Below are 199,981 nucleotides of genomic sequence, written 5' to 3'. Positions count from 1 at the left end.
CGGCCCCCCCCCCCCCCCCCCCCCCCCCCCCGCCCCCCCCGCCCCGCCCCCCCGCCCCCCCCCCCCCGGGGGGGGCCCCGGCCCCCCGGGGGGGGGGGGGGCCCCGCCCCACTCCGGGGTGCTTCGTGCGCCGGGCGTTCCCTGGCAGGGTGCGTCACGCCTCCTCGGGCGTCCGTAGGGTCGGGCCATGACCACACTCGCCATCATCGGCGCCGGCCAGGGCCTCGGCCTGGCCGTCGCCCGCCGCTTCGCCCGCGAGGGCCTCAGCATCGCGCTGATCGCCCGCGACCAGGCCAGGGTCGACGAGCTCGCCGCGACCCTCGTCGCCGAGGGGCACACGGCCGCCGGCTTCGTCGCCGACGTGCGCGACCGCCCCTCGCTCGTCTCCGCGCTCGAGCAGGCCGCCTCCCGCCTCGGGCCGATCGAGGTGCTGCAGTACAGCCCCCTCCCCGCCAAGGAGTTCATGCGCCCCGTCCTCGAGACCGTCGCCGACGACCTCGTCGGCCCGGTCGAGTTCTCGATCTACGGCCCGGCGACGGCGGCGCACCAGGTGATCCCGGGGATGCGCAGCATCGGCGGCGGCACGCTCCTCTTCGTCAACGGCGCCAGCGCGGTGCGACCGCGCGACGGCGTCACGGGCACGGCCGTCGCGTTCGCGGGCGAGAGCGCGTACGCGGAGCTGCTGCACGGCGCGCTGGCGCCCGAGGGCATCCACGTCGGACAGCTGATCATCCCGCTCGGCATCGGCGGCGGCGACCCTGCCCACGAGCCGGAGGTGCTCGCCGACACCCTGTGGACGATGCACGCCGAGAAGGGCGACTTCCGCGTCTACGCGGCGCCGCTGCCCGACTGACGCTGGCCCCCGGCCCTGGGACGAAGGAGGCGCGGTGCCCGTCGGGCGCCGCGCCTCCTTCCGTCCTGCCAGCCATCGGCGTGACCCCTCCCCGGCACCGGGCGTCGGCCCCGGCTCCACAGGGGCACCAGCAGGGCACCCCGGGCGGCGGGACGCCGTCGTAGCGTCGAGGTGCGCCTCGCGGTCAGCCCCGCGGCGGTGCGAGCGGCCGCCGCCCGGCCGGCCGCTCCCCCACGACCGAGGAGCACCCGTGCAGATCGTCCCGAAGACGCCCACCGTCAAGAACCCGCCCGAGCAGTTCACCGGCGACGTCTGGCTCGACGCGATCGCGTCGCCGCAGCAGGACGGCGACCGGATGACGGTGGTGAAGGTGCGGTTCCTGCCCGGCGCCCGCACCGCCTGGCACTCGCACGCGAGGGGGCAGACCCTGCACGTCACCGAGGGCGTCGCCCTGCTCGGCTCGCGGGACGGCACCGTGGTCGAGGCGCTGCCCGGCCAGACGATCTACACGCCTCCCGGCGAGCAGCACTGGCACGGCGCCACGCCGGACGACTACATGGAGCACCTGGCGATGATCGAGTCGGCCGACGACCCGTCGACCACCACGACGTGGCTCGAGCACGTGTCGGACGACGACTACCGGCGCCCGTAGCCCGAGGTGGCGTCAGTCCGCGTCGACCGTCTCGTCGAGCGCCTCGCCGGTCGGGTCGTTCGGGGCGGCGACGCCGACGGGCGCACCCTGCCAGCTCACGACCGTCCAGCCGGCCTCGGGCGAACCGGTGACCTCGATGACGCCCGTGTTCTCCATCTCGGTGCTGGTCGTGAACTCGGGGTCGACGTTGAGCGCGCGGCCGCCGAGCCAGACGCGGGTGGCGGCGCCGTGGCCGACGACCACCACGGTCGCGTGGTCGTCGTCGCGGTGCAGCGCGACGATGTCCGCGATCGCGGCGTCGAACCGCTCGAAGAACGCGTGGCCGTCCGGGGCGCCCGGGGCCGAGGCCGTGAGGTCTCCCCCTGCCCAGGCGATCAGCGGCAGGACGTAGCCCCGGAGCGCCTCCTCGTCGGTGCGGTCCTCGAGGTCGCCGGCCTCGATCTCGTGCAGTCCGTCACGGACGACGACGTCGAGCCCGAGGCGGGCGGCGAGGGGGGAGGCGGTCTGCTGGGCCCTGACCAGCGTCGACGCGTAGACGGCGTCGATCCGGTCGTCGCCCAGCGTCCCGGCGAGGGCCTCGGCCTGTTCGCGACCGAGGTCGGTGAGGTCGGGGCCGGGGGCCGCGCTGGAGACGGCACCTGCGGCGTTGGCGGTGCTCTGGCCGTGTCGGACGAGGAGGATGCGCACGTCGTCGAGTCTTCCACGGCTCGGATGTGACGGAAGTCCCAGGGCACCGGCACGCGGTGGTCACCCGTTCGTCACCGGTGGTCCACCTCGCCCGTCGGCCCGCCACCTCCCGGTCCGCCACGATGGACTCCGTGGACAGGACGGACCGGACGGGCGACGCCCCCCAGGGGGCGGCACCGCGCCCCGGCACGCCGTCCGAGGTGCTGCGCGCCTTCGCCGTGCTCGGCGTCACGTCGTTCGGCGGCCCGGTCGCGCACCTCGGCTTCTTCCGGGCCGAGCTCGTCGAGCGGAGGCGCTGGCTCGGCGACGCCGACTACGGCGACCTCGTCGTGCTGGGCCAGTTCCTCCCCGGTCCGGCCTCGAGCCAGGTCGGCTTCGGCCTCGGCCTGCTGCGCGCCGGCCCGGTCGGCGCCCTCGCCGCGTTCGCAGCCTTCACCCTCCCGTCGGCCCTCCTCATGCTCGCGGTCGCCTCGGGCGTCGGGTTCCTCGAGGGTCCGGTGGGTGCCGCGCTCGTGTCGGGCCTCACGATCGGCGCGGTGGCGATCGTCGCGCACGCCGTCGCGGGGATGGCCCGCTCGCTGGCTGCCGACCGGACCCGCGCCTCCGTCGCCGTGGTCGCCGCCGTGCTCGCGCTCGCGCTGCCGGGCTCGGCGGGGCAGCTCTCCGCGATCGCCGTCGGGGTGCTGGCGGGGCTGTGGCTGCTCCGCGGCGCGAGCGACCCGGCCGGCGGCACGGACGCCGCCCCGCCGGAGGCACCCGCGGCGTGGGCGGCCGCCGTTCCTCGGAGGGCCGCCGTCACGTGCCTCGCGGTCTTCGGCGCGCTGCTCGGCGGCCTGCCGCTGCTCGCCCACGCGACCGGCTCGGAGGCGGTCGCCCTCGTCGACGTCTTCTACCGGTCGGGAGCCCTGGTGTTCGGGGGCGGCCACGTGGTGCTGCCGCTGCTGCAGGCGGGCCTCGTCGACCCGGGCTGGGTGACCGAGGAGGCGTTCCTCACGGGGTACGCGGCGGCCCAGGCCGTGCCCGGCCCGCTCTTCACCCTCGCCACCTACCTCGGCGCCGTGACGACGCTCGGCCCGGGAGGTGCCGTCGGCGCCCTGCTCGCGACGCTGGCGGTCTTCGCGCCGGGCCTGCTCCTCCTCGTCGGGGTGCTGCCGTTCTGGGCGGCGCTGCGGGACCGCGCCTGGCTGCGCGGCGTCATGCGGGGCGCGGGGGCCGCGGTCGTCGGGCTGCTCGCGGCCGCGCTCTGGGACCCGGTGGTGACGACGGCGATCACGTCGACCGGGGCGTTCTGCCTCGCGCTCGTGTGCTTCGTGCTGCTGACGGCATGGCGGACCCCGCCGTGGGCCGTCGTGCTCGTCGCCGCGGCCGGCGGCCTCGTGCTCGCGGCTGCGGGCACGTGAGGCGTCGCCCGCGACACGGGCGGCCCGACGTCGGACAGGCCCGACGCCGAACGACACGACGCCGAACGACCTGACGACGAACGACCCGGCGCCGTTCCGGGCACCGGGTCGTTCGTCTGGGGCGTCGGCTCAGTGGCCGACCTTGCCGTCGGCGGCGTCGCCGGCCTTGTCGATCTTGTCGTCGTACTTTCCGCCGGTCTTCTGCGAGGCGGCCTGCTCGGCCTTGTCGATCCCCGCGTCGGTGGCCTTCTCGCCCTTGTCGCTGCTGAGCGCGTCCTTCGCGCTGTCCATGAGACCCATGTCGTCGTCCTCTCGTCGTCGGCCCGTCCAGCACGGACCCCCACCAGGAGACTCCGCGACGCTCGTCGCCGTCCGGACGCGCAGGCAGGTCACAGGCCGGGGACGACGGCGCGGGCTCACGACTGCAGGGCCTCCGTCGGCGGGGTCCGCGCGGCGCGGACCGCAGGCCAGAGCCCGGCGATCGCGCCGATCAGCAGGGTCGCTCCGAGGCCGGCGCCGAGCACGGCCGGCGGCACGGCGAGCGGCCACCCTCGCGAGGCCGCGAACACCGCGGTGACCGCCAGGCCGAGCACGATCCCCCCGACCCCGCCCAGCAGCGACAGCAGCAGCGCCTCGGCGAGGAACTGGTCGCGCACGTGGGCCTTCGTGGCCCCGAGCGCGCGACGGAGCCCGATCTCGCGGCGCCGCTCGAGCACCGAGATCACCATCGTGTTCGCGACGCCGATCCCGCCGACGAGCAGGGCCACCGACCCCAGGCCCACGAGCAGCCCGGTGAACGCCTGGTCGGCCGCCTGCCTGGCGGCGAGGGCGTCGGAGGGGCGTGCCACGCTGACCTCGGAGGGCGCGTCGGGGCGGATGGTCGGCGCGATCAGCTCGCGCACCTCGTCGACCCTCTCGTCGTCGACCCTCAGGTACACCGCCGAGGGCGGCACGGCGGCGCCGGTGAGCACCTCGGCGTCCCGCTCGCCGATCAGCGCGGAGCGGTCGACATCCGACGCGAGCGGAGAGGGCTCGAGCACCCCGATGACGAGGTGCTCGGTCTTCCCGACGAGCACGTGCTGGCCGGGCCTGCTGACGCCGAGGGCCTCGGCAGCGGCCGATCCGAGCACCACGGTGGGATGGGACGCGGTGCCGTCCGTGAACCAGGTGCCGGCCGCGAGGTCCGTGCCGAGCACGTCGAGCAGCCCCGAGGAGGCGGTCCGCACCGCGATCCCGCCGGTCTCGCCCTCGGGAACGGCGGCGCTGCGGTAGACGCCGGTGTCGGCGACGAGCCCCGTCGACGCGACCGACTCGACACCGTCGACCCGTGCTGCCGACCCCAGCGTGGTCAGGGGCAACGGCGTCTTCTCCCCGAAGAGGTCCTGCCCCTGGCTGGCCTCGAGCAGGTTGGTCCCGAGCGTGTCGAGCTGCGCTGCGAGCCGAGCCTGGCTCGAGGTGGAGATGCCGACGACGGCGATCATCGCGGCGATGCCGATCGCGATCCCGAGGGCGGAGAGCAGGGCCCTGGTGGGGCGGGTGAGGAGTCCGGACGCTCCCAGGCGGAGGACGTCCGCCGGGAGCAGCCGTGATGCGGTCGGGTCGGTCATGAGAGGGCTCCTCTGCTCGGGGCGAGCGTGGGCAGGCCGCCCGGACCCGGCGTCGGCCGGACCGCCGACGAGCTGTCGTCCACCACATGGCCGTCCCGGATGGTCACGCGTCGGGGAAGACGGGCTGCGAGGTCGACGTCGTGGGTGATGACGATGATCGACGTCCCCTCCCGGTGCAGCTCGTGCAGCAGCTCGACGATGCCGGCGCCGGCGCGGCTGTCGAGGTTGCCGGTGGGCTCGTCGGCCAGCAGCAGCGGCGGCCGGTGCACCACGGCCCGGGCGATCGCGACGCGTTGGCGTTCCCCGCCCGACAGCTGGTTCGGCTCGTGGTCGAGCCGGTGCCCGAGTCCGACCCGCTCGAGGGCCGCCACCGCCCGCTGGCGTCGCGACCGCTGTGGCACGCCCGAGTAGAGGAGCCCCGCGGCGACGTTGTCGACCGCCGAGACGCCCTCGCTGAGGTGGAACTGCTGGAACACGAAGCCGATGCGGTGGGCCCGCAGCCCCGAGAGGGCGCGGTCGCTCTGGGCCGCGACGTCGACACCGTCGATCAGGACGGTCCCCGTCGTCGGCCGGTCGAGGGTGCCGAGCACGTTGAGCAGGGTCGACTTGCCCGACCCGGACGGGCCGACGACCGCGAGCAGCTCGCCGCGCTGCACGGTCAGGGAGACGTCGGCGAGCGCGACGGTCGGCGGCCGGCCGTAGGTGCGTCCGACGTCGCGGAGCTCGACGACCGGGTCGGGCGCGCCCGCTGGCGACGTCGGGGCCACTGCCGATGTGCTCATGCGGGCACCACGACCTCGTCGCCCTCGGAGACGTCGCCCGAGATCTCGACCCGGTCTCCCGCGAACAGGCCGACCTCGACGGGCACCAGGCGTGAGCCCGAGGCCCCGCCGACGACCTCGACGACGAACCCGCCGCCGCTGGCGGCGCCGAGCGCCGTGACCGGCACGGACAGGACTCCCTCGCGGACCTCCGACCGGAAGCCGACCTGGACGGCGGCAGCCGTCAGGTCCCCGGCCGCGGCCGGGTCGTCGAACGACACCGAGACGGCGACGACGGTCTTGCCGTCGGCGTCACGAGGCGCTCCGACTCCGGTGACTCTTCCGGCGGCGGACCCTCCGGTCGGCAGGTCGATCGTCACCACCCCGTCGAGGCGGGCGAGGGGGGAGCCGACGGGCAGGTCGACGGTGACGACGCGGTCCCTACGGGAGGTCGGGTAGAGCGGGGCCCCCGCGCCGACCTCGTCGCCGACGGCGACCCCGGCCTCGCCCGCGGTGAAGGTGCCCGTGACGAACTGGATGCGCCCCTTCTCGAGCGCGCCGGTGCGGGGCAGCCCGAGCTCTTTCTGCCACGCCTTCACGGCCGCCTCGGTCCGCGCGTCGAAGTGGTCGTTCGCCGTGCCCTTGAGGAAGCCCCACGCGACGAGGCTGCGCTCGAGCTGCCCGACGTCGGGCCCGTCGGTCATCCCGGACTCGATGCTGCGCCACTGGGGCAGCGACCCCTCGACGGCGAGCACGGGCGTGTCGTCCACCCGGTACAGCACCGAGCGGGACGTGAGCTCCGTCCCGGGGGCAGGCAGCTCCGTGACGGTGCCGCCGAGTCCGGCGACGACCGCCGGGCCGCCGAGGAGGCTGAGCTTGCCGGCCTTCTGCGTGACGCCGGTGAGGTCGCCCCGGGTCACCTCCGCCGTGACCGTCGGGGCGGCCGCACCCGCGCCGGACTCGCCGTCGGCGTCGGCGGCGGCCCCGCCCGGCGGGCCGACGAGCACGACTCCCGTGACGACCACGGCCGCGGTCGCGACGGCGGCGACGGACAGCCACACCCAGCGGCGTCGGCGCCCGCGACCCGGAGAGGTGCCGGCGTCGTTCTCGACCGAGGTCACTTCTGCACCGTCACGGAGCCGTTGCCCGCCGCCCCGCCGCAGGCCTCGAGGACGTCGTCGGGGACGTCCTCCGCGCCGTTGCCGAGGCCCGAGCCGCCCTCGCTCGGGTCGGCGACGTCGTAGCCCTTCTCGCGGAGGCACTTCGCGGACTCACGTGCCTGCTCCTCGAACTCCTTCTGGAGCTTCTTCTCCTGGGCCGTCACGGGCCTCGGGCCGAGCTCGTCCGTGACCTTCTTCTCGCACTTGTCGATGGACGCGGTCATGGCGTCCATGTCGCCGGTCATGGGGATGCCCTGCTTCATGCCGTCGGCGGAGGGGTCCGGCATGTCGATGCCCTCGCTGCGCAGGCACGACGCGTTCGCGACGTCCCACTTCTGCGCGTCGGAGGAGACCTGCGAGTCGCTCTTCACGTCCGGCGTCGCGTCGCCGTCGCCCGAGGTGCAGGCGGCGAGGGCGACGACGAGGAGGGGCACGGCGGCCAGGGCGAACAGCGCACGGGAGGTGCGGGAGGTGGTGGTCATGGTCTGTTCCTTCGCTGGAGGAGGTGCGGGGCGACCACGCGGCCGCTCCCGGTCCGCTCGGAGAGGGACGACGACGATCCCACCGTCCAGCGCGTTGCGAGGTCGTAAACAGCCCGCTTTATGCTGACGTGACAGGTCACATGTGACACTTCCTCCGGAAGCGCATCCGCTCCCGTCGCCCGATCGAGAGGAACTCCGTGCGCGTACTGGTCGTCGAGGACGAGCCCTGGCTGGCCGAGGCCGTGCAGACCACGCTCGAGCGCGCGTCGATGTCGGTCGACGTCGCGCCCGACGGCGAGGCCGCCCTCGAGCGCCTGGCCGTGGTGGACTACGACGCCGTCGTGCTCGACCGCGACCTCCCGGGCGTCCACGGCGACGACGTCTGCGCCGCGATCGCCGCGACGCCCGACGGGCCCGCCGTGCTGATGCTGACCGCCGCCGGCGCCCTGCGCGACCGCGTCGGCGGTCTCGAGCTCGGGGCGGACGACTACCTCACGAAGCCGGTGGAGTTCCCCGAGCTGGTCGCCCGCCTGCGGTCGCTGGCGCGCCGCCCTCGCCGGGCGGCGCCTCCGGTGCTCCGCTGCGGGTCGCTGCGCTGGGACCCGTTCCGGCACGAGGTCGAGCGCTCCGGACGCCACGTGCGGCTGACCCGCAAGGAGTTCGCGGTGCTCGGCGTGCTGCTGGCAGCCGAGGGCGGGGTCGTCAGCGCCGAGCACCTGCTCGAGAAGGCCTGGGACGAGAACGCCGACCCGTTCACGAACTCGGTCCGCGTCACCATCTCGAACCTCCGCCAGCGGCTGGGCGAGCCGTGGATGATCCACACCGTGCCCGGCGTCGGCTACCGGCTGCTGCCCGACACGGACACGGACACGCACGCGGGCACGGGCACGGGCACGGGCACCGACGCGGCCGCCCGCACTCGTGGGGACGCCTCGGACGTCGGCCGCACGGGACTCTCCCGGTGAGGCGCCCCGGCACCGGCACCTACTGGCAGCGACGCCGACTGAGCGCGCGGGCGAGGCTGACCCTGACCTTCACGGGGCTGCTCTTCGTGGTCGGCGCCGCGATCGTGACGAGCGTCGTCGTGGTCATGCGGTACCTCCCCCGCTACGCCATCACCGCCGTCGTCGGCCCCGCGGTCGACATGCGCCCCAGCGAGGTCACGGCCCCGACGCCGGCCCCGACCTCCGAGCGCGTCCCCGTCGCCCCCGACGCGACCGGCCTGACCGACACGCTGATCTCCGACTCGCTGACCATCAACGGCGAGGGCGACCTGCTCCGCGTGTTGCTCACGACCTGCCTCGTGGTCTTCGTCGTCGCGCTCGCGCTGGGCGCCTGGCTGAGCTGGGTGCTCGCCGGGCGCCTCCTGCGGCCCCTCGACCACCTCGCCGACGCGGCACGCGAGGCCGAGCTCGGCCAGACGAGCAGGCGCCCGACGCTCGACCACGACCGCCTCGCGCTGGCCGGTCCCCACGACGAGTTCCACCGCCTCGCGAACGCGTTCGACGACATGCTCGAGCGCCTCGACGGCTCGTACCGGGCGCAGCAGCGCTTCGCCGCGAACGCCTCCCACGAGCTCCGGACCCCGCTGGCGACGACCCAGGCGATGCTCGACGTCGCCCTCGCCGAGCCGCAGAGCGTCGACCTCGAACGTCTCGGCACGCGGCTGCGCGAGACCAACACCCGCAGCCTGAGGACGGTGGAGGCGCTGCTCACCCTGGCGGACGCGACCGCCGGCCAGGGCGACGACCGCCCCGTCGACCTGCGCGAGCTCGTCGTCGACGCGCTCACCCGGGCCGAGCCGACGGCCGCCGCGGCCGGCACGACGCTGGTCGACGACCTCGAGCCGGCCGTCGTCGAGGGAGACCCCGCCCTGCTCGCCGCCCTCGTGACGAACCTCGTCGACAACGCGCTGCGGCACGGGCGCCCCGGCGGCCGGGTCGAGGTCGTGCTCCGGGGCCGCCTCCTGAGCGTCGCCAACGACGGTGACGTCCTCGAGCCCGACGAGGTCGCCCGCCTGACCGAGGCGTTCCACCGAGGCGCCCGCCGCGTGCACGGCGCCGGGGGGCACGGGCTCGGCCTGGCGATCGTGCAGGCCGTCGCCGACCGGCACGGGGCCCGACTCGAGCTCGTGCCGAGGCGCGCGGGTGGACTGCGCGTGGACGTCGAGTTCTGAGCGTCAGTCGCCGCTCGTCTCGGCCCGCCTCACACCAGCTGGTCGCTGAGGACGACGGCAGCGATCGAGAAGTAGATCGTCACCCCGACGAGGTCCATGATCGACGTGATCAAGGGCGCCGAGAGCGTCGCCGGGTCGATCCGCAGGGCGCGTGCCGCGAAGGGCAGCACGGCGCCGAGGAGCCCGCCGACCACGGTCACGATCAGCATGGTGGCCCCGACGATGACCATGATGTCGAGGCTGACGCTCTTGACGAAGTACGCGAGGACCACCTCGAGGACGGCGACCGTGGCGCCGAGGCAGGCGGCGACGAGCAGCTCGCGGCGGACGATGGCCCAGACGTCGCGCCACGTCGCCCTGACGGTGTCGACGGCCATGGACCGGATCACGAGCGTGGCGGCCTGACTGCCCGTGTTGCCGCCCATGTCGATGATCGGTGCGAGGAACGCGGCGAGGACGAGGGCGGACGTCAGGATCTCCTCCTGGGCGGCGACGAGCGTGCTCGTCACGATCCCGAAGAGGGTGAGCAGGACGAGCCACAGGGCCCTGTTGAGGAACAACGAGCGCAGCGGGGACAGCTTCGCGTCGAGGTCGCGACGGACCGTGCCGGGGGTCGAGAGGGTCGCGGCGACAGTGGCCGAGGAGGCGCAGCGGGCGCAGGCGGGAGCGGTGGGGACGGACATGGTGGTGCCTTTCGGTCGTGCGGGACGGGGGCGCCGGAGGCGCGCCGCGCCGCCGGGCGACCGTGCCCGGCCGACTGCGTGTGCAGCTGACCGTCAGGCGCGCCCGGGGCGGGCAGGAGGAACGCGCTATGACCACTGCCCATGCAGCATCACCTCCACCTGTCCGGGCCCCGACGGGCCGACCGTGGCGCATGACGACGACGCGCGTCAGCGCACCGGAACGAGCCGGCCGGCAGCCCCATGTGAGAGCTTCAGCACTACACGACGTGATCCCGACGACCGACGGTCGACGGGAAGCCACTTCGGATCACCCCTTGAGCCGGAGAGATCTGTCCTGACCCTGGGCGTCTCTCGACGTCGTCGGATCAGTGGCCTGTGTTCGCGCAGACGCCTCGCCTAACGAGATGCCGCACGCCGACGATACTGACGTATCACACGGCAGTCAAGAGCTGTCGGCGACGAAGGCGCGTGCGAGCTGCACCCGGACGACGAGACCGCCGCCGGGCCGGGGCGCGAGGTCGAGCCGTCCGCCGTGCGCCCGCACGACCGCGTCCACGATCGCGAGGCCGAGGCCCGTGCCGCCGTCCCCGTCGTGCAGGCGGGCGGCCCCGCGCTGGAACGGCCGCGTGAGCGTCGGCACGAGGTCGCGGGGCACCTCCTCGCCGGTGTTGTCCACGACGAGCTCGACGTGGTCGCCGTCGACCCGGGTCCGCACGTGCACCACGGCCGGCTCGCCCGTGCGGCCCTCGCCGAGCCGGGTGCGGTCGCCGGAGCCGTCGACGTTGTGGACGATCCCGTTGTGCACGAGGTTCGTCACCACCTGCAGCAGCAGCGCCGGCGAGCCCGAGGTCGACGCGGCCTCGCCCGAGGCGTCGAGGGCGACCCCCCTCGGCTCGGCCAGCGGCAGCAGCGTCTCGACCGCCTCCTCGGCCAGCAGGGAGAGGTCGACGACCTCGCGCACGGCGGGGAGCTGGTCGGCCCGGCTCAGCAGCAGCAGGGCCTCGGTCAGGTCGACGGCCCGCGTGTTGACCGCGCTGAGGCGCTCGACGAGCAGGGCGGCATCACGGGACGGGTCCTCCCGCGCGACGTCGAGCAGCGCCCGGGTCACGGCGAGCGGCGTCCTCAGCTCGTGGGAGGCGTTGGCCGCGAACCGCTGCTGGGTCTCGACCTGCGCCTCCACCGTCTCGAGCATCGCGTCGAAGGCGTCGGCCAGGTCGCGGAACTCGTCGGAGCGACCGGGGAGGTCGACGCGGTGCGAGAGGGACCCGGCCTCGACACGGCGGGCGGCCTCGGCCAGCCGCTCGAGCGGGGCCAGTACCTGACCCGCGAGCAGCCAGCCGCCGACCAGGCCGAGCACGAGGAGGACCGCGAGGGCGAGGCCGGCGCGGGGCAGGAACGCGTCGACGAGGTCGCCGCGCCCGGGCACGAAACTGCCCGTGGAGTCGACTCGCCGGGGCACGTAGCGCAGCAGGAACAGCCAGACGACCGCGAGCAGGAGCAGGCCCGTGACGACCACGACGCCCGCGTAGCTGAGCGCGAGGCGCACGCGGACGCTGACGCCGCGGGGCCTCGGCGCCACGGGGGGCCTAGGCACGGTCGGGGGCCTCCGCACGGTCACCGGCCGGAGCGGACCCGGTGTCGATCCGGTACCCGACGCCCGGCACCGTCGCGATCACCCACGGCTCGCCCAGGCGCTTGCGCAGGGCCGACATCGTGATCCGGACGGCGTTCGTGAAGGGGTCCGCGTTCTCGTCCCAGGCCCGCTCGAGCAGCTGCTCGGCGCTGACCACCCCGCCGCCCGCCCCGACGAGCACCTCGAGCACGGCGAACTGCTTGCGGGTGAGGGCGACGTGTCGCCCGTCGCGGTGCACCTCGCGACGGAACGGGTCGATCCGCAGCCCGGCGAGCTCGGTGACCGGCGGGCGGTGGTGGGTGCGCCTCCGGTCGAGCGCCCTCAGCCGGAGCACGAGCTCGCGCAGGTCGAACGGCTTCGTGAGGTAGTCGTCGGCGCCGGCCTCGAAGCCGGCCGACTTGTCGTCGAGGCGGTCCGCCGCCGTGAGCATGAGCACGCGGACGCCGCTGCCCGAGGCGACGATGCGCTCCGCGACCTCGTCGCCCGAGGGGCCGGGCACGTCGCGGTCGAGCACGGCGACGTCGTAGCTGTTGAGGTCGAGCAGCTCGAGTGCCGTGTCGCCGTCGCCGGCCACGTCGGAGGCGATCGCCTCCAGCCGCAGGCCGTCGTGGATCGCCTGGGCCATCAGGGGCTCGTCCTCGAGGATCAACACGCGCATGCGCTCGATGGTACGAGCCGGGAGGTATCCGCCGCGTATCAGAAATGCTCAACGTCACGGCAACGGCCCCTGCCGTGCACTGGGACCATGTCCGACACCGCCCCGCTCCCGATCCCGGCGCCCCGTGCGCCCCTCGCGGCTCCCGCCGAGGCACCTGCTCCCGCCGACGCATCCGCTCCCGGCCGTCGGCGGCTCGGCGCCCGCGACCTCACGCTGATGGTGGCCGCTGCCGTGCTCCTCGTGGCCGCGCTCGTGGCCGCCGCCTGGGCGGGCGTCGCGTTCTCCGGTGGCACCCCGGTCGGCGGCGGCAGCATCGGCGGCCGTGCGGGCGACAGCGGCGCCGCCGGGCCGGTCGACGGCGCGGTCCTCGCCGGCGACGGCGATCCGTCCCGCGACCAGGACGCGACCGGGGTGGCGGGCGGGGTCGTCCCCGACGGCACCTCGGCCTTCGACGTCGACGTGCCGGGGCTCGCGGGGCTCGACCCGCGCCTCCTCGACGCCCTGCAGCGCGCCGCGACCGACGCCTCCTCCGACGGCGTGGACGTCGTCGTCAACAGCGGCTGGCGCTCCGCGGCCCACCAGGAACAGCTGCTGCGGGACGCGGTCGCGCAGTACGGGTCGGCCCGGGAGGCGGCGCGCTGGGTGGCCACGCCGGCCACCTCCGCGCACGTGAGCGGCGACGCCGTCGACATCGGCTCGTGGGACGCGACCGACTGGTTCTCCCGGAACGGCGCCTCCTACGACCTCTGCCAGGTCTACGAGAACGAGACTTGGCACTACGAGCTGCGGGACGGCGCCTCGCGGAACGGCTGCCCGCCGATGTACCGCGACCCGACCGAGGACCCGAGGATGCGCGCGTGAGCGCGGCGTCCGCCCTGCGCGTGCCCTCCTCCCTGCGCGTGCACGACGACGCCGTCCGGGCCAACACGGCGCACTTCGCCGCGCTGACCGGCGGCCGGCTGATGGCCGTGCTCAAGGCCGACGGCTTCGGCCACGGCTCGGTGGCGGCGTCGGTGGTCGAGAGCGGCGCGCGGTCCGTCGGCGTGACGTCGGTCGAGGAGGCGCTGGCCCTGCGCGCCGAGGGCGTGCGCGTGCCCGTCCTCAGCTGGCTCAATCCGCCGGACGCCGACTTCGAGGCCGCGATCCGCGCCGACGTCGACCTGGCCGTCCCCGGGCCCGAGCTGCTGCACACGGTCGCCCGCGCGGCCCGCTCCGCCGGGCGGCCGGCCCGCCTGCACCTGCACGTCGACGTCGGCATGGCGCGGGACGGCTGCCCCCCGACAGCGTGGCGCGCCCTGTGCGACCTCGCCCGGGAGCTGCGCGCGACCGGCCAGGTGCGCGTCGTCGGGGTGATGGGGCACATGTCGTGCGCCGACCGCCCGGGCGACGAGCAGAACGAGCGGGAGCGCTTCGTCTTCGATGCGGCTCTGCGGACGGCGAGGAGGCGCGGGCTGGCCCCCGCGGTCGCCCACCTCGCGGCGACGGCGGCCACCGTGACGGGTGCGGGAGCCGGCTTCGACCTGCACCGGATCGGGGCGGGGCTCTTCGGGATCGACCCGTCGGGCACCTCCTCGGCCCTACGTCCGGCCCTGACGCTCACGTCGCACGTGGTGTCGTCCCGCGAGGCCGAGGCGGGGACCGGCGTCGGGTACGGCCTGGCGCACGTGCTGCCGCGACGCACGAACCTCGCCCTGCTCCCGATCGGCTACGGCGACGGCCTGCCCCGGGCGGCCTCGCACCGCGCCGAGGTCCTGGTCCACGGCCGCCGACGACGCGTGGTCGGCCTCTTCTCGATGGACATGGTCGTCGTCGACACGGGGGACGACCTCGTTCGGCCGGGCGAGTCCGCCGTCCTGTTCGGCCCGGGAGAGGACGGCGAGCCCACGGTGGCCGACTGGGCCCGCTGGGCCGACACCGTGCCGCACGAGATCGTCACGCGGATCGGCAGCCGTGTCGCGCGGGTGCACCGCACGACCGCTGCCTCCGCGCCCGGCGCCTCCTCCGCGCCCCGCCCTTCCTCCGCGCCCCGCGCCTCCTCGATCCCCCTCCCCTCCGACGAAGCAGGAACCCTCGCATGACAGGACAGAACGCCGTGACGACCGACCGGGAGAGCCGGCGCGTGGCCGTGATCGGAGGCGGGGCGAACGGCGAGCACGAGGTGTCGCTCGCCTCGGCGGCGGCGGTCACGCGGGCGGTGCGCGAGCTCGGCGCCGATGCCGTCGCGCTCACCGTCGACCGCGAGGGCGGCTGGCACCTCGAGGGCGAGGGCGCCCTCACGCCCGCGCAGGCCGTGGCCGTGCTGACGGACTGCGCCGTCGCCTTCCCGGTGCTGCACGGCGTCGACGGCGAGGACGGCGCCGTGGCGGGGCTGCTCGTGATGACCGGGGTGCCCTTCGTCGGCTCGCCGGTGCGGGCAGGCGCCCTCGCCGCCGACAAGTGGGCCACGAAGCTCGTCGCCGAGGCGGTCGGCGTGGCCACCGCACCGGGCGTGCTCGTGCGGGCCGGCGACGGCGTCTGCCGCGGCGGCGGCCACGGGCCGCACGGCATCACGCTCGCGCCGCCCCTCGTGGTCAAGCCGACGTCAGCCGGGTCGAGCGACGGGGTGTCGGTCGTCGCCGACCTCGCCGAGCTGCCCGCTGCGGTGGCCCACGCCCGGACCGCCGGCGAGCTGGTGCTCGTCGAGTCGTTCGTCGAGGGCAGCGAGGTCGACATCGCCCTGTTCCGCGACGCGGGAGGCGTGCTGCGCGCTGGGTCGACCCTCGAGATCGGCGTCGACCCGCGCGGGGTCTTCGACCGCGACAGCAAGTACGACGGGAGCGCGGAGTTCACGCTGCCGGCCCGCCTCACGCTCTCCGAGCACACCGCGGTCGAGCGGGCGGCCCGCCTGCTCTACGACGCGCTCGGCTGCGACGGCGTCGCCCGCTTCGACTTCTTCGTCACGGACGCCGGCGTCGTGCTCAACGAGGTGAACACGTCGCCGGGGTTCACGGAGCGGTCGCAGGTCCCCCGGATGTTCGAGGCCGTCGGCCTCGGCTACGTCGAGCTCGTCGGGGCGCTCGTCGACGCCGCGCTGGCCGGCGGTCGCGCGTGAGCGTCGCGGCCGCGAGCGCCCCGGCGTCGGCCTCGTCGCCCGCGTCGCGCGAGGGCTGGGCCGACGCGCTCAAGGGGCTGCTCATCGTGTTGGTGGTGCTCTGGCACGTCGTCCTGAAGAGCACGTTGCAGGTCGACTGGCAGCTCGGCCTGCCGGTGCCCGGCGCCTGGGGCCTCGCCGTCGACGCCGTCTGGCCGTTCCTCATGCCGGCGTTCGTGCTGGTCTCGGGCGTCTTCGCCGCGGGTGCGCTGGCCCGGCCGTGGTCGGCGGTCCTCCGGCCGCGGGTGATGCGCTTCGCCTGGCTGTACCTGCTGTGGTCGCTGATCCACACGGCCGCCCTCTGGGCGTTCCCCGAGTTCCCGACCTTCGTGCCCCGCAGCGTGGCCGAGTTCGTCGAGGCCGTCACGATCAGCCCGATGAGCACCTGGTACCTCCACGCCCTCGTGCTCTACTTCGTCGTGGCGAAGGCGCTGCGCCGGGTTCCGCCGGTCGTCGTCGTCGCGGCCGCCGCCGCGCTGTCCGTCGTCGTCTCGTCCGGGCTCGTCGAGGTGGTGTCGAACCGGGGGCAGCTGCTCGGCGACCTCGTCTTCTTCGTGCTCGGCGCCTCCCTCGCGCCGTGGCTCCGCCGGGTCGTGCCCGGCGCGCGCCTCCGGGTCGTCCTCGGGCTGGTGGCCGTGTACGCCGCGGCGTTCGCGGCCGTGCGCGTCACCGGCTCCGCGACGGTGCCGGGTGCCTGGCTGGCCCTGTCGCTGCTGGGGTCGAGCGCGGTCCTCGCGGCGTCGCCGTGGCTGGCGCGGCTCCGGGGCGTCGGCCCCGTGCTGGTGCGGCTCGGACGGCGGAGCCTGCCGATCTACCTGCTGCACATGCCCCTCCTCGCCCTCGCCGACCACCTGCTCGCCGAGCCGCTCTCGGGGGCGCGGGTGGGCGCGAAGCTGGTCGCCGCCACCGCGCTGCCCGTGGCGCTGACGGCGGCGCTCGTCGGGATCTGCCTCGTGATCGGCCGGCTCGCGGCCCGCGACGGTCTGGGCTGGCTCTGGGACCTGCCGGGGCGGCGCACGTCCCGGGCGGTCGAGGTCGACCGGCCGCACCCGCCAGCGGGTCGCTCGGATCGGACGCCGCGACGGTCGGGCCGGGCGCCCTGGCGCGCCGGCGCGGCCGTGCTGCTGCTCGTGCTCGGCGGTGTCGCCGGCATCCGTGCCCAGCAGCTCGCCGGCTGCACGGTCGACCTGCCCGCGCGGCCGGCCGCCGTCGACGGGCAGGTCAGCATCGGTGTCGTCGGCGACGTCCTGATGCACGACGTCGGGCACCGCGTGCCGGCCGACGGAGGCGCGAGCCATTTCGACGAGGTGCGCCCCTGGTTCACCGAGGACCTCGTCACGGGCAACCTCGAGCAGGTCGTCGCCGACGACACCGGGTTCGACAAGTGCGCCGCCGGCAGCGACTGCCTGGCGTTCCGCAGCGACCCGGGGACGGCGGCGCACCTCGCCGGCTTCGACCTGATGAACATGGCGAACAACCACACCGGCGACTTCGGCCCGGTCGGGTACCGCGAGACGAGGGAGGCCCTGGCCGGCCAGGGCATCGCCGCCGTCGGCGAGCGCGACGAGATCGTCTGCACCCGGATCGGCAGCACGGTCGTCGCCGTCGTCGGCTTCGCCCCCTACGCGGGCACGAACCGGGTCACCGACCTCAGGCACGTGCGGAAGCTCGTGTCCGCGGCGCAGAGGGCCGCCGACGTCGTGGTGGTCCACGCCCACATGGGCGCCGAGGGGCCGGACGCGAACGTCGTCCGTCCCGGCCCCGAGCAGATGTTCGGCGAGGACCGCGGCGACCCCGTGGCCTTCGCGCACGCCGCCGTCGACGCCGGCGCGGACCTCGTGGTCGGGCACGGGCCGCACTCGCTGCGGGGGGCCGAGTTCCGCGACGGGAAGCTCATCGCCTACAGCCTCGGGAACTTCGGCGGCGGGGGCGTCTTCGGGGCAGAGGAGGCGACGCGGCACGGCGTGTACCTGGACGTCGTGCTCGACGCGGACGGGTCGTTCGTGCGGGGGCAGCTGAGGTCGGCACGGTTCGACTTCGCGGACGGCCGGCCCGTGCCCGACCCCGCGGGGAAGGCAGCCGCCCTCGTGCGCGAGTTCGGCGAGCGCGACCTGCCGACGACGGCGCCGCTGATCGGGCCCGACGGCGAGCTCTCGCCGCGCGGGTGAGGCGGCGGCGGCGCGCCCGCGCCGCGGAGGGCGAGCATCCGAGGGCCGAGCGGGCCGGGGCACGACGGGCGCGATCGGTAGGCTCCGAGCGTGGCCAGCTCCCTGTACGACCAGATCGCCGACGACCTGCGTCGCCGCATCCTCAGCGGCGACCTCGCGGTCGGCGACGACGTGCCCAGCGAGGGCGAGCTCGCGGAGCAGTGGCGCACCTCCCGCGGTCCCATCCGCAACGCCCTCGCGGCACTGCGCAGCGAGGGCCTCGTCGAGACCCGGCGCGGCCGGCCCGCCCGCGTCGTCGCCCGCAAGGCGCACCACCCCGTCGACGTGTCGATCCCGTTCACGAAGTGGGTGCGCGACGTGGGCGGCGAGCCGGGCGCCCGCACCCAGGAGGTGTCGCTGCGGCGAGCGGACGACGAGAAGGCGAGGGCGCTGGGCATCGAGCCCGGAGACCTCGTCGTCGACGTCGTGCGCCTGCGGTTCGTCGACGGGCGCCCCACCATGCTCGAGCGCCTCACCTTCATCGAGGAGGTCGGCCGGGTGCTCTTCGACGTCGACCTCGACACGGTCTCGATCACCGAGTACCTCGACTCGCGGGGGTTCGGCTACGACGACATCGACCACGAGATCGACGCGGTGGCGGCCGACGAGCTCGACGCCGAGCTGCTGGGCGTCGACCTCGGGACGCCGATCCTGCGGCTGCACCGCGTGACCCGAGGCCGCGACGGCCGCACCTTCGAGGCCTCCGACGACCGCTACCGCAGCGACATCGTCCGCTTCACGGTCGCGGCGTCGGGCCGGGCCCGCGAGGGCGGCCACTTCATCCGCGCGATCGGCGCCTGAGCACCTGCTCGACCGGCGCGTGACCCGAGGAGGCGTGCGCCGCCTCCTCTAGGCTGCGCACCTGCCGAGGGCGGGTCTTCTGGCTCGAGGGCGGGTCGCTGCGGACCCGCCCTCGGCCCGGAAGACCCGCCCTCGATGAACACGAGGAGGCGGCGGCGCGACCGCGCGGGAGAGCCCGGTCAGGCCGGGCGAACGCCCACCCGCACCGAGCCGCCCGCCGCGGCAGCCGTGATGCCGGCGTCGAGGTCGGCCAGCGCCACGGTCTCGCCCACGAGCTCGGCGAGCGGCCAGGCCGCGTGCCGCTCCTCGACGAAGCGGGCCGCCGCGACCAAGTGCCGCGGCGCGTAGTTGTGCACGCCCCGGATCGTCACGAGCCGCCGCACCACGCTCTCGGCGTCGAGCGGCACGGCCGGCGCGGGGAACACGCTGCCGACGAGCACGGCGACCCCTCCTGTCCCGAGCAGGGCGAGCGCGGAAGCGACGGCGTGCGGCGATCCGGACGCCTCCACGGCCACGAGGGGGGCGCCTCCTGCGGTGCGGAGCGCGTGCTCGACGCTGTCGTCCGATCCGGGCGCGACGGTGGGCGACGCCGTGGCGACGGCCCCGAAGCGGACGGCGAGCGCACGACGAGACGCATCGGGGTCGACGACGACGACGCGTGCCCCGGCGTCCGTCGCCATCGCGGCGGCCGTGAGCCCGATGAGCCCCGCTCCGAGCACGAGCACGACGGCCCCGGCGAGGTCGACGACCTGCGCCGCCGAGTCGAGGGCGGCCCGCGCGGTCGCCGTGCCGCACGAGACGGGGGCGAGCAGCGCGGCGTCGAGGTCGTCGGCGACGGGGACGACTGCGGTGCCGGCGCGGACGTGGACGTGCGTGGCGAAGCCGCCGCTGAGCTCCCAGCCCGTGATGAGCCGTTCGTGCCCGTACTTGAGCACCGACTCGCACTTCTGGGGCAGGCCCCGCCCGCAGGTCGAGCAGCGCCCGCAGCTGACGGTGAGCGACCAGACGACCCGCTGCCCGGGCACGAGGGGCGTCCCGTCGACGGCCACCGCCCCCGCGCCGACCGCGACGACCCGGCCGACCTGCTCGTGGCCGAGCACGAGCGGCGCCGGGGCCCCGCGGTCGCCGCGGGTCGTGTGCACGTCGGAGCCGCAGATCGTGGCCAGCTCCACCTCGACGAGCAGGTCCCCCGGGGCCAGGTGCACGCTCGGCACCGCGACCGCGTCGTGCGGGCGACCGGGCTGCGTCCAGACCATCGCCGTGGGCGCCGGGTCGAGACGCAGGTCGACGCGTCCGGACGGCGCTCCCGTCGACGCGGCCCGCGCCTCCTCGCCGGCCAGGGCCACCGAGCGCGGCGGGCGCGTCGTGCGTGCCGAGCGCGAGGAGGCGGTCGTCACGAGACCAGGACCGGGCTCGCGGTCGCCGTCGCCGTCGCGGTCGTGAGCAGGCCCGCGAGCTGCGGCAGCCCCGCCAGCTCGCGCACGCTGTCGAGCACGACGTCGGCGCCCGCCACGAGCAGCTGCTCGCGCGTGTGCGCACCCGTCGTGACGCCGACGACGAGGCCGGCGCCCGCGGCACGACCCGAGAGCACATCGCTCGCCGTGTCGCCGACGACGACGACCGAGGCGACCGACGACGCGCGCGTGCGGAGCAGCGCCGTGAGCACGAGGTCGGGCGCGGGGCGCCCACGACCCGCGTCGACGGGCGACAGCGCCGCGTCGACCTGCCAGCCGAGGGCGTCGAGCAGGCGGTCGCGCGTGGCGGGGGCGAAGCCGGTCGTGAGGACGACGGCGACACCGCAGGCACGCAGCGCGTCGATCAGGTCGCCCGCCCCCTCGATCGGGTCGACGCCGAGCTCGTCGACGAGCTCTCCGTAGGCGACCTCGAACTGCTCGGCGGCGCGCTGCGCGACCTGCTCGTCGCCGCCGGCCAGGTGCCGGAACACGTCGATCTTCGACTGCCCCATCGTGTCGCGGACGTGCTTCAGCGCCTCCTCGCGGGTCAGCGACGGGCCGAGGTCGACCCGGTCGGCGGTGCGGACGAAGGCCTGCTCGACGATGCCGTCGTCGACGACGGTCGTGCCGGCCATGTCGAGCACGACGAGCTCGACGAGCTCGACGGCGGGCGCAGCGGGACGAGAGGAGGTGGTGGTCGTGCTCATGAGCGGCTTCCTGTCAGGACGGAGGGGAGAGGTGCGGAGTCGCCGGAGGACGAAGCGGCGGACGGGAGGGCGGACGAGGCGGCAGGCGAGGCGATGGGCGAGAGCGCCGCGTCGCGCCCGCCGTCGAGGTGGTTGCCGACGATGTGCTCGGCGAGCCCGAGGCCGGTGGTCATGCCGATCCCCGTGGCGACGACGGTCACGAGCACGCCCGGCTCGACCTCGTCGACGACGAACTCGTCGCGGCCCGAGGCGTAGACGCCCTGCCAGCGCTCGGTGACGACGGGCTCGGCGCCGAACAGCGCCCGGAACTCGTCGAGGAACGCCACGGAGGCGCGCTCGTCCTGGAACGGCGAGATCGCCGCGCCCTTCTGGTGGCTGTCGCCGACGACGACCGAGCCGTCGGGCAGCTGCGTGTACATCTGGTTGAGGTCGAGCGCGGCGAGGTCGGGCCGGTCGGCGTGCAGCCTCGCCCGCACCTGGTCGGCCGCGGCCGTGCCGGCGAACGCGCTGTAGCGGATCAGCGACCACCCGGTCAGCAGCGGCGCGACGAGCGGCCGCGCGAGGTCGGCCCGCACGCGGAGCATGTCGAGTCCGCAGCGCTGCAGCTCGGCGCGCTCGGCGAGGTCGGGCAGCAGCTGGTCGAGGTCGTGGTTCGTCGCGACGACCACGGTGCCGGCGTCGATGGGTCCGCGGCTCGTCTCGACGCGCCCGCTGCGGACCGACCCGACGGAGGTGCGGGTCAGGAAGCGCACCCCTCGCGACTCGAGGTGCCTGCGGATCGCGTCCGCCGCCTCCCTCGGATCGACCTGCAGGTCGTACGGCAGCAGCGCGCCGCCGAGCGTGACGCCCGGCGAGACGGGCGCGAGCGCCCGGAGCTCGCGCTCGTCGAGCGGCTCGATCTCGGGCCGGTCGCCGAGCACGCGCTCGGTGCGCGCGGCGGCGAGCTCGTCGAGCAGCGCGAGCTCGTCGGCGTGCCGGGCGGCGACGAGCGTGCCGCGCTCGGAGGCCCAGAACCCGGCGTCGCGGGCGAGCCGCAGCCACAGCCCGCGGGCCGTGAGCGCGTGCCGGCGGGCCTCGCCGCTCTGCGGGGTCAGGCAGAGGTGGCCGAAGTTGCGGATCGTCGAGCCGCCGATCACGACCGAGCGGTCGACCACCAGCACCGACAGGCCGCGGTCGACGGCGGCGAGCGCCGCCCCCAGGCCGACGATGCCCGAGCCGACGACGACGACGTCGTGGGCAGGCGCCGCGTGCGCGGCGGGTACCCCAGGCGCGGCGTGCAGGTCGTGCCGGGCGCTCATCGCAGCACCTTCCGCATCCACATCGCGAGCCCCTCGACGGCGAGCACGGTGACGAGGATCATCAGCACGATCGCGGTCACGGCGCCGTAGTTCGACCCCTGGCTGGCGTTGAGCAGGTAGTAGCCGACTCCCCCGGCCCCGACGATGCCGAGCAGCGTCGCCGCACGGATGTTCGTGTCGAGCATGTAGAAGGTGTGGCCCACGAGCGCACGGGTGCCCTGCGGCAGGGTCGCGCCGGCGTAGACCTGCAGGCGGGTGGCGCCGGTGGCGGCGAGCGCGCGCTCGGGGCCGGCCGACACCTCCTCGAACGAGTCCGCGATCAGCTTGCCGAGCAGGCCGACGCCGCCGAGCGCGAGGGCGAGGGTGCCCGCCTGCGTGCCGAGGCCGGTGACGACGATCAGCACGATGGCGAGGATCACCTCGGGGACGCCTCGGATCCCGACGAGCAGCAGGCGCATGCCGCTGCGCATCCCCCGGCTCGGCGCGACGTTGCGGGCGGCGAGCGAACCGATCACGACGGAGGCGACCAGGGTGAGCAGCGTCGCGGCGAGCGCGATGGCGATCGTCTCGCCCATCGCGGCGACCATGGTCGACGTCTCGTAGCTGCCGAAGGAGGGCGGCCAGAACTGGACGGCGACGGCGGGCACGCCGCCCCACACGGTGACGAGGTCGGACCAGGCGACGTCGCAGACGAGCACGCTCGCGACGACGACCGCCACCGCGATCGCGCCCCACGACGTGTTCCGGACGCGGGTGCGGTCCCAGGGGCGGCGCAGCATGCTGTCGACCGAGACCGGCGCAGCGGCGTCGGGGACGACCGCGGCGGACGCCCCGGGCGTGCGCCTCCTCGTGGCGCGTCGCACGACGCGGTCCCCGAGGCCGCGACCGGTGGGCGCGACGCCGAGCATGGCGGCGCGCACCGAGCTGGAGACGATCTCCATGACGACGCAGAGCACGAAGATGACGAGCGCGTAGCCGAGCCCCAGTCCGTAGTCGAGCGACTTGAAGGCGAACGACATCTCCATGCCGAGGCCGACCACGCCGACGTAGCCGAGGATCACGCTGCCGCGCAGGTTGATGTCGTTGCGGTGCAGCACGGTCGCCACCCACGAGGGCAGCACCTGGGGCAGCACCCCCGCGGTGAACTGCTGCAGGCGGGTGCCGCCGGCGGCGCGGACGGCGGTGCGCGGCCCCTCGTCGATCTGCTCGATCGCGTCGGCGAAGAGCTTCGAGATCATGCCGACCGAGTGCAGGCCGATCGCCAGGATGCCCGGCAGCGTGCCGAGCGAGAAGAGCAGCACGAACACCATCGCGAGCACGACGTCGGGCACGGCGCGGGCGAGCACCGTCACGAAGCGGGCGGCGGCACGCCAGACGGGCCCGGGCGTGGTGTTCGAGGCGGCGAGCACCGCGACCGGGACAGACAGCACGGCGGCGAGCAGCGTGCCGCAGATCACGAGGCCGAGCGTCAGCGCCGTGAGCTGCAGCAGCTCGCCGAGCGGCGGGAACTCGATCGCCCCGACCCTGCCGAAGAAGCGCTCCGCGTTCGACCAGCTCTGCAGCATGCGGGCCGGGTCGATCTCGACGCTGCGGAGCGCCACGACGCTCAGCCCCAGCAGGGCGACGATCGTGAGGCCGGCGGCGACCCGCTCGGGCGAGACCCGACGACGAGGAGGCGCGGCGACGGGCGCGAGGACCGAGTCGGTCGTGCGCGGGCGCTCGGTCACGGCGGTCATCGGACGGCGTCCCCGGAGGCGGCGGCGCCTGCGGCGCTGCCGGTGCCTGCAGCGCTGCCAGCCCCGGCCAGCTCCAGCTCGATGGCCTCGAGCTCGCCGGTGCTGGTCGCGACGCGACCGTAGATCTCCATGACCTGGGCCTTCGACAGCCCCTCGGTCTCGGTGTCGAGCACGACCGCGCCGTGCCGGAGCCCGACGATGCGGTCGGCCCACGAGAGCGCCAGGTCGACCTGGTGCAGGCTGCAGATCACGGTCAGGCCCTCGTCGACGGCGATCTCGCGGATGAGCGCCATCACCTGGTCGCTCGACTCCGGGTCGAGGGAGGCGACGGGCTCGTCGGCGAGCAGCACCTGGGGCCGCTGCATCAGCGCCCGGGCGATGGCCACGCGCTGCTGCTGGCCGCCCGAGAGGGTGTCGGCACGCTGGTAGGCGCGCTCGAGCAGGCCGACGCGCTCGAGCCGGGCGAGCGCCTCGGCCCGGGCCGGGCGTCCGTACGACCAGAGGCCGAGACGCGGGCCCCGCACGGCGGCGAGCGAGCCGGTGAGCACGTTCTCGAGCACCGTGAGCGAGGGCACGAGCTCGAACTGCTGGAAGATGAAGCCGACCTCGCTGCGCAGCTCGCGGAGGGCGCGGCCCGAGAGCGCGGTGACCTCGCGTCCGAGCACGTGCACGGTGCCCGACGTCGGCCGCTCGAGGCCGTCGACGTGCCGCAGCAGCGTCGACTTGCCCGAGCCGGAGAGGCCGAGCAGCACCACGACCTCGCCGCGCCGGACGTCGAGCGACGCGCTGTCCAGGGCCGTCGTCGTGCCGAAGCGCTTGGTGATGCCCTCGAGCGAGACGACGATCTCGGCGGGGGCGGCGGCTGAGCCGGGAGCGGAGGGAGCGGCCGGGGCGGCGGGGTCGGCGTGCGGGGTCATGACGTCTCCAGGGGGCTGGGCGGTGCGGGCGGCGCGGCATGCGAGGTGCGCGGTGCGGTGCGGGAAGTGCGGATCGCGGGAGGCGCGGCGACGGTCGGGACCGTCACCGCGCCTCCTTCAGGCAGAGGCCGTCAGGCCTGGCACTGCGTGGCGTTCGTCGCCTCGCAGATGTCGCGGATCTGGTCGTAGTACGCGTCGTCGACCGGCGTGGTCTGGAAGAACACGGCACGGAAGCCCTCGCTGTCGGCGCTCTCGATGCCCGCGGCGACCATGTCGTCGGCGGTGACGTCCGAGAGGATGTCCTTCAGCTGCTGCTTGACGTCGTCGGGCAGGGTGTCCGACTCGACGATCGGGGCGCCGGGCACCATCTGCTCGTCGATGACCTCGACGGCGTCGCTCTTCTCGACCTCGCTGTCCTCCGCGAAGCCGGCGTCGCACTCGGTGCCCTCGCCGACCTTCTGCACGCTGACGTCGTGCTTGCCCGCGAAGACGGGGGTGATGTCCTTCTCCGGGTCGATGCCCGCCTCGAGCAGCGCGTAGCTCGGGAACAGGTAGCCCGAGGTCGACGACGGGTCGACGAAGCAGATCTTCTTGCCTGCCATGTCGTCGATCGACGTGATGTCGCTGCCCTTCGGCACGATGGCCTGCGAGTAGTAGCCGGGCTCCTGGCCCTCGGCCGTGGTGATCGACGAGATCGGGGTCAGCTCGGCGCCGTTGTTCGTGGCGGTCACGTAGGTGAAGCCCGAGAACGACGCGACGTCGATCTGGCCGGCGATGCTCGCCTCGATCAGCGCAGCGTAGTCGGTCGACTCGTGGTACTCGACGGTCTTGCCGGTCTCCTGCGCGATGTAGTCCATCAGCGGCTGGTAGTTGGTCTCGGTGTCGACCGAGTCGGGAACGACGCCGAAGACGAGGGTGCTCGAGTCGACCGCGTAGCCGGCGGCGTCGTCGGGCGACCCGGTGCCCTCCGCGGAGGAGGCGGCGGTCGAGCAGCCGGCGAGGGCGGTGGCGAGCAGCGCGGTGCCGGCGAGGGCGATCGCGGCGCGGGAGCGGCGGAGGGTCATGACGGCCTTTCGGAGGGGAGCTGGACGTCACGATGCTGACACGCGGTCGGCCGACATAGGAACCTATCTCGGGGCTAGTTCAGGCAGAGTTCACCTCTTGTATGCCGAACCTGGCGCGCAGGTGCCCGCTGCGCGCGGACGGATCGTCGAGATGACGCTCCGGAGGCGTCGGGCGGGGCACGATGCCCCCGACGCGTCACCTGGATCGCCGCGATGCGATGCGGCGCCGCTCAGAGGGCGAGCAGCGCGATGCCGCCCAGCACGACGACCGACGCCGTGAGCCGCTTCGCCACGGACCCCTCGCGCAGCACCAGGGCCCCGAACACCGCGACCATCACGACGCTCGTCTCGCGGGCGGGGGCGACGAGCGCGACCGGCGTCGTCTGGATCGCGACGAGCACGAGGATGTACGACATCGGCGACAGCACCCCGAAGGCGAGCACGCGCGGCCAGTGCGCCCTGACGACGTCGAGCAGCTCGCGGCGTCGACGGCCGAGCGTCGCCGTGTAGAACAGGACCTCGACGGCCGTCACCCCGACCATGAACGACACCGGCGAGAGCTCCCAGGTGCGCAGGGCGTGGGCGTCCCAGATCGTGTAGGAGGCGATGGCCAGGCCGGTCAGGAGGCCCCAGGCGATGCCGGGGTCGAGCCACCGCCTCCTGCGGGGTGCCGCGTCCGCGCTCGGCGCGGGTGCCTCGGCGGACCCGCCGATCGACGCTGCAAGGGCGGTGTCGTCAGCGATCGCGGCAGCACCGTCGACCGGCGCGGGTGCCTGCCGGGGGCGACGGTCGACCAGGCCCGTCGCGACGACGCCGGCGACGACGACCGCGATGCCGATCGCGGCGAGCGCCGACAGCCGCTCGCCGAGCAGGAGGACGGCGAGCACGGCGCTGACGGCCGGGCCGGTACCGCGGGCGGTCGCGTAGACCGTGGAGAGCGACCCGGCGGCGTAGCCGCGCTGCAGCACGACCATGTAGACGACGTGCAGCACCGCCGAGACTCCCGCGCCGAGGGCGAGGCCCCCGACGCTGCCCCCGAGCCCGCCCGTGAACGGGACGACGGGCAGCCAGAGCACGGCGCTGGCGACGGCGCCCCACCAGAGGAACGGCGTGCCGATGCGGCTGACCCCGTGGGCGACGACGTTCCACGAGGCGTGGCAGACGGCCGCGGCGAGCACGAGGAGGAGAGCTGTGCCGGACATAGGATCGGACCCTTCGACCCGACGCAGGGCGCGTCGGCAGGATCCTCCAGGCTTTTGTCCGTTCAGATGACGGCGGGGCGGTGGCGCCCGGCCGTGGCGCCGCTCGGACCAGTCGGATCGCGAGATCCCGGAACCCTAGGCGCTGTCGGTCGGGACCCTAGCAGGCGCGCCTGACGCGTCGGTTATTCGGATCCACCTGTGCTGCCGAGGGCGGGTCTTCCCGCTCGAGGGCGGGTCGCCGCGGACCCGCCCTCGGCGTACGAGGCCCGCCCTCGGCGTACGAGACCCGCCGTCGACGGCTGTTCACGTCGGCTCGCTAGCCTCCGGCCATGAGCGGACTCGTGCCTGACCTCGTCGCCGTCGTCGCGCTGCTCACGAACGGTCTCGTGGCGGGCCTCTTCTTCGCCTTCGTGGTCGCGGTGTCGCCGGGGCTGCGCCGGGTCGACGACGTCGCCTTCACCGGGGCGTTCCGCGCGATCAACGCGGCGATCCTGCGCCCGGCGTTCCTCGTCGTGTTCGTCGCGGCACCCGCCACCGCGGTGCTGCTCGCGGTGCTGCACGTCGTGGACGGCAGCTCGGCGAGCGCGTGGGCCGTCGGGGCGGCGGCCGCCTCGGTCGCCACCTTCGTCGTCACGGTCGCGCGCAACGTGCCGCTGAACGAGGCGCTCGCTCGGGCTGACGTGTCCGGACCGACCTCGGCGAGCGCCGCGCGCCGTGCGTTCGAGCCGCCGTGGACCCGCTGGAACAGCGTCCGCACGCTGACGGGCGTCTGCGCCGTCCTCGGCCTCGCGGCCACCGCGGTCGCGGCCGCCTGACGCGTCTCGGCGACAGGCAACGGCCGGCTCGGGCTAGGCCCCCGCCGAGCCGAGCGCGATCGCCTCGCGCAGGTCGGCGGCGAACTGCTCCGGCCGCTCCCACGCGGCGAAGTGCCCGCCCGCCGAGTGCTCGTGGAACGCGCGCACGTCGAAGAGCCGCTCGGCGAACGACCGCGGGGCGTTCGCCAGGTCGCCGGGGAAGATCGACAGCACGGCCGGCACCGGCGCCTCGACCCGCTCGTTGGTGGAGGGCTCGCGCAGCGCGTAGGCGCCGAACGACGTGCCGATCGTGCCCGTGAACCAGTAGGCAGAGACCCACGTGAGCACGTCGTCGTCGCTGAAGACCGCCTCCATGCCGCCCTCGACCGAGCGGTCGCTCCACGACCAGAGCTTCTCGCCGATCCACGCGAGCAACCCCGCCGGGGAGTCTCCGAGAGCGACGGCGAGCGTGCCCGGCTTGGTCGCGTGCTCGTGGGCGTAGCCGCCCTCGGTCGCCTGCCACTGCTCGCGGCGGTCGGCGTAGGCGCGCTCCTCGTCGGTGAGGTCGTCGGGCAGCTCGGCGGCGAGGTGCCCCTGCGGCACGTCGGTCAGGTGCACGGCCGAGACCGCGTAGCCGTGCCGGCGCAGCAGCGCCTCGGCGACGCCGGCCCCGATGTCGCCGCCGCTGACCACGTACCGGTCGTGCCCCAGCTGCTGCATCGCGGCCGCGACCACGTCGGCCATGTCGACGCCCGACATGCCCCCGGCAGCCGAGGAGGCGCTGAACGGGTACCCGGGCAGGGCCGGCACCACGACCGTCGCGTCGCCGAGCAGCGGCAGGACCTTCTCGAAGCGCAGCACCGAGTCGGGCCAGCCGTGCAGCAGCACGACCACCGGGGCGTCGGGCGCACCGCGGCGGTGCACGACGCGGAGCGGCGTCGGGCCGTCGACCACCTCCCACGGCAGGTCGAGGACCCGCTGCTCGTGCACCCGCCAGTCGTATCCGTCGGCCCAGCGCGCGAGCAGCCGCTCGAGCCACGCGGCGTCCACGCCGTGCCGCGGCTCGAGCCCCGCGGGCAGATCGACGCGTCGTCGGCGGGCGAGGCGTTCCCGGAGGTCGGCCACCGCCTCCTCGGGGACGCGTTCCGGGGCTGCGCTCTGCGCGTTCGTCTGCACGGCCGCACCCTACGACCACGGGCCGACACCGCGCTCCGCGCCACCAGAACGGGGTCTGGCCGCGGACGCCACCACCTGGTGAGGTGGATCAGTGACCGACGTGCCCTCGCTCCCCCGCCCTGCCTCCCCCCTCGACGAGGACACCGAGCTGCGGGTCCGCGTCGTCGAGGCGGTGATCGTCGCGTTCCGCAGCCGGGCGTTCCACGAGACCGACGTCGACGTGGTCTCCGAGCTGGCCGACGTGCCCGTCGAGACGGTGCGCGGGCTCTTCCCGAGCTGGAACGGCCTCGTCATGGCCGCCGTCGACCGGTGGAACGCCGAGCGCATGCGGCCGGTCATCCCCCTCATGCACGCGCACGGCACCGTGCGGTTCCTCCGCGGGATCGTGGAGCGCAACGTCCACGACCCGTCGCTGATGCGCCTCCTCACCTCGCTCCTGAACGTCGCCGCGACGCCGGGGCACCCCATGGCGCCGACCCTGCAGCACGAGTGGCGCAAGTTCCACGCCCTGATCCTCGGCGGCCTCACCGTCGACGTCGAGGTCGGGCGCGAGCCGGAGACGATGGACCCGGTCCGCGGGGCCGAGCAGCTCATCGCCCTCTACGAGGGGCTCCAGATGCAGTCGATGGTGCGGCCCGAGATGGACCTGCCGGCCTCGTACGACCGGGCCGTGACGCGCCTCCGCGCCGGCTGGTCGCAGGACTACGTCGAGCAGATCTGGGACCTCGACAGCTGATCGTCGGCGGCTGTCTACCGACAGCTCCCGTCCGGTCGCGGAGGAGTACACCTCGATGAGGCAGGGCGCCACGACGCGCGCCCCCTCGAGAGACAGGAACCCCATGACCACCTTCAGCCACGTCACCGTCGTCGGCGCCGGCGTCCTCGGCGCCCAGATCGCCTTCCAGATCGCGAGCCACGGCGTCGCGGTCCGCGCCTGGGACGTCGACGACGACGCCGTCACGGCCGCCCAGGCGCGTCTCCGGTCGATCGTCGAGCAGTACGTCGGCGACCTCGGCGACGAGCACCGGCAGGCAGCCGAGGAGGCGGTGGCCGGGATCGCCTTCACCACCGACCTCGCCGAGGCGGTCGCCGACGCCGACCTCGTGGTCGAGGCCGTGCCGGAGGCGCTCGAGCTCAAGCAGGGCGTCTACGCGCGGCTCGCCGCCGCGGCGCCCGAGCGCACGATCTTCGCGACGAACTCGTCGACCCTGCTGCCGAGCCAGCTGGCCGACGCGACGGGCCGCCCCGAGAAGTTCCTCGCGTTGCACTTCGCCAACCACATCTGGCGGCAGAACACGGCCGAGATCATGGGCAGCCCGCGGACCGACCCTGCCGTCTTCGACCAGGTCGTGGCCTTCGCGGGCGAGATCGGGATGGTGCCGATCCCCCTCCACAAGGAGCAGCCCGGCTACGTGCTCAACTCGCTGCTCGTGCCGTTCCTCGGCGCCGCGTCCGAGCTCGTCCTGCGCGGCGTCGCGGACCCGGAGACGATCGACGCCACCTGGCGCATCGGCACGGGTGCCCCGATGGGGCCGTTCCAGATCTTCGACGTCGTCGGCCTGCGGACCGCCTACGCGATCTCGGCGGCCAGCGACGAGGAGGGGGCCCAGCTCTGGGCGGACCACCTCAAGACCAACTACCTCGACCAGGGCAAGCTCGGGGTCGAGTCGGGCGAGGGCTTCTACTCGTACCGGTGAGCGGTGCGGGCCGGTGAGGGTGCGGGGCCGTGCCGGGCGTCGCCGAGGGCCCGGCCGCTCGGCGGGGCGGCGGGCGCCGGGGCGCCGACTCGGCACAGTGGCGTTGGATGGACGGGTGATCTGGACAGCTCCCCTCTCGTCCCCTCTGTGCAGTCGGACGCGCCTGGCGGCTCCTGTCCGGAGGAGGGACCGGTGACGGTGGAGGCGACAGCGGCCGCGGTGGGCGCCGTCCTCTTCATGGTGGTGGGACTCGGCCTCGTGCTGTTCCGTCACCCGGTGGCGCGGCAGATGCAGCGTGAACGCAAGCGGCTCGGCCTCCACCTCGGCTCGGAGAGCCAGCCGGGCATGCTGCTCGTGGTCGGCCTCTTCTTCGTCGCTGGGTCGGTCGTCGTCCTGCTTGCGACCTTCACCGACCTGTTCACTGGCTCGGCGTAGCTTCCCCGTCTGATCCCGGGAAGAACGTCGAGGAGCAGACTGCGTCCATGACCGACACCACCACGAACCGTCCCGCCACCGCCTCCGGCACCTTCAGCATCGGTGGGGACCTGCCCACCACCCGCCTCGGCTACGGCACCATGCAGCTCACCGGCCCCGGGGTCTGGGGCGAGCCGAGCGACCGCGACGAAGCCGTCCGCGTCATCCGCCGCGCCGTCGAGCTCGGCGTGACGTTCTTCGACAGCGCCGACGCCTACGGTCCTGCCGTCACCGACGGCCTCCTCCGCGAGGCCCTCCACCCCTACGCCGACGACATCGTCATCGCCACCAAGGTCGGCAACACCCGCCAGGGCCCCGACCAGTGGACTCCCCTCGGCGTCCCGGCCTACCTCCGTCAGCAGGTCGAGATGAACCTCCGCCACCTCCACGTGGAGCGCATCGACCTCCTCCAGCTGCACCGCATCGACCCGAACGTCCCCCTCGAGGACCAGATCGGCGAGCTGGGCGCACTGCGCGACGAGGGCAAGATCCGCCACATCGGCCTCAGCGAGGTCAGCATCGACGAGGTGAAGGCGGCACAGGCGGTCGCCCCGATCGTCTCCGTGCAGAACCTCTTCAACCTGACCGACCGCTCCGCCGAGCCGCTGCTCGACTGGGCGACCGAGAACGGCCTGGCCTTCATCCCCTGGTTCCCGCTCGCCACCGGCGGCCTCACCGGTTCGGACAGCCCGCTCACGAAGCTCGCCGAGCAGCACGAGGCCACCCCGGCGCAGCTGGCCCTCGCCTGGCTCCTCAAGCGCTCGCCCGCGATGCTGCCGATCCCCGGCACGTCGAGCATCGCCCACCTCGAGGACAACCTCGCCGGCGCGACCATCGAGCTCACCGACGCCGAGTTCGACGCGCTGACGGACGCGGTGAGCTGACCCGAGACTGCGTCTCGGATCCCTCCGGAGCACGCGAGACGAGAAAAGCCCCGGAACCCAGTGAGGCTGGGTTCGCGGGGCTTTCTCGTGGCGGGTTGTTTGCACAACCTCGCGATCCCTCTGAACTCGGGCTTGCTCGCGAAGCGGCAGGCTGAGTTTCCCCCGAGCACCTCGCCATTTTCCCCCGGCCAGGTACTGCGTCGCTCTGAGGCCTGCTGAACGCGTCGCCCGCGGGCGACCGTGTTGGCGTCGAGTTCGGGCCTGCCCGCGCTGAAGGTCCCGTCGTGTGTCAACGCAACTCCCGCCTCGTGCTTGCTCCTGTTCATGGCCATGCCATGCGCGGCTCGACTGCGGAGACCTGCGTGAACTCGTGGCACACCTTGACTGAGACGCCGACACGAGGGACGTCCGCCACGCAAGTGACAACCCTTCAAGTAAAATCGATCTGCTTGGAGCTGCCCCGGGGGTTGGTTCTACGACCGACCGGGGAGATCGATGCCGCACTCATTCACGCCTAGGACAGCGCCGGCGACACCGCGCAAGAAGGCGCTCGCGTTCGTCGACGAGACAGGTGACCGTGGCACCGGACCGAACGCATCACGGTTCTTCAGCATGGCCGGCGTGGTCGTAGCCGAGGAGGACTACGCAGCCCTGTCAGCGGCCATCATCGGGATCAAAGCCCGCTTCGGGGTCGAGAAGGCCAAGCCCCTCCACTGGAAAGATCACGTCAAGACCTTCGATCGCCGCCAGTTCGTCACGCGTGAGCTGAGCAGCATCCCAGGGCTCATCGTCAACTACGTCATCTTCGAGAAGGCCGCCATCCCCCACACGGCCGGCATGCGCTCGGATCAGTCGACGTTCTACAACTACACGGCAGGGCTGATGATGGAGCGACTGCTGCTCACTGGCCAGTATTGGCCCGGCCAGACTCGGGATGTTCGCGTCTCGTTCGGTCACGTCCGAGGTTTCGATCACGACAAGACACTCGACTACTTCCGCATCAAGAAGGAGCAAGGCCAGGGCCCGGCCCGGTGGTCGCTCCTGGAGGGGACTCCGAGGTTCCTCGCGATGTCGACGAACTCCGGGATGCAAGCGGCCGACCAGTACGCCGGCATGCTCAGTGCCGCCATGAACGTGGACCGATTCGGCGGCTACGAGGCGCAGCACTTGCTGTCCATCAGACCGCAGATCCGACGATCCTCGTCGGGCTCGAGCGCGGGCTACGGCTTCAAGACCATGACACAGCAGGTGACCCTGCAGAGCTACCCCTGGTGGCCCGCTGGAGGTCTGTAAGACGACGAACGGCCAAGGAGCCCGGGGCACCTCAACTGGATGTCCAGAAGGGTTTGACAGCAAACCTGGCGTTGTCCCCGTGGCCTCTTGACCGTTCGTGTGATCTAACTTATCACGCAGCCTGAAAATTCCTCGGATGCCGACAGCTGGACCAGAGCAACTCCTAGCAAGTGAGGGGCTCCGAGGCGATTCGAGCATCCACGGCCCCTCGGAGCGGACGGACCGCATCAGTCGTCCAGGCCCTCAAAGCTGTCGCTGACCCGGCGCCGCTCAGACTGCTCTCGATGGTGGCATCTCAACCCGGCGCGGAGGCGTGCGTGTGCGACTTGATGGATCCACTCGGACCTTCCCAACCCACCGTCTCGCACCATCTCAAGGTTTTTGTCGATGCGGGCACGCTCCACCGTGAGAAGCGTGGCACACGGGCATATTTCTCTTTGAATCCTGGCGCGCTCGATTCCCTTGCAGGCCTCCTAAGCTCCACCTCCTCTCGCGATTGACAGCTGCCAGTCACTGACCGGCCGTCGCCGCGTTCGCCTGGGACTACACGCGACTGCGTGAGTCCCCGATCACCTCATACCGCGGAGAACGCACTCAGTTGAGCAACGCGCCTCCCGGTCGGGACACTCGGCCAGGTCGTGCTCGGCACGAGCAAGGCGCGACCGGAGCCGGTCGAGCCGGGCCTGCTTCTCCTCGATCTGACGCACCTGCTCAGCCAGAAGTGGGCGCAGCGCTTCTCGGACGTCGGTGCAGGACGTCGATTCCATGGTGTTGAGGTGCGCGCCGATCTGGTCGAGGGGCAGGCCGAGTTCTTTGCTGGCTTCGATCAGGTCGAGCCGACTGAGAACGTCCGGGCTGTAGTCGCGGTACCCGTTGTGGGCCCTGGCAGGGGTCAAAAGCCCGATGGACTCGTAGTAGCGGAGCGCCGTGGCGGGGACGCCGCTGCGCTTGCTGACCTCGGAGATTCGCACACCGCGACCCTAGAGCTGCTGGCGCCGCTTGGCCTTCGAGCGGCTCGAACCTCTACGGTCACTGACGTGCCTTCCTCCTCCACACCAGTCCAGCTGTGAACGCCATCGTCTCCTGGCTCGAACACCGGCAGATCGGCCTCTACCTGGTGGCGATCCTGGCTGCCGGCGTCGTCGGCCTCACCGTGCCGGGAGCACACCACCTAGAAGGAGCGATCGAGCCCGTGCTCGCGCTGCTGCTGTTCGCGACGTTCCTCGGGGTCCCGTTCGCCGCGATCGGGAAGTCCCTCCGCGACGGACGGTTCCTCGCCGCGGTAGGGGTGCTGAACTTCGTCGTCGTCCCCCTCGTCGCGTACGGGCTGTCCCGGTTCGTCGCGCACGAGCCGGCACTGCTGTTCGGGGTGCTGCTGGTGCTGCTGACCCCATGCATCGATTACGTGATCGTGTTCGCCGGCCTTGCCGGCGGCGCGTCAGAACGACTCCTCGCCGCTGCACCGCTGCTGATGCTGGCGCAGATCCTGCTCCTGCCGTTGTACCTGCTGTTGTTCATCGGCCCCCAGGGCGTCGCCGCGGTCGAGATCGGCCCCTTCGCCCGCGCGTTCCTCCTCTTGATCGTCGTCCCGCTCACCGCGGCCGCACTCGTGCAGGCACTCGCCCGGCGACACCGATCCGGGGTCGTCATCGAGCGGACGATGCTGGGCCTGATGGTGCCGCTGATGATGGCGACCCTGTTCACCGTCGTGGCCTCGCAAGCCGGAGCTGTCGGAGACTCCCTGGGGCAGCTGCTCGTGCTGGTGCCGATCTACGCCGGGTTCCTCGTCGTCATGGCAGGCCTCGGCATCGGCGCCGGCCGCATCTTCCGACTCGACGTGCCAGCCACCCGAGCCCTCGTGTTCAGCGGTGCGACCAGGAACTCGCTCGTGGTCTTGCCGCTCGCACTGGCCCTGCCGGCGTCACTATCGCTTGCTCCGGTGGTTGTCGTGACGCAGACACTCGTCGAACTCATCGGCATGGTGATCTTCGTCCGACTCATCCCTCGCCTCGTGCCAAGCCGACGTCATCCACCCCCGCAGGAACGAGCACGTCGGTGACATAGGTCCCGGATATTCGATCTGCGTTTATCGTCTAGGAATGCAGATCACCTTGCAGTTTTTCGATGGGTGCCCGAACTGGGAAACCACAGCCGAACGGCTCGCCGCCATCGAGTCCGAACGGGAGGACTTGACCGTGATCCGGCAGGTCATCGAGACACAGGCGGACGCAGAAGCGTCAGACTTCCGCGGATCACCGACAGTACTCATCGACGGCACGCCACTTTTCCCTGTCCCGGATGCCCCACCCGGCTTAGCGTGCCGGGTCTACCTCACGCCCGACGGGCTTGCTGGTTCTCCCTCTTCTGATCAGCTTCGCGCTGCCATCTCTTCATTCGCGCGCACGGCTGGTAGTTAGCGCACCGAGACCCACTGCCTGGCAAACGATGAGTGGCCAAACCATCGCGTCAGCAGTGACTGTATAGTCAGTGCATGCTGACTCTTTCTTCGCGTGTCGACGTCATGAACCGCCTCGGGCGGGCCATGGCCGATCCGACGCGATCGCGCATCCTGCTGCACCTCCTTAACCAGCCCGGCTACCCCGGCGCTCTGGCAGAGCAGCTCGATCTCACACGGTCCAACGTGTCGAACCACCTGTCGTGCCTCCGCGGTTGCGGCATCGTCGTTGCCGTCCCCGAGGGCCGGTCGACCCGCTACGAGATCGCTGACGCTCACCTCACCAAAGCACTCACCGCGCTCGTAGACGTTGTGCTCGCTGTCGACGACGGAGAGCCCTGCACCGACGACAGCTGCGACGTCCCCCTCTGCTGCGGAACCGGCGCATGACCACGGCCGCGCTTCCTGCCCTGCTCGCCCCGGCCCGCCGGCTCCTACTGCAGCGCCGCATTCGGATCATCGTCGCCATCACGATCACGTACAACGTGATCGAGGCGATCGTCGCGATCGCCGCCGGCACCGTCGCCTCCTCGACGGCCCTGATCGGGTTCGGCCTCGACTCGATCGTGGAGGTGCTCTCGGCCGCCGCGATCGCGTGGCAATTCACCGCCCCCGACCCGGAGAAGCGGGAACGGGTCGCGCTGCGCGTCATCGCCGTGTCGTTCTTCGGCCTCGCCGCGTACGTGTCCGTCGACGCGGTGCTGGCCCTCACCGGCATCCGCGAGCCCGACCACTCCCCCGTCGGCATCGTGCTCGCCGCGGTCAGTCTCGCGATCATGCCGTTCCTCAGCCTGGTCGAGCGCCGCACCGGCACTGAGCTTGGCTCGGCGTCCGCCGTGGCCGACTCGAAGCAGACCCTGATCTGCTCGTACCTGTCGGCGGCGGTCCTCGTCGGCCTCGTGCTCAACCTCGCGTTCGGCTGGACCTGGGCTGATCCAGTGGCGGGACTCGTCATCGTCGTGTTCGCCGTCCGGGAGGGCCTCGAGGCTTGGCGCGGTGACGCGTGCAAGACACCCGTGTCGGCCCTGACGGGCGAGCGCCAGGTCGAGGCCTGCGATTGCTGCTGACCCTGGGGAAGCTCAGACGTGGGTGTGGTGCTCGTGCTGAGCGTGCTGGGCGGGCTCGATCTGGAAGGTCGAGTGCTCGACCTTGATCGAGAAGTGTTCAGCGACGCACTTCTGGAGGTCGTCGAGGATCTGAGGTGCGTGCCCGTCTTGGAAGCAGGAATCCTCGACGGTGACGTGCGCACTCAGGATCGGCAGCCCCGTTGCCACGAGCGAAGCGTGCAGGTCGTGGACCTCGGTGACGTGTGGCAGCTCGAGCATGTGAGCCCGAACGTCGTCGAGGTCAAGGCCGATGGGGGTCGATTCCATCAGCACCCCCGTTGTCTCGCGGAGCAGCTTGATGGTGCGGGGAATGATGAGCACGGCGATGAGCATTCCGGCGAGTGCGTCGGCTTGGCCCCATCCGGTGGTCATGATGATCAGGGCGCTGGCGATAACGGCCACTGAGCCGAGGGCGTCGTTGACGACCTCGAGGAACGCTGCCCGCATGTTCATGTTGGCCGAGCGGCCGGCAGTGAGAACAGTGATGGACACGATGTTCCCCACAAGTCCGATGATGCCGAAGATCAGCAGCTCAGAAGAGGGCACAGCAGGAGGCTCGAACAGGCGCCGGACGCCTTCAACGAGAGCGAAGAGGCCGACTGCAAGGAGCACCGTGGCTTGGGCCGTAGCGGCGAGGACTTCCGCTCGCTGAAAGCCCCATGTTCTTTTGGACGTTGCGGCTCGCTTCATGAGGGTGGCTGCGAGAAGCGCCATGAAGAGGCCGCCGGCATCGGTGAGCATGTGGGCTGCGTCGACCAGGAGCGACAGGCTTCCCGTGATGATCGAGCCGATGACTTCGACGATCAGGATCGAGGTGGTGATCCCGAAAGCGATGGCGAGGCGGCGGCGGTGGTCGGTGCCGCCGGGTGCCGCGTGATCGTGGCCTGCGCCCATGTCAGTGTCCTTCGTGGTGGTGACGGTAAGCGGCGCCGACGGAGTGCTCGGCTTGGAAGATGGCGTCTTGCACGAGCTTGCTGGCGTGATCGTTGACGAGCCTGTAGAAGACACGGTTGCCGGCCTGACGCGTCGAGACCATCCGGGCCATCCGGAGCTTGGCGAGGTGCTGAGATACAGCCGTCGGCGACTTGTCGACGATGTCGGCCAAGTGGTTCACCGATAGCTCTTCGTCGCGGAGAGCAAGGATCATCCGGACACGGGTTGCGTCGGCAAGCATGGAGAACACTTCGACGGCGAGTTCCACGAACGCGTCATCCGGGTGAAGCTCCTCTTGATGCGTATCTTCGTGCATGCGAAGATGGTCACACGACGTTGCCTCGATGTCTAGAGTCTTGGGGCAGTTCTGCAGCGACGTACCCCTGTTGTTGATTAGCCTTTGATCAGACCTAGCCCTGGAAGGAGGCGTGATGTTCAGAACTACGTCCGGCGCCTCCCGTTCACGGTGGTCCGTCGGGGTCTGGGCACTGTTGCTGTCCATCACAGCCGCGACCCTCGCAGCAGTTCTGGGCATCCACACCCTCGGCGACAACGCCTTCTCCGGCGGGGTGCAAGCCGCGTCGAGCGTGACGCAGGCCGTGTCGGTCGACGACCCGGCCCCTCGAGACTCTTCCCTCCCTCCACTGTCAGTCGGCGACGAGGCCATGACCGGGCTCACTGACAGCGGTGGAGTTCTGGCCTGTACCCTCCTGGCCCTCCTCTGCGTGGTGACTCTCGCTGTTGCCCTGGTGCGGATGCGGGGCGCAGCCGCCCGAACGCTCGATCCACTCGCCGGCCCCGACTCAACAGTGCCCTCCGTCCCGGATGCGCGACGCCCGGCGATCGTGAGCCTTACCGTGCTGGGCATCTCCCGAATCTAGACACTCCCCGATCGCGACCTGCGCGTCGGCGGACGATGACGATCAGTCATCAGGCGTTCGGCGTGCTCCTTCGAGACCGAGGACACCCCTTACATGCTTCGCATCGTCAGGGTGACTGCGCCGGCCCTTGTAGCCGTTCTCGCCGCCACCTTTCTTACCGCCACCCCTTCTCGCGCTGCGGCCTATCCAACCTGGGATGACGTCATCGCCGCCCGCTCAAACGAGGCGGCGACCGCCGACAAGATCACCGAATTGACCGGCCTACTGGATGGCCTCCGGCAACAAGCCGAGACGCTGACCACTGCAGCCGATCAGCGTGGCCTTGAGCTTCAAGAGGCTCAGGATGCCGCTGACGCTGCAACGGAAGCCCTTCGTTCCCTTTCTGACGACGTTGCCCGCGCCGAGCAGGACGCCGACAATGCAGAACGGCAGATCAGCCAGTGGGCTGCGTCGCTGAGCCGTGCCGGCGGGACCGATGTGTCGATGAACATCGCCGTCGCCGGCGGCGACGCCGATGACCTGCTTTCCCGGCTCGGAACGGCCTCGCAGCTGACGAAAACCTCGAACCGGATGCTAGAAAACGCGACCGCGAAAGCGAACACCGTCAGCAGCCTTCGCGATCAAGCTCAAGTCGCAACGACCGAACGGGACCGACTCCAGGGTCTCGCGCAGACAGCCCGCGACGACGCGCTTGCCGCGGCGACCACCGCGCAAGCCGCCGTCGCGGAACAAGAGACACGGAGCATCGAGCTCGAGGCTCAGTTGGCCGTGTTGAAGCAAGAGACTGCCACCGCCGAACAAGGGTACGCAGCGGCCGAAGCCGCGCGAGCCAAGGCGGCCGCCGAGGCGGCAGCTCGCGTCGCCGCCGCCCGCGCAGCATCAGCGGCGACACCTGCGCCTGCAGCCCCCACATCCTCTGCCGTGTCGCCTTCGGGATGGACGATGCCGATCACGGCGTACTCGAGCTATCAGGCCTACGGCATGCGCATCCACCCGGTCCTGGGCTACCCGAAACTGCACGCTGGGGCTGACTTCGGGGCCTCCTGCGGAAACGCGATCTACGCCGCCACCTCGGGCACCGTCACCTATGCCGGCGCCTACGGCGGATTCGGGAACCTCATCACCGTCACATCTGCCGGCGGGGTGTCGACCAACTACGGCCACATGTATTCCTCTGGCGTTCAAGTCCGTGTCGGCCAGCAGGTCACCGTCGGTCAGCAGATCGCCCAGGTCGGCAATGCCGGCCTGTCGACGGGTTGCCACCTCCACTTCGAGCTCCGCCAGAGCGGAGCCGCCACCGACCCCATCGCCTACCTCAGAACCAAGGGAGTCTGACCATGGTCAAAAACCAGTTCATCGTCGCCGTCATCGCGCTCATCGTCACAGCCGCTGTCGTTGTCACGGTCATCATCTTTAACAGCACCCGCACCGACACCGCGCAACCCCTCGCGGCCGACCCCACGATCGCACCGGCCAATGCGGAGGTCGTTCGTGATGACACCCGCTACCTCGACCAGGTGGAGGGTGATGCCGTCACCGTCGTGGAGTTCCTGGACTTCGAGTGCGAGTCGTGCGCGGCCATGTACCCGTACGTGGAGCAGGTCCGGGAGAAGTACGCCGGGCAGATCAACGTCGCGGTCCGCTACTTCCCGATCCCGTCGCACCGGAACTCTGAGAACGCGGCCGTTGCCGTCGAGGCCGCTGCCGAGCAGGGCCAGCTCGAGGCGATGTACGGCCGCATGTACGAGACCCAGGCCGAATGGGGCGAGAAGCAGGAATCAGAAGCAGCCCTGTTCCGTACGTTCGCTGAGGACCTTGGGCTCGACATGGCGGCGTTCGACGAGGCGGTGGCCGACCCGGCGACCCTGGAGCGTGTGGTCGCCGACCGGGCGGAGGGCACCGCGCTCGGAGTCACCGGCACCCCGACGTTCTTTGTCGACGGTCAGATGATCGAACTCACCGCCGTCGACGACCTCGACAAGGCAGTGGAAAGCGCAGTCGCCGGTGGCTAGGAACCGCGGGCGCGCCCGGAAAGCGCAACCCGTCGCTGCTCCCCCGCCGAACCTCCGCACGCTGGCCGTCCTCGGGCTGCTGCTGGCCTGCATCGCAGGCCCGGTCGGTTTCGTCGTCAGCCTTGTCGCGTTCATCCGCTCGCGTCGAGCAGGTGAAAAGAACACGGTCGCTTTGGTCGGGATGATCGTTGGCCTGGCCACGACTGCGGCGTTCGTCGCTGGGGTCATCTACTTCCAAGCCGTCTTTGCCGGCCAGACCGGTGTCTGCGCCGAGCTCGGCCCCGGCGACCACGACGGCGCCTTCGGCACCTTCACCTGCCCCGAGAACTGAGAAAGCCCATGACCTTCCCCCCTCTTCGAAACCTCGTGACGGCACTGTTCGTCATGCTCGCCCTCGCTGCTGGCCTCGCTGCTGGCCTCGCCGTCCTGGACGCTCGGCCCGCTGCCGCCCATGACGCACTCGCCCAAGCAGTTCCCGCGGCTGATGAGACCGTGACGACCGAACTGTCCTCGGTGACCCTGACATTCTCGGAAACACCGTTGGCTGAGTTCGCGAACGCCATCGCGTTGAACGTCACCGACCCCGCCGGGACTTCCATCACCACAGGCGCCCCCGTGGCGGAAGGAACAACCCTCTCTGTTCCCGTCGAGGTCACCGAGGCAGGTCTCCACACCGTGACGTGGCAGAGCGTGTCGAGTGACGGACACACCATCTCCGGCACCTACACCTTTACCTACGCCGGCCCCGTCGCCGCAGCTGCCCCTACGACACCGGCCCCCGCCGCGAGCACACCCGCCGCTTCGCCCTCCGCCACGGCAGAACCGACGGCACCAGATCCGACTCAGACGGCCGCTGGGCCCGCCTCGACCAACAGCATTCCACTCATCATTGGGGTGACGACATTCGCTGCGTTGATGTTGATTCCCTTGATCGTGGTCCGCCTCCTTCGAGCCCGCCGCCGGAAGAAGGCCGAGATAGCGGCCCCGGAGACAGCTGGCACTGAGGAGTGAGCACGCCACTTCATGCTCGCCGCATCACGAGCAATCCCCGACCAGGAATCACCCTGGTTGTGGCCGCGATTGCGGCCCTGGCGACCGTCGCGGTTTTGCTGGTGGCGGTGAAATCAAGCGAAATCGTGCTGATCGTGGACCCAGGAGAAATCGTCAGGTCTGGGTATGCGGTCAGCAAGACCATCAGCAACAGTGCGGCCGCGATCGCGTTGGGTACTGCGTTCCTCCTGGCCGCCGCCGTCCCCGTTCACGAGCCCTCACGGCGAAGCCTGTTCCGCCTGCTGCGCAGCTCAGCTGCTGTCTGGGCCATCGCGGGCTTCGTTGCCAGCGTGTTCACGTTCGCCAACATCAGCGGCGTTCCCCTTAACGAAGCAGGAACTGCCGCTTTCTGGTCGCAATTCTCCTTCTACAGCACCGGCATCGAGCTCGGCCAGGCGTGGACGACCACCATTGCCGCAGCAGTCCTCGTCACCGTGTGGGCGTCACTCACCCAATCCCCCGGACACGCAGCAGCCCTCGCGGGGGTGAGCGCCTTGGCCCTGATACCTCTGGCCCAGCAAGGGCATGCAGCGGGTTCGGCGTCCCACAACCTCGCGGTTGTGTCGATCCTGATGCACGTCCTATTCGCATCCACCTGGGTCGGCGGCCTCGTCGCCCTCGTCTGGCTCAGACGAACCCTCCCCGGCCACCTGTTCCCCGTCGTCCTCCGCCGCTACTCGGCAATCGCGTTCGCGGCCTTCGTCGCCGTGGCACTCTCGGGCCTCGTCAGTGCCACCATCCGCATCACCGACCCCGCAACGCTCACCACCACCTCCTACGGCCTCATCGTCCTCGGCAAGGTCGTTGTATTGGTCCTCGCCGGCATCCTCGCTGCCCTCTTCCGCACGTGGCTGCTGCCGCACATCCACACCGGCCGAACGCGTCTCTTCTGGGCTCTAGCTGCCGTGGAGGTCACGTTCATGGGTGTCGCGTCCGGTCTTGCCGGCGTCCTCGCCCGCACCGCGCCTCCTGGCGCTGAGCAAGAGATCTACGAGACGGGTCCAGTGACCGCGGCTGAATCCCTCACCGGGTCGGTCTTCCCTGCACCGCCGAGCTGGGTCACCGTGTTCCAAGGTCAACCAGATCCCTTCTGGCTCCTCCTCATCATCTTCTCCGCAGCGACCTACCTCCTCGCCACCCGTGCGCAACGCCGGGCCGGGACGCCCTGGCCGTGGCATCGCAGTGCGCCCTTCCTAGCGGGCCTGCTCGTCGTCCTGTGGGTGACGTGTGGTCCGCTGTCGATCTACGCCACGTACCTCCTCAGCTCCTACGTACTGACGATCGTGGCGCTTCTGCTCGCGGGGGCCTGCATCGCTCAGGGACGCCCGGGGCATCTTGCTCTAGCGACCCTCAGACTCAGAGAAGACGGGACGAGAGGCCCCCGAGAGTGGGCCACGTTCCTCCTTCGCCGGCCCCTGGGCCTGTTCGACGACAGCCCGCTCGGGGTCGGCCTGGTCGTGCTGGTGACCGTGGTGCTGGCCATGATCCCGGCGGGCATGCGCTGGGCGGTGACCGAGCCCCTCGGACGTGTCGTCGTCCTGACGGCTGTCGTTGTCGCTGGCGCCGTGCTGGGGTCCGCTCTCCGACGGGCACTGACCGGCCGCAGAGCTGGCGACATCGCCCTGATCGGCGGCCTCGCCGCGGGTGCTCTTGCGGGTACCGCGGTGACTCTTTTGGGGTCGACCGTGATGCTCGACTGGTTTAAGACGATGAACCCCGGCGGACACCCCGCCGCCGACGCCGATCAGCGCCTCGGGAGCGTCATCCTCCTCATCAGCGCCGCCACCACAGCTCTCACCGCGGCAGTCCTGGCCCTCCGTGCTCTCACCGGGCCCCGCGCCGCCACCCCGTCCCTTACTTCGGAGGACTCACATTCATGACACATCACACCATCCGAACCTTTGTCGCCGCCGCGCTGGTCGCCACGGTGGCCATCGTCACGTCGGGTTGCGGCTCGAGCGATTCTGTCGCGGAACAGTACGCGGACGGGTCCGCGAAGAACTACATCGGCGGCGACGGCACCGTGGTGGAGATCCCTCCGGCCAACAGGGGTGAACCGATCTCCTTCACCAGCACCACGGACCTCGGCGAACCGCTGGACTCAGCCGACTACGACGGCGACGTGATGGTGGTCAATTTCTGGTACGCCGCTTGTCCCCCGTGCCGAGCCGAAGCACCCGATCTTGAAGCGTTGCACCAGCAGTACCAGGACCAAGACGTCTCCTTCATCGGAGTGAACATCCGCGATCAAGCGGACACCGCGGTTGCTTTTGCCAAGCGGTTCGACATCACCTACCCGTCCGTTATCGACGCGAACGACGGCGCCGTGCAGCTGGCCTTCGCCGGCCAGGTGTCCCCGAACGCCGTTCCCACCACGATCGTCGTCGACCGAGAGGGCCGGGCAGCCGCCCGGATTACCGGCCGAGCCGAGAAATCCATCCTCAACTCCCTCATCACCACCGTCCTCGACGAGACCCCGTGAACCTCGCCGACACCGTCTTCGACGGCCAGCTCCTCCTTGCCGTCCCGATCGCCCTCCTGGCCGGGCTGGTCTCTTTCGTGAGCCCCTGCGTTCTGCCCCTGGTCCCTGGCTACCTCGGCTACGTCGGGGGGCTCGCCGACCCCACCGCGAAGACAGGTAAAAGACGGCTCCTGATCGGAGTGGGCCTGTTTGTGGCGGGGTTCGCTGCAGTGTTCATCGCCTACGGGGCCCTGTTTGGGGCGCTGAGTGTGTGGCTGATCCAGTGGCAGGGCCTCGTCACCCGCATCCTCGGAATCGTCGTGATCCTGATGGGGCTGGTGTTCATCGGACAGGTCAGCTTCCTGCAACGCTCCTTGACTCCGCGGTGGCGGCCAGTAACCGGCCTTGCCGGCGCACCGCTTCTCGGAGTCGTCTTCGGCTTGGGATGGACCCCGTGTTTCGGGCCGACCCTTGCCGCGATCTCGGCTCTCAGCCTCAGCAGTGGCTCCGCAGGACGCGGGGCCCTCCTCGGGTTGGCGTACTGCTTAGGTCTCGGGTTGCCCTTCGTGCTGGTCGCCCTGGGCCTGTCCTGGGTGACCGGATCTGTGGCGTTCGTCAAACGCCACATCCGGACCATCAACCTCGCCGGCGGCGCCGTCCTCATCGCCGTCGGCATCGCCATGGCCACCGGCATCTGGACCGCCCTGGTCTACCAGCTCCAAGGCCTCATCAACGGCTTCGTCCTGCCCCTCTGACCGACCAGGAACCCATGACTTCCCTTCCTCTGCACCGCGAACGACTCACCCCCTCGCCGGCGTTTTACCTCGCGATCGTGCTGGTGATCCCCGCCACCTTCTTGGTATTCCTCCCCATCAACATCACCGCCGGAATCATCGTCGCGGCCGTCCTCTACCTCGGCTCTGTCGCCGCCTTCATCGGCACCTCGCCCGTCGTCCAGGTCACCCCAGATGGGTTCTTCGCCGGCGCCGCCCGCCTCACACCCGACGAGATCGGGACAGTCACCACCTACACCGGCGGAGACGCCACACAACAACGCGGGCCCCGCTTGGACGCCCGGGCGTGGACGCTATTCCGGGGATGGGTGCATCCGGTGGTGAAGATCGAGCTTCTCGACGAGACAGACCCGGCACCGTACTGGCTCGTATCCACCCGGCACCCCGACGAACTCGCAGCAGCCCTGGCCACGGTGACCCGCTCGAACGAGGGCGCCTGAGATGCCGGCACTTGACCTCGCCGTTCTGCTGGGCTGGGCCCAGGGACCAGTGTCCCCCGTCGCGATCGGCGCCACCCTGTTGGCAGCCGGCTACGTGCTCCTGTTTCGCCGGGCGCGACGCCGAGACCGGGCCCTTGCTCCTGGCCGGCGTGGCCCTGGTGTCGGACAGGCAGCGGTGTTCGTTCTGGGTTGCGTACTCATCGTCCTGGTCACCGCAACGGGGGTGCAGACCTACAGCCTGGAACTGTTCTCGGCGTTCATGTTCCAGCAGCTGACGCTGCTGATGATCGTGCCGCCGCTGCTCATCCTCGGACGACCAGGAACGGTGCTCCTGCGCGGCCTGCCCCGGCACGGCGTAGGACTTGTCGCACTTCGGGCAGCTGTCGGGTCGCTCAGATCGAGCTTCGCCCGTGCAGTCGTGAACCCGATCGCCGTGTTCCCTCTGCTGCTGGTTCCGCTGTTCGGGCTCTACCTGACCGGCGCCATCGACGCGCTCCTCGCCACGGAAGTGGGACGAGCGGCCCTGCAAATCGGCTTCGTCGCTGTGGGCGTGGTGATCATGGTTCCCCTGGTGTCCACAGACCCGCTGCCTCGACAGACGTCCTACGTCATTCGGGTCTTCGACGCGTTCCTCGAGATGCAGATCCACGCCGCCTTCGGCCTCACCCTCATCTTCAGCAGCAGCCCCCTCGTTGCAGCGTTCAGCTCCCCTTCCCCCAGCCTTGGCATTGATGCCCTCCGCGATCAGCAGCTCGCCGGTGCCCTGGTGTGGACGTACGGGGAACTCCCCGTCGTGGCGATCCTTCTCGTCAGCCTTGCCCGCTGGCAGCGCCAGGACACCCGAAAAGCCGCACGAGCGGCGAGACGGGCCGACGTCGAGGGCGACACCGAGCTCGACGACTACAACGCCTACCTCAGGACTATCAACCGTGGTGGCCGAGATGACTAGAACGCTTCCGCCACCGGCAAGGGCCCTGTGCCTCCCTCATCCAACCGTCACAACGAAGGACGCCACTCATGCCTGAATCGTTCTGGGGCTCAGCTATCTTCTCCGTCGTCCCGAGCCTGGTGGTGGGGCTCATCTTCTGGTTCGTTGTCCGGGCACTCGTGCGCGCCGACCGCAACGAACGGCAGGCCTACGCAGCGATCGACAAAGAAGAACGCGAGCGGGCCGCGCAGCGACGTGGCGACGCGCCAGAAAACCCCGACGGCACATGAGGCCGCCAGTCGAGGTATCGACGGCTCCCGCGGTCATGCCGTTGCCTGCTGCTTTCGCGGCCGCGGCGGCAGGTGGAGCCGTTCTTGATGGCGCCTTTCCCGACAAGAACTGGTGGCCTCTAGCCTTCCTGGGGATCGGGTTGATCCTGGCGGCCCTACCCGGACGACGCGCAGGGGCAGCGTTCTCTGTCGGGCTTGTCGCAGGCGTTTCGTTCTACGGCTTCCACATTCAGTGGGTAGCGCTCTTCCTCGGGCCCGTCCCGATCACCGCGCTAGTTCTCTTGCAGGCATTGCTGTTCGCTGCGGGATGCACGGCAATCACCCTGGCGTATCGATGGCTCCCCCAACTGTGGCCAGGCCCGTGGGGAGCCTGCCTCGGAGTCCCTGCCGTGGTGGCGGCGGTGTGGTGTGCCCGTGAGGAGGTATCGAGCACCTGGCCGTACGGCGGGTTCTCCTGGGGTCGGGCCGCGATGTCACAATCCACCAGCCCTCTCCGAGAGTCCTTCGCGTGGCTAGGGATATCTGGTGTCGGGTTCGTCATGGTCCTCGTTGTCGCGATGATTCTGCAGATCGTCAGCACCAGAACGCTGCGACACCCCGGCCAATGGATCGCACCGGTGGCCGCGGCCGCCATGCTCGTGGGTCTGCCGGCGTGGCCCCTCGCGCAGACAGGGACAATGCGGGTGGGCGCTGTACAAGGGAATGGCCCAGCGGGCTACTTCGACGACAGCAACCCCGGGGACCTCACCCAGGCCCAAGTAGACGCCACCACGCCCCTTCTCGATGAACGTCTCGATGCTGTTCTCTGGCCCGAAGGCGCCACGGACCGAAGCCCCCTCGATGACAACGACACGGCTGCAACATTCGATGCGATCGCCCAGGCAACCGCTGCGCCCCTGATCGGATGGGCCATCACGGAACGTGACGGAAAGACCTACAACACGGAGATCCAATGGGAGCCAGGCGCCGGCCCTGTCGACTTCTACGACAAGAAGCACCCCGTCCCGTTCGGGGAGTATGTCCCCGACCGGGCGTTCTGGCGATCCCTGGCACCTGACCTGGTCGACATGGTCGCTCGCGACTACACCCCAGGGACAACCGACCCCATCTTCGACATCTCTGGAGTTCCCGTAGGCATAAGCATCTGCTTCGACATCGTCGACGACGACGTACTCCGCCAGTCCGTCACCGAAGGGGCCCAGGTGCTGTTCTCGTCGTCCAACAACGCCGACTTCGGACGCTCCGACCAAAGCGCCCAGCAACTCGCTATCGCCCAGATCCGTGCCATCGAACTGGGGCGAAGCGTCGTCAACATCTCCACCGTGGGGCGCAGCGCGGTGATCGCTCCCGACGGGTCAATCTCGAAGGAGTTGCCGTGGCACGCTCCTGGCGCCCTCATCGCTGATGTGCCGCTTGCAAACTCGGTAACACCCGCCGCACGCTGGGGTGGAGAAATCGAAACGGCTCTTGCCGTTCTGGGCTTTGGGTCACTTATCGGCGCGTTTCTCGTGCTCCATAGACCGCGCTTAACCTCGCGGAGCTGCCACAGAAAGGTGCCCTAAACACACCAAGGTGTCTATCCGTGAGCAACGGTTGCGTTTCCTGTGACAGCTCCTGGTGGGGCGTCAGTTCCGTCCCAGAGTTATGAGGTGGCTGCCGCCCGTCGACGGAGGAGCGCTTTGACCATTGGGTAGGCGGTGACAAGTCCGAGGATCAAACCGACCTGCATGAGGAAAAAGAACCGGACGTCGGTCGGAGAAGGCATGAAGTTTCCGAAGTGCATGAAAAGCATCCATCCCCCCATTCCGATGTCGAATGCCAAAACGGTGAGGGTGGCGGTGATGACCATGACGCCGATGTTTCTCTTCCCGGCTCCTCCGGAAGCACTGGAGCTAACGGCGTATTCGAAAACGAAGAGGAGGCCGATCGCTAGGGCGGCGATGACGATGATGAGCACCCAGAGGTTGGAGCCGGCAATGGTGAGGCCGCTAGCGACCACAAGTGGCACGCCAATGAAGTGACCGACAGTTGCTGCTGCTCCCCCAGGTGCGCTACCTGCAATCGTCTGTGCGGCCTCTTGGTCATCGCTCGGCCCTGAGTTCGGCCGCGCAGGGTTGGTCGTACCCCATCGGTTATAGGCCCAGATTGCAACTGGGCCCAAGAACAGAGCAGCTACCGGCCAGACGACGTTCATGGCTAGGTCTTGCTTTCGCTGGTGGCGCCCTCGGGTGATGATCTGCAGCAGCACAACGGCTGCGCTGATCACCCCGAGGCCAACGAAGAACCAGGAAACGGGTGTCACCCAGGCGGGGAAAAGGGGATCCATAGAGGACATGTCACCATTCATGACTAAAGGTCTTTCTGTAAAGGGGTGAGAATTAGGGGTGCCTCAAAGATCACGCGCCAAGGCACGGCCAAATGAGGGCTTCGTCAAACCGGAACAAGGTCAACGAACCGCTTCTCGGAGGCTCGTAAGCCACCTATGCGGTCGCAATGTGAGTCGCCTAGTGCGCCGTTTTTTGCCGGCTTTAACGAGAGCTGAGGAGGGCATCCATCTGATCGATCTGTGCCGTCTGGGTCTCGACGATGTTCTTCGCCATCTCGACTGCGTCCGGGTTCTCCCCGCCGTCGACTTCCTGCTGCGCCATGTCCACGGCGCCCTTGTGGTGCTCGGTCATCTGCTCCAGGAACAGCCGTGACGCCTCAGCACCCTCGGCGTCGTCCAGAGCCGTCATGTCGGATTCGCTCATCATGCCGTCCATGGAGTGATCCATCGACGCGGACGTGTCCTGACCCCAGTCATCCAGCCACGTGGTGAGCTGGTCGATCTCGGGGCCTTGCTCGTCCTTGATCGTTTCCGCCAAAGCGAGAACGTCGGAGTCGACGCTGTCGCCCTTGGCGATGAACATGTCGCTCATCTCCACGGCCTGCTCGTGGTGCGGGAGCATCATCTGGGCGAACATGACGTCCTGGTCGTTGAAGACAGCTGACTCCGACGACGAAGAGCTATCGGAGGAAGTGTTGCCGGCAGTGTCGGCGCAACCAGCCAGAGTGAGGGTGGCGACGATGGCCGTGGCGCTGATGAGCAGAGTTTTGGTGCGGTTCATAGTTGTCCCTTGGGGTGAGAAAAGTGACGACGCGGTGACGCGATCGCGGGTCTCATGCGGGGAGCGATCCCCAAGGGTCGTTTAGATGCGGAGAATGTTCAGCTGTGTCAAGTCTGGTGTCAGACGTGGAAGCGTGAAGGACGGGGCAATCGGGCGTGTGTTGAGGGTCTTGGAGAGGGTGAACAACGCACGTGTCTGACGTCGCCAGGTTGCTGACCAAGCGAACAGGACGAGGACCACGAGGCAGGCCATGCCCATGATTGCGCAGAGCATCGCGCAGTCGTCCTGCATCGCAGAGGAAGCGACGGGGGCAGCTTCTGCATAGGCAGTATGCGCGCTCTCGGTCTCGGTGTGATGGCTGGCCATGGAAGGAGGGCACCCCTCGGCAGGGCCCGCGAGCGTATGCATCAGTAATGCGCTACCGATAAGCACAAGAATCAAGAGGACAGCCATGCCCAAACGCCCAAGGCCCAGCGGGGATCGGGCGTGGACGGCGGGCATGCGATCTCCTGAGGTTAGTTCGTTCGGGAGTTTACAAGTCGTGTGCTTCCTGCTTCGGGAAACCTGGAAGCGTTGAAACTCTTGGTGGCAGTCTCCGAGGTTCGCCCTGGCCCTGGCAGCATTTGGCACCTGGCACAAGGGGAGGTACCTGATCGGTACAGCGACGCCTGGATGCCAAGGCTGACGCATAGGTGCGACCACACCTCGCCTGGCGACTCGTGCTGCTCTTCGCGCATTGCACATGGTCGGCGTGTGCTCGCCTGCCTCTTAGACCGTCGGAGGTGTGCCAGACGCTCGATGAGAGGTGGGCTTTGAACCGGACGCCACGGATACAACCGCGAAGCTGATGAGACCGACTGTGGTGAAGATGTCGGCGACATTGAAGATGGCAAACCAGTCGATCGCGATGAAGTCGACGACCTCACCAGACAAGGGGCCTTTGTCCGCTCGCGAGATGCGGTCCCAAACGTTGCCCATGGCTCCGCCGAGAACGACCGCGAGAAGGAACGTCGCAAACGTCCCACTTTCCTTCAGCGCCCGAACAAGGACCCAGGCGGCGAGGGCCGCAACGATCACGATGATGCCAACGGTCAGGGCTGGGCCGAACTCGCCCCCGAGACCAAACGCGACACCGGGGTTGAACACGAGTCGGAGACTTGCGCCGAGTCCTAAATGGATTTGACGCTCTGCGCCGAGATACGACAGCGCCCACGCCTTCGACACCTGATCAAGAACGAACGCAGCCGCACTGATCACGACTGCACCAATGACCCGCCCTCCGGCCGTCACGACAGGGCCTCGACGAGCCGGATGAGCACGCCGGACTCGATCAGGATGTAGAGCCCGAGGCCAATGAACACTGCGGGCACGAGCCAGTGCTCGACTCTTTCGAGCAGCTCACTGACGGTTTTGCTCGTTCCGATGAAGCGAGCGATGAGGCACCACACCGCCACCAGGACAAGGAACACGATGATTGTGACGACGGTGTCCTGCACGGGGTTTGTCCGGAACACGGGCGTGTAGAGCGAGATGTTGTCGGCACCGTTGGCGATTGTGATGCCGGCAACTCCGAGGAGACCAACTGCGGAAATCGCGTCGTCATCGTCGTCGTCGTCATCGCCTCGGCGCCGAAGGGTGCGAACGAGACCGTAGATGCCGATGGCGAGTGGAATGAGGCCTAGGAAGCCGACCCATTTATCCGGCACGATGGTGAGCCCGGCCGCGGCCACCACGCTGATGGCGACGAGGGTCACGAACCCGGCGTATTGGCCGGCAACGACCTTCCACCCGGGCAGAGCGCCTCGTGCCGAGGCAACGAAGAGAACGGTCAGGACGACGAGGTCGTCGATGTTGGTGGCCGCGAAGAGACCGACCGCGGCGACGATGGTGCCGATCATCGGGTCTGACTTCCGTAAGTCGTGCACAAGTCGACCTTGTGCCCGGTAGAGGCAAGGAGCTGCTCGGCGGATTCGAGGACGTCGAGGACTTCCGGTGTGGCCACTGAGTAGAAGTTCTGCCGCCCCTCGGCGCGAGCGGTGACAAGGCCACAGTCTCGAAGGCAGGCAACATGCTCAGAAACAGTGGACTGGGCTAAACCGAGTTCGTCAGTGAGATCCCGGACACGCGCTTCGCTCTGGCTGAGTCGGCGCAGGATGAGCAGACGGCTCGGGTCTGCCAGCGAATGGAACAGCGAGACCGCTGCAGCTAGTTCTTCTATGATCGGCACAAGCCGATGATATCCCTTGCCGTCGATGTGCTTTTACTGTCTCGATAGACGACCGTCTAATGGAATAGCTGTCCGGACCCCTTAGCCCATTCGGGGACTCGTGTTTGGTTCAGGAGAAGCGCCGGAGGCGGAGGCTGTTGGTCACGACGAAGACGGAGGAGAGAGCCATCGCAGCGCCTGCAAGTACTGGGTTCAGAAGCCCGAACATTGCGACAGGGAGCGCAGCCACGTTGTAGGCGAAGGCCCAGAACAGATTGCCCTTGATCGTGCGGAGCGTCGCCCGCGACAGACGGACCGCGTCAACGACGACCATGAGGTTGCCGCTGACGATGGTGAGGTCGCTGGCGGCGATTGCCGCATCGGTTCCGGCGCCCATGGCGATGCCAAGATCGGCCGCAGCGAGGGCTGCTGAGTCGTTGATGCCGTCGCCGACCATGGCTACTGTGCGGCCATCAGCTTGCAGGTCGCGGATCGTCTCGAGCTTCCCCTGAGGAGTCACTCCGGAGAAAACGAGGTCGATACCCAGCTGAGAGGCGACGTGGCGTGCGGCGCCGTTGTTATCACCGGTAAGGAGGACCGGCGTCATGCCCTGGGCGCGAAAGCTCTTCAGTGCTTCTGGGGCCTCTGCCTTGATGGTGTCGCCAACTGTGATGACTCCGCGGGCAAGACCGTCCCAGGCGACAGTGATGGCTGTATTGCCAACCGACTCAGCGCTGCGGGTCGCTTCGATGAGATCTTGGGGAATGGCGATGGACCAGGTGGAGGTCAACCACGAGGACTTGCCGACGAGCACCCGTGTGCCGTCGATTGTCGCTTGGACGCCGGCGCCGGCATAGGAAGTGAAGTCCTCCGTCACCCCAACCCCATGGGCGGGCGTTGCCGCAGAGGCGATCGCACGGGCCACTGGGTGCTCTGATCCTGCTTCTGCGGCCGCGGCGAATCTGAGCAAGTCGTCGGCGTCCGCGCCAGGGGTCGGGATGACATCACGAATGGCCATATTTCCCGTGGTGAGGGTGCCGGTTTTGTCGAGCACGATGGTGTCCACGGTGCGGGTTCGTTCGAGAACTTGCGGACCCTTGATGAGGATGCCGAGTTGGGAGCCGCGCCCGGTGCCCACGAGTAGTGCCGTGGGCGTGGCCAGCCCAAGAGCGCAGGGACAGGCGATGATCAGTGTCGCCACCGCCGCGGTAAAGGCAACTTCGACGGAACTGTTAAAGACCAGCCAAGCCAGGAATGTGGCGATTGCCAGCACAATCACGACCGGTACGAAAACGCCTGAGACCCGGTCAGCAAGGCGCTGCACCTGGGCTTTGCCGGTTTGGGCTTCTTCCACCATTTTTGCCAGGCGGGCAAGCTCGGTGTCCGCGCCCACTCTGGTGATCTCGACGACGAGCCGGCCAGTGACATTGAGCGTCGCACCAGCCACGCGGTCCCCAACTCCGATCTCTAGTGGGACGGATTCTCCGGTGAGCATGCTCAGGTCTAGGGCTGAGGCGCCCTCTCGGACCAGCCCGTCACTGGCGATCTTTTCTCCGGGACGAACGACGATTAGATCGCCCGGCACGAGGGATGCGGCAGGTACTCGCAGTTCGCTGCCCCCACGGAGCAGGGATGCGTCTTTGGCGCCAAGTTCAAGTAGAGCGCGAAGCGCTGCCCCCGATTGTCGCTTGGCGCGAGCCTCCATGTAGCGGCCCGCGAGGAGAAACACGGTGACCGCAACAGCAACCTCGAGGTAGAGGTCGGTGGCCCCGGGTTGTGTCGCGAGGAGCGTGAAGGACATGTGCATGCCCGGTTTGCCGGCGTCGCCGATGAAGAGAGCGTAGAGGGACCAGGTGAACGCTGCGAGCACTCCAATGCTGATCAGGGTGTCCATTGTGGCGGCCCCGTGTCGCGCATTGATCGCTGCGGCGCGGTGGAACGGCCACGCCCCCCAAACAGCGACCGGTGCGGCCAACGTCAGGGCTAGCCACTGCCAGTTTGTGAACTGGGCAGCGGGGATCATCGACAGCGCCACCACCGGCAGCGCCAGAACGGTCGAGATCATCAGACGGTGACGCAGGCCGTCGTCACTGCGGGTGGATGTGTTCTCGTTGGTCGTGCCCGATTCTTCGGGGGGAGCCGGGATGACAGCTCCGTATCCGGCCGCGTTCACGGTGGCGATCAGGGCGCTGCTGTCGACGTCGTCCTCGACCTGCACCTGTGCTTTCTCGGTGGCGTAGTTCACGGTCGCGCTCACGCCCGGCATCTTGTTGAGCTTGCGTTCGATCCGGTTGGCGCATGACGCACACGTCATACCGGTGATGTCGAGCTCGATGGCAGCCGGGGTGCTCATCGGGACACAACCTCGTATCCGGCTTCCTCGATGGCTGACTGAAGGGCAGCGTCAGAAACGTGCCCTTGAGTGCTGACTGACACCTTCGACGCTCCTCCCGCCACAAGCTCTACCGAGACCTTTGTGACCCCTGCAACGTCTTGGACCTCCTCAGTCACGCTGGAGACACAGTGTCCGCACGTCATGCCGCCAACAAGGATGACTCGTGACGCATCACTGTCAGCGGGCTTGGCAGCGACTTCACTGTCGCTCGTGGGGAGTGAACAGCACGAGCAGGAGCCGGCTGAGGTGAGGGGCAGCTCGGGGCGGTCAGTCGTCATGGTGTGTCGCTTTCTGATGAGGGGTCAAGAACGAACGAGCCGGGCAATGGCGTCGCTGGCTTCACGAATTTTTGCTGCCGCGACGTCTCCGCCCTCCGCCGCCGCTTGGGCGACGCAGTGCGCGAGGTGATCCTCAAGGAGGGTCAGGGCGACGCGCTCAAGGGCTTTGGTAGCTGCCGACACCTGAGTGAGGACGTCAATGCAGTACGTGTCCTCCTCGACCATGCGAGCGATCCCGCGCACCTGCCCCTCGGCCCGTCGAAGCCTCTTGACGAGGTCCGCTTTGTCATCGATGTAGCCGACATGGGTTGTCATGGAATCCCTCCGAAAACGTCTGCTGCCCAAAGCATACCCCCAGGGGGTATCTTGCTTGCTTCTGAGAATGCAGGCAGTGAAATGGGAATATACCCCAGGGGGGTATAGCGTTAGGCCTGGTAGCCGCCACGCGACTTCGCTTGGCGGCAGACAACGAGTGCTCAACTGTGAGCATCTAGGAGGCACGCTCATGGCGCAGTCCGGACACCAGCACGATCACGGCACTCTCGAGGCTGACGCCGCAGCCTCTGAGGAATCGGGGCACACCTCCAGTCATGACCACGGCTCAGGTCACGGTGGGCACGGCGACCATGTGGCGCAGTTCCGCCGACTGTTCTGGATCATGCTCGTCATCGCAGTCCCAGTCGTGGGGTTCTCGAGCATGTTCTCGATGCTCTTGGGCTATGGCCTCCCCGACGCAGGTTGGGTTCCCTGGGTCTCGCCGCTCCTGGGAGCCGTGATGTACGTGTGGGGCGGGAAGCCGTTCCTCGTCGGGGCAGTGTCGGAGCTGCGGGCACGGAAACCGGGGATGATGCTCCTCATCGGGTTGGCGATCACGGTGGCGTTCATCGCATCCCTTGGGGCAAGCCTGTCGCTTCTGGATGCGGCGCTCGATTTCTGGTGGGAGCTGGCGCTCCTGATCGTGATCATGCTCCTGGGTCACTGGGTCGAGATGCGCTCCCTTGCCCAGACCACGTCAGCCCTTGACTCTCTCGCCGCCCTCCTCCCCGACGAAGCCGAACGTGTCACTGGGGACACCACCGAAACCGTGCCGCCGGAATCTCTTGTCGTAGGGGATGTGATCGTCGTCCGTCCTGGGGGCCGAGTGCCCGCTGACGGGGTCATCACGGACGGATCGGCGAGCATGGATGAGTCGATGATCACCGGGGAATCTCGCCCCGTTCGCCGGGCGGCTGGCGACCAGGTCATCGCGGGAACCGTGGCCACCGATTCCGGTATCCGAGTCACCGTCGCCGCAGTCGGGCACGACACCGCCCTGGCCGGCATTCAACGCCTCGTCACAGACGCACAGAACTCTTCCTCCCGCGCGCAGAGGATCGCCGACACCGCGGCGGGCTGGTTGTTCTGGTTCGCCCTGGGTGCGGGAATCATCACCGCGATCGTGTGGAGCTTGGTGGGACAACCCGACGAGGCCGTCATTCGGACGATCACCGTGCTGGTGATCGCGTGCCCTCACGCGTTGGGATTGGCGATTCCCCTGGTCGTGTCGATCGCGACCGAGCGCGCCGCCCGGGGCGGGGTACTCGTCAAGGACCGCCTGGCGTTGGAGAGCATGCGGACCGTCAGCGTTGTCCTGTTCGACAAGACCGGCACCCTGACCCGAGGCACCCCGGCCGTGACCGCCATCGAACCTGTTGGCACGATGTCCGCGGACGAACTCCTCGCCCTCGCGGCGTCCGCGGAGAACGATTCCGAGCATCCCCTCGCGAAAGCGATCGTGACTGCCGCCCGCGAACGACACCTGGCCCTGGCGCCGGCAACTGACTTCACCTCATCCCCCGCGGTCGGTGTCAGCGCCACGGTGACCGGCCGGCACGTGCAGGTGGGTGGCCCTGCCCTGCTGACCCAGGAACACGGGACCGAACTTGAGATCGCGAACACGTGGCGGGAGGACGGTTCGATCATTCTGCACATCGTGATCGACGGGCATGTGGCGGGCGCGCTTGCGCTGGCTGATGAGGTGCGCCCGGAGTCCCGCGACGCGATCGACGCGCTAAAAGCGCTCGGTGTGGAGCCGGTGATGATCACCGGCGACGCCGACGCTGTCGCCTCGACCGTTGCCCGGGAGCTGGGCATCAGCCGGTACTTCGCCGGCGTCCGCCCCGAGGACAAATCCTCCAAGGTCAAACAGCTCCAGACGGAGGGTCACAAAGTGGCGATGGTGGGTGACGGGGTGAACGATGCCCCGGCCCTCGCGCAGGCCGACGTCGGGATTGCGATCGGTGCGGGAACAGACGTCGCCATTGCCTCCGCAGGGGTGATCCTGGCCTCGGATGACCCACGGTCGGTGCTGTCCGTCATCGAACTGTCCCGCAGCAGCTATCGGAAGATGACCCAGAACCTCTGGTGGGCTGCTGGCTACAACTTGCTCTCCGTGCCTCTCGCTGCCGGGGTGCTCGCCCCTGTCGGGTTCATCCTCCCCATGTCGATCGGCGCGCTCCTGATGTCGGTGTCCACGATCGTTGTCGCCCTCAATGCTCAACTGCTTCGACGCTTGGATCTCAGCCCCAAAGCGAGCGTCGAGACGGTCCTGCACCGCCACCGCTGACCGGCGTCTCACCTCAGCTCGCAACGCCCGGAACCCACTGGGTGCACTCGTCTTCGACTTGTACACTCTGACCGACTACACCAAAGGAGAGTCATGACCGGCCACCCGACGCGCATCCCTACGGGGTTGGGGCGTCTGGCGACTGCGGTGGTGCTGATTCTCCTTCTGGTCGGTAGTGCCCTGTTGATGCACACGCTCGCCGGTCACACCGGAACCCACACGGCCACCACAACCGCCAGTCACGAACACGACGCCGCAACAGCCCACGACACCACCGCGACCACCACGGCGTTCTCGGCTGCGCCTGCGGGCACAGGCGACGTCACCGTGGCGGGCGCTGATGATTGCGGCGGGCTCTGCGCGATGCTCTGCGCGATCATGGGCATGGCCTGCCTGATGGTGTTGATCGTGTCCACTTGGGCGCTCCTGCGACGCCGGGGAGCCCGCGCCTTGTTCATCCTGTCTAAGACCCTGGGCGAGATGCCGGCACTGCCGACAATCACCGTCCTGCGCCCTGCTCCGAATCTGGCGCAGCTCAGCATTCTCCGCGTCTAAACCTGCCCCTTGGGGACCAGCTCCCCGATACGAGACCCGCGGCCGTTCAGCGTGCCGCACACTTTCTCACCCCAAGGGACACACACCATGAACCGCACCAAAACTTTCTTCGTTGGCGCCACCGCCGTCATCGCCGCGCTGGCCCTCGCTGGCTGCGCCGACACTTCCACCTCCGACACGTCCTCGGGATCGTCCGCTGCCTCTGAGGCGGCGGTGTTCAACGACCAGGACGTCATGTTCGCCCAGATGATGCTGCCCCACCACGAGCAGGCCGTCGAGATGAGCGACACCCTCATCAGCAAGGGCGACACCGTCGACTCCGACGTCCTCGCGCTGGCAGAAACCATCAAGGACGAGCAGGGGCCTGAGATCGATCAGCTCACCACGTGGCTGGGTGACTGGGGTCAGGACACGTCTGCGTCGATGGATCACTCCATGGACGGCATGATGAGCGAATCCGACATGACCTCCCTCGAGGATGCCTCGGGCACGGAGGCGTCACGCCTGTTCTTGGAGCAGATGACCGAGCACCACAAGGGCGCCGTGGACATGGCGCAGCAGGAAGTCGACGGCGGGGAAAACCCCGACGCAGTCGAGATGGCGAAGAACATCGTCGAATCTCAGACGGCACAGATCGACCAGATGGACAGCCTTCTCAGCTCCCTCTGACCCTTCCACGGGGCGAGGCACCCAGCCGGTGCCTTGCCCCTGGGCGGTGCCCTGTGCCCGCGCACCCGTCGTACTTCTCACACCATCGAAAGCTTCCTGGTGCCCCAAAATCTTTCTGCCCCCGTGCCTCCTGCCGCCCTCACTCGCCGGGAAGCGCTCGCCCGCGAACGCACCGCCGGCCCCTCCTCCTCACCGTCGGCCCCCCGCCGACGCACCTACCAAGCAGCAGAACCGCTCCCATCCACCGCCCGAACCAAGCTTCGAGCAACACTTCCCGGAGCAGCACCTCGAGCCCGGCCGTGGGCTGTGGAGCAGCTCCCCGAGAGCGCCTGGTCGGTACCGGCTCGTCCCCGCAAGCTCCGCACCCTGGGTCCTGTTATCGGGGCGCTGGCGGTGGCGATGTTCTTCACCGCGAACACGACCCCGGCTACTGCCTCTGATCTGGCGGGCGGGGCCACCCCGACGAGTGTTGTTGCCCCGATCAGTGGACAATCCCTTGCCGCCTCCGTGGTGGCATTGTCCGTTGACGGTCGAGACGGCTACGCCGTGACCGAGCAAGCACTCGCCACCACACAAAGTGCTACCTCGGGAGGTGCCGGAGCAGCAGCCCAGGTCAATACCGGGACCGGGGACATTCGGTGGCCCTTCCCTGGGGTAACCCCCCTCAGCTCGGACTTCGGGCCCCGGGCGCGGCCGTGCGGTGCGTGTTCGGCCATGCACGAGGGAATCGACATGGTCCCGGGCAAGAACACCCCCATCGGGGCGATCGCTGCCGGCACCGTTCGTGTGTCGGGGATGGGCGGGGCGTACGGGCAGTACGCCATCATCGACCACCAGATCGATGGCCAGACCGTCAGCAGCCTCTACGCCCACATGGTCCTCGGTTCCAGCCCCCTGCGGGTCGGAGACCGTGTCAATGTCGGGGACCTGGTGGGCCGGGTAGGCAACAGCGGGGTCAGCACCGGTGCGCACCTGCACCTGAGCATCTTGCTTGGCGGCACACTTCAGATCGACCCGCAGCTGTGGCTCGAAACCAACGCCGGCCGGGTGCTCTGACATGACGCCCGCACAACAGCCACCCGGTCGTGGCCACATCATCCGTCCCTTCCGGGTGAGGCTCGTTCTGGGGAGCATCACGGTGGTGGCGATGGTTGTTGCCGTCCTCACCCCGGTGGGGCAGGCGTCCGCAGTTGAGTACCCGACGTGGGCCGAGGTCGAAGCAGCTCGTGCCTCCGAAACGGAAGGCCAGGCCCTCGTGGCGCAGATCACGACGCAGATCGCAGAACTCGACTCCGCGGCCACTGCCAGCGCTGAGCTCGCTCTGACCCGTGGCGCCGAGTACGAGGAAGCAGACGCTCAGTTCCTCGACGCGGCGTACCAAGCAGACACACTCCAGGAGCAGGCCCGCACAGCCGAGGCCACCGCCACCCAGTCTCGAGACCGGGCAGCTCAGATCATCGCGTCGCAAGCACGCAGCGGCGGCCAGGACTTGACCAGCACCCTGCTCACCGGCGCCCAGGACCCGGACGATTTTCTCTCTCAGCTGGGGTTTGCCGACAAGCTCGCTGAAACAAGCCAAGGCATCTACGTCGACGCAAGCCAGGATCAGAACATCGCTCAGGGCCTCGGTGATCAGGCGGCCCTCGCCCGGGACGCCCGCGACGCTCTCCGCCAGGAAGCCGATGACGCCCGCCGGGACGCCGAGGCTGCCTCCGCGGCAGCCGATGAGGCACTGGCAGTGCAAGTCGACAAGCAAGCTGAGCTGCAAGCGCAGCTTGCCGTGCTCACGGATCAGCGTGCCGCGACCGAGCAGGACTTCGCCGCCGGCGAAGCTGCCCGCGCCGCAGAACGGGCACGCATCCAGGCGGAAGCAGCCGCCCGGGCTGCCGCTGCGGCCGCGGCTGCAACGTCTGCCGGTCAAGTAGCCGGGAGCGGATGGGCCAACCCCACCACCGGTCGAATGGTCAGCGCCTACGGGTACCGAATTCACCCCATTCAACGGGTCTGGAAGTTGCACTCCGGGATCGACATCGCTGGGGGATGCGGGGTACCGATCTACGCCGCTTCGGCCGGCACCGTGGCCTACTCAGGGGTCTACGGCAGCTACGGCAACTGGATCCTCCTCGAACACGCTAACGGCATTCAGACCGGCTACGCCCACATCGAAAACGGTGGGCTGCTCGTCAGCCGCGGCCAGCGGGTCGAAGCCGGGCAACTGATCGCTCGTGCCGGTTCGACAGGCGGGTCCACCGGCTGCCATCTGCACTACGAAGTGCGACCAGGAGGTACCTCCACGGACCCCGCGCCCTTCATGTCCGCCCGCGGCATTCGACTCGGCTGACCGCCCGCCCGACAGGAAACCACCATCACCACGTCACACATGCGCCCCACGAAAGCCCTCGCCGGACTCGCCGCTACGACTGCAGTGATCCTCGGCATGGCCGCGTGCACGAACGCCACCACCGCCCCTCCGACGGCTGACGCATCCCTGGAACACGTCCACGCGTTTGCTCACGTGGACAACTCCCCCGTTGTCCTCGTGGGCACACACACCGGCCTGTGGAAGTTCGCCCTGACCGCGGTCGACCCTGATCGCCCCCGAGAGGCACCGTTGATCCCGGTCGGTGACGACCGGTTCGACGTCATGGGGCTCACGACCACGCCGCAAGACGTACTCATCGCCTCAGGCCACCCCGCAGTCACCGCTCCGACGACAGCGCCGTCCAACCGGGGGCTGCTTCGCAGTGAGGACTCGGGGACAACGTGGCAGACCATCAGCCTGGAGGGCAAAGCCGACTTTCACGACCTGACGACGGCCGCCGATAGCGTCCTTGGGCTGAACTCGACCACCCAGGCCATCCTTCGGAGCGACGATGACGGTGCGACCTGGACAACGGAAGCAACAACAACGGCCCTGTCACTGGCCGTCGACTCGGCCAACCCCGAGATCCTTTGGGCCGCAGGTCCCGATGGTCTGGAACGCAGCACCGACCGCGGCGCCACCCTGACCCCTAGCCCCGAGGCGCCGCCACTTGTGCACGTCGCCTCATCTGCATATTCGATCGCTGGCGCAACCATTGACGGCACCGTATGGTCTCTCGATCCAGGGAGCGCAACCTGGTCACAGGTCGGACAGCTCGAAGGCCAACCGCAAGCCTTCGACATCATCGACATAGGCGACAAGACCGTTCAATTCGCCGTCGATGATCGAGCCATTGTCGTCAGTCACGACAACGGCCGCACCTGGACCCCCGTGCCTTTGACGCTCAAGCAGAACGAGTAGAGAAGCGGCTTAGCGATCGTCCACCGGACGATCGCCAACCTCGACCATTTCCTCAGAGCTGCACTGATCCGACTGTCGCAGATAGGTGGTCCGAAACAGATTCCGGTGACGGGCCCCTATGTGACACTGCCGAAATGACCTCGTCGCCCCTCCTCGAATGCGCCTGTTCGCCGATCGTCGCTCCCTACCTCACAGCCCCGCATGACGCCCAGGCAGGTCTTGGAGGGTCGGCCCAGCCGATGCAGAAAAGCGAGGGCGGGCCAGGAAGAAACCTGGCCACCCGGTCGGCTCCTGGGCACCTATCGCCAGTCAAGCCGTTGACGGTCACCCCGTTAGCATCGGTGCCCGCCTCCCTCGGAGCTGATGCATGATCGAGCGCCCCTCTCCCGAACACCGTGCCCGAGTACGCGCCACCAGCCTCGATCGAGAGCACCTGGTCGCGATGGGCGAGGTCGCGTACTGGTCTGCTCGATTGGAGCGCACGCTGGCGTTCACAGTCATGCCCCTCGTCAGCGACGATGACCGCGAGACAAACGAAATAGGAATTGTGGTGACTCGGGGAGCCTCCTTCAGCGGCCTGCTCGAGTTGGGCGCAAAGCTCGTGAAGCTGCACCGCTTCGAGGGGCAGGTCCGCGACATGTTCACGCGATTGTCCGCCGACTCGAGGGTTGCGATGGAGAGCCGGAACCACCTGCTGCACGGGGCGTGGACCACACCGGGTAAAGGACCAGCTTCGGCGAGCCGGGTCAGGGCCAAAGGGACGGTGGACCGCACATTGACCGTGGCACAGGTGGAAGACGTCGCCTATGACCTGGCAGTGCTCGCAGAACAGCTATTCATGCTGTTTCTCGTCATCGAAGGCGCAGTCGACTACGAGGAGTGATCACCTTGGGCCGATGCTCTGCGAAGGGTTCTGGGCTCACCGCGCCACCCCCCGAGTGGCAATCAATCGGGATGCCTCGGACCGATCGGCACGAGGTTCGAAGCGGCCCTCAGTGAGCCTTCTGCGACAGTTCCAGCGACGATTGCAAGCCCGATCTGCGCGTACGCGGCCATCAGCGTGCCGACACGGTGCCGAGCATCTCGCTCGAGGCGCTCACCCTCCGCCGCAAAGCTCCGATCCGTGACGAAGCACTGCAACTGGTCGTACACGTGGTCCCACCGGACAGCGACCCGAGCGCGGCGCGATCCGTCAACCGCCTCGAAGTGGAGAGACCCGAAGGGCCTCCCGTCCCTCATTCCCAGATCGACTCCAACAAGTCGCCAGCCTGGAGCCTCGCGCGAGACATCCGCCCCCCACACGACCACGCGCGGCGGGCTCGCGCCTAATCCGACAATCGCGTGTTGCCCTCCAGCCTGCTCGCCCTCGGCCACCCCGCCACCTTCTAACTTTTCGTGATCCTGGACCCTTCGCATGGATGGTGGTAATAGTAATGACCATGAATGCAAGCAAACAAGCGAAGCCGACCTCGGGGCAGCGCAAGGCCTTCGGCATCATCACCATTCAAGGGCTAGTCCTGGACCTGAGCGACTCGCTCCTAGCCCGGCCAAGCAGCAGCGTCACATGGAGAGCTCATCCTGCCGGCCCACTCTCGGGCCTCACAGCAGCCACAGATGAGCACGAGGCGTCGATCAGCTGGGCACCGACGTCGGACGTGCTCCGCGAGACGAGTACCGAAGATGCCCCCGACGAGCTCTTGGCCCATGTGCGACAGACCTATCTGACCTATCTCGAGCTGTGCCTCAGGCTCGGCGAGTTCCAACTCGAGGCAACTCCGGTCACTGACGCCGCAGAGAACATCACCGGAACGTCACTTCGAGCCCGGCTGGTAGAGCGAGGAGCAGTCTGGCTCGACGAACTTCCCACTGCCGACCAGCAACGGTTCGCACCAATCCCCAGGGCCGACGAGGTGACCATGGTGGACGTTCCCGACAGAGCCTCGCCGCAGACAGCCCCCGGGGGCGGGCAAAGGCCTGATGAATCGACATGACCGAGACCGCCACGTTGGAACGATCAGCTGTGGCGCGGCCAGAGGGATACGCCGAGCCCCCGCTCGAGCTTCGCGATCGTTTCGAGGTCCGGCCACACCTGGCCCGCAAGGACGCTCAGCAGGGTCGTATGGGTGACACCTGAAGCTTCGGCTACCGACCGGATGCTGCGACTGCCGACGGCCTGACGAAGGTTCTGCGCGAATCTGCGAGCCACTTCCCCGATCGGGTCGTTCGAGCGAACGTCTGGCCACGGGGACGGGGCCAACGCGGCTGGTTTCGCGCGCGCAGTTCTACCCATGCCGCAAGGCTAGGCGCGCCAGCTCGCACGCACGGCCGCCCCGTCGAACGTATCACAAATTGGTCATTGTAATGACCACCTTCGAGCTTGGAGATGAGCGCTGGTGAGCGATGAAGCTGACGAACGCCGCGAACGGCAGCTCGACGCGGTGAGGCGCATGGCCGAGAGGGAGCCTGAGGTGCCGGCTGCGGCTCATTACCAGTACACGCCGAAGATGCCTGCTGATCAGTGGGCCGCCATCCGCCCCTACGTGCAGCGCGTCGTCCGAGACACAGCCCACAGAACGCCGTACTCCGAGAAGGAGCTCTACCCGGCCGTTTCCCGTCTCGCTTTATTCGCCTGGGCGACAGCGAGCGTTCCCCTCGAAGATGACAACGTCTTCGACCCGCGGTTCATCAACCGCTTCGTGCAACATCACCTCGGGCAGTACAGCAGGGCCGGCAAGAACACCCTGCGCGCTCGGTTGAGACGCACGTCGGAGGCGCTCCTGGGCGACGAAGCTGCGGGTACATTCCGGGCCCTGGGCAAGGCTGAGGCGTCACGTCCGTACACCCCGAGCGAGGTGGCTTCGTTGTTGTCGTGGGCCGGTAGCCAGCACGACGAGGAACGGACGACCAGCGCCGGCGCACTCCTCGCGCTCGGACTCGGGGCAGGACTGACGGGGCGGGAGATCATCGATCTAGAACTCGTGGACATCACCTCAGATAGTCGGGGCGTCATGGTGCGCGTGTCGGGTGACGATGCGAGAGACGTCCCGGTTCTTGCCCAGTGGGCCCCCCTCCTGCAGTGCCGAACGGCGTCCAAGGCAGCCTCCCGGTGGGCATTCCGGAGCGGTCAGCGAGGCGGGAACATCAATCTCGTCACTGACTTCGTCAGTCGGAATCCGCGCCCCACGGTCGAGCTGCAGTCCCGACGCATGCGAGCGACCTGGATCGTGGAACACCTCCGGCGGGGGACGCCCCTCGACCTATTGCTGGAGGTCGCCGGCTTGCAGTCAGCCGAAGCGCTCGACCGGCTCTTGCCCTACGTCGCCAGAGCGGACGACGACCCCCGGCGGGACTCACTTCGGTGATAGCTACCACCCCGGCGCGAGCCGAGGCTGCGGCCATGACGTCCGTATAGGGACAGGACGATCACTTCCCGCGTCGGCCAGGTTCCCTCAGACGCCCAAATGGCGACGGGCATTTGCCACGTCTTCCAGACGCATCACGACCTCACCCCTGAGCAGACGCCCCAGCCGCTCAGGACTCTGCCCAGAGGCAGCCGCGTACGTCCCGACCGAGCGGAACCGTCTCGCTATCTCGACTCGGATGCTGCACGCCAGCCGATGCTGAATGCGTGCAGCACCCCACTGGTCGAGCTGGCCTGACGAGAACGACACCGCCGAGACCCACTGAGCTTCGGGGTCGCGACCGAAGCGGCCTGGCTCACGTAGGTAGGAGCGCGGCTCGAAACGTGGATCAGGCACCTCCGCAGTCTAGATGTGCGCTGAAAGCGCACCAGACCGCGTGATGGCCTTGTCTTGTCGCATGTCCATCTCTCGTGACCACCCCTGACGAGACACAACCTCCGACCTCCCCCTCTTCCCAACTCGAGCGTGCCGTAGCACACTTTGGTCAATCTAATGACCACGCCACGCTGGAGCTTCAGGAGGCGATCTTGCGCTACCACCCGCGCCGTATCGCCCCGACCAAGTGGTTGCCTGTGCGGGACTTCACGCTCGCGTGCATCCTCGACGCCAAACCCCACGACATGCTCTACACGAGGATCCTCCTGACCTTCGCGAGTCGGTACGTCGTGTGGGCGTTCCACGACGCCGGTGCGGAGCTGCGCCGCGATGACCTCTTCTACCCGTCCATGATCTACCGCTTCGCCCGCACCTACCCCAGTGCCAAGACGCAGCAGCTTGCCGAGACCAGACTCCTGAACCTCGCTGAAGCGCTCGGTTACGAACCGTCTCCTCACCGCCTCAACAAGCAGAGCCGGGAGATACGACCCTTCTCGCACGCCGAGCTTCCCGCTTTCGAGAGCTGGGCCGCGTCGAGGTCCACCGACCGAGCCCGCCGGGATTCTTACGGGCTTCTCGCGCTTGCCGGTGGTGCAGGCCTCGGCGCAACCGAGATCGCCGCGGTCCGTGGCCGCGACTTGACGCGCACTCCGGCTGGCTGGGTCGTCCGTGTGACCGGAAAGGCGCCGCGAAGCATCCCCATCCGTGTCGGGTGGGATTCGTACGCAGACATCGCCTTCGAGGGACTCGGCGACGATGACTACGCGGTCATCCCCCACCGCAAGGAGTCCTCCCGGGAGATCGCGCTCATGCACTACGGCGCCCGATACGACGGTCCTGCTATTCGCCGCCTCCGCATCACCTGGATCGTGGACCAGATCAACGTTTTGCCCCTGGCGAGCATCGTCTACGCGGCTGGCTTCAAGAACGTCTCGTCCCTCCTTCGCTACGCGCCCTTGGCCAAGGTCATGCCCGAGGTTGAGCTTCACGCGCTTCTCCGCTCAACGGGAGCGACTCAGTGACCGGCAAGCCCTCGTTCCACGACGAGGAGTTCTTCAACGGCATCTACACAGCCGACCGGATCGTCAGCGGGTCGACCAAGACCACCAGGTTCCGCGGCGCCGACGCCCGTGAGTGGATGACCTTCCTCCGTTCATCGGGCGTCATCGAGCTCCTCGCGACCTGGCGCGCGGAGGACCGCGAGAAGAAAGCCCCGGGCGGTGTCAAACCGAAGATCGACGACCTGGCCATCCTGACCGTGGTGATGATGCTCCTATCGGAGCAGTCCATGATCTTCGTGCGCGAGATGGGCCGCGTCTTCGAACACCGTCTCGACGATGAAGCCCGTCGCGAGCTCGGCATCGCTCACCTGTACGACAACGACAAGCCCAACGACTGGTACTTCCTGGCATGGCGGGCGATGCACCGCATCATCGACCTCTGGGATGCCTGGCCGGCGCCCCGCCGCCTGCTCACCCGCGACGAGCGGAGCAGCCTTGACGCGCTCCGGGACAAGAACATCGAACGCCGGGCACACGAGCGCAGCATGACCTTCACGAACACGCTGCTGGAAGCCACGGCCCAGAACCTGCCTCGAGCCGTGCGACGTCAGCGTCTCGCGCTCTCCGTCGACCAGACAGTGCTGCGTGCACCGAGCCAGAAGAACCGTTGGCCGCGGGAGAACGGCGTCGAGCAGCCCATGTTCATCGCGGGCACGGACAAGGAACAGCCGAAGTACGCGATGGAACTCGAAGCTGACCTCTACCCGATCGACAAGGGAGAGAAGGAACGCGTCTTCAGCAAGCACACCAAGGAGAACGGCAAGGCGAGCGTCAAGCAGGCACGGAGCCGGTGGCTGCTCGCCTACACGGCTAACCTCATCATCGACGTCAACGAGGACCCGACAGGTGACCCCACCGAAGCACCGCAGCTGATCCGCGGGGCGAGCCTGACGACGCCCAACAAGGGCATCGGCTTCCACACCGTCGAGCTCGTGAAGAACATCCAGGAACGCGGCTACGACATCGCGCGCCTGTCGTCCGACCTTGGGTACTCCGCGGGTCTCACGATGGAGGACTTCCACCGTCCGATGAGAGAGCTCGGCGTCGGCCTCGTCTTCGACTACAACCGCGCGAACCAGACCGGTGTGCGGGGCCAGGTCGGCGGAGCCAAGCTCGTCGAAGGCGGTCAGTTCTGCCCCGGTACACCGAAGCGGCTCCTCGATGCAACGGTGCGGCGCAACAACAAGGAGATCGACAACGTCGAGTGGTCCCAGCAGATCGACGAGCGTGACGCATACCGACTTCACAAGAAGGAGGGTCCCGACGCCAACGGCAACGTGAAGATGCGCTGCCCAGCCCTCGGCCCGAGTGCGACGGTCGAGTGCCCGCTCCGCAAGCTCGACAAGCGTGCATCGCCTGACAAGGAACGCCGGCAGGTGCTGCGCGCCAACGTCCCCAAGCAGACAGACAAGGTCTGCTGCCAGACCTCGATCACGGTGCGCCCGGAGGACGGCGAGAAGATGAACCAGATGCTGCCTTATGGCAGCAAGGAGTGGTCCAAGACCTACCGCCGCGACCGCAACAGCATCGAGAGCTTCAACGCCTTCATCAAGACCGGTCCCGAGCGCATCGCCGACTCCAGCGCACGGCGCCTGCGCGGTCTCGCCGCTCAGCAGTTCCTTCTCGCCATGCTCACGACGGCCGCGAACATCCGCAAGATCGTCACCTTCCTCGCCGCCAAGCACCGAGCGCCGAAGGACCGCGACCGCCGCGTCGCGAAGGGCCTGACGCCGGTGCCTGCACAGCGCACCCGCCGTCGTGATGCCGAAGGCATGAGCAACTACCGCGCCGACTACGTTCGGCCCGAACTGTCCCCGTTCCCGACGAGTGGACCCGCTGTCGATCCGCCTCCGCGAACGTAGGCCCACGCCCGTTCCAAGACACGACACGCGAGCTTCCTGCTCTCCCCCAACGCTCACGAGTCAATTCGGCGCGCCCAGACGGGCGGGCCGCTTCGTCGTTTAAGCCGACTGTGCAGCCGGTGGCCCCGAAGGAGCTGCCAAGAGATCCCGAACCCCTCGCCGGGAAGCGATTCTCGGCCCTCAAACGGAAGAAAGCCCCCGAACTACTCGGGGGCTTTCTTCTTGGGCTGCGTTCCGCAAACGGATTCCGATTGATGCGCAAACAACCCCGTGGCGGTACCGGTGGGATTTGAACCCACGGTGGAGTCAACCCCCACACATGTTTTCGAGACATGATCCTTCGGCCGCTCGGACACGGTACCGGGAGAGAGCTTAGTACATCCGCGCCCCCGTGTCGAAACCCGCCTTCGACCACCGTGAACCGGCACAGGGTGCTGCCCCGAGGCCAGCAGAGAGCGCTACGTGACGGTTCGCCGCGCCTCCTCGAGAGGCCGCAGATCGACCGCCGCGAGCCGCGCCAGGTCGATCTCGGGACTCTCGCGGCTCCGACCTGACCGCCGGGCGTACGCTCCCCGCATGCCCACCCGTCACCCCCTCGCCTTCTTCTCCGGAGTCGGCGTCACCCTCGCCGCGGGCGGGGCCCTCTTCGCCGTCTGGCGTCGCGCCCTCCGCAGCCAGCGCTCCGCCGCCGCGACCCTGAACGACCTGCTGCCGGTGCACTCCGCCTGGTGGCGCGACCGCTTCGACCGCAAGGGCAAGCTGCTCTACGTCGCACTCGGCGACTCGACCGCGCAGGGCATCGGGGCGTCGAGCCCGGCACGCAGCTACGTGGGCAGGCTGTCGGTGCGGGTCCGGCACGCGACCCGCACCTCCGTCCGGGTCGTCAACCTCAGCGTCAGCGGGGCCACCACGTGGCTCTGCCGCAAGGACCAGCTGCCGAAGCTCGAGAAGTACCAGCCCGACATCGTCACGGTCGCCATCGGGGCGAACGACATCATCGACTTCGACGCCGAGACGTTCGAGCGCAACCTGCGGCACATCTACGAGGCGCTGCCGAGCCATGCGATCGTCGCCGACCTGCCGACGATGTGGATCCCCGAGCGCGAGCACCGCATCGCGGAGGCGAACGCGATCGTGCGACGCCTCGCCGACGAGCTCGGCTTGACCGTCGCACCCCTCTACGACACGACTCGCAAGCAAGGGCTCGTGCGGACGTTCCGCAACTCGGCGGGCGACCTGTTCCACCCGAACGACCGCGGGTACCGCGTCTGGGCCAGCGCTTTCGAGCCGGCCATCGCCGCCCGCGTCGCGCGGATCGCCGCCGACCACGCCGTCACGGACGCCGACGCCAGCGTGCACGACGCCGCGACCGCGGGCTCGACGGCCCGCACCGCCGAGCGTGCGGCCGCCCGCGCCTCGGCCCGCGGCACGGAGACGCTGCCCCGCCGCTGACCCGGATCGCGACGACCCCCGCGCCCCGAGGCGACGGGACCGGACCCGCCGTCAGGCCGTGCCCGGTCCCGGCAGCCGAGGAGGCGCCTCCTACCGGACCGTCAGCGTCGCGGCCTTCGAGGTGCTCCCGCCGACGTTCGGGGTGCCCGAGTACACGACGACGATCGGGTAGCTCCCCGGCTTTCGGAACGCCGGCACCGAGAGGGTGACCTTGCCCGCGGAGGCCGCGGTCAGCGTCGCCGTGCCGATCGTGGTCGAGCCCGACTTGAGGGCGACCGTGCCCGTCGGGGCGGCCACCCCCGGCACCGTGACCGTGACGGTCGCCCGAGACGTCAGCACCTTCGAGACGGGGGCCGTCGGCAGCGAGACGGCGGCCGCGGAGGGGGCCTTCGTCACCGAGAACGACTGCGTGGCGCTCGTGGACGGCAGGGCCGCCGCGGCCGACGGCGTGAAGTCGGCGACGAGGCGGTGCGAGCCGGCCGCCGTCTTCGCCGGGGCGACCCACGACGCCGATCCTCGGGTCAGGGCCACCTCGGCTGCGGCGACGCCGTCGAGGCGGAACACGACCGTGCCCGTCGCGGGGCTGCCGGCGATCGGGTCGACGGAGGCGGTGGCCGTCACCCGGCCGGACGAGGCGTGCACCTGGGTGGCCGAGTCGAGGCGGAGCGTCGTGCTGGTGGAGGCCTTGTCGACCGTGACGACGACGGTCGACGAGGTCGAGGCTGCCTGGTCGGCCCCGGCCGGCGTGAACGTGGCCCGGAGCGAGTGGGCGCCCGGCTCCAGCGAGGCAGGGAGGCGGAAGGCCGCCGTGCCGTCCTGGGCGACCGGCACCGTGGCGAGCGTCGTCGTCCCGTCGAGCACCGCCACCGAACCGGACGGCTTCGCTCCTCCTGCGACCGCGACGGTCGCGGTGAGGGTCGCCGTCGTCGACGACGCCCAGGTCTGGCGCGCACGGTCGGTGCGGAGGGTCGTCGTCGTCGCGGCCGTCTCCTGCTTCGGCGCGGGTCGGCCCGCGGTGTCGCCCACGGGCGCGGTCCCCGTCGGCCTGCCGCCGGCGAGGCTCACGTCGATGACGGCCCCGCCCGACGGAGAGGTCGAGCGGACCGCCACGGTGAAGCCCCCGCCGGTGCTGGTGAAGTTCTCGCCGGCGTCGAGGTGCGTGTCGCGGCGCGTCAGGTCGCCCGCCTTGACGGGGCCGGCGGCCACGACGGCCGTCGAGACCGACGAGCCGAACAGCGGCATCGCGCGCAGCACGCGCACCTCGCCGACGGCACGGTCGCCGTTGAGTGCGCAGCGCACCAGCGTCGTGTCGAGGGAGGAGCACCGCGGCGACGCACCCCGGAACTCGGCGCTCGTCGCGTCACGGCCGCTCGCGGTGCGGTACTCGACCCAGTAGGTGTCCCCGCTCAGCGGGTCGACGACCTGCACGGCCCGGCCACCGGCCGTGGTCGCCGCGCCGTCGAGCGCGCCGACCGTCACCTGCTGCCGGGTGCCCGGCTCGCGGAGCGTCGTGGCGTCGACCTGGAAGCCGGCGCGGAGGCGCTGCGGCGTCGAGAGGTGCGGTCGCGCACCCGAGACGGAGTAGCCCATGATGTCGAGGAAGTCCGCGTACTCCTCGACCGGGCACGCCACCGAGGTGTCGGTGTCCGCCGCGTGCGCGAAGTCCGAGAGGGGCGCGTCGACCGTGGTGGAGCTGCGGCACATCCCGGCGCCGGCGTGGCCGAAGCCGAGGTTGTGGCCGAACTCGTGCATCAGCACGGGGACGCCGAGCGCGGTGTCGGTGCCGACCGAGCTGAAGATCTCGCCGCCGCCGCCGCCGACGGTGCCGAACGCGGCCGAGCCGCAGGTCTCGCGGGTCAGGACGAGGAGGTGGTTGTCCGTACCGGCCCAGCGGTACGAGGCGAAGGCGCCGCCGAACGCGGTCGTGTGCACCGAGTCGAGCACGGCCGACGGGTCGCACGTGCTCCTCGACAGCGACGTGCGCTCGATCCCGCCGAGACGCACGTCGACGGTGCCGCCCGACTCCTCCCACCAGAAGTCGTGCAGCTGCTGGATCGCGGTCGTGACGGACGCGTCGTCGGGCGGGGTCGCGGCGTCGTCGGCGGTGGTCGTCGTGACGGTCGCGATGCTCACCGAGACACGGTGGACGACGGCGACGGGAGCGGCCTGGGCCGACTGCGTCGGCTGCTGCGCGCCGCCTCCCTCGACCGCCGTCTGCTCCGCGACCTCGGCCTCGCGCGCCTCGACCTCCGCCGCCTCGGCGTGCAGGTGCGGCGCCGTGACGGGGGTGGAGGGGACGGCGATCATGTCCTCGGTGAGGTCGGGCGCGGCGGGGGTGCCGCCGCCGGCGGCCGGCGCACCGGACTCGTCGGGGACCGCGGGCACGTCCGGGACCGCTGCCGCCGACGTCGCCACCGGCGCGTCGGACGCGGTCGGCGCGGACGTCGCCGTGGGGGCGGCGGTCGGCGCAGGCGTCTCCGTGGGGACGGCGGTCGGCGCGGACGTCGCCGTGGGGGCGCCGGTCGGGTCGACGGCCGCGTACACCGACTGCCCGTCGACGAGGCCGCCGGTGACGATGACGGCCGCGACGAGCACGGCGGACGCACGGATGAAACGAGGGGTGGGCACAGCGGACTCCAGTCGTGCGGGGAGCTGCGCGGTCGTCGGGACCGCACGCTCGTGAGCGCGGGGTCGTCGGGACCGCGCGCTCGTCGACGCGGGGTCGTCGGGACCCCGCGCACGTCGCGCGGTCGTCGGGACCGCGCGCACGTCGCACGGTCGTCGGGACCGTGCGTTCACCGCGACTTCGATGCAAACACAGGGACTTCACCCCCCGAGCCCCCCACAACGGGTCCAGTTCGCTCTCCGGACACGGTGCGCGCCCCCACAACGGGGCCGAGGAGGCGCCCCCGCTGTCGGACGTCCCACCTAGGCTCGCAACATGCCTCGCCCCACCACCCCGCCCTTCCGCTGCACCGAGTGCGGCTGGACCAGCCTCAAGTGGGCCGGCCGCTGCGGCGAGTGCCAGCGCTGGGGCACCGTGGTCGACGTCACGTCGGCGCTCGTGAGCACCCGGGGCACCGCCCCCGTGTCGGTCGGCGGCGACCGGGTGGCCCGGCCCATCACGCAGGTCGAGGCCGGGGCCGTCGCCTCGTGGCCGAGCGGCATCGCCGAGTTCGACCGCGTCCTCGGCGGCGGCATCGTGCCGGGCGCGGCCATCCTGCTCAGCGGCGAGCCCGGGGTCGGCAAGTCGACGCTGCTGCTCGAGGTCGCCTCGCGTGCCGCCGCGACCGGCGCCCGCGTGCTCTACGTGACCGCAGAGGAGAGCGCGCAGCAGGTGCGGATGCGGGCACAGCGCACCGGGGCGATGCACGACGACTTGTTCCTCGCCGCAGAAGTCGACCTCGCCGTGATCCTCGGGCAGATCGAGCAGGTCGACCCGCAGCTCGTCATCGTCGACTCGGTGCAGACGGTCTCGTCGTCGTCGATCGACGGCATCGCCGGCGGCACGTCACAGGTCCGCGAGGTCGCGTCGACGCTCATCCGCGTCAGCAAAGACCGGAACCTGCCGGTGCTGCTGGTGGGGCACGTCACGAAGGACGGCACGATCGCCGGCCCGCGCCTCCTCGAGCACCTGGTCGACGTCGTGTGCCAGTTCGAGGGCGACCGGCAGACCTCGCTCCGGTTCATCCGGGCGCACAAGAACCGCTTCGGGCCCACCGACGAGGTCGGCTGCTTCGAGATGACGGGCGACGGCATCGCCGAGGTCGCCGACCCCAGCGGGCTCTTCATGTCGCGCAGCGGCGCCCCGGTCAGCGGCACCTGCATCACGATCGCGATGGAGGGGCGGCGTGCGCTGCCCGTCGAGGTCCAGGCGCTGATCGTCGCCAGCAGCACTCCGCAGCCCCGACGGGTCGTCAACGGCGTCGACTCCTCGCGAGTGGCGATGTTGCTCGCCGTGCTCGAACGGCGGGCGGGCATCCGCCTCGGCGACGCCGACGTCTACGTGTCGACCGTCGGTGGCATCAAGATCACCGAGCCGGGGGCCGACCTGGCGATCGCGCTGGCCCTCGCGAGCGCCAGCCGCGACGTCAGCTACCCGCACACGATGGCGGCGGTCGGCGAGATCAGCCTCGCGGGCGAGATCCGGCCCGTGTCGTCGCCGAGGCAACGAGCCAGCGAGGCAGGCCGGCTGGGCTTCAGCCAGCTCGTCGACGCCGAGTCGGGCAACCTGCGCGAGGCGCTGCGCCGCGCCTTCAGCGCGGCCAGCACGCCTCGCGAGCGCGAGCTCGACGGCGCCTTCTAGGCGCCCGCCAGGTCGATCACGGGCTCCCGCTACTTCAGGGCCTTGAGCAGGTCCTCGGGGGCGGCGGCCATGGTGTGCGGCCCGGCGATGTCGAAGAAGACCTGCTCGAGCACGTCGAGGTGCACCTCCATGAACGCCCGCAGCGCGTCGGAGTCGTAGAGCATCACCTCGAGGTCGGGGTCGTCCGGGACCATCGCGGCGTACGCCTCTGCCGAGGAGAAGAGCAGCAGGATGCGCTTGTCGGTGTTCTCGCGGCCGAAGACGCGCACCTGCTCGGCGGCGACGGAGACGGGCTCGGCCGAGTCCGCGTCCGCTGCGGAGTCGGCCTCGTCAGCACCGTCGGCCTCGGCGTCAGCAGGGGGAACCACGAGCTTCGGCACGACGACCACGTCGTGCCGCAGGGCGAACGCGACGGCGGCGACGTCCTGGCTGGCCAGGGCCAGCTCGAGCGCCTCGGAACGGGGGGAAGCAGCTTCGGTCATCGCTCAGTTCAGGATCATGGGGGCGGTGTCGGCCGACGTGATGTCGCCGACGCTGACGGTCAGGCGGTACGTCGCGCCTCCTGCGGGCACGGCCTGCCGGGAGTCCGCGTCGCAGGTGTCGGTCGTCGACCGTGTCCTGTCCCAGGCGATGGCCGGGGTCGAGAGGGTCTGACCGGCGGTGAGGGTCACGTCCTGGTCGGTGGGGTCGACCTGGCAGTCGGCGGACGACCACCACTGCTCCTCGCCGCTGGTCACGACGAGCTTCTGCTGGCCCGAGCCGAGGTTGATCACGCAGTCCGACGAGCCGGTGTTGGTCACCGACATCGAGATCTGCGGCAGCTCGGTGGGGGCGAACACCTGCTTGTCGACGACGGGGACGAGCTCGATGGCGGTCGCGGCGCAGCGGGCCCCGTCCTCGGCCGTGGCCTCCGTCGACGACGGATCGGGGGTCGCGTCGGCGGCAGGGGCGGTCGCGCCCGTGCTCGCGGCAGGCGCCGGGTCGGCGGCGGGGGTGCTGGTGGCGGCGGCACCGGGCTCGTCGCCCGAGGCGCCGGGCCGCACGACGATCAGCACGACGACGACGATCGCGACGACCAGGCCGAGCAGGACGAGGGCTCGGCGACGCCAGTACACCGAGGGCGGCTGCGGGCCGGTCGGATTCGTGAACGTCGACATGCGCACAGGTTAAGTGCTGGCCACCGCCCTGCGGCGGACGCTGGCGGCGTGTGGGCCTGGGAACTTCCGTGGAGCGCTCTGGCCGGCCCGCGCCTCCTGCGGGTCAGGCGCCTCCTGCCCGTTCACCCCTCGAGGCGCGGCAGGGCCTTCAGCATGCGCGAGTTGCCGAGCGTGTTCGGCTTGACCCGTGCCAGGTCGAGGAACTCGGCGACGCCCTCGTCCGTCGAGCGCACCAGCTCGGCGTAGGCCTCGGGCGGCACCAGGCCCTCGTCGCCCACCTCGAGGTAGTCGTGCTTCTCGAAGAAGTCGACCTCGAAGGTGAGGCAGAAGAGCCGTCCGATCTCGAGGCGCCGGGCGGCGCCCTCCAGCGAGTCGAGGAGGCGGTGGCCGACTCCCCGGCGGATCCAGGCCGGGTCGAGGGCGAGCGTCCGGATCTCGGCGAGGTCGTCCCACATGACGTGCAGCGCCCCGCAGCCGACCGGCACCCCGTCGGGACCGACGGCGATCTGGAACTCCTGCACGTCGCCGTAGAGGGTGACGAGGTCCTTGCCGAGCAGGATCCGCTTCTGCACGAAGGGCTCGCAGAGGCGCTGGATGTGCGGCACGTCGCTGACGACGGCGTCGCGGACGGTGATGCCGTGCTGGTCCGCGGAGGTCATCCCCCGAGCCTACCCACGCTGCACGTCATGTCGGCGGGTCGCCGTCGCCGTCGGGGGGTCCGCGCCCGCCCGCCGTGGACGACGACGACCCGCCGCGAGCCACCACGACCCGCCAGCATCGCGTACAGGCACGTCGCCCGGCGCACGCGAGAGGGCGGCCCGGCCGGAGCCGGACCGCCCTCTCGGCGGATCACGGGGAGCAGATGCTCCCGACGAGCCGACTCGCGCCTAGCTCTCGATCTCGGGCACGTCGCCCACGAGCACCTCGTCGCGGCCCGGCTGGCGGGTCGTCGTGAAGACGAACTCCCCGTCGACCCAGTCGACCAGCACGTGGTCGCCGGCCGTCAGGTCGCCCGTGAGGATGCGCTCGGACAGGCGGTCCTCCACCTCGTGCTGGATCGCACGACGCAGCGGACGAGCACCCAGGGCCGGGTCGAACCCGATCTTGATGAGCTGCTCCTTGGCGGGCACCGTCAGCATGGCCGTCATGTCGCGGTCCATCAGACGGTCGCTCAGGCGCTTGATGAACAGGTCGACGATCTGCAGCAGCTCGGGGTTCGACAGCTGCGGGAACACGATGGTGTCGTCCACGCGGTTGAGGAACTCGGGCTTGAAGTGCTTCTTCAGCTCTTCGTTGACCTTGGCGCGCATGCGGTCGTAGCCGGTCGCGGTGTCGCCCTCGATCTGGAAGCCGACAGGACCGCCGGCGATGCCCTTCGAGCCCAGGTTGGTCGTCATGATGATGACCGTGTTCTTGAAGTCGACCACGCGGCCCTGGCCGTCGGTGAGACGACCCTCTTCGAGCACCTGCAGCAGCGAGTTGAAGATGTCCGGGTGGGCCTTCTCGATCTCGTCGAAGAGGACCACGGAGAACGGCTTGCGACGCACCTTCTCGGTGAGCTGGCCGCCCTCCTCGAAGCCGACGAACCCGGGAGGGGCACCGAAGAGCCGCGAGACGGTGTGCTTCTCGCCGAACTCCGACATGTCGAGGCTGATCAGCGCGCCCTCGTCGTCGAAGAGGAACTCGGCGAGCGCCTTGGCCAGCTCGGTCTTGCCGACGCCCGTGGGGCCGGCGAAGATGAACGACCCGGAGGGGCGGTTCGGGTCCTTGAGGCCGGCACGCGTGCGGCGGATGGTCTTGGACAGGGCCGCGATGGCCTCCTCCTGGCCGATGACGCGCTGGTGCAGGGCCTGCTCCATGAAGACGAGACGCGAGGTCTCCTCCTCGGTGAGCTTGAAGACGGGGATGCCCGTCGCCTGGGCCAGCACCTCGGCGATGATGCCCTCGTCGACGGTGCCGCCGGCTCCGGCCTCGCCCGAGCGCCACTGCTTCTCGAGACGCAGGCGCTCACCGAGCAGCTTCTTCTCCTCGTCGCGCAGCGAGGCGGCCTTCTCGAAGTCCTGGTCCTCGATCGCGCCCTCCTTCTGGGCGCGGACGCCGGCGATGCGCTCGTCGAACTCGCGCAGCTCGGGCGGTGCGGACAGGATCGAGAGGCGCAGGCGGGCGCCGGCCTCGTCGATCAGGTCGATCGCCTTGTCGGGCAGGAACCGGTCGCTGACGTAGCGGTCGGCCAGGTTCGCCGCCGACACGATGGCGCCGTCGGTGATCGAGACCTTGTGGAACGCCTCGTACTTGTCGCGGAGGCCCTTGAGGATGTTGATGGTGTGGGGCAGCGACGGCTCGTTGACCTGCACCGACTGGAAGCGTCGCTCGAGGGCGGCGTCCTTCTCGAAGTGCTTGCGGTACTCGTCGAGCGTCGTGGCGCCGATCGTCTGCAGCTCGCCTCGGGCCAGCAGGGGCTTGAGGATCGACGCGGCGTCGATGGCGCCCTCGGCGGCGCCCGCACCCACGAGGGTGTGGATCTCGTCGATGAAGACGATGATGTCGCCGCGGGTGCGGATCTCCTTGGTGACCTTCTTCAGGCGCTCCTCGAAGTCACCGCGGTAGCGGCTGCCGGCGATGAGCGAGCCGAGGTCGAGCGAGTAGAGCTGCTTGTCCTTCAGGGTCTCGGGCACCTCGCCCTTGACGATCGCCTGCGCGAGGCCCTCGACGACGGCGGTCTTGCCGACGCCGGGCTCGCCGATCAGCACGGGGTTGTTCTTCGAGCGGCGGGAGAGGATCTGCATGACCCGCTCCATCTCCTTCTCGCGGCCGATCACCGGGTCGAGCTTGTTGTCGCGCGCGGCCTGCGTCAGGTTGCGGCCGAACTGGTCGAGGACCTGGCTGCCGCCCTGCGCGCTCTGTTGCTGCTCGCCTCCGACGGCCACCGCCTCCTTGCCCTGGTAACCCGAGAGGAGCTGGATGACCTGCTGGCGGACGCGGTTGAGGTCGGCGCCGAGCTTCACGAGGACCTGGGCGGCGACGCCCTCGCCCTCGCGGATCAGGCCGAGCAGGATGTGCTCGGTGCCGATGTAGTTGTGGCCGAGCTGCAGCGCCTCGCGGAGGCTCAGCTCGAGGACCTTCTTCGCACGGGGCGTGAAGGGGATGTGGCCCGTGGGCTGCTGCTGGCCCTGGCCGATGATGTCCTGGACCTGCTCGCGCACGGCGTCGAGCGAGATGCCCAGGGACTCGAGGGCCTTGGCGGCGACGCCCTCGCCCTCGTGGATCAGCCCGAGCAGGATGTGCTCGGTGCCGATGTAGTTGTGGTTCAGCATCTTCGCCTCTTCTTGGGCGAGGACGACGACGCGACGGGCACGGTCGGTGAATCTCTCGAACATCTCTTGACTCCCTCGGTGGCGGGGTGGTCGTCGCCACCAGTACGCGGTCGACACCTGCATTCGGTGCCGGTCTACGGAGAGCGTAACCAGCGCCTCCCCCGCAGGTCATCCCTGTTCGCTGGGGGCGTGACACCCTGTGGACCAGGGGGACAGCCGAGGAGGCGCGGGCCGGGTCGACGGGCTCGGGCGCGGGAGGCGCGGGCCGGGTCGACGGCGTCAGCCGGGCGACAGGGGCGCGGTCTAGCCTCGCCTCATGGGCAACCTCGTCGTCGGCCTCGTGCCGCACCCCACCAAGTCGGTCCGCGACTCCGTCGACATCCTCTGCGGGTGGAAGCAGCGCGGCGAGCTCGCCGGCGGCCACGTCCGCCTCGTCGCGCAGGCCGCCGACGAGTCGCGCATGCAGGGCGGCGTCGAGCTGATCGACGAGCAGGAGTTCCGCGACACGGTCGACGTCGTCGTGGCCCTCGGCGGCGACGGCACGATGCTCGGCGCCATGCGGCTGGTCGCCGACCGGCCCGTGCCCGTGCTCGGCGTGAACTACGGCAACGTGGGGTTCCTCGTCGAGGTCGAGCCGCACGAGCTGCCCGCCGCCCTCGAGCGGCTCGCCGCCGAGGACTTCTCGCTCGAGCCGCACCACGCCGTCGAGGTCGTGCACACCGCGTCGGGCACCGAGAACCGGTTCCTCGCGTTCAACGACGTGTCGATGGCCCGTCGCCCCGGCGAGGGCGTGGTCACGGCCGACCTCGTGCTCGACGGCACCCCCTACGGCTACTACAAGGCGGACGCCGTCGTCGTCGCGACGAGTGCCGGCTCGACCGCCTACAACTACGCCGCGGGCGGGCCGATCCTGTCGCCCGCCGTCGCGGCGACGCTGATCACGCCCGTCGCGCCGATGTCGGGCATCGACCGCTCGGTGGTGCTCGGCCCGCTCGAGCAGCTGCGGTTCCGGATCGGCAGCGGCACGCACTCGGCTGCCCTCGAGGTCGACGGCCGCGTCGTCGCCGACGTGAGCGACGGCTGCGTCGTGTCGATGTCGCTGCGGCCCGAGGCCGGACAGGTGATCCGCCTCGATGCCGGGCGGCACGCCACCAAGGGGCGCCTCAAGCTCAGCCTGCTCGACCTGCCCCTGCGCGAGGACCAGCTGCTCGAGCTCGTGCCCAGCGACGTCCGCGCCAAGTTCAAGGCGCGCACGGCGCACCGCCGGGGCGCCGCAGGGGCCGAGGCGACCGAGGTCCTGTCGCCGACCCCGTCCAGCTGACCCGCGCCTCCTGCCGGCTCGACCCGCGCCTCCTCCGGTTCCCGTCCCGGTTCCGGTGAACCGTCACGAAGTGTCGTCTGGCGGGTCTGCGGCAGCACTTCTCGACGGTTCACGGCGGCGGCGGCGGCCGCCGCCTAGCCGAAGACCTCCCCCAGCGCCTCGGCGAAGAGGTGGTCGTGCGAGCGCGCGAAGCCGCGACGGGCGAATTACTCACAGACGTTGCGGCAGTCGCGCTCGAGCAGCTCGGCGCCCTGCGGATTGCTCGCGACGTCGACGAGCTGCGGCACGTCGATGACGACGACGCGCCCCTCGTGCACCAACAGGTTGTAGGCGCTGAGGTCGCCGTGGGCGAAGCCGGCACGGGCCAGCTCCAGGACGATCTCGGCGACCTGCTCGAACAACGGCCACAGGTCGGCGCCGTCGGCCCGCGTCTGCGCCAGGCGGGGCGCGGCGGCCGTGACGTCGCCGACGAACTCCATCAGCACCTCCGTGCCGGAGATCTGCACCGGGTACGGCACCGGCAGGCCGAGGGCGTGCATCCGTCCGAGTGCGTCGAACTCCGCGGCGGCCCAGAGGCCCGCCTGCACCCGGCGACCGTGGGAGGAGCCGCGCGCCATGGCGCGACCGTCGCGCGTGTTGCGGGTGCGACGGCCTTCCCGGTACTGGGAGGAGCGGTGGAAGTCGCTCTGCTCCGGGCCGCGGTAGCGCTTGGCAGCGAGCAGCACGCTGCGGCTGCCGTCGAGGGGGCCGAGCTCGACGTCGTCGGGCACGGTGCGGTCGATCAGGAACAGGTCCGCCTCCTTGCCCGACTTGACGACGCCGAGCTCGGTGTCGACGGCGGCGGCGGAGGTGACGAGCCAGTCCGGCCACGGACGCGGGCCGCGCTCGGTCGGCGTGGCCGCCGGCCAGGTCGACCAGCGCTGGCCGTCGCCGGGCTCAGCGGTGCTGAAGGCGGGGACGACGAAGTCGTCGGGGAACGGGGACAGGTGGTGGGTCGGGTGCGGGATCTGTGACGGCGGCGTGGACCGTAGCGTCAGCGCGGACGGTGGCAGCGGCGCGGACCGGGGCGTCAGCGCGGTCGGGGACGGTGTGACGACGGAGTCGTCGGGGTGAGAGGACAAGCGGTTCTCCTGAGGAGGGGGCCGCTCATCGGCGCGCGCGAGGCGCAGCGTCTAGACGGCGACCCGGGTGTGAGGGGGGTTCGCGTGCGCGATGACGTCGGCCATGCTCATCACCCCTCCCGTGCAGCTCCTGCGGCGTGCGCTGGTGTGCGCCTGCTCGTCCGCGCCCACGGTACCGCCGCCGCGCCTCCCCCACCACCCCCCTCCTCGCCTCAGGCCGAGTGGTCGTGAACGGTCCTTCCCGCGGCGGCGAAGGAGAGAACGAGACCACTCGACCGGTCGTCAGCCAGAGAGGGAACGCCGGACACGGCTGACGAGCTCGCGCGCAGGCGCCCCCCGCAGATCGGCGGCCGTGACCCGGATCGTCCGCCAGCCCGCGTCGGCGAAGCGCTCCCGTCGGCGGATGTCGCGGCGCCATCGTCCCGGGTCACGTCGGTGCTCGTCGCCCTCGTACTCGATCAAGACCTGCTCGTCCGGGTACCGGAGATCGGGCTTGCCGAGGTAGCGACCGGCCCCGTCGTAGGTCTTGGTGTTGATCTCGGGTTCGGGGAGTCCTCCTCGGACGAGGAGGAGGCGCAGCTCCGTCTCCTTCGGGGACTCGACGCCGACGCGCACGTGCGTGAGCGCTCGTCGAGCCGACCCGACTCCACGTGCCCGACCCGAGGCGGCGAGGTGCTCCTCGATGTCGGTCGGTGCTCGCTCCCGCGCCTCCGGCCACGGCGACCACGAGCCGCAGAGGGCGTCGCCGACCGCCACGAGAGCGTCCAGAGGCAACTGCGGAGCTGCCTGCACGAATGCCGTCAACGGATCGACGACGGGAAGGCCACCCAGGGTCCGAGCGGTGTCGACGCCGAGTCCACGATGTCCGACGATGCCTTCTCTCCGAGGACCGCGCCCTGCCGAGACGGAGACGTGCAACGGGGGCGGTCCAGACGCGGGGCCGAGGACTGGGAACGAAGGGAGCGGCAGGCCCCAGATGGCGAGTGCCGTGACGTGGGAGAAGCACCATCCTGGTCGCATCGCAGGAAGGAAGAGCCGAGCCACGTCCTGGACGTGATCCGCCGAAACCGCTCGAAGGGGCGCCCGGACTCCGTGATGTGGGCGGAACAGGTCCCGGCCCCGGAGTCGCTCTCGACCTAGCCCCGCGTCGAGCGCTTCCGCCACGGAGAAGGGCCGGGCGGACAGGGGCGGAGGCAGATCGGTGCGGGGCATGCGACGAGCATCGGGGCGATGCGGGGCGGGTGGCGCGGGAACGTAGACGTCCTGTGGGGACGACGCGCGCCTCCTCGGGTGTGGAGGGTTCTCGGCCTGTTGTCGAGAGGTCCGTTCTCGTGCTTGTTGCGGCCGAGAGGCCCCAATTGGGACCACTCGAGAGGAGACGCTAGGCGAGCCGACATGCCGGCAAGCCTTGGGGTCAGTTCTCGGTGTTCACGAGGAGTCGAGGGCCGAATTGGGACCATTCGGGTGGGGACGACCGAGGGCCGCCTCCCCGGGTGGACGGGGAGGCGGCCCTCAGGCACTGCAGGTCGGACCGGCCTACTGCAGGTAGAGCTGCAGGTCCTGACTCACGGCCTTCGCGAACATGCGGAGGCGGGCTCGGCTCTCGACACGCGAGACGGCCTGGCGCGAGCTGTGCACGCGCTTCGAGATCTCGTCGAGGGTCATCGGCTGGTCGTCGTCCAGGCCGAAGCGCATGCGGATCACGCGGGCCTCGTCCTCGGGGAGCGTCGCCACGAGAGCGTGCATGTCGCGGTTCAGCAGCGAGTTCTCGGTCGCAGCCGTGGGCGAGGGGGTCTCCTCGTCCTCGATGAAGTCGCCGAGCTCGCTGTCCTCGGCGTCGCCGACGACGGTGTGGATCGAGACGGGCTCGTGCGAGCGCGACTTGAGCTCGACCAGGTCGGCGACCTCCATGGCGACCTCCTCGGCCACCTCCTCGACGGTGGGCGCACGGCCCAGGTCGACGGTGAGGTCGCGCTCGGCGCGCGAGATGCGGTTGATGCGCTCGACCGTGTGCACGGGGATGCGGATGGCGCGCGCCTTGTCGGCGAGGCCGCGGGCGATCGCCTGGCGGATCCACCAGGTGGCGTAGGTCGAGAACTTGTAGCCCTGCGTGTAGTCGAACTTCTCGACCGCGCGGACGAGGCCGAGGTTGCCCTCCTGGATGACGTCCATGAAGGGGAGGCCGCGCTGCGTGTAGCGCTTCGCGATGCTGACGACCAGGCGGAGGTTCGCCGTGATCATGCGGTCCTTGGCACGCTCGCCGTCGTGCTTCAGCCAGCGGAGGTCGCGCATCGTCTCGGCGTGCGCCTTGGTGCGGTTCTTCTTGACGGCGTCGGCGGCCTGGAGCTCCTTGAGCTTCTCGCCGGCGAACAGGCCGACCTCGATGCGACGCGCGATCTCGGTCTCTTCTGCGGCGTCCAGCAGCGGCATGCGGCCGATGTGGCGGAGGTAGTCGCCGACCTGGTCGGTGGAGGCACCGCGGACCTGGGACAGGACCTCGACCTCGGGCTCGTCAGTGGTGTCTGTGGTGGTGTTGCGCGTGGTGACGGATGTGATCGTCATCGTTCTCTCCCTGCTCGAGGTCTGACTCGTGTCATGTCGAATAGTTCGTGAAGCTCTTCGGCGTTGATAGAAGTCTGGCGCGGAGCAGGGTCCCGGGAGAAGTCGCTGAGGCCCTTCGCAAGGCAGTTCTGTGCGCGCGTACAGGGTTTCGAGCGATTCGGGGGACGGGAGAGACCAGGCTTTGACGTGCGGGGCCCCCGGGTGTAATACGCGAATCGGCACCGCGGGGTACAGTGCGCGACGTTCACCTGAGCCGGGGGCACCAGACGGGGTACAGGGACGCCTCCGACGCTCTGGGAGTGAGTGCGACCGGGGTACGACGAACGCCCGCCGACAGTGTCGACGGGCGTGCAGGTGAGCCGCAGCCGGACGCCCGGGGCGAGACCGGGGAGGCTCAGGAGGCGCGGGTCGCGCCGGCCTCGCCGCGCTCGAGGGCCTCGGCCCGCTCGCGCTCCTCCGCCTCGATCTTCGCGTAGGCGGACCGCTCGGTCCTGTCGGCCCGCAGCAGCGAGCGCACCACGAACCAGAAGATCAGGCCCACGACGATCGTCGGCGTCACGGCGAAGATCGCGGCTCCCAAGAAGGTCTCTGGCATGCGTCGAGGATAAGCCAGACCCGCGGCCCGCGCCTGAGGATGCATCGAGGCCGAACCACCTGAGGCTCCAGGCGCACCGAGGAGGCGCCCCGCGCCTGCTGCGGGACCGCCCGCCCCTCAGGCCGACGCGTCGAACGCGGCGTCGACGAGCCCGCGCGCCGTCGCCGCGTCCACCCCGAGGCGGCGGAGCCGACCGACGAAGTCGGCCGCCGCGGACCGCGCCTCGGCCTCGGCCCCGCCCGCGGTCACGAACGTGCCGTGCCGACCGCGGGTCTCGAGCACGTCCGCCTGCTCCAGCTCGCGGTACGTGCGGGCGACGGTGCCGGGCGCGATGCCGAGGTCCTCTGCGAACCGCCGCACGGTCGGCAACCGGGCTCCGGCCGCCACCTCGCCCGAGCCGATCGCGGCGAGCAGCTGCTGCCGGAGCTGCTCGAAGGGAGGCACCGACGAGCGCTGGTCGATGACGATCACAGCCGGTTCCCCGCATTGCCGGCAGGGGCGGCGACGGAGGGGCGGCGCGGCTCCCACAGGCGCCGCCACCAGTGGAGGTGCGGCTTCGTCGCCAGGGCCCAGATCACGACGCCGAGCGCGAGCGCCAGCAGAGCGGCGACGCCGAGCCCGAGGACCCCCACGACGAGGTTGCCGACCGACCCGGGGCCCCCGCCCGCGGCCGCGTCGCCGAGGACGGTCAGGGTGCCGGTGAGCCCGACGAAGCCGAGGACGACGGGAGCCGTCACGAGGTCGCGCAGCGCCATCGACCGGAGCGCGTCGTCCCAGGCGAGGTCCAGCTCGGACACGGCCGGCTGCCCGCGGTCGACGAGGCGCCTCATGACCACCTCGGTCGCGACGAGCCCGACGACCGCGACGACGGCGGTCACCCCCGGGACGCCCGTGACCCACTCGGCGAGAGCGGTCGGAGGGAGCGCGCCGCCGAGGCCGGAGACGGCGGCCACGCCGCCGACGACGAAGGCCACGAGCGCCAGGCCCACGACGAGGCGCGCGCCGACGAGCTCGGGCGGGCCGACGTAGTCCGCCACACGAGGAGGCGCCGTCCGGGCGACGCGGACCGCATCGGCGGCCGGACGGGGCACCGAGCCGACGGCGGCCACGGCCGCGCCGACGCCCGTGCCCGCGAAGCCCGCGACGAGCACGGTCGCCGCGGCGAGGGGCGACTGCCGCAGCTCGGGCAGCAGCAGCCCGACGGTGAGCGCCGCCGCGACCACCACGCCGCCGCCGAGCCCGACTCCCCAGGCACGTCGGCGGAGGCGGGCACGGACGAGCGGCTCGACCTCAGGGGTCACCGGCAGGTTCATGCGGGCGGCCAGCTTCGCGAGCTGTGCCCCGTGCCGACGGGGAGACGCCGTGTCGACGGCGATGACGACCAGCGACGCGACGAGCAGCAGATAGATCCAGAACATGGGCCCTCCCGGGTTTCTGTATCAGGTTCGTACCAATGTACTGACACAGACTCGGGTGGTCAAGGGGCGCCGCGTCGCGCCCTGCCGCTACTTGACGAGCGGGAAGAGGATCGTCTCGCGGATGCCGAGCCCGGTGATCGCCATGAGGAGGCGGTCGATGCCCATGCCCATGCCGCCGCTCGGCGGCATGCCGTGCTCGAGGGCGCGGAGGAAGTCCTCGTCGAGGCGCATGGCCTCGGCGTCGCCGCGGGCCGAGAGCGCGGCCTGCTCGACGAAGCGCTCGCGCTGCACGACCGGGTCGACGAGCTCGGAGTACGCCGTGGCGAGCTCGAAGCCGCGCACGTAGAGGTCCCACTTCTCGACGACGCCGGGCTTCGAGCGGTGCTGGCGGACGAGGGGGCTCGTGTCGACCGGGAAGTCGACGACGAAGGTGGGACGGTCGAGCGAGGGCTTGACGAAGTGCTCCCACAGTTCCTCGACGAGCTTGCCGTGCGTCTCGTGCGGCACGACCAGGTCGACGGTCGCGGCGAGGCGCTGCAGCTCGGACACGGTCGTCAGCGGCGTGACCTCGACTCCGGCCGCCTCGCTGAGCGACTCGTACATGGGCACGCGGGCCCACTCGCCGCCGAGGTCGTACTCGGTGCCGTCGGCGAGCGTGACGAGGTGGGTCCCCGCGACCGCGAGCGCCGCCTCCTGCACGAGCTGCTGCGTGAGCCGGGCCATCTGCTCGTAGTCGCCGTAGGCCTGGTACGCCTCGACCATCGCGAACTCGGGCGAGTGCGTCGAGTCGGCGCCCTCGTTGCGGAAGTTGCGGTTGATCTCGAAGACGCGGTCGATGCCGCCGACGACGGCGCGCTTGAGGAACAGCTCGGGCGCGATGCGGAGGAACAGCTCGGTGTCGAACGCGTTGCTGTGCGTCTGGAACGGACGCGCCGCCGCGCCGCCGTGCATGGTCTGGAGCATCGGGGTCTCGACCTCGAGGTACTCGTGCTGGTCGAAGGTGCGGCGCAGCGACGAGACCGCGGCGGCGCGGGCGCGCACCGTGGCGCGGGCCTGGTCGCGGACGATCAGGTCGAGGTAGCGCTGACGCACCCGCGTCTCTTCGCTGAGCTCGCCGTGCAGGTTCGGCAGGGGCAGGATCGCCTTCGAGGCGATCGCCCACTCGCTCACCATGATCGACAGCTCGCCGCGGCGCGACGAGATGACCTGCCCCTTGACGAAGACGTGGTCGCCGAGGTCGACGAGGTCCTTCCACTCGGCGAGCGACTCGTCGCCCACCTCGGCGAGCGACACCATCGCCTGGATGCGCGAGCCGTCGCCGGCCTGCAGCGCCGCGAAGCAGAGCTTGCCGGTGTTGCGCGCGTGCACGACGCGTCCGGCCAGGCCGACCACCTCGCCGGTCTCGGCACCCGCCTCGAGCTCGGCGTGACGCGCCCGCACGGCGGGGATCGTGTCGGTCAGCGGGACGCCGACCGGGTACGCGTCGCGCCCGGTCTCGAGCAGCCGGGCACGCTTCTCGAGCCGCACCTGCTTCTGCTCGGAGGCCTCGCGAGCCGCCTCGGCCGCGGCGGCGGCCACGGCGGCCGCGTCGTCGGAGGGGGTGGTGGTCTCGGGGGCGTCGGTCATGTGCGGGGGCTCCAGCGGGGTGGTGGGGGACGGAGAGAACGGGCAGTCGAGGAGGCGCGGCGTGGGCTGCGACGGCGACGAGCGGACGAGGAGGCGCGCAGCCGTCAGGCGCCGGGGCCCCCGCCGAACGGGGACGGCGGGTCGTCGAACGCCGCCATGTCGATGGTACCGGGGCCGCTCGAGCCGCCGGCGACGCCCAGGGCGCGGTCCATGGCGGAGCGGACCAGGGGCGCGATGAGCCGACCGGGCTCGGGGACGCCGAGCTCGGCGAGCATCGAGACCGACTGCGTGACGATCGCGGCGGAGAACTCGGTGGCGGTCGCCACGGCCTCGGCGTAGCGCGGCCGGTCGGCCTCGCTGACGAGCAAGGGCTCGGCGCCCATCTCGACGACGAGCGCCTGCCCGATCGGCTGGACCGGCCCGGGCGCCGTCACGGCGCACCACGCCTCGCGGAGCCGGACGAGGTCGATCGTGGTCCCCGTGAACGTGAGCGCGGGGTGGATCGCCAGCGGGATCGCCCCCGCCGCGAGAGCCGGCCGCAGCACCTCGAGGCCGTGCGCCGCCGACGTGTGGACGACGAGCTGACCCGGCTGCCAGACCCCGGTCGCGGCGAGGCCCTGCACGAGGTCGGCGAGCTGGTCGTCCGGCACCGCGATGAGCACGAGCTCGCTGCGCTCGACGATCTCGGGGACCGTCAGGACGGGGACGCCCGGCAGGATCGCCTCCGCCCGGTCGAGGCTGCGATCGGACACGGCCGAGATGCCGACGATCGCGTGGCCCGCGGCGGCCAGGGCGGCGCCGAGCACCGGCCCCACGTGGCCGGCGCCGATCACGCCGACGCCGAGGCGGCCGCTCTGCTGCGGGCTCACGGGCGCGGCTCCTCTGGGGCGACGGGAGCCGAGGAGGCGCCCCAGCGGTGGGTGCGGTCGGCCCGGGCCGAGGTCACCGCGTCGCGCGCGGCACCCTCGAAGAAGGCCATCGCGTCGTCCTGGTCGAGCGCGCCGATCGTCGCGATGATCGGCCCCTGGACGGTGTGCAGGTGCACGGCGGCGAGCCGGAGGCGCCGCAGCAGCGGGCCCTGCGACAGGCCGACGCTCTGCATCCGGGGCAGCGGCACGACGACGAGCTCGCGCCAGATCGCTCCCTTGCGCAGCAGCAGGGCGCCCGGAGCCGTCCGGAACCCGTTGCGGCGCCACGAGAACCAGCGCAGCACGGCAGCACGACGGGGCGACGTGGTGAAGCCGCCCTCGCTGCCGCGCGAGGTCAGGCCGTCCTCGACGAGCGAGAGGGTGTGCGAGGCGCGCTCGTGCACGACGGCACGCTCGGGCTCTTCGAGCGCGGGCTCGGGTTCGGTGCGCCCAGGGCCGGCGCCCGGGATCTCGGCGTGCGTGGGCTCCGCGAGCGCGGGCTCGGCGCCCGCCGTCCCGGTGCCGGCGGCGGTCTCGGCCGACAGGGCCGACGCCTCCTCGGCCCGCTCCTCCGCCTGCACCTCGGCGGCGGGCACGCCGACGAGCTCGGGCAGCACGAGCTCGAGCACCCGCCGCACGTCCGTCTCGTCGCCGACCGGCAGGAGCGTCGAGTTGCCCTGGTGCCCCGAGCCGTCGGTGGACGAGCGCGAGGCCCGGTTGATGCTGATCTGCCACCAGCCGAACGGCCGCCACAGCAGGGGCTGGCTCACCCTCACCGAGTGGATGCGCCCGGGCGGGAGCGTCTCGTTCGTCGTCGAGAACAGCCCGTAGCCGATGCGGATGCCGTCGCGGGACGACGAGATGCTGTAGCGCAGCGACTTGGTGACCCGGTTGACGTAGTACCCGCTCGAGCCGAGCACGGCGGGCAGCAGGGCGAAGAGCAGGAAGAACTCGCCCGTCAGCCGCACGCTGACGACCACGGCGATCGCCGCCGCGACGAGGAACAGCGTGTACCCGCTCAGCAGGACGGAGCCGACCAGGCGGCCGACGTCCACCTTGACGACCGACTCGGGGGGCGCCTCCTGCGGGTCGAGGCCGTCGGAGAGGAAGTCCTGGGCGCGCTGCTCGACGAGCCCGACGAAGCGCTGACGGGTGTCGGCAGGCGCGGCGTGGCCGGGCATCGCGTCGCCGGGCATCGCCTGGCCGGGCGCAGGCTGGGCGGACGCAGGCTGGGCGGACGCGGCCGCACGGGCAGGAGGCGCGGCCTGCACGCCGTCGACGGCCGACCGCTGCACGCCCGAGGCACGCCGCAGGATCTCGCGCCGCAGGTCGTCCGCCGCCGCCGAGCGGAGGTACGCGAGCGAGACGTTCGCGTCGTCGCCCGCCTGGCTCACCTCGAGCTTGGCGGCGCCGAAGACGCGCGCCAGCACCGGTCGCTGGATGTTGATCCCCTGGACCCGGTCGAGCCGCGCCCGCCGGTTCGTGCGGAAGACGACGCCGCTGCGGACCTCGACGATCTCCTCCGTGACGCGGAACGTGTTCATCCGCCACGACAGCCAGAAGACGAGCACGAGCACGGCGGCCACGACGAGCACCCCGAGCAGCACGAACCCGAGGTACCCGTGCTCGACGACGTAGCCGAACGGGTCGCCCTCACCGTCGCCGTCCGGGCGCCGCCCGCCCGGCACGAAGAAGCCGACGACCCACTCGCGGGCGTTGTTGACGATGATGCCCAGCACGACGATCAGGGCGATGCCACCCTTGAGCAGCGGCGTCGCGGGGTGCAGGCGGTGCCACTCGCCGTCGGTGAGCTCGGCCACCGCAGCGGGCGCGGCGGACGCGGCAGGCGTCGCGGGCGTCGCAGGCGAGTCAGGCGCGGCGGGCCCGTCCGCAGGAGGCGGTGCCCCCTCCCCCGGCAGCGGCCCGCTCACAGCCCCGCCCGGCGGGACTCGGCGAGCTCGACGAGGCGGTCGCGCAGCGAGTCGGCCTCCGCCTCCGGGAGCCCCGGGATCGTCACGCCCGACGACGCCGCCGCCGTGACGAACTTCAGGTCGCTGAGGCCGAGGGCCCGCACGACGGGGCCGCGGTTGATGTCGATGAGCTGCATCCGGCCGTAGGGCACGGCGACGAAGCGCAGGTACAGGATGCCGCGGCGGACGAGCAGGTCGTCCTCCCGCAGCTGGTACCGGATCGAGCGCACGCGTCGGGGCACGAACGCCATGACGACGACCATCACGACCACGACGGCGGCGGTGATCGCGTAGCACCACCAGGCGCCGATGAACCAGAGCGGCGTCGTGGCCGCGGCGGCGATCAGCCCGGTGACCAGCCAGCCCACGAGCTCGGGCCAGACGTACTTGGGCGAGATGCCGGTCCAGGCGGGCTCTGCCACGTCGAGTCGGTCCATGGCGCGTACCTCCGGGTCGGCTGCGGGTCGCCCTGCAGCAGTGCTGTCGGCGGGGCTGCCGGCCTGCGGTCAGGCCGCCTGGGCTCCTGGTCCGCCCTCGTCGTCCCCGGGCGGCACCGTGCACATGTGCTCGGCGACGATCCCGGCCGCGAGGAGGCCGAGGCCCCCCACGACGGCGACGATCGTGGGCACCACGGAGCCTATCGCCACGTCCACGCCGCGCGTCGTCATGAAGGCGAGCACCCCTCCGCTCGCTCCCGCGAAGAGCGCGCCGGCCAGGCTGCTGGCCTTCGCGAGCAGCAGCACGCGGGTCGCGTAGTAGGGGTCGATCCGCTCCTTCTGGGTGCCCTTCGCGACTCGGCGCACGGGCAGGGCCATCGTCACGACGATCCCGCCGATCACGAGCAGCACGAGGCCGAGCACGATCGACGGCACGATCGAGGGCTGGCCGGACGACACGAGCGCAGCGTCGACGACGAAGCCGCCGACGAGGGCCACGAGGGCGAGGCCGACGAGCGTCGCCGGGCGGGTGTGCCTCACGAGGCACCTCGCGCCGAGTCGGGGGCGCGGGTGGGGACGTCGTCCGGGCCGGACGCGTCGTCGGAGGCCTCGTCGGCCCCAGGGGCCGGGGCCGAGGAGGCGCGCGCCGGCACGAGCAGGCCGGTCGCCCCGGGCACGGGCCGGGTGCGGTCGGGCAGCGCGGCGAGCAGGTCGGCGACGCGTCCCCGGGTGCCGAGCCGCGCCTCCTCGTCGACCTGGAGCCACGGCTCGAGCACGAACGCGCGCTCGGCCGCACGGGGGTGCGGCAGCGTGAGCCTCTCGGTCTCGAGCTCGAGGTCGCCGAGCAGGACGACGTCGAGGTCGAGGGTCCGGTCGCCCCAGCGCTCGTCGCGTACCCTGCCGTGGTCGTGCTCGATCGCCTGCAGCGCGTCGAGCAGCGCCAGGGGCTCGAGCGTCGTCTCGACGAGCGCGACGGCGTTGAGGTACGTCGGCTTGCTCTCGTCCGGACCGTCCAGCGTCACGGCGACCGACGACACCGGCGAGGAGGCGGCGGTCACGGTCACGCCCGGGGTCGCCGCCAGCGCGGCGACGGCGTCGCGCAGCAGCTCGTCGCGGTCGCCCAGGTTCGAGCCCAGCGCGACCACGCCGCGGCGCGCGACGGACGCGGCACCGGCGACGCCGCTCGATCCGCTCGCGCCGCTCGCGCCGCTCACGCGCGCTCCCGCACGACGGTGATCGACACGTCGCCGAAGGGCACGGTGATCGGGGCGCTCGGCTTGTGCACGGTCAGCTCGACCCGCGCGGCGGCGGGGTGGCTCAGCACGAGGGCGGCGAGGCGCTCGGCCAGGGTCTCGATCAGGTCGACGGGATCGCGCTCGACCGCGGCGACCAGCTGCTCGGCGAGGACGCCGTAGTGCACCGTCTGCGCGAGGTCGTCATCGTCGGCGGCCGGGGTCGTGTCGAGGTGCACGACGGCGTCGATCACGAACTCCTGCCCGTCGCGGCGCTCGTGGTCGAAGACACCGTGGTGGCCCGTGGCGCGGACGCCGAGCAGCCGCAGCACGTCGAGCCCGACGGGTGCCGTGCGGACCGAGGCCGCCTCGTCGGGCCCGCGCCCGTCGCCCGCCGCGGTCACGCGTGCCTCGCCGAGCGGGCCGGGCCCGACCCGCGCTGCCACGCCTGCCAGACGTCGAGGGCCGCGCGCGTCGACGCGGCGTCGTGCACCCGCACCGCCCAGACGCCTGCCTGTGCGGCGAGCACGCTGATGACCGCCGTGGCCGCGTCGCGGTCACGGGGCTCGGCGCCGTCCGGCAGGAGGTCGCCGAGGAAGCGCTTGCGCGACGCACCGACCACCATCGGGTGGCCGAGCCGGCCGAGCTCGTGGAGGCTGGCGAGCACCTCCCAGTTCTGGTCGGCGTCCTTCGAGAAGCCGAGGCCGGGGTCGAGCACGATCTGGTCGCGCTCGACGCCGGCGTCGACGAGGTCGTCGACGCGGCGCCGCAGCTCGTCGCGCACCTGGCCGGCCACGTCGTCGCCCCGCATGCCCGCGGTCGCGTCGGCGAGGTGTCCTCGCCAGTGCATCGCGACGAACGGCCGGCCGGTGTCGGCGGCGACCTGCGCCATGTAGCGGTCCGCGAGGCCGCCGGAGACGTCGTTGATGACGTCGGCGCCCGCGTCGACGGCGGCGAACGCGGTGGCCGCGTTCATGGTGTCGATGCTCAGCCGGACGCCCTCGGAGGCGAGCTCCCGGATGACCGGCAGCACCCGACGCTGCTCCTCGACCGGGTCGACGCGGCGGGCGCCCGGCCGGGTGGACTCGCCCCCGACGTCGACGATGTCGGCCCCGGCGGAGACGAGCTCGCGAGCGTGGCGCAGGGCGTCGTCGAGGCCGACGTAGCGCCCGCCGTCGCTGAACGAGTCGGGCGTGACGTTGAGGATCCCCATCACGAGCGTCCGCGAGACCGTCACGGAGCCGTGGTCGTCCCGCGTCGCACCGGTCGGGCGCACGGAGGCGGCGGGCCGCTGGACCGGGATCGCCCGCGTCGCGACGTCGCGCGGGTCGACCTCGTCGGCGCGGCCGCGTGCCCGGCGGCGTGCCCGGGGGCCGGAGGCGGCAGGAGCCGGCCCCGAGTGCGCACCGGCGTCGGCCGCGCGGGCGGAGTCGGCGGCAGCCGCGGCGGCCACGTCGTCGGCCTCGAGCCGGAGCAGCTCGGCCCGGTCCTCAGGAGGCGCGGCGTGCGAGGCGACGCGGGTGCGCTCGCGAGGTGGGCGGCCGGGCTCGTCGAGCTCACGGGCAGGCGCGTCGACGAGGCCGGGCGCCGCGTGCGACCCGGACCGCGTGCGCGTCGCGTCGCCGCCGGGGAGCGGGCCGTCGTAGCGACCTCCGACCACGAGGCGTCGCCCGGCGACGTGGCCGGCGGCGGCCGTCGGGGCAGGTGCTCCGGACCCGGCGGGAGCAGTGGAGGCCCGCGGCGCGACGGCCGGCGGCACGCCCGGACGGGCACCCGCGGGCGGGGTCGGCACGGGCGGGTGCTGCCGGGCGGGCGCCTGCGCAGCCGCCTGCGCAGCCGACGACTGCGTCGCCGGGGTGTGCGTCACGGGCGGCAGCTGGGCGGGCGGCCGGACGGCGGCGCGCTCGTCCAGCGACAGGGCGAGACGACGCTCGGCACCGGCGGCCGGGGCGCTGGCCGGCGGAGGCGCGTCGACGACGACCGGGTCCGGGTACCGCTCGCGACCACGCGGCCGCTTCCAGGCACGCGGCTCGGACGCTTCGGACGACGAGCGGTGGTCACCGTCGGACGGCGAGTCGGTCACGGGGAGGTTCCTCCGATCAGGGCCACGGGTCGAGAGGCAAGGCTACCGACCCGGGCGGACGCGGTGCGCCGCCCGGATCGGCCTGCGCGCCTAGGCCGTGGCGATGCCGGGGGTGGTGCGCGGCGGGCGCTTCCGCGAGGGCGCCTCCTCGGGCTCGGAGCCCACTCCGCCGTCGACGGCCTCGGCGTCGACCGGTGCCTTGGTCGGCATCGGGATCGCGGGGCGGTCCGACACGGGACGCTTGTCGCTCGAGAGCCACTGCGGGCGCTCGGGCAGCTTCTTGACGTCCTTGAAGATCACCGCGAGCTCGTCGTGGTCGAGCGTCTCCTTCTCGAGGAGCTCGGCCGCGAGGTGGTCGAGGATGTCGCGGTTGTCGTTGATGACCGCCCAGGCCTCGTCGTGCGCCTGCTCGAGCAGCACGCGCACCTCGGCGTCGACCGTCTCGGCGATGGTCTCGGAGTAGTCGCGCTGACCCATGTCACGGCCCATGAACTGCTCGCCGGACCCCTGGCCCAGCTTGACCGACCCGACCTTGTTGCTCATGCCGAACTCGGTCACCATCTTGCGGGCGGTGCCGGTGGCCTTCTCGATGTCGTTCGAGGCGCCGGTGGTGGGGTCGTGGAACACGAGCTCCTCCGCGACGCGGCCGCCCATGGCGTAGGCCAGCTGGTCGAGCAGCTCGTTGCGGGTGACGGAGTACTTGTCCTCGAGGGGCAGCACCATCGTGTAGCCGAGGGCCCGGCCACGCGGCAGGATCGTGATCTTGGTCACCGGGTCGGTGTGCCGCATCGCCGCCGCCGCGAGCGCGTGGCCGCCCTCGTGGTACGCCGTGATGAGCTTCTCGTGGTCGTTCATGATGCGGCTGCGGCGCTGGGGGCCGGCCATGACGCGGTCGACCGCCTCGTCGAGGGCGCGGTTGTCGATCAGCTGCGCGTTCGAGCGGGCCGTCAGCAGGGCCGCCTCGTTGAGCACGTTGGCGAGGTCGGCGCCGGTGAAGCCCGGCGTCTTGCGCGCCAGCACCTCGAGGTTGACGGAGGCGGCGAGGGGCTTGCCCTTGCCGTGCACCTCGAGGATCTGGCGGCGACCGTCGAGGCCGGGGGCGTCGACACCGATCTGGCGGTCGAAACGGCCCGGACGGAGCAGAGCGGGGTCGAGCACGTCGGGGCGGTTGGTCGCGGCGATCAGGATGACGTTGGTCTTGACGTCGAAGCCGTCCATCTCGACGAGCAGCTGGTTGAGGGTCTGCTCGCGCTCGTCGTTGCCGCCGCCGACGCCGGCGCCGCGGTGGCGGCCGACGGCGTCGATCTCGTCGACGAAGATGATGGCCGGCGAGTTCTGCTTGGCCTGCTCGAAGAGGTCACGCACGCGGCTGGCGCCGACGCCGACGAACATCTCGACGAAGTCGGATCCCGAGATGGAGAAGAAGGGCACGCCTGCCTCGCCGGCGACGGCGCGGGCGAGCAGGGTCTTGCCGGTGCCGGGAGGGCCGTAGAGCAGCACGCCCTTGGGGATGCGGGCGCCCACGGCCTGGAACTTCGCGGGCTCCTTCAGGAACTCCTTGATCTCCTCGAGCTCCTCGATGGCCTCGTCCGCGCCGGCGACGTCGGTGAACATCACCTGCGGCGTCTCCTTCGACGCGAGCTTCGCCTTGGACTTGCCGAACTGCATGACCTTGCTGCCGCCTCCCTGCATGGACGACAGGAGGAACCAGAAGATGACGCCGATGATGAGGAAGGGCAGGAGGACGCTGAGCAGCGACACGAACCAGCTGGTCTGCGTGACGGTGTCGTCGAAGTCCTTCAGGCTCGCGTCGTTGATCGCGGTGACGACCTCGTCGCCGCGGGGCGTCGAGTAGTAGAACTGCTGCTGCGCGTCGCCGTCCTTGAGGACGAGGTCGACCCGCTGCTCGTTGCTGAAGATCGTGGCCGACGAGACCTTGTCGTCGTTCAGGGCCTTGAGCCCCTCCTGCGTCGACACCTGGGTCGTGCCGGAGGCGCTGATGACGCTCCAGCCGATGCCGATGCCGATCACCGCGATCACGATGTAGATGATCGGTCCGCGGAACAGTTTCTTGAAGTCCATGTCAGTACGGGCGACGCCCGACACCTTTCTGCAGGAAGAACGTGAGCGAAAGGCTACAACGGGCCGCCTAGGGGCCTGATGGGTGTTCGCTCATAGCGGGCTGCCCGCTCCCGTACTGGGGTGGTGGACGGGCCTCAGCTGTAGACGTGGGGAGCCAACACCCCGACCCCGCGCAGGTTGCGGTACTTCTCGGCGAAGTCGAGGCCGTAGCCGACGACGAACTCGTTGGGGATCTCGAAGCCGACGTACTTGACGTCGACGTGCACCTTGGCGGCCTCGGGCTTGCGCAGCAGCGCGAAGATCTCGACGGAGGCGGCACCGCGGCTCTTGAGGTTCTCGAGCAGCCACGAGAGCGTGAGGCCCGAGTCGATGATGTCCTCGACGATGATCACGTCGCGGCCGTGCAGGTCGGTGTCGAGGTCCTTGAGGATGCGGACGACGCCCGACGACTTGGTGCCGGAGCCGTACGACGAGACGGCCATCCAGTCCATCTGCGCGTTCAGCTTGAGCTCGCGCGCGAAGTCGGCCATGACCATGACGGCGCCCTTGAGCACGCCCACCAGCAGCGGCTCGCGCCCGGCGTAGTCGACCTCGACCGCACGGGCGACCTCGGCGATCGCCGCGTGGATCTGCTCCTCGGTGTACAGGACGCTGGTCAGGTCGCTCTCGATGTCGCTGAGTTCCATGGTCGGGCGTTCTCCAGTCGTGAGGGGGAGGGAGGGGCGGGGCCTCAGGAGGCGGCGGTCGCGGCGAAGTGCAGCGCGCCTCCGGTGCGGACAACTGTAACGCCCGGCAGGGACACCGCTCCCTGGCCGTGCCAGTCGGTCACGAGCCGGGCGACCTCGAGGGTCTGCGCGCGGCTCAGCGTCAGCGCGAACTCGCTCTCGACGGCCAGGCGGATCAGCCGCTGCCGCAGCGCCGCGGGGTTCGCGGCCAGCGACCGGACGTCGAGCGAGATGCCGGCCTCGGCGTGGTCGGCCACCTCCTCCGCCTGCTCCTCGGCGAAGTGGTCGAGCGCCTCCGAGTCCTCGCGCAGCTGCGCCGCGGTGCGGACGAGCGCCTCGGCGACGCCGGGCCCCAGCTCGCGCTCGAGCACGGGCAGCACGGTCGTGCGGACGCGCACCCGGGCGTACCCGGGGTCGTCGTTGTGCGGGTCGTCCCACGGCTCGAGGCCGAGATCGGCGCAGGAGGCGCGGGTCGCCTCGCGCCGGACCGCCAGCAGCGGCCGTCGCCACCGCCCCGACACGGCGCCCATGCCCTGCAGGCTCGTCGGGCCGCTGCCGCGGGCGAGACCGAGCAGCACCGTCTCGGCCTGGTCGTCGAGGGTGTGCCCGAGCAGCACGGCCACGGCGCCCGTCTCGTCGGCCACGGCCGTGAGCGCGGCGTAGCGGGCCTCGCGGGCGGCGGCCTCGGGGCCGCCCTCGGCGCCGACGTCGACCCGACGGACGACCACGGGCGCGAGCCCCAGGGCCGAGGCCCGGGCAGCCGCCGCCTCGGCCACCTCGGCCGAGCCCGGCTGCAGGCCGTGGTCGACGACGACCGCACCGGCCGTGAGCCCGGCACGAGGGGCCTCGAAGGCGGTCGCCGCGGCGAGGGCGAGCGAGTCGGCGCCGCCGCTCAGCGCCACCAGCACCAGGTCGCCGGTCGCGAGGCCCGCGAAGGAGGCGCGGACAGCACGTCGGACGTCGGCGACGGCAGGGGTCAGGCGCGGTCTCTCGGGCATCTTGTAACGTTACCGGCAGCCGCCGACCGGCCTGGTCGGCGTGCCCCCGAGACTGAACCAGGAGCACCCATGGCCGCGTACGACGCCGTGATCGAGATCCCCAAGGGAAGCCGCAACAAGTACGAGGTCGACCACGAGACGGGTCGCGTGTACCTCGACCGCGTGCTCTTCACCGGCTTCGTCTACCCGACCGACTACGGGTTCTTCGAGAACACACTCGGGCTCGACGGCGACCCCGTCGACGTGCTCGTGCTGCTCGACTACCCGCTGTTCCCGGGGGTGGGCGTCAAGGTCCGTCCCGTCGGCGTCTTCAACATGACCGACGACGGCGGCAGCGACGCCAAGGTCATCGCGGTCCCCGCGAAGGACCCGCGTTGGGAGCACATCCAGGACGTCGCCGACGTGCCCGACCACCTCCGCAAGGAGATCGAGCACTTCTTCGAGCACTACAAGGACCTCGAGCCCGGCAAGTGGGTCAAGACCGAGGGCTGGGGCGACGCCGCCGAGGCCGAGGCCATCGTCGAGGCCGGCATCGTGAAGCTGGCGGCCGAGGGCCACTGACCCGCGCCTCCCGCACACGACGAAGGGCCCGACGCACGCGCGTCGGGCCCTTCGTCGTCGCTCGTCGGGCTAGAGGCGGATGCCCCGCGCCGACATGAACGGGACCGGGTCGGCCGCGACGCCGCCCTGCCGCGTCTCGAAGTGCAGGTGGCAGCCGGTCGAGTTGCCGGTCGAGCCGACGGTGCCGATCCGCTGGCCGACCTCGACGCGCTGGCCGACGGACACCATGATCCCGCCGTTGACCTGGTGGCCGTAGCCGGTGCTGACGCCGCCGCCGTGGTCGACCTGGACGAAGTTGCCGTAGCCGCCCATCCAGCCCGCGTAGCTGACCGTGCCCGCGGTGGCGGCGAAGATCGGCGTGCCGCAGGCGGCGGCCAGGTCGGTGCCGGCGTGCAGCACGTACGCGTGGGTGACCGGGTTGACGCGCATGCCGAAGCCGCTGACGACGTTGCCGCCGGAGGGGCGGGTCCAGCCCGCGCTCGAGATGACGCCGGCCGGGGTGCCGTTGGTCGGGCTGCCGTACTTGGCCGCCTCGGCTGCCGCAGCGGCCTCGGCCGCCTTGCGCGCCTCCTCGCCGGCCTGGAACTCGGCCTCGGTGGTCTGCAGGTCCTGCTGCAGGATCGCGAGCTGCGCCTCCAGCCGGGCCTTGTTGTCCTCCTGCTCGGCGAGCGCGTCGGCGGCGGCCTGTGCCGCCTCGTTCGCGGCAGCCAGGGCGACCCGGGCCTCGTCGGCGAGCTCCTCGAGGGCGGCGGCCGCGACGGCCGCCTGGTCGCTGAGCGACTGCGCGGTGTTCCTGTCCTGCGTGGCCTGCGAGTAGATGCCGTCGGCCTGCTCGGTGAGCTTGCTCATCGCGCCGAGCTTGTAGAGCAGCTGGCCCGCGTCGCCCGGGTCGGCGATGAGGCTGCTGCTGATGCCGTCGTTGCCGCCGGACCGTCCGAGCTGGGCGGCGAGCTGGCCGGCCCGCTCCTCGCTGGCGGCGGCGACCTCCGCGGCGTCGTCGGCCTGGGCCTGCAGCTGGGCGGTGCGGAACTGCGCGTCGTCGTAGGCGGTCTGCGCCGCCTGGAGCGCGTCGCCCTTCTGCCGGGCGTCCTCGTTCTTCGCGTCGAGATCGGCGTCGAGCTGGGTCAGCAGGCCCTGGAGCGTGTCGATCTCCCCCTGCTTCGCGGCCGTGTCGCCGCGGGCGGCCTGTACGTCGGCCCAGGACGGGTAGTCCGCCGCGTGGGCGGCCTGCGGCGACGCGACGCCCGCGCCGACCAGCAGGGCGACGGCCGCGAGGGCGGCGGCGATGCGCGCGCCGTGCGGGCCGCGGTGGACGGCGAGGGCCGAGGAGGCGCGGCGGCGGAGGGTGCGGCTGGAGGTCATCGAGGTTCCGATTTCGTCGTGCACGAGGTCGAGCTCGCCCGGGAGGCCCGAGCCGTCCGATCGTCCGCCGATCTCGCGACCGACGAACTGTGGAGTACAGGTCGAAGGTAGACGGCCCCGTGCCGACCCGCCAGCAGGTCGCGCCCGGCGGCGAGTCGTGGCGAGGTGCGGCCGCCACGGGGCCCGTCGAGACCGTTTTGCGCGGAGGGTCTCCGATCTGTATGCTTGCTCCTCGGTTGCCTGTGGTTCCTCGTGGACCACTCGGCCCCATCGTTTAGTGGCCTAGGACACCGCCCTTTCACGGCGGCAGCACGGGTTCGAATCCCGTTGGGGTCACGGTCCGACCGAGAAGCTCCGGTTTCTCCTTCTGACCAGGTCCAGGTAGTATCTCTCGAGGCAGCGTCTCTGACACGACGTATCATCAGCACGACGCACCACCAGAAGCAACATCAGCAGCACCAGTTTGGCCCTGTAGCGCAGTTGGTTAGCGCGCCGCCCTGTCACGGCGGAGGTCGCCGGTTCAAGTCCGGTCAGGGTCGCCAAGGCGAGTCACTCGTCTGGAGGGCACGTCCCTCCGAGAGACCAGCTCACGAGCTGGACCCCACGGCTGGGTAGCTCAGTTGGTAGAGCGTTCGACTGAAAATCGAAAGGTCCGCGGATCGACGCCGCGTCCAGCCACATCACGAAGCCCCCGGTGAAGCCGGGGGCTTCTTGCGTCGCTCTCCGGTCGTGGACGCCGTCGTGGCCAGGCGTCCTGGACGCCAGGACGATACGCTCGGGACAGATGCTCGACAGCACGCACTCCTCCACCGCACCGACTGACGATCGAGAGGTCCACGGATCGATGCCGTGCCCCGCCACGCAGGCCTCCGCGACAGAGGGCCGCGCACAGGCAGGACCCGTGTCGCCTGACGGCCCGGCTTCGTCGACCGGCCCGGCGTCGTCGACCGGCTCAGCGTCGGCAGGAGCCGCGTGAGCATCGGCCACGACCCGGCCGTCGTCCACTCGCGCAGCCGCTGGCTCGACCCGCTGCTGGCCGGCGTCGCGGCGCTGGTCGTCGGGTTCGCCGCCGCCTGGGTCCCCTCCTACTGGAGCGACGAGGCCACCACCCTCCAGGCCGCGCGCCTCCCCCTGCCTGCCCTGCTCGCGTTCCTCGACCAGCGCGACCTCGTGCACGGCGCCTACTACGTCTTCATGCACTTCTGGACGGGCCTGCTCGGCGAGAGCACGCTCGTCACCCGGCTGCCGAGCGCGGTCGCGGTCGGCGTCGTCGCGGCCGGCGTGCTCGTGCTCACGCGCATGCTCACCGACCGCCGCACGGCCCTGCTCGCCGCCGGCATCTCGGCGGTGCTGCCCCGCCTCACGCTCGAGGCGACCGAGGCACGCCCGTACGCGCTCACCGCGGCCGTGGCCGTCTGGCTCACCGTGCTGGTGCTCGTCGCCTCCCGCCGGCACCAGAGGAGGTGGTGGATCGGCTACGGGGCCGCCCTCGCCGGCGCGATCGTCACCTTCGTCCCGCTCGGGCTGATCGTCGTCGTGCACGGGGTGTTCCTCGTCCTCGCACCGGCCCAGCGCCGTCGTCGGGGAGCCCGCCACCGCCTCCTCGGCTGGTCCATCTCGACTGGCTCGGCCCTGCTCGCCTCGGCGCCGGTGATCGGCACCGTTCTCTCCGAGCGCACCAGGCTGCTGACGGCCGACGATCCGTCGACGGGCTCCGACATCACCTGGTACAGCGTGCTCGTCGAGCCGTGGTTCGCGACGTCCGTGACGTGGGCGGCCATCGCCGTCGTGCTGCTGATCCTGCTCGGCACCCGCCTGCGGGACAGGTCGCGCACCCCCGGCAGCGTCGTGCTGCTCGGGGCGCTCTGGGCCGCGATCCCTGCGGGCCTCATGCTCGTCCTCGGCGTCGTGCTCTCGCCCGTGTACCAGGCGCGGATCGTGACGTGGTCGTCACCCGGCATGGCCCTGCTGCTCGCCGTCGCGATCACCGGGTTCCGGCGTCGACGGATCAGCATCGCCCTCATCGCGCTGCTCGTCGTGGCCTCCGCTCCGACCTGGGTCGCTCAGCGGCTGCCGGCGGCGAAGGGCGGCGGCGCGGACCTCGCGCAGCTCTCGACGTACATCGAGAGCCAGGCCCGACCGGGCGACGCGTTCCTGCTCGACGCCACCGGGACGGTCTCGACGAGACCACGCCAGGCCCTCTACGCGTACCCCGACCGGTTCGACGAGCTCGACGACCTGGCCTTCGTCCGCAGCGGCATCCCCGAGGGGCGCTTCACCGACGTCACGCTCGACCTGGAGGACGCCGACGACGCCGTCGTGCTCCGCGAGCGCCTCGACGGCGTCGACCGCCTCTGGATCGCCCGGCTGCAGACCGACGCGCTCGACGACGCCGACCGCCGCACCCTCGGGGGGCTCGGCTTCACGAACGCGCAGGAGCACCGCACGGCCCGCAGCGTCGTCTATCTCTTCGTCACGCCGACCGGCCGCGGCTGAGGCGCCCGCGCGGGCTCAAGCGCGGGCTCGGGCTCGGGCTCCGGATGTCGGCGGGTTCCTGTCGCCCGCGGCAGGTTCCCGTGCCCCGCGGCGGGCGGGCGCTGACCCGCCGCCGACTACGGCGACCCGCCGACATCCGCGAGGGGCACGGCGACAGCGATCGCGCTCAGCCTCGGGGCAGGTCGCGCAGCACCGAGCCGAGGGTCGACACGAGCTCGTCGACCTCCTCCTCGGTGATCACGATGGGCGGCGCGAGGCGGATGGTCGAGCCGTGCGTGTCCTTGGCGAGCACCCCGCGGCGCATCAGCTCCTCGCAGACCTCGCGGCCGGTGCCGACGGCCGGGTCGATGTCGATCCCCATCCACAGGCCGGCTCCGCGCACGGTGACGACGCCCGAGCCGACGAGGGCCTCGAGGCCGTCGCGGAGGCGGGTGCCGAGTCGCGTCGCGCGCTCCTGCCACTCGCCGGTCGCGAGCATCCGCACCACGGCGAGGCCCACCGCTGCGGCGAGCGGGTTGCCGCCGAAGGTCGAGCCGTGCTCGCCGGGCCGCAGCACCCCGAGGACGTCACGGTCGCCGACCACGGCGCTGACGGGGACGATGCCGCCGCCGAGTGCCTTGCCCAGCAGGTACAGGTCGGGCACGACGTCGACGAGGTCACAGCTGACCGTCGCGCCGGTGCGCCCGAGGCCCGACTGGATCTCGTCGGCGATGAACAGCACGTTCCGCTCGCGGGTGATCCGACGCACCTCGGGCAGGTACGACGCGGGCGGCACGACGACGCCGGCCTCGCCCTGGATCGGCTCGATCAGCACGGCGACGGTGTCGTCGTCGATCGCGGCCTCGAGCGCGGCGGAGTCGCCGTACGGCACGGTCACGAAGCCGGGGGTGTACGGACCGAAGTCGGCCCGCGCCTCCTCGTCGTCGGAGAAGCTGATGATGGTCGTCGTGCGCCCGTGGAAGTTGCCCGCCGCCACGACGATCTTCGCGGCCCCGGGCCGGACGCCCTTGACCCGGTAGCCCCAGGCACGGGCGACCTTGATGCCCGACTCGACGGCCTCGGCGCCCGTGTTCATCGGGAGCACCATCTGCTTGCCGAGCAGGGCGGCGAGCTCGGCGGCGAAGGGGCCGAGCTGGTCGTTGTGGAACGCCCGGCTCGTCAGGGTGACGCGGTCGAGCTGCGCCCGCGCCGCAGCGACGAGCGTCGGGTGGCCGTGGCCGAAGTTGACGGCGGAGTACGCCGCCAGGCAGTCGAGGTACCGGCGCCCCTCGACGTCGGTCACCCAGGCGCCCTCGGCCGTCGACACGACGACGGGCAGCGGGTGGTAGTTGTGCGCCAGCGACGCGTCCTCGACGGCGATCGCCGCGGCGGTGGACGAGGAGGTGCGGGTCGTGTCGGTCGTGTCGGTCGTCATCGTCGCAGCTCCAGGGTGCAGCACTTCACGCCGCCCCCGCCGAGCAGCAGCTCGGACAGGTCGACGCCGATCGGGTTGTAGCCGCGCTCGCGCAGCTGGCGCTCGAAGCCGGTGGCGGCCGCGGCGATCACGACGTTGTAGCCGTCGCTGTACGAGTTGAGCCCGAGGATCGCGGCGTCCTCCTGGCTCACGAGCACGGCGTCCGGGAACAGCTCGCGCAGCACCGCGAGCGACGGCTCGTCGAAGGCGCTCTCGAGGTAGGCGATGTTGTGGACGCCGTCGACGGGCTCGGGGTCGAGCACGGCGATCGCCGTGTCGAGGTGGTAAAAGCTCGGGTCGACCAGGGTGAGGCCGACGACCTCACGGCCGAAGACCCGGGCGACCTCGGCGTGCGAGTCGGACGCGCTGCGGAACCCGGTGCCCGCGAGGACGACGTCGCCGACGAGGAGGAAGTCGCCCTCGCCCTCGTTGACCTCCTCGGGCACGACCACCTCGAAGCCGGCGGCGGCGAACCACTCCATGTAGGCCGGCCCCTCGGGCTGGCGCTCGGGGTAGGTGAAGCTCGCCCCGTAGGCCTTGCCGTCGAGCACGAAGCCGCCGTTGGCCGAGTAGACCATGTCGGGCAGGCCGGGCAGCGGGTCGATCAGCTGCACGTCGAAGCCGAGCCCGAGGTAGGTCTCGTAGAGTGTCTGCCACTGCTCGACGGCGCGCGAGGTGTCGGTCGGCACCTGCGGGTCCATCCACGGGTTGATCCGGTAGCTGACGGTGAAGTGCTCGGGCCGGCACATCAGCACGCTGCGGTGCGACGCGCGTCTGGTCGGCGGCTGCGGGGCCTCGGGAGAGGGCTGGACGGTCTCGGCGGCGATGCTCACGGAGTTCAGTGTCACACCGACAACGCGCACGTTGGCTGCTCTCCACGCAACGATCTTGCGCCTACATTACCTCCTGCGCAACAAAATGGCGTACAGTGCCCGATGTGGACAATCTCGACTACGGCATCATCGACCTGCTGAGGCAGAACGCCCGTGCGGGCTACGGCGACATCGGGTCGTCGGTGGGCCTCAGCGCCTCGGCCGTCAAGCGCCGCGTCGACCGCCTGGTGGCGGACGGCGTCATCAAGGGGTTCACAGTCCAGGTCGACCCGGCCGTCGAGGGCCTCGGCACCGAGGCGTTCGTCGAGCTGTTCTGCCGGGGCACGGTCTCGCCCGCCGAGCTGCAGCGCATCCTCAGCACGGTGCCCGAGGTCGTCGACGCCGGCACCGTCACGGGCAGCGCCGACGCGATCGTGCACATGCGCAGCCGCGACATCCCCTCCCTCGAGGAGGCGCTCGAGCGCGTGCGAAACGCCCCGAACGTCGACCACACCCGCAGCGCCATCGTGCTGTCGAAGCTGATCAGCCGCCGCACCGCCTGAGGCCGCGCCGCGCCGCGCCCGCCTCCTCCGCTTCCGCCTCCGCAAATGCCGACCTCGCCGCCCCCAATAGTGTGAATTCCAGGTATCCGAGCCGCTGAGAGGGCTCATCGGTCGGCATTTGCTGAGGGGGCGGGGGCGAGGGCGAGGGGCAAAGCGAGAGAGATCAGTGGCCGCGAGGCCGATCTGCGGGGCAGATCGCGCTCAGCGGGGCGGATCACTCTCAAATTACGGGGGGGTGGAGGACAGAGGGTGCGGCGGCGCAGCGGGTGCGCTCAGATCTTGAGGTCGCGCAGGTCGGGGTCGACGAGCCCCGAGCGGTGAGCCGTGACCGTCACGCTCTGCGCGCGCACGAACGTCAGCAGCTCGACCCGGCCCTCGTCGGTGACGTCGCCGCCGTGCACCACGACGTCGACGCTGCCGCCGACCGCACGGGCCAGGGCCCGGGGGTCGCCCCCGATGAGCCGCACGTGCAGGTCGCGGTACGCCGCGACCGCGGCGTCGTCGGGCGGGGGGACGTCGCCGTCGCCGTCGCCCTCGACCTCGGCGGCCGGGTCGCGCGACCCGGTCGCACGGGCGAGCAGGCTGAGGTCGTCCAGCTCGTGCGTCGCCTCCCGCGCCTGGAGCAGACCGGCGGAGGCGCGAGCCAGGAAGGCCCGGTCGCTCTCGACCACGACGGCGCCGACCCGCATCGGCGACGCCGGCGAGTGCAGCAGCTGGACCAGCGACGCCGGCACGGGCACGGCCGAGCTGACCGTCACGGGCGCGCGTACCCGGGCCGCCGCGACGAGGAGGCGCACGAGGTCGGACAGGTCGGCGTCGGACGACAGGCGCAGGAGCACGGGCCGCGGCCGGTAGCGCGTCACGTTGCGCTCGACCCGCAGGTCGGAGTCGTCGTGCGCCACGCCGACGTGCGCCTGCCAGGCGCGCTCGTCGCTGACCGCACCCGACCGGACGCGGTCGAACTGCTCGAAGGAGAGGGACGACCGGGCCGCCTCGATCACGGGCACGACCACGTCGGGGACCCCGGTGAGGCGCAGCGACGGGTGGGGCTCGCGAGACAGCCGCCACCACGAGCCCTGCACGAGCAGGCCGTCGGGACCGCCCGGCGCGACCGCGGGGCCCACGACGGAGCGCCCCCACGAGGCGGCGGGCCGACGACGCACGACCATCGGCGACGTGGGTCGTCCGACCACGAGCGTGCCCGCCCGGACGCGTCGCAGCCACGTGTCGACCTCGTCGACGTCGAGGCTGTGCAGGGCGGCCGAGCCACCGGCGCTCAGGCTCTGCTGCAGCTCGATCGCGGCGTCGAGGTCGTCCACCTCGACCAGGCAGAGCACGGGCGCGGCGGCGGCAGCGGTGCGGGCCGCCCCCTCGGGCGTCACGCCGACCTTGACGCCGGGCGACCACAGGCCGCCGTCGTCGTCGAGCTGCCGGGGCTCGACGAGCCAGCTCTCGCCGGGCGCCAGGACCGTGAGCGCCTCGAGCACGGCGCCCTCGGCCGGGTCGATCAGGGGGCCGACCTGCGTCGTCGCGTCGTCGGGCCAGCCGGTCCGCAGGCTCGCGGCCGCGTCGACGAGCTGGCGGCGGAACCGCTCGGCGTGGGCGGCCGAGCCGACGAGCAGGGCGGTGCGTGAGGCCGACGGGGCCTGGCCGGCGAAGCGGAAGGCGCCGGCCACGAGGTCCGCCGCCGCGAGGTCGGCGTCCGCGCTCGGGGTCACGACCGCGACGGCGGCCACGGCCACCTCGGCGACCAGGTCGAGGTCCGGTCGCCACGACCGCAGCTGCCGCGCCTGGTCGAGCGAGCCCGTCAGCCGCACCCGGTCGACGGCAGGGTGGCCCACGAGCCGGCGGCCGGCCTCGGAGTCGAGCTCGAGGTCGACGAGGACGAGCAGCGAGCGCGGCACCCCCGCGCCCCAGAGCACCTCGGCCAGGACGGCCGCGGTGCGGCGCGACTCCCGCACCGGGCAGAGCACGACCGCGCTGCCCGCGGCGAGCGCGGCGAGGACGGGCTCCGCCGCGGAGACGAGGGGCGCACGCCACGAGGGGACGACGACCGTGAGGCGGGGAGGCGCGTGCCGGGCGCCGAGGAGGCCCGCCTCGCCGCGGGCGAGGCCGGCGTGGTGCCGCGCCGAGTCGACCGCGGCGCTGACCTCGGGGTCGGCGCCGTCGAGCACGGAGCCGGTCTCGCTGACGAGCACCTCGAGCAGGGCGGCACGCTGACGTGCGACGCCGTCGGCCGCGAGCTCGAGCAGCTCGGCGCGCGTCGCCGGGTCTTCCCGGCCCCAGGCCGCACCGGCCTGGGCGGCGTCGGTCACGAGCTCGTCGACGAGGGCCGCGCCGTCGTCGCCGTCGACCTGAGCGGCCTCGATCGCGTCGAGACCGGCGTCCGACCGCCGGGAGGCGGCGAGCACGCGCCGTGCCCACGCGCGGTTGCCCTCGAGCCCGGGATCGGTGTCGGGCTCGTTGCGGAACGAGGACGAGCCGTCGAGGTCGAGGTCGGCCCCCGCGAGGTGGGGGCGAGAGCGGTCCTGACGACGGGCGGGCAGCGGCACGTCGCCGTCGACCGCGGCCTCCGCCGCCGCGACGGCGTCGCGGTAGCGGACGGCCTCACGGTCGAAGACCGTCCCCTCGGGGGCGAGGTCGGCCGTCGCGGCGAGGGGCGAGCCCGGCGCGGCGACCTCGGCGAGGCGGCGCACGACGTGGTCGGCCGCGACCTCGAGGTCGCCGTGCTGCACGATCGGGGCCCGCACGACCAGGTCGCCGACCTCGGCCCGCACCGCCCGGAGGAGCCCCCGCGACGTGCCGAGGGGCATCTCGATCGTGAGGTGCTGCGTCACCTCGCGCCGCTTCGCCAGGGTCCAGGCGTGGGCCACGACGAACGGGTCGTCGGTGACGAGCCCCAGGTGGGCGAACTCGGCCGACACCGGACGGAGGGCGTGGTCGAGCACCCGGAGGAGCGCGGCGTCGGCCTCGGCCCTCGACGTGTGGGTCGCGACCGGCCAGTCGTGCAGCGCGGCGTCGACGGCCTCGAGCGCGACGCCGCCGACGGTCAGCCGGACGCGGATCGGCGCCCCGCCGCGGGCCACGCGCCCGCGGGCCCAGTCGGTCAGCAGCTGCAGGGACGCCAGGGCGTCGGGCACGTCGGCCTGGATCTCGATGCCGGCCTCGAGGTCGGCCAGCTGCGGCTGGTCGAGGAGCCGGGTGAAGACGTCGATGGCGAGGTCGAGGTGCCGGTGCTCGCCGACCTCGAGGTCGATCGTCCTCGGCGGGTCGGACGCGAGCGCCAGCTCGTAGAGCGGGGTGAGCGCCTCGACCGCGGCGGAGGCCCGCTCGTCGGCGCCCCAGGCCGCGCCCGTCCCGACCACGGAGGCGACGGGCACGGAGACGTGGCTCACGTCGTCCCGCTCGAGCAGCGCACGGGTCGCCTCGACCCTGCGGCGGGCCGCAGCCTCGCCGAGCACGGGCTCGCCGAGCAGGGCGAGGTCGAGGCGGGCGCCGTCGGCCGCGGCCGCGAGGGCCGGGCCGAGCTTGTCGGGGGCCGCCTCGACGACGAGGTGCTGCACGAGGCGTCGCAGGGCCTTCCGCGCGACGGGCACGACGGTGCGCGGCGCCAGCGGGCCGAACCCGCCGCCCGCGGCGACGGCGGCCTTGAGCTGCCACGGCAGCGAGGCGGGCATGTCCCGGCTGAGGCGGTCGAGCTGCCGTGCGGCCACCGCAGGGTCCTCAGGACGCACCACGCGGTCCGCGAAGGCCACGGCGAAGGCGAGCCCGTCGGGGTCGCGGAGCAGCGCCGCGAAGCGCTCGGCCGCGGCGTCGCCCGGGACCGAGGACGCGACGACCAGCCACCGTCGCACCGTGTCGACGACCTGGGAGGTGAGATCGGCGGCGCGCACATCGGACATGGGTCGAGGATAGGCCGGACCCCCGTCCCTACACTGGGCGAATGGCCGAGCGACTCTCCGACGACGAGTGGGCCGTCTGGGACGCCTTCTACTCGATGCGTCGGCGTCTCGACCGTGCCCTCGAGCTGAGGCTCCACGACGACTCCGGCGTCTCGGCACCCGAGTACGAGATCCTCGTGGGCCTCGGCCGCAGCGACGACCGGCGGCTGCGCGTGCGCGACATCGCCGAGCAGATCGGCTGGGAGAAGAGCAGGGTCAGCCACCAGGTCACGCGCATGGAGAAGCGCGGCCTCGTGCGCCGCACCGACTGCGCGTCCGACGCCCGGGGCACCTGGGTCGAGCTGACCGCCGACGGCCGGCGGGCGATGCTCGCGGCGACCCGGGGGCACACCGCCGCGATCCGGCGCTACTTCGTCGGGGCGCTGGACGACGACGCCGCGACCCTCGAGTCGTTCTCGCGGCGCGTGCTCGAGGCCATCGGCGACGACGCGTCGCCCGACCACGCGACGTCGCCCGACCACGCCGCCTCGCCCGACCACGACACGTCGGGGGGCGACCCCGGCGTCGTGGCCCGCGCCTCCTAGTCCGCACCCGGGCTCACTCTCGCCCGCCGGGCGGCTCAGTGCCGGCGGTGGTCCTGGATGGTCATGCGGGGCCCGAACCTCGGCTTCGCGAAGCCGCTGGCCCCGATGAGCCGCACGACCCGCTCGCGGTGCCCGCGCCACGGCTCGAGCAGCTCGAGCATGCCGTCGTCGTCGACGGGCCGGCCGATCAGCGCCCACCCCACGAGGGCAGGGAGGTGGTAGTCGCCGACGCTCGGCGAGTCGGCGTCGCCCAGCGCCCGCTGCGTCGTCTCGGCCGACGTCCACACGCCCACGCCCGGCACCGAGCGCAGGCGGGCCTCGGCCTCGGGCCCACCTCGGCCCAGGTCGACCACCCGCTCGAGCGAGGAGGCGACGGCACAGACCCGCATGACGGTCGCGGACCGCTGCGGCCCCACCCCCGCCCGGTGCCACTCCCAGCTCGGCACACGGCGCCACGTCTCGGCTGAGGGCGGCACGACCATCCCCTCGGGAGCCGGCCCCGGGGCAGGGTCGCCGTGCGCCCGGACGAGCTGGCGCCAGGCGCGCCACGCCTCGGTGCTCGTCACCTTCTGCTCGAGGACGGCCGGCACGAGCACCTGCACCACCTGCCGGCCACGGGTGAGCCGGAGCCCGGGCGACCGCCGGCGGGCCTCACGGAGGAAGGCGTTGCCGGAGACGTCGAGGCCGCCCCAGTCGTCGCCGTGGCCGAGCAGCTCGGGAACGCCCTCGATCAGCCACTCGGCACCCGGGCCCCACGCCGTCGCGCGCACCTCGGACCGTCCGCCCGCGAGGCACAGCGTGCCGGGACCGGAGGGCGTGCGGACGGCACGCCACACGCGCTCGCCCTCGACGCGCCAGGCAGGGTCGCCCGCTCCCCTCGCCAGCGTCCGCAGGGTCGCCCGGACGTCGACGGGGTCGGCCGGCCGGTAGACCGTCTCGACCGGTCGGAGGGGGGCGGCGCCGACGGACGCCTCGGGGACCAGGACCACCCGGCGATGGTAACCCGCTCCTCCGTCAGCCCTGGTGGTCTCGTACCTACGTGTGATATTTTGCGTACTCCACATTGGAGGAACATGCCTGTGCCGGCCTACGCCACCCGCCATCCTCGACGTCTGCTCCGCGACCTCACGTTCGAGACGATCCGCGACGCCATCGTCGACGGCACCCTGACCCCGGGCGAGCGGCTCTTCGAGGACGACCTCGCCGCGTGGCTCGGCGTCTCCAAGACGCCCGTGAAGGAGGCCCTGGCCCGGCTGTCCGCACAGGACCTCGTCCAGATCGAGGCCAACCGCTTCACCCGCGTCGCCACCGCGGACGACCTCGACCTGCTCGACACGCTCGAGCTGATCGGCGTCCTGCACGGCGAGGCCGTCCGGTCGTTGCCGCGCACCGCCTCCGAGGGCGCCGCCCAGCGCGCCGACCGGGCGCTGGCCGTCCTCGACGCGGGCCCGACCTGCCTCGGCCTCGTCGAGGCCAGCGGGGCGTTCCTCGAGCTGGCCCGGAACCCCCTCGTGAGGCGGGCGGCCGAGCCCCTCGACATCCGGGCCGCGTTCCTGTGCCGCCACCTCGCCGTCGACTGGTCGCGCGCCTCCGTCGCAGGCCACCTCGGCGACCTGGGCAGGTCGTTCCGCACCCGCGACTGGCCGAGCGCCGCCGAGGCGCTCCACCGCGTCTTCCGCCGGTCGTCGCTGCACGACGCGATCATGCCCCGCCCGTCCGCGACGCTGTCCGTCAGCGGCCACTCGCCCGGCGCGGCCCCGGCCCCCGTCGCCCCGACCGGCACCTCCCCGTCGATCACCGACCAGACCGACGTCGACCCGACCGACACCCTGCCTCGCATCCCGGCGGTGCGCCGGTGACCGCCACCCTGTCCACGACGCGCCGGGGGACGACGAGCGACGCCACGGGAGACGGCCACCTCGCGCGGTCGTCGACGTCTCGACGGCACACCGGCGACGCCCACCCCCCACGACCGATCGAGGCCCCGGCCCGCCGGGGCGCGGCCCGGTGCGGCAAGCGCGTCGTCGACGCGGTCGCGGCCCTCGTCGGCCTCGCGCTCCTCCTCCCCCTGCTCCTCGTCGTCGGCCTCGCGGTCCGCCTCGACAGCGGCGGCCCCGCGCTCTTCCGTCAGCAGCGCGCGGGTCTGCACGGGCGCGAGTTCTCGATGCTGAAGTTCCGCTCGATGCGCGCCGAGCAGTGCGCACCACCTGAGGGGCGGCACGACGGGGCCGGCCCGCTGTTCAAGCTCCACGCCGACCCCCGGGTCACCAGGGTCGGCCGGGTCATCCGCCGGTACTCGATCGACGAGCTGCCCCAGCTGGTGAACGTCCTGCGGGGCGAGATGAGCCTCGTCGGCCCGCGTCCCGCGCTGCCGTGCGAGGTCGCCCTCTACGACGACCGGGCACGCCAGCGGCTCCTCGTGCTGCCCGGCCTCACGGGCCCCTGGCAGGTCGGCGGTCGCTCCGACCTCGACTGGGACGCGAGCCTCGCCCTCGACCTCGGCTACGTGCACCACTGGACGGCCGCGACCGACCCCGTGCTGCTGCTCCGCACGGTCGGCGCGGTGCTGCGACCGGTCGGCGCCTACTGACGCGGGGCCCGCGCCGGCACGGCGCCCTCAGGCCGTCGCCACCACCCGGCGGGTCAACTGCGACACGGCGTCGCCCCAGGCGTCGGCGTCCCGCGCCGCCAGGGCCGCGACCGACGACGCAGCGAAGTCGTCCCAGACGCCCGGCTCGACGACGCAGCGACGTGACAGCAGGCCGTGCGCGAGCCGCAGCTCGGCCACGTCGAGGGCGGACGCCACGACCTCGCTCGGCGACCTCGCGGCGAGCCCGCCGACAGCCAGGCCGAGGCAGCACAGCAGCGCCCCGGTGACGGGACGGCCGGAGGCACGTCGCACCAGGGGCCGGACCGCCGCCACGCTCGAGACGACGTCGTCGAGGGAGCGCCGGTCGAGCCGCGGCAGCACCCCCACGGCGGCGGCTCGGTGCAGGGCGGCGACGGCCGACGCGCTGTCCCGGAGCCACGCGCCGTCGGGGTCTCGCACCCTCGTGTAGCGGTTCGCCGACAGCTCGACGAGACCGACGCCGCGCAACCGGTCGAGGGCGCTGCGGATCGGCGTGCGGGAGACCCCGAGCCAGGCCACGAGCTCGTCGTCGTGGAGGTGCTCGCCGGGCTCGAGGGTGCCGTCGACCACGGCGTCGCGGAGCACGCGGAACGCGTCCTCGCTGAGCAGCCGTCGGTCGTCGACTCCGGGGGCGAGGTCCACGCCGCTCACCGTCGCCACCAGGACGACCGCGGGGCCTCGAGGGCGAGTCGTGACGCGGCCGTCCGCCGTGCGAGACCGTCCAACGCCGACCGCAGGAGGCGGGGGTCGCCCGCCCGCACCGCCGCGTCGACCTCGTCGAGGCACGCCGCCAGCGGGCCGACGTCGAGGCCCCGCCCGAGCGCGGCGGCCTGGTGCCGCAGCCGGGCGCCGAGGTCACGGAGGAGCTGCTCCGTCACCTCGGGCAGCCCGTCGCCCTCCAGGTGCGCCACGCAGGCGAACGCGGCGTCGACGACAGCCCGCGACTCGACGACTCCCGGGCTCGGCGACTCGCGGAACGCCGCGAGGGCGTCGGCGCAGCGCGCGAGCGACCGGCGGGCGTCGCGCGACCGTGCCGGGGAGAGGAGCCCGCGCCCGGCGCGCGGCAGGTCACGCCAGAGCGAACAGAGCGCCACCACGAGATCGGGGACGACGGCGGGACGGAGCCGCGCCACCCGCGTCCAGCGCTGCGGGGCCGCCTCCACGAGGCCGATCCGCTCGAGCCGGACGAGCGCGGTCCGGATGGGAGTGCGCGACACCCCCGACCAGGCCTCGAGGTCGGCGTCGCGCAGTCGCGAGCCCGCCGGCAGGTCTCCCGAGACGATCGCGGCCAGCAGCCTGTCGTGGACCTCGTCCTTGTGCAGACGCCGGGCGATGACCCGACGACGTTCGAGCGGAACGGGCACGGCGCCTCCTCGTGTGTGGTACATGGTGTGTACAACACTAGGGCACAGATGCCCTGTCACCGGGCCCGTCGACTACGATCCAGCGGTGTCCGTCTCGAAGATCGTCCTGTTCTACGTGTTCGTGCCTCTGGCCGACCCCGACGCCGTGCGGCTCTGGCAGCGCGACCTGGCCGAGTCACTCGGCCTCCGGGGCCGAGTGCTGCTCTCGCCGGACGGCGTGAACGGCACCCTCGGCGGCGAGATGTCCGACGTGAAGCGCTGGCTCCGCAAGACCCGGGAGTACGCCCCCTTCCGTGACCTCGACGTCAAGTGGAGCGACGGCGGCGCCGACGACTTCCCGCGGCTCTCGGTGAAGGTCCGCGACGAGGTCGTGACGTTCGGCGCACCCGACGAGCTGGTCGTCGACGGGTCGGGCGTCGTGGGCGGCGGCACGCGCCTCACGCCCGAGGAGCTGCACGAGCTCGTCGCGCGCGAGGACGTCGTCTTCCTCGACGGCCGCAACGAGTTCGAGTCGCGGATCGGCCGGTTCCGCGACGCCGTCGTGCCGGACGTCGCGACGACCCGCGAGTTCGTGGCCGAGCTCGACAGCGGCCGGTGGGACCACCTCAAGGACGAGACCGTCGTGACGTACTGCACGGGCGGCGTGCGCTGCGAGGTGCTCAGCTCGCTGATGGTCTCGCGGGGGTTCGGCCGGGTGTACCAGCTCGACGGCGGCGTGGCGCGCTACGGCGAGCGCTACGGCGACGACGGCCTGTGGGAGGGGTCGCTCTACGTCTTCGACCGGCGCGGGTCCGTCGAGTTCAGCGACCACGCCGCGGTCGTCGGCCGCTGCTCCGTCTGCGGGGAGGCGACCAGCCGGATGCAGAACTGCTCCGACCTGCAGTGCCGCGAGCAGCTGGTCGTGTGCGAGCCGTGCGCGGGACGCGACGTCGTCCTCTGCGACCCGCACCGCGCCTCCGGCGACCGGACCCTTCCCCGAGCCCCCGGCGTAGCGTCTCCTGCATGACTGAGACCAACGACATCTCCCTCGTCGCCGAGGTGCTCGACGCCGGGCGCATCGGCATCCTGACGACCCGCAGCGGCCACGGCCGCCTCGTGAGCCGGCCGCTCGCGATCGTCGACCGCGACTTCGACGGCAAGGTGTACTTCTTCACCCGCGACCCCTCCCCCAAGGTCGACGACATCAAGGCCCACCCGCAGGTCAACGTCGCCGTCGAGACCGGCAAGGGCTGGCTCTCGCTCGCCGGCGAGGCGTCGGTGACGAGGGACTCCGCGCTGGTCGACGAGTTCTGGACGGCCGGCGCCGAGGCGTGGTTCGACGAAGGGCGCGACGACCCCACCGTCGCCCTGATCGAGGTCGACGTCGACACGGCCGAGTACTGGGTCAGCAACGAGCCGAAGGCCGTGACCCTGCTGAAGTACGCCAAGGCGGCGCTGACCGGGGGGCACCCGCACAACGTGGCGGACACGGGCACCGTCCAGCTCTAGCCAGGGCGCCGCGCGGCGCCCTGCTCATCCCGACGGGCGCAGGGTCAGCCGCAGGTGACCGTACGCCCGTCCGCGTCGACGTAGTCGCCCGGGCCGAGCTGCGCACAGGTCGACGAGAGCCGCGTCACGTAGTCGAGGGCGGAGATGCCCCACACGAGGGTCGCGACGATCACGACGCCCGAGAGGACCATGCCCACCAGCGCCAGGGTCGGGACGTGGCCCGCCTGTCGCGACCTGCGCGCCGAGACCAGCCCGAACACGAGGCCGAGGGGCGCGGCGAAGACGCCGAAGACGACCGAGGCGATCGCGAGGCCGCGTCCCGGGTCCTCGCTGCGGGGAGGCCGGCTGTCCCAGGAGTCGTCGTCGTCGAACGACGTGAAGTACGAGCCCGGGCCGCCTGTGGCGTGGGGCGAGGACGAGGAGGCGCCGGCCGACGAGCTCGTCGGCTGCGGTGCCCAGAGGCTCGCCTCGTCCGACGGGGCCGGGGCCGGGGCCGGGGCCGGGGGCCAGGCCACCTCGGGGACGGCGGCGGCCTCGTGGCGGCCCCGCGCCTCCTGGTGCAGGGTCGGAGGCGGGCCCACGACGGACTGCCCGCGCTGCTCGCCCGGCACTGGCCGTGCGAACCTCGCCCACGGCGACGGAGGCCGCGGCGGGGGATGGTCGGTCATGCACCGAGGGTAGTACGGCGACTCGTGCTGCCGACCGTACGGGCGCGGGCGTGCAGGGACCCGCGCACGCAGCCCCGTGCGCCATGATGGGACGCACCTCGGCCCGACCCCGGGCCCGACATGCGACGGAGCGACACGATGCGGATAGGGATCCTCACCAGCGGCGGCGACTGCCCCGGACTCAACGCGGTCATCCGAGGGGCGGTGCTGAAGGGGACGCAGATCCACGGCCAGGAGTTCGTCGGGTTCCGCGACGGCTGGCGCGGGGTCGTCGACGGCGACGTCATGCCCCTCACCCGCAAGGAGATCCAGGGCATCGCGAAGCAGGGCGGCACGATCCTCGGTACGAGCCGCACCAACCCCTTCGAGGGCGCGGGCGGGGTCGAGCGCATCACCGAGAACCTCGAGCGCTTCGGCATCGACGCCATCATGGCCATCGGCGGCGAGGGCACGCTCGCCGCCGCGAAGCGCCTGACCGACGCCGGCCTGAAGATCGTCGGCGTCCCCAAGACCGTCGACAACGACCTCGGCGCCACCGACTACACCTTCGGCTTCGACACCGCGGTCCAGATCGCGACCGACGCCATGGACCGCCTGCGCACCACGGGCGACTCGCACAGCCGCTGCATGGTGGCCGAGGTGATGGGCCGGCACGTCGGGTGGATCGCCCTGCACTCGGGCATGGCCGCCGGCGCGCACGCCATCCTCATCCCCGAGCAGGCCACGAGCATGGACCAGATCGTGGCGTGGGTGCAGTCGGCCTACGACCGCGGCCGCGCGCCGCTGGTCGTGGTCGCGGAGGGCTTCGTGCCCGACCACGAGAGCGACGCGCACTCCGAGCGCGGCCTCGACGCGTTCGGCCGCCCGCGCCTCGGCGGCATCGGGGAGGCGCTGGCCCCGATCATCGAGGAGCGCACGGGCATCGAGACGCGCGCGACCACCCTCGGCCACATCCAGCGCGGCGGCACCCCCACCTCCTACGACCGCGTGCTCGCGACCCGCCTCGGCATGGCGGCCAGCGACTCCGTCGTCGAGGGCCGCTGGGGGCGCATGGTCGCCCTGCGCGGCACGGACATCGTGCACGTGTCGTTCGAGGAGGCGCTCGACAGCCTGAAGACGGTGCCGCAGCACCGCTACGACGAGGCCGCGATCCTCTTCGGCTAGGGCGCGGGTCGCTCCTCCCCCGGGGCCGCGAGGCGTCCGTCCGTCCGGGCTCCGCCGCGCAGGCGATGCGCGGCGCCTCCGGACCTGTCAGTCTCGACGCATGATCACGTTCATCGTCGTGGGGGCGGTCGGGCTCGTCGTCCTCCTCGCCAGCATCGTCGTCGGCGACCTGCTCGACCTGTTCGACGTCGGCGACGGCCTCGTCTCGGGCGTCGCGCTCGGCGCGGCCCTGTCGATCTTCGGCCTGGCCGGGCTCGTGACCACCCAGGCCGGTCTCGACACGGTCTGGACCTACGTGGTCGCCGTGCTCGTCGCGGCGGCCGTGCTCGTGCTCGTGCAGCTCTTCGTCCGCCGGGTCACCCGGCGCGAGAGCGGCGGCCACTGGTCGCCCGTCGGCTTCACCGGCACCACGACCGAGGCGACCACGCCGAGCGGCGGCGAGGTCCGCCTCGACGACGTCCGCGAGCTCGAGCGGCGCCTCGCCTACAGCGACGCCCCGATCGCCCGGGGGGTCCGCGTCCGGGTCGTGGCCGAGACCGGGCCCCGCGTGCAGGTCGAGCCCGTCGACGCGGCGGGCCCCGTCGCCCCGTAGGCCCGTCGTCCCGTAGCCCTCGCCGCGCCGCAGCCGCCGGCCCACCTCGCCGCACCGGCGCACCCCGACCAGCACCGTTCCCGCCCAGCACCGCTCCAGCCCTGCACCACCCCGCCCCTTGGAAGGAAGCCCTGTGGACTTCATCACCGGAAACACCAGCGTCGTCGCGGTCGTCGTCGCCGTCGTCATCGTGCTCGCCCTGCTGTCGTTCGTCGCCAGCCGCGTGCGCCGCGTCCCGCCGAACGAGGCGCTGATCGTCGTCGGACGCGGGGCCGAGCGCTCCGAGGGCGGCGGCATCTCGAGCCCGCAGAAGGTGATCATCGGCGGGCGCACGTTCGTCTGGCCGATCTTCCAGGAGGGCTTCACGCTCTCGCTCGAGCAGTACCAGACCCCGGTCGAGGTGCAGGCGATCGACGCCAACTACATCCGCACCGCAGTCAAGGCCACCGTCAACTTCAAGGTGACCGGCACCGAGGACGGCGTCCGCCGGGCGGCCCAGCGCTACCTGCTGCAGCAGCAGCAGCTGCCCGTGATCGTCCAGCAGTCGCTCGAGGGCTCGATCCGCGGGCTGATCGGCGGCCAGCCGGTCGACGACCTCGTCAAGAACTTCTCGCGCCTCGCCGCGGACGCCGTGAACGAGACGAAGGGCGAGCTCGCCGAGCTCGGCCTGCAGATCGAGACGATGAACATCCGCGAGATCGAGACGCCCGGCAGCACGTACCTCGCCGACCGCGGGCGCGCGGAGGCGGCGGTCGCCAAGCAGAACGCCGACGTGGCCGAGGCGGAGGCGGAGCGCATCGCGGCCCTGGCCCGCATCGGCAACACCCAGCAGACGGCCGAGCGCCAGCTGCAGCTCGACGTGCGCCAAGCGCAGATCAAGGCCGAGACCGACCGCGCCAACGCCGAGGCATCGGCCGCGGGCGAGCTGGCACGCGCCACGCAGGACAAGCTCGTCGCCGAGCAGGAGAGCATCGCCGTCGCCGAGCAGGCGAAGGTCAACCAGGAGCGCCTCAACATCGACGTGCGCCAGCCGGCCGAGGCCGCCGCCTACGCCTCGGTGCAGAACGCCGAGGCCGAGCGCGACGCGGCCAACGCCGCCGTCGAGGCCGAGGCGTTCCGCCGCACCCAGCTGGCCGACGCCGCCCGTGCGGCCGCCGAGAACGAGGCCGCCGCCGTCGAGGCCGCCGGTCGCGCCGAGGCTGCCGCGATCAGGGCGAAGGGCCTCGCCGAGGCCGAGGCCGTCGACGCGCTGGCCGAGGCCCAGGGCAAGTTCGGCCAGGCGGCGCTCGCGTCGCAGGTCATCTCGCGCCTGCCCGAGATCGCCCGCGAGATGGCCGCGCCGATGGGCAACATCGATGCCCTCACGGTGGTCTCGACCGACGGTGCGAACCAGCTCACGAAGTCGGTCGCGAACAACATGACCCAGCTGCAGGACGTCGTCAAGGCGACCACCGGGCTCGACCTCGTCGGCGCCCTGGGCGGGTTCCTGGGCGCCCAGTCCGGCGCGTCCGCCGCGGCGTCCCCGCGCACGACGACGCCGCCGGTCGACCAGCCGTAGGGCGCCGAGGCCGCGTAGCGTGACGGCATGCGTGCCGTCGTCGTCGAGAAGGGTCGGCCTGCTGCCCTGCAGCAGGTCGACCGGGCCTTCCTCGGGCAGGGAGACGTCGTCGTCGACGTCGCCTGGTCGAGCCTGAACTACAAGGACGGCATGGCCCTCTCGGGCGATCCCGGCATCGTGCGGACGAGTCCGCTCGTGCCCGGCATCGACCTCGTGGGCACCGTCGCCGAGTCGTCCTCCCCCGACTGGTCGCCGGGCGACCAGGTGCTGCTCAACGGCGCCGGCATCGGCGAGGGCCGGCACGGCGGCTACGCCGAGCAGGCCGTCGTCGACGGAGCGTCGCTCATCGCCGTGCCGGAGGGGATCTCGCCCCGGCAGGCCGCCGCCGTCGGCACGGCCGGGTTCACCGCGATGCTCAGCGTCCTGCGCCTCGAGCGCGACGTGCGCCCGGGCGACGGCGACGTCGTCGTGACCGGCGCCGCCGGTGGCGTCGGATCGGTGGCGATCGCGTTGCTGAGCGGTCTCGGGTACTCGGTCACCGCCTCCTCGGGGCGGGCCGACGAGCAGCGCGACTACCTGACGCGCCTCGGCGCCTCGAACGTGATCGACCGCGGCGAGCTCGACCAGCCCGGCCGCCCGGTGCAGTCGGCCCGCTGGGCCGGCGGGGTCGACTCCGTCGGCAGCCACACCCTCGCGACCGTGCTCGCGCAGACGGCCTGGGGCGGAACGGTCACCGCCTGCGGGCTCGCCCAGGGCAGCGACCTGCCCACGACGGTGCTGCCGTTCATCCTGCGCGCGGTCTCGCTGGTGGGCGTCAACTCGGTCGAGGCCCCCGTCGAGCTCCGCCACGAGGCCTGGCGGCGCCTCGCCGCCGACCTCGACCTGGGGTTGCTCGACGAGCTCACGACCGAGATCGCGCTGGCCGACGTGGTCGACCACGGTCCGCAGATCGTCGCGGGGTCCGTGCGCGGCAGGATCGTCGTCGACGTCCGCCGCTGACCTGCCGGAGGCCGCGTCGCTGAGGTGCCCGTCCAGGCGCCGCCGCTAGGCTCGCATGCTGTATCGGAATGTCCGATGCGTCCCCGCAGCACCCCGCAGCACCCCGTCCACCACGGCGGCACAGCGCCAGGCACAGGGAGCCCCGCCGTCCGCCCCTTCTCTCGACATGGAGCAACCCGGATGCCGATCCCGAAGACGACCGACCAGCCGCAAGCACCCCGCCGCCTCCTGCGCGACGTCGTCTACGACAAGATGTTCGCGGCGATCATCGACGGCACCCTCGAGTTCGGGGAGCGCCTCAACGACGACCAGCTCGTCGCCTGGCTCGGCGTCTCCCGCACCCCCGTCCGTGAGGCGATCGCGAAGCTGGCCGAGCAGGCCCTCGTCGACATCGAGGCGAACCGGTACACCCGCATCGTCGACCCCACCTTCGACGAGTTCGTCGACACGATGGACGTCGGCTACGCCGTCTGGTCGCTGCTCCTCGAACGTGCGGTGCCCAAGCTCACCAGCGCCCAGCGCGACGAGATCGTCCGCCTCCTCGACGCCCGTGCCGACGCGTTCGCCGCCGAGCAGGACGAAGACGTCGCGGGCATCGTCAGGATGAACGCGATCCTCCTCGAGGCGGCGGCGAGCCCGTCGCTCGTCCGCCTCTGGGCCAGCGGCGGGCCCCGCCTCCTGCTGCTCTCGCGCCGCCCGGTCGCGAACGCGGTCTTCGACCACGCGCAGGCACGTGCCTTCACGGTCGAGCTGCGCGACGCGGTGCGCGACGGCGACGCCGACGCGGCGGCCGCGGCCGTCCGCCTCCAGCCGTCCCGCCTGCAGGGCTGGTTCGACGCCGTCCGCGAGGCGGGCGTCTACCGGGCATGACGTCGAGCGCGCCGAGCGCGCCGAGCGCGTCGAGCTCCGTGCTCGACGCGCGCCCCGTGCTCGACGTGCGTTCCGTGCGGGTCGTGCGTCAGGGACGCGACCTGCTCCACGACGTCTCGCTCCGGGTGCGCGCCGGCGAGCACTGGGCCCTCCTCGGTCCGAACGGCGCCGGCAAGACGACCCTGCTGGCGCTCTGCGGCGCGCAGGGGCATCCGACCGCCGGCACCGTCGACGTGCTCGGCCGGCGCCTCGGCCGGGTCGACCTCCGCGAGCTGCGGCAGCACGTCGGCCACGTCGACCCCCGTCACCGGATGCTCGGGGACAACACGGTCCGCGAGGTCGTCCTCACCGGCGCGACGGGCAGCAGCGACCCCGCGATGCGGTGGTCGCCGACCGCAGTCCAGGAGGCGCGTGCCGACCTGCTGACCGCCTCCGTCGGCCTGGGGGCGCGCCGCGACAGCCGCTGGAGCGTCCTCTCCCAGGGCGAGCGAGGCCGGGCGCTCATCGCCCGGGCGCTGCTGGTCGAGCCGGCGCTGCTGCTCCTGGACGAGCCGGCGACCGGACTGGACGTCGCCGCCCGAGAGCACCTGCTGGACACCGTCGACGCCCTCCGCCGAGAGCGCCCCGAGACCGCGTCGGTCACGGTCACGCACCACCTGGAGGACCTGCCGGCGAGCACCACCCACGCGCTCCTCCTGCGCGACGGGCGCGTCACAGCGTCGGGCACGGCCGAGTCGGTGCTCACGTCGGAGCTCGTCTCGGCGGCCTTCGGCCACCCGCTGACGATCGACCGCGTCGACGGGCGCTGGCTGGCTCGGGCGCGCCGCCGCTGACGGCTCGCGGCCCGCGCAGCCCGGCCCGCGCCGCTGCTACGCGCCGGGGGCCGTGGCCGCCGCGGCCGCCCGCGCCGCAGCTGGCACGGCGTCGAGGATCCGCGACACCGTCGCGTCGTCGTGCGCGGCGGTGACGAACCACGCCTCGTACACCGACGGGGGCAGGGCCACCCCCGAGTCGAGCATCGAGTGGAAGAACGCCGGGTACCGCCAGGTCTGCTGCGCCCGCACGTCGTCGTAGTTCCGCGGCGGGGCCGTCGTGAAGGCGAACGAGAACAGCGAGCCCGCGTGCTGCACGCTGTGCTCGACTCCCTCGGCCGACAGGGCCGCGGAGACCTCGCGCGACAGCGTGTCGGCGACGGCGTCGAGCCGGGCGTAGATCTCGGGGGTCGCCAGGCGCAGGGTCGCGATGCCCGCCGCGACGGCGACGGGGTTCCCGCTGAGCGTGCCGGCCTGGTACACCGGGCCGGTCGGGGCGAGGTAGTCCATCACCTCGGCGCGGCCGCCGAGCGCGGCGAGGGGCATGCCGCCGCCGATCACCTTGCCGAAGGTGACGAGGTCGGGCTGCCAGCCGGCGCCGTCGGGCACGACCTTCGACGCCTCGAGGCCCCACCAGCCGGCCGGGCCGACGCGGAAGCCCGTGAGCACCTCGTCGACGATCAGCAGCGCGCCGTGGCGGCTCGTGATCTCGGACAGGCTGCGGTTGAAGCCGCGGTCGGGCGCGACCACTCCCATGTTGGCGGCCGCCGCCTCCACGATGACCGCCGCGATGCGCGGGCCGTGCTCGTCGAACACGGCGCGGACGGCGTCGAGGTCGTTGTAGGGCAGCACCAGCGTCTGGGCCGCCGTCTCGGCGGTGATGCCGGCCGAGCCGGGCATCGAGAGCGTGGCGACGCCCGAGCCTGCCTCGGCCAGGAGCGAGTCGGAGTGGCCGTGGTAGTGGCCGGCGAACTTCACGAGCAGGTCGCGACCGGTGTAGCCGCGGGCCAGGCGGATCGCCGTCATCGTGGCCTCGGTGCCGGTCGACACCATGCGGATCTTGCCGATCGGGCGGGCGTCGCCGACGGCCACGCGCTCGCGCACCAGCTCGGCGAGCTCGGTCTCGGCGGGCGTCGACGCGCCGAACGACAGGCCGCGGGCCGCCGCCTCCTGCACCGCGCGCACCACCTCGGGGTGCGCGTGCCCCAGGATCGCGGGGCCCCACGAGGCCACCAGGTCGACGTACTCGCGCCCCTCGGCGTCGGTCACGTGCGGACCCTTCGCCCCCACGAGGAACCGGGGCGTGCCCCCGACGCTGCCGTAGGCGCGCACCGGGGAGTTCACCCCGCCCGGGATCGACTGCTTGGCGCGGGTGAAGAAGTGCTCGTTGGCGTGGTCGCCCATCAGATGTCTCCCTTGCGCAGGCGGGTGGCCAGCTCGGTGGCCCAGTAGGTGAGGATCGCGTCGGCACCGGCGCGCTTGATCGACAGCACGCTCTCGTACGACGCGGCGTCGAGGTCGATCCAGCCGTTCGCGGCGGCGGCGTGCATCATCGAGTACTCGCCGCTGATCTGGTACGCCCAGACGGGCACCGGGCTCATCGCCGCGGTCTCGGCCAGCACGTCGAGGTAGCTCATCGCCGGCTTCACCATGACGATGTCGGCGCCCTCGGCGATGTCGAGCTCGACCTCGCGGATGCCCTCGCGACCGTTGGCCGCGTCCTGCTGGTAGGTGCGCCGGTCGCCGACGAGCGTCGACTGCACGGCCTCGCGGAAGGGCCCGTAGAAGGCCGAGGCGTACTTCGCGGCGTAGGCCAGCAGCGCGGTGCCGCCGAAGCCGGCGTCGTCGAGGGCCTCGCGGGCCGAGCCGATCTGGCCGTCCATCATGCCGCTCATGCCGATCAGCTGCGAGCCGGCCTCGGCCTGCACGACGGCCATCTCGTCGTAGCGGACGAGGGTCGCGTCGTTGTCGACCGAGCCGTCGGCGGCGAGCACGCCGCAGTGGCCGTGGTCGGTGAACTCGTCGAGGCAGAGATCGGTCTGCACGACGAGGGCACCCTGCGCCGCGTCGACCGCCACGCGCGTGCCGACGTTGAGGATCCCCTCGGGGTCCGTGGCGCCCGACCCGACCGCGTCCTTCTCGAGCGGCACGCCGAACAGCATGACGCCTCCCACCCCGGCCGCGGCCGCCTCCTCGACCGCACGCGGCAGGCTCGAGAGGCTGTGGTGCACGACGCCCGGCATCGAGCTGATGGCGACGGGCTCGTCGATGCCCTCGCGCACGAACATCGGCAGCACGAGGTCGGCCGGGTGCAGGCGCGTCTCGGCGGTCAGGCGGCGGAGGGCAGGGGTGGCGCGCAGCCGGCGGGGCCGCACGCGGGGGAACTGGGACATGGTCCTTCTCGGGTCGTCGATGGTCGTCGATGTCGGGGCCCCGGCACGGTCGAGCCGAGGAGGCGCGGTGCGGGCACCGCGGGAGGGTCGCGTCAGCGACCCCCTCCGTGCGCGTCGTCGAGGTCGGCCGCGCCGCCCGCGACGGCGTTCTCGACCACCGCTTCCACCAGGGCCGCGGCGGAGCGCGTCTCGGCGATGAGGTGGACGGGCAGTCCGGCCGCGCGGGCGTCGAACGCGGTGCGCGGGCCGATGCAGGCGACGACCGTGCTCTCGGGCAGGGGCGCCAGCTGCGCGGCGATCTGGCGTGCGACGCTGCCCGAGGTGACGAGGAGCACGCTGATGTCGCCGGAGGCGACGTCGCGCACCACGTCGTCGGTGACGGGCACCCCCACGGTGCGGTAGGCCGAGACGAACTCGGCGTCGAAGCCCCGGGCGGACAGGCCAGCGACCAGGGTCGGCTCGGCGATGTCGGACTGGGGCACGAGCACGCGCCCGGCGACGAGCTCCGACGGCCACTCCTTGACGAGGCCGCGGGCGGAGTTGTCGCCCTCGGGGACGAAGTCGACGTGGTAGCCGGCGAGCGTCAGGGCCGCGGCGGTCGTCTCGCCGACCGCCGCGATGCGCGTCGCGGGGATGGGCCGGATGCCGTTGCCGACGAGCACGTCGACGGTGGTGGCGCTCGTCACGACGAGCCACTCGTAGACGCCCGCCTGCAGTCGCGCCAACGCGGCCGCGAGCAGCTCGGGGGTCTCGGCGGGCGCGAAGTTGATGAGCGGCGCGATGACGGGCGCCGCGCCGTACGAGCGGAGGGACGCCGAGACGCCGTCGCCCCACTTGCCGCCGCGCGGCACGAGGACGCGCACGCCCTTGAGCGGCTTGGCGGCGGTCACGACGCGCTCCCCAGGGGGTCTCCGCCCGAGGGGCCCCCGCCGATCGGCGCGAGCTCGGCCGCGCCGAGCTCGAGCAGCTCGTCGACGACGCGGCCGGCCACCTCGTGGACGTCGGCGAGCTGGGCCGTGACGGGCCCCTCCTCGAGCGACACCGCGTGCGACGAGCTGATGCGGCGCGAGCCGTCGGGGCTGTAGACCGTGGCGCTGAGCAGCAGCAGGCCGGCGTCGACGACGGCGGTCGCGCCGACGGGCGCCGAGCAGCCGGCCTCGAGCCCGGCGAGCACCTCGCGCTCGGCGGTGACGACGAGACGGGTCTCGACGTGCTCGATCGCTCGCAGCCCACGGGCCAGCTCGTCGCTGGGGTCGCCCTCGCGCACCTCGACCGCGAGCGCACCCTGGCCGGGGGCGCTGGGCCACGGACCGAGGCCGAGCAGGTCGGTCACCGAGGCCGAGCGGCCGAGACGGCCGAGGCCGGCGGCGGCGAGCACGACGGCGTCCAGGTCGTCCTCGAGGCGACGGAGGCGGGTGTCGACGTTGCCGCGGATCGGCACGACCTCGAGGTCGGGACGCCGGGCGAGCAGCTGGGCCACGCGACGCGGCGAGCCGGTACCGACCTTCGCGCCCTGCGGCAGCGTCTCGAGGGTGAGGCCGTCACGGGCGCAGAGCGCGTCGCGGGCGTCGGCCCGGCTCGGGACCGCCCCGATGAGCAGACCCGGGTGGGAGGCGGTCGGCAGGTCCTTGAGGGAGTGCACCAGCACGTCGCACTCGTCGGCGAGCAGCGCCTCGCGCAGCGCGCTCGCGAACACTCCCGTGCCGCCGAGCGAGAGCGACTCGCCCGTCGCCTGGGTGCGGTCGCCCTCGGTGTGCACGCGGACGAGCTCGACGTCGTGGCCGGTCGCGGCCGCGAGGCGCTCGGCGACCGTGGTGGACTGCGCGACGGCCAGCGCGCTGGCCCGGGTGCCTACTCGGAGTGTCGCCACGCTCCTACGGCACCAATCCCGAGACGGCGGGCTTGAACCCGAGGCGCACGTTCTCGCAGCAGCCCGGACGGCACACGTCGTACCAGGGCCCGATGTCGGTGAGGTGCGGACGGTCGTCGACGGGGGTGCCCTCCACGCGCTCGAGGACGAGGTCGACGAGGCCGGTCACGTAGTTCGGGTCGATGCCGGGGGTGGGGGTGCGCGTGGCCCAGAAGCCGTTCTTCTCGCTGGTCTCGAGCGCCTCCTCGTCGAGGTCCCACATGACCTCCATGTGGTCGCTCACGAAGCCCAGCGGCACGATGACGACGGCGCGCGTCGGGCCGCCGGCGAGGTCGTCGATGGCGTCGTTGATGTCGGGCTCGAGCCACGGCATCGAGGGCGGGCCGCTGCGCGACTGGTAGACGAGCTGCCACGGAACGGTGGTGCCGCCGCCGGCGGGCAGGTCGAGCCCGAGACCGGCCTCGGCCGCGGCCATGACGACCTCGGCGACGGCCTTGTGCTGGGCCGCGTACGCGCCCTCGTCGTCGAAGCCGCGCGCCTCGGGACCGCTGCGGGCGGCGTCGGTCGACGGGATCGAGTGCGTCGCGAAGAGCACCTGCACCTCGGTCGCGAGGTCGAGGTCGGCGTTCTCGGCCCGGGCCTTCTCGAGGCCCTCGCGGACGCCGTCGATGAACGGCTGCACGAAGCCGGGGTGGTCGAAGAACTGACGCACCTTGTCGATCATGACCTTGCCCTCGAGCCCGGTGGCCTCGAGCGCCATCGCGAAGTCCTCGCGGTACTGGCGGCACGAGCTGTAGGACGAGTAGGCGCTGGTCGCGACCGCGATGAGCTTGGTGAACCCGCGCTCGTCGGCCTCGCGCACGGCGTCGGCCATGTACGGGTCCCAGTTGCGGTTGCCCCAGATCACGGGCAGGTCGATGCCGCGCCGCGACAGCTCGCCCTCGAGGGCGGCCTTGAGCTCGCGGTTGTGCTCGTTGATGGGGCTGACGCCGCCGAAGTGGCGGTAGTGCGTCGCCACCTCCTCCAGGCGCTCCTCGGGGATGCCGCGGCCGCGCGTGACGTTGCGGAGGAAGGGGATGACGTCGTCCTGGCCCTCGGGCCCGCCGAAGCCGGCGAGGAGGATCGCGTCGTAGTCGGTGGGCACGCTGACGTGCTCGGGCCCCTGCGCGGCGGCGGGGGTGGCGGCCCGGACGAGCTGGCCGTTGGTGATGCCGGTGGTGTCGGTCACGACAGGACCTCGATGATCTCGGTGGTGGTGATGCGACGGCCCGTGTAGAACGGCACCTCTTCGCGGACGTGTCGGCGGGCCTCGGTGTAGCGGAGGTCGCGCATGAGGTCGACGAGCTGCACGAGCTCGGGAGCCTCGAGGGCCAGGATCCACTCGTAGTCGCCGAGGGAGAAGCTGGCCACCGTGTTGGTGAGCACGGCGCGGTGCTCGGAGCCCTGCTTGCCGTGGTCGGCGAGCATCTGACGACGCTCGGCCTCGGGCAGCAGGTACCACTCGTAGCTGCGGACGAAGGGGTAGACCGTGAGCCACGCCTCAGGCTCTTTGCCGCGCATGAACGCGGGGCTGTGGTTGCGCGAGAACTCGGCGTCGCGGTGCATGCCCATCGCGTTCCAGGTCGGCAGCAGGCCGCCGAGGACGTCGGTGCGCAGGAGGCGGCGGTACGCCGACTGGATCGCCTCGGGGACCTCGCCGTGCAGCCAGATCATCACGTCGGCGTCGGCCCGGAGGGCGCTGACGTCGTAGAAGCCGCGGACGACCACGCCCTCGGAGGCGAGGGAGTCGACGAGCTCGTCGAGCTGCGCGACGTCCTCGTGCTCGGGGGCGTACGGGTTCTGGGGGTCGCGTCGGAGGACTGCCCAGAGGGTGTACCCGAGGCGCTCGGCGCCGGGGCTCTCGGCAGGAGGGGAATCGGACGTCGGCAGCTCGGGGACTGGCGAGTCGGCGCTGTGACTCATGGAGCCATTCTCCACCTGTGCGGGCTGGGAGCCCAACCAGGTTGCGACGTCGTCGAGCGATCTCCGGCCGGTCGCCCGGGGGCCGTCCGGCGGGGGCCGTCGGACGGGCTCGCGCTCAGCGCGACCGGACGGCCGCGACGACGACGCCCGCGAGCGCCAGCGCGGCGACGCCGGCACCCGCGACCCAGGGCAGCGGGTCGCGCGAGAACGACGACTTCGCGCGGTGGCCCGCGATGCCGAGCTGCTTCGGGACGTTGATCTTGTCCTCGAGCTCGTTGAGCGTCGCGGCCAGCTCCGCACGGGTGCGGTCGATGTGGGCCTGGATGTCGCTGCCGTCGGCCTTGTCGGCCTTGTCGCTGCTGTCGTTCTTGGCGGTGCTGTCGCTCACGGGGTCTCCGATCGGTGCGGGCGGGGAGGAGGGGTCGAGCGGGGCTCGCAGGGAGTCGCGGAGGCGGCGGCTCAGAACTCGGTGACGTCGTGCCCCGGGATGGTCCCGACGCCCTTGACGGCCTTGAGGTCGCGCTTGAGGCTCGCGATCGTCTTCTCCGGCACGGCCGGGAGGCCCTTCTTGATGCTCCGGTAGCCGAGGAACGCCAGCAGGGCGGCGACGAGGAGGAGCACGAAGGCGACGATCAGCGCCGACAGCCAACCGGGCAGCCAGATCGCGATCAGCAGGACGATGCCCGTGAGCAGCACCCCGAGCATGGCGAAGACGAAGACGAGTGCGCCGACGAGGAACCCCGCGCCGATGCCGAACGCCTTGAGCGTGCCGATGATCTCGTACTTGAGCAGGGCGAGCTCGCCCTTGACGAGGTCGGTGACCAGGCTCGGGACGTCCTGGACCAGGGCGAAGAACGAGCGCGACCCCGAGCCGCGTCGCCGGCGCACTTTGTCGCTCCGGGTGGAGTCGGTCACTTCTTCTTCTTCCCGCCTCCGACGGCCTTGACGGCCACCGTCTTTACGCCGTTGACGACCGCGTCGACGGCGTCGGCGGCCTTGGCGCCCGCGAAGTCCTCTGCCTTGACGACCTGCCGCTGCACGGCGCGGCTGTTCCACAGCTTCGACGAGTTCGCGGCGATCTGCTCGTAGCGCTCGTGGCCGGCGCGAGCGCCCAGCACGAATCCGACGGCTGCTCCGGCGACGAAGATCAGTTTGCCTCGCATGTCGCTCCATTCATGTGTGGGGGCGCACGGACCGGTGCCCGACGCGCTGTCCCAATGTAGCCCGGTGCCGCCCGCCGCCGCCCGGACGCGCCCGTGCTCGGCCGCCGCGCCGCTCGCGGTCAGCGGGCGACGAGGTCGGCGGCGACGCGACGTGCGTGGGCGATCACGGCGGCGAGCCCCCGGCCGGCCACGGCGCCGCCGACGCGGACGACGCCGTCGGGCAGGGACGAGGAGGCGCCCACCGCCTCCTGCGGGAGGGGCGCGGACCACTCGACGCGCGCCGCGTCCTCGACCGTGGCGGGGTCGAGCGACAGCCCGAGCAGCACCGATGCGTCGGCGAGCGCCGTGGAGCGCAGCTCGTCGTCGCTCGTGGCCGCCGTGACGACCGGGGAGTCGTAGCTGAGCCGGAGGACGTGCCGACCGTCGGCCCGCTCCGCGAGCCACGGCCACTTCGCCGTCGCGTGGGTGAGCGCCTTGGCGCGCACGCCGTCGGCACCGGGCGCTACGAGCACCCCGGTGCCGCGGGGCGCCGCGTCGAGGCGGTCGTCGCGCAGCACGAGCGTGGCCAACGTGATGAGTCCCGCGGCGTGGGCCGGACGGCCGCCGAGGACACGCCCCGCGCCGTCGCCGACGGCGAGCACGACGACGTCGGCCTCGAGGCGCTCGGGTGTCGCCCCGTGCTCGTCGTGTGCGACGTCGTCGCTGCCGGTCAGCGTCACCGAGCGGGCGTCGAGCACGGCGACGTGGGCGCCGAGCCGCACCTCGACGCCGAGGCGGTCGAGCTCGGCGACCAGCGCCTCCGCCAGGCTCGCCATGCCGCCGCGCAGCCCGGCGACCGCGGAGCCCGCCGGCGCGAGCGCCCGCACGCTGAGGACGGCCGCGGCCAGCGAGCCCTCCCGCCGCAGCGCCGCCCGGAGGCCGGGGGCGACCCGGTCGACGGAGAGCAGGTCGGGGTGCACGGAGTGGACCCCGCCGATGATCGGGGTGACGAGCCGGTCGAGCACGGCGTCGCCCATCCGCACGCGGACGAGGCCGCCGACCGAGGTCTCGTCGGCGCCGACGTCCCCCGCCGCCGCGTCGAGCCGCGACGCCTCGGCCGTGCCCGCCGCGCCGACGACCGCGACGACGTCGTCGGCCGTCAGGTCGCCGGGGATGCCGAGCAGGCCCGTGCGGGGCAGGGGGAAGGCCTGTCCGGCGCCGTGCTGCACCCAGGCCCCGCGCGGGTCGGGCAGCACGACGTCGCCGCCGAGCCCGAGCTCGTCGAGGTACGCCTGCACCGTGCCGCCGCGCGTCGCGAAGCTCTCGGCGCCGGCGTCGAGGGGCAGGCCGCCGACGACGTGGCGGCCGACCTCCCCGCCGAGCCGGTCCGAGGCCTCGACGAGCGTGACCGCGACGCCGGCGGCCGCGAGGTCGCGCGCGACCACCAGGCCGGCGACGCCGCCGCCCACCACGAGGGCGCGATGCGCGGCCGCCCCGGAGGAGCGGGTCGCCTCGGTCACGGTCGCGCGCCTCCTACAGGGTGTGGGCCAGGGCGACGATGCGGGTCAGCACGTCGGGGTCGGTGTCGGGCCCGACGCCGTGGCCGAGGTTGAGGACGTGCGCGGGTGCGGCACGGCCCCGGCGGACGACCTCTCGGACGTGCGCCTCGAGCACCGGCCAGGGCGCCTGCAGCATCGCCGGGTCGATGTTGCCCTGGACGGGCACGCCGCCGCCGAGTCGCCGCGAGGCCTCGTCGAGCGGGATGCGCCAGTCGACCCCGACGGCGTCGACCCCGACGCCGTGCATGGCGCTCAGCACCTCGCCGCTGCCGACGCCGAAGTGGATGGTCGGGACGTCGAGGTCGGCGACGTGCGACAGCGCGCGGGCCGAGAACGGCGCGACGTGCTGCTCGTAGTCGGACAGCGACAGGCTGCCGACCCACGAGTCGAAGAGCTGGGCGGCGCTGGCCCCGGCGAGCACCTGGGCGCGGAGGAACGCCCCGGTCACATCGGCGGCCCAGCCGAGCAGGGCCTGCCACGTCTCGGGGTCGCTGTGCATGAGGGCGCGGGCGCGGATGTGGTCCTTCGACGGGCCGCCCTCGACGAGGTAGGCGGCCAGCGTGAAGGGGGCGCCGGCGAAACCGATCAGGGGGGTGTCGCCCAGCTCGGCCACGGTGCGGGCGACGCCCTCGGCGATCGGGGCGAGCGCCTCCTGCTCGAGGGGACGCAGCGCGGCGACGTCGTCGGGCGTGCGGATCGGCTGGTCCAGCACGGGACCGCGCCCGGCGACGATGTCCACGCCGACCCCCGCGAGCTTGATCGGCACGACGATGTCGCTGAAGAAGATGCCGGCGTCGACGCCGTGGCGACGGACGGGCTGCAGGGTGATCTCGCTCGAGAGCGCCGGGTCGAGGCAGGCGTCGAGCATCGCCGTGCCGACGCGCAGCGCGCGGTACTCGGGCAGCGAGCGGCCGGCCTGGCGCATGAACCAGACGGGCAGCACCTCGGGCCGGTCGCCGCGCAGGGCACGGACGAGGGACGAGGAGGCGGTGCGGCCGGAGAGGAGCGGGTGCGTGTCGGGCAGGGTCACGTGCCCCATTGTCCCACCCGCCCGCTGGGCAGCGCCGGGATCGAGGTGACGCGGCCGAGGGGTGCGCGTCGGACGCACTCCCCCGGAGCGTCACTCGATGTCCGCTCGAGGTCAGACCGAGGTCAGACCGCGACGACCATCTTGCCGACGTTCTCGCCGCGCATCAGGCCGGTGAACGCGTCGAACGCCGAGTGGATGCCCTCGACGACGGTCTCGTCGTGCACGACCTCGCCGGCCGCGAGCCACGGGCCCATCTCGGCCTGGAACGCCGGAGCGACGTGGCGGTAGTTCCCGAGCGTGAAGCCCTTGAGCATCAGGCCGCGGGTCACGATGTTCGTGGTGCCGGTGATCCCGACGGGCGCGCCGGTCGCGTTGTAGCCGGCGATCGAGCCGCAGAGCGCTGCCCGGCCGCCGTCCTTGAAGCTGGCCAGCGCGGCCGACAGGTGGTCGCCTCCGACGTTGTCGAAGTAGAGGTCGATGCCGTCGGGCGCGGCCTCGGCCAGCAGCTCGGCGACGTCGCCGTCCTTGTAGTTGAACGCGGCGTCGAAGCCGTACTTCGAGGTGAGCAGCTCGACCTTCTCCGCGCTGCCGGCGCTGCCGATCACGCGGGAGGCGCCCTTCAGACGGGCGATCTGGCCGACCATCGTGCCGACCGCACCTGCGGCGCCCGAGACGAAGACGACGTCGCCCTCGCGGATGCCCGCGATCTCGGTGAGCCCGACGTAGGCGGTCAGGCCGGTCAGGCCGAGCACGCCGAGGTAGGCCGAGAGCTCGACGCCGGGCGTTGGCTCGACGGCCCGGAACGACGAGGAGGCGCCCTGCGCGACGTCGCGCCAGCCCAGGTCGTGCTGCACCACCGTGCCGACGGGCAGGTCGTCGGAGGCGGACGCGACGACCCGGCCGATCGCGCCGCCGGTCATCGTCTCGCCGAGGGCGAAGGGCGGCACGTACGACTTCACGTCGTTCATCCGGCCGCGCATGTACGGGTCGACCGAGAGGAACTCGTTGGCCACGCGCACCTCGCCCGCCGGGACCGCGGGCAGCTCGACCTCGACCTCGCGGATGTCGTCGGTGGTCGGCTCGCCGTGCGGGCGGGCGACGAGCTGCCACTGGGTGCTCGTGGCGGTGCTGCCGGCGTCGGTGGTGCGGGTGGTGCCTTCGGTCATGGTGGTGCTCCTCTGGTCGTGCGGGGCCCCGGTGATGCGAGGCCGTCTGCCAGGCTGACAGGCACCTCCTGAACGCGCGCTGCGGAATGTGCAGCCTGTGCACGGATCACCTGCGCACAGCCTCGACATCGAGGCAACCCCCGGGTTCGACCGGCGCATGAGAGTTATCATCGACGGGTGCTCATCTGCCTCACGGCGTCCCACCGGAACGCCAGCTTCGACCTCCTCGAGAAGTTGAGCATCGGCGCACCCTCCGCGGCGAGCACCCTGGTCGACGCGAACGACTTCGTGGGCGGGGCCGTCGTGCTCGCCACCTGCAACCGGTTCGAGGCCTACGTCGACGTGGAGGAGCCCCTCACGGCCGCCGCCTCCGTCGCGGTCGAGGCCACCATCAGCACCATGAGCGAGGCCAGCGGCATCGAGGCCGACGAGATGCGCGACAACGTCCGCGTCATCACCGGCGACGAGGTCGTCGAGCACTTGTTCGCCGTGAGCTCGGGCCTCGAGTCGGTCGTCATCGGCGAGGACGAGATCTCGGGCCAGGTCCGCCGGGCCCTCGAGGCCGCACGGACGCGCGGCACGACGTCGCGTGACCTCGAGCGGCTGTTCCAGAAGGCGTCCCAGACCTCGCGTGGGGTCAAGAACCGCACCAACGTCGGCGGAGCCGGGCGCTCGCTCGTCCGCCTCGCCCTCGAGCTCGCCTCGTCGCGGGTGACCGACTGGTCGCAGGCGCGCGTGCTCATCGTCGGCACCGGCCAGTACGCCGCCACCACCGTGGCCGCGCTGCGCGACCGGGGCGCGGGCGACCTGGCCGTGTTCTCGGCGTCGGGCCGCGCCTCCTGGTTCGGGCTCAAGCACGACCTGCGTCCCTTCGACGACCTGGCCGAGGCCATCGCGTGGAGCGACGTGCTCATCACCTGCACCTCGACCACCGAGCCCGTCGTCGTGCCCGAGGTCGTCGACGCGTCGCGCCGCCTCGTCATCGACCTCGGCCTGCCCCGCAACGTCGACCCCCTCGTCGCCCGCGTGCCCGGGGTCGAGCTGCTCGACCTCGAGACGATCAGCCTGCACGCCCCGATGGCCGAGCTGACCGCCGCCGACGACGCCCGCGCACTCGTCTCGAGCGCTGCCGCCGAGTTCCACGCCGTCGCGGCCGAGCAGTCGCTCACCCCGGCCGTCGTCGCGCTGCGTCGCCACGTCTTCGACCTGCTCGACGCCGAGATCGAGCGCGCCCGGTCCCGCGGCGACTCGTCCGAGCGCACGGAGTCGGCGCTGCGCCACCTGGCCGGCGTGCTGCTGCACACCCCGTCGGTCCGGGCTCGCGAGCTCGCCCGCCAGGGGCGCGGCGAGGAGTTCCGCGACGGCCTCGAGTCGCTGTTCGGCCTCACCGACACCCGGGCGGCCGCCGTCGAGCCCGCCGTGCTGCGCCCTGCCGACGACGAGCGGCTCCGCCACCGCGACGTCGGCTGACGCGCCCCCGCACCTCCGCACCTCCGCTCTGCTCTGCTCTTCCTCCCCGGAATGTTCGCGTGATCCGGTGGTGAGGGCCTCGAGACAGCAGCGTGGCGGGGTGCGCCAGCGCAGATCACTCGCGTCTCGAGGGTCGTATCGCGAGCGCCGCTCCGTGGTGCCCGAGGATGGGGGGATGGACCCGATCGTCGTCAGTGCGCTCGTACTGGTGCGCGACCGCCGCCTCCTCATGGTCACGGCTCGCGGACGCGACGTGCTCTACCTCCCCGGCGGCAAGCAGGAGGCAGGCGAGACCGGCGAGGACGCCCTCGTCCGCGAGACCCGCGAGGAGGTCGGTCTCGAGCTCGACCGCTCGTCGCTCCGCGAGCTCGGCGCCGTCCGGACCCAGGCCCACGGCGAGCCCGAGGGGCGCGAGGTGCACATGCGCCTCTGGTCGGCGAGGCCGACGGACGACGGAGCCGAGCCGTCGCCCTCGGGCGAGATCGGCGCACTGCACTGGGTCACGTCGGCGGACGTGGACCGGTGCCCTCCCGCCGGCGTCGAGACCCTGCGCGTCGCGGTCGAGCTCGACCTGATCGACTGAGCCGCGCCCGCCCCCGCCCCTGGGCCCGGCCCGCCCTGCTGTTGCCGCTGCCGCTGCCGCTGCTGCTGCTGCTGTTGCAGAACCCGACCTCGAGTGCTGCAGCGACGGGATCTCCCCCTGTTGCAGAGCCTTCGAGGGCCGAACGGTCGGCATTTGATGGTCGGCATTTGCTGGGCGGGATGTGCCGGGTGGCACCTGCGAGACGGGAGTGAATGGGGCGGGCAGGCCGACCGCGCGCTAGCGGACGCGTGCGAGCAGGTCGACGCCGACCGCTCGGGCCGCGGCGAGCACCCGGAGGCGGCGCTCGAGCGTGAGGTCGTCGAACGTCATCGTCACGGCGTAGGCCACGCCGCCCCGCGGCCCGCGCAGCACCCCGAGCTCTGAGCGGACACCGCGGTCGCTGCCCACCGCGTTGACGAACTGCAGGTCGTGGTCGGTCCGGCGGTGCGAGACGGGGTCGAGGCCGAGGGGCGCCGCGACGAACGACAGGTCGACCCCGAGCGACAGCCAGCCGAGCACCCGGCTGCTGACCGCGGACCCGACCACCTGCCCCTGCGCGAGCAGGGCCGTCAGCTGGGCGAGTTCCCGGGTCGAGCCGACGGAGGGGGCAGGCGCGTCGTCGGGACCGCGCTCGGACCGGATCTCGTCGAGCAGTGCGGTGTCGCGCACGCCCAGGTCGTCGGCCCTGGCCCTGACCGCCTCGAGCCCGACCCTGGCGAGCAGCGCGTTGACGGCGGCGGGGTCGCGCACGGCCCCGACGAGGGCGGCCGCGTCGGTGACGGCCAGCCGACGTCGCTGCAGGTACGACCAGATGCCACCGCCGCCGAGGGCAGCCCGGCTGCCCGGACCGGCGATGCGCTCGAGCTCGTCGAGGGCGCCGAGCTGACCTGCCTCGATCTGCGCGCTGACCTCGATCAGCAGCAGCACGGCCCCGAGCTGTCCGACGGGCAGCACGACGCGGTCGTCGACGGCGAGCAGCTCGGTACCGTCGTCGAGGTCCCAGACCGACGCGGAGACCGTCACGCCCTCGGCCGCGAGGTCGCCCAGGGCCGTCAGCGCTCCCCCGAGACCCGCCGGCGGCGAGGGCGGCGCGTGCCGCCCTGCCTCGACCGCCTCGTCCGCCCGACTGCTGTGCCGGCCGGGCCGGCCGGGCCGACGCGGGACTCCCTGACCGGACAGCCCCTCGTGGTCAGGCTGCCCCTCGTGGTCGGGCTGCCCCTCTCGACCGGGCAGATCCTCCCGGCCGATCGGGCCCTCCGCGGGCGGCACGGCTACCAGATCGTGACGCGCTGCTCGGCGGGGAGCCAGAGCGCGTCGGACTCCGTCAGCTCGAACGCGTCGTAGAAGTCGTCGATGTTGCGCACGATCTGGTTGCAGCGGAACTCGTTGGGCGAGTGCGGGTCGATCGACAGCAGCCGGATCGCCTCCTCGTCGCGGAGCTTGATCTGCCACGCCTGCGCCCAGCTGAGGAAGAAGCGCTGAGCCCCCGTCATCCCGTCGATCACGGGCGCCTCGGCACCGTCGAGCGAGATCAGGTACGCGTCGTAGGCGATGGACAGCCCGCCGAGGTCGCCGATGTTCTCGCCGATCGTGAGCGCGCCGTTGACGTGGTGCTCGGGCACCTGTGCCGGGGCGAGGGCGTCGTACTGCGAGATGAGCGAGGTCGTGAGGCGCTCGAAGGCCTCGCGGTCGGCCGGCGTCCACCAGTCGGTCAGCTTGCCGTCGCCGTCGTACTTCGAGCCCTGGTCGTCGAAGCCGTGGCCGATCTCGTGGCCGATCACGGCGCCGATCGCACCGTAGTTGGCCGCGGCGTCGCGGCTCGCGTCGAAGAAGGGGAACTGGAGGATGGCCGCCGGGAACACGATCTCGTTGAAGCCGGGGTTGTAGTACGCGTTGATGGTCTGCGGCGTCATGAACCACTCGTCGCGGTCGATCGGCTGGCCGATCTTGCCCAGCTCGCGGTCGAAGCCGACGACGGCCGAGGCCCGGACGTTGCCGACGAGGTCGCCGGGGTCGACCTCGAGGGCCGAGTAGTCGCGCCACTTCACGGGGAAGCCGATCTTGGGCGTGAACTTCTCGAGCTTGTCGAGGGCGCGCGCCCGCGTCTCGTCCGTCATCCACGACAGGTCGGCGATGCTGCGACGGTAGGCCTCGACGAGGTTCTCGACCAGCACGTCCATCGCCTCCTTCGCCTCGGGCGCGAAGTGGCGCTCGACGTAGATGCGGCCGACGGCCTCGCCCATGGCGCCCTCGACGAACGAGACGCCGCGCTTCCAGCGGGCCCGCTGCACGGGGGTGCCCGTCAGGGTGCGCCCGTAGAAGTCGAAGTTCGCTTCGACGAAGGCCGACGACAGGTACGCGGCGAACGAGCGGACGACCTGCCAGCGCAGCCAGTCCTGCCAGGCCGGGAGCTGCTCGTCGGTCATCAGCCCGGACAGGCCCGTCACGAACGAGGGCTCGCGCACGACCACCTCGTCGAAGACGCCGGCGGGCGCGCCCACCGCGTCGCGCCACACGTCGAGGTCGACGCCCTCGGCGAGCGCGGCGGCCTCGGACCACGGCAGCAGGTTGTAGGTCGCGTCGCTGTCGCGGGTGGCCACGTTGTCCCAGTGGTGCGAGGCGATGGCCGTCTCGAGCTGCATCACGCGCGAGGCCCGCTCGTCGGCGTCGTCGAGGCCCGCGAGCCCCAGCATGCGCGAGACGAAGGCAACGTAGGAGGTGCGGATCGCCTCGCTCTTCTCCTCGCGGTAGTAGGACTCGTCGGGCAGCCCCAGGCCGCCCTGCTCGACCTGCACGACGTACCGCGTGGGGTCACCCGGGTCGTTGTCGACGAAGAGCTGGACGAAGCTCGCGACGCCCTGCTTCTCGAAGGCGCCGACGAGGCGGAGCAGCCCGGGCACGTCGTCGACGGACGCGACCGTCTCGAGGAGCGGGCGCAGCGGCTCGGCGCCGAGCGCCTCCACCCGGGCCTCGTCGGTGAAGCTGGTGAACAGGTCGCCGACCTTGCGTGCCTCGGTGCCCGGCTCGGCCGACTGCGACTCGTGCACGATGTCGCGGACCGCCGCCTCCGCCTCTTCTGCGAGGAGGTAGAAGGAGCCGAAGCGCGCCTTGTCGTCGGGGATCTCGGTCCGCTCGATCCACCGCCCGTTGACGTGGCGGAACAGGTCGTCCTGAGGGCGCACGCCCGGGTCGAGCTCGTCGGTGGTGATGCCGGAGGACAGCGCGTCGGTCGTCATGTCCGCCAGCCTAGGCGGGGCCGGCGACGCCGCGCCCGACGCGGCAGGGCCTGTGCAGAGCGCCCTGCCCCTCCACAGGCGCGGTGCAGGAAACGAGCAGGAAACAGCGCGCCGCTACAGTTCTGCCCATGGCACTCCCCTGGGCACTGCACGGCGACGGCAAGACGGTCGACTCCACCGAGATCGTCGCCCCGGAGGAGCGGCTCACCTGGCCGCGCACCATCGGCCTGGGCGGTCAGCACGTCGTCGCCATGTTCGGCGCGACGTTCCTCGTGCCGATCATCACGGGCTTCCCGCCGAGCACGACCCTGCTCTTCTCGGGCATCGGCACGCTGTTGTTCCTGATCATCACGAAGAACAAGCTGCCGAGCTACCTCGGGTCGTCGTTCGCGTTCCTCGCCCCGATCGGAGCGGCGACCGACATCGGGGGCATCCCGCTCGCGCTCAGCGGCATCATCGTCGTCGGCGCCCTGCTGGCGATCGTCGGCGTCGTCGTGCACCTCGCCGGCACGCGCTGGATCAACGCGCTGCTGCCCCCGGTCGTCAGCGGCGCCATCGTCGCCCTGATCGGCTTCAACCTGGCGCCCGCGGCGCGCGACAACTTCGCGCAGGCCCCGCTCACCGCCGTCATCACGCTCGCCGCCGTGGTGCTGAGCGCCGTGCTCTTCACGGGCCTCCTCGGCCGCCTGTCGATCTTCGTCGGCGTCGTCGTCGGCTACGTCGCCGCCGTGCTGCTCGGCGAGGTCGACTTCAGCGCCGTCGGCGACGCCGCCTGGATCGGGCTGCCGACCTTCACGGCGCCCGCGTTCGACCTGGCCCAGCTGCCGATCTACCTCGGGTTCCTGCCCGTCGTGCTCGCCCTCATCGCCGAGAACGTCGGCCACGTGAAGGGCGTCGGGCAGCTCACGAAGCGCGACCTCGACCCGCTGACCGGTCGCGCCCTCTTCGCCGACGGCCTGAGCACCGTGCTCGCCGGTCTCGGCGGCGGCTCGGCGACCACCACCTACGGCGAGAACATCGGCGTGATGAGCGCCACGCGCGTGTTCTCGACCGCCGCGTACTGGGTCGCGGGCCTCGTCGCGATCCTCCTCGGCCTCTCGCCCAAGATCGGCGCCGTCATCTTCACCATCCCGCCAGGGGTCCTCGGCGGCGTCACGACGGCGCTCTACGGCCTGATCGGCGTCATCGGCATCCGCATCTGGGTCGAGAACGAGGTCGACTTCAGCCGCCCGAAGAACCAGCTGACGGCCGGCGTCGCCCTGATCATGGGCATCGCCGACTTCACCTTCGCGCTCGGCGGCGCGAGCTTCGGCGGCATCATCCTCGGCACCGTCGCCGCCATCGTCGTCTACCACCTGATGACCGTGGTCGGCCGCCTCCGCGGCACCGACTAGACGTGCGCCTCCGGTCGCCGCTCGACCGCGAGATCCTCCGCCTGGCCCTGCCCGCGCTGGGTGCGCTCGTGGCCGAGCCGCTGTTCCTCCTCACCGACACGGCCCTCGTCGGGCACCTCGGCTCCGTCCCGCTCGCGGGCCTGGGCGTCGCGAGCGTGATCCTGCAGACGGCGCTCGGCCTGCTGATCTTCCTCGCCTACGCGACGACCCCGACCGTCGCTCGGCGCCTGGGCGCGGGCGACCGTCGCGGGGCGATCCGCGCCGGCGTCGACGGCCTCTGGTTCGCCCTGTTCGTCGGCGTCGCGATCGCCGTCGCCGGCGCGTTCGTCGCCGAGCCGCTCGTCGGCCTCTTCGGGGTCGACGCCGACGTGGCCCGCGCCGCTACGACGTACCTCTCCGTCTCGCTGATCGGCCTGCCGGGCATGCTGGTCGTCATCGCGGCGACGGGTCTGCTCCGCGGCCTGCAGGACACCCGCACGCCCCTCGTCGTCGCCGGCGTCGGGTTCGCGGCCAACGCCGCCCTCAACGCGCTGTTCCTCTACGGCTTCGGCTGGGGCATCGCCGGCTCCGCGGCGGGCACCGTCGTCGCGCAGTGGGGCATGGCCGCCGTCTACGTCGTCATCGCCGTCCGGGCGGCACGCGACGTCGGCGCCGACCTCCGTCCCGGCCTCGCCGGGGTGGGCCGGACCGCCCGCTCGGGCGCGTGGCTGCTGGTGCGGAACGCGGGCCTGCGGGCCGCGCTCGTCGCGACCGTCGCGGCCGCCGCCTCCTCGGGGGTCGCCGGGCTCGCCGTGATCCAGATCGCGCTGACGCTGTTCAGCACGCTCGCGTTCGCCCTCGACGCCCTCGCGATCGCGGGGCAGGCCATGGTCGGGCACGCGCTCGGCCAGGGCGACCGCGCGCGCGTGCGGGCGATCACTCGGCGGCTGATGCTGTTCGGCGTCGGCGGCGGCGTGCTGCTCGGCGCCCTGCTCGCCGTGCTCGCCCCGGTGCTCGCGCCCGTCTTCAGCAGCGACGAGGGGGTGCGCGCACTGCTGCCCTCGGTGGTGGTCGCGATGGCCGTCGGGATCCCGCTGGCGGGCTTCGTCTTCGTGCTCGACGGGGTGCTGCTCGGCGCCGGCGACGCCCGGTACCTCGCCGTCGCCAGCGTCGTCAGCGTGCTGGTCTACCTCGCGCTGCTGCTCCCGGTGGAGGCGCGGGTCGGCCCCGGCACGGCCGGTGCGGTCGCGCTGTGGCTCACGTTCGGCCTCGGCTACATCGGCGCCCGCGCGGTCACGCTCGGCCTGCGCGCCCGCACCGACCGGTGGATGGTGGTCGGCGCACGCTGACCGGCGACCGAGCGTCAGGCGCGCGGCGGAGCCGTCGTCGAGCCCGGGCGGAACACGCTCGTGAAGATCGTGCCCGTGGCGGCCTCGCCCGCGAGCAGCGCGAGCACGGCTCGACCGGCCGCGCGGCCCTTCTCGACCGCGGGCTGCACCACGGTGGTCAGGTCGGCGGCCCGGGGGTCGTCGAGCCGAACCCCGTCGTAGCCGACGACGCTGAGGTCGCCGGGCACCGAGAGGCCGAGGTCCGCCGCCGCAGCGATGACGCCCGAGGCCAGCAGGTCGCTCTGGGCGATGATCGCCGTCGGGCGCTCGGACGCGGGCACGTCGAGCAGCTGCGTGCCGGCGCGGTGCCCCTCGGACGTCCAGCTGCCGCGCGTGACGAGCCCGCCGGCGTCGGGGTAGACCAGGCGCGTGCCGCGCAGCCGCTCGAGTGCAGGCCAGGTCGTGCCCGCCGCGACCCGTGCGTCGGTGATGTCCCCGGTCTCGCGACCCGGGCCCAGCTCGAGCGCGACGACGGCGACGCGGCGGTGGCCGAGGTCGTGGAGGTGCTGCGCCAGCAGCCGGGACGCGCCCACGTTGTCCTCGCCGATGTCGAGGACGCCCTCCATCGGCGGCGCCTCGATCGACACCAGCGGGATCCCTCGACGTCGCACCGTCGACACGGAGGCATCGAGGCGCGTGCTGCAGCCGAACAGCACGAGCGCGTCGACCGGGGCGTCGAGCAGGCGGGTGTGCTCGCCCTCGGTCTCGGTGAGCAGCAGCAGGCTGTTGTCGGCCGGGCCCGTGACGTCGGCGATGCCGTCGAGCATCGCCACGTTGATCGGGTCGCGGAAGGCGTTGCTCAGGGTGTCCTCGAGGACGGCGCCGACGATGCCCGAGCGGCCGCGGCGCAGCGACCGGGCGCGGGGGTCGGGCCCGCCGTAGCCGAGGTCGGCGGCGACGGCCAAGACGCGGCTGCGCGTCTCGTCCGAGACGGGGCCGGCACCGCTGAAGGCCAAGGAGGCGGTGCTCGCGCTGACCCCGGCCGCCCGCGCGACCGCGGCGAGGGTCGGCCTCGCGGCGACCTCGCCCTCTGCCCGGCTCATGGGCCGCAGCCTAGCCGACGGAGCCGGGCCCACGGCCGTCGGCCGCCGCGCCCGCGACCGGGCCCGCCGGGCCCCTGGCGGTCGCCGCCCCGACGCCCTACGCTGGCGATCGAATCGATTCGAACACCGACGTCCGAGGTGACACAGCCATGACCGCCGCCCCCGCCGACCAGCGCACCTACGACGGCGGGCTCACCCGTCGGCAGGTGGTCGCCTGGCGGAACGCCCTCTTCGTCGTCTTCGGCCTGTCCGGCCTGGGCATCGCGACCTGGCTCGGCCGCGTGCCCGCCGTCCGCGACGCGCTCGACGCCAGCACGCTCGAGATGGGGCTGCTCGTCACCGGGCTCAGCGTCGGGTCGATCGTGGGCATCACGCTCTCGAGCCACGTCATCGCGGCCGTCGGTGCCCGGCGTGCCGTGCTCGGCTCGCTCGTCACGGCGGCCGCGGGCCTCGTCGCCGCAGGCCTCAGCGTCGACCTCGGCGCGGGGTTCCTCGGCATCGTGGTCGGCCTCGCGGTCTTCGGCCTCGGCAACGGGCTGTGCGACGTCGCGATGAACGTCTCGGGCGCCGCCGCCGAGCGGGTGCTCGGCCGCACGGTCATGCCGCTGTTCCACGCCGCCTTCAGCCTCGGCACGATGGTCGGCGCGCTCCTCAGCGCGGCGGCGGAGGCCGCCGGCGTCCCCGTCGCCGTGCACGTGTCGCTCCTCGCCGTCGTGCTCGCCGGCGTCGCCGTCGTGGTGACCCGGCAGATGCAGTCGGAGGACCTAGGGCACGCGACCTCGGACGACGAGCCAGCAGGCGCCTCCTCGGGGTGGCGTTCGCGCCTGGCGGTCTGGACGACGCCGGGCACCGTGCTGATCGGCCTGATCGTGCTCGGGATGGCGACGGCCGAGGGGTCGGCGAACGACTGGCTCGCCCTCGCGATGGTCGACGGCCACGGCCTCAGCAACTCGGGCGGGGCCGTCGTGTTCTTCGTCTTCGTCACGGCGATGACCGTCGCCCGCGTGGCGGGGTCTCCGCTGCTCGACCGCTTCGGACGCGTGGTGATGCTGCGGCTGTCGGCCGTGGCCGCCGTCCTCGGGCTCACCCTCGTCATCGTCGCCCCTGCGCCGTGGCTCGCCGTCGTCGGCGTCGTCGCGTGGGGGCTCGGCTCGGCGCTCGGGTTCCCCGTCGGGCTGTCCGCAGCGGCTGACGACCCGCGCGTCGCCGCCGCACGCGTGAGCGCCGTCGCCACGATCGGCTACGTCGCGTTCCTGGCGATGCCGCCCCTGATCGGCTTCCTCGGCGAGCGCCTCGGTCTGCTGAACGGCCTCTGGGTCGTGCTCGCCCTGATCGCCGTCGCGGGCGTCGCCTCGGGCGCTGCTCGCGAGCCCGCCCGCCGCTGACGCGGGCCCGCCCGGCCGGACCGTAGGATCGTCGGGTGCGTCTCGTCATTGCCCGCTGCTCGGTCGACTACGCCGGCCGGCTCAGCGCCCACCTCCCCCTCGCCACCCGCCTGCTCATGGTCAAGAGCGACGGCAGCCTGCTGGTCCACTCCGACGGCGGCAGCTACAAGCCGCTCAACTGGATGAGCCCGCCGTGCACGCTGACCGTGCTCGAGCCCGACGCCGACCAGCAGGAGGCGGGGGTCGTCGAGCTCTGGAAGGTCACGCAGGCGAAGACCGCCGACATCCTCGTCGTGTCGATCCACGAGGTGCTGCACGACTCGTCCCACGAGATGGGCGTCGACCCCGGGCTCACGAAGGACGGCGTCGAGGCCGACCTGCAGAAGCTGCTCGCCGAGCAGATCGACCTGCTGGGCGAGGGGCACGTGCTCGTCCGCCGCGAGTACATGACCGCGATCGGGCCGGTCGACATCCTCGCCCGGGACGCCTCGGGCGCCGCCGTTGCCGTCGAGCTCAAGCGCCGCGGCGACATCGACGGGGTCGAGCAGCTGACGCGCTACCTCGAGCTGATGAACCGCGACCCGCACCTGGCACCCGTCACCGGCGTCTTCGCGGCGCAGGAGATCAAGCCGCAGGCCCGCACCCTCGCGCACGACCGCGGCATCCGCACCCTGCTGCTCGACTACGACGCGATGCGAGGGCTCGACGACTCGCACTCGCGTCTGTTCTAGCGGCTCCGGCCGCGGTCGGAGCTCCGCGGCGCTCCTAAGCTGGAGGGGATGACTCCCTCCTACACCGCCGTCCTGTTCGACCTCGACGGCACCATCGCCGACTCGGCGCCGGCGATCACGGCCAGCCTCGCGCACACCATCGCCTCGCTCGGCCTGCCCGTGCCCGAGCAGTCCGAGCTGATGGCGTGGGTCGGCCCGCCCCTGCCGCAGAGCTTCGAGGTGCGCCTCGGCCTGACCGGCGACCGACTGGCGGAGGCGATGCGCACCTACCGCGCGCACTACCTCGCGAACGGTGCGCTCGAAGGCGAGATCTTCCCCGGGGTCCGCGACCTGCTCGCCAGCGTGCACGCCGCGGGGCTGCCCACCTCGACCGCCACCTCGAAGCCCGAGACGCCGGCCACCAAGATCCTCGAGGCGCACGACCTCGTGCAGTACCTCGACCTGATCACCGGGGCGTCCGACGACGAGGTCCGCAACACGAAGGCCGACGTCGTCGCCGAGGCCCTCCGCCGCCTGCGCGAGCGCGGCGCCGACGTCTCGCGTCCGGTGCTGATCGGCGACCGCCACCACGACGTCGAGGGCGCGGCCGAGCACGACGTGCCGACCATCCTCGTGACCTGGGGCTACGGCGAGCCCGCCGAGCACGTCGGTGCCGTCGCCGTCGCCTCCGACGTGCGCGAGGTGGCCGATCTGCTCGGCGTCGAGCTCGTCACGGCACCCGTGCGCGGCGCGGCGTGAGGCAGGCCGGCTCGGCCGCGGTCCGCTCGCCCGCCGCCTGGCTGCTCACCCTCGCGATCGTCCTCATCGCGCTCAACCTGCGCGGCCCCATCGTCGCCACGGCGCCCGTGCTCGGCCAGATGAGCGCCGACCTCGGCCTCACCGCCGTCGTCGCCGGGCTGCTGACCAGCATCCCCGTGCTCTGCTTCGCCCTCGCGAGCCCGCTCGCCTCGAGCCTGATCGTCAAGGTCGGCGCCGAGCGCGCCGTCAGCATCGGCCTCGCCGGGGTCCTGCTGGGCACCGTGCTGCGCGCCCTCGGCACCTCGTCCTGGCTCTACGTCGGCACGATCGTCATCGGCATCGCGATCACCGTGGGCAACGTCGTGCTCCCGGTCATCATCCGGCGCGACTACACGCCCGAGCGAGCGGGCTTCGTCACGGGCATCTACACGTCGGCGCTCAACGTCGGGTCGATGATCACGTCGCTGGCGACCGCGCCGATCGCCTCGGTCGTCGGCTGGCCGGCCGCGCTGGTCGGCTGGGGGCTGCTCGCCGTCCTGGCGGTGGCCGTGTGGGCCGTCGCGGTCGGTCCGCGGGTCGCGCTCGGCGTGGGGGCACGTGACGTGGGCGGGGCGGTCGACGCAGGAGGCGCCTCCTCGGCCGACGTCATGACCGGCGGCATCGACGTGGTCGAGACCGCGGCCCACGAGGCCGACGCGGAGGCGCGGCGACGGCCGCTGCTGCGCCGCTGGACCACCTGGGGCCTCACGCTCGCCTTCGCCGGCCAGGCCTTCGCCTACTACGGGCTCACCGCGTGGATGCCCACGCTGCTCGGCGACGAGATCGGCCTGACCCGCGAGGCCGCCGGCGCGAGCTCGTCGGTGTTCCAGATCATGGCGGTCGTCGGGGCGCTCGGCGTCCCGCTGCTCGCCCTGCGCTGGCGCCCGTCCGCGGTCATCGCGCTGATCGGCGTGCTCTGGACGGCCATGCCGCTCGGCCTCTTCTTCGCGCCCGAGCACTGGCTGATCTGGTCGATCTTCGGCGGCGCGGCCCAGGGCGGCGGCATCACGATCATCTTCATCGTGATCGTGCGGATGGCCACGACCGGCGACGACGCCCGCCGCCTCTCGGCCCTCGTGCAGGGCGGCGGCTACGCCATCGCCTCGCTCGGGCCGCTGGCGATCGGCGGCCTGCACGACGCCTCCGGCGGGTGGGAACTGCCGATGGTCGGGATCTTCGTGTCGGTGCTCGTGCTCGGGATCAGCGGCGTGCTGTCGGCGCGACGCGTCCGCTGAGCCGGCGGGTCCCCGTCGCCCGCGGCGGCTCAGGCGCCGCGCAGCCCGAAGAGGGTCTCGATCGTGAGCGGGTCGTGGCCGGTGAGGTCGCGCACGGCGGTCGTGACGCGGGACACCTCGCCCGACGCGAGCGACGTGTACGTGCTGACCCACGCGTCCGCCTGCCACGGCTCGGGCTGCCAGCGCTCGCGTGAGGCGTACGCCTCGTCGAGCGTCTCGTCGACGAAGGAGAACGGCCGACCGAGCACGACGGACAGCCGGGCCGCCGCCTCCGCGAGCGTGACGGCCTCGGAGCCGGTCAGCTCGTAGATCGCACCGACGTGCGCCGAGGGCTGCTGCAGCACGGCCGCGACCACGTCCGCGACGTCCGCCCGCGCGACCGCGGCGACGCGCCCCGACCCGGCGGGCCCGCGGAGCACGCCCTGCTCGTCCGCGAACTCGGGCAGCACGTCGAGGTAGAAGGAGTCGCGCAGCAGGGTGACCTGCATGCCCGACGCGCGGAGCGCCTCCTCGGTGGCCCAGTGGTCGCGCGCGAGGGTGAAGACGGCGTCGGGGGCCGCCCCCTGGAACGACGTGTAGACGACGTGGCCCACGCCGGCCTCGGCGGCCGCCGCGACGAAGTCGAGGTGCTGGGCCCGCCGGTCGGGCGCCTCGGCCGCCGACACCATGAAGAGGACGTCGACGCCGCGCAGCGCCGCGACGGAGGCCTCGTGGTCGCCGTAGGTCGCCTCCGCCACCTCGGCGCCCTCCAGCCGCGGCGCCCTCGAGGCGTCGCGGACGACCAGGCGCTGCCGGACGCCGGCCTCGGCGAGCGCGGCCGCCACCCGGCCGCCCACGGCACCGGTCGAGCCGGTCACGCCGACGAGCGGGCCCGACGAGGAGGGACGGGGGACGGAGGAGGCGCCGGTGTCGGTCATGACGCTGCCAACGACCGAGACGGCCGCTCTGTTCCCCCTCCCGGGCCGCCGGTGCACAGTCGGGAACGATCCTCGTCATCGACTGGCCCGCACACCTGTCGAGCGTCGGTCGCCGCCGGTAGGGTCGACGACGGCCAGCACCCGGCGGGCCGACCGGGTGACGTGAGGAGCGACGCATGGGCCACGACCACGCGCACGGCCACATGGCCGCCGACGGCCGTCGCCTGCGCCTCGCGATCGGCGTCGTCGCCCTGGGCCTCGTCGCCCAGCTCGTCGGTGCGGCCCTCTCCGGCTCGCTCGCGCTGCTCGCCGACTCCGGGCACATGGCCTCCGACCTCGCCGGCCTCGTGATCGCCCTGCTGGCGACGATCGTCGCCGCCCGCCCCGCGAGCGGCCGTCAGACCTACGGCTACCGACGCGCCGAGGTCTTCGCGGCGTTGATCAACGGCCTCGTGCTCGTCGCCGTCTCGCTCTCGGTGGCCGTCGCCGCCGTGTCGCGGCTCCTCGACCCGAGCCACCTCGAGGTGCTGGGCCTGCCGATGCTCGTCGTCGGCCTCGTGGGCGGGGCGACCAACGTCGTGGCGCTCCTCGTGCTGCGCGGCGGTGCCTCCCACTCGATCAACATGCGCGGCGCCTACCTCGAGGTGCTCGGCGACCTGCTCGGGTCGGCGGCGGTCGTCGTCGCCTCGGTCGTCGTGCTGACGACGGGCTTCGCCCAGGCCGACTCGGTGGGCTCGCTGATCATCGCGGCCATGATCGTGCCGCGGGCGTGGTCGCTGCTGCGCGAGGCCGTGCGCGTGCTCTTCGGCTCGGCGCCGGGCGACATCGACCTCGCGGCCGTGCGCGCGCACATCACCGACACGCCCGGGGTGGTCTCCGCCCACGACGTGCACGCCTGGCAGATCACCAGCGGCGCGACCGTCTTCTCGGCGCACGTCGTCGTCGAGCGCGACGTGTTCTGCGACATGCGCGTCGACGAGACCCTCGACGCCCTCGACAGGTGCCTCGCGTCGCACTTCGAGGTCGAGCACGCGACGTTCCAGCTCGAGCCGGCCGACCACGCCGAGCACGAGCGCACCACGCACGCCTGACCGTCCGGCAACGGGGCAGCGAGCCGAGGAGGCGCCGCTACAGCTCGTCCTCCCACGGCAGCGCCTGGGCGCGCGACACGGGCGCGAGCGGCACGACGACCACGGGTCGCGTCTGCCGGTGGCTGAGGTGCAGCGCCACGGAGCCGGCGAAGAACTCGCGCAGGCTCCCCCGGAGCCCTGCCTCCCGGCTGCCCACCACGATCATCGGCGCGTCGACCGTGCCCGCGAACGACGCGAGGCCCGTCGCGGGGTCGCCGGTCAGGGCGACGAACGCCACCGGTCCGGCGTGGTCGACCAGCACCGTGAGCAGGCGCTCGCGCAGCTCCGGCTCGAACGTGATCTCGTCGGCCCAGTCCTCCGGCGCGATCGGGTACGAGAGCACGGTCCCGTCGATGCTCTCCGCGAAGGCCATCCGGTCGGGCTCGACAGCCACGCAGGCGAGCCCGGTGCCGAACCGGCGGGCGAACTCCGCGGCCCGGGCGACGACGGCCTCGGCGGTGGCGGGGACGACGCCCACGACCACCCAGCCGTGCAGCTCCTCCGCCGCGTCGGCGACCTCTCCTGAGCGAGCCACGGCGACCACCTCTCCTGTTCCCGAGCGGCGGCGCCGCCGCGCGTGGCCACAGTGAACCACGCGGGATGCCCCGAGGGGAACCGTCGGACGCCCCGGTGCACGAGCCCTTCCGCCCGCGCCGCGACGAGAGCAGACTGGCGCCATGTGCGGCCGCTACGTCATCGCGAAGGCCACGTCGGACCTGATGCCCGACCTGCTCGCCGGTCTCGGGACCCTGCCGGACGACTTCAACGTCGCCCCGACCACGACGGTGCCCGTCGTGCGCACGCGACACGGCGAGCGCGAGCTCGCCCAGGCACGCTGGGGACTGACGCCGCCGTGGTACCCGGACCTGAAGAAGCGGCCCCAGCCGATCAACGCCCGCGTCGAGACGGTAGCGACGAGCGGGATGTTCCGACGGCCGTTCGCGCAGGCACGCTGCATCGTGCCGGCCCTCGGCTACTACGAGTGGGTCGTCACCGAGACGGGCAAGCAGCCGCACTTCGTGCACCAGCCGGACGCCGGCCTCGCCATGGCCGGGGTGATGAGCGCCTGGCCCGACCCCGCCGCGGACGAGGACGACCCGACGCGGTGGGTGCTCTCGATGTCGATCATCACCCGCGACGCCCACGTCGCGCCCGGCGAGGTCCACGACCGGATGCCGTCCTGCCTCACGCCCGACGCCTACGACGACTGGCTGGGCGACCACCTCGACACGGGCGAGCTGCTCGCGCTGCTCGACCGCGCCTCCTTCGAGGTGGCCCACGACCTCGTGCACCACGAGGTCACGCGCGACGTCGGCTCGGTGCGCAACACCGGCCCCCGCCTGATCGCCCCGCTGCGCTGAGCCGTCCTGCGCCGACCCGCGGCACCGACCGGTCAGGCCGCGTCCGGAGCTGGAGTTAGAAGAGCGTCGGCGTCGTCACCGGCAGCACGCTTTCCTCGTCCCGCGCGAGCAAGCGAAGGAAGCGGCCGTTGACGAAGAGACGCTCTCGTCCGACCTTGACGTCGGACAGGACGCCCGCCGCCGTAATTAGTCGACGTGTAAAGAAAATCGGCATTTCTTTACACGTCAGGGCGATGTGGAAACTTCCTTGCAAGGTCCAGAACCCGGGCGGGCAGATCCGTCGGCATGACCGTCGAGTGGGATCTCGCATCGTCGCGCCGCAGGGGCGGCGGCGCGATAGAAGGCACCACGAACGAGAAAGGCCCTCCAGAGGAGGGCCTTTTCGTTCGCGTGCGCGAGGGGGGACTTGAACCCCCACGCCCTTTCGAGCACTGGCACCTGAAGCCAGCGCGTCTGCCAATTCCGCCACTCGCGCGAACTCGAGAACATTATCATGTCCGAGCGCCCCGTCAGAGCACCTGCGGGGGCCGTCCACGCCGTCCGGCTAAGATCGGGCGACCAGCGACCCCCGAACCTGGAGACCCATGGGACTGCTCGACAACTTCGAACGCGGGCTGGAGCGCGCCGTGAACGGCGCCTTCGCCAAGACGTTCCGTTCGAGCGTGCAGCCCCTCGAGATCACGAGCGCGCTGCGGCGCGAGCTCGACACGAAGGCGGCCGTGGTCTCCCGTGACCGCATCCTCGTGCCGAACGAGCTCCTGGTCCGGCTCTCCCCGGCCGACCACGAGGCGATGGCCTCCGTGGGTCCCGCCCTGATCGACGAGCTCACGCAGCTCACGCAGCGTCACGCGACGGCGCAGGGCTACCAGTTCGCCGGTCCGCTCCGGGTCCAGCTCCGGGAGGACGCGGCGCTGAGCGTCGGCATCCTCGCCGTCGACTCGCGCAACGTCCAGGGCGACGTGACGTGGCGCCCGTTCGTCGACGTCGACGGCACGCGCCACGCCATCACCGGCCAGCGCACCGTCATCGGCCGCGGCAGCGACGCGGACATCACCGTGCAGGACACGGGCACGAGCCGCAAGCACGTCGAGATCCTCTGGGACGGCCAGCGCGCGCAGGCCCGCGACCTGGGCTCCACGAACGGCTCGAAGCTCAACGGCGCACCGCTCTCCAAGGCCGCCCTGCAGCCCGACTCGGTCATCGAGATCGGTCGTACGCGTATCGTGTTCCGGGTGCTCCCCCAGTCATCGACGCCCGACCCCTTCGACGGGCCCGACGTCCGAGGGGGATCCTGGTGACCAGTGAGCTGACCCTCTTCGCCCTGCGCTTCGCCTTCCTGGCCGTGCTGTGGCTCTTCGTCTTCGCCGTCGTCTTCGCCCTGCGGTCCGACCTCTTCGGGCAGCGGGCGCGCAAGATGCCGACCGACCAGCAGCCGGGACGAGCCTCGTCGGCCGCCGCCGCGCCTCCTGCGCCCCGGCCCGTGTCCACGCCGGCGCCCGCGCAGCAGCGCGCGCCCGTCGCCCCGTCGTCCGACGGCGCCGCGACGCGCCTCGTCATCACGAAGGGCGCCAAGGCGGGACTCGAGATGCCGCTCGGCGACGGACCCCTCACGATCGGTCGGTCGCAGGAGAGCAACCTGGTGATCCGCGACGACTACACCTCGACGCACCACGCCCGGCTGATGCTCTGGAACGGACGTTGGGTCGTGCAGGACCTGGACAGCACGAACGGGACGTTCCTCGCGGACGAGCGCGTCACCGTCCCCACTCCGGTGCCGACGGGCGCCACGGTGACGATCGGGCAGACGAGCTTCGAGCTGCGACGGTAGCCGCCCGATGACGACGCCCAAGAGTGCCGCCCTGTCCAACGTGGGCAAGATCCGGTCCAACAACCAGGACAGCGGCTACGCCGGTCAGCAGCTGTTCGTGGTCGCGGACGGCATGGGCGGCCACGCCGGCGGCGACGTCGCCTCGGCCATCGCCATCCGCCGCATCCGCGAGACCGACAAGCAGTACACGTCTCCGGGCGACGCGGAGTTCGCGCTGCAGTCGTCCCTGATCGCCGCCAACCAGCTGCTCGCCGAGACGGTCTTCGAGCACCAGGAGCTCACCGGCATGGGCACGACCGTGAGCGCGCTGCTCCGCGTCGGCGACAGCATGACGATCGCCCACATCGGCGACTCCCGCATCTACCTGTGGCGCGACGGCGAGCTGAGCCAGATCACCGCCGACCACACCTTCGTCCAGCGGCTCGTCGACAGCGGCCGGATCACGGCCGAGGAGGCGGCGGTCCACCCCCGCAGGAGCGTCCTGATGCGCGTCCTCGGCGACGTCGACGCGGCCCCCGAGATCGACACGGCCATCATCGGCACCCAGCCGGGCGACCGCTGGCTGATCTGCTCCGACGGACTGAGCAGCTACCTCGCCGAGGACCGCATCAAGAAGGCCCTCGCCGCCGGCCTCGACGCCGACCAGACCACGCGCCGCCTCGTCAAGGAGACCCTCGACCACGGCGCCCCCGACAACGTGACGGTCGTGGTCGTCGACGTCGACGACACCGGCGACTCGTCCGTCGAGCCCCCGGTCACGGTCGGCTCGGCCTCGGCTCCGCTGACGTTCGAGGGCGAGGCCGGTCGAAAGTCGCTGCGCCTGCCGACGATCCTGCTGCACCCCCTCAAGGTCGCCTCGACCCCGGAGGACAGCCACTTCGAGCCCGAGTCCGACGAGTACCTCGCCGAGCTCATCGCAGAAGACAGACGTCGGCGTCGCCGTCGCCGCGTCACCTGGCTGGTGGCGCTGGTCGTCGCCGTCGGCGCCCTCGTCGCCGGCCTGTTCCTCGCCTACCAGTGGACGCAGGACCACTACTACGTCGGCGAGCGGAACGGCACGGTCGTGATCTACAAGGGCGTCCAGCAGACGCTCGGGCCGATCACGCTGAGCGAGGTGCACGAGGTCACCGACGTCCGGGTGGACGACCTGCCGAACTACACGCAGCAGACCGTCGAGGACACGATCAACGCGGACTCGCTGGGCGACGCCCGCGCCATCGTCGAGAGGCTGGCCGATGCCGTCGCTCGATGACCAGCGGTCCGACGAGGCCTCCACCGAGCTGATCGGCCGTCCCGCAGGAGGCGCGGGGGCGTCCCGTGGACCCGCCCGCTCCTCCGGCGCCTCGCCTCGTGACCCCGGGCAGGCCCAGAACCTGACGCAGGCGATCACGCTGCGGCTGCGCCAGCCCGCGAAGCTGCGGAACCTCGAGCTGCTGCTGCTGATCGTCGCGGCCGGCATCTGCGCCGGGGCCATCGTCCTCGTTCAGCTCGGCGCGACCGGGGCGATCGACGCCTCCGTGCTGGTGGCCGGCTCCGCCGTGCTCGGCCTCGGGCTGATCTTCCACCTCGTGCTCCGGGTCGTCGCCCGCGAGGCCGACCCGTTCCTCCTGCCGATCGCGCTGACGCTCAACGGCATCGGCATCTCGATGATCTACCGCATCGACCTCGCCTACGGGCGCGAGGGCTGGGCCGCCTTCGGCATCAAGCAGATCGCGTGGACGGTCATGGCGATGACGATCGCGCTCGTCGCGCTGATCGTGGTGCGCAACTACCGGGTGCTCTCGCGGTACCGCTACATCGCGATGGCCGTGTCCATCGCGCTGCTCCTGCTGCCCCTGGTCCCCGGCCTCGGCCGTGAGGGGCTGAACGCGCGCGTCTGGATCGACATCGGCCCGTTCTCGTTCCAGCCGGGCGAGATCGCGAAGATCACGCTCGCGATCTTCTTCGCGGGGTACCTGGTGACCGCCCGCGACAACCTCTCGCTGATGGGGCCCAAGATCCTCGGCATGCGGTTCCCGCGTGCCCGCGACCTCGGGCCGATCCTCATCGTCTGGGTCGTCGCCATGGGCGTGCTGATCTTCCAGCGTGACCTCGGCACCTCGCTGCTGTACTTCGGCCTGTTCCTGGTCATGATCTACATCGGCACGGGCCGCGGCAGCTGGATCGTGCTGGGCCTCACGATGTTCCTCGGGGGCGCCATCGTCGCCAGCACGTTCCTCGGGTACGTCCAGGGGCGCTTCCGGGCCTGGCTCAACCCGTTCGACCCTGCCGAGTACACGGCCGACGGCGGCTCGTTCCAGCTCGTGACGGGCCTGTTCGGCTTCGCGAACGGCGGCCTCGTCGGCACCGGGCTCGGCCAGGGCCGTCCGCAGACGACGCCCCTCGCCGAGAGCGACTACATCTTCGCCTCGCTCGGCGAGGAACTCGGCCTGGCCGGGATCTTCGCGATCCTGGCGCTCTACCTGCTGCTCGTCTCCCGTGGCTTCCGCATCGGCTTCGTCGGCCAGGACGACTTCGGGCGGATGCTCGGCGTCGGCATCGCCTTCGTCATCGCCCTGCAGGTGTTCGTCGTCATGGGCGGCGTCACCCGGGTGATCCCCCTGACCGGGCTGACGGCCCCCTTCATGGCCGCGGGCGGCTCCTCCCTCGTGGCGAACTGGATCATCGTGGCGCTCCTGCTGCGGCTGTCCGACTCCGTCCGCGACCAACCGAGGCTGGTGATCGGCTGATGAACAAAGAACTCAAGCGCGTGAGCTTCGTGGTGCTCGCCATGTTCGTGGCGCTCTTCATCTCGAGCTCGTACATCACGACGATCCAGGCCGACACGCTGCGCGCCGACGGGCGCAACTACCGGTCCCTGCTCGCGAGCTACTCGGCCCAGCGCGGCCCGATCCTCGTGGGCGGCCAGCCCGTGGCGCAGTCGGTGCCCGTCGACGACGTCTACGAGTTCCAGCGGACCTACCCGCAGCCCGAGCTCTACGCCCCCGTGACGGGCTACTACACGCTCGGCCAGGGCTCGCGCGGCGTCGAGGACGCCATGAACCAGCAGCTGACGGGCAACGCCAACTCGCAGTTCTTCGACCAGATCAACTCCCTGCTCACCGGCCAGGACCCGGAGGGCGCCACGGTGAACCTCACGCTCGACCCCGCGGTGCAGCAGGCGGCGTACGACGCCCTCGGCGACAACTCGGGCTCGGTCGTCGCGATGGACCCGGCGACGGGCAAGATCCTCGCCATGGTGTCGAAGCAGAGCTACGACCCGAACCCGTTGGCGTCGCACGACCCCGCCGCGGTCAAGAGCTCGTACGACGCCCTCGTCGCCGACCCGTCCGACCCGCTGCAGAACAGGGCGATCCAGGGCGACCTCTACGCCCCGGGCTCCACGTTCAAGCTGATCACGGTCGCCGCGGCCCTCGAGAGCGGCAACTACACCCCCGACAGCGAGTTCCCGAACCCGGCGACCCTGCAGCTGCCCGGCTCCACCTTCAGCATCAACAACGCCGAGGGCGGCAGCTGCGGAGGCGGCGAGACGGCCACCATCGCCACCGCCCTCCGCCTGTCGTGCAACATCCCCATGGCCCAGCTCGGGCAGGCGCTCGGCGCCGACGCCATGGCCGACCAGGCCGCGGCGTTCGGCTTCGGCGACGACTCGATCGACATCCCCCAGGCCGTCACGCCGAGCCGCTTCCCGATCGAGCGCGACGGAGAGCCGATCGACGACGCCACCCTCATGCTGCAGTCGTTCGGCCAGGGCTCGGACCGGGTCACCCCCCTTCAGATGGCCATGGTCTCGTCGGCGATCGCCAACGGCGGCACGCTCATGGACCCGACGCTGATCGAGAGCGTCCTGAACCCGGACCTCAGCCCTGTGGAGGACTTCTCGCCCAGCGAGTACGGGAAGCCGGTCAGCACGGCGACGGCTCAGACGATGACCGACATGATGGTGCAGGACGTCGCGGACGGCGCCGCCAGCGGTGCGAGAATCGCTGGTGTCGACGTCGCGGGCAAGACGGGAACGGCCGAGAACGGCCCGGGCGACCCCTACACGTTGTGGTTCACCGGCTTCGCGCCGGCGGCGGACCCAGAAGTGGCCATCTCGGTTGTCGTCGAGAACGGCGGCGGACTCGGACAGTCCGCGTTCGGGAACAGTGTCGCGTCACCAATCGCGAAGAAAGTACTAGAGGCGGTGCTGAACAAATGAGACCTTCCGGCGGAATCACCTTCGGTGGGCGATACCAGTTGTCGACCCGCGTCGCCATCGGCGGCATGGGCGAGGTCTGGGAAGCCACGGACCTGGTCATCGGCCGCACGGTCGCGATCAAGATCCTCAAGGACGAGTACCTCGGCGACCCCGGGTTCCTCGAGCGCTTCCGCGCCGAGGCGCGGCACGCCGCCCTCGTCAACCACGAGGGCATCGCGAACGTCTTCGACTACGGCGAGGAGGAGGGCAGCGCCTACCTCGTGATGGAGCTCGTCCCCGGCGAGGCCATGTCGACCGTGCTCGAGCGCGACCGGGTGCTGCCCACCGACAAGGTGCTCGACATCGTCGCGCAGACCGCCTCCGCCCTGCAGGCGGCCCACGCCGCGGGCCTCGTGCACCGCGACATCAAGCCGGGCAACCTGCTCGTGACGCCCGACGGCCGCGTCAAGATCACCGACTTCGGCATCGCCCGCATCGCCGACCAGGTGCCGCTCACCGCCACCGGCCAGGTCATGGGCACGGTGCAGTACCTGTCGCCCGAGCAGGCGAGCGGGCACCCCGCGTCGCCGAGCACCGACATCTACTCGCTCGGCATCGTGGCGTACGAGGCGCTGGCCGGCCGGCGTCCGTTCACGGGCGAGTCGCAGGTCGCCATCGCGATGGCGCAGATCAACGAGCAGCCGCCGGACCTGCCCTCGACGGTGTCCGAGCCCGTGCGTCGCCTGGTGCTCTCCTGCATCGCCAAGAAGCCGGCCGACCGCCCCGCCAGCGCCTCGGCGCTCGCCCAGGCTGCCCGGGCCCTGCGTCGAGGCGACGTGGCCGCCGCCACCGTGGCGGTCCCGATGATCGGCATGGCCGCCGCCGGGGCGGGCGACGCCGCGACCCAGGCCTTCAGCGCCCAGGACGCCACCACCCAGCTCTACGACCCCACCGGCAGCACGCGCCAGCAGCCGGGCGCCGCCGCCTGGACGCCCGGCTCCGCCGACCCCGAGGCCCAGCGCGGCGAGGGCGACGAGCTGGACGACGAGAAGAAGCCGCGCAGCCCGTGGTTCTGGCCCCTCATCGTGCTGGGCGTCATCGTCCTGGTCGGTGTCGCTGCCCTCGTCGCGTTCGCGGTGAACTCGGACGACCCGGCGCCGGCCCCGACCACCCCGTCGTCTTCGGCCCCCGCGCCGTCCCCGTCGACCACGACGCCGGAGCCGGAGCCGAGCCCGACGACGGTCGCCGTCGACGAGAGCGCCTACGTCGGCCTCGCCGAGGACGACGCCCGCAGCCGACTCGCCGACCTGGGCCTCGACGTCCTCTCGGTCGACGCGACCACGCAGGCGCCCGACGAGGCCGCGGTCGGCACCGTCGCGGGCCTCGACCGCAGCGGCAACGTGCCCATCGGCGCCTCGGTGACGATGTACATCTACCGTGCCGCGCCGACGCCCCCGCAGCCCACGGCGCCGACCGCCTCCGCGCCCCAGGTCAGCGGCGACGGCCAGGAGCAGGTCACCATCTCGTGGCAGGCGTACGGCAACTGCCCCGTGGGCTACACGCTGACCGGGTACACGTACTCGGTCACGGGCGGCACGGACACCGCCGGTCAGACCAGCGGACAGCTCGGCACGAACGTCACGAGCGTGTCCGTGAAGTCGGCGACGCCCGGCAACATGACCGTCCAGTACGTCGCGGTGTGCGGCCAACTGAGCTCGGCTCCGTCGGCCGGCGTCACGGTCACCGTGACGGCTCCCGCCATGAGCCCCAGCCCGAGCCCCAGCAACGGCGAGGACGGGTAGCGCGAGGGTCCGTCGTCCCGGCCCCGGAGGTCGCGACCGTCCCGGACGGTCGCGGCCTCCGTCGCGTCCCGGGGTGTCACGAAGCGCTGACAATCATCCCTCTGGCGTAGGCGGCGGCCCCGTCCGGGGGTCGAGGCCCGGATACACTGGGTGCGGTTCGGAAGGGTCGCGCAGGCAGCGGGGTCCCAGAGGGGAGACTGGCGCGTGGCTGAAGGCGTGAGAGAGGGCATCCACCTCCTCGCCAACCGGTACCAGATCGGCGAGCTGATCGGCCGGGGCGGGATGGCCGACGTCCACGTCGGGACCGACGCGCGGCTCGGCCGCCGTGTGGCGATCAAGCTGATGAAGCCGTCGCTCGCCACCGACCCCGCGTTCCGCACCCGCTTCCGCCAGGAGGCGCAGGCCGCGGCCCGCATGGCGCACCCCACCATCGTCCGCGTCTTCGACGCCGGCGAGGAGTCGACGCGGGACCGCAGCGGCCACGAGGTGCAGGTCCCCTTCATCGTCATGGAGTACGTCGAGGGGCGGCTCCTCAAGGACGTCGTCCGCGAGGGCCCGATGGACCCGACTGAGGCCGTCCGCATCACCGAGGGCATCCTGACCGCCCTCGAGTACTCGCACCGGGCGGGCGTCGTGCACCGCGACATCAAGCCCGGCAACGTCATGATCACGCACTCCGGCCAGGTCAAGGTCATGGACTTCGGCATCGCCCGAGCCATCTCCGACTCCTCCGCGACCGTCGCGCAGACGACGACCATCCTCGGCACGGCCCAGTACTTCAGCCCCGAGCAGGCACGGGGCGAGACGGTCGACGCCCGCTCCGACCTGTACTCGACCGGCGTCCTGCTCTTCGAGCTCCTCACCGGCCGCGCGCCGTTCCGGGGCGACTCCCCCGTGGCGGTCGCCTACCAGCACGTCAGCGAAGCGCCCGTGCCCCCGAGCACGGTGGCGCCCGCGGTCTCCCCGGCCCTGGACGCCGTGGTGCTCCGTGCCCTCGCGAAGGACCGCTTCGAGCGCTTCCAGACGGCCGCCGACTTCCGGGCCGACGTCCACGCTGCCGGCGAGGGTCGTGCGCCCGAGCGACGCCGGGCCACGCCCGAGGCCGGCTCGACGCTCTTCGGCGTCGACCCGCACAGCCGGGTCGGCAGCGAGGCCGCGCTCAAGGAACTCTCCTCCGACGACAACGACCGACCGCAACGGACGCAGACCCGACCCCCGGTCGCCTGGATCTGGGCGGGCATCGTGCTCGTCGGCATCGTGATCGTGGCCGTTGTGTTCTGGGTGGTGAACCTCCAGCCGCCCCAGATCGACAACGCCCAGACCTCGACCATCCCCGTCGTCGCCGGCAGCACCTACGACGACGTCGCCGCCCAGCTGGGCGACCTCGACCTCACGGTGACGCGCACCGACGCCGCGAGCGACACCGTCGACGAGGGCCTCGTCATCTCCACCGACCCGGAGGCCGGCACGGCCGTGCTCAAGAACTCCGCCGTGGCCGTCACCGTGTCCTCGGGGCCCGTCCAGGTCGCGATGCCCGGCGTCGACGGCCAACAGCTCGACGCAGCCTGGGCCGCGATCACCGCGGCCGGGCTCGTCCAGGGGCAGCAGGTCTCCGACTACTCGCCCGACGTCCCCGAGAACGGCGTGCTCGAGTCGACGCCGGCGGCTGGCACCCAGGTCGACGTCGGCAGCACGGTCGACCTCGTCGTCAGCAACGGCAAGGTGAACGTGCCCGACGTGACCCGCCAGTCGTTCGAGCAGGCCGTCGCGGTCCTCGGCGACCAGCTCGGCCTGACGGTCAAGTCGTACGTCGACCCCGGCTGCTCCGGTGGCAGCGTGTCCAACCAGTCCCTCCCGCCGGGAGACCAGCCCCAGGGTTCCGAGATCACGCTCGGCGTGTGCAGCGCAGGCTGACCCGCGGCTGCTGACGCCCACGGGCCCCGACGCCGACGCGGCCGAGGGGGCCGACGTCAGCTCAGGTCGACCAGCGGGCTCAGCGAGCGCGCGGTGACCGCCGCCTCCGGCAGGCCGGCGACGCCGAGCCAGTTGCCGATCATCTGGTAGCCGCCCTGGGTGAGCACCGACTCCGGGTGGAACTGCACGCCGTAGAGCGGCGCGGAACGGTGCTGCAGGCCCATGATCACCCCGCCGGAGGTGCGGGACGTGACCTCGAGGTCGCCCGGCACCGTCTCGTCGACGACGGCCAGCGAGTGGTAGCGAGTGGCCGTGAAGGGCTGCGGCACGTCGGCGTAGAAGGCGCTGTCGTCGTGCTCGACCCGCGACGTCTTGCCGTGCATCAGCTCCTCCGCGTGCGTCACGGTGGCGCCGAGTGCCTCGGCGATGGCCTGGTGGCCGAGGCAGACGCCGAGCAGCGGCTTGTCGACGGCGAGGGCGGCGTGCACGACGTCGACCGAGACGCCCGCCGCCGCCGGGGTGCCCGGGCCGGGCGAGAGCAGGACGGCGTCGTACTCGGCGATGCGACCGGCGATCTCGTCGCGGCCGAAGGCGTCGTTGCGCACGACGTCGGTCTCGGCCCCGAGCTGCTGCAGGTAGCCGTTCAGCGTGTAGACGAAGCTGTCGTAGTTGTCGACGACCAGGATGCGCGTCATTGTTCCTCCACGGTGACGTCGGGGGCGGGGACGAGCTCGTTCACGAGCGGGAAGACCCACTCGACCAGGACGAACAGGACGGCGGCGAGGAGCACGAGCAGCAACAGGAGTCGCAGCCACCAGGGGCCCGGGAGCACGCGCCAGAGGGCGCCGTACACGGTCAGCCCCCGATCCCGGCCGCGGCCAGGGCGGCGGGCGGGCCGTCCGAGAGCGGCTGCCACGAGTCGAAGACGCCGTAGGCGACGATGCGCTCCTGGGCGGTGAACATGGGGTTGCAGCTGGTGAGGGTGATGAGGCGCTCCCCGGAGGCGGCGGAGACGTCAGGTGCGTCGGGCACGGGCTGGAGCACCGAGACCTGGGTCGCCTGCACGTACTGGAGGTTGCGGAAGGTGTAGGTGTACCAGCCGTCGGCCGTCTGGACGTAGAGCTCGTCGCCCGGTCGCAGGTCGGCGACCTTGTTGAACGGGGCGCCGTAGGTCGTCCGGTGCGCGGCGATCCCGAAGTTGCCGACCTCGCCGGGCATCTGCGTGTCGTCGTAGTGCCCGATGCCGATCTTGTTCAGGGTGCGGACCGTGCTCGTGCCGCCCGCGATCGGCACGGCGTAGTCGGCGCCGAAACGCGGCACGTAGAGGTTCGCGAAGGTCTCCGCCTCGGCGGGGGCGGCGGTGACCGGGGGGTCGCCGGCCTCGTCCGCGGTGGCGGGAGGCGCCTCCTGCGCCTGGCGCTCGAGCTGCTGCGACAGCTGCGAGGCCTGGTCCCGGTGCTCGCCCGCCACGACCAGGTCGTTGAACCACTGCTGCCACGCGATGAAGAGCAGCACCAGGACGCCGGCGGTGATGAGGAGCTCGCCGAGCACGCCGACGAACGACACGGGGCGGCGCCGTCGCCGGGGACGACGGCCGTCGGCGGGGGCGATGCGCGCGTCGACGGTCATGGGGTCGATCCTAACCGCGGCGCCTGGGGTGTCGGGGGCTGCACGCCGCACCCTGTGGACGAGGTCCCGCAAGGCCGAGGGGCCCGTCAGGGCCGCCACGCTAGGATGTGCGCCATGGCTGCAGACAAGAACCCCACCTCGAAGCCCGCCCGCGCCCGCGCGGACCGCTCCGCCGAGGCGCGCCCCGCGGCCGACGCCCCGAACCCGGTGTGGTTCAAGCCGGTCATGTTCGGCTTCATGCTGATCGGCCTGGCCTGGATCGTCGTCTTCTACGTGAGCCAGAGCGCCCTGCCCATCGGCTCGCTCGGCTCGTGGAACATCTTGATCGGCTTCGGGATCATGTTCATCGGGTTCCTCATGACCACCCGCTGGCGCTAGGCACTCGGGAGTCGTCCCTCTCGAACAGGCGTTCGCACTTACACGGCTGTAACTATCCCCACTGTGGACAGTCCTGTGGATAAGTCGGTGGAGAACCCCGCTCGCTGAGATCGGACCGGTCCGACGACGAAGGAGGCGGCACCCAGGTGGGTGCCGCCTCCTTCGTTCTCCTCGCCTCGCGTCGGAGGCACCCGGGGGCCGGGTCAGAGGTAGCCGAGGTACATCGCCGAGCGCCCGAGGACGATCAGCAGGCAGACCGCGCCGATCGCGACGAGCCCCGCCGTCTGCAGGCCGGCCTTCGAGCGGTGGCGGGTCTTCGTGTAGAGGAACGACACGAGGGCGCCCACGACGAGCCCGCCGACGTGCGCCTGCCACGAGATGTTCGGGGAGACGAAGCCGATGGCGAGGTTGATGCCCAGCAGGACGAGCAGCTGGACGCCGTTCGAGCCGCCCAGGCTGCGCGCGATCACGAAGAAGCCCGCCATGAGGCCGAAGATAGCCCCGGACGCGCCCACCACCGGGGTGGTCGGCGACAGGAGCGTCACCGCGGCCGCGCCTCCCAGCCCGCTGATGAAGTAGAGCGCCGCGTAGCGGGCCCTGCCCAACGTCCGTTCGAGCTGTGCTCCGAAGATGTACAGCGCGTACATGTTGAAGAGGATGTGCAGGACGCTGCCGTGGGTGAACATCGACGTGACGATGCGCCACGGCTCGACGAGCGCGATCGGCGCGTAGTACGAGAACGCCGAGCTGACCACGCCTCCCGTGAGCACCTGCGCCAGGTACACGACGAGGCTGACGCCGATCAGGCCGTACGTGACGACCGGGGCCCCGCCGCGGGAGGCGCTGCGGATGCTGCCCAGGACACGAGGCTGTACACGCGGAGCGGAGGCCTGGGCCTCGCGAACGCACTCCGGGCAGTGCACGCCCACCGCGGCCGGGGTCTGGCACTGGCCGCAGACGGTGCGACCGCACCGCTGGCAGAGCACGAAGCTCTGCCTGTCGGGGTGCCGGTAGCAGTAGTTCGCTGCGTCGGCGGGGACCTGTGTCACCTAGACCTCGTCGATGGTGACGCTCTCGATCACGACGTCCTCGAGGGGCTTGTCGCGCGCGTCGGTGGGGACGGCCTCGATGGCGTCGACGACCTTCTTGGACTCGTCGTCGGCGACGACGCCGAAGATGGTGTGCTTGCCCTGCAGCCACGGCGTGGCGACGGTGGTGATGAAGAACTGCGAGCCGTTGGTGCCGCGACCGCCCTGCTTGCCGGCGTTCGCCATGGCGAGGACGTAGGGCTCGCCGAAGTTCAGCTCGGGGTGGATCTCGTCGTCGAACTGGTAGCCGGGGCCGCCGATGCCCTGGCCGAGCGGGTCGCCGCCCTGGAGCATGAAGTCCTTGATGATGCGGTGGAAGACGACGCCGTCGTAGAGCCGGTCGGTGCTGACCTTGCCCGTGGAGGGGTGGGTCCACTCGATGGTGCCGGTGGCGAGCCCGGTGAAGTTGGCGACGGTCTTGGGTGCGTGGTCGCCGAAGAGGTTCACGGTGATGGTGCCGTGGTTGGTCTTGATGGTGGCGACAGCGGTGTGCGTAGACATGAGGCCATTCTCCCACAGGGCCCTCAGCACATCAGCGGGTGCCCAGCGAGCACGGTGTTACCTGCCAGGAAGCCTCGTGCCAGACTGGGAGGCCAGCATCGAACCGAGCCGTTGCCTACTAGTCGTTGGAGGAACACTGTGGCCCTGTCACGCAAGCAGAAGAAAGAACTGAAGAAGTTCAAGAAGCACGCGTTCGACGTGTGGTCCGAGCAGCGCGAGGTCGTGAGCCACGCAGGCAAGGTCATCGGCGACGCCCGCGACCACGGAGTCCGCTATGCCAACAAGAACGTGACGCCGCGCATCAAGCACGCCGTCGACCAGAACGTCCGCCCGGCCGTCTCGCAGGGCCTGTCTGCCGGCAGCCACGCCGCGACCGTCGCGCAGGACCGTCTGAAGCACGACGTCTACCCGGCCCTCTCCTCCTACTTCGGCGGTCTCGACCTCGTCAACGACCCCAAGGTCAAGAAGGCCGTCAAGAAGGCCAAGAAGCAGGGCGGCAAGTTCGCCTCGCAGGCCGCGAAGTACGCGCCCAGCAAGAAGAAGTCGGGCCCCGGCGTCGGCGGCGTGCTGCTGATCGGCCTCGGCGTCGTGGCGCTCGGCGGCCTCGTCTTCGCTGCTGTGCAGACGCTCCGTGCCGACGACGAGCTCTGGGTCGCCGACGACGACGCCGACACGAAGGCCTAGTCACTCAGTCCCCCACCCGCACCACCCCGCAGGGCCCGCCTCCTCCTCGGAGCCGGGCCCTCCGTGCACCCCCCGCACACCCCTGCCCCGCAACGAGCGAAGCGATGTTGCGACCGGCGACGAGCGAAGTGACGTCGCCCCCGCGACGAGCGAAGCGACGTCGCCCGAGCGGCGGCGCAGCCAGACGAGCACGAACGAAAAATCCCCGCGAACCCACGACGTGGGCGAGCAGGGAAGGCCTATTTTTCGTGGAGCCTAGGAGAATCGAACTCCTGACATCCTGCTTGCAAAGCAGGCGCTCTACCAACTGAGCTAAGGCCCCGAGGCACCGGGTGAACCCGTAGGAGGACCTTCGGGAGTGGGGCTAACAGGACTTGAACCTGTGACCTCTTCGTTATCAGCGAAGCGCTCTAACCGCCTGAGCTATAGCCCCCGGACCGTCGTAAAGCCTACAGCACCACGACGGAGATGACGAATCGGCCGTGGGGGCCGATCCGACCCGGATCAGTTGTTCGTGAAGCCGACCAGCAGGCCGCCGGTGACCCGGACGCTCAGGTTGTAGAGCACGGCGACGACGGCGCCGAGCACGGTGCCGACCACGACGTTCAGCACGGCCACGACGATCGAGAACAGCATGACCTGCCCGACGTTGAAGCTGTCCTGGATGGTGAAGTTCTGGTCGCCCAGGATGTCGCGCAGCACCTGGTCGAGGTCGTTGAAGATGCCCGTCTGGTTGAGGATCAGCCAGATCAGGAACGTCGCCACGACGGTGACGATCCCCAGCGCGACAGCGATCAGGAACGACAGCTTCACGACGGACCAGAAGTCGATGTAGACGAGCTTCAGGCGCACCTGCTTGGTGCCGGACGGGCGCGCGGTCTTGCGCTGAAGCTTCTCGGCGACGCTACTCATTGGTCGGTTCCTCTCCGGTGCTGCTGTCGTCGGCCGTGTCCGCGAGTGTCTCCGTGACGGGCTCGACGGCGTCGATCACGTCTCCGGGACTGACTGCGGGCACGGCGTCGTTGTCGCCGACGGCGTCGATGACGGCCTCGTCGGACGGTGCCACGAGGTTGCGCTCGGTGTTGCGCGCCAGTGCGATGATGCGGTCGTCGGCGGCGAACCGCGCGAAGACGACACCCATGGTGTCACGTCCCTTCGCCGGTACCTCGGCCACGGCAGAACGTACCACCTTGCCGCTCGAGAGCACGACGAGCACCTCGTCGTCGTCGCCGACGATCAGGGCGCCGGCCAGGTCGCCCCGGGCCTCGGCGAGCTTGGCGACCTTGATGCCGAGTCCGCCGCGGTTCTGCACGCGGTACTGGTCCGCGCCGGTGCGCTTGGCGTAGCCGCCCTCGGTCACGACGAAGACGTAGCCCGTGTCGTCGGCCACGGAGGCGGAGAGCAGCGTGTCGCCCTCGCGGAAGGTCATCCCCTTCACGCCGGACGTGGAGCGGCCCATCGGGCGCAGCGAGTCGTTGGTGGCCGTGAAGCGCAGCGACATGCCGTGGCGCGAGACGAGCAGCAGGTCGTCGCTCTCGTCGACGAGCAGCGCCGAGACGAGCTCGTCGTCGTCGCGGAGGTTGATGGCGATGATGCCGCCGGTGCGGTTCGTGTCGTACTCGGTCAGGGCCGTCTTCTTGATGAGGCCGTCGCGGGTCGCGAGCACGAGGTACTGGGCGACCTCGTAGTCGCGGATGTCGAGCACCTGCGAGATCGACTCGTCCGGCTGCATGGCGAGGAGGTTCGCGACGTGCTGTCCCTTGGCGTCGCGTCCCGCCTCCTGCAGCTCGTAGGTCTTGGCCCGGTAGACGCGTCCCTTGTCGGTGAGGAAGAGCAGCCAGTGGTGCGTCGTCGTGACGAAGAAGTGGTCGACGACGTCGTCGGCCCGCAGCTGCGCACCGCGGACGCCCTTGCCGCCGCGGTGCTGGCTGCGGTAGTTGTCGCTGCGGGTACGCTTCACGTAGCCGCCGCGGGTGATGGTGACGACCATCTCCTCCTCGGGGATCAGGTCCTCGACGCTCATGTCGCCGTCGAAGCCGAGCATGATCTCGGTGCGCCGGTCGTCGCCGAACTTGTCGGTGATCTCGCGCAGCTCGTCGCTGACGATCGTGCGCTGGCGCTCGGGCTTGGCGAGGATGTCCTTGTAGTCGGCGATCTCGCGCTCGAGCTTGTCCGCGTCGTCCTGGATCTTCTGGCGCTCGAGGGCGGCCAGGCGGCGCAGCTGGAGGTTGAGGATCGCGGAGGCCTGGACCTCGTCGACGTCCAGCAGGTCCATGAGGCCGGCGCGCGCCTCCTCGACCGTGGGCGAGCGGCGGATGAGCGCGATGACCTCGTCGAGGGCGTCGAGCGCCTTGAGGTAGCCGCGGAGGATGTGGGCGTCCGCCTCGGCCTTGCGCAGGCGGAACTGGGTGCGCCGGACGATGACGTCGATCTGGTGCGCCACCCAGGCGGAGATGAAGCCGTCGAGCGCCAGCGTGCGGGGCACGCCGTCGACGATGGCCAGCATGTTGGCGCCGAAGTTCTCCTGGAGGGACGTGTGCTTGTACAGGTTGTTGAGGACGACCTTCGCGACGGCGTCGCGCTTCAGGACGATGACGAGACGCTGGCCGGTACGGCCCGAGGTCTCGTCGCGGATGTCGGCGATGCCGCCGATGCGGCCGTCCTTGACGAGCTCGGCGATCTTGATCGCGAGGTTGTCGGGGTTGACCTGGTAGGGCAGCTCGGTGACGACGAGGCAGGTGCGGCCCTGGATCTCCTCGACGTTGACGACGGCCCGCATGGTGATCGAGCCACGACCCGTGCGGTAGGCGTCCTGGATGCCGCGGACGCCCAGGATCTGCGCGCCGGTGGGGAAGTCAGGCCCCTTGATGCGCTCCATCAGCGCCTCGAGCAGCTCCTCGCGGGAGGCCTCGGGGTGGGCGAGCGACCACTGCGCGCCCTCGGCGACCTCGCGGAGGTTGTGCGGCGGGATGTTCGTCGCCATGCCGACGGCGATGCCGACCGAGCCGTTGACGAGGAGGTTCGGGAAGCGTGCCGGCAGGATGGCCGGCTCCTGCGTGCGGCCGTCATAGTTGTCCTGGAAGTCGACGGTGTCCTCGTCGATGTCGCGGACCATCTCGAGCGCGAGCGGGGCCATCTTCGTCTCGGTGTACCGGGGGGCGGCGGCTCCGTCGTTGCCGGGCGAGCCGAAGTTGCCCTGGCCGAGCGCGAGCGGGTAGCGGAGGCTCCACGGCTGGACCAGCCGGACGAGCGCGTCGTAGATCGCCGTGTCGCCGTGCGGGTGGAACTGGCCCATCACGTCGCCGACGACGCGCGAGCACTTCGAGAACGCGCGGTCGGGACGGTAGCCGCCGTCGTACATCGCGTAGATCACGCGACGGTGGACGGGCTTGAGGCCGTCGCGCACCTCGGGCAGCGCACGGCCGACGATGACGCTCATCGCGTAGTCGAGGTACGAGCGCTGCATCTCGAGCTGCAGGTCGACCTGCTCGATGCTGTCGCGCTTGATCGCCGCGGGGAACGCGGTGGTGCCCTCGGCGTCGGTGCCCTCGGGGGTGTCGTTCGGCTCGTCGGCCATGATTCTCCGTCTGTCGTGGTCTGCCCCGGTGTCCTCCGCGGGGCGCGGGCGTGCTCCGGCTCAGCCGGCGCACGCGTCAGATGTCGAGGAAGCGGACGTCTTTCGCGTTCTGCTGGATGAAGTTGCGTCGCGACTCGACGTTCTCGCCCATGAGCGTGTCGAAGATCGTGTCAGCCGCCGCGGCGTCCTCCAGGGTCACCTGCAAGAGGGTGCGCGTGTCGGGGTCCATGGTGGTCTCCCACAGCTCCTTGTAGTCCATCTCGCCGAGGCCCTTGTAGCGCTGGATCGCGTTCTCCTTGGGGATCCGCTTGCCGGCGGCCTTGCCCGAGACGAGGACGGCGTCGCGCTCGGCGTCGCTGTAGACGTACTCGTGCGCGGCGTTGCTCCACTTGAGCTTGTAGAGCGGCGGCTGCGCGAGGTAGACGTAGCCGAGGTCGATCAGCGGACGCATGTAGCGGAACAGCAGCGTCAGCAGCAGGGTCGTGATGTGCTGGCCGTCGACGTCGGCGTCGGCCATCAGCACGATCTTGTGGTACCTGGCCTTGTCGGGGTCGAAGTCCTCGCCGATGTCGGCGCCGAACGCCTTGATCATCGCCTGGACCTCGTTGTTGCCGAGTGCGCGGTCGAGCCGCGCCTTCTCGACGTTGAGGATCTTGCCGCGGAGGGGCAGGATCGCCTGCGTCTCGGGGTTGCGGCCCTGGACGGCCGAGCCGCCCGCCGAGTCGCCCTCGACGATGAAGATCTCGCTGCGCGAAGGATCTTTGCTCTGGCAGTCCTTGAGCTTGCCGGGCATGCCGTTCGACTCGAGCACGCCCTTGCGCCGCGTCTGCTCGCGCGCCTTGCGGGCGGCCATGCGCGCCTGCCCGGCCAGGATGCCCTTGCGGACGATCTCGGCGGCCTGCTTGGGGTTGCGGTCGAACCAGTCGGTGATCTGGTCGAAGGTGACCTTCTGCACGAACGACTTCGCCTCGGTGTTGCCGAGCTTGGTCTTGGTCTGGCCCTCGAACTGCGGCTCGCCGAGCTTGATCGAGATGACGGCCGTCAGGCCCTCGCGGACGTCGTCGCCCGTGAGGTTGTCGTCCTTCTCCTTGAGCAGGTTCTTCTCGCGCGCGTACCGATTGATGAGCGTCGTGAGGGCCGCCCGGAAGCCCTCTTCGTGGGTGCCGCCCTCGTGGGTGTTGATCGTGTTGGCGTAGGTGTGGACGCTCTCCTGGTACGAGGTGTTCCACTGCATCGCGACCTCGAGCGAGATCTTCTTCTCGGTGTCCTCCTGCTCGAAGGCGAGGATGTCGTCGTGCACCGTCTCGACCTTCTTGACCGCGTTCAGGTACTGGACGTAGTCGACCAGGCCCTTCTCGTAGTGGAAGACGTCGTGACGGGGCTCGGCGTCGTCGGGCTGCGGGCGCTCGTCGCTGAGCTCGATCCGCAGGCCCTTGTTGAGGAACGCCATCTGCTGGAACCGGGTGCGGAGCGTCTCGTAGTCGAACTCGACCGTCTCGAAGATCTCGGCGTTGGGCCAGAAGGTGATCGTCGTGCCGGTGGTGTCGTCCTCCTCGCCCTTGGCGAGCGGCGCGACGGGGACGCCGTCGGTGAAGCTCTGGCGGTAGACGTTGCCCTGTCGACGGACCTCGACGTCGAGCTCGCTCGAGAGCGCGTTCACGACCGAGCTGCCGACGCCGTGCAGGCCGCCGGAGACCGCGTAGCCGCCGCCGCCGAACTTGCCGCCGGCGTGCAGGACCGTGAGGACGACCTCGACGGTCGACCGGCCCTCGACGGGGTGGACGTCGACGGGGATTCCCCGGCCGTTGTCGACGACGCGGACGCCGCCGTCTTCGCGCATGGTGATCTCGATGTGGTCGCACCAGCCGGCCAGGGCCTCGTCGACCGAGTTGTCGACGATCTCGTAGACCAGGTGGTGCAGACCACGCGGGCCCGTCGAGCCGATGTACATGCCCGGTCGCTTGCGCACCGCCTCCAGACCCTCGAGCACCTGGATCGCGCTGGCGCCGTAGGAGTCGTCGGGCTGGGCGTCGGCGGGGTTCGGTGTCATGTTCGCGGGGGCTCCTGGCGTCTGGGACGAGGGTCGTCGCCCGGCCGCGACCTCGCTGAGGACGGCTCGCGGACGACCTTGTGAGTCTACCGCAGGCCTGTCCCCCACGGGGCAGATTCCGCCCTCAGAGGGATTTTCCCGAGCCGGGTGGACGATTCACCCTCCCTAGCCGTAGGTATCGCGAGGGCCACGCCCTGGGACCGATCTGGGGCCGCGTTTCCAGGACGGGGCGTTGGGTGCCAGGAAACGCACCGACTGGATGCCGGCGTCGGGGTACCGCTGGACGATGGTCGTCGTCACCGTCCCGCGCATCAGCCGGAGCTGCGTCGCCCACGCCGTCGAGTCGCACTGCACGGTCAGGGTGCCGTCGTCGATGGACACCGGGTGCGAGTGCGCCGACAGCTCGTCGCCGACCATGTCGGGCCACGCGGCCATGAGGTCGGACTGCGCCAGGGGCGACTTCCAGCCCAGCTCGGACGTGACGCTCGCGAGCACGTCTGCGATGCCCCGGGGCTCACGTCCCGTGCCGAAGGGCTGGCTCGGCGAGCCGAGCTTGATGGCCTTGCGACGCCTCCCGTCGCGCGAGCGTCCGTTCGGGTCGCCGAAGACGCGGCGGAACCTCAGGTAGACGCGCTGCGCCTCGTCGTCCGGCAGCGGCTCCGGGGGCGCAGGAGGCGGCGGTCCCGTCGTCGAGGAGGGCGCCTCCTCCGCAGGGCGCGGGGTCGGGTCGTCGTCGTCGGCGTTCACGACGGGTCCGCGGTCGCGCCCGCGGCGTCGGCTGGTGCCGCCGTGTCCGCGGTCACGGTCGCGGCCGTGACCTCTGTCGTATCTGCCTCCTCGACGATGGTGCCCGCGGAGATGCGCACGGTGTGCGCGGCCAGCCGGTCGGGCACGTCCTCCTCGACCGCCGCGGTGATGAGCACCTGCTCGTAGTCGGCCACGGCGTCGGCCAGACGCTCGCGGCGGGACCCGTCGAGCTCGGCGAAGACGTCGTCGAGCACGATGACGGGGTCGCCCGTGCTCGCCTCGGCGCGGACGACCGCCGCCGACGCGAGCTTCAGGGCGAGGGCGAACGACCAGGACTCGCCGTGGCTCGCGTAGCCGCGGGCGGGGAGGCCGTTGAGCGAGAGGAAGAGGTCGTCGCGGTGCGGCCCGACGAGGGTGAGCCCTCGGTCGAGCTCGCTGGGCCGGACCCGGGCGAGCGCCTCGCGGAACACGTCGGCGACCTCGGCCGGCGCTACCTGCTCGGTGGGCGCCTCCGGTGCGGGGGCGTCGTCGTCGACCGTCGCGCCGCGGATGCTCAGGACGGTCGAGAGCCGTGCCGCGTGGTCCTCGCCCGCGACGGCGGCGTACGACCGAGCCACCTCGGGGGCGAGATCGGCGACGAGCCTCTCGCGCGCGACGACGATCTCCGTGCCCAGAGCTACGAGGCGCTCGTCCCAGATGTCGAGGGTGCCGAGCTGACCTGCCTTGACGCCGGAGGCGCGGGCTGACTTGAGGAGCGTGTTCCGCTGCCGGAGCACCCGGTCGTAGTCCGCCTGGACCCCGGCGAACCGGGGCGCCCGGGTCACGAGCAGCTCGTCGAGGAACCGGCGCCGGCCCGACGGCTCGCCCCTGACGAGCGCGAGGTCCTCGGGAGCGAACAGGACGCTCGTGAAGTAGCGCGGCAGCTCGCGGGGCTTGATCGCGCTGCGGTTGACCTGGGCACGGTTGGCCCCGGTGCGGTTGATCTGCACCTCGGCGAGGAGCTCGCGCCCCTCGGACTCGAGGCGCGCGCGGACGATCGCCGAGTCGGTGCCCTGTCGGATCATCGCGGCGTCGGACGAGACGCGGTGCGACCCGAGGGTCGCGAGGTAGCCGAGCGACTCGACCAGGTTGGTCTTGCCCTGGCCGTTGCGGCCGACGAAGAGGTTGGGCCCGCGCGCGAGTGCGACTTCGGCGGAAGCGTAGTTCCGGAAGTCGGTCAGGCTCAGATGGAGTACTCGCACGCGGGCCGGAAGCGACTAGGCCTTCTTGACCGCGTGGCCGCCGAACTGGTTGCGCAGGGCGGCGACGGCCTTCATGGTGGGCGAGCCCTCGCCCTGGCGCGACACGAAGCGCGCGAAGATCGACGCGCTCAGGGCCGGCATCGGCACGGCGTGGGCGATGCCCTCCTCGAGCGTCCAGCGACCCTCGCCGCTGTCGTCGACGTAGCCCGAGAGCGCGTCGAGCTTGGGGTCGGCGTCGAGCGCGAGGACCATGAGCTCGAGCAGCCAGGAACGGACGACCGTGCCGCGCTGCCACGCCTTGAAGACCGCGGGGACGTCCTCGACGAGGCCCTTGGCCTCGAGGAGTTCATATCCCTCGCCGTAGGCCTGCATGATCGCGTACTCGATGCCGTTGTGGACCATCTTCGCGTAGTGGCCGGCGCCGACGGGGCCCGCGTGGCTGAAGCCCTCCTCGCGGGGGCCCTCGGGGCGCAGCGCGTCGAAGACGGGCATCGCGCGCTCGACGTCGGCGGAGTCGCCGCCGACCATCAGGCCGTAGCCGTTCTCGAGGCCCCACACGCCGCCGGAGACGCCGGCGTCCATGTAGCGGATGCCCTTGGCGTCGAGGAGGGTCGCGTGGACCTCGTCGTCGAGCCACTTCGAGTTGCCGCCGTCGATGACGAGGTCGCCCGGCTCGAGGACCTCGCCGAGGTCCTTGATGACGGCGTCGGTGATCTGGCCGTGGGGGACCATCACCCAGACGAGGCGCGGCGACGGGAGCGCCTGGGCGAGGGCGCCCAGGTCGGCGACGTCGGAGACGGCGGGGTTGGCGTCGTAGCCGGTCACCTCGATGCCCGCGTTGCGCAGGCGAGCGCGCATGTTGTTGCCCATTTTGCCGAGACCGACGAGGCCGATGTGCATGAGGATCCTTCGTTCTGTGGAGGCGTCGATCGTGGCGCCTCCGTCGTGTCGCGCTGTCAGCGCAGGAGGAGGTTGGGCTGCAGCAGGTAGCGGTAGCTGTCAGCGCCCGCCTGGTCCTTGGAGGACTGACTGGTGATCAGCACAGGACCGGGCTTGTTCGGGTTCTCCGTCTTGGTGAAGGAGATCCGCACGAACTCGGAGTGGACGGCTCCGAGGCCGTCGAGGAGGAACTGGGGCTTCAACGAGACCACCGTGTCCTCTCCCGTCAACAACGCGTCGATCGACTCTGATGCCTGCGCTTGTTCGCTGCCGACCGCCTCGAGGGTGAGGCCGTCGATCGTGAACGTGAACCTGAGGGCCGCCTCGCGCTCGAGCACGAGCGAGACGCGGCGGATGGACTCGACGAGCTCGGCGGTGTTGATCACCGCGAAGTTCTCGACGGTCTCGGGGAAGAGACGCTTGACCGGGGGGAAGTTGCCCTTGATCAGCAACGACGTGACGGTCTTGTCGCCGGCCTGGAACGCGATCAGCTCGCGGTCGTCGCTGCCGGTGATCGACACGGACACGGTGCTGGCGCTGCCGAAGGTCTTGCCGACCTCCTGGAGGGTGCGGGCCGGGACGAGCGCCGTGGTCGTCTCGGTGCTGGCGGCGGTGCCGGGGTCGAACTCGATGCCCCGGACGGCCACCCGGTAGCGGTCTGTGGCCACGAGCGACAGGGCGTTCTCGGTGACCTCGAGCTGCACGCCGGTGATGACCGGGGTCACGTCGTCGCGGGAGGCGGCGACGGCGACCTGGGAGATGGCCAGCGAGAAGGCGTCCCCGGGCACGACGCCCGAGCGCTCCCCGACCGTGGGCAGCGTCGGGTACTCCTCGACGGGCATGCTCAGCAGCGAGAAGTTGGCGGAGCCGCAGCTCACGGCGATGCGGTTCTCGTCGGTCGAGAACGTCACGGGAGCGTTGGGCAGGCGGTTCGCGATGTCGGCGAGGAGGCGCCCCGAGACGAGGATCGTGCCGGGCTCGTCGACTTCGGCCGCGATGCTCGTCTGGGCCGAGACCTCGTAGTCGAAGGACGAGAGCGTGAGGCCGTCGGCGTCGGCCTCGATCAGCACCCCGCTGAGGATCGGCAGGGTCGTGCGCTGCGGGAGGAGCTTCACGGCGAAGGAGACGGCATCGCTGAAGACGTCGCGGTTGACCTGGAACTTCACGCGGGGACCCCTGTTCGACTACTCGCTCGTGGATGGCCCGCCAATACTGCCACAGCGAGGAGGCGGGCGGTCCCGGGCCCGAGGACCGCCGCCGGCTGTCCACAAGGTTGTCTCTCCAACAATTTCTTGTAATCAGGATTAACAGTCTTAACCGTTGTGCACAGTGTGGATAACCTGTTTAAAACCCCGAGGCCAGAGGGAACTACACGATTGTGACTTGTGCACGGTGTGTGGACTCGACGGGGTGATCGGGCGACGTCCTCCCCGTTCGCCGAGGTCGGTTCCCACAGGCCCGATCGATCCGTGAACACCTGAGCTGTAGTTGTCCACGTCTTTCCACAAGTTATCCACACTGTGGGATCGATGGCTGTTCCCAGGTGCTGCAGTCCGCCTCCTGCGGGCTCGTGGACGCACGAACGGGCGCCGACCCGAGGTCGACGCCCGTCCAGGGCACGCGGCGAGGAGGCGCGGGCACAGCACCGCGACTCGCCTACTTGTAGCGGGTGTCCTGCTTGATGCGGCTCGTCAGCTCGGTCACCTGGTTGTAGATCGAGCGGCGTTCCTTCATGAGCTCGCTGATCTTCTTGTTCGCGTACATGACCGTGGTGTGGTCTCGGTTGCCGAAGAGCTGGCCGATCTTGGGGAGGGACAGGCTGGTCAGCTCTCGGCAGAGGTACATCGCGATCTGTCGAGCCGTGGCGATCGCCTGCGAGCGGGACGACCCGTAGAGGTCGTCGACCGAGAGCTTGAAGTAGTCGGCGGTGTGGTTGATGATGTCGACCGGCGCGACGATGTTGTCCTCGTCGAGGGTGATCAGGTCCTTCAGGACGGTCTGCACGAGGGCCATGTCGACCGCGGTGCGGTTCAGGCTGGCGAACGCCGTGACCCGGATGAGCGTGCCCTCGAGCTCGCGGATGTTGCTCGACACCTTCGTGGCGATGAACTCGAGCACCTCGTCTCGGACCTGCAGCTTCTCGCTCTGCGCCTTCTTGCGGAGGATCGCGATGCGGGTCTCGAGGTCGGGCGCCTGCACGTCGGTGATCAGGCCCCACTCGAAGCGCGAGCGCATCCTGTCCTCGAAGCCCGTCAGGTGCTTGGGCGGCAGGTCGCTCGTGATCACGAGCTGCTTGTCGTGGTCGTGCAGGGTGTTGAAGGTGTGGAAGAAGGCCTCCTGCGTCGAGTCCTTTCCCTGCAGGAACTGGATGTCGTCGATCAGGAGGATGTCGATCTCGCGGTACCGCTGCTGGAACAGGTTCGAGCGGTTGTTGGCGATCGAGTTGATGAAGTCGTTCGTGAACTCCTCGCTGCTCACGTAGCGGACCCGGATGCCCGGGTACATCGTCTCGGCGTAGTGGCCGATGGCGTGGAGGAGGTGCGTCTTGCCCAGCCCGGACGAGCCGTAGATGAAGAGGGGGTTGTACGCCTTGGCCGGCGCCTCGGCGACGGCCACCGCCGCGGCGTGGGCGAACCGGTTCGAGGCGCCGATCACGAAGTTGTCGAAGCTGTACTTGGGGTTCAGCCGCGAGTCGTTGCGCTTGCCGGTCGACGGCGACTCGACAGGCGCCGGCACGAACGGGGCCTCGATGTAGTGGGCCGGCTCCGATTCCTCGGGCTGCTGGGTGAGGGTGTCGGGCGTGATGTCGGGGTTGACGGTGATGGCGAAGCTCGCGACCGAGGTGTCGCCGAGCGCGGCGATCGACTCGAGCAGCGGGGTGCGGATGCGCTGCTCGAGCATGCCGCGGGTCAGGTCGTTGGGCACCTCGAGGTAGAGCGTGCCGCCCAGCACGCCCTTGGGCTCGACCAGGCTGATGAAGCCGTGCAGCTGAGGGGTGATGCGATCGTCGGTCGTGAGGGTCGCGAGCACGGATCGCCAGAGGTCCTGGACCGGATCGACGGTGTTCGCCACGGGGCTCTTCCTACCTACTTATGCACAGGTTTCTCCACTGGCCGACGAGCGACGTCAGAGCCAGGAACACTGCTACTTCCCCAGAACTACGCGGATGCGGAGCGGGAGGTGCCCACTTTAGTTCGTCGGGCCGCACCCTCCGCAACCGAGGTTGTCAACACTGTGGAGAACTCCGGGGAGGGCTGTCGTTTGACCGCAGGACAGAAGCCGCGTACTTTTAATCAGTTGAATCCCAGCCGACTCGGCTGACGAAGACTTCTCGGATCACGGCACCAGGCCAGGTCCGCATCCCCCTGGAGAGAACACCATGAGCAAGAGAACGTTCCAGCCGAACAACCGCCGCCGCGCCAAGAAGCACGGTTTCCGTGCCCGCATGCGCACCCGTGCCGGCCGCGCCATCCTGGCGCACCGCCGCGGCAAGGGCCGCACCGAGCTCTCCGCGTAGCAGCCTCCGTGTTGGCCCGGGCCAACCGGATCGTCCGCGCAGACGACTACCGCAACACAGTGCGCCGTGGCCGCAAGTCGGGCACGGCGCACTCGGTCGTCTACGTGCGTCGTCGAGACGACGACCTGGTCCGGTTCGGCTTCATCGTGGCCAAGACGGTCGGCAACGCCGTGGCGCGCAACACCGTCCGTCGGAGGCTCAAGCACGTGTGCCACGACATCCTCCCGGGGGTGCCGCCGGGCACCGACGTGGTCGTCCGGGCACTGCCAGGCAGCCTGGACGTTCCGTGGTCTACCCTGCTCAGGGATATCTCGGGGGTCGTCGACAAGGTCGTGGGACAGTGAAGCAAGCGGTGCAGTTCGTGACGTTGCTGCCGCGCAACGTGTGCGTCGTGCTGCTCCGCGCCTACCGGGCCGTCGTCTCTCCCCTCTACGGCGAGGTCTGCCGGTACCACCCGTCCTGCTCGCGGTACGCGCTCGAGGCCATCCAGCAGCACGGCGTCGTGCGGGGCTCGGCGATGGGCGCATGGCGGATCGGACGCTGCAACCCCTGGGCTGCCGGCGGCATCGACGACGTGACCCCGCCCCGGCGACAGAAGTACACCACCACGGCCTTCGGCTTCGTGGTCCCTCGATCCGACGTGGTCGCGTCCGCCCCGAGCGGCGTGCCCCGTCTCATCGTCCAGAGCCACGGAAAGGGCTGACCCGAACACCATGGACTTCATCGGAACCATCCTCTGGCCCCTCAGGTGGGTCGTCGAGGCGATCCTCGTGGGCTTCCACAACGTGCTCACCGCGCTCGGCATGGACACGGCCGCCGGCAGCACCTGGGTCCTGTCGATCGTCGGCCTCGTGCTCGTCGTCCGAGCTGCCCTCATCCCGATCTTCGTCCGCCAGATCAAGAGCCAGCGACGCATGATGGAGATCGCTCCCCGGCTCAAGAAGATCCAGGACAAGTACAAGGGCAAGCGCGACCAGTTCAGCCGCGAGGCGATGTCGCGCGAGACCATGGCGCTCTACAAGGACACGGGCACGAACCCGCTCAGCTCCTGCCTGCCGCTCCTCATCCAGATGCCGATCTTCTTCAGCCTCTACACGGTGCTGCACAACGCCCAGCAGGACAAGGTCGGCATCGGCCTCCTCAGCCAGGCGCTCTCCACCTCGTTCGGCGAGTCCTCGCTCTTCGGCGCACCGCTCAAGGAGACCTTCCTCGGCGCCACGACCTGGGAGGTCCGGCTGATGGCCGGCATCATGGTCGTCGTCATGACCGCGTCGCAGTTCATCACGCAGCTGCAGATCGTCTCGAAGAACATGTCGCCCGAGACCAAGGCGAGCCCGATGTTCAAGCAGCAGCGGATGCTGCTCTACTTCCTCCCCCTCGTGTTCGTCTTCTCGGGCCTCTCGTTCCCCCTCGGCGTCATGTTCTACTGGCTGACCTCGAACATCTGGACGATGGCGCAGCAGTTCATCGTCATCCGGAACATGCCCACCCCCGGCAGCGAGGCGGCCCTCGCCCGGGAGGAACGTCTCGCGAAGAAGGCCCAGCGCAAGGGCCTCGGGCTCGGCGACATCACCGTCACCGAGATCGAGTCCGCCCCCGCCGTGCCGAAGGCGACGCAGCGCGCGCAGCCCGTCGGCAAGAACCGCGCGAAGAAGCAGAACGGCGCCAAGAAGTAAGCAGCGCCGTGCTCCCCCTGCCTCGTGCGGGGGGAGCACGTCCGGCAGGCGATGCCGGCGACGTGTGACCGATCTACCCGGAAGAGGCGACGAGCATGACCGACAACGACACTGCCGACATCGACACCACCGGCGCCGACCTGCCCGAGGGCACCGCGGCGGCAGCCGAGGAGGCGACGGTCACGGACGACCGGCAGCGCACCTCCGGCGCGGCCGACGCGGCCGACGCCGCGTCCGTCATCGACGAGGGCGAGATCGCCGCCGACTACATCGAGGAGCTCCTCGACATCTGCGACTTCGACGGCGACATCGACATCGAGGTCCGCGGCGGCCGATCGTACATCTCGGTCGACGCCTCCGGTGAGGGGTCGCTGCGGACGCTGTCGAAGCCCGACACGGTCACGGCCCTCCAGGAGCTGACCCGCATCGCCGTGCAGACGAAGACCGGTGAGTTCTCCCGTCTCATCCTCGACATCGGCGGGTCGCGGCAGACCCGCGAGGCCGAGCTCGGGGCCATGGTCGACCGGGCCGTCGAGCGTCTCGAGGAAGGCGCGGAGGCGGCGTCCCTGCCGCCCATGTCGTCGTACGAGCGCAAGCTGGTGCACGACATCGTCGCCGCCCGCGGCTTCGTCTCGGAGTCCGAGGGCGAGGGCCGCGACCGGCACACCGTCATCAAGCGCGGCTGACGCGATCGTGAGCACCGACCAGGCGGGCCTCCTCGAGGCCGAGCCCGCCGTCGCGCGGGAGATCTTCGGCGACCGCCTCGAGGTCGTCCGACAGTTCACCGCCGACCTCGCCCAGCACGGCGAGGAGCTCGGGCTGATCGGACCCCTCGAGCTCCCCCGCTTGTGGACACGTCACGTGGTCAACTCGGGGCTGGTCGCGCCGCTCCTCCGATCGGGTGCGCGTGTGGGAGACATCGGCTCCGGCGCCGGCCTGCCCGGCTTGGTGCTGGCAGCCGCGCGCCCGGACACGACCCTCCTGCTCATCGAGCCGATGGAGCGACGGACCGACTGGCTCTCCGCCGAGGCCGAGCGTCTCGGCCTGACCAACGTCGAGGTGGTCCGGGCTCGCGCGGAGGACGTCGAGCTCGACGCCTGGCTCGACCAGGCGACCGCGCGTGCCGTGTCGGCGCTGGCCAAGCTGATCCCGCTGACGGCCCGACTCGTCAAGACCGGTGGCGAGCTGATCTTGATGAAGGGCGCGCGCGTCGATCAGGAGGTCGAGGCGGCCCGCAAGGTCATCGCCCGGACGCACCTGGTGGACGTCGAGGTGCTCGAGCTCGGCGTCGGGGTCGTCGACCCTGCAGAGACGACCCGGGTGTTCCGAGCCACCCTCGACTGACGAGGGCCGAGGAGGCGCCGGCCGGCTCCACAGGAAGCGATCTGGGCGCCGCGGGTGATCCACCGCCCGGCACGTCGCTGATCGTGGTCTGACAGCGGCCTGCCCGTCGATCTAGTTGCACACTGCCTTTGATCAGGGTATTTACCGGCTTCCGCTGAAATTGCGTTGATCTCGGCGTTCTCGGGTCCGGAGCACGAGCGCTCGTCCGGCATGGCTCGTCATGGGGGCGGGACGACCTGCCAGCGGCTAGTTCGACGCGCGTGCGACATAGTTATGCACATGTTGGCGAGCCTGTGCACAAGCATGTCTCGCGCTCGTCTCGCACATCCCGCGCCAGCACTCGCCTCTCGTTTCACGTGAAACGTGGGCACGATTGGGGAGCTCCGATGCCTGTCAGCACGACCCGGCGAGATAGAGTGGAGGCTCGGCTCAGCAGTCATGATCATCGTCGATCATGACCGTGCGCGAGGCCGTTTCACGTGAAACACAGCGATGCGGAGATCCCCGGTGAGTTCATCCACGGAGTACGACGACAGCACTCCTCTGGCGCGCGAGCTCGCTGATCTCCGCCGTCGGCGCGAAGCATTGTCGAAGGACCCGCTCCCCGCGCCGGCCAAGACACGCATCCTGACCGTCTCGAACCAGAAGGGCGGGGTGGGCAAGACGACGACGACGGTCAACCTGGCTGCCGCCCTCGCTCGGAGCGGCGCTCGCGTGCTCGTGATCGACCTCGACCCGCAGGGGAACGCGTCGACCGCACTCGGGGTGGAGCACCGTGCGGAGACTCCCAGTGTCTACGACGTGATCGTGAACGAGGGTGACATCTCCGACGTCGTGCAGCAGAGTCCTGAGTTCCCCGACCTGTACTGCGTGCCCGCGACCATCCACCTGGCGGGGGCCGAGATCGAGCTCGTGTCGCTCGTGGCCCGTGAGCAGAGGCTCCGTACTCAGCTCGACGCTTACCTGTCGGCCACGGAGGCGGCGGGCGAGCGGTTCGACTACGTCTTCATCGACTGCCCGCCTTCGCTCGGACTGCTGACCATCAACGCGTTCGTCGCGGCCGGCGAGGTGCTCATCCCGATCCAGTGCGAGTACTACGCACTGGAGGGGCTCAGCCAGTTGCTCCGCAACATCCAGTTGATCGAGAAGCACCTCAACCCGACCCTCCAGGTCTCGAGCATCCTGTTGACCATGTACGACGGGCGCACGAACCTGGCGAGACAGGTCGTCGCGGACGTGCGCGAGCACTTCCCGGCCGAGGCGCTGGACACTCTCATCCCTAGGTCCGTCCGCATCAGCGAGGCGCCCGGCTATGGTCAGACGGTCATCAGCTACGACACGAACTCACCCGGCTCGATCTCGTACCTCGAGGCCGCAGCAGAACTAGCACGACGAGGAGCACCCCAGTAGTGGCAACCAAGAGAACGGGTCTCGGGCGCGGCATCGGCGCCCTCATCCCCGTGGCAGAAGAAGGCCAGGACAGGCCCGTCGACGTCTTCTTCCCGACCGGACAGCAGACTGCTGACGAGCTGGTGGCGGTGCCAGGCGCTCGGCTCGCCAACCTCAACCCGCTCGACGTCGTGCCCAACGCGCAGCAGCCCCGTGCGGAGTTCCGCGAGGAGGAGCTGGCTGAGCTGGTCACCAGCATCCGCGAGGTCGGTGTCCTCCAGCCCATCGTGGTGCGCCCCCTCCCCCGCGACGCCTCCGCCAAGGGTGCCGCCGCGGCTGCGCAGTACGAGCTCGTCATGGGCGAGAGACGTCTGCGGGCCACGAAGCAGCTGGGCCTGGCGACGATCCCCGCGATCGTCAAGGAGACCGCCGACGAGTCGATGCTCCGCGACGCCCTGCTCGAGAACCTGCACCGAGCGGAGCTGAACCCGCTTGAAGAAGCATCCGCCTATCAGCAACTCCTCGCAGACTTCGGCATCACGCAGGAGGAGCTGTCGAGCCGCATCGGCCGCAGCCGGCCACAGATCTCGAACACCCTTCGCCTCCTCCGCCTCCCTGCGAGCGTGCAGCGGCGAGTGGCGTCGGGCGTCTTGTCGGCGGGCCATGCCCGGGCCATCCTGTCGACCGGTGACTCGCTCCTGATGGAACGACTAGCCGACAAGATCGTCAACGAGGACCTGTCGGTGCGTGCCGCCGAGGCCGCGGCCGCGGGCACGAGCATCAAGCCCCGCACGACCCGGGCTGCTGTCGGGCGTCACCAGGCTCATCTCGACGAGGTCGCCGAGAACCTCGGGGATCGGCTCGAGACCAAGGTGAAGGTCAAGATGGGGGCCAGGAAGGGCTCGATCGCCATCGACTTCGCCTCGATGCAGGATCTCAACCGGATCCTCGCTGCGCTGGGGCAGGATCCGTTCTCCCAGTAGCCCTGGCGGCCTAGTCGACTCGGTCACGGTTTGTTTCACGTGAAACGCCCGCTCTCTCTCCGGACGAGGCGGGCGTTTCGCTCCGGACGCAGGCTCAATCCACCGGGTGGTCGCTGTTTCACGTGAAACGTTCTTCTCTGGACAGAGGGGGCAGGCGCGGGATGGCCGATGGCTCGCGGCCCGGTGGATCGCCCGAGTGCACGGCAGGCGCCCGCCCCGTCCGAACGACAAGGACGAGCATCTCGTCATTGGTAATCTCGGGCCCCGTCGGTCGGGCGGACCCTGCATCTCATCTGCAGTTCTGTGCGCCCGTGACGGCAGGCAATCGCGTGTCGGCCTATCTCGCAGCGGCCAGTTCCGCCACTTGCGTTCCGCGCGAAACGCCCGCCCTCTCGAACGAGAGGGCGGGCGTTTCACGTGAAACAGTGTCACGCGTGGTCGAGGACGGCCTTCTCGGCGAGAGCGGCGTAGACCAGACCGAGCTCGAAGCCAGCGGCATCGAGGGCCATGGGGACGAGCGAGGTCTCAGTCAGGCCGGGCAGGACGTTCACCTCGAGGAACCACGGGGTGCCCGCCGCATCGACGATCAGGTCGACCCGGGAGAGGTGGCGGAGGCCGAGAGCCCGGTGCACGGTCACGGCGGTCTGGGCCGCCGCCTCCTGCGCCCGGGCATCGAGGCGGGCCGGGGTGAAGAACGTCGTCTCGCCCGCGTTGTACCGGGCCTCGAAGCCGTAGACGCCGTTGCGAGGGACGATCTCGACGGCCGGCAGGGCGGAGGGGCCGTCGCCCGTGTCGATGACGCCGACCGCGATCTCGGTGCCGGTGATCTTCTGCTCGACGATCACGTCGTCGCAGTACGTGTAGGCGTCCACCATCGCTCGGGGCAGCTGATCAGCGGATTCGACGACGGTGACGCCCTGCGCCGAGCCGCCCCGGGCTGGCTTCACGACGACGGGGACCGGGTGCTCTTCCGAGATGGCGGCGAGTACCCCGGCCGCGCCGAGCTCACGGAAGGAGTCGTGCGAGAGGGTGATGCCCCGGGGCGTCCGGACCCCGGCGCGGTGCGCGAGCTCCTTCGCGGTCGGCTTGTCCCACGCGAGCCGCGCCGCCGCCGAGCTGCTGCCGACGAAGGGGATGTCCAGCGCCTCGAGCAGACCACGGAGGGCGCCGTCCTCGCCGCTGGCGCCGTGCAGGGCGGGCCAGATGACGTCGGGTCGGGTGGTGGTCAGGTGTCCGAGCAGGGAGGCGTCGGGATCGCGCAGGTCGACCTCGATGCCGTTCGCGACGAGGCTGTCGACCACGCGCCTCCCCGACCTCAGCGAGACGTCCCGCTCGTGGGAGATGCCCCCGGCAAGCACGGTGACCTTCTTGACGGCGCTCTGTGTCATCGGGCTCTCTCTCGTGGATCGGCCACGTGGTCGTCCCGTGGCGGCGTTTCTGCTTAAGTGCTGATCAGTTGGTGTTCGGCGGCGGTGTCGACACGCCGGTGCGCATCGTCAGGGGCGAGCCGAGGCGGGCACCGGAGAACGTCGCGAGCAGGTCGAGCTCGCCGTTGACCACGGTCGCGAGCCGGGCGATGCCGGCCCGGATCGACTCAGGCGTCGGGTAGCAGAACGACAGCCGGATGTTCTGACGGCCGCCGCCGTCGGCGAAGAACGCCGTGCCCGGCGTGTACGCGACCAGCTCCTTGACGGCGCGGGGCAGCATCGCCTTCGAATCGAGCTCGTCGGGCAGGGTGACCCAGACGAAGAAGCCGCCGTCGGGCACGGTCCAGCTGAGCGACGGGAGGTACTCCCCCAGCGCCGAGATCATGGCGTCCCGACGCTCGCGGTAGAGGCCGCGGAACGACTCGATCTGACCGCGCCAGTCGGCCTGGTCGAGGTACTCGGTGATGACGAACTGGCCGAACGAGTTCGGCGAGAGCGTCGCGGACTCGTTGGCGAGGATGAGCTTCTCGCGGATGGCGTGCGGGGCGAGGGCCCAGCCGACGCGGAAGCCGGGCGCGAGCGTCTTGGAGAACGAGCCGAGGTAGATGACGCCCTCGTCGTCGACCGAGCGCATGGCCTGGGGGGCCGGCTGATCGAAGTACAGGAGGCCGTACGGGTTGTCCTCGAGGACGAGGATGCCGGCGTCGCGGCAGATCTCGAGGATCTCGAGCCGGCGAGCCCAGGTCAGCGTCACGCCGGCCGGGTTGTGGAAGTTGGGGATCGTGTAGAGGAACTTGATGGTGCGGCCCTCGGACCTGACCCGCGCGATCGTCTCTCGCAGCGCCTCCGGCACGAGGCCCTCGGCGTCGGTCGCGACGTGCGAGACATCGGCCTGGTAGGCCTTGAAGACGCCCAGGGCGCCCACGTAGCTGGGCGACTCGGCCAGCACGACGTCGCCCGGGTTGACGAACAGCCGGGTCACCAGGTCGAGGGCTTGCTGGGAGCCCGTGGTCACGACGACGTCGTCGGCGCTGCCCCGGATGCCCTCCATCGCCATGATCTGCATGATGTGCTCGCGGATGGCCGGGGTGCCCTGCCCGGAGCCGTACTGCAGGGCCATCGCCCCGCCGTTCTGCGACATCACGCGGTCGATCGCCCCGGTCACGAGCTCGCGCGGCAGGGCGGAGACGAACGGCATGCCACCGGCCAGGGAGACGACCTCGGGTCGGCTGGCGACGGCGAAGAGGGCTCGGACCTCGGAGGCGCTCAGGCCGGCCGTGCGGTCGGCGTACGAGTCGTACCACGGGTCGAGGTTGGTGCCCTTGTCGGTCATGTGCGTCCCTGTCGGTCAGAGGTGGTGCGGTTCAGGATATGCCCGGAGCGGCCCGGAGACGGCGAGAGCCCGCCCAGCGGGTGCTGGGCGGGCTCTCGGGAGGTGCGTCGACGCGGGGTCGACCTACGCGAGGAACTCCGCCAGGTCGGCCTCGAGGGCCGGCTTCGGCTTGGCGCCGATGACGGTCTTGACGACCTGGCCGCCCTTGTAGACCTTCATCGCCGGGATCGACGTGATCTGGTACTGCATGGCGGTCTGCGGGTTGTCGTCGACGTTGAGCTTGACGATCTCGATCTTGTCGGCGTTCTCGGCCGCGATCTGGTCGAGGATCGGCGAGACCGCGCGGCACGGGCCGCACCACTCGGCCCAGAAATCGACCAGGATCGTCTTGTCGGACTTGAGGACGTCGGCCTCGAAGGAGGCGTCGGTGACTGCCTTGGCGCTGCTCATGGTGGTTCCTTTCGTCGGGGGTTCGTGTGTTCGTGCGTGCGGGCCGACGTCGTCGACGCGCGGTCGAAGGTCAGGCTGAGACGGGCTCCGGGGCGACCGACTCGGCGGTGTCGATGCCCTCGGCGGCGCCCTCGGTGTGCTCGGCTAGAAAGGTCTGGTCGAGGCTCGCCAGGAAGTGCTCGGCGTCGAGCGCGGCGACGACTCCGGAGCCGGCCGCGGTGGCCGCCTGGCGGTAGGTGTCGTCGACGACGTCGCCCGCCGCGAAGACGCCGCGGAGGTTGGTCCTCGAGCTGCGGCCCTCGACGGCGATGGTGCCGCTCGAGGTGAGGTCGACCTGGCCGTGCACGAGGTGCACGCGGGGGTCGTTGCCGATGGCGATGAAGAGTCCGTCGAGGTCGAGGTCGCTCGTGCTGCCGTCGACCGTGTCGGTCAGCTGCACGCCCGTGGCCTTCTCGTCGCCGAGGATCGCCGTGACCTGCTTGTTGAACAGGAACTCGATCTTGTCGTTGCCCTGCGCGCGGTCCTGCATGATCTTCGAGGCGCGCAGCGTCTCGGAGCGGTGGATGACGTAGACCTTCGAGGCGAAGCGCGTCAGGAACGTCGCCTCCTCCATGGCCGAGTCGCCGCCTCCCACGACCGCGATCTCCTTCTGCTTGAAGAAGAAGCCGTCGCAGGTCGCGCACCAGCTGACGCCGCGGCCGCTGAGGCGCTCCTCGTCGGGCAGGCCGAGCTTGCGGTACGCGCTGCCGGTCGCGAAGATCACGGTCAGCGCCTCCTCGACGGTGCCGCTGCCGAGCGTGACCTTCTTGACGTCGCCCGTCAGGTCCACGCTGGTGACGTCGTCGAGCAGGACCTCGGCGCCGAACTTCTCCGCCTGCTCCTGCAGCTTGAACATGAGCTCGGGGCCCTGGATGCCGTCGGGGAAGCCGGGGAAGTTCTCGACCTCGGTGGTCTTCATGAGCTCGCCGCCCGCCTCGACCGAGCTCGCCACGATCAGCGGCTCGAGACCGGCGCGCGCCGCGTAGATGCCCGCCGTGTAGCCGGCGGGTCCGGAGCCGATGATGATGATCTGGCGCATGGCACCTTCCTCAGTGACGTTCGTGGATGACGGGAGAGGGACTGCGGGCGGTCTGCCCGTCTCGCCCTCGCTCGACCGTCTGGTGCAACACATCCTAGGGTCGGGGCATTCCGTCGGCCCGGGGCTCGCAGACGGCGCTCAGCGACCGGCCTGCGAGCCGGTCGGCGACCGGCTCGGCGACCGTGTCAGCCACCGGGTGCGCGACCGTGTCGGCCACCGCGTGCGCGACCGTGTCGGGAGCCGGGTCAGCGACGAAGGAGGCGCGCCGCCAGCGGGCGCACCCGGCGGATCACGGGGGCGGTCAGGTCGGTCAGCTCGGGCAGGCGGATCAGCGCGAGGAGGCCGAGGTACACCACCGCCATGACGAGCCCGGCGACGACGACGGTCAGGATGCCGGCGATGCGGCCCGAGTGGGCGAATCCGTCGGGGGTGAAACCACCCGATGCGGTCACGACGACGAGCCCGACGGCACCGGCGACCAGCGAGAAGAAGGCGAACTGCAGGTAACGGCGCAGCACCCACCGACCGTCGATGCCGCCGAGCCGGCGCTTCACGAGCACGAGGGCGACGATCGTCTGGGCCGAGCCGGCGACCGAGGTGGTGATCGCGATGGCGACGGCGATGAGCTCGTCGGGGACGACCGCCGACGAGATCAGCGTGCCGACGACGAAGATGCCCGACTGGACGATCTGCATGAAGAACGGCGTGCGCTGGTCGTGCAGGGCGAAGAAGACGCGCTGCACGACGAACAGGACGCTGAAGAGCACGAGCCCGGGCATGAAGCCGAGGATGACCTGCGCCATCTGGCTCGCCCCGGTGAAGGTGCTCTCGAAGAAGCTCGCGAACGGGTAGGCCACGACGCACATGGCCACCGTCGCGAAGACCATGAACATGCCGATGGTGCGGAGCGACTGCGACAGGTCGGTGCGCACCGCGCGCAGGTCGCCGCGGGAGGCGTGCCCGCTCATGCGCGTGAAGTAGGCGGTCGCGATCGAGACGGCGACGATGCCGTGGGGCAGCATGAAGAGCAGCCACGAGTTGGCGAGCACGGCGTTCGAGGCGCCCGTGCCGCTGCCCTCGGACGCGACGCGGCTCTGCACGAGGCCGGCGAGCTGGGTCACGAGCACCATGCCGAAGAGCCAGCCGGCGGCCTTGCCGGTCGCCCCGAGGCCGACTCCGCGCCAGCGGAAGTCGGGACGGAAAGACAGCCCCGCACGTCGCCAGAAGAGCAGCAGGAAGCCCGCCTGCGCCAGGACGCCGAGGCTCGCCGTGCCGGCGAGCACGGTGATGCGGCCGGGGGTCCAGACGTCGACGACCGAGTTCTCGGCCGAGCCGCCGAAGAGCACCATGAAGACGACCAGGCCGGCGATGGCGACGACGTTGTTGATGACCGGGGCCCAGGTGAACGGCCCGAAGACCTGGCGGGCGTTGAGCACCTCGCTGAGCAGCGAGTACATCGCGTAGAAGAAGATCTGGGGCAGGCACCAGTAGGCGAACGCCGTGGCGAGGGCGATCGCGTCGGAGGTGTAACCACCTTGACCGGTGGACCCCGCCTGTTGGGCGTAGATGCGCACGAGCAGGGGCGCGAGCAGCGTGCCGACGAGGCCGACCGCCGCGAAGACGATGGTGCCCAGCGTCACGATCTTGTTGATGAAGCGCTGGCCGCCGTCGTCGTCCTGGGTGGCGGCACGCACGATCTGCGGCACGAGCACCGCGCTCAGCAGGCCGCCCGCGATGAGGGCGTAGATGTTGTTCGGCAGCTGGTTCGCGAGGGCGAACGAGTCGGCCGCCCGGCTGGCCGACTGGCCGATCGCCGCGGCGAGCACGGCGGTCTTGACGAAGCCGAGCACCCGGGACACCATCGTGCCCGAGGCGAGCAACACGCTCGCGCGGCCGAGGCCAGCCTGCTGTGCGCTCACGAGCTGACACCCGTCTCGGTGGTGTCAGGTCGGACACCGGTCTCGGTGGTGTCGCTGCCGGCGGCACCGGCGCCACCGGCGGACGTCCCTGCCGCCGCCTCCTCGCGAGCGAGACGCCGCTTGCGGAACGTCCGGTAGATCCCGCCGCCGAACAGCACCAGGAACCCGACGGCGAACACCCACGTGATCGCGGTCTCCCAGCCGGCCTGCACCGAGATGGACACGGTGGACGGCGTCGAGATGGCGACCCCGGTCGCGCTGACGAGGCTGAGCGACACGTCGACGGTCCCGTTGGCGACGGACTGCACCGGGACGCGGACACGGGCCTGCGAGTCGGAGGCGACGGTCACCTCGATGCGGTTCTGCTCGACCGAGAGCAGCGAGTTCGACGGCTGCACCATCAGGTACACGGTCGCCGCCGACGAGGTCGAGTTCTGCACGTAGAGCGGCAGGGAGGTGCGGTCGCCGAGGATGGAGAGGTCGCTGCCCTGCACGATCGAGACGAGCCCCGACGTGGCGGCGGACTCCGCGTCGGCCGCCTCGACCTCCGCGGCGAGGCCGTCGGGGTTGTCTCGCCAGGCGTGCGAGGCGAGGGCGAGCGTCCGGAGGCGCGCGGGACCCGTGACGGTCTGGGGCTGGGCCAGCGCGGTGGAGAAGTCGGAGACGCGGCGGTCGGCCGTCGCGAGGGTGCGCATCAGCGCAGCGCGCGCGTCGTCCTCGGGCTCGTCGACGACCGTGGCGGCGGTCGGGGCGCTGGCCACCGCCTCCTGCAGGGTGCTCGGGGCGGACCACGGGAGGTCGCGCAGCGCTGCGAGCGTCCGTGTCAGGTAGGCGCTGTCGGGCGACCATCCGCGGACGAGCGTGGCGAGGAGCGTACGGGCGTCGCTCGGCCGCTCGCGGGCGACGGTGGCGACGCTGGCGGAGAGCTCGGCCATCGCCGTGGCCCAGGCCGCGTCGTCGGAGGCGCCGGCCGCGTCCGAGAGGAGCGTCGAGAGCGTGTCGTCCGAGACGAGCCCCGCCGTGGCCCCGAGCTGCGTCGCCGCGTTCTCGGTCGCCCCGGTCGAGACCTCGACGTTCGAGCTCGACAGGATCGTCGAGGTGTACCCGCTGGCGGCCAGGACGTCGAGGTCGGCGGCGACGACCGTGTCGGCCTCGGGCCACGCGACGCCGGTGGTCGACCAGGGCCAGCTCAGCAGCGACTCGGTGGTGGGCAGGGGCGGCGCGGCCGAGGGGTCGTCCGCCTGGCCGGTGCCGCTGCCTCCGGTGCCGGTTCCGGTGCCTCCGGTGCCGTCGGTGCCGTCGGCGCCGCCGTCGGCGGGCGGCTCGACGGCCGAGGGGTCGGACGTGCCGCTCGACGACGGCTCGGGCGTGCCGCTCGGCGTCGGCTCGGCGAACAGCGTCGGGTCGATCAGGGCGTCGAACGAGACGGGCGTCGGGATCGGCGTCGCGCCTCCTTGGCTCAGGCCTGCGACGTCGGCGTCGGCGTACGCGAGCGGGAACATCTCGAGGCCCGACCGCTGCAGCTGGTCGAGCCAGTCGAGGGCGGAGGGCGGTGCCGAGGTGCCGAGCAGCCGGACGGAGGCGATGATCATGGGGTCGACGGCCACCGCGGCCTGCGTGCCCTGCACGGCCCTCAGCTGCCGCGTCAGGGTGCCGTCGATCGAGGTGTACGCCGAGAGGGCGCTCGCGTCCAGCACCCCGTTCTCGGTCTCGGGCGTCGTGATCGGCACCGCGACGGCGACCTTCGTCGCCTGGAAGCTCTCGGCCGGGAACCAGGCGACGCTGCTGCGCGCCTGGGCGAGCTGGGCCCCGTCGTCGTCGACCAGCCGTGCCCCGAGCGCCCGCGCGCCCCAGCCGTAGCCGCCGAGCGCGACGGTCGCGGCCGGCACGGTCACGGAGCCGACGGTGCGCGACTGCCCCGACGGGACCGCGGGCACGTCGACGCGCGTCAGGGAGGTGCCGAGGTAGTCGCTCCCGCTCGTCGAGGCGGGCGAGAGCCAGCCGGCGAGCTTGGCGCGGGTGACGAAGGCTTGCCGGTCGAGGTAGAGGCGGGCGACGGAGGCCGCCAGGTCGTCCTCGGTCGCGTTCGTGACGACGACGTCGAGCACGAGGTCGCGGTCCGGCACGAGCACGCCCGACTCGGCGGGCGCCAGGGAGAGCGTGACGGCGTCGTCGGGAGCACTCGAGGCGGCGGCGGCCGCGCGGGCGGGCGACGCGCCCGACGACCCGAGGCCGAGCCCGACGACCACGACGAACACCGCCGTCAGCGCGGCGAGCAGGGCGTGGAGTCGTCTCATAGGCAGGGTGCGGCCGGCGCGGGACGGCCGACGAGCATGCCGAGTCTAGGCAATCGAGACCATGCGGTCGCGGTGGGCGCCCCGAGACGCGACCGACGACGGACGGCCTCAGCCCTGGGGAGGAGGCGCCCGCCGCCCGGTGCGCCGGGCGCACTGTGGCAAAGTGGTCGGTCATGGACACCGTCGCCTCCGCAGTCGAGCGACTGGACCGACTGGCCGCCGCTCCCCGCATCGAGAAGCTCGCCGCCGCGTTCGCCGCGGCCGGCCACGAGCTCGCCCTCGTCGGCGGCCCCGTCCGCGACGCGTTCCTCGGCCGTCGGGTCAACGACCTCGACTTCACCACCGACGCCTCCCCCGACGAGATCCTCGAGATCGTCGTGCCCCTCGCCGAGGCGCACTGGGACGTCGGTCGCCAGTTCGGCACCATCGCCGCCCGCGTCGACGGCGAGGTCGTCGAGATCACGACGTACCGCAGCGACGTCTACGACGGCGAGACCCGCAAGCCCGTCGTCGAGTTCGGCGACACCCTCGAGGGCGACCTCGTGCGGCGCGACTTCACCGTCAACGCGATGGCGCTGCGGCTGCCCGAGCGGGTGCTCGTCGACCCGTCGGGCGGCGTGGAGGACCTGCTGGCCCGTCGTCTGGCGACGCCGGGCAGCGCCGTCGACTCGTTCCGCGACGACCCGCTGCGCATGATGCGCGCCGCACGCTTCGTCGCGCAGCTCGGCTTCTCCGTGTCGGACGAGGTGCGCGAGGCGATCTCGGCCCGCGCCTCCACCCTGTCGATCGTCTCGGTCGAGCGCGTGGCCGACGAGCTCTCCAAGCTGCTCCGCACCGACACGCCCCGCGACGGCATCCGGCTGATGGTCGACACGGGCCTCGCCGACCACGTCCTGCCCGAGCTCGCCGCGATGCGCCTCGAGATCGACGAGCACCACCACCACAAGGACGTCTACGAGCACAGCCTCACGGTGCTCGACCAGGCCATCGGCTACGAGCGCGAGCGGCACCCGGGAGAGGCGCCCGACCTGACCCTCCGGCTCGCCGCGCTGCTGCACGACTGCGGCAAGCCCGACACCCGCAGGCTCGAGCCGGGCGGGGTCGTGACGTTCCACCACCACGACGTCGTCGGGTCGAAGCTGGCCCGCAAGCGCCTGCGCGCCCTCCGGTTCGACAACGACACGACCAAGGCCGTGTCCCGCCTGATCGAGCTGCACCTCCGCTTCTTCGGGTACACCGAGGGCGCCTGGACCGACTCGGCGGTGCGCCGCTACGTCCGCGACGCCGGCGACGAGCTCGAGCGCCTGCACATGCTGACCCGCGCCGACGTGACGACGCGCAACAGGCGCAAGGCCGACCGGCTCGGCTTCGCCTACGACGACCTCGAGGCCCGCATCGCCGACCTGCGCGAGCGCGAGGCGCTCGACTCGCTCCGGCCCGACCTCGACGGCGACGACATCCAGCGCGTGCTCGGCATCTCCCCCGGCCGCGAGGTCGGCGAGGCGTACCGGTTCCTGCTCGAGCTGCGCACCGAGGAGGGGCCCCTCGGCAGCGAGGTCGCGACCGACCGGCTGCTGGCCTGGTGGGCGGCGCGCGCCTCCTAGGCCGTACTGTCGGGTCGTGCGCACCCGACCCAGCTCCGTCACGATCGCCGCCGCCGTCTGCGTCGTCGTGGTCGCCGGCTCCGCGGCGGGCATCGCCGCCTTCGGGGCCTCCCACTCGTCCGAGGGCGCGACGGCGTCGCCCGGCCGCGACGGTCGGACGACCGTCACCGTGCGGCTCTGGGACGAGGGCGTCGCCGCCGGCTACGAGAAGTCGTTCGCGACCTTCGAGCGCGACAACCCGACGATCGACGTGGACGTCGAGGTCGTCCCGTACGCCGAGTACGCCGCCGACCTCGGGTCGGACGTCGACGACGGCAGCGCCCCCGACGTCTACTGGCTGAACAGCGCCGCGTACGCCGACCAGGCCGAGGCGGGCGACCTGCTCGACGTAGACCGGGTGCTCGGCGCCTCGGCGCACCGCGCCTGGAGCCCCGAGGTCACCGAGCAGTACACGCTCGACGGCCACCTGTGGGGCGTGCCCCAGCTCAGCGACGGCGGCGTCGCGCTCTACTACAACGCCGACCTGCTCGCCGCGGCGGGAATCGACCCCGCCGCGCTCGACGAGCTGACCTGGGCGCCCGGTGGCGGCGAAGGCGACACCCTGCTGCCGGTGCTGGAGCAGCTGACCCTCGACGCCCAGGGCCGCAGCGCCGCCGACCCCGCCTTCGACGGCACGCCGGTGCAGTACGGCTACAACGCGGGCGAGGACCTGCAGGCGATCTGGCTCGACTACCTCGGGTCGAACGGGGCGAGCCTCGAGGACGCGACGGGCACCTCCTTCGAGCTGGACACGCCGGAGGCGCAGGCCGCGTTCCGGTACGTGGTCGACCTGGTGCAGCAGCACCGGGTCGCTCCCCCGGCGTCGCTCACGAACGCCGACCCGGACTACAGCCGCGACCAGTTCACGTCCGGCCACATGGCGCTGTTCCAGTCGGGGCTGTACAGCCTGGCGCCGGTCGCGGCCGGGTCCGACTTCACCTGGGGGGTCGCGCGCATGCCCGCCGGCCCCGAGGGCCGCGTCAGCGTGTCGAACGGCATCGTCGCGGCCGGCAACGCCCACACGTCCCACCTCGACGCCACGGCGCGGGTGCTCGCCTGGCTCGGCTCGACCGACGGCTCCCGCTACATCGGCGCCGACGGGGCGGCCGTGCCCGCGGTGCTCGGCGCCCAGTCCGCCTACTACGAGCACTGGTCGGACCAGGGCGTCGACGTGGCGCCGTTCTTCGACGTCGTCTCGTCGGGGCGCTCGATCCCGGCCCCGACCGGCATCTGGGGCGACGCCGAGCCGGTCGTCGACCCGGTGCTCGACGAGATGTTCCTCGGCACGACGACGGTCGAGGAGGCGCTGGCCAGGGCCCAGGAGCTGGCGACGGCCACGCTCGAGGACGACCCCGGCGAGGGCGGGCGCGGGACGCCTCGCTGATCGGACACCTCGCTGATCGGCGCCGGGCTGCCCCGGCGTCGGGCTGATCGTCCTGCGCTGGCCGCTGGCCCGGCATTGTGCGGGGCGGGGCGACCGGCTACTCTGGGAAGGTTGCGTCTGCCCCCGGGTGGGCGCGGCGTCATGAACACCCTCCTGCTGCAGAACGTCTGTAGCCGCGAAGTCCGAAGGAGGTGGGTTAGTCATGCACCAGTACGAACTGATGGTCATCCTGGACCCCGAGATCGATGAGCGCACCGTCGCCCCGAGCTTGGACAAGTTCCTCAACGTCATCCGCAACGACGGCGGCACGATCGACAACATCGACATCTGGGGTCGTCGTCGTCTCGCCTACGAGATCAAGAAGAAGACCGAGGGCATCTACGCCGTCGTCAACATGACCTCGAACTCGGCCGCCACGGTGGAGCTCGACCGTCAGCTGGGTCTCTCCGAGGCCGTGCTCCGCACCAAGGTGCTGCGCGCCGAGGAGGCCATCGCGATGGTCGCCGAGGCCAAGAAGCTCTCGGACGAGAAGGCTGCCCGCAAGGCCGCCAAGGCTCCCGCCGCCGCTCCGGCCGCCGCTGCTGCACCGGCCTCCGCCGGTGCCGCGACGCCTGCCGGCTCCGCGACGCCCGCCGCTCCCGCTGCGCCCGCCGCACCGAAGGCTGCCGAGTAGCCGATGGCAGGCGAGACCGTCATCACAGTGGTGGGCAACCTCACCAGTGACCCCGAGCTGCGCTACACGCAGAACGGGCTCGCGGTCGCGAACTTCACCATCGCGTCGACCCCCCGCACGTTGGACCGCGCGTCCAACGAGTGGAAGGACGGCGAGGCGCTCTTCCTCCGTGCCAGCGTCTGGCGCGAGTTCGCCGAGCACGTGGCGTCGTCGCTGACGAAGGGCTCGCGCGTCATCGTGCAGGGCCGTCTGAAGCAGCGCAGCTACGAGACGAAAGAGGGCGAGAAGCGCACCAGCTTCGAGCTCGACGTCGACGAGATCGGCCCCTCGCTCCGCTACGCGACCGCTCAGGTCACGCGTGCGGCCTCGTCCCGCGAAGGCGGCGGCGGTGGTGGCTCCTTCGGGGGCGGCCGCGGCGGCGGCCAGCAGGGCCAGGTCGGCGGCGGCCAGCAGTCCGAGCCGTGGGGCCAGTCCGCACCGGCTCAGGGCGGCGGCCAGCAGGGCGGCGGTTCCCAGGGCGGCGACGTCTGGAACACCCCCGGCGGCGGCACCTACAACGACGAGACGCCTTTCTAGGCCTCGTCGCACCTCACTTCTTCTTCATCTGAACTCGAAAGCAGAAAAACAATGGCTGGAAAGAGCAGCGGCGACCGCCGCAAGCCCCTCCGCGGCAAGGGCGGCAAGAACGCCGCTCCCGCGAAGGCGATCCGCGTCGGCGTCATCGACTACAAGGACGTCGCGACCCTCCGCAAGTTCATCTCGGAGCGTGGCAAGATCCGCGCCCGTCGCATCACCGGCGTCTCCGTCCAGGAGCAGCGCCTCATCGCCCGTGCCGTGAAGAACGCCCGCGAGATGGCGCTCCTCCCCTACGCCGGCTCCGGCCGCTGATCAGCGGCGAACGGAAGAGAGAGCAACCATGTCCAAAGTGATCCTCACGCACGAGGTCTCCGGCCTCGGCTCGGCCGGTGACGTCGTCGACGTCAAGAACGGCTACGCCCGCAACTACCTCGTCCCCCAGGGCTTCGCCGTGGCGTGGTCGCGCGGTGGCGAGAAGCAGGTCGAGCAGATCCGCACCGCCCGCGAGACCCGCGAGCTCAAGACCATCGAGGAGGCGCACGACCTCAAGGCCCGCCTCGAGGCCCAGAAGATCCGCCTCACGGTCAAGACCGGTGCCGACGGCCGCCTGTTCGGCTCCGTCCGTCCCGGCGACGTCGCGGACGCGGTCAACGCCCAGGGCGTCGCGACCATCGACAAGCGCAAGGTCGAGATCCCGACCGCGATCAAGCTCGTGGGCGACCACGAGGCGACCCTGCGCCTGCGCGAGGACGTCGTCGCGACGATCACCCTCACGGTGGTCAGCGCGAAGTAGTCCCGCGCTGCGTCAGCAGCCAGCACCACCGCAGCACAGCAGAGCGGCGGCCCCCTCGGGGGTCGCCGCTCTTCTGCGTGCCCGGGGGGCGCGTCAGCCGGCCCAGGGTGTGCTCGACAGGGCCGACTCCTCTGAGCGCAGGCCTTGATGCTCCGTTCCGGACAAGATGCACCCGCGTGCCGTGTCATCTCGTCCGGAGGGCCGCACGGAGGGCACGAGGTGGGCCAGCAGGGGGCCGCAGGAGGCGGGGAACGGCCCCCGAACAGGGGGTTACGTCAAGCTGAAAGCGACCTGCGCTCGTACCGGGTGCCGCGCCTCCTTGTCAACTTCTCTGTGCACAGCCAGAAGTCAAATCGGGACTCTCAACCCACGGTTCAAGGAACTTTCTACACACAGGCTGCGCGAAAATAAAGTCCAGGTCAGAGGCGCCTAGTCGGCGTGAAGTATCTGTTTGTCCACAGGACGATCCACAGTTGTCAACAAGCACCCCCGGCGTTTCTCACCGGTTCTCCCCAAAGTTATCCACAGGTGCATTTGCTGTGGAGAACTAGGTGTCCATAAGGTGTACCGCGCTCGTCAGACGGGGGTCGCGGGGGCTCGGCACGGGGATGTCGGCCGCTCGCTGTAGAACCGTCCTGGACGACGTCCGTCGCCGTCCGGCACGCACCCGAACACCCTGCAGGAGGTCCCATGTCGATCGCTCACCTCGGTCTCGCGAGCGGCACCTCCGGCGACAGCGACCGGCAGCCGCGCAGCGACCGCGGCGGCATGGGCACGGGCATGGACAGGGTGCCCCCGCACGACCTGTTGGCCGAGCAGAGCACCATCGGCGGCATGCTGTTGAGCAAGGACGCGGTGGCCGACGTCATCGAGACCGTCCGCGGCATGGACTTCTACGTGCCGAAGCACGAGGTCATCTACGACGCCATCCTCGGCCTGTACTCGCACGGCGAGCCCACCGACGTCATCACGGTGAGCGACGAGCTGATGAAGTCGGGCGACCTGTCGAGGGCAGGAGGCGCGGAGTACCTCCACACGCTCACCGGCGTCGTGCCCACGGCCGCCAACGCCGGCTACTACGCGTCGATCGTCGCCGAGAAGGCGGTGCTGCGGCGCCTGGTCGAGGCCGGCACCCGCATCGTGCAGATGGGCTACGCGAGCGAGGGCGAGGTCGTCGACCTGGTCAACAACGCGCAGGCCGAGGTCTACAACGTCGCCGGGGGAGTCCAGACCGAGGACTACGTGCCCCTGAACGAGGCCGTGACGGTCGCGATCGACGAGATCGAGGCCGCCAAGGGCCGGGACGGTCAGATGACCGGCGTGCCTACCGGTTTCGCGCAGCTCGACGCGCTGACGAACGGGTTCCACCCCGGTCAGCTGATCATCGTGGCCGCGCGACCCGCGCTCGGCAAGTCGACGCTCGCGCTCGACCTCGCCCGCGCCGCATCGATCAAGCACGGCCAGGCCTCGGTCTTCTTCTCGCTCGAGATGGGGCGCAGCGAGATCGCGATGCGCCTGATGTCGGCCGAGTCGAGCGTGCCGCTGCAGAACATGCGCAAGGGCACCGTCGACGCCCGCGACTGGACGAACATCGCGCAGGTGCGCGGTCGCATCAACGACGCGCCCCTGTTCATCGACGACTCGCCCAACATGACTCTGGTCGAGATCCGGGCGAAGTGCCGCCGGCTGAAGCAGCAGCACAACCTCAAGCTCGTGGTGATCGACTACCTGCAGCTGATGACCTCGGGCAAGCGTGTCGAGAGCCGTCAGCAGGAGGTCTCGGAGTTCTCGCGTGCGCTGAAGCTGATGGCGAAGGAGCTGCAGGTGCCGGTGATCGCGCTGTCGCAGCTGAACCGTGGCCCCGAGCAGCGTGCCGACAAGAAGCCCGCGATCAGCGACCTGCGTGAGTCCGGCTCGCTCGAGCAGGACGCCGACATGGTCATCCTGCTGCACCGCGAGTCCGCCTACGAGAAGGACAACCCGCGCCAGGGCGAGGCCGACTTCATCGTCGCCAAGCACCGCAACGGCCCGACGGACACGATCACCGTGGCCTTCCACGGCATGTTCTCGCGGTTCGTCGACATGCCGAGCTAGCCGCAACCCCGTCAGTCGAGGGCCACGCGGGCGTGCAGCCCCAGACGGTCGAGGAACCTCTCGTCGTGGCTGACGACGACGAGGCCGCCGCGCCAGGCGGCGAGCACGTCGACGAGGTGGTCGGTCGTCGCCATGTCGAGGTCGTTCGTCGGCTCGTCGAGCACGAGCAGCTGGGGGACCGGGTCGGCGAGCACCAGGCCCGCGAGGGCCACGCGGAAACGTTCTCCTCCGGACAGGGTGGATGTCGTCCGGTCGACGACTGAGCCACGGACGAGGAGACGCGCGAGGGCGTTGCGCATCTCACGGTCGGGCACGGTGGGAGCGGCGCGGGCGACGTGCTCGAGCACGGTGTCGTCGTCGGCGAGCAGCCCGTCGCGGCGCTGGGGCAGCCAGGCGACCCGTTCGGTGAACGACGTCGCCCCCGTGTCGGCAGAGGGGTGCGGCCTCGCACCATGGACGCCGACGAGCTGCTCGAGCAGCGTCGTCTTGCCCGTGCCGTTCGCACCGACGACCGCGATCCGCTCCGGCCCCTGCAGCACGGTGGTCCTGCCCCGCACGGTCAGCTCCGCGAGGCGTCGCCCCGCCGGGATCGCCGGATCGGGCAGGTCGACCCGGACGGCGTCGTCGTCCCTCACCGCTCGTGAGGCGACGTCGACCTGGTCCCTGGCCCGCGCCTCCGCGTCCCCGTGACCCGAGCGCAGCCGGCCCGCGGTCGCTTCCGCCTTGTTCCTCCTCGCGTGGGCGATGATCGCGGGCATCGACTCCGCCGAGCGTCGACCGGCCTTCGCCCGACGCGCGATCGTCGTCTCGGCCTCGATGCGCTGACGCCGCTCGGCGCGCAGCAGCTGATCGGCGTCGCGGAGGTCGCGCTCGGCAGCCGACCGCTCGACGGCCAGGCGTTGCTCGAAGTCGGACCAGGTCCCTCCCGAGGTGCGCATCGAGCCGTCGCGCAGCTCGGCGATCTCGTCGACGTGCTCGAGCAGCTCGCGGTCGTGGCTCACGACGACGAGCGTTCCGCGCCAGCGATCGACGAGGTCGAGCAGCAGCCCGCGCGACCGGAGGTCGAGGTCGTTCGTCGGCTCGTCGAGCACGGCGACGGGCCGTTCACGCAGCCGCACGCCGGTGACGGCGGTGAGGACGGCCTGCCCGCCCGACAGGGTCGCGACCGGACGGAGCAGGTCCCCGGTGTCGAGGTCGAGCCCGACCTCGCTGAGGGCGGCGACGGCCCGGGCCTCGAGGTCCCAGTCGTCGCCGAGGGCGTCGAAGTGGCGCGGATCGGGGTCGCCGCCGAGGATCGCGTGCAGGGCGTCGAGCCGCGGACGGATGCCGAGCAGGTCGGCGACGGTGTCGTCGGGTCCGCGACGGAGGCGCTGCGGCAGCAGGTCGACCGGTCCGGTCGTCGAGACCCTCCCGCCGGTGGGGGCGAGATCGCCCGTGACGAGGCGGACGAGCGTCGACTTGCCGGCGCCGTTGGACCCGACGAGGCCGGTACGGCCCCGCCCGAAGGCCGTGGTGACCCGGTCGAGGACGACGGCGCCGTCGGGCCAGGCGAACGAGCAGTCGGTGAGGACGACGGACGGTGAGGGCGTGGTGGTGCTGGAGGCGGAGGGCACGGTGCTCCCGGGGGTGGTGTCGGCGCACGACACCACCGCGCTCCCGGCCGGAGGCGGGGGCGTCGGCCTCGCCCGGGTCAGCGGGCGGGCACGGGCGGAGTCAGTGCGAGGGCAGCTGCTGCGTCGTGGACGCAGTACCGGTGCTGGTGCGCAATGGGCCGTCTTCCGTGCGGGGAGCCCCCGTGTCCGCGAGCCGTCCGGTCGGCCGGTGAGGTGGCCGCACCGACGTCGCGGCTCGCGACGAGGTACGCGCCGATGCTAGGCGCAGGGTGCGAGGCCGCGCAAGAGAAGGCGGCCTGAGCTGGCTCGTCGTCGACCGAGGTGGGGGTGCGAGAAACACCCGAGACGGGACAAGATGTCCAGGGGCCCCGGGGCATCTCGTCCCTTTCCGGGTGTTTCCCGGAGGGGAGCCGTCATGACCAGGACCACCTGGGCGGAGGTGCCCACCACGGTGCGCCGTGCACTCGAGGAGGCGTTGGGCGACCAGGTCGAGGAGGCGGCGAGCCAGCCGGGAGGGTTCTCCTCCGGCAGCGCCGATCGGCTGGTGCTCCGCAGCGGACGGCGGGTCTTCGCGAAGTCGGTGAGTCGATCGCGGAACGCGGGCACCCACGAGCTGCATCGGCGGGAGGCGATGGTCGTCCGGGGTCTGCCCGCGTCGGTGTCGGCGCCCCGAGTGGTCGCGACGGTCGAGCAGGACGACTGGGTCGTCGTGGCGTTCGAGGACGTCGACGGCCGTCACCCCGGGCCGGACGACACGACGCTCGTGCTCGACGCGCTGGCCGGCCTGCCCCGCATCACCGCGGCCTCGCCGCTGCCGCGCCTCTCGGACGAGCTCACGCCCGACTCCACGAGCTGGGAGCGCCTGAGCGAGGCCGGGGTGACGGGAGAGCTCGATCCCTGGACCACCGCGCACCTCGACCAGCTGCGCGACGCCTCTGCGCAGCTCCCGGGCGCAGCGGCGGGAGAGCACCTGGTGCACCTCGACTGCCGTGCCGACAACCTCCTCCTCGACGCCAGCTCGCGCGTGTGGCTGGTCGACTGGCCGTGGGCCTCGGTCGGCGCGCCGTGGTTCGACTCGGTGACCTACCTGCTCGACGTGCTCGTGCGCGACCCGCGCAGCGACGTGGAGGGGCACCTCCTGCACGACTCCCTGCGGGAGGTGCCGCCGGAGGCGGTCGACGCGGTCCTCGCCGGCCTCGCCGGTTCGTGGACGGAGACGCTGCAGACGCCCGCGCCGGCGGACATGCCGACCCTTCGGGACTTCCAACGGCGAGAGGCTGCGGCCGCCCTGGGCTGGCTGAGGCGGCGCTGGGCCTGAGGCTCGCCCGGGCGCACGGAAAAACCCCATCCAGCTCACGAAGCGGGATGGGGTTCCACCGGGATGCCGGCCCTACGAGGTACGGCGCAGCACCGGCGTTGTCGACACCGTGCGGGAGAGGAGCTCTATGAGCCCTACTCGGTGGCGACGGTGATCTTCGCGACGCCGACGAGCATCTCGTCCTGGACGGCGTCGGTGTTGAAGGTCTGGTTCAGCAGGGCGGCGGC

The 199,981-nt window shown here is 71.3% G+C and carries 189 protein-coding genes, 7 tRNA genes, 1 pseudogene and 1 riboswitch; of the genes and pseudogenes, 98 read left to right on the top strand and 99 right to left on the bottom strand.

Annotated elements, in window-relative coordinates; all coding sequences use genetic code 11:
• Positions 1 to 187: 187 nt before the first annotated feature.
• Together EDF20_RS14635 and EDF20_RS14630 are read left to right on the top strand one after the other, a co-directional pair.
• Positions 188 to 853 carry an SDR family NAD(P)-dependent oxidoreductase gene (locus tag EDF20_RS14635; protein ID WP_133739175.1) on the top strand — a complete coding sequence of 222 codons (666 nt, stop codon included), beginning with the start codon at positions 188 to 190 and terminating at the stop codon, positions 851 to 853.
• 250 nt (positions 854 to 1,103) lie between these two features.
• Positions 1,104 to 1,505 carry a cupin domain-containing protein gene (locus EDF20_RS14630; protein WP_123547539.1) on the top strand — a complete coding sequence of 134 codons (402 nt, stop codon included), beginning with the start codon at positions 1,104 to 1,106 and terminating at the stop codon, positions 1,503 to 1,505.
• Between the two features lie 12 nt (positions 1,506 to 1,517).
• Here the strand turns inward: EDF20_RS14630 and EDF20_RS14625 are convergent, their stop codons facing one another.
• Positions 1,518 to 2,192: a histidine phosphatase family protein gene (locus EDF20_RS14625; protein ID WP_123547538.1), complete on the bottom strand. Its 675-nt coding sequence runs from the start codon at positions 2,190 to 2,192 to the stop codon at positions 1,518 to 1,520.
• A 131-nt stretch (positions 2,193 to 2,323) separates the two neighbouring features.
• On the opposite strand from EDF20_RS14625, the gene chrA reads away from it, so the two are divergent.
• Positions 2,324 to 3,592, top strand: coding sequence for a chromate efflux transporter (chrA, locus tag EDF20_RS14620; RefSeq protein ID WP_243833514.1), 1,269 nt, complete (start codon positions 2,324 to 2,326; stop codon positions 3,590 to 3,592).
• 129 nt (positions 3,593 to 3,721) lie between these two features.
• Here chrA and EDF20_RS14615 read toward each other — a convergent pair whose 3' ends face one another.
• The 5 genes from EDF20_RS14615 to EDF20_RS14595 all read right to left on the bottom strand — a co-directional run bounded on the left by EDF20_RS14615 (position 3,722) and on the right by EDF20_RS14595 (position 7,602).
• Positions 3,722 to 3,892, bottom strand: a complete 171-nt coding sequence (locus EDF20_RS14615; protein WP_123547536.1) for an antitoxin — start codon at positions 3,890 to 3,892, stop codon at positions 3,722 to 3,724.
• Between the two features lie 116 nt (positions 3,893 to 4,008).
• Complete coding sequence (locus tag EDF20_RS14610; protein ID WP_133739174.1) at positions 4,009 to 5,199, bottom strand: ABC transporter permease; 1,191 nt, start codon at positions 5,197 to 5,199, stop codon at positions 4,009 to 4,011.
• Positions 5,196 to 5,981 carry an ABC transporter ATP-binding protein gene (locus tag EDF20_RS14605; protein WP_133739173.1) on the bottom strand — a complete coding sequence of 262 codons (786 nt, stop codon included), beginning with the start codon at positions 5,979 to 5,981 and terminating at the stop codon, positions 5,196 to 5,198. The genes EDF20_RS14610 and EDF20_RS14605 overlap by 4 nt, the downstream gene beginning before the upstream one ends.
• Positions 5,978 to 7,081 carry a peptidoglycan-binding protein gene (locus EDF20_RS14600; RefSeq protein ID WP_133739172.1) on the bottom strand — a complete coding sequence of 368 codons (1,104 nt, stop codon included), beginning with the start codon at positions 7,079 to 7,081 and terminating at the stop codon, positions 5,978 to 5,980. Before EDF20_RS14600 ends, EDF20_RS14605 begins: the two co-directional genes overlap by 4 nt.
• Positions 7,078 to 7,602: a hypothetical protein gene (locus EDF20_RS14595; protein WP_123547532.1), complete on the bottom strand. Its 525-nt coding sequence runs from the start codon at positions 7,600 to 7,602 to the stop codon at positions 7,078 to 7,080. The genes EDF20_RS14600 and EDF20_RS14595 overlap by 4 nt, the downstream gene beginning before the upstream one ends.
• 197 nt (positions 7,603 to 7,799) lie before the next feature.
• Here EDF20_RS14595 and EDF20_RS14590 point away from each other — a divergent pair, with 197 nt between their 5' ends.
• Together EDF20_RS14590 and EDF20_RS14585 are read left to right on the top strand one after the other, a co-directional pair.
• Positions 7,800 to 8,567 carry a response regulator transcription factor gene (locus EDF20_RS14590; protein WP_133739171.1) on the top strand — a complete coding sequence of 256 codons (768 nt, stop codon included), beginning with the start codon at positions 7,800 to 7,802 and terminating at the stop codon, positions 8,565 to 8,567.
• Positions 8,564 to 9,778: a HAMP domain-containing sensor histidine kinase gene (locus tag EDF20_RS14585; protein WP_133739170.1), complete on the top strand. Its 1,215-nt coding sequence runs from the start codon at positions 8,564 to 8,566 to the stop codon at positions 9,776 to 9,778. The genes EDF20_RS14590 and EDF20_RS14585 overlap by 4 nt, the downstream gene beginning before the upstream one ends.
• 29 nt (positions 9,779 to 9,807) lie before the next feature.
• Here the strand turns inward: EDF20_RS14585 and EDF20_RS14580 are convergent, their stop codons facing one another.
• The 3 genes from EDF20_RS14580 to EDF20_RS14570 all read right to left on the bottom strand — a co-directional run bounded on the left by EDF20_RS14580 (position 9,808) and on the right by EDF20_RS14570 (position 12,752).
• Entirely contained in the window at positions 9,808 to 10,461 is a 654-nt protein-coding gene (locus EDF20_RS14580) for a magnesium transporter (protein ID WP_133739169.1), read from the bottom strand.
• Positions 10,462 to 10,690: 229 nt separating this feature from the next.
• A riboswitch (M-box (ykoK) riboswitch) is annotated at positions 10,691 to 10,872 on the bottom strand.
• Positions 10,873 to 10,903: 31 nt separating this feature from the next.
• A complete protein-coding gene (locus EDF20_RS14575) occupies positions 10,904 to 12,040 on the bottom strand; it encodes a HAMP domain-containing sensor histidine kinase (protein ID WP_133739168.1) in 1,137 nt (378 codons plus the stop codon).
• A gap of 7 nt (positions 12,041 to 12,047) precedes the next feature.
• Entirely contained in the window at positions 12,048 to 12,752 is a 705-nt protein-coding gene (locus tag EDF20_RS14570) for a response regulator transcription factor (protein WP_133739167.1), read from the bottom strand.
• A gap of 87 nt (positions 12,753 to 12,839) precedes the next feature.
• On the opposite strand from EDF20_RS14570, the gene EDF20_RS14565 reads away from it, so the two are divergent.
• The 5 genes from EDF20_RS14565 (at position 12,840) to EDF20_RS14545 (ending at position 18,890) form a co-directional block, all read left to right on the top strand.
• Positions 12,840 to 13,613, top strand: a complete 774-nt coding sequence (locus tag EDF20_RS14565; protein ID WP_243833513.1) for a M15 family metallopeptidase — start codon at positions 12,840 to 12,842, stop codon at positions 13,611 to 13,613.
• On the top strand, positions 13,610 to 14,830 hold the full coding sequence (gene alr / locus EDF20_RS14560) for an alanine racemase (RefSeq protein ID WP_243833512.1): 1,221 nt from the start codon (positions 13,610 to 13,612) through the stop codon (positions 14,828 to 14,830). The genes EDF20_RS14565 and alr overlap by 4 nt, the downstream gene beginning before the upstream one ends.
• Positions 14,827 to 15,843: an ATP-grasp domain-containing protein gene (locus EDF20_RS14555; protein WP_133739166.1), complete on the top strand. Its 1,017-nt coding sequence runs from the start codon at positions 14,827 to 14,829 to the stop codon at positions 15,841 to 15,843. Before alr ends, EDF20_RS14555 begins: the two co-directional genes overlap by 4 nt.
• A complete protein-coding gene (locus EDF20_RS14550; RefSeq protein ID WP_133739165.1) occupies positions 15,840 to 18,050 on the top strand; it encodes a CapA family protein in 2,211 nt (736 codons plus the stop codon). Before EDF20_RS14555 ends, EDF20_RS14550 begins: the two co-directional genes overlap by 4 nt.
• A gap of 90 nt (positions 18,051 to 18,140) precedes the next feature.
• Complete coding sequence (locus EDF20_RS14545) at positions 18,141 to 18,890, top strand: GntR family transcriptional regulator (protein ID WP_243833511.1); 750 nt, start codon at positions 18,141 to 18,143, stop codon at positions 18,888 to 18,890.
• Positions 18,891 to 19,069: 179 nt separating this feature from the next.
• Here EDF20_RS14545 and EDF20_RS14540 read toward each other — a convergent pair whose 3' ends face one another.
• The 7 genes from EDF20_RS14540 to EDF20_RS14510 form a co-directional block, all read right to left on the bottom strand.
• Positions 19,070 to 20,287: an alcohol dehydrogenase catalytic domain-containing protein gene (locus EDF20_RS14540; protein ID WP_243833510.1), complete on the bottom strand. Its 1,218-nt coding sequence runs from the start codon at positions 20,285 to 20,287 to the stop codon at positions 19,070 to 19,072.
• Positions 20,284 to 21,051 (bottom strand): HAD family hydrolase, encoded by a 768-nt coding sequence (locus EDF20_RS14535; protein WP_133739164.1) that lies wholly within the window; start codon positions 21,049 to 21,051, stop codon positions 20,284 to 20,286. The genes EDF20_RS14540 and EDF20_RS14535 overlap by 4 nt, the downstream gene beginning before the upstream one ends.
• On the bottom strand, positions 21,048 to 22,349 hold the full coding sequence (locus EDF20_RS14530; RefSeq protein ID WP_133739163.1) for a TIGR03364 family FAD-dependent oxidoreductase: 1,302 nt from the start codon (positions 22,347 to 22,349) through the stop codon (positions 21,048 to 21,050). Before EDF20_RS14530 ends, EDF20_RS14535 begins: the two co-directional genes overlap by 4 nt.
• Complete coding sequence (locus EDF20_RS14525) at positions 22,346 to 24,076, bottom strand: ABC transporter permease subunit (RefSeq protein WP_243833509.1); 1,731 nt, start codon at positions 24,074 to 24,076, stop codon at positions 22,346 to 22,348. Before EDF20_RS14525 ends, EDF20_RS14530 begins: the two co-directional genes overlap by 4 nt.
• Positions 24,077 to 24,081: 5 nt before the next feature.
• The gene (gene phnC, locus EDF20_RS14520) at positions 24,082 to 25,002 is read right to left on the bottom strand and encodes a phosphonate ABC transporter ATP-binding protein (protein ID WP_133739161.1); all 921 of its coding nucleotides are present in this window, start codon (positions 25,000 to 25,002) and stop codon (positions 24,082 to 24,084) included.
• A 131-nt stretch (positions 25,003 to 25,133) separates the two neighbouring features.
• Positions 25,134 to 26,066: a phosphate/phosphite/phosphonate ABC transporter substrate-binding protein gene (locus EDF20_RS14515; RefSeq protein ID WP_133739160.1), complete on the bottom strand. Its 933-nt coding sequence runs from the start codon at positions 26,064 to 26,066 to the stop codon at positions 25,134 to 25,136.
• 230 nt (positions 26,067 to 26,296) lie between these two features.
• Positions 26,297 to 27,268 (bottom strand): EamA family transporter, encoded by a 972-nt coding sequence (locus EDF20_RS14510; RefSeq protein WP_133739159.1) that lies wholly within the window; start codon positions 27,266 to 27,268, stop codon positions 26,297 to 26,299.
• A 329-nt stretch (positions 27,269 to 27,597) separates the two neighbouring features.
• On the opposite strand from EDF20_RS14510, the gene EDF20_RS14505 reads away from it, so the two are divergent.
• A complete protein-coding gene (locus EDF20_RS14505; RefSeq protein ID WP_133739158.1) occupies positions 27,598 to 28,083 on the top strand; it encodes an anthrone oxygenase family protein in 486 nt (161 codons plus the stop codon).
• A gap of 33 nt (positions 28,084 to 28,116) precedes the next feature.
• Here the strand turns inward: EDF20_RS14505 and EDF20_RS14500 are convergent, their stop codons facing one another.
• Positions 28,117 to 29,238, bottom strand: coding sequence for an alpha/beta fold hydrolase (locus EDF20_RS14500; RefSeq protein ID WP_133739157.1), 1,122 nt, complete (start codon positions 29,236 to 29,238; stop codon positions 28,117 to 28,119).
• A gap of 91 nt (positions 29,239 to 29,329) precedes the next feature.
• On the opposite strand from EDF20_RS14500, the gene EDF20_RS14495 reads away from it, so the two are divergent.
• The 6 genes from EDF20_RS14495 to EDF20_RS14470 all read left to right on the top strand — a co-directional run bounded on the left by EDF20_RS14495 (position 29,330) and on the right by EDF20_RS14470 (position 34,086).
• Entirely contained in the window at positions 29,330 to 29,974 is a 645-nt protein-coding gene (locus tag EDF20_RS14495) for a TetR/AcrR family transcriptional regulator (RefSeq protein ID WP_133739156.1), read from the top strand.
• A gap of 103 nt (positions 29,975 to 30,077) precedes the next feature.
• Positions 30,078 to 30,935, top strand: coding sequence for a 3-hydroxyacyl-CoA dehydrogenase (locus EDF20_RS14490; protein ID WP_133739155.1), 858 nt, complete (start codon positions 30,078 to 30,080; stop codon positions 30,933 to 30,935).
• Positions 30,936 to 31,127: 192 nt separating this feature from the next.
• Entirely contained in the window at positions 31,128 to 31,370 is a 243-nt protein-coding gene (locus EDF20_RS14485; RefSeq protein ID WP_133739154.1) for a hypothetical protein, read from the top strand.
• A gap of 47 nt (positions 31,371 to 31,417) precedes the next feature.
• The gene (locus tag EDF20_RS14480; RefSeq protein WP_133739153.1) at positions 31,418 to 32,293 is read left to right on the top strand and encodes an aldo/keto reductase; all 876 of its coding nucleotides are present in this window, start codon (positions 31,418 to 31,420) and stop codon (positions 32,291 to 32,293) included.
• Between the two features lie 495 nt (positions 32,294 to 32,788).
• Positions 32,789 to 33,586 carry a DUF3800 domain-containing protein gene (locus EDF20_RS14475; protein ID WP_133739152.1) on the top strand — a complete coding sequence of 266 codons (798 nt, stop codon included), beginning with the start codon at positions 32,789 to 32,791 and terminating at the stop codon, positions 33,584 to 33,586.
• A gap of 188 nt (positions 33,587 to 33,774) precedes the next feature.
• Entirely contained in the window at positions 33,775 to 34,086 is a 312-nt protein-coding gene (locus tag EDF20_RS14470) for a metalloregulator ArsR/SmtB family transcription factor (protein WP_235491489.1), read from the top strand.
• Positions 34,087 to 34,155: 69 nt separating this feature from the next.
• Here EDF20_RS14470 and EDF20_RS14465 read toward each other — a convergent pair whose 3' ends face one another.
• Entirely contained in the window at positions 34,156 to 34,557 is a 402-nt protein-coding gene (locus tag EDF20_RS14465; RefSeq protein ID WP_056260024.1) for a MerR family transcriptional regulator, read from the bottom strand.
• Positions 34,558 to 34,652: 95 nt separating this feature from the next.
• On the opposite strand from EDF20_RS14465, the gene EDF20_RS14460 reads away from it, so the two are divergent.
• The 4 genes from EDF20_RS14460 to EDF20_RS14445 all read left to right on the top strand — a co-directional run bounded on the left by EDF20_RS14460 (position 34,653) and on the right by EDF20_RS14445 (position 37,108).
• A complete protein-coding gene (locus tag EDF20_RS14460) occupies positions 34,653 to 35,645 on the top strand; it encodes a bile acid:sodium symporter (protein ID WP_133739151.1) in 993 nt (330 codons plus the stop codon).
• Between the two features lie 40 nt (positions 35,646 to 35,685).
• A complete protein-coding gene (locus EDF20_RS14455; protein WP_082486590.1) occupies positions 35,686 to 36,003 on the top strand; it encodes a thioredoxin family protein in 318 nt (105 codons plus the stop codon).
• Positions 36,004 to 36,077: 74 nt separating this feature from the next.
• On the top strand, positions 36,078 to 36,431 hold the full coding sequence (locus tag EDF20_RS14450) for a metalloregulator ArsR/SmtB family transcription factor (RefSeq protein WP_056260029.1): 354 nt from the start codon (positions 36,078 to 36,080) through the stop codon (positions 36,429 to 36,431).
• Entirely contained in the window at positions 36,428 to 37,108 is a 681-nt protein-coding gene (locus tag EDF20_RS14445; RefSeq protein WP_056260030.1) for a cation transporter, read from the top strand. The genes EDF20_RS14450 and EDF20_RS14445 overlap by 4 nt, the downstream gene beginning before the upstream one ends.
• 12 nt (positions 37,109 to 37,120) lie before the next feature.
• Here EDF20_RS14445 and EDF20_RS14440 read toward each other — a convergent pair whose 3' ends face one another.
• Positions 37,121 to 38,041 (bottom strand): cation diffusion facilitator family transporter, encoded by a 921-nt coding sequence (locus EDF20_RS14440; RefSeq protein WP_056260032.1) that lies wholly within the window; start codon positions 38,039 to 38,041, stop codon positions 37,121 to 37,123.
• Position 38,042: 1 nt separating this feature from the next.
• Positions 38,043 to 38,396: a metalloregulator ArsR/SmtB family transcription factor gene (locus tag EDF20_RS14435; RefSeq protein ID WP_191330333.1), complete on the bottom strand. Its 354-nt coding sequence runs from the start codon at positions 38,394 to 38,396 to the stop codon at positions 38,043 to 38,045.
• Between the two features lie 658 nt (positions 38,397 to 39,054).
• On the opposite strand from EDF20_RS14435, the gene EDF20_RS14430 reads away from it, so the two are divergent.
• From EDF20_RS14430 to lnt, 11 genes are all read left to right on the top strand, one after another.
• Positions 39,055 to 40,296, top strand: coding sequence for a M23 family metallopeptidase (locus EDF20_RS14430; protein ID WP_133739150.1), 1,242 nt, complete (start codon positions 39,055 to 39,057; stop codon positions 40,294 to 40,296).
• Between the two features lie 2 nt (positions 40,297 to 40,298).
• Positions 40,299 to 40,973 carry a thioredoxin domain-containing protein gene (locus EDF20_RS14425; RefSeq protein WP_123571444.1) on the top strand — a complete coding sequence of 225 codons (675 nt, stop codon included), beginning with the start codon at positions 40,299 to 40,301 and terminating at the stop codon, positions 40,971 to 40,973.
• A complete protein-coding gene (locus tag EDF20_RS14420) occupies positions 40,966 to 41,304 on the top strand; it encodes a hypothetical protein (RefSeq protein WP_123571445.1) in 339 nt (112 codons plus the stop codon). The genes EDF20_RS14425 and EDF20_RS14420 overlap by 8 nt, the downstream gene beginning before the upstream one ends.
• A gap of 8 nt (positions 41,305 to 41,312) precedes the next feature.
• The gene (locus EDF20_RS14415) at positions 41,313 to 41,984 is read left to right on the top strand and encodes a copper resistance CopC family protein (protein ID WP_133739149.1); all 672 of its coding nucleotides are present in this window, start codon (positions 41,313 to 41,315) and stop codon (positions 41,982 to 41,984) included.
• Between the two features lie 59 nt (positions 41,985 to 42,043).
• Positions 42,044 to 43,903, top strand: coding sequence for a cytochrome c oxidase assembly protein (locus tag EDF20_RS14410; RefSeq protein WP_133739148.1), 1,860 nt, complete (start codon positions 42,044 to 42,046; stop codon positions 43,901 to 43,903).
• Positions 43,900 to 44,505, top strand: a complete 606-nt coding sequence (locus tag EDF20_RS14405; protein ID WP_133739147.1) for a TlpA disulfide reductase family protein — start codon at positions 43,900 to 43,902, stop codon at positions 44,503 to 44,505. Before EDF20_RS14410 ends, EDF20_RS14405 begins: the two co-directional genes overlap by 4 nt.
• On the top strand, positions 44,502 to 45,239 hold the full coding sequence (locus EDF20_RS14400; protein WP_133739146.1) for a cytochrome c biogenesis protein CcdA: 738 nt from the start codon (positions 44,502 to 44,504) through the stop codon (positions 45,237 to 45,239). Before EDF20_RS14405 ends, EDF20_RS14400 begins: the two co-directional genes overlap by 4 nt.
• 14 nt (positions 45,240 to 45,253) lie before the next feature.
• Complete coding sequence (locus EDF20_RS14395) at positions 45,254 to 45,718, top strand: DUF3093 domain-containing protein (RefSeq protein ID WP_133739145.1); 465 nt, start codon at positions 45,254 to 45,256, stop codon at positions 45,716 to 45,718.
• Position 45,719: 1 nt separating this feature from the next.
• Entirely contained in the window at positions 45,720 to 46,667 is a 948-nt protein-coding gene (locus EDF20_RS14390; protein ID WP_133739144.1) for a cytochrome c oxidase assembly protein, read from the top strand.
• A 68-nt stretch (positions 46,668 to 46,735) separates the two neighbouring features.
• Positions 46,736 to 46,936: a hypothetical protein gene (locus EDF20_RS14385; RefSeq protein ID WP_133739143.1), complete on the top strand. Its 201-nt coding sequence runs from the start codon at positions 46,736 to 46,738 to the stop codon at positions 46,934 to 46,936.
• Positions 46,933 to 48,498, top strand: coding sequence for an apolipoprotein N-acyltransferase (gene lnt / locus EDF20_RS14380; protein ID WP_347876505.1), 1,566 nt, complete (start codon positions 46,933 to 46,935; stop codon positions 48,496 to 48,498). Before EDF20_RS14385 ends, lnt begins: the two co-directional genes overlap by 4 nt.
• Before the next feature lie 80 nt (positions 48,499 to 48,578).
• Here lnt and EDF20_RS14375 read toward each other — a convergent pair whose 3' ends face one another.
• The 8 genes from EDF20_RS14375 to EDF20_RS14340 all read right to left on the bottom strand — a co-directional run bounded on the left by EDF20_RS14375 (position 48,579) and on the right by EDF20_RS14340 (position 55,237).
• On the bottom strand, positions 48,579 to 49,262 hold the full coding sequence (locus tag EDF20_RS14375) for a DUF4396 domain-containing protein (RefSeq protein WP_166644839.1): 684 nt from the start codon (positions 49,260 to 49,262) through the stop codon (positions 48,579 to 48,581).
• 202 nt (positions 49,263 to 49,464) lie between these two features.
• On the bottom strand, positions 49,465 to 50,043 hold the full coding sequence (locus EDF20_RS14370; RefSeq protein ID WP_133739140.1) for a DUF305 domain-containing protein: 579 nt from the start codon (positions 50,041 to 50,043) through the stop codon (positions 49,465 to 49,467).
• A gap of 768 nt (positions 50,044 to 50,811) precedes the next feature.
• The gene (locus tag EDF20_RS14365) at positions 50,812 to 51,300 is read right to left on the bottom strand and encodes a signal peptidase II (RefSeq protein ID WP_166644838.1); all 489 of its coding nucleotides are present in this window, start codon (positions 51,298 to 51,300) and stop codon (positions 50,812 to 50,814) included.
• 29 nt (positions 51,301 to 51,329) lie between these two features.
• Positions 51,330 to 51,941 carry a cadmium resistance transporter gene (locus EDF20_RS14360; RefSeq protein ID WP_133739138.1) on the bottom strand — a complete coding sequence of 204 codons (612 nt, stop codon included), beginning with the start codon at positions 51,939 to 51,941 and terminating at the stop codon, positions 51,330 to 51,332.
• A complete protein-coding gene (locus EDF20_RS14355; RefSeq protein ID WP_133739137.1) occupies positions 51,938 to 52,270 on the bottom strand; it encodes a metalloregulator ArsR/SmtB family transcription factor in 333 nt (110 codons plus the stop codon). Before EDF20_RS14355 ends, EDF20_RS14360 begins: the two co-directional genes overlap by 4 nt.
• A 109-nt stretch (positions 52,271 to 52,379) precedes the next feature.
• On the bottom strand, positions 52,380 to 54,602 hold the full coding sequence (locus EDF20_RS14350; RefSeq protein WP_133739136.1) for a heavy metal translocating P-type ATPase: 2,223 nt from the start codon (positions 54,600 to 54,602) through the stop codon (positions 52,380 to 52,382).
• A complete protein-coding gene (locus EDF20_RS16160; protein WP_133739135.1) occupies positions 54,599 to 54,922 on the bottom strand; it encodes a cation transporter in 324 nt (107 codons plus the stop codon). Before EDF20_RS16160 ends, EDF20_RS14350 begins: the two co-directional genes overlap by 4 nt.
• 24 nt (positions 54,923 to 54,946) lie before the next feature.
• A complete protein-coding gene (locus tag EDF20_RS14340) occupies positions 54,947 to 55,237 on the bottom strand; it encodes a metal-sensitive transcriptional regulator (protein WP_133739134.1) in 291 nt (96 codons plus the stop codon).
• Positions 55,238 to 55,427: 190 nt separating this feature from the next.
• Between EDF20_RS14340 and EDF20_RS14335 the strand changes: the two genes are divergently transcribed.
• The 11 genes from EDF20_RS14335 to EDF20_RS14280 all read left to right on the top strand — a co-directional run bounded on the left by EDF20_RS14335 (position 55,428) and on the right by EDF20_RS14280 (position 68,754).
• A complete protein-coding gene (locus EDF20_RS14335) occupies positions 55,428 to 57,527 on the top strand; it encodes a heavy metal translocating P-type ATPase (protein WP_133739133.1) in 2,100 nt (699 codons plus the stop codon).
• Between the two features lie 93 nt (positions 57,528 to 57,620).
• Entirely contained in the window at positions 57,621 to 58,082 is a 462-nt protein-coding gene (locus EDF20_RS14330; protein WP_133739132.1) for a hypothetical protein, read from the top strand.
• Between the two features lie 87 nt (positions 58,083 to 58,169).
• Complete coding sequence (locus EDF20_RS14325; RefSeq protein ID WP_056260071.1) at positions 58,170 to 58,751, top strand: DUF305 domain-containing protein; 582 nt, start codon at positions 58,170 to 58,172, stop codon at positions 58,749 to 58,751.
• 399 nt (positions 58,752 to 59,150) lie between these two features.
• Complete coding sequence (locus tag EDF20_RS16200) at positions 59,151 to 59,807, top strand: M23 family metallopeptidase (RefSeq protein WP_347876506.1); 657 nt, start codon at positions 59,151 to 59,153, stop codon at positions 59,805 to 59,807.
• 1 nt (position 59,808) lies between these two features.
• Positions 59,809 to 61,092, top strand: coding sequence for a peptidoglycan DD-metalloendopeptidase family protein (locus EDF20_RS14315; RefSeq protein WP_082486595.1), 1,284 nt, complete (start codon positions 59,809 to 59,811; stop codon positions 61,090 to 61,092).
• Between the two features lie 39 nt (positions 61,093 to 61,131).
• Complete coding sequence (locus EDF20_RS14310) at positions 61,132 to 62,034, top strand: F510_1955 family glycosylhydrolase (protein ID WP_133739130.1); 903 nt, start codon at positions 61,132 to 61,134, stop codon at positions 62,032 to 62,034.
• A gap of 367 nt (positions 62,035 to 62,401) precedes the next feature.
• On the top strand, positions 62,402 to 62,917 hold the full coding sequence (locus tag EDF20_RS14305) for a hypothetical protein (RefSeq protein WP_133739129.1): 516 nt from the start codon (positions 62,402 to 62,404) through the stop codon (positions 62,915 to 62,917).
• Between the two features lie 535 nt (positions 62,918 to 63,452).
• A complete protein-coding gene (locus EDF20_RS14300; protein WP_133739128.1) occupies positions 63,453 to 64,025 on the top strand; it encodes a hypothetical protein in 573 nt (190 codons plus the stop codon).
• Between the two features lie 402 nt (positions 64,026 to 64,427).
• Positions 64,428 to 65,396 (top strand): hypothetical protein, encoded by a 969-nt coding sequence (locus tag EDF20_RS14290; RefSeq protein WP_055811461.1) that lies wholly within the window; start codon positions 64,428 to 64,430, stop codon positions 65,394 to 65,396.
• A gap of 470 nt (positions 65,397 to 65,866) precedes the next feature.
• Positions 65,867 to 66,853, top strand: coding sequence for a hypothetical protein (locus tag EDF20_RS14285; protein WP_133739127.1), 987 nt, complete (start codon positions 65,867 to 65,869; stop codon positions 66,851 to 66,853).
• Complete coding sequence (locus tag EDF20_RS14280) at positions 66,850 to 68,754, top strand: hypothetical protein (protein ID WP_133739126.1); 1,905 nt, start codon at positions 66,850 to 66,852, stop codon at positions 68,752 to 68,754. Before EDF20_RS14285 ends, EDF20_RS14280 begins: the two co-directional genes overlap by 4 nt.
• 271 nt (positions 68,755 to 69,025) lie before the next feature.
• On the opposite strand, the gene EDF20_RS14275 is transcribed toward EDF20_RS14280, so the two are convergent.
• A tRNA-Ser gene (locus tag EDF20_RS14275) sits at positions 69,026 to 69,116 on the bottom strand.
• Between the two features lie 214 nt (positions 69,117 to 69,330).
• Between EDF20_RS14275 and EDF20_RS14270 the strand changes: the two genes are divergently transcribed.
• A complete protein-coding gene (locus EDF20_RS14270; RefSeq protein ID WP_133739125.1) occupies positions 69,331 to 70,206 on the top strand; it encodes an SGNH/GDSL hydrolase family protein in 876 nt (291 codons plus the stop codon).
• 90 nt (positions 70,207 to 70,296) lie between these two features.
• On the opposite strand, the gene EDF20_RS14265 is transcribed toward EDF20_RS14270, so the two are convergent.
• On the bottom strand, positions 70,297 to 72,834 hold the full coding sequence (locus EDF20_RS14265; protein ID WP_133739124.1) for an Ig-like domain repeat protein: 2,538 nt from the start codon (positions 72,832 to 72,834) through the stop codon (positions 70,297 to 70,299).
• Positions 72,835 to 73,147: 313 nt separating this feature from the next.
• On the opposite strand from EDF20_RS14265, the gene radA reads away from it, so the two are divergent.
• Positions 73,148 to 74,512 carry a DNA repair protein RadA gene (radA, locus tag EDF20_RS14260; RefSeq protein ID WP_123547479.1) on the top strand — a complete coding sequence of 455 codons (1,365 nt, stop codon included), beginning with the start codon at positions 73,148 to 73,150 and terminating at the stop codon, positions 74,510 to 74,512.
• A 29-nt stretch (positions 74,513 to 74,541) separates the two neighbouring features.
• Here radA and EDF20_RS14255 read toward each other — a convergent pair whose 3' ends face one another.
• The 4 genes from EDF20_RS14255 to EDF20_RS14240 all read right to left on the bottom strand — a co-directional run bounded on the left by EDF20_RS14255 (position 74,542) and on the right by EDF20_RS14240 (position 79,046).
• The gene (locus EDF20_RS14255) at positions 74,542 to 74,994 is read right to left on the bottom strand and encodes a dehydrogenase (RefSeq protein ID WP_133739123.1); all 453 of its coding nucleotides are present in this window, start codon (positions 74,992 to 74,994) and stop codon (positions 74,542 to 74,544) included.
• A 3-nt stretch (positions 74,995 to 74,997) separates the two neighbouring features.
• Positions 74,998 to 75,669 carry a hypothetical protein gene (locus EDF20_RS14250; protein WP_123547477.1) on the bottom strand — a complete coding sequence of 224 codons (672 nt, stop codon included), beginning with the start codon at positions 75,667 to 75,669 and terminating at the stop codon, positions 74,998 to 75,000.
• Between the two features lie 122 nt (positions 75,670 to 75,791).
• A complete protein-coding gene (locus tag EDF20_RS14245) occupies positions 75,792 to 76,328 on the bottom strand; it encodes an amino-acid N-acetyltransferase (protein WP_133739122.1) in 537 nt (178 codons plus the stop codon).
• Positions 76,329 to 76,556: 228 nt separating this feature from the next.
• Entirely contained in the window at positions 76,557 to 79,046 is a 2,490-nt protein-coding gene (locus tag EDF20_RS14240; RefSeq protein ID WP_123547475.1) for an ATP-dependent Clp protease ATP-binding subunit, read from the bottom strand.
• A gap of 253 nt (positions 79,047 to 79,299) precedes the next feature.
• Between EDF20_RS14240 and EDF20_RS14235 the strand changes: the two genes are divergently transcribed.
• Entirely contained in the window at positions 79,300 to 80,304 is a 1,005-nt protein-coding gene (locus EDF20_RS14235) for an NAD(+)/NADH kinase (protein WP_123547474.1), read from the top strand.
• Between the two features lie 206 nt (positions 80,305 to 80,510).
• Here EDF20_RS14235 and EDF20_RS14230 read toward each other — a convergent pair whose 3' ends face one another.
• The 17 genes from EDF20_RS14230 to tilS form a co-directional block, all read right to left on the bottom strand.
• The gene (locus EDF20_RS14230; RefSeq protein WP_243833508.1) at positions 80,511 to 81,425 is read right to left on the bottom strand and encodes an RIO1 family regulatory kinase/ATPase; all 915 of its coding nucleotides are present in this window, start codon (positions 81,423 to 81,425) and stop codon (positions 80,511 to 80,513) included.
• Between the two features lie 282 nt (positions 81,426 to 81,707).
• Positions 81,708 to 82,199 (bottom strand): hypothetical protein, encoded by a 492-nt coding sequence (locus EDF20_RS14225; RefSeq protein WP_133739121.1) that lies wholly within the window; start codon positions 82,197 to 82,199, stop codon positions 81,708 to 81,710.
• A gap of 762 nt (positions 82,200 to 82,961) precedes the next feature.
• A complete protein-coding gene (locus tag EDF20_RS14220; protein ID WP_133739120.1) occupies positions 82,962 to 83,987 on the bottom strand; it encodes a sigma-70 family RNA polymerase sigma factor in 1,026 nt (341 codons plus the stop codon).
• Between the two features lie 394 nt (positions 83,988 to 84,381).
• Complete coding sequence (locus EDF20_RS14215) at positions 84,382 to 84,582, bottom strand: hypothetical protein (protein WP_123547471.1); 201 nt, start codon at positions 84,580 to 84,582, stop codon at positions 84,382 to 84,384.
• Positions 84,583 to 84,699: 117 nt separating this feature from the next.
• On the bottom strand, positions 84,700 to 85,053 hold the full coding sequence (locus EDF20_RS14210; protein WP_133739119.1) for a GntR family transcriptional regulator: 354 nt from the start codon (positions 85,051 to 85,053) through the stop codon (positions 84,700 to 84,702).
• Positions 85,050 to 86,000 (bottom strand): hypothetical protein, encoded by a 951-nt coding sequence (locus EDF20_RS14205; protein ID WP_133739118.1) that lies wholly within the window; start codon positions 85,998 to 86,000, stop codon positions 85,050 to 85,052. Before EDF20_RS14205 ends, EDF20_RS14210 begins: the two co-directional genes overlap by 4 nt.
• 87 nt (positions 86,001 to 86,087) lie before the next feature.
• Positions 86,088 to 87,626, bottom strand: coding sequence for a lysine--tRNA ligase (lysS, locus tag EDF20_RS14200; protein WP_133739117.1), 1,539 nt, complete (start codon positions 87,624 to 87,626; stop codon positions 86,088 to 86,090).
• A 104-nt stretch (positions 87,627 to 87,730) separates the two neighbouring features.
• Positions 87,731 to 88,495: a Rossmann-like and DUF2520 domain-containing protein gene (locus EDF20_RS14195; RefSeq protein ID WP_133739116.1), complete on the bottom strand. Its 765-nt coding sequence runs from the start codon at positions 88,493 to 88,495 to the stop codon at positions 87,731 to 87,733.
• A complete protein-coding gene (locus EDF20_RS14190; protein ID WP_123547466.1) occupies positions 88,492 to 90,354 on the bottom strand; it encodes a PH domain-containing protein in 1,863 nt (620 codons plus the stop codon). Before EDF20_RS14190 ends, EDF20_RS14195 begins: the two co-directional genes overlap by 4 nt.
• A gap of 107 nt (positions 90,355 to 90,461) precedes the next feature.
• The gene (locus tag EDF20_RS14185) at positions 90,462 to 90,941 is read right to left on the bottom strand and encodes a PH domain-containing protein (RefSeq protein WP_123547465.1); all 480 of its coding nucleotides are present in this window, start codon (positions 90,939 to 90,941) and stop codon (positions 90,462 to 90,464) included.
• A 69-nt stretch (positions 90,942 to 91,010) separates the two neighbouring features.
• A complete protein-coding gene (locus tag EDF20_RS14180) occupies positions 91,011 to 91,481 on the bottom strand; it encodes a DUF3180 domain-containing protein (protein WP_123547464.1) in 471 nt (156 codons plus the stop codon).
• Positions 91,478 to 92,155 (bottom strand): 2-amino-4-hydroxy-6-hydroxymethyldihydropteridine diphosphokinase, encoded by a 678-nt coding sequence (gene folK, locus EDF20_RS14175; protein ID WP_133739115.1) that lies wholly within the window; start codon positions 92,153 to 92,155, stop codon positions 91,478 to 91,480. Before folK ends, EDF20_RS14180 begins: the two co-directional genes overlap by 4 nt.
• Positions 92,152 to 92,577 carry a dihydroneopterin aldolase gene (folB, locus tag EDF20_RS14170; protein WP_133739114.1) on the bottom strand — a complete coding sequence of 142 codons (426 nt, stop codon included), beginning with the start codon at positions 92,575 to 92,577 and terminating at the stop codon, positions 92,152 to 92,154. Before folB ends, folK begins: the two co-directional genes overlap by 4 nt.
• A complete protein-coding gene (folP, locus tag EDF20_RS16195) occupies positions 92,574 to 94,256 on the bottom strand; it encodes a dihydropteroate synthase (RefSeq protein ID WP_347876504.1) in 1,683 nt (560 codons plus the stop codon). The genes folB and folP overlap by 4 nt, the downstream gene beginning before the upstream one ends.
• 90 nt (positions 94,257 to 94,346) lie before the next feature.
• Entirely contained in the window at positions 94,347 to 96,338 is a 1,992-nt protein-coding gene (gene ftsH, locus EDF20_RS14160; protein WP_133739113.1) for an ATP-dependent zinc metalloprotease FtsH, read from the bottom strand.
• Between the two features lie 134 nt (positions 96,339 to 96,472).
• A complete protein-coding gene (gene hpt / locus EDF20_RS14155; RefSeq protein ID WP_123547461.1) occupies positions 96,473 to 97,024 on the bottom strand; it encodes a hypoxanthine phosphoribosyltransferase in 552 nt (183 codons plus the stop codon).
• A 44-nt stretch (positions 97,025 to 97,068) separates the two neighbouring features.
• Entirely contained in the window at positions 97,069 to 98,061 is a 993-nt protein-coding gene (gene tilS, locus EDF20_RS14150) for a tRNA lysidine(34) synthetase TilS (RefSeq protein WP_133739112.1), read from the bottom strand.
• 69 nt (positions 98,062 to 98,130) lie between these two features.
• Between tilS and ppa the strand changes: the two genes are divergently transcribed.
• Complete coding sequence (gene ppa, locus EDF20_RS14145) at positions 98,131 to 98,622, top strand: inorganic diphosphatase (RefSeq protein WP_133739111.1); 492 nt, start codon at positions 98,131 to 98,133, stop codon at positions 98,620 to 98,622.
• Between the two features lie 69 nt (positions 98,623 to 98,691).
• Here the strand turns inward: ppa and EDF20_RS14140 are convergent, their stop codons facing one another.
• Positions 98,692 to 99,984 carry a M23 family metallopeptidase gene (locus tag EDF20_RS14140; protein ID WP_133739110.1) on the bottom strand — a complete coding sequence of 431 codons (1,293 nt, stop codon included), beginning with the start codon at positions 99,982 to 99,984 and terminating at the stop codon, positions 98,692 to 98,694.
• Between the two features lie 263 nt (positions 99,985 to 100,247).
• On the opposite strand from EDF20_RS14140, the gene EDF20_RS14135 reads away from it, so the two are divergent.
• The 4 genes from EDF20_RS14135 to EDF20_RS14120 all read left to right on the top strand — a co-directional run bounded on the left by EDF20_RS14135 (position 100,248) and on the right by EDF20_RS14120 (position 102,480).
• Positions 100,248 to 100,320 (top strand) — tRNA-Glu (locus EDF20_RS14135).
• A 129-nt stretch (positions 100,321 to 100,449) separates the two neighbouring features.
• A tRNA-Asp gene (locus EDF20_RS14130) sits at positions 100,450 to 100,526 on the top strand.
• A gap of 63 nt (positions 100,527 to 100,589) precedes the next feature.
• Positions 100,590 to 100,662 (top strand) — tRNA-Phe (locus EDF20_RS14125).
• Positions 100,663 to 100,956: 294 nt separating this feature from the next.
• Positions 100,957 to 102,480 carry a glycosyltransferase family 39 protein gene (locus EDF20_RS14120; protein ID WP_133739109.1) on the top strand — a complete coding sequence of 508 codons (1,524 nt, stop codon included), beginning with the start codon at positions 100,957 to 100,959 and terminating at the stop codon, positions 102,478 to 102,480.
• A 166-nt stretch (positions 102,481 to 102,646) separates the two neighbouring features.
• Here EDF20_RS14120 and rocD read toward each other — a convergent pair whose 3' ends face one another.
• On the bottom strand, positions 102,647 to 103,894 hold the full coding sequence (rocD, locus tag EDF20_RS14115; protein ID WP_133739108.1) for an ornithine--oxo-acid transaminase: 1,248 nt from the start codon (positions 103,892 to 103,894) through the stop codon (positions 102,647 to 102,649).
• Positions 103,891 to 104,766, bottom strand: coding sequence for a dimethylargininase (ddaH, locus tag EDF20_RS14110; RefSeq protein ID WP_347876503.1), 876 nt, complete (start codon positions 104,764 to 104,766; stop codon positions 103,891 to 103,893). Before ddaH ends, rocD begins: the two co-directional genes overlap by 4 nt.
• A 104-nt stretch (positions 104,767 to 104,870) precedes the next feature.
• On the opposite strand from ddaH, the gene EDF20_RS14105 reads away from it, so the two are divergent.
• Positions 104,871 to 105,308, top strand: a complete 438-nt coding sequence (locus EDF20_RS14105; protein WP_123547455.1) for an Lrp/AsnC family transcriptional regulator — start codon at positions 104,871 to 104,873, stop codon at positions 105,306 to 105,308.
• A 272-nt stretch (positions 105,309 to 105,580) separates the two neighbouring features.
• Here the strand turns inward: EDF20_RS14105 and EDF20_RS14100 are convergent, their stop codons facing one another.
• Positions 105,581 to 109,210, bottom strand: a complete 3,630-nt coding sequence (locus EDF20_RS14100; RefSeq protein ID WP_133739107.1) for a proline dehydrogenase family protein — start codon at positions 109,208 to 109,210, stop codon at positions 105,581 to 105,583.
• Positions 109,211 to 109,251: 41 nt separating this feature from the next.
• Here EDF20_RS14100 and EDF20_RS14095 point away from each other — a divergent pair, with 41 nt between their 5' ends.
• A complete protein-coding gene (locus EDF20_RS14095) occupies positions 109,252 to 109,794 on the top strand; it encodes a MarR family winged helix-turn-helix transcriptional regulator (RefSeq protein ID WP_133739106.1) in 543 nt (180 codons plus the stop codon).
• Between the two features lie 35 nt (positions 109,795 to 109,829).
• Here EDF20_RS14095 and EDF20_RS14090 read toward each other — a convergent pair whose 3' ends face one another.
• A complete protein-coding gene (locus EDF20_RS14090) occupies positions 109,830 to 110,783 on the bottom strand; it encodes a DNA-3-methyladenine glycosylase 2 family protein (RefSeq protein ID WP_233569075.1) in 954 nt (317 codons plus the stop codon).
• Between the two features lie 84 nt (positions 110,784 to 110,867).
• Here EDF20_RS14090 and EDF20_RS15955 point away from each other — a divergent pair, with 84 nt between their 5' ends.
• Both EDF20_RS15955 and EDF20_RS15950 read left to right on the top strand, forming a co-directional pair.
• Positions 110,868 to 111,653 (top strand): GntR family transcriptional regulator, encoded by a 786-nt coding sequence (locus EDF20_RS15955; RefSeq protein ID WP_133739105.1) that lies wholly within the window; start codon positions 110,868 to 110,870, stop codon positions 111,651 to 111,653.
• The gene (locus EDF20_RS15950) at positions 111,650 to 112,384 is read left to right on the top strand and encodes a sugar transferase (protein ID WP_243833507.1); all 735 of its coding nucleotides are present in this window, start codon (positions 111,650 to 111,652) and stop codon (positions 112,382 to 112,384) included. The genes EDF20_RS15955 and EDF20_RS15950 overlap by 4 nt, the downstream gene beginning before the upstream one ends.
• A gap of 27 nt (positions 112,385 to 112,411) precedes the next feature.
• On the opposite strand, the gene EDF20_RS14075 is transcribed toward EDF20_RS15950, so the two are convergent.
• Both EDF20_RS14075 and EDF20_RS15945 read right to left on the bottom strand, forming a co-directional pair.
• Entirely contained in the window at positions 112,412 to 113,065 is a 654-nt protein-coding gene (locus EDF20_RS14075; RefSeq protein WP_123548257.1) for a GntR family transcriptional regulator, read from the bottom strand.
• A 5-nt stretch (positions 113,066 to 113,070) separates the two neighbouring features.
• The gene (locus tag EDF20_RS15945; protein WP_243833506.1) at positions 113,071 to 113,787 is read right to left on the bottom strand and encodes a GntR family transcriptional regulator; all 717 of its coding nucleotides are present in this window, start codon (positions 113,785 to 113,787) and stop codon (positions 113,071 to 113,073) included.
• 85 nt (positions 113,788 to 113,872) lie between these two features.
• On the opposite strand from EDF20_RS15945, the gene EDF20_RS14065 reads away from it, so the two are divergent.
• Positions 113,873 to 114,793 (top strand): rhodanese-related sulfurtransferase, encoded by a 921-nt coding sequence (locus EDF20_RS14065; RefSeq protein ID WP_123547449.1) that lies wholly within the window; start codon positions 113,873 to 113,875, stop codon positions 114,791 to 114,793.
• Complete coding sequence (locus EDF20_RS14060) at positions 114,790 to 115,275, top strand: pyridoxamine 5'-phosphate oxidase family protein (RefSeq protein ID WP_123547448.1); 486 nt, start codon at positions 114,790 to 114,792, stop codon at positions 115,273 to 115,275. Before EDF20_RS14065 ends, EDF20_RS14060 begins: the two co-directional genes overlap by 4 nt.
• A gap of 44 nt (positions 115,276 to 115,319) precedes the next feature.
• On the opposite strand, the gene EDF20_RS14055 is transcribed toward EDF20_RS14060, so the two are convergent.
• Positions 115,320 to 115,943, bottom strand: a complete 624-nt coding sequence (locus tag EDF20_RS14055) for a DUF4190 domain-containing protein (RefSeq protein ID WP_133739104.1) — start codon at positions 115,941 to 115,943, stop codon at positions 115,320 to 115,322.
• Between the two features lie 138 nt (positions 115,944 to 116,081).
• Here EDF20_RS14055 and EDF20_RS14050 point away from each other — a divergent pair, with 138 nt between their 5' ends.
• From EDF20_RS14050 to EDF20_RS14025, 6 genes are all read left to right on the top strand, one after another.
• Positions 116,082 to 117,107: a 6-phosphofructokinase gene (locus tag EDF20_RS14050; RefSeq protein WP_123548256.1), complete on the top strand. Its 1,026-nt coding sequence runs from the start codon at positions 116,082 to 116,084 to the stop codon at positions 117,105 to 117,107.
• A 100-nt stretch (positions 117,108 to 117,207) separates the two neighbouring features.
• Positions 117,208 to 117,699 carry an NfeD family protein gene (locus EDF20_RS14045; RefSeq protein WP_123547446.1) on the top strand — a complete coding sequence of 164 codons (492 nt, stop codon included), beginning with the start codon at positions 117,208 to 117,210 and terminating at the stop codon, positions 117,697 to 117,699.
• Positions 117,700 to 117,832: 133 nt separating this feature from the next.
• The gene (locus EDF20_RS14040) at positions 117,833 to 119,257 is read left to right on the top strand and encodes an SPFH domain-containing protein (RefSeq protein WP_123547445.1); all 1,425 of its coding nucleotides are present in this window, start codon (positions 117,833 to 117,835) and stop codon (positions 119,255 to 119,257) included.
• Positions 119,258 to 119,284: 27 nt separating this feature from the next.
• Positions 119,285 to 120,256 carry an MDR family oxidoreductase gene (locus EDF20_RS14035; protein ID WP_133739103.1) on the top strand — a complete coding sequence of 324 codons (972 nt, stop codon included), beginning with the start codon at positions 119,285 to 119,287 and terminating at the stop codon, positions 120,254 to 120,256.
• A 180-nt stretch (positions 120,257 to 120,436) separates the two neighbouring features.
• Complete coding sequence (locus EDF20_RS14030) at positions 120,437 to 121,126, top strand: GntR family transcriptional regulator (protein ID WP_123547443.1); 690 nt, start codon at positions 120,437 to 120,439, stop codon at positions 121,124 to 121,126.
• A complete protein-coding gene (locus EDF20_RS14025) occupies positions 121,123 to 121,959 on the top strand; it encodes an ATP-binding cassette domain-containing protein (RefSeq protein ID WP_133739102.1) in 837 nt (278 codons plus the stop codon). The genes EDF20_RS14030 and EDF20_RS14025 overlap by 4 nt, the downstream gene beginning before the upstream one ends.
• A 36-nt stretch (positions 121,960 to 121,995) precedes the next feature.
• Here EDF20_RS14025 and hemL read toward each other — a convergent pair whose 3' ends face one another.
• From hemL to EDF20_RS13970, 12 genes are all read right to left on the bottom strand, one after another.
• Positions 121,996 to 123,342 (bottom strand): glutamate-1-semialdehyde 2,1-aminomutase, encoded by a 1,347-nt coding sequence (gene hemL, locus EDF20_RS14020; protein ID WP_123547441.1) that lies wholly within the window; start codon positions 123,340 to 123,342, stop codon positions 121,996 to 121,998.
• Positions 123,342 to 124,331 carry a porphobilinogen synthase gene (gene hemB / locus EDF20_RS14015; RefSeq protein ID WP_133739101.1) on the bottom strand — a complete coding sequence of 330 codons (990 nt, stop codon included), beginning with the start codon at positions 124,329 to 124,331 and terminating at the stop codon, positions 123,342 to 123,344. Before hemB ends, hemL begins: the two co-directional genes overlap by 1 nt.
• A 92-nt stretch (positions 124,332 to 124,423) precedes the next feature.
• Positions 124,424 to 125,221 (bottom strand): uroporphyrinogen-III synthase, encoded by a 798-nt coding sequence (locus tag EDF20_RS14010; protein WP_133739100.1) that lies wholly within the window; start codon positions 125,219 to 125,221, stop codon positions 124,424 to 124,426.
• Positions 125,218 to 126,201, bottom strand: a complete 984-nt coding sequence (gene hemC, locus EDF20_RS14005; protein ID WP_133739099.1) for a hydroxymethylbilane synthase — start codon at positions 126,199 to 126,201, stop codon at positions 125,218 to 125,220. The genes EDF20_RS14010 and hemC overlap by 4 nt, the downstream gene beginning before the upstream one ends.
• A gap of 4 nt (positions 126,202 to 126,205) precedes the next feature.
• Positions 126,206 to 127,429, bottom strand: coding sequence for a ferrochelatase (locus EDF20_RS14000; protein WP_123547437.1), 1,224 nt, complete (start codon positions 127,427 to 127,429; stop codon positions 126,206 to 126,208).
• Entirely contained in the window at positions 127,426 to 128,163 is a 738-nt protein-coding gene (gene hemQ, locus EDF20_RS13995) for a hydrogen peroxide-dependent heme synthase (protein WP_123547436.1), read from the bottom strand. The genes EDF20_RS14000 and hemQ overlap by 4 nt, the downstream gene beginning before the upstream one ends.
• 115 nt (positions 128,164 to 128,278) lie before the next feature.
• Entirely contained in the window at positions 128,279 to 128,551 is a 273-nt protein-coding gene (locus EDF20_RS15785) for a DUF3618 domain-containing protein (protein WP_166644837.1), read from the bottom strand.
• A gap of 71 nt (positions 128,552 to 128,622) precedes the next feature.
• Positions 128,623 to 129,078, bottom strand: coding sequence for a phage holin family protein (locus EDF20_RS15780; protein WP_233569073.1), 456 nt, complete (start codon positions 129,076 to 129,078; stop codon positions 128,623 to 128,625).
• Complete coding sequence (locus EDF20_RS15775; protein WP_123547434.1) at positions 129,075 to 129,326, bottom strand: hypothetical protein; 252 nt, start codon at positions 129,324 to 129,326, stop codon at positions 129,075 to 129,077. Before EDF20_RS15775 ends, EDF20_RS15780 begins: the two co-directional genes overlap by 4 nt.
• 119 nt (positions 129,327 to 129,445) lie before the next feature.
• Positions 129,446 to 130,825 carry an FAD-dependent oxidoreductase gene (locus tag EDF20_RS13980; RefSeq protein WP_243833505.1) on the bottom strand — a complete coding sequence of 460 codons (1,380 nt, stop codon included), beginning with the start codon at positions 130,823 to 130,825 and terminating at the stop codon, positions 129,446 to 129,448.
• Positions 130,826 to 130,838: 13 nt separating this feature from the next.
• On the bottom strand, positions 130,839 to 131,903 hold the full coding sequence (gene hemE / locus EDF20_RS13975) for a uroporphyrinogen decarboxylase (protein ID WP_133739096.1): 1,065 nt from the start codon (positions 131,901 to 131,903) through the stop codon (positions 130,839 to 130,841).
• A gap of 113 nt (positions 131,904 to 132,016) precedes the next feature.
• Positions 132,017 to 133,060: an NADP-dependent oxidoreductase gene (locus EDF20_RS13970; RefSeq protein ID WP_133739095.1), complete on the bottom strand. Its 1,044-nt coding sequence runs from the start codon at positions 133,058 to 133,060 to the stop codon at positions 132,017 to 132,019.
• 177 nt (positions 133,061 to 133,237) lie between these two features.
• Here EDF20_RS13970 and EDF20_RS13965 point away from each other — a divergent pair, with 177 nt between their 5' ends.
• On the top strand, positions 133,238 to 134,530 hold the full coding sequence (locus tag EDF20_RS13965) for a glutamyl-tRNA reductase (protein ID WP_133739094.1): 1,293 nt from the start codon (positions 133,238 to 133,240) through the stop codon (positions 134,528 to 134,530).
• 175 nt (positions 134,531 to 134,705) lie between these two features.
• Complete coding sequence (locus EDF20_RS13960; protein ID WP_123547430.1) at positions 134,706 to 135,113, top strand: NUDIX domain-containing protein; 408 nt, start codon at positions 134,706 to 134,708, stop codon at positions 135,111 to 135,113.
• A gap of 237 nt (positions 135,114 to 135,350) precedes the next feature.
• On the opposite strand, the gene EDF20_RS13955 is transcribed toward EDF20_RS13960, so the two are convergent.
• Together EDF20_RS13955 and EDF20_RS13950 are read right to left on the bottom strand one after the other, a co-directional pair.
• Positions 135,351 to 136,136, bottom strand: coding sequence for a serine hydrolase (locus tag EDF20_RS13955; protein WP_243833504.1), 786 nt, complete (start codon positions 136,134 to 136,136; stop codon positions 135,351 to 135,353).
• A 248-nt stretch (positions 136,137 to 136,384) separates the two neighbouring features.
• Positions 136,385 to 138,349, bottom strand: coding sequence for a M13-type metalloendopeptidase (locus tag EDF20_RS13950; protein ID WP_133739093.1), 1,965 nt, complete (start codon positions 138,347 to 138,349; stop codon positions 136,385 to 136,387).
• Between the two features lie 128 nt (positions 138,350 to 138,477).
• On the opposite strand from EDF20_RS13950, the gene EDF20_RS15940 reads away from it, so the two are divergent.
• Both EDF20_RS15940 and EDF20_RS15935 read left to right on the top strand, forming a co-directional pair.
• Positions 138,478 to 139,743 carry a solute carrier family 23 protein gene (locus EDF20_RS15940; protein WP_133739092.1) on the top strand — a complete coding sequence of 422 codons (1,266 nt, stop codon included), beginning with the start codon at positions 138,478 to 138,480 and terminating at the stop codon, positions 139,741 to 139,743.
• 2 nt (positions 139,744 to 139,745) lie between these two features.
• Entirely contained in the window at positions 139,746 to 141,071 is a 1,326-nt protein-coding gene (locus tag EDF20_RS15935) for an MATE family efflux transporter (protein ID WP_243833503.1), read from the top strand.
• 14 nt (positions 141,072 to 141,085) lie between these two features.
• Here EDF20_RS15935 and EDF20_RS13935 read toward each other — a convergent pair whose 3' ends face one another.
• Positions 141,086 to 142,153 (bottom strand): LacI family DNA-binding transcriptional regulator, encoded by a 1,068-nt coding sequence (locus EDF20_RS13935; protein ID WP_133739091.1) that lies wholly within the window; start codon positions 142,151 to 142,153, stop codon positions 141,086 to 141,088.
• A gap of 149 nt (positions 142,154 to 142,302) precedes the next feature.
• Here EDF20_RS13935 and EDF20_RS13930 point away from each other — a divergent pair, with 149 nt between their 5' ends.
• Genes EDF20_RS13930 through EDF20_RS13915 form a run of 4 tightly spaced genes read left to right on the top strand, consistent with a single transcriptional unit; the run spans position 142,303 to position 146,281 of the window.
• The gene (locus tag EDF20_RS13930; RefSeq protein ID WP_133739090.1) at positions 142,303 to 143,538 is read left to right on the top strand and encodes an MFS transporter; all 1,236 of its coding nucleotides are present in this window, start codon (positions 142,303 to 142,305) and stop codon (positions 143,536 to 143,538) included.
• Between the two features lie 35 nt (positions 143,539 to 143,573).
• Positions 143,574 to 144,269 (top strand): endonuclease NucS, encoded by a 696-nt coding sequence (gene nucS / locus EDF20_RS13925; protein WP_123547425.1) that lies wholly within the window; start codon positions 143,574 to 143,576, stop codon positions 144,267 to 144,269.
• A 48-nt stretch (positions 144,270 to 144,317) separates the two neighbouring features.
• Positions 144,318 to 145,007 (top strand): HAD hydrolase-like protein, encoded by a 690-nt coding sequence (locus EDF20_RS13920; protein ID WP_123547424.1) that lies wholly within the window; start codon positions 144,318 to 144,320, stop codon positions 145,005 to 145,007.
• Entirely contained in the window at positions 145,004 to 146,281 is a 1,278-nt protein-coding gene (locus EDF20_RS13915) for an MFS transporter (protein ID WP_133739089.1), read from the top strand. The genes EDF20_RS13920 and EDF20_RS13915 overlap by 4 nt, the downstream gene beginning before the upstream one ends.
• A 29-nt stretch (positions 146,282 to 146,310) precedes the next feature.
• Here EDF20_RS13915 and EDF20_RS13910 read toward each other — a convergent pair whose 3' ends face one another.
• Positions 146,311 to 147,198: an NAD(P)H-binding protein gene (locus EDF20_RS13910; protein ID WP_133739088.1), complete on the bottom strand. Its 888-nt coding sequence runs from the start codon at positions 147,196 to 147,198 to the stop codon at positions 146,311 to 146,313.
• 176 nt (positions 147,199 to 147,374) lie between these two features.
• Between EDF20_RS13910 and EDF20_RS13905 the strand changes: the two genes are divergently transcribed.
• Entirely contained in the window at positions 147,375 to 148,289 is a 915-nt protein-coding gene (locus tag EDF20_RS13905; protein WP_133739087.1) for a cation diffusion facilitator family transporter, read from the top strand.
• 37 nt (positions 148,290 to 148,326) lie between these two features.
• Here the strand turns inward: EDF20_RS13905 and EDF20_RS13900 are convergent, their stop codons facing one another.
• Positions 148,327 to 148,863 carry a universal stress protein gene (locus tag EDF20_RS13900; RefSeq protein WP_158614653.1) on the bottom strand — a complete coding sequence of 179 codons (537 nt, stop codon included), beginning with the start codon at positions 148,861 to 148,863 and terminating at the stop codon, positions 148,327 to 148,329.
• A gap of 142 nt (positions 148,864 to 149,005) precedes the next feature.
• Between EDF20_RS13900 and EDF20_RS13895 the strand changes: the two genes are divergently transcribed.
• Positions 149,006 to 149,689 (top strand): SOS response-associated peptidase, encoded by a 684-nt coding sequence (locus tag EDF20_RS13895; RefSeq protein WP_133739086.1) that lies wholly within the window; start codon positions 149,006 to 149,008, stop codon positions 149,687 to 149,689.
• Positions 149,690 to 150,080: 391 nt separating this feature from the next.
• On the opposite strand, the gene EDF20_RS13890 is transcribed toward EDF20_RS13895, so the two are convergent.
• Positions 150,081 to 150,164 (bottom strand) — tRNA-Leu (locus tag EDF20_RS13890).
• A gap of 109 nt (positions 150,165 to 150,273) precedes the next feature.
• Here EDF20_RS13890 and EDF20_RS13885 point away from each other — a divergent pair.
• The 7 genes from EDF20_RS13885 (at position 150,274) to pknB (ending at position 159,413) form a co-directional block, all read left to right on the top strand.
• The gene (locus EDF20_RS13885) at positions 150,274 to 150,987 is read left to right on the top strand and encodes a DUF3662 and FHA domain-containing protein (RefSeq protein WP_133739085.1); all 714 of its coding nucleotides are present in this window, start codon (positions 150,274 to 150,276) and stop codon (positions 150,985 to 150,987) included.
• Positions 150,981 to 151,517, top strand: coding sequence for an FHA domain-containing protein (locus EDF20_RS13880; RefSeq protein WP_133739178.1), 537 nt, complete (start codon positions 150,981 to 150,983; stop codon positions 151,515 to 151,517). Before EDF20_RS13885 ends, EDF20_RS13880 begins: the two co-directional genes overlap by 7 nt.
• A 7-nt stretch (positions 151,518 to 151,524) precedes the next feature.
• Positions 151,525 to 152,769 carry a PP2C family serine/threonine-protein phosphatase gene (locus EDF20_RS13875; protein ID WP_123547417.1) on the top strand — a complete coding sequence of 415 codons (1,245 nt, stop codon included), beginning with the start codon at positions 151,525 to 151,527 and terminating at the stop codon, positions 152,767 to 152,769.
• Complete coding sequence (locus EDF20_RS13870) at positions 152,753 to 154,246, top strand: FtsW/RodA/SpoVE family cell cycle protein (protein ID WP_123547416.1); 1,494 nt, start codon at positions 152,753 to 152,755, stop codon at positions 154,244 to 154,246. The genes EDF20_RS13875 and EDF20_RS13870 overlap by 17 nt, the downstream gene beginning before the upstream one ends.
• Positions 154,246 to 155,718: a penicillin-binding transpeptidase domain-containing protein gene (locus EDF20_RS13865; protein ID WP_133739084.1), complete on the top strand. Its 1,473-nt coding sequence runs from the start codon at positions 154,246 to 154,248 to the stop codon at positions 155,716 to 155,718. The genes EDF20_RS13870 and EDF20_RS13865 overlap by 1 nt, the downstream gene beginning before the upstream one ends.
• Complete coding sequence (locus tag EDF20_RS13860) at positions 155,715 to 157,499, top strand: serine/threonine-protein kinase (protein ID WP_123547414.1); 1,785 nt, start codon at positions 155,715 to 155,717, stop codon at positions 157,497 to 157,499. Before EDF20_RS13865 ends, EDF20_RS13860 begins: the two co-directional genes overlap by 4 nt.
• A 204-nt stretch (positions 157,500 to 157,703) precedes the next feature.
• Positions 157,704 to 159,413: a Stk1 family PASTA domain-containing Ser/Thr kinase gene (gene pknB / locus EDF20_RS13855; RefSeq protein ID WP_133739083.1), complete on the top strand. Its 1,710-nt coding sequence runs from the start codon at positions 157,704 to 157,706 to the stop codon at positions 159,411 to 159,413.
• Positions 159,414 to 159,469: 56 nt separating this feature from the next.
• Here pknB and EDF20_RS13850 read toward each other — a convergent pair whose 3' ends face one another.
• From EDF20_RS13850 to EDF20_RS13845, 3 genes are read right to left on the bottom strand one after another with little or no spacing between them, the layout of a single operon-like run.
• Positions 159,470 to 160,108 (bottom strand): gamma-glutamyl-gamma-aminobutyrate hydrolase family protein, encoded by a 639-nt coding sequence (locus EDF20_RS13850; RefSeq protein WP_123547412.1) that lies wholly within the window; start codon positions 160,106 to 160,108, stop codon positions 159,470 to 159,472.
• Complete coding sequence (locus tag EDF20_RS15765) at positions 160,105 to 160,266, bottom strand: hypothetical protein (RefSeq protein ID WP_166644836.1); 162 nt, start codon at positions 160,264 to 160,266, stop codon at positions 160,105 to 160,107. The genes EDF20_RS13850 and EDF20_RS15765 overlap by 4 nt, the downstream gene beginning before the upstream one ends.
• Before the next feature lie 2 nt (positions 160,267 to 160,268).
• On the bottom strand, positions 160,269 to 161,042 hold the full coding sequence (locus tag EDF20_RS13845) for a class E sortase (protein ID WP_123547411.1): 774 nt from the start codon (positions 161,040 to 161,042) through the stop codon (positions 160,269 to 160,271).
• 114 nt (positions 161,043 to 161,156) lie between these two features.
• Here EDF20_RS13845 and EDF20_RS13840 point away from each other — a divergent pair, with 114 nt between their 5' ends.
• Complete coding sequence (locus tag EDF20_RS13840; protein WP_123547410.1) at positions 161,157 to 161,420, top strand: cell division protein CrgA; 264 nt, start codon at positions 161,157 to 161,159, stop codon at positions 161,418 to 161,420.
• Positions 161,421 to 161,623: 203 nt separating this feature from the next.
• Here the strand turns inward: EDF20_RS13840 and EDF20_RS13835 are convergent, their stop codons facing one another.
• Positions 161,624 to 162,469, bottom strand: coding sequence for a rhomboid family intramembrane serine protease (locus EDF20_RS13835; RefSeq protein WP_133739082.1), 846 nt, complete (start codon positions 162,467 to 162,469; stop codon positions 161,624 to 161,626).
• Entirely contained in the window at positions 162,470 to 163,009 is a 540-nt protein-coding gene (locus tag EDF20_RS13830) for a peptidylprolyl isomerase (protein ID WP_123547408.1), read from the bottom strand.
• A gap of 138 nt (positions 163,010 to 163,147) precedes the next feature.
• Here EDF20_RS13830 and EDF20_RS13825 point away from each other — a divergent pair, with 138 nt between their 5' ends.
• Positions 163,148 to 163,693, top strand: coding sequence for a hypothetical protein (locus EDF20_RS13825; RefSeq protein WP_123547407.1), 546 nt, complete (start codon positions 163,148 to 163,150; stop codon positions 163,691 to 163,693).
• Positions 163,694 to 163,942: 249 nt separating this feature from the next.
• Here the strand turns inward: EDF20_RS13825 and EDF20_RS13820 are convergent.
• The 10 genes from EDF20_RS13820 to dnaA form a co-directional block, all read right to left on the bottom strand.
• Positions 163,943 to 164,015, bottom strand: a tRNA-Ala gene (locus EDF20_RS13820).
• A 37-nt stretch (positions 164,016 to 164,052) separates the two neighbouring features.
• A tRNA-Ile gene (locus EDF20_RS13815) sits at positions 164,053 to 164,126 on the bottom strand.
• A gap of 71 nt (positions 164,127 to 164,197) precedes the next feature.
• Positions 164,198 to 164,605 (bottom strand): DUF3566 domain-containing protein, encoded by a 408-nt coding sequence (locus tag EDF20_RS13810; protein ID WP_123547406.1) that lies wholly within the window; start codon positions 164,603 to 164,605, stop codon positions 164,198 to 164,200.
• Positions 164,598 to 167,270, bottom strand: a complete 2,673-nt coding sequence (gene gyrA / locus EDF20_RS13805) for a DNA gyrase subunit A (protein WP_133739081.1) — start codon at positions 167,268 to 167,270, stop codon at positions 164,598 to 164,600. The genes EDF20_RS13810 and gyrA overlap by 8 nt, the downstream gene beginning before the upstream one ends.
• 76 nt (positions 167,271 to 167,346) lie before the next feature.
• Positions 167,347 to 169,320: a DNA topoisomerase (ATP-hydrolyzing) subunit B gene (gyrB, locus tag EDF20_RS13800; RefSeq protein WP_123547404.1), complete on the bottom strand. Its 1,974-nt coding sequence runs from the start codon at positions 169,318 to 169,320 to the stop codon at positions 167,347 to 167,349.
• 165 nt (positions 169,321 to 169,485) lie between these two features.
• Entirely contained in the window at positions 169,486 to 170,067 is a 582-nt protein-coding gene (locus EDF20_RS13795; protein WP_347876502.1) for a DciA family protein, read from the bottom strand.
• Complete coding sequence (gene recF / locus EDF20_RS13790) at positions 170,064 to 171,308, bottom strand: DNA replication/repair protein RecF (RefSeq protein WP_133739080.1); 1,245 nt, start codon at positions 171,306 to 171,308, stop codon at positions 170,064 to 170,066. The genes EDF20_RS13795 and recF overlap by 4 nt, the downstream gene beginning before the upstream one ends.
• Before the next feature lie 15 nt (positions 171,309 to 171,323).
• A complete protein-coding gene (gene gnd, locus EDF20_RS13785; RefSeq protein WP_123547402.1) occupies positions 171,324 to 172,208 on the bottom strand; it encodes a phosphogluconate dehydrogenase (NAD(+)-dependent, decarboxylating) in 885 nt (294 codons plus the stop codon).
• A gap of 56 nt (positions 172,209 to 172,264) precedes the next feature.
• The gene (gene dnaN, locus EDF20_RS13780; RefSeq protein ID WP_133739079.1) at positions 172,265 to 173,413 is read right to left on the bottom strand and encodes a DNA polymerase III subunit beta; all 1,149 of its coding nucleotides are present in this window, start codon (positions 173,411 to 173,413) and stop codon (positions 172,265 to 172,267) included.
• Between the two features lie 490 nt (positions 173,414 to 173,903).
• Positions 173,904 to 175,319: a chromosomal replication initiator protein DnaA gene (gene dnaA / locus EDF20_RS13775; protein ID WP_123547400.1), complete on the bottom strand. Its 1,416-nt coding sequence runs from the start codon at positions 175,317 to 175,319 to the stop codon at positions 173,904 to 173,906.
• A 307-nt stretch (positions 175,320 to 175,626) separates the two neighbouring features.
• On the opposite strand from dnaA, the gene rpmH reads away from it, so the two are divergent.
• The 8 genes from rpmH (at position 175,627) to EDF20_RS13735 (ending at position 181,156) form a co-directional block, all read left to right on the top strand.
• Positions 175,627 to 175,764, top strand: coding sequence for a 50S ribosomal protein L34 (gene rpmH, locus EDF20_RS13770; protein ID WP_123356527.1), 138 nt, complete (start codon positions 175,627 to 175,629; stop codon positions 175,762 to 175,764).
• Between the two features lie 8 nt (positions 175,765 to 175,772).
• Positions 175,773 to 176,108: a ribonuclease P protein component gene (rnpA, locus tag EDF20_RS13765; RefSeq protein WP_123547399.1), complete on the top strand. Its 336-nt coding sequence runs from the start codon at positions 175,773 to 175,775 to the stop codon at positions 176,106 to 176,108.
• Positions 176,105 to 176,467, top strand: a complete 363-nt coding sequence (gene yidD / locus EDF20_RS13760; RefSeq protein ID WP_133739078.1) for a membrane protein insertion efficiency factor YidD — start codon at positions 176,105 to 176,107, stop codon at positions 176,465 to 176,467. The genes rnpA and yidD overlap by 4 nt, the downstream gene beginning before the upstream one ends.
• A 10-nt stretch (positions 176,468 to 176,477) precedes the next feature.
• On the top strand, positions 176,478 to 177,440 hold the full coding sequence (yidC, locus tag EDF20_RS13755) for a membrane protein insertase YidC (protein WP_133739077.1): 963 nt from the start codon (positions 176,478 to 176,480) through the stop codon (positions 177,438 to 177,440).
• 95 nt (positions 177,441 to 177,535) lie between these two features.
• A complete protein-coding gene (locus tag EDF20_RS13750; protein ID WP_133739076.1) occupies positions 177,536 to 178,126 on the top strand; it encodes a R3H domain-containing nucleic acid-binding protein in 591 nt (196 codons plus the stop codon).
• A gap of 7 nt (positions 178,127 to 178,133) precedes the next feature.
• Positions 178,134 to 178,784, top strand: a complete 651-nt coding sequence (rsmG, locus tag EDF20_RS13745) for a 16S rRNA (guanine(527)-N(7))-methyltransferase RsmG (protein ID WP_133739075.1) — start codon at positions 178,134 to 178,136, stop codon at positions 178,782 to 178,784.
• Between the two features lie 507 nt (positions 178,785 to 179,291).
• Positions 179,292 to 180,194 carry a ParA family protein gene (locus EDF20_RS13740; protein ID WP_279586177.1) on the top strand — a complete coding sequence of 301 codons (903 nt, stop codon included), beginning with the start codon at positions 179,292 to 179,294 and terminating at the stop codon, positions 180,192 to 180,194.
• Entirely contained in the window at positions 180,194 to 181,156 is a 963-nt protein-coding gene (locus EDF20_RS13735) for a ParB/RepB/Spo0J family partition protein (protein WP_133739074.1), read from the top strand. The genes EDF20_RS13740 and EDF20_RS13735 overlap by 1 nt, the downstream gene beginning before the upstream one ends.
• 428 nt (positions 181,157 to 181,584) lie before the next feature.
• Here the strand turns inward: EDF20_RS13735 and EDF20_RS13730 are convergent, their stop codons facing one another.
• The 6 genes from EDF20_RS13730 to EDF20_RS13705 form a co-directional block, all read right to left on the bottom strand.
• A complete protein-coding gene (locus tag EDF20_RS13730) occupies positions 181,585 to 182,544 on the bottom strand; it encodes a D-alanine--D-alanine ligase (protein ID WP_133739073.1) in 960 nt (319 codons plus the stop codon).
• A gap of 64 nt (positions 182,545 to 182,608) precedes the next feature.
• Positions 182,609 to 183,916, bottom strand: coding sequence for a PLP-dependent aminotransferase family protein (locus EDF20_RS13725; RefSeq protein WP_133739072.1), 1,308 nt, complete (start codon positions 183,914 to 183,916; stop codon positions 182,609 to 182,611).
• Between the two features lie 123 nt (positions 183,917 to 184,039).
• A complete protein-coding gene (trxA, locus tag EDF20_RS13720; RefSeq protein ID WP_123547390.1) occupies positions 184,040 to 184,366 on the bottom strand; it encodes a thioredoxin in 327 nt (108 codons plus the stop codon).
• A gap of 70 nt (positions 184,367 to 184,436) precedes the next feature.
• Positions 184,437 to 185,444: a thioredoxin-disulfide reductase gene (gene trxB, locus EDF20_RS13715; RefSeq protein ID WP_133739071.1), complete on the bottom strand. Its 1,008-nt coding sequence runs from the start codon at positions 185,442 to 185,444 to the stop codon at positions 184,437 to 184,439.
• Positions 185,445 to 185,689: 245 nt separating this feature from the next.
• The gene (murJ, locus tag EDF20_RS13710) at positions 185,690 to 187,363 is read right to left on the bottom strand and encodes a murein biosynthesis integral membrane protein MurJ (protein ID WP_243833502.1); all 1,674 of its coding nucleotides are present in this window, start codon (positions 187,361 to 187,363) and stop codon (positions 185,690 to 185,692) included.
• A complete protein-coding gene (locus EDF20_RS13705; protein WP_133739070.1) occupies positions 187,360 to 189,660 on the bottom strand; it encodes a DUF6049 family protein in 2,301 nt (766 codons plus the stop codon). Before EDF20_RS13705 ends, murJ begins: the two co-directional genes overlap by 4 nt.
• A 173-nt stretch (positions 189,661 to 189,833) precedes the next feature.
• On the opposite strand from EDF20_RS13705, the gene EDF20_RS13700 reads away from it, so the two are divergent.
• The 7 genes and pseudogenes from EDF20_RS13700 (at position 189,834) to dnaB (ending at position 196,823) form a co-directional block, all read left to right on the top strand.
• On the top strand, positions 189,834 to 191,264 hold the full coding sequence (locus EDF20_RS13700; RefSeq protein WP_133739069.1) for a CCA tRNA nucleotidyltransferase: 1,431 nt from the start codon (positions 189,834 to 189,836) through the stop codon (positions 191,262 to 191,264).
• A gap of 16 nt (positions 191,265 to 191,280) precedes the next feature.
• On the top strand, positions 191,281 to 192,687 hold the full coding sequence (locus EDF20_RS13695; protein WP_133739068.1) for a sugar ABC transporter substrate-binding protein: 1,407 nt from the start codon (positions 191,281 to 191,283) through the stop codon (positions 192,685 to 192,687).
• 202 nt (positions 192,688 to 192,889) lie between these two features.
• Positions 192,890 to 193,243: pseudogene (gene rpsF, locus EDF20_RS13690) on the top strand (30S ribosomal protein S6); the annotation flags it as partial.
• 120 nt (positions 193,244 to 193,363) lie between these two features.
• Entirely contained in the window at positions 193,364 to 193,936 is a 573-nt protein-coding gene (locus EDF20_RS13685) for a single-stranded DNA-binding protein (RefSeq protein ID WP_133739067.1), read from the top strand.
• 51 nt (positions 193,937 to 193,987) lie between these two features.
• On the top strand, positions 193,988 to 194,248 hold the full coding sequence (gene rpsR, locus EDF20_RS13680) for a 30S ribosomal protein S18 (protein WP_055964231.1): 261 nt from the start codon (positions 193,988 to 193,990) through the stop codon (positions 194,246 to 194,248).
• Positions 194,249 to 194,276: 28 nt separating this feature from the next.
• Complete coding sequence (gene rplI / locus EDF20_RS13675) at positions 194,277 to 194,729, top strand: 50S ribosomal protein L9 (protein WP_123547383.1); 453 nt, start codon at positions 194,277 to 194,279, stop codon at positions 194,727 to 194,729.
• Between the two features lie 690 nt (positions 194,730 to 195,419).
• On the top strand, positions 195,420 to 196,823 hold the full coding sequence (dnaB, locus tag EDF20_RS13670; RefSeq protein WP_123547382.1) for a replicative DNA helicase: 1,404 nt from the start codon (positions 195,420 to 195,422) through the stop codon (positions 196,821 to 196,823).
• A gap of 11 nt (positions 196,824 to 196,834) precedes the next feature.
• On the opposite strand, the gene EDF20_RS13665 is transcribed toward dnaB, so the two are convergent.
• Entirely contained in the window at positions 196,835 to 198,436 is a 1,602-nt protein-coding gene (locus tag EDF20_RS13665; RefSeq protein WP_133739066.1) for an ATP-binding cassette domain-containing protein, read from the bottom strand.
• Between the two features lie 415 nt (positions 198,437 to 198,851).
• Here EDF20_RS13665 and EDF20_RS13660 point away from each other — a divergent pair, with 415 nt between their 5' ends.
• Positions 198,852 to 199,754: a phosphotransferase gene (locus tag EDF20_RS13660; RefSeq protein ID WP_133739065.1), complete on the top strand. Its 903-nt coding sequence runs from the start codon at positions 198,852 to 198,854 to the stop codon at positions 199,752 to 199,754.
• The last annotated feature ends 227 nt before the right edge of the window (positions 199,755 to 199,981 follow it).

Origin of the sequence: Frigoribacterium sp. PhB116 (genome assembly GCF_004364285.1) — a bacterium.
Lineage (GTDB): Bacteria > Actinomycetota > Actinomycetes > Actinomycetales > Microbacteriaceae > Frigoribacterium.
The sequence above is the reverse complement of the archived record's forward strand: the minus strand, read 5'-3'. Positions and strand labels throughout refer to the sequence as shown.

Coding starts and splice junctions, on each gene's coding strand:
- EDF20_RS14215 (WP_123547471.1), bottom strand. CDS start 84,582: ATGCCAGAGACCTTCTTGGGAGCCGCGATCTTCGCCGTGACGCCGACG.
- EDF20_RS14455 (WP_082486590.1), top strand. CDS start 35,686: ATGCAGATCACCTTGCAGTTTTTCGATGGGTGCCCGAACTGGGAAACC.
- EDF20_RS14220 (WP_133739120.1), bottom strand. CDS start 83,987: ATGACGATCACATCCGTCACCACGCGCAACACCACCACAGACACCACT.
- EDF20_RS14325 (WP_056260071.1), top strand. CDS start 58,170: ATGAACCGCACCAAAACTTTCTTCGTTGGCGCCACCGCCGTCATCGCC.
- EDF20_RS15940 (WP_133739092.1), top strand. CDS start 138,478: ATGGCACTCCCCTGGGCACTGCACGGCGACGGCAAGACGGTCGACTCC.
- EDF20_RS14490 (WP_133739155.1), top strand. CDS start 30,078: ATGACCACCTTCAGCCACGTCACCGTCGTCGGCGCCGGCGTCCTCGGC.
- EDF20_RS15955 (WP_133739105.1), top strand. CDS start 110,868: ATGCCTGTGCCGGCCTACGCCACCCGCCATCCTCGACGTCTGCTCCGC.
- EDF20_RS14250 (WP_123547477.1), bottom strand. CDS start 75,669: ATGTCGACGTTCACGAATCCGACCGGCCCGCAGCCGCCCTCGGTGTAC.
- EDF20_RS14595 (WP_123547532.1), bottom strand. CDS start 7,602: ATGACCACCACCTCCCGCACCTCCCGTGCGCTGTTCGCCCTGGCCGCC.
- EDF20_RS14030 (WP_123547443.1), top strand. CDS start 120,437: ATGCCGATCCCGAAGACGACCGACCAGCCGCAAGCACCCCGCCGCCTC.
- EDF20_RS14440 (WP_056260032.1), bottom strand. CDS start 38,041: ATGGGCGCAGGCCACGATCACGCGGCACCCGGCGGCACCGACCACCGC.
- EDF20_RS13865 (WP_133739084.1), top strand. CDS start 154,246: ATGAACAAAGAACTCAAGCGCGTGAGCTTCGTGGTGCTCGCCATGTTC.
- EDF20_RS14435 (WP_191330333.1), bottom strand. CDS start 38,396: ATGCACGAAGATACGCATCAAGAGGAGCTTCACCCGGATGACGCGTTC.
- EDF20_RS14565 (WP_243833513.1), top strand. CDS start 12,840: ATGTCCGACACCGCCCCGCTCCCGATCCCGGCGCCCCGTGCGCCCCTC.
- EDF20_RS14330 (WP_133739132.1), top strand. CDS start 57,621: ATGACCGGCCACCCGACGCGCATCCCTACGGGGTTGGGGCGTCTGGCG.
- EDF20_RS13705 (WP_133739070.1), bottom strand. CDS start 189,660: ATGAGACGACTCCACGCCCTGCTCGCCGCGCTGACGGCGGTGTTCGTC.
- EDF20_RS14515 (WP_133739160.1), bottom strand. CDS start 26,066: ATGACCCTCCGCCGCTCCCGCGCCGCGATCGCCCTCGCCGGCACCGCG.
- EDF20_RS13840 (WP_123547410.1), top strand. CDS start 161,157: ATGGCTGCAGACAAGAACCCCACCTCGAAGCCCGCCCGCGCCCGCGCG.
- EDF20_RS14445 (WP_056260030.1), top strand. CDS start 36,428: ATGACCACGGCCGCGCTTCCTGCCCTGCTCGCCCCGGCCCGCCGGCTC.
- rplI (WP_123547383.1), top strand. CDS start 194,277: ATGTCCAAAGTGATCCTCACGCACGAGGTCTCCGGCCTCGGCTCGGCC.
- EDF20_RS14480 (WP_133739153.1), top strand. CDS start 31,418: ATGACCGACACCACCACGAACCGTCCCGCCACCGCCTCCGGCACCTTC.
- EDF20_RS13700 (WP_133739069.1), top strand. CDS start 189,834: ATGGACACCGTCGCCTCCGCAGTCGAGCGACTGGACCGACTGGCCGCC.
- EDF20_RS16200 (WP_347876506.1), top strand. CDS start 59,151: ATGTTCTTCACCGCGAACACGACCCCGGCTACTGCCTCTGATCTGGCG.
- dnaB (WP_123547382.1), top strand. CDS start 195,420: ATGTCGATCGCTCACCTCGGTCTCGCGAGCGGCACCTCCGGCGACAGC.
- EDF20_RS14060 (WP_123547448.1), top strand. CDS start 114,790: ATGACTGAGACCAACGACATCTCCCTCGTCGCCGAGGTGCTCGACGCC.
- gyrA (WP_133739081.1), bottom strand. CDS start 167,270: ATGGCCGACGAGCCGAACGACACCCCCGAGGGCACCGACGCCGAGGGC.
- EDF20_RS14360 (WP_133739138.1), bottom strand. CDS start 51,941: ATGATCGGCACCATCGTCGCCGCGGTCGGTCTCTTCGCGGCCACCAAC.
- EDF20_RS13910 (WP_133739088.1), bottom strand. CDS start 147,198: ATGACCGACACCGGCGCCTCCTCCGTCCCCCGTCCCTCCTCGTCGGGC.
- EDF20_RS13850 (WP_123547412.1), bottom strand. CDS start 160,108: ATGACGCGCATCCTGGTCGTCGACAACTACGACAGCTTCGTCTACACG.
- EDF20_RS14450 (WP_056260029.1), top strand. CDS start 36,078: ATGCTGACTCTTTCTTCGCGTGTCGACGTCATGAACCGCCTCGGGCGG.
- EDF20_RS14555 (WP_133739166.1), top strand. CDS start 14,827: ATGACAGGACAGAACGCCGTGACGACCGACCGGGAGAGCCGGCGCGTG.
- trxA (WP_123547390.1), bottom strand. CDS start 184,366: ATGAGCAGCGCCAAGGCAGTCACCGACGCCTCCTTCGAGGCCGACGTC.
- EDF20_RS14340 (WP_133739134.1), bottom strand. CDS start 55,237: ATGACAACCCATGTCGGCTACATCGATGACAAAGCGGACCTCGTCAAG.
- EDF20_RS14310 (WP_133739130.1), top strand. CDS start 61,132: ATGCGCCCCACGAAAGCCCTCGCCGGACTCGCCGCTACGACTGCAGTG.
- EDF20_RS14300 (WP_133739128.1), top strand. CDS start 63,453: ATGGTGGTAATAGTAATGACCATGAATGCAAGCAAACAAGCGAAGCCG.
- EDF20_RS14375 (WP_166644839.1), bottom strand. CDS start 49,262: ATGGATCCCCTTTTCCCCGCCTGGGTGACACCCGTTTCCTGGTTCTTC.
- EDF20_RS14405 (WP_133739147.1), top strand. CDS start 43,900: ATGACACATCACACCATCCGAACCTTTGTCGCCGCCGCGCTGGTCGCC.
- EDF20_RS13660 (WP_133739065.1), top strand. CDS start 198,852: ATGACCAGGACCACCTGGGCGGAGGTGCCCACCACGGTGCGCCGTGCA.
- radA (WP_123547479.1), top strand. CDS start 73,148: ATGCCTCGCCCCACCACCCCGCCCTTCCGCTGCACCGAGTGCGGCTGG.
- EDF20_RS13960 (WP_123547430.1), top strand. CDS start 134,706: ATGGACCCGATCGTCGTCAGTGCGCTCGTACTGGTGCGCGACCGCCGC.
- EDF20_RS14430 (WP_133739150.1), top strand. CDS start 39,055: ATGCTTCGCATCGTCAGGGTGACTGCGCCGGCCCTTGTAGCCGTTCTC.
- hpt (WP_123547461.1), bottom strand. CDS start 97,024: ATGGAACTCAGCGACATCGAGAGCGACCTGACCAGCGTCCTGTACACC.
- EDF20_RS14475 (WP_133739152.1), top strand. CDS start 32,789: ATGCCGCACTCATTCACGCCTAGGACAGCGCCGGCGACACCGCGCAAG.
- EDF20_RS14185 (WP_123547465.1), bottom strand. CDS start 90,941: ATGGACCGACTCGACGTGGCAGAGCCCGCCTGGACCGGCATCTCGCCC.
- EDF20_RS14045 (WP_123547446.1), top strand. CDS start 117,208: ATGATCACGTTCATCGTCGTGGGGGCGGTCGGGCTCGTCGTCCTCCTC.
- EDF20_RS14610 (WP_133739174.1), bottom strand. CDS start 5,199: ATGACCGACCCGACCGCATCACGGCTGCTCCCGGCGGACGTCCTCCGC.
- EDF20_RS13730 (WP_133739073.1), bottom strand. CDS start 182,544: ATGACACAGAGCGCCGTCAAGAAGGTCACCGTGCTTGCCGGGGGCATC.
- rpsR (WP_055964231.1), top strand. CDS start 193,988: ATGGCTGGAAAGAGCAGCGGCGACCGCCGCAAGCCCCTCCGCGGCAAG.
- EDF20_RS14315 (WP_082486595.1), top strand. CDS start 59,809: ATGACGCCCGCACAACAGCCACCCGGTCGTGGCCACATCATCCGTCCC.
- EDF20_RS14370 (WP_133739140.1), bottom strand. CDS start 50,043: ATGAACCGCACCAAAACTCTGCTCATCAGCGCCACGGCCATCGTCGCC.
- EDF20_RS13895 (WP_133739086.1), top strand. CDS start 149,006: ATGTGCGGCCGCTACGTCATCGCGAAGGCCACGTCGGACCTGATGCCC.
- hemQ (WP_123547436.1), bottom strand. CDS start 128,163: ATGAGTCACAGCGCCGACTCGCCAGTCCCCGAGCTGCCGACGTCCGAT.
- EDF20_RS14510 (WP_133739159.1), bottom strand. CDS start 27,268: ATGTCCGGCACAGCTCTCCTCCTCGTGCTCGCCGCGGCCGTCTGCCAC.
- ppa (WP_133739111.1), top strand. CDS start 98,131: ATGGCCGCGTACGACGCCGTGATCGAGATCCCCAAGGGAAGCCGCAAC.
- EDF20_RS14095 (WP_133739106.1), top strand. CDS start 109,252: ATGGCCGAGCGACTCTCCGACGACGAGTGGGCCGTCTGGGACGCCTTC.
- EDF20_RS14055 (WP_133739104.1), bottom strand. CDS start 115,943: ATGACCGACCATCCCCCGCCGCGGCCTCCGTCGCCGTGGGCGAGGTTC.
- EDF20_RS14580 (WP_133739169.1), bottom strand. CDS start 10,461: ATGTCCGTCCCCACCGCTCCCGCCTGCGCCCGCTGCGCCTCCTCGGCC.
- EDF20_RS14395 (WP_133739145.1), top strand. CDS start 45,254: ATGACTTCCCTTCCTCTGCACCGCGAACGACTCACCCCCTCGCCGGCG.
- gnd (WP_123547402.1), bottom strand. CDS start 172,208: ATGCACATCGGCCTCGTCGGTCTCGGCAAAATGGGCAACAACATGCGC.
- EDF20_RS14415 (WP_133739149.1), top strand. CDS start 41,313: ATGACCTTCCCCCCTCTTCGAAACCTCGTGACGGCACTGTTCGTCATG.
- EDF20_RS14535 (WP_133739164.1), bottom strand. CDS start 21,051: ATGAGCACGACCACCACCTCCTCTCGTCCCGCTGCGCCCGCCGTCGAG.
- EDF20_RS14385 (WP_133739143.1), top strand. CDS start 46,736: ATGCCTGAATCGTTCTGGGGCTCAGCTATCTTCTCCGTCGTCCCGAGC.
- EDF20_RS13920 (WP_123547424.1), top strand. CDS start 144,318: ATGACTCCCTCCTACACCGCCGTCCTGTTCGACCTCGACGGCACCATC.
- trxB (WP_133739071.1), bottom strand. CDS start 185,444: ATGCGCCAGATCATCATCATCGGCTCCGGACCCGCCGGCTACACGGCG.
- yidC (WP_133739077.1), top strand. CDS start 176,478: ATGGACTTCATCGGAACCATCCTCTGGCCCCTCAGGTGGGTCGTCGAG.
- gyrB (WP_123547404.1), bottom strand. CDS start 169,320: ATGACACCGAACCCCGCCGACGCCCAGCCCGACGACTCCTACGGCGCC.
- EDF20_RS14035 (WP_133739103.1), top strand. CDS start 119,285: ATGCGTGCCGTCGTCGTCGAGAAGGGTCGGCCTGCTGCCCTGCAGCAG.
- EDF20_RS15775 (WP_123547434.1), bottom strand. CDS start 129,326: ATGCGAGGCAAACTGATCTTCGTCGCCGGAGCAGCCGTCGGATTCGTG.
- EDF20_RS13860 (WP_123547414.1), top strand. CDS start 155,715: ATGAGACCTTCCGGCGGAATCACCTTCGGTGGGCGATACCAGTTGTCG.
- tilS (WP_133739112.1), bottom strand. CDS start 98,061: ATGCCCGAGAGACCGCGCCTGACCCCTGCCGTCGCCGACGTCCGACGT.
- EDF20_RS13845 (WP_123547411.1), bottom strand. CDS start 161,042: ATGACCGTCGACGCGCGCATCGCCCCCGCCGACGGCCGTCGTCCCCGG.
- lnt (WP_347876505.1), top strand. CDS start 46,933: ATGAGGCCGCCAGTCGAGGTATCGACGGCTCCCGCGGTCATGCCGTTG.
- EDF20_RS13970 (WP_133739095.1), bottom strand. CDS start 133,060: ATGACCGAAGGCACCACCCGCACCACCGACGCCGGCAGCACCGCCACG.
- EDF20_RS14350 (WP_133739136.1), bottom strand. CDS start 54,602: ATGAGCACCCCGGCTGCCATCGAGCTCGACATCACCGGTATGACGTGT.
- EDF20_RS14305 (WP_133739129.1), top strand. CDS start 62,402: ATGATCGAGCGCCCCTCTCCCGAACACCGTGCCCGAGTACGCGCCACC.
- hemB (WP_133739101.1), bottom strand. CDS start 124,331: ATGTCCCAGTTCCCCCGCGTGCGGCCCCGCCGGCTGCGCGCCACCCCT.
- EDF20_RS14615 (WP_123547536.1), bottom strand. CDS start 3,892: ATGGGTCTCATGGACAGCGCGAAGGACGCGCTCAGCAGCGACAAGGGC.
- EDF20_RS14235 (WP_123547474.1), top strand. CDS start 79,300: ATGGGCAACCTCGTCGTCGGCCTCGTGCCGCACCCCACCAAGTCGGTC.
- EDF20_RS14270 (WP_133739125.1), top strand. CDS start 69,331: ATGCCCACCCGTCACCCCCTCGCCTTCTTCTCCGGAGTCGGCGTCACC.
- EDF20_RS14205 (WP_133739118.1), bottom strand. CDS start 86,000: ATGTTCTGGATCTATCTGCTGCTCGTCGCGTCGCTGGTCGTCATCGCC.
- ftsH (WP_133739113.1), bottom strand. CDS start 96,338: ATGGACTTCAAGAAACTGTTCCGCGGACCGATCATCTACATCGTGATC.
- EDF20_RS13905 (WP_133739087.1), top strand. CDS start 147,375: ATGGGCCACGACCACGCGCACGGCCACATGGCCGCCGACGGCCGTCGC.
- EDF20_RS14570 (WP_133739167.1), bottom strand. CDS start 12,752: ATGCGCGTGTTGATCCTCGAGGACGAGCCCCTGATGGCCCAGGCGATC.
- EDF20_RS14050 (WP_123548256.1), top strand. CDS start 116,082: ATGCGGATAGGGATCCTCACCAGCGGCGGCGACTGCCCCGGACTCAAC.
- EDF20_RS13935 (WP_133739091.1), bottom strand. CDS start 142,153: ATGAGCCGGGCAGAGGGCGAGGTCGCCGCGAGGCCGACCCTCGCCGCG.
- EDF20_RS14255 (WP_133739123.1), bottom strand. CDS start 74,994: ATGACCGAAGCTGCTTCCCCCCGTTCCGAGGCGCTCGAGCTGGCCCTG.
- EDF20_RS16160 (WP_133739135.1), bottom strand. CDS start 54,922: ATGACGACTGACCGCCCCGAGCTGCCCCTCACCTCAGCCGGCTCCTGC.
- phnC (WP_133739161.1), bottom strand. CDS start 25,002: ATGACCCCGCACGCCGACCCCGCCGCCCCGGCCGCTCCCTCCGCTCCC.
- hemE (WP_133739096.1), bottom strand. CDS start 131,903: ATGGGGCACGTGACCCTGCCCGACACGCACCCGCTCCTCTCCGGCCGC.
- lysS (WP_133739117.1), bottom strand. CDS start 87,626: ATGACCGACGCCCCCGAGACCACCACCCCCTCCGACGACGCGGCCGCC.
- EDF20_RS13830 (WP_123547408.1), bottom strand. CDS start 163,009: ATGTCTACGCACACCGCTGTCGCCACCATCAAGACCAACCACGGCACC.
- EDF20_RS13750 (WP_133739076.1), top strand. CDS start 177,536: ATGACCGACAACGACACTGCCGACATCGACACCACCGGCGCCGACCTG.
- EDF20_RS14100 (WP_133739107.1), bottom strand. CDS start 109,210: ATGTCCGATGTGCGCGCCGCCGATCTCACCTCCCAGGTCGTCGACACG.
- EDF20_RS14390 (WP_133739144.1), top strand. CDS start 45,720: ATGCCGGCACTTGACCTCGCCGTTCTGCTGGGCTGGGCCCAGGGACCA.
- EDF20_RS14530 (WP_133739163.1), bottom strand. CDS start 22,349: ATGAGCGCCCGGCACGACCTGCACGCCGCGCCTGGGGTACCCGCCGCG.
- EDF20_RS13875 (WP_123547417.1), top strand. CDS start 151,525: ATGACGACGCCCAAGAGTGCCGCCCTGTCCAACGTGGGCAAGATCCGG.
- EDF20_RS13870 (WP_123547416.1), top strand. CDS start 152,753: ATGCCGTCGCTCGATGACCAGCGGTCCGACGAGGCCTCCACCGAGCTG.
- hemL (WP_123547441.1), bottom strand. CDS start 123,342: ATGGGCGACCACGCCAACGAGCACTTCTTCACCCGCGCCAAGCAGTCG.
- EDF20_RS13725 (WP_133739072.1), bottom strand. CDS start 183,916: ATGACCGACAAGGGCACCAACCTCGACCCGTGGTACGACTCGTACGCC.
- EDF20_RS14425 (WP_123571444.1), top strand. CDS start 40,299: ATGGTCAAAAACCAGTTCATCGTCGCCGTCATCGCGCTCATCGTCACA.
- rpmH (WP_123356527.1), top strand. CDS start 175,627: ATGAGCAAGAGAACGTTCCAGCCGAACAACCGCCGCCGCGCCAAGAAG.
- EDF20_RS13810 (WP_123547406.1), bottom strand. CDS start 164,605: ATGAGTAGCGTCGCCGAGAAGCTTCAGCGCAAGACCGCGCGCCCGTCC.
- EDF20_RS13685 (WP_133739067.1), top strand. CDS start 193,364: ATGGCAGGCGAGACCGTCATCACAGTGGTGGGCAACCTCACCAGTGAC.
- EDF20_RS14605 (WP_133739173.1), bottom strand. CDS start 5,981: ATGAGCACATCGGCAGTGGCCCCGACGTCGCCAGCGGGCGCGCCCGAC.
- rocD (WP_133739108.1), bottom strand. CDS start 103,894: ATGACGACCGACACGACCGACACGACCCGCACCTCCTCGTCCACCGCC.
- EDF20_RS14025 (WP_133739102.1), top strand. CDS start 121,123: ATGACGTCGAGCGCGCCGAGCGCGCCGAGCGCGTCGAGCTCCGTGCTC.
- EDF20_RS14140 (WP_133739110.1), bottom strand. CDS start 99,984: ATGACCTCCAGCCGCACCCTCCGCCGCCGCGCCTCCTCGGCCCTCGCC.
- EDF20_RS14505 (WP_133739158.1), top strand. CDS start 27,598: ATGAGCGGACTCGTGCCTGACCTCGTCGCCGTCGTCGCGCTGCTCACG.
- EDF20_RS14245 (WP_133739122.1), bottom strand. CDS start 76,328: ATGACCTCCGCGGACCAGCACGGCATCACCGTCCGCGACGCCGTCGTC.
- EDF20_RS13950 (WP_133739093.1), bottom strand. CDS start 138,349: ATGACGACCGACGCGCTGTCCTCCGGCATCACCACCGACGAGCTCGAC.
- EDF20_RS14635 (WP_133739175.1), top strand. CDS start 188: ATGACCACACTCGCCATCATCGGCGCCGGCCAGGGCCTCGGCCTGGCC.
- EDF20_RS13885 (WP_133739085.1), top strand. CDS start 150,274: ATGGGACTGCTCGACAACTTCGAACGCGGGCTGGAGCGCGCCGTGAAC.
- EDF20_RS14335 (WP_133739133.1), top strand. CDS start 55,428: ATGGCGCAGTCCGGACACCAGCACGATCACGGCACTCTCGAGGCTGAC.
- EDF20_RS14240 (WP_123547475.1), bottom strand. CDS start 79,046: ATGTTCGAGAGATTCACCGACCGTGCCCGTCGCGTCGTCGTCCTCGCC.
- EDF20_RS13930 (WP_133739090.1), top strand. CDS start 142,303: ATGACCGCCGCCCCCGCCGACCAGCGCACCTACGACGGCGGGCTCACC.